The 230686-nt window shown below is 50.4% G+C and carries 214 protein-coding genes and 3 riboswitches (2 of these 217 cut by a window edge); of the genes, 32 read left to right on the top strand and 182 right to left on the bottom strand.

Going from position 1 to position 230686, the window contains the following annotated elements:
• Both MKX50_RS11955 and MKX50_RS11950 read right to left on the bottom strand, forming a co-directional pair.
• On the bottom strand, positions 1-1171 hold the start of the coding sequence (locus tag MKX50_RS11955; RefSeq protein WP_339159775.1) for a 3-hydroxyacyl-CoA dehydrogenase/enoyl-CoA hydratase family protein. The gene continues 1223 nt to the left of window position 1, outside the view; only the first 1171 of its 2394 coding nucleotides appear in the window; the start codon lies at positions 1169-1171; its stop codon lies off the left edge, out of view.
• Positions 1172-1228: 57 nt separating this feature from the next.
• The gene (locus MKX50_RS11950; RefSeq protein ID WP_339159773.1) at positions 1229-3433 is read right to left on the bottom strand and encodes a (Fe-S)-binding protein; all 2205 of its coding nucleotides are present in this window, start codon (positions 3431-3433) and stop codon (positions 1229-1231) included.
• 189 nt (positions 3434-3622) lie between these two features.
• Here MKX50_RS11950 and MKX50_RS11945 point away from each other — a divergent pair, with 189 nt between their 5' ends.
• The 4 genes from MKX50_RS11945 to MKX50_RS11930 all read left to right on the top strand — a co-directional run bounded on the left by MKX50_RS11945 (position 3623) and on the right by MKX50_RS11930 (position 8284).
• Positions 3623-4207 carry a TetR/AcrR family transcriptional regulator gene (locus MKX50_RS11945; protein WP_213588462.1) on the top strand — a complete coding sequence of 195 codons (585 nt, stop codon included), beginning with the start codon at positions 3623-3625 and terminating at the stop codon, positions 4205-4207.
• Between the two features lie 94 nt (positions 4208-4301).
• Entirely contained in the window at positions 4302-5069 is a 768-nt protein-coding gene (locus MKX50_RS11940; RefSeq protein WP_213588463.1) for an electron transfer flavoprotein subunit beta/FixA family protein, read from the top strand.
• Positions 5070-5090: 21 nt separating this feature from the next.
• Positions 5091-6065 carry an electron transfer flavoprotein subunit alpha/FixB family protein gene (locus MKX50_RS11935; RefSeq protein ID WP_339159771.1) on the top strand — a complete coding sequence of 325 codons (975 nt, stop codon included), beginning with the start codon at positions 5091-5093 and terminating at the stop codon, positions 6063-6065.
• Positions 6066-6460: 395 nt separating this feature from the next.
• Positions 6461-8284: an ABC transporter substrate-binding protein gene (locus MKX50_RS11930; protein ID WP_339159769.1), complete on the top strand. Its 1824-nt coding sequence runs from the start codon at positions 6461-6463 to the stop codon at positions 8282-8284.
• Positions 8285-8347: 63 nt separating this feature from the next.
• On the opposite strand, the gene MKX50_RS11925 is transcribed toward MKX50_RS11930, so the two are convergent.
• A complete protein-coding gene (locus tag MKX50_RS11925) occupies positions 8348-8944 on the bottom strand; it encodes a nitroreductase family protein (protein ID WP_155611140.1) in 597 nt (198 codons plus the stop codon).
• 194 nt (positions 8945-9138) lie between these two features.
• On the opposite strand from MKX50_RS11925, the gene MKX50_RS11920 reads away from it, so the two are divergent.
• Both MKX50_RS11920 and MKX50_RS11915 read left to right on the top strand, forming a co-directional pair.
• Positions 9139-10293 (top strand): DUF4062 domain-containing protein, encoded by a 1155-nt coding sequence (locus MKX50_RS11920; protein WP_213588466.1) that lies wholly within the window; start codon positions 9139-9141, stop codon positions 10291-10293.
• Positions 10290-10481 carry a hypothetical protein gene (locus tag MKX50_RS11915; RefSeq protein WP_155611138.1) on the top strand — a complete coding sequence of 64 codons (192 nt, stop codon included), beginning with the start codon at positions 10290-10292 and terminating at the stop codon, positions 10479-10481. The genes MKX50_RS11920 and MKX50_RS11915 overlap by 4 nt, the downstream gene beginning before the upstream one ends.
• A gap of 85 nt (positions 10482-10566) precedes the next feature.
• Here the strand turns inward: MKX50_RS11915 and MKX50_RS11910 are convergent, their stop codons facing one another.
• Complete coding sequence (locus tag MKX50_RS11910) at positions 10567-10881, bottom strand: multidrug efflux SMR transporter (RefSeq protein ID WP_213588467.1); 315 nt, start codon at positions 10879-10881, stop codon at positions 10567-10569.
• Positions 10881-11222, bottom strand: coding sequence for a multidrug efflux SMR transporter (locus MKX50_RS11905; RefSeq protein WP_213588468.1), 342 nt, complete (start codon positions 11220-11222; stop codon positions 10881-10883). Before MKX50_RS11905 ends, MKX50_RS11910 begins: the two co-directional genes overlap by 1 nt.
• Before the next feature lie 133 nt (positions 11223-11355).
• Positions 11356-11461: riboswitch (guanidine-I (ykkC/yxkD leader) on the bottom strand.
• Between the two features lie 164 nt (positions 11462-11625).
• On the opposite strand from MKX50_RS11905, the gene namA reads away from it, so the two are divergent.
• Genes namA through MKX50_RS11890 form a run of 3 tightly spaced genes read left to right on the top strand, consistent with a single transcriptional unit; the run spans position 11626 to position 14221 of the window.
• The gene (namA, locus tag MKX50_RS11900; RefSeq protein ID WP_213588469.1) at positions 11626-12639 is read left to right on the top strand and encodes an NADPH dehydrogenase NamA; all 1014 of its coding nucleotides are present in this window, start codon (positions 11626-11628) and stop codon (positions 12637-12639) included.
• 20 nt (positions 12640-12659) lie between these two features.
• Positions 12660-13361, top strand: a complete 702-nt coding sequence (locus tag MKX50_RS11895; protein WP_213588470.1) for a futalosine hydrolase — start codon at positions 12660-12662, stop codon at positions 13359-13361.
• Entirely contained in the window at positions 13358-14221 is an 864-nt protein-coding gene (locus tag MKX50_RS11890; protein WP_339159766.1) for a 1,4-dihydroxy-6-naphthoate synthase, read from the top strand. Before MKX50_RS11895 ends, MKX50_RS11890 begins: the two co-directional genes overlap by 4 nt.
• Positions 14222-14279: 58 nt before the next feature.
• Here the strand turns inward: MKX50_RS11890 and MKX50_RS11885 are convergent, their stop codons facing one another.
• From MKX50_RS11885 to MKX50_RS11875, 3 genes are all read right to left on the bottom strand, one after another.
• Entirely contained in the window at positions 14280-15176 is an 897-nt protein-coding gene (locus MKX50_RS11885; RefSeq protein ID WP_213588472.1) for a radical SAM/SPASM domain-containing protein, read from the bottom strand.
• Between the two features lie 37 nt (positions 15177-15213).
• Complete coding sequence (locus MKX50_RS11880; protein WP_339159763.1) at positions 15214-15729, bottom strand: PCYCGC motif-containing (lipo)protein; 516 nt, start codon at positions 15727-15729, stop codon at positions 15214-15216.
• A 115-nt stretch (positions 15730-15844) separates the two neighbouring features.
• Complete coding sequence (locus MKX50_RS11875) at positions 15845-17176, bottom strand: voltage-gated chloride channel family protein (RefSeq protein ID WP_339159761.1); 1332 nt, start codon at positions 17174-17176, stop codon at positions 15845-15847.
• A 70-nt stretch (positions 17177-17246) separates the two neighbouring features.
• Positions 17247-17307: riboswitch (Fluoride riboswitch) on the bottom strand.
• A 110-nt stretch (positions 17308-17417) separates the two neighbouring features.
• Here MKX50_RS11875 and MKX50_RS11870 point away from each other — a divergent pair.
• Positions 17418-18536: a hypothetical protein gene (locus MKX50_RS11870; protein ID WP_213588475.1), complete on the top strand. Its 1119-nt coding sequence runs from the start codon at positions 17418-17420 to the stop codon at positions 18534-18536.
• 67 nt (positions 18537-18603) lie between these two features.
• Here the strand turns inward: MKX50_RS11870 and rpoD are convergent, their stop codons facing one another.
• Positions 18604-19500 carry an RNA polymerase sigma factor RpoD gene (gene rpoD, locus MKX50_RS11865; RefSeq protein WP_213588476.1) on the bottom strand — a complete coding sequence of 299 codons (897 nt, stop codon included), beginning with the start codon at positions 19498-19500 and terminating at the stop codon, positions 18604-18606.
• Positions 19501-19734: 234 nt separating this feature from the next.
• Entirely contained in the window at positions 19735-19890 is a 156-nt protein-coding gene (locus MKX50_RS11860; protein ID WP_213588477.1) for a hypothetical protein, read from the bottom strand.
• A gap of 519 nt (positions 19891-20409) precedes the next feature.
• Here MKX50_RS11860 and MKX50_RS11855 point away from each other — a divergent pair.
• Both MKX50_RS11855 and MKX50_RS11850 read left to right on the top strand, forming a co-directional pair.
• The gene (locus tag MKX50_RS11855; RefSeq protein WP_339159757.1) at positions 20410-21321 is read left to right on the top strand and encodes a hypothetical protein; all 912 of its coding nucleotides are present in this window, start codon (positions 20410-20412) and stop codon (positions 21319-21321) included.
• Positions 21322-21593: 272 nt separating this feature from the next.
• Positions 21594-23852 (top strand): Ig-like domain-containing protein, encoded by a 2259-nt coding sequence (locus MKX50_RS11850; protein WP_339159756.1) that lies wholly within the window; start codon positions 21594-21596, stop codon positions 23850-23852.
• A gap of 85 nt (positions 23853-23937) precedes the next feature.
• Here MKX50_RS11850 and MKX50_RS11845 read toward each other — a convergent pair whose 3' ends face one another.
• Entirely contained in the window at positions 23938-24579 is a 642-nt protein-coding gene (locus MKX50_RS11845) for a bifunctional 4-hydroxy-2-oxoglutarate aldolase/2-dehydro-3-deoxy-phosphogluconate aldolase (protein ID WP_339159754.1), read from the bottom strand.
• 164 nt (positions 24580-24743) lie between these two features.
• On the opposite strand from MKX50_RS11845, the gene MKX50_RS11840 reads away from it, so the two are divergent.
• On the top strand, positions 24744-25442 hold the full coding sequence (locus MKX50_RS11840; protein ID WP_213588481.1) for a metal-dependent hydrolase: 699 nt from the start codon (positions 24744-24746) through the stop codon (positions 25440-25442).
• 55 nt (positions 25443-25497) lie between these two features.
• Here the strand turns inward: MKX50_RS11840 and MKX50_RS11835 are convergent, their stop codons facing one another.
• Entirely contained in the window at positions 25498-26724 is a 1227-nt protein-coding gene (locus MKX50_RS11835) for an MFS transporter (RefSeq protein ID WP_339159751.1), read from the bottom strand.
• A 185-nt stretch (positions 26725-26909) separates the two neighbouring features.
• Here MKX50_RS11835 and MKX50_RS11830 point away from each other — a divergent pair, with 185 nt between their 5' ends.
• Positions 26910-27674 (top strand): DUF4339 domain-containing protein, encoded by a 765-nt coding sequence (locus MKX50_RS11830; RefSeq protein WP_339159749.1) that lies wholly within the window; start codon positions 26910-26912, stop codon positions 27672-27674.
• A gap of 99 nt (positions 27675-27773) precedes the next feature.
• Here MKX50_RS11830 and MKX50_RS11825 read toward each other — a convergent pair whose 3' ends face one another.
• The 5 genes from MKX50_RS11825 to MKX50_RS11805 all read right to left on the bottom strand — a co-directional run bounded on the left by MKX50_RS11825 (position 27774) and on the right by MKX50_RS11805 (position 30681).
• A complete protein-coding gene (locus tag MKX50_RS11825) occupies positions 27774-28256 on the bottom strand; it encodes a GNAT family N-acetyltransferase (RefSeq protein WP_213588484.1) in 483 nt (160 codons plus the stop codon).
• Positions 28257-28268: 12 nt separating this feature from the next.
• Positions 28269-28814 (bottom strand): GNAT family N-acetyltransferase, encoded by a 546-nt coding sequence (locus MKX50_RS11820; RefSeq protein ID WP_213588485.1) that lies wholly within the window; start codon positions 28812-28814, stop codon positions 28269-28271.
• A gap of 78 nt (positions 28815-28892) precedes the next feature.
• Complete coding sequence (locus MKX50_RS11815) at positions 28893-29363, bottom strand: DinB family protein (protein ID WP_339159747.1); 471 nt, start codon at positions 29361-29363, stop codon at positions 28893-28895.
• Between the two features lie 17 nt (positions 29364-29380).
• The gene (locus tag MKX50_RS11810; protein ID WP_155611119.1) at positions 29381-29683 is read right to left on the bottom strand and encodes an antibiotic biosynthesis monooxygenase; all 303 of its coding nucleotides are present in this window, start codon (positions 29681-29683) and stop codon (positions 29381-29383) included.
• Between the two features lie 38 nt (positions 29684-29721).
• Positions 29722-30681 carry an NAD(P)/FAD-dependent oxidoreductase gene (locus MKX50_RS11805; protein ID WP_339160100.1) on the bottom strand — a complete coding sequence of 320 codons (960 nt, stop codon included), beginning with the start codon at positions 30679-30681 and terminating at the stop codon, positions 29722-29724.
• A 65-nt stretch (positions 30682-30746) separates the two neighbouring features.
• Here MKX50_RS11805 and MKX50_RS11800 point away from each other — a divergent pair, with 65 nt between their 5' ends.
• Complete coding sequence (locus MKX50_RS11800; protein WP_339159744.1) at positions 30747-31136, top strand: DUF2512 family protein; 390 nt, start codon at positions 30747-30749, stop codon at positions 31134-31136.
• A gap of 36 nt (positions 31137-31172) precedes the next feature.
• Here MKX50_RS11800 and MKX50_RS11795 read toward each other — a convergent pair whose 3' ends face one another.
• Positions 31173-32882 carry an alpha-glucosidase gene (locus MKX50_RS11795; RefSeq protein ID WP_339159743.1) on the bottom strand — a complete coding sequence of 570 codons (1710 nt, stop codon included), beginning with the start codon at positions 32880-32882 and terminating at the stop codon, positions 31173-31175.
• Positions 32883-33151: 269 nt separating this feature from the next.
• Between MKX50_RS11795 and MKX50_RS11790 the strand changes: the two genes are divergently transcribed.
• Positions 33152-34384: a multidrug effflux MFS transporter gene (locus tag MKX50_RS11790; RefSeq protein ID WP_213588490.1), complete on the top strand. Its 1233-nt coding sequence runs from the start codon at positions 33152-33154 to the stop codon at positions 34382-34384.
• 110 nt (positions 34385-34494) lie between these two features.
• Here the strand turns inward: MKX50_RS11790 and MKX50_RS11785 are convergent, their stop codons facing one another.
• The 10 genes from MKX50_RS11785 to MKX50_RS11740 form a co-directional block, all read right to left on the bottom strand.
• Positions 34495-35424 carry a hypothetical protein gene (locus MKX50_RS11785; protein ID WP_213588491.1) on the bottom strand — a complete coding sequence of 310 codons (930 nt, stop codon included), beginning with the start codon at positions 35422-35424 and terminating at the stop codon, positions 34495-34497.
• A gap of 44 nt (positions 35425-35468) precedes the next feature.
• Positions 35469-36395 (bottom strand): Gfo/Idh/MocA family oxidoreductase, encoded by a 927-nt coding sequence (locus tag MKX50_RS11780; protein WP_213588492.1) that lies wholly within the window; start codon positions 36393-36395, stop codon positions 35469-35471.
• 131 nt (positions 36396-36526) lie between these two features.
• On the bottom strand, positions 36527-36952 hold the full coding sequence (gene arsC / locus MKX50_RS11775) for an arsenate reductase (thioredoxin) (RefSeq protein ID WP_213588493.1): 426 nt from the start codon (positions 36950-36952) through the stop codon (positions 36527-36529).
• Positions 36953-37000: 48 nt separating this feature from the next.
• A complete protein-coding gene (locus MKX50_RS11770) occupies positions 37001-38293 on the bottom strand; it encodes an arsenic transporter (RefSeq protein WP_213588494.1) in 1293 nt (430 codons plus the stop codon).
• 16 nt (positions 38294-38309) lie between these two features.
• Positions 38310-38624, bottom strand: a complete 315-nt coding sequence (locus MKX50_RS11765) for a metalloregulator ArsR/SmtB family transcription factor (protein ID WP_155611111.1) — start codon at positions 38622-38624, stop codon at positions 38310-38312.
• A gap of 148 nt (positions 38625-38772) precedes the next feature.
• On the bottom strand, positions 38773-40077 hold the full coding sequence (locus MKX50_RS11760; protein WP_339159742.1) for an MFS transporter: 1305 nt from the start codon (positions 40075-40077) through the stop codon (positions 38773-38775).
• Between the two features lie 130 nt (positions 40078-40207).
• Positions 40208-41137: a glycine betaine ABC transporter substrate-binding protein gene (locus MKX50_RS11755; protein WP_339159740.1), complete on the bottom strand. Its 930-nt coding sequence runs from the start codon at positions 41135-41137 to the stop codon at positions 40208-40210.
• A gap of 86 nt (positions 41138-41223) precedes the next feature.
• Complete coding sequence (locus MKX50_RS11750; RefSeq protein ID WP_213588496.1) at positions 41224-41880, bottom strand: ABC transporter permease; 657 nt, start codon at positions 41878-41880, stop codon at positions 41224-41226.
• The gene (locus MKX50_RS11745) at positions 41877-43007 is read right to left on the bottom strand and encodes a betaine/proline/choline family ABC transporter ATP-binding protein (protein ID WP_213588497.1); all 1131 of its coding nucleotides are present in this window, start codon (positions 43005-43007) and stop codon (positions 41877-41879) included. The genes MKX50_RS11750 and MKX50_RS11745 overlap by 4 nt, the downstream gene beginning before the upstream one ends.
• Before the next feature lie 242 nt (positions 43008-43249).
• Entirely contained in the window at positions 43250-43870 is a 621-nt protein-coding gene (locus tag MKX50_RS11740) for a TrkA C-terminal domain-containing protein (RefSeq protein WP_213588498.1), read from the bottom strand.
• A gap of 192 nt (positions 43871-44062) precedes the next feature.
• Between MKX50_RS11740 and chrA the strand changes: the two genes are divergently transcribed.
• A complete protein-coding gene (gene chrA, locus MKX50_RS11735) occupies positions 44063-45301 on the top strand; it encodes a chromate efflux transporter (protein WP_339159737.1) in 1239 nt (412 codons plus the stop codon).
• On the opposite strand, the gene MKX50_RS11730 is transcribed toward chrA, so the two are convergent.
• The 6 genes from MKX50_RS11730 to MKX50_RS11705 form a co-directional block, all read right to left on the bottom strand.
• Positions 45298-46044 carry a glucose 1-dehydrogenase gene (locus tag MKX50_RS11730; protein WP_213588500.1) on the bottom strand — a complete coding sequence of 249 codons (747 nt, stop codon included), beginning with the start codon at positions 46042-46044 and terminating at the stop codon, positions 45298-45300. The genes chrA and MKX50_RS11730 overlap by 4 nt on opposite strands.
• Positions 46045-46068: 24 nt before the next feature.
• A complete protein-coding gene (locus MKX50_RS11725) occupies positions 46069-46467 on the bottom strand; it encodes a hypothetical protein (protein ID WP_339159735.1) in 399 nt (132 codons plus the stop codon).
• A complete protein-coding gene (locus tag MKX50_RS11720; RefSeq protein WP_213588502.1) occupies positions 46464-47273 on the bottom strand; it encodes a DUF817 domain-containing protein in 810 nt (269 codons plus the stop codon). Before MKX50_RS11720 ends, MKX50_RS11725 begins: the two co-directional genes overlap by 4 nt.
• 146 nt (positions 47274-47419) lie before the next feature.
• Complete coding sequence (locus tag MKX50_RS11715; protein WP_339160098.1) at positions 47420-50410, bottom strand: glycoside hydrolase family 48 protein; 2991 nt, start codon at positions 50408-50410, stop codon at positions 47420-47422.
• Positions 50411-50436: 26 nt separating this feature from the next.
• Complete coding sequence (locus MKX50_RS11710) at positions 50437-53172, bottom strand: glycoside hydrolase family 9 protein (protein WP_339159733.1); 2736 nt, start codon at positions 53170-53172, stop codon at positions 50437-50439.
• Between the two features lie 249 nt (positions 53173-53421).
• A complete protein-coding gene (locus MKX50_RS11705; RefSeq protein WP_213588504.1) occupies positions 53422-54306 on the bottom strand; it encodes an EamA family transporter in 885 nt (294 codons plus the stop codon).
• Positions 54307-54503: 197 nt separating this feature from the next.
• Between MKX50_RS11705 and mscL the strand changes: the two genes are divergently transcribed.
• Positions 54504-54884: a large-conductance mechanosensitive channel protein MscL gene (mscL, locus tag MKX50_RS11700; RefSeq protein WP_155611100.1), complete on the top strand. Its 381-nt coding sequence runs from the start codon at positions 54504-54506 to the stop codon at positions 54882-54884.
• Between the two features lie 80 nt (positions 54885-54964).
• On the opposite strand, the gene MKX50_RS11695 is transcribed toward mscL, so the two are convergent.
• Positions 54965-57259, bottom strand: a complete 2295-nt coding sequence (locus tag MKX50_RS11695; RefSeq protein ID WP_213588505.1) for a glycoside hydrolase family 3 C-terminal domain-containing protein — start codon at positions 57257-57259, stop codon at positions 54965-54967.
• A gap of 190 nt (positions 57260-57449) precedes the next feature.
• Between MKX50_RS11695 and MKX50_RS11690 the strand changes: the two genes are divergently transcribed.
• Positions 57450-58688 carry an AraC family transcriptional regulator gene (locus MKX50_RS11690; protein ID WP_213588506.1) on the top strand — a complete coding sequence of 413 codons (1239 nt, stop codon included), beginning with the start codon at positions 57450-57452 and terminating at the stop codon, positions 58686-58688.
• A 58-nt stretch (positions 58689-58746) separates the two neighbouring features.
• Here the strand turns inward: MKX50_RS11690 and rhaD are convergent, their stop codons facing one another.
• Positions 58747-59604, bottom strand: coding sequence for a rhamnulose-1-phosphate aldolase (rhaD, locus tag MKX50_RS11685; RefSeq protein WP_339159729.1), 858 nt, complete (start codon positions 59602-59604; stop codon positions 58747-58749).
• A gap of 330 nt (positions 59605-59934) precedes the next feature.
• On the opposite strand from rhaD, the gene MKX50_RS11680 reads away from it, so the two are divergent.
• Entirely contained in the window at positions 59935-60690 is a 756-nt protein-coding gene (locus MKX50_RS11680; RefSeq protein WP_213588508.1) for a DeoR/GlpR family DNA-binding transcription regulator, read from the top strand.
• A 70-nt stretch (positions 60691-60760) separates the two neighbouring features.
• Here MKX50_RS11680 and MKX50_RS11675 read toward each other — a convergent pair whose 3' ends face one another.
• The 31 genes from MKX50_RS11675 to MKX50_RS11525 form a co-directional block, all read right to left on the bottom strand.
• A complete protein-coding gene (locus MKX50_RS11675) occupies positions 60761-61750 on the bottom strand; it encodes a dihydrodipicolinate synthase family protein (RefSeq protein ID WP_213588509.1) in 990 nt (329 codons plus the stop codon).
• Positions 61751-61782: 32 nt separating this feature from the next.
• Positions 61783-62970, bottom strand: coding sequence for a M20 family metallopeptidase (locus MKX50_RS11670; protein WP_339159728.1), 1188 nt, complete (start codon positions 62968-62970; stop codon positions 61783-61785).
• Positions 62963-64291, bottom strand: a complete 1329-nt coding sequence (locus tag MKX50_RS11665; protein ID WP_339159727.1) for a transcriptional regulator — start codon at positions 64289-64291, stop codon at positions 62963-62965. Before MKX50_RS11665 ends, MKX50_RS11670 begins: the two co-directional genes overlap by 8 nt.
• Positions 64292-64333: 42 nt before the next feature.
• Positions 64334-65164, bottom strand: a complete 831-nt coding sequence (locus tag MKX50_RS11660; protein WP_339159725.1) for a sugar phosphate isomerase/epimerase family protein — start codon at positions 65162-65164, stop codon at positions 64334-64336.
• Positions 65151-66134, bottom strand: coding sequence for a Gfo/Idh/MocA family oxidoreductase (locus MKX50_RS11655; protein WP_339159723.1), 984 nt, complete (start codon positions 66132-66134; stop codon positions 65151-65153). The genes MKX50_RS11660 and MKX50_RS11655 overlap by 14 nt, the downstream gene beginning before the upstream one ends.
• A gap of 156 nt (positions 66135-66290) precedes the next feature.
• Complete coding sequence (locus MKX50_RS11650) at positions 66291-67115, bottom strand: carbohydrate ABC transporter permease (RefSeq protein WP_213588514.1); 825 nt, start codon at positions 67113-67115, stop codon at positions 66291-66293.
• A 34-nt stretch (positions 67116-67149) separates the two neighbouring features.
• Entirely contained in the window at positions 67150-68106 is a 957-nt protein-coding gene (locus MKX50_RS11645; protein WP_339160095.1) for a sugar ABC transporter permease, read from the bottom strand.
• Between the two features lie 97 nt (positions 68107-68203).
• The gene (locus MKX50_RS11640) at positions 68204-69526 is read right to left on the bottom strand and encodes a sugar ABC transporter substrate-binding protein (protein WP_339159720.1); all 1323 of its coding nucleotides are present in this window, start codon (positions 69524-69526) and stop codon (positions 68204-68206) included.
• 151 nt (positions 69527-69677) lie between these two features.
• Positions 69678-71726, bottom strand: coding sequence for an alginate lyase family protein (locus tag MKX50_RS11635; protein ID WP_339159719.1), 2049 nt, complete (start codon positions 71724-71726; stop codon positions 69678-69680).
• Positions 71719-72636: an L-serine ammonia-lyase, iron-sulfur-dependent, subunit alpha gene (gene sdaAA, locus MKX50_RS11630; RefSeq protein ID WP_213588518.1), complete on the bottom strand. Its 918-nt coding sequence runs from the start codon at positions 72634-72636 to the stop codon at positions 71719-71721. The genes MKX50_RS11635 and sdaAA overlap by 8 nt, the downstream gene beginning before the upstream one ends.
• Before the next feature lie 31 nt (positions 72637-72667).
• A complete protein-coding gene (gene sdaAB, locus MKX50_RS11625) occupies positions 72668-73348 on the bottom strand; it encodes an L-serine ammonia-lyase, iron-sulfur-dependent subunit beta (RefSeq protein ID WP_339159718.1) in 681 nt (226 codons plus the stop codon).
• Positions 73330-74403 (bottom strand): dihydrodipicolinate synthase family protein, encoded by a 1074-nt coding sequence (locus MKX50_RS11620; protein WP_339159717.1) that lies wholly within the window; start codon positions 74401-74403, stop codon positions 73330-73332. The genes sdaAB and MKX50_RS11620 overlap by 19 nt, the downstream gene beginning before the upstream one ends.
• Positions 74403-75419 (bottom strand): NAD(P)-dependent oxidoreductase, encoded by a 1017-nt coding sequence (locus tag MKX50_RS11615; protein ID WP_213589379.1) that lies wholly within the window; start codon positions 75417-75419, stop codon positions 74403-74405. The genes MKX50_RS11620 and MKX50_RS11615 overlap by 1 nt, the downstream gene beginning before the upstream one ends.
• 167 nt (positions 75420-75586) lie before the next feature.
• Positions 75587-76087 (bottom strand): sigma-70 family RNA polymerase sigma factor, encoded by a 501-nt coding sequence (locus MKX50_RS11610; protein ID WP_213588521.1) that lies wholly within the window; start codon positions 76085-76087, stop codon positions 75587-75589.
• 29 nt (positions 76088-76116) lie between these two features.
• Positions 76117-77040 carry a D-alanyl-D-alanine carboxypeptidase family protein gene (locus MKX50_RS11605; protein WP_339159714.1) on the bottom strand — a complete coding sequence of 308 codons (924 nt, stop codon included), beginning with the start codon at positions 77038-77040 and terminating at the stop codon, positions 76117-76119.
• Between the two features lie 219 nt (positions 77041-77259).
• The gene (locus MKX50_RS11600; RefSeq protein WP_213588522.1) at positions 77260-77925 is read right to left on the bottom strand and encodes a GGDEF domain-containing protein; all 666 of its coding nucleotides are present in this window, start codon (positions 77923-77925) and stop codon (positions 77260-77262) included.
• A gap of 48 nt (positions 77926-77973) precedes the next feature.
• Positions 77974-81078, bottom strand: a complete 3105-nt coding sequence (locus tag MKX50_RS11595) for an ATP-binding protein (RefSeq protein WP_339159713.1) — start codon at positions 81076-81078, stop codon at positions 77974-77976.
• A gap of 86 nt (positions 81079-81164) precedes the next feature.
• The gene (locus MKX50_RS11590; RefSeq protein WP_339159712.1) at positions 81165-81851 is read right to left on the bottom strand and encodes a class D sortase; all 687 of its coding nucleotides are present in this window, start codon (positions 81849-81851) and stop codon (positions 81165-81167) included.
• A gap of 133 nt (positions 81852-81984) precedes the next feature.
• The gene (locus MKX50_RS11585; RefSeq protein ID WP_339159710.1) at positions 81985-85527 is read right to left on the bottom strand and encodes a collagen binding domain-containing protein; all 3543 of its coding nucleotides are present in this window, start codon (positions 85525-85527) and stop codon (positions 81985-81987) included.
• Positions 85528-85682: 155 nt separating this feature from the next.
• Positions 85683-86150 (bottom strand): hypothetical protein, encoded by a 468-nt coding sequence (locus tag MKX50_RS11580; protein ID WP_339159708.1) that lies wholly within the window; start codon positions 86148-86150, stop codon positions 85683-85685.
• 138 nt (positions 86151-86288) lie between these two features.
• Positions 86289-87422, bottom strand: a complete 1134-nt coding sequence (locus MKX50_RS11575) for a response regulator (protein WP_339159706.1) — start codon at positions 87420-87422, stop codon at positions 86289-86291.
• 27 nt (positions 87423-87449) lie between these two features.
• Positions 87450-88547, bottom strand: coding sequence for an ATP-binding protein (locus MKX50_RS11570; protein ID WP_339159704.1), 1098 nt, complete (start codon positions 88545-88547; stop codon positions 87450-87452).
• On the bottom strand, positions 88537-89232 hold the full coding sequence (locus MKX50_RS11565) for a response regulator transcription factor (protein WP_339159702.1): 696 nt from the start codon (positions 89230-89232) through the stop codon (positions 88537-88539). Before MKX50_RS11565 ends, MKX50_RS11570 begins: the two co-directional genes overlap by 11 nt.
• 132 nt (positions 89233-89364) lie before the next feature.
• Positions 89365-90078, bottom strand: coding sequence for an MgtC/SapB family protein (locus tag MKX50_RS11560; protein ID WP_213588528.1), 714 nt, complete (start codon positions 90076-90078; stop codon positions 89365-89367).
• Between the two features lie 140 nt (positions 90079-90218).
• Positions 90219-92525, bottom strand: coding sequence for a 5-methyltetrahydropteroyltriglutamate--homocysteine S-methyltransferase (gene metE, locus MKX50_RS11555; RefSeq protein ID WP_339159700.1), 2307 nt, complete (start codon positions 92523-92525; stop codon positions 90219-90221).
• Positions 92526-92656: 131 nt separating this feature from the next.
• Positions 92657-92854: riboswitch (cobalamin riboswitch) on the bottom strand.
• Between the two features lie 96 nt (positions 92855-92950).
• Complete coding sequence (locus tag MKX50_RS11550; protein ID WP_213588530.1) at positions 92951-93310, bottom strand: helix-turn-helix transcriptional regulator; 360 nt, start codon at positions 93308-93310, stop codon at positions 92951-92953.
• Positions 93311-93506: 196 nt separating this feature from the next.
• On the bottom strand, positions 93507-94148 hold the full coding sequence (locus tag MKX50_RS11545; RefSeq protein ID WP_213588531.1) for a response regulator transcription factor: 642 nt from the start codon (positions 94146-94148) through the stop codon (positions 93507-93509).
• A 308-nt stretch (positions 94149-94456) separates the two neighbouring features.
• Positions 94457-96970 carry an ATP-dependent helicase HrpB gene (gene hrpB / locus MKX50_RS11540; protein ID WP_339159697.1) on the bottom strand — a complete coding sequence of 838 codons (2514 nt, stop codon included), beginning with the start codon at positions 96968-96970 and terminating at the stop codon, positions 94457-94459.
• A gap of 152 nt (positions 96971-97122) precedes the next feature.
• The gene (locus tag MKX50_RS11535; RefSeq protein WP_213588533.1) at positions 97123-97929 is read right to left on the bottom strand and encodes an SDR family NAD(P)-dependent oxidoreductase; all 807 of its coding nucleotides are present in this window, start codon (positions 97927-97929) and stop codon (positions 97123-97125) included.
• A 149-nt stretch (positions 97930-98078) separates the two neighbouring features.
• Positions 98079-98273: a hypothetical protein gene (locus MKX50_RS11530; protein ID WP_339159694.1), complete on the bottom strand. Its 195-nt coding sequence runs from the start codon at positions 98271-98273 to the stop codon at positions 98079-98081.
• Between the two features lie 21 nt (positions 98274-98294).
• The gene (locus tag MKX50_RS11525; protein WP_339159693.1) at positions 98295-99131 is read right to left on the bottom strand and encodes a hypothetical protein; all 837 of its coding nucleotides are present in this window, start codon (positions 99129-99131) and stop codon (positions 98295-98297) included.
• 468 nt (positions 99132-99599) lie between these two features.
• Here MKX50_RS11525 and MKX50_RS11520 point away from each other — a divergent pair, with 468 nt between their 5' ends.
• Entirely contained in the window at positions 99600-99839 is a 240-nt protein-coding gene (locus MKX50_RS11520; protein ID WP_155611069.1) for a hypothetical protein, read from the top strand.
• A 64-nt stretch (positions 99840-99903) separates the two neighbouring features.
• Here MKX50_RS11520 and MKX50_RS11515 read toward each other — a convergent pair whose 3' ends face one another.
• Together MKX50_RS11515 and MKX50_RS11510 are read right to left on the bottom strand one after the other, a co-directional pair.
• Entirely contained in the window at positions 99904-100041 is a 138-nt protein-coding gene (locus tag MKX50_RS11515) for a hypothetical protein (protein ID WP_213588536.1), read from the bottom strand.
• A 95-nt stretch (positions 100042-100136) separates the two neighbouring features.
• A complete protein-coding gene (locus tag MKX50_RS11510) occupies positions 100137-101357 on the bottom strand; it encodes an MFS transporter (protein ID WP_339159689.1) in 1221 nt (406 codons plus the stop codon).
• Between the two features lie 156 nt (positions 101358-101513).
• On the opposite strand from MKX50_RS11510, the gene MKX50_RS11505 reads away from it, so the two are divergent.
• The 3 genes from MKX50_RS11505 (at position 101514) to MKX50_RS11495 (ending at position 103839) form a co-directional block, all read left to right on the top strand.
• Positions 101514-102305 (top strand): alpha/beta hydrolase family protein, encoded by a 792-nt coding sequence (locus tag MKX50_RS11505; protein WP_213588537.1) that lies wholly within the window; start codon positions 101514-101516, stop codon positions 102303-102305.
• 92 nt (positions 102306-102397) lie between these two features.
• On the top strand, positions 102398-103384 hold the full coding sequence (locus MKX50_RS11500; RefSeq protein WP_213588538.1) for a YpdA family putative bacillithiol disulfide reductase: 987 nt from the start codon (positions 102398-102400) through the stop codon (positions 103382-103384).
• A 2-nt stretch (positions 103385-103386) separates the two neighbouring features.
• Positions 103387-103839: a DUF441 domain-containing protein gene (locus MKX50_RS11495; protein WP_155611065.1), complete on the top strand. Its 453-nt coding sequence runs from the start codon at positions 103387-103389 to the stop codon at positions 103837-103839.
• 142 nt (positions 103840-103981) lie between these two features.
• On the opposite strand, the gene MKX50_RS11490 is transcribed toward MKX50_RS11495, so the two are convergent.
• Complete coding sequence (locus MKX50_RS11490; protein WP_339159687.1) at positions 103982-105730, bottom strand: ABC transporter ATP-binding protein; 1749 nt, start codon at positions 105728-105730, stop codon at positions 103982-103984.
• A gap of 72 nt (positions 105731-105802) precedes the next feature.
• On the bottom strand, positions 105803-106768 hold the full coding sequence (locus MKX50_RS11485; RefSeq protein WP_339159684.1) for an aminoglycoside phosphotransferase family protein: 966 nt from the start codon (positions 106766-106768) through the stop codon (positions 105803-105805).
• Positions 106769-106914: 146 nt separating this feature from the next.
• Here MKX50_RS11485 and MKX50_RS11480 point away from each other — a divergent pair, with 146 nt between their 5' ends.
• Positions 106915-107433, top strand: coding sequence for an ADP-heptose synthase (locus MKX50_RS11480; protein ID WP_339159683.1), 519 nt, complete (start codon positions 106915-106917; stop codon positions 107431-107433).
• A gap of 165 nt (positions 107434-107598) precedes the next feature.
• Here MKX50_RS11480 and MKX50_RS11475 read toward each other — a convergent pair whose 3' ends face one another.
• Positions 107599-107895 carry a HesB/YadR/YfhF family protein gene (locus tag MKX50_RS11475; protein WP_155611061.1) on the bottom strand — a complete coding sequence of 99 codons (297 nt, stop codon included), beginning with the start codon at positions 107893-107895 and terminating at the stop codon, positions 107599-107601.
• Between the two features lie 466 nt (positions 107896-108361).
• Here MKX50_RS11475 and MKX50_RS11470 point away from each other — a divergent pair, with 466 nt between their 5' ends.
• Together MKX50_RS11470 and MKX50_RS11465 are read left to right on the top strand one after the other, a co-directional pair.
• Complete coding sequence (locus tag MKX50_RS11470) at positions 108362-110116, top strand: ABC transporter transmembrane domain-containing protein (RefSeq protein ID WP_339159682.1); 1755 nt, start codon at positions 108362-108364, stop codon at positions 110114-110116.
• A gap of 5 nt (positions 110117-110121) precedes the next feature.
• Entirely contained in the window at positions 110122-112206 is a 2085-nt protein-coding gene (locus MKX50_RS11465) for an ABC transporter ATP-binding protein (protein ID WP_339159681.1), read from the top strand.
• 508 nt (positions 112207-112714) lie between these two features.
• Here the strand turns inward: MKX50_RS11465 and MKX50_RS11460 are convergent.
• The 3 genes from MKX50_RS11460 to MKX50_RS11450 all read right to left on the bottom strand — a co-directional run bounded on the left by MKX50_RS11460 (position 112715) and on the right by MKX50_RS11450 (position 115221).
• Positions 112715-113617, bottom strand: a complete 903-nt coding sequence (locus tag MKX50_RS11460; RefSeq protein WP_339159678.1) for an S-layer homology domain-containing protein — start codon at positions 113615-113617, stop codon at positions 112715-112717.
• A gap of 106 nt (positions 113618-113723) precedes the next feature.
• Positions 113724-114059, bottom strand: a complete 336-nt coding sequence (locus MKX50_RS11455; protein ID WP_213588545.1) for a four-helix bundle copper-binding protein — start codon at positions 114057-114059, stop codon at positions 113724-113726.
• Positions 114060-114180: 121 nt separating this feature from the next.
• A complete protein-coding gene (locus MKX50_RS11450) occupies positions 114181-115221 on the bottom strand; it encodes a GTP-binding protein (protein WP_339159676.1) in 1041 nt (346 codons plus the stop codon).
• Between the two features lie 160 nt (positions 115222-115381).
• On the opposite strand from MKX50_RS11450, the gene MKX50_RS11445 reads away from it, so the two are divergent.
• Complete coding sequence (locus MKX50_RS11445) at positions 115382-115894, top strand: MogA/MoaB family molybdenum cofactor biosynthesis protein (protein WP_213588547.1); 513 nt, start codon at positions 115382-115384, stop codon at positions 115892-115894.
• An 8-nt stretch (positions 115895-115902) separates the two neighbouring features.
• On the opposite strand, the gene MKX50_RS11440 is transcribed toward MKX50_RS11445, so the two are convergent.
• From MKX50_RS11440 to MKX50_RS11390, 11 genes are all read right to left on the bottom strand, one after another.
• Entirely contained in the window at positions 115903-116436 is a 534-nt protein-coding gene (locus MKX50_RS11440; RefSeq protein WP_213588548.1) for a hypothetical protein, read from the bottom strand.
• 187 nt (positions 116437-116623) lie between these two features.
• Positions 116624-117631: an acryloyl-CoA reductase gene (locus tag MKX50_RS11435; protein ID WP_339159673.1), complete on the bottom strand. Its 1008-nt coding sequence runs from the start codon at positions 117629-117631 to the stop codon at positions 116624-116626.
• Between the two features lie 73 nt (positions 117632-117704).
• Positions 117705-120008 carry a thiamine pyrophosphate-dependent enzyme gene (locus MKX50_RS11430; RefSeq protein WP_339159671.1) on the bottom strand — a complete coding sequence of 768 codons (2304 nt, stop codon included), beginning with the start codon at positions 120006-120008 and terminating at the stop codon, positions 117705-117707.
• A gap of 68 nt (positions 120009-120076) precedes the next feature.
• Complete coding sequence (locus MKX50_RS11425; RefSeq protein WP_339159670.1) at positions 120077-121081, bottom strand: 2-oxoacid:acceptor oxidoreductase family protein; 1005 nt, start codon at positions 121079-121081, stop codon at positions 120077-120079.
• 322 nt (positions 121082-121403) lie between these two features.
• Positions 121404-122858, bottom strand: a complete 1455-nt coding sequence (locus MKX50_RS11420; RefSeq protein WP_339159668.1) for a nicotinate phosphoribosyltransferase — start codon at positions 122856-122858, stop codon at positions 121404-121406.
• 57 nt (positions 122859-122915) lie between these two features.
• Positions 122916-123458 (bottom strand): isochorismatase family cysteine hydrolase, encoded by a 543-nt coding sequence (locus MKX50_RS11415; RefSeq protein ID WP_339159667.1) that lies wholly within the window; start codon positions 123456-123458, stop codon positions 122916-122918.
• Positions 123459-123569: 111 nt separating this feature from the next.
• Positions 123570-124355 (bottom strand): NUDIX domain-containing protein, encoded by a 786-nt coding sequence (locus MKX50_RS11410; RefSeq protein WP_339160092.1) that lies wholly within the window; start codon positions 124353-124355, stop codon positions 123570-123572.
• A gap of 82 nt (positions 124356-124437) precedes the next feature.
• On the bottom strand, positions 124438-124860 hold the full coding sequence (locus MKX50_RS11405; RefSeq protein WP_155611047.1) for a PaaI family thioesterase: 423 nt from the start codon (positions 124858-124860) through the stop codon (positions 124438-124440).
• Positions 124861-125035: 175 nt separating this feature from the next.
• Complete coding sequence (locus tag MKX50_RS11400) at positions 125036-125491, bottom strand: YlbF family regulator (RefSeq protein ID WP_213588554.1); 456 nt, start codon at positions 125489-125491, stop codon at positions 125036-125038.
• A 71-nt stretch (positions 125492-125562) separates the two neighbouring features.
• Positions 125563-127113: a tRNA (N6-isopentenyl adenosine(37)-C2)-methylthiotransferase MiaB gene (gene miaB, locus MKX50_RS11395; protein WP_339159664.1), complete on the bottom strand. Its 1551-nt coding sequence runs from the start codon at positions 127111-127113 to the stop codon at positions 125563-125565.
• A 221-nt stretch (positions 127114-127334) separates the two neighbouring features.
• A complete protein-coding gene (locus MKX50_RS11390) occupies positions 127335-127541 on the bottom strand; it encodes a DUF1657 domain-containing protein (RefSeq protein WP_155611044.1) in 207 nt (68 codons plus the stop codon).
• Between the two features lie 173 nt (positions 127542-127714).
• Here MKX50_RS11390 and MKX50_RS11385 point away from each other — a divergent pair, with 173 nt between their 5' ends.
• Genes MKX50_RS11385 through spoVAD form a run of 3 tightly spaced genes read left to right on the top strand, consistent with a single transcriptional unit; the run spans position 127715 to position 130093 of the window.
• A complete protein-coding gene (locus tag MKX50_RS11385; RefSeq protein ID WP_213588556.1) occupies positions 127715-128575 on the top strand; it encodes a DUF421 domain-containing protein in 861 nt (286 codons plus the stop codon).
• An 8-nt stretch (positions 128576-128583) separates the two neighbouring features.
• Entirely contained in the window at positions 128584-129075 is a 492-nt protein-coding gene (gene spoVAC / locus MKX50_RS11380) for a stage V sporulation protein AC (protein ID WP_213588557.1), read from the top strand.
• 1 nt (position 129076) lies between these two features.
• Positions 129077-130093, top strand: coding sequence for a stage V sporulation protein AD (spoVAD, locus tag MKX50_RS11375; RefSeq protein ID WP_213588558.1), 1017 nt, complete (start codon positions 129077-129079; stop codon positions 130091-130093).
• Positions 130094-130177: 84 nt separating this feature from the next.
• Here the strand turns inward: spoVAD and MKX50_RS11370 are convergent, their stop codons facing one another.
• The 96 genes from MKX50_RS11370 to sucC form a co-directional block, all read right to left on the bottom strand.
• Positions 130178-130750 carry a phosphate propanoyltransferase gene (locus tag MKX50_RS11370; protein WP_155611040.1) on the bottom strand — a complete coding sequence of 191 codons (573 nt, stop codon included), beginning with the start codon at positions 130748-130750 and terminating at the stop codon, positions 130178-130180.
• A gap of 119 nt (positions 130751-130869) precedes the next feature.
• Positions 130870-131736 (bottom strand): 2-oxoacid:ferredoxin oxidoreductase subunit beta, encoded by an 867-nt coding sequence (locus tag MKX50_RS11365; protein ID WP_213588559.1) that lies wholly within the window; start codon positions 131734-131736, stop codon positions 130870-130872.
• A complete protein-coding gene (locus MKX50_RS11360) occupies positions 131737-133497 on the bottom strand; it encodes a 2-oxoacid:acceptor oxidoreductase subunit alpha (RefSeq protein ID WP_213588560.1) in 1761 nt (586 codons plus the stop codon).
• Between the two features lie 228 nt (positions 133498-133725).
• Positions 133726-134673 (bottom strand): membrane dipeptidase, encoded by a 948-nt coding sequence (locus tag MKX50_RS11355; RefSeq protein ID WP_339160089.1) that lies wholly within the window; start codon positions 134671-134673, stop codon positions 133726-133728.
• A 150-nt stretch (positions 134674-134823) separates the two neighbouring features.
• A complete protein-coding gene (locus MKX50_RS11350; protein WP_006286829.1) occupies positions 134824-135084 on the bottom strand; it encodes a stage V sporulation protein S in 261 nt (86 codons plus the stop codon).
• A gap of 127 nt (positions 135085-135211) precedes the next feature.
• Entirely contained in the window at positions 135212-136006 is a 795-nt protein-coding gene (locus tag MKX50_RS11345; RefSeq protein WP_213589393.1) for a TIGR00282 family metallophosphoesterase, read from the bottom strand.
• Between the two features lie 86 nt (positions 136007-136092).
• Positions 136093-137634: a ribonuclease Y gene (rny, locus tag MKX50_RS11340; RefSeq protein ID WP_155611035.1), complete on the bottom strand. Its 1542-nt coding sequence runs from the start codon at positions 137632-137634 to the stop codon at positions 136093-136095.
• Positions 137635-137914: 280 nt separating this feature from the next.
• Entirely contained in the window at positions 137915-138742 is an 828-nt protein-coding gene (locus MKX50_RS11335) for a RecX family transcriptional regulator (protein WP_339159650.1), read from the bottom strand.
• Positions 138743-138869: 127 nt separating this feature from the next.
• Positions 138870-139928 carry a recombinase RecA gene (recA, locus tag MKX50_RS11330; RefSeq protein ID WP_213588562.1) on the bottom strand — a complete coding sequence of 353 codons (1059 nt, stop codon included), beginning with the start codon at positions 139926-139928 and terminating at the stop codon, positions 138870-138872.
• A gap of 805 nt (positions 139929-140733) precedes the next feature.
• Positions 140734-141996: a competence/damage-inducible protein A gene (locus MKX50_RS11325; protein WP_213588564.1), complete on the bottom strand. Its 1263-nt coding sequence runs from the start codon at positions 141994-141996 to the stop codon at positions 140734-140736.
• A gap of 122 nt (positions 141997-142118) precedes the next feature.
• The gene (gene pgsA / locus MKX50_RS11320) at positions 142119-142706 is read right to left on the bottom strand and encodes a CDP-diacylglycerol--glycerol-3-phosphate 3-phosphatidyltransferase (RefSeq protein ID WP_213588565.1); all 588 of its coding nucleotides are present in this window, start codon (positions 142704-142706) and stop codon (positions 142119-142121) included.
• Positions 142703-144031 carry a 30S ribosomal protein S12 methylthiotransferase RimO gene (gene rimO / locus MKX50_RS11315; RefSeq protein ID WP_213588566.1) on the bottom strand — a complete coding sequence of 443 codons (1329 nt, stop codon included), beginning with the start codon at positions 144029-144031 and terminating at the stop codon, positions 142703-142705. The genes pgsA and rimO overlap by 4 nt, the downstream gene beginning before the upstream one ends.
• Positions 144032-144169: 138 nt before the next feature.
• Complete coding sequence (locus tag MKX50_RS11310; RefSeq protein ID WP_213588567.1) at positions 144170-144661, bottom strand: YajQ family cyclic di-GMP-binding protein; 492 nt, start codon at positions 144659-144661, stop codon at positions 144170-144172.
• Positions 144662-144804: 143 nt separating this feature from the next.
• On the bottom strand, positions 144805-145014 hold the full coding sequence (locus MKX50_RS11305) for a hypothetical protein (protein ID WP_339160088.1): 210 nt from the start codon (positions 145012-145014) through the stop codon (positions 144805-144807).
• Between the two features lie 89 nt (positions 145015-145103).
• Entirely contained in the window at positions 145104-146117 is a 1014-nt protein-coding gene (locus MKX50_RS11300) for a RodZ family helix-turn-helix domain-containing protein (protein ID WP_339159649.1), read from the bottom strand.
• 422 nt (positions 146118-146539) lie between these two features.
• A complete protein-coding gene (locus tag MKX50_RS11295; RefSeq protein WP_155611027.1) occupies positions 146540-146794 on the bottom strand; it encodes a DUF3243 domain-containing protein in 255 nt (84 codons plus the stop codon).
• Positions 146795-146938: 144 nt separating this feature from the next.
• Positions 146939-147706, bottom strand: a complete 768-nt coding sequence (fabG, locus tag MKX50_RS11290) for a 3-oxoacyl-ACP reductase FabG (RefSeq protein WP_213588569.1) — start codon at positions 147704-147706, stop codon at positions 146939-146941.
• A gap of 3 nt (positions 147707-147709) precedes the next feature.
• Positions 147710-148990, bottom strand: coding sequence for a pitrilysin family protein (locus tag MKX50_RS11285; RefSeq protein ID WP_339159647.1), 1281 nt, complete (start codon positions 148988-148990; stop codon positions 147710-147712).
• A 3-nt stretch (positions 148991-148993) separates the two neighbouring features.
• Entirely contained in the window at positions 148994-150274 is a 1281-nt protein-coding gene (locus tag MKX50_RS11280; RefSeq protein ID WP_339159645.1) for a pitrilysin family protein, read from the bottom strand.
• A gap of 130 nt (positions 150275-150404) precedes the next feature.
• Positions 150405-151238 (bottom strand): spore cortex-lytic enzyme, encoded by an 834-nt coding sequence (gene sleB, locus MKX50_RS11275; protein WP_339159644.1) that lies wholly within the window; start codon positions 151236-151238, stop codon positions 150405-150407.
• 172 nt (positions 151239-151410) lie between these two features.
• On the bottom strand, positions 151411-154116 hold the full coding sequence (locus MKX50_RS11270) for a DNA translocase FtsK 4TM domain-containing protein (RefSeq protein WP_339159643.1): 2706 nt from the start codon (positions 154114-154116) through the stop codon (positions 151411-151413).
• A gap of 61 nt (positions 154117-154177) precedes the next feature.
• Positions 154178-154411, bottom strand: a complete 234-nt coding sequence (locus MKX50_RS11265; protein ID WP_155611021.1) for a YlzJ-like family protein — start codon at positions 154409-154411, stop codon at positions 154178-154180.
• The gene (locus MKX50_RS11260; RefSeq protein ID WP_213588574.1) at positions 154408-155169 is read right to left on the bottom strand and encodes an ATP-dependent Clp protease proteolytic subunit; all 762 of its coding nucleotides are present in this window, start codon (positions 155167-155169) and stop codon (positions 154408-154410) included. Before MKX50_RS11260 ends, MKX50_RS11265 begins: the two co-directional genes overlap by 4 nt.
• A gap of 210 nt (positions 155170-155379) precedes the next feature.
• Entirely contained in the window at positions 155380-157059 is a 1680-nt protein-coding gene (locus MKX50_RS11255; protein ID WP_213588575.1) for a ribonuclease J, read from the bottom strand.
• Between the two features lie 227 nt (positions 157060-157286).
• On the bottom strand, positions 157287-158162 hold the full coding sequence (gene dapA, locus MKX50_RS11250; protein WP_283928129.1) for a 4-hydroxy-tetrahydrodipicolinate synthase: 876 nt from the start codon (positions 158160-158162) through the stop codon (positions 157287-157289).
• 23 nt (positions 158163-158185) lie between these two features.
• Positions 158186-159409: an aspartate kinase gene (gene dapG / locus MKX50_RS11245; protein ID WP_213588577.1), complete on the bottom strand. Its 1224-nt coding sequence runs from the start codon at positions 159407-159409 to the stop codon at positions 158186-158188.
• A 340-nt stretch (positions 159410-159749) separates the two neighbouring features.
• Positions 159750-160340 (bottom strand): dipicolinate synthase subunit B, encoded by a 591-nt coding sequence (locus MKX50_RS11240; protein WP_213588578.1) that lies wholly within the window; start codon positions 160338-160340, stop codon positions 159750-159752.
• Positions 160337-161236 carry a dipicolinate synthase subunit DpsA gene (gene dpsA, locus MKX50_RS11235; RefSeq protein ID WP_213588579.1) on the bottom strand — a complete coding sequence of 300 codons (900 nt, stop codon included), beginning with the start codon at positions 161234-161236 and terminating at the stop codon, positions 160337-160339. Before dpsA ends, MKX50_RS11240 begins: the two co-directional genes overlap by 4 nt.
• A 182-nt stretch (positions 161237-161418) precedes the next feature.
• Positions 161419-161874, bottom strand: coding sequence for a dUTP diphosphatase (dut, locus tag MKX50_RS11230; RefSeq protein WP_339159641.1), 456 nt, complete (start codon positions 161872-161874; stop codon positions 161419-161421).
• Positions 161858-163111 (bottom strand): pitrilysin family protein, encoded by a 1254-nt coding sequence (locus MKX50_RS11225; protein WP_213588581.1) that lies wholly within the window; start codon positions 163109-163111, stop codon positions 161858-161860. Before MKX50_RS11225 ends, dut begins: the two co-directional genes overlap by 17 nt.
• A gap of 176 nt (positions 163112-163287) precedes the next feature.
• Positions 163288-164271 (bottom strand): polysaccharide deacetylase family protein, encoded by a 984-nt coding sequence (locus MKX50_RS11220; protein ID WP_339159640.1) that lies wholly within the window; start codon positions 164269-164271, stop codon positions 163288-163290.
• Between the two features lie 177 nt (positions 164272-164448).
• On the bottom strand, positions 164449-166554 hold the full coding sequence (gene pnp, locus MKX50_RS11215; RefSeq protein WP_213588583.1) for a polyribonucleotide nucleotidyltransferase: 2106 nt from the start codon (positions 166552-166554) through the stop codon (positions 164449-164451).
• A 242-nt stretch (positions 166555-166796) separates the two neighbouring features.
• Positions 166797-167066 (bottom strand): 30S ribosomal protein S15, encoded by a 270-nt coding sequence (gene rpsO, locus MKX50_RS11210; RefSeq protein ID WP_110933072.1) that lies wholly within the window; start codon positions 167064-167066, stop codon positions 166797-166799.
• 195 nt (positions 167067-167261) lie between these two features.
• Positions 167262-168209, bottom strand: a complete 948-nt coding sequence (locus MKX50_RS11205) for a bifunctional riboflavin kinase/FAD synthetase (RefSeq protein WP_339159639.1) — start codon at positions 168207-168209, stop codon at positions 167262-167264.
• Positions 168210-168250: 41 nt separating this feature from the next.
• Complete coding sequence (gene truB, locus MKX50_RS11200) at positions 168251-169174, bottom strand: tRNA pseudouridine(55) synthase TruB (protein WP_213588585.1); 924 nt, start codon at positions 169172-169174, stop codon at positions 168251-168253.
• Positions 169171-170148 carry a bifunctional oligoribonuclease/PAP phosphatase NrnA gene (locus MKX50_RS11195; protein WP_213588586.1) on the bottom strand — a complete coding sequence of 326 codons (978 nt, stop codon included), beginning with the start codon at positions 170146-170148 and terminating at the stop codon, positions 169171-169173. Before MKX50_RS11195 ends, truB begins: the two co-directional genes overlap by 4 nt.
• Positions 170149-170165: 17 nt before the next feature.
• Positions 170166-170519, bottom strand: coding sequence for a 30S ribosome-binding factor RbfA (gene rbfA, locus MKX50_RS11190; protein ID WP_213588587.1), 354 nt, complete (start codon positions 170517-170519; stop codon positions 170166-170168).
• 15 nt (positions 170520-170534) lie between these two features.
• Complete coding sequence (infB, locus tag MKX50_RS11185) at positions 170535-173084, bottom strand: translation initiation factor IF-2 (protein ID WP_213588588.1); 2550 nt, start codon at positions 173082-173084, stop codon at positions 170535-170537.
• Positions 173077-173400, bottom strand: coding sequence for a ribosomal L7Ae/L30e/S12e/Gadd45 family protein (locus MKX50_RS11180; protein WP_213588589.1), 324 nt, complete (start codon positions 173398-173400; stop codon positions 173077-173079). Before MKX50_RS11180 ends, infB begins: the two co-directional genes overlap by 8 nt.
• Entirely contained in the window at positions 173393-173707 is a 315-nt protein-coding gene (locus MKX50_RS11175) for a YlxR family protein (RefSeq protein WP_213588590.1), read from the bottom strand. The genes MKX50_RS11180 and MKX50_RS11175 overlap by 8 nt, the downstream gene beginning before the upstream one ends.
• 40 nt (positions 173708-173747) lie before the next feature.
• A complete protein-coding gene (nusA, locus tag MKX50_RS11170; protein ID WP_155611006.1) occupies positions 173748-174845 on the bottom strand; it encodes a transcription termination factor NusA in 1098 nt (365 codons plus the stop codon).
• A 39-nt stretch (positions 174846-174884) separates the two neighbouring features.
• Positions 174885-175346 carry a ribosome maturation factor RimP gene (gene rimP / locus MKX50_RS11165; protein WP_339159638.1) on the bottom strand — a complete coding sequence of 154 codons (462 nt, stop codon included), beginning with the start codon at positions 175344-175346 and terminating at the stop codon, positions 174885-174887.
• Between the two features lie 180 nt (positions 175347-175526).
• The gene (locus MKX50_RS11160; RefSeq protein ID WP_339159637.1) at positions 175527-179843 is read right to left on the bottom strand and encodes a PolC-type DNA polymerase III; all 4317 of its coding nucleotides are present in this window, start codon (positions 179841-179843) and stop codon (positions 175527-175529) included.
• 151 nt (positions 179844-179994) lie between these two features.
• Positions 179995-181446, bottom strand: coding sequence for a proline--tRNA ligase (gene proS / locus MKX50_RS11155; RefSeq protein WP_213589395.1), 1452 nt, complete (start codon positions 181444-181446; stop codon positions 179995-179997).
• Between the two features lie 33 nt (positions 181447-181479).
• Complete coding sequence (gene rseP, locus MKX50_RS11150; protein ID WP_213588593.1) at positions 181480-182757, bottom strand: RIP metalloprotease RseP; 1278 nt, start codon at positions 182755-182757, stop codon at positions 181480-181482.
• Positions 182758-182874: 117 nt separating this feature from the next.
• Positions 182875-184014 (bottom strand): 1-deoxy-D-xylulose-5-phosphate reductoisomerase, encoded by a 1140-nt coding sequence (locus tag MKX50_RS11145; RefSeq protein ID WP_213588594.1) that lies wholly within the window; start codon positions 184012-184014, stop codon positions 182875-182877.
• A 71-nt stretch (positions 184015-184085) separates the two neighbouring features.
• Complete coding sequence (locus MKX50_RS11140) at positions 184086-184889, bottom strand: phosphatidate cytidylyltransferase (protein WP_213588595.1); 804 nt, start codon at positions 184887-184889, stop codon at positions 184086-184088.
• A gap of 21 nt (positions 184890-184910) precedes the next feature.
• On the bottom strand, positions 184911-185678 hold the full coding sequence (locus tag MKX50_RS11135; RefSeq protein WP_213588596.1) for an isoprenyl transferase: 768 nt from the start codon (positions 185676-185678) through the stop codon (positions 184911-184913).
• Between the two features lie 69 nt (positions 185679-185747).
• Entirely contained in the window at positions 185748-186302 is a 555-nt protein-coding gene (frr, locus tag MKX50_RS11130) for a ribosome recycling factor (protein WP_213588597.1), read from the bottom strand.
• Positions 186302-187030, bottom strand: coding sequence for a UMP kinase (gene pyrH, locus MKX50_RS11125; protein WP_213588598.1), 729 nt, complete (start codon positions 187028-187030; stop codon positions 186302-186304). The genes frr and pyrH overlap by 1 nt, the downstream gene beginning before the upstream one ends.
• A gap of 164 nt (positions 187031-187194) precedes the next feature.
• Complete coding sequence (gene tsf, locus MKX50_RS11120; RefSeq protein ID WP_155610997.1) at positions 187195-187845, bottom strand: translation elongation factor Ts; 651 nt, start codon at positions 187843-187845, stop codon at positions 187195-187197.
• Between the two features lie 144 nt (positions 187846-187989).
• Positions 187990-188688, bottom strand: coding sequence for a 30S ribosomal protein S2 (gene rpsB, locus MKX50_RS11115; protein WP_155610996.1), 699 nt, complete (start codon positions 188686-188688; stop codon positions 187990-187992).
• A 198-nt stretch (positions 188689-188886) separates the two neighbouring features.
• Positions 188887-189540 (bottom strand): hypothetical protein, encoded by a 654-nt coding sequence (locus tag MKX50_RS11110; RefSeq protein ID WP_339159634.1) that lies wholly within the window; start codon positions 189538-189540, stop codon positions 188887-188889.
• The gene (locus MKX50_RS11105) at positions 189540-190190 is read right to left on the bottom strand and encodes a hypothetical protein (protein ID WP_339159632.1); all 651 of its coding nucleotides are present in this window, start codon (positions 190188-190190) and stop codon (positions 189540-189542) included. The genes MKX50_RS11110 and MKX50_RS11105 overlap by 1 nt, the downstream gene beginning before the upstream one ends.
• Before the next feature lie 55 nt (positions 190191-190245).
• Positions 190246-190566 carry a hypothetical protein gene (locus tag MKX50_RS11100; protein ID WP_213588601.1) on the bottom strand — a complete coding sequence of 107 codons (321 nt, stop codon included), beginning with the start codon at positions 190564-190566 and terminating at the stop codon, positions 190246-190248.
• Positions 190567-190604: 38 nt separating this feature from the next.
• On the bottom strand, positions 190605-192017 hold the full coding sequence (locus tag MKX50_RS11095) for a FapA family protein (RefSeq protein ID WP_339159631.1): 1413 nt from the start codon (positions 192015-192017) through the stop codon (positions 190605-190607).
• A gap of 47 nt (positions 192018-192064) precedes the next feature.
• On the bottom strand, positions 192065-192853 hold the full coding sequence (locus MKX50_RS11090; protein WP_213588603.1) for a FliA/WhiG family RNA polymerase sigma factor: 789 nt from the start codon (positions 192851-192853) through the stop codon (positions 192065-192067).
• A gap of 15 nt (positions 192854-192868) precedes the next feature.
• A complete protein-coding gene (locus MKX50_RS11085; RefSeq protein WP_155610990.1) occupies positions 192869-193291 on the bottom strand; it encodes a hypothetical protein in 423 nt (140 codons plus the stop codon).
• 2 nt (positions 193292-193293) lie between these two features.
• Positions 193294-193791 carry a chemotaxis protein CheD gene (locus tag MKX50_RS11080; RefSeq protein WP_339160084.1) on the bottom strand — a complete coding sequence of 166 codons (498 nt, stop codon included), beginning with the start codon at positions 193789-193791 and terminating at the stop codon, positions 193294-193296.
• Entirely contained in the window at positions 193784-194410 is a 627-nt protein-coding gene (locus MKX50_RS11075; RefSeq protein WP_244996300.1) for a chemotaxis protein CheC, read from the bottom strand. Before MKX50_RS11075 ends, MKX50_RS11080 begins: the two co-directional genes overlap by 8 nt.
• Before the next feature lie 4 nt (positions 194411-194414).
• Complete coding sequence (locus MKX50_RS11070) at positions 194415-194876, bottom strand: chemotaxis protein CheW (protein ID WP_213588604.1); 462 nt, start codon at positions 194874-194876, stop codon at positions 194415-194417.
• A 62-nt stretch (positions 194877-194938) separates the two neighbouring features.
• On the bottom strand, positions 194939-197017 hold the full coding sequence (locus tag MKX50_RS11065) for a chemotaxis protein CheA (RefSeq protein ID WP_339159629.1): 2079 nt from the start codon (positions 197015-197017) through the stop codon (positions 194939-194941).
• Positions 197018-197044: 27 nt separating this feature from the next.
• On the bottom strand, positions 197045-198487 hold the full coding sequence (locus MKX50_RS11060) for a chemotaxis response regulator protein-glutamate methylesterase (protein ID WP_339159628.1): 1443 nt from the start codon (positions 198485-198487) through the stop codon (positions 197045-197047).
• A 28-nt stretch (positions 198488-198515) separates the two neighbouring features.
• Entirely contained in the window at positions 198516-199406 is an 891-nt protein-coding gene (locus MKX50_RS11055) for a MinD/ParA family protein (RefSeq protein WP_339159627.1), read from the bottom strand.
• Positions 199403-200794 (bottom strand): flagellar biosynthesis protein FlhF, encoded by a 1392-nt coding sequence (gene flhF, locus MKX50_RS11050; protein ID WP_213588608.1) that lies wholly within the window; start codon positions 200792-200794, stop codon positions 199403-199405. The genes MKX50_RS11055 and flhF overlap by 4 nt, the downstream gene beginning before the upstream one ends.
• Positions 200791-202827, bottom strand: coding sequence for a flagellar biosynthesis protein FlhA (gene flhA, locus MKX50_RS11045; RefSeq protein WP_213588609.1), 2037 nt, complete (start codon positions 202825-202827; stop codon positions 200791-200793). The genes flhF and flhA overlap by 4 nt, the downstream gene beginning before the upstream one ends.
• A gap of 23 nt (positions 202828-202850) precedes the next feature.
• Positions 202851-203939 carry a flagellar biosynthesis protein FlhB gene (flhB, locus tag MKX50_RS11040; protein ID WP_339159625.1) on the bottom strand — a complete coding sequence of 363 codons (1089 nt, stop codon included), beginning with the start codon at positions 203937-203939 and terminating at the stop codon, positions 202851-202853.
• Between the two features lie 15 nt (positions 203940-203954).
• Positions 203955-204743 carry a flagellar biosynthetic protein FliR gene (gene fliR, locus MKX50_RS11035; protein WP_213588611.1) on the bottom strand — a complete coding sequence of 263 codons (789 nt, stop codon included), beginning with the start codon at positions 204741-204743 and terminating at the stop codon, positions 203955-203957.
• Between the two features lie 12 nt (positions 204744-204755).
• On the bottom strand, positions 204756-205025 hold the full coding sequence (gene fliQ / locus MKX50_RS11030; protein WP_213588612.1) for a flagellar biosynthesis protein FliQ: 270 nt from the start codon (positions 205023-205025) through the stop codon (positions 204756-204758).
• A 75-nt stretch (positions 205026-205100) separates the two neighbouring features.
• Positions 205101-205862, bottom strand: coding sequence for a flagellar type III secretion system pore protein FliP (gene fliP, locus MKX50_RS11025; RefSeq protein WP_213588613.1), 762 nt, complete (start codon positions 205860-205862; stop codon positions 205101-205103).
• The gene (locus MKX50_RS11020; protein ID WP_213588614.1) at positions 205859-206395 is read right to left on the bottom strand and encodes a flagellar biosynthetic protein FliO; all 537 of its coding nucleotides are present in this window, start codon (positions 206393-206395) and stop codon (positions 205859-205861) included. The genes fliP and MKX50_RS11020 overlap by 4 nt, the downstream gene beginning before the upstream one ends.
• A gap of 11 nt (positions 206396-206406) precedes the next feature.
• On the bottom strand, positions 206407-206772 hold the full coding sequence (locus MKX50_RS11015) for a response regulator (RefSeq protein ID WP_155610978.1): 366 nt from the start codon (positions 206770-206772) through the stop codon (positions 206407-206409).
• A gap of 27 nt (positions 206773-206799) precedes the next feature.
• Entirely contained in the window at positions 206800-208062 is a 1263-nt protein-coding gene (gene fliY / locus MKX50_RS11010; protein ID WP_213588615.1) for a flagellar motor switch phosphatase FliY, read from the bottom strand.
• Positions 208052-209050, bottom strand: a complete 999-nt coding sequence (fliM, locus tag MKX50_RS11005; RefSeq protein ID WP_213588616.1) for a flagellar motor switch protein FliM — start codon at positions 209048-209050, stop codon at positions 208052-208054. The genes fliY and fliM overlap by 11 nt, the downstream gene beginning before the upstream one ends.
• Before the next feature lie 41 nt (positions 209051-209091).
• Entirely contained in the window at positions 209092-209565 is a 474-nt protein-coding gene (locus MKX50_RS11000) for a flagellar basal body-associated FliL family protein (protein ID WP_213588617.1), read from the bottom strand.
• Positions 209566-209567: 2 nt separating this feature from the next.
• Positions 209568-209786 carry a flagellar FlbD family protein gene (locus MKX50_RS10995; RefSeq protein WP_155610974.1) on the bottom strand — a complete coding sequence of 73 codons (219 nt, stop codon included), beginning with the start codon at positions 209784-209786 and terminating at the stop codon, positions 209568-209570.
• 75 nt (positions 209787-209861) lie between these two features.
• The gene (gene flgG, locus MKX50_RS10990; protein ID WP_213588618.1) at positions 209862-210680 is read right to left on the bottom strand and encodes a flagellar basal body rod protein FlgG; all 819 of its coding nucleotides are present in this window, start codon (positions 210678-210680) and stop codon (positions 209862-209864) included.
• 83 nt (positions 210681-210763) lie between these two features.
• A complete protein-coding gene (locus MKX50_RS10985; protein ID WP_213588619.1) occupies positions 210764-211147 on the bottom strand; it encodes a TIGR02530 family flagellar biosynthesis protein in 384 nt (127 codons plus the stop codon).
• Positions 211144-211698: a flagellar hook capping FlgD N-terminal domain-containing protein gene (locus tag MKX50_RS10980; protein WP_213588620.1), complete on the bottom strand. Its 555-nt coding sequence runs from the start codon at positions 211696-211698 to the stop codon at positions 211144-211146. The genes MKX50_RS10985 and MKX50_RS10980 overlap by 4 nt, the downstream gene beginning before the upstream one ends.
• Before the next feature lie 18 nt (positions 211699-211716).
• Entirely contained in the window at positions 211717-213123 is a 1407-nt protein-coding gene (locus tag MKX50_RS10975) for a flagellar hook-length control protein FliK (protein ID WP_339159621.1), read from the bottom strand.
• A gap of 52 nt (positions 213124-213175) precedes the next feature.
• Complete coding sequence (locus MKX50_RS10970) at positions 213176-214108, bottom strand: hypothetical protein (RefSeq protein ID WP_213588622.1); 933 nt, start codon at positions 214106-214108, stop codon at positions 213176-213178.
• A gap of 46 nt (positions 214109-214154) precedes the next feature.
• A complete protein-coding gene (gene fliJ / locus MKX50_RS10965) occupies positions 214155-214598 on the bottom strand; it encodes a flagellar export protein FliJ (protein WP_155610969.1) in 444 nt (147 codons plus the stop codon).
• Positions 214599-214608: 10 nt separating this feature from the next.
• Entirely contained in the window at positions 214609-215928 is a 1320-nt protein-coding gene (gene fliI, locus MKX50_RS10960) for a flagellar protein export ATPase FliI (RefSeq protein WP_213588623.1), read from the bottom strand.
• Positions 215925-216770, bottom strand: a complete 846-nt coding sequence (locus tag MKX50_RS10955) for a FliH/SctL family protein (RefSeq protein ID WP_213588624.1) — start codon at positions 216768-216770, stop codon at positions 215925-215927. The genes fliI and MKX50_RS10955 overlap by 4 nt, the downstream gene beginning before the upstream one ends.
• Positions 216763-217767, bottom strand: coding sequence for a flagellar motor switch protein FliG (gene fliG / locus MKX50_RS10950; RefSeq protein ID WP_155611299.1), 1005 nt, complete (start codon positions 217765-217767; stop codon positions 216763-216765). The genes MKX50_RS10955 and fliG overlap by 8 nt, the downstream gene beginning before the upstream one ends.
• 23 nt (positions 217768-217790) lie before the next feature.
• Positions 217791-219380: a flagellar basal-body MS-ring/collar protein FliF gene (fliF, locus tag MKX50_RS10945; RefSeq protein ID WP_213588625.1), complete on the bottom strand. Its 1590-nt coding sequence runs from the start codon at positions 219378-219380 to the stop codon at positions 217791-217793.
• A 32-nt stretch (positions 219381-219412) separates the two neighbouring features.
• A complete protein-coding gene (fliE, locus tag MKX50_RS10940; protein WP_213589407.1) occupies positions 219413-219751 on the bottom strand; it encodes a flagellar hook-basal body complex protein FliE in 339 nt (112 codons plus the stop codon).
• An 8-nt stretch (positions 219752-219759) separates the two neighbouring features.
• Positions 219760-220209 carry a flagellar basal body rod protein FlgC gene (gene flgC / locus MKX50_RS10935; RefSeq protein ID WP_213588626.1) on the bottom strand — a complete coding sequence of 150 codons (450 nt, stop codon included), beginning with the start codon at positions 220207-220209 and terminating at the stop codon, positions 219760-219762.
• A 6-nt stretch (positions 220210-220215) separates the two neighbouring features.
• Positions 220216-220623 carry a flagellar basal body rod protein FlgB gene (gene flgB / locus MKX50_RS10930; RefSeq protein WP_213588627.1) on the bottom strand — a complete coding sequence of 136 codons (408 nt, stop codon included), beginning with the start codon at positions 220621-220623 and terminating at the stop codon, positions 220216-220218.
• Between the two features lie 399 nt (positions 220624-221022).
• Positions 221023-222429, bottom strand: a complete 1407-nt coding sequence (hslU, locus tag MKX50_RS10925; protein ID WP_213588628.1) for an ATP-dependent protease ATPase subunit HslU — start codon at positions 222427-222429, stop codon at positions 221023-221025.
• 122 nt (positions 222430-222551) lie between these two features.
• Positions 222552-223094 (bottom strand): ATP-dependent protease subunit HslV, encoded by a 543-nt coding sequence (gene hslV, locus MKX50_RS10920; RefSeq protein WP_280530395.1) that lies wholly within the window; start codon positions 223092-223094, stop codon positions 222552-222554.
• A gap of 77 nt (positions 223095-223171) precedes the next feature.
• On the bottom strand, positions 223172-224497 hold the full coding sequence (gene trmFO / locus MKX50_RS10915; RefSeq protein ID WP_213588629.1) for a methylenetetrahydrofolate--tRNA-(uracil(54)-C(5))-methyltransferase (FADH(2)-oxidizing) TrmFO: 1326 nt from the start codon (positions 224495-224497) through the stop codon (positions 223172-223174).
• Positions 224498-224544: 47 nt separating this feature from the next.
• Entirely contained in the window at positions 224545-226644 is a 2100-nt protein-coding gene (gene topA, locus MKX50_RS10910; RefSeq protein WP_339159616.1) for a type I DNA topoisomerase, read from the bottom strand.
• 91 nt (positions 226645-226735) lie between these two features.
• Positions 226736-227824 (bottom strand): DNA-processing protein DprA, encoded by a 1089-nt coding sequence (gene dprA / locus MKX50_RS10905; RefSeq protein WP_213588631.1) that lies wholly within the window; start codon positions 227822-227824, stop codon positions 226736-226738.
• Between the two features lie 115 nt (positions 227825-227939).
• A complete protein-coding gene (gene sucD / locus MKX50_RS10900) occupies positions 227940-228869 on the bottom strand; it encodes a succinate--CoA ligase subunit alpha (RefSeq protein WP_213588632.1) in 930 nt (309 codons plus the stop codon).
• Between the two features lie 37 nt (positions 228870-228906).
• Complete coding sequence (sucC, locus tag MKX50_RS10895) at positions 228907-230067, bottom strand: ADP-forming succinate--CoA ligase subunit beta (RefSeq protein WP_155610959.1); 1161 nt, start codon at positions 230065-230067, stop codon at positions 228907-228909.
• Between the two features lie 516 nt (positions 230068-230583).
• Here sucC and MKX50_RS10890 point away from each other — a divergent pair.
• On the top strand, positions 230584-230686 hold the 5' portion of the coding sequence (locus MKX50_RS10890; RefSeq protein WP_339159614.1) for a YifB family Mg chelatase-like AAA ATPase. The gene runs 1502 nt beyond the window's last position; 103 of the gene's 1605 nt are visible here — the first part of the coding sequence; the start codon lies at positions 230584-230586; the stop codon falls past the right edge of the window.

Raw genomic sequence — 230686 nt, 5'->3', positions numbered from 1 at the left:
CAATTTCGCGGATACTGTCCGCGATTTCGCCGACCTTCTCCGCGGAATACAGGAGCACCTGCTTCAATACGTCCCAGGCAAAATCCGCATAACGGTCTCCGCCTGACAGCAGCGCCTTTGTCTTAGCCTGGGCGCCTTTCGCGAGCTTCGCCGCTTCCAGCGACCCGGAAGCCGCTTTCCTAACCGGCCTATACTCCATCGAATCCAGCTCAAGCGCAAGGATCTGGCTGCCCTCGGAACCCTTCACCTTCTTATAGAAGCCTTGCCCCGATTTCTCCCCCAGCCTGCCTTGAGCGACCAGTTCTTTCAATACATTGGGAATGGCAAACACCGCCCGTTCCTGCTCATTCGTTACATGCTCGAACACATTGTTCGCCACATGCACGAACGTATCCAGACCGACCAGATCGAGCGTGCGAAATGTCGCGCTCTTCGGCCGCCCCATTGCCGGACCTGTCACGGCATCGACCTCTTCCACCGGCAGCCGCTTCGCAATCATTTCCCGCAGCGTAACGAGCAGCCCATATGTTCCAATCCGATTAGCGATGAAATTCGGCGTATCCTTGGCCTGGACGACCGTCTTGCCGAGCTTCTTTTCCGCAAATTCGGTCATCCTGGCCACTACGCCGGGATCTGTGTTGTCTCCGGGAATAATTTCCAGCAGCTTCATATACCTCGGCGGATTAAAGAAATGCGTTCCGAGGAAATGACGCCGGAAGTCCTCCGACCGCCCCTCCGTCATCTCGTTGATCGAGATCCCGGATGTGTTGGAGCTGACGACAACACCGGGCCGCCAATACCGCTCGATATCGCTGAGCAGCTTCCGCTTCACCTCCAGATTCTCGACCACGACCTCGATCACCCAATCCACGCCAGAAATGCGGTGAAGATCATCCTCCAAATTTCCGGGGGTAATCCGTTTGGCGAAGCGCTCATCATAGAGCGGCGCCGGTTTGGTCTTCGCCAGCTGCTTGATGGCCGACGAGGCAAGCCGGCTTCGTACAGCCGGTTCCTCCAGCGTCAGCCCCTTTGCGGCTTCGGTCTCGGTGAGCTGTGTCGGAACGATATCCAGCAGAAGGCACGATATTCCCACATTCGCCAATTGCGCTGCAATCCCCGAGCCCATAATTCCGGAGCCGATGACGGCCGCAGTTGTAATCGGTTTGAACATACTCCTTCCCCTCCCATACACATTTTGCTGTTTTAGGTGATTTTGCTCGAATGGCAGCTATATGCTTCCCTCCGGAACAATCATCATTTCCGTCTGTCCCGTAACTGCCGTATCACTGCCAAACACGGACAGCGCCAATATTTCCGCAACATCCTTTGTTTTGACCGTATCATCGGCCTCCTTCAGTTTCGTGCCATCCTCCAGCATCGTAAGGCAGTAAGGGCATGCACTGCTGATCAAGCTCGGGTTTACCTTAAGCGCCTGTTCGGTTCTAGCCACATTGACCCGTTTCCCGCTGTTCTCCTCCATCCACATGAGCCCGCCCCCGGCTCCACAGCACATGCCGTTCTCCCGGCTGCGTTCCATTTCAACAAGCTGAACGCCGGGAATGGCACGGAGCACGGCTCTAGGCTCCTCATATACGTTGTTGTATCGGCCAAGATAACAGGAGTCGTGGTAAGTGATGCGCTCGTTCACTTCATGTCTCGGAATCAGCCTTCCCTCCGTCACCAGCCGGCTCAGCAGCTGTGTATGATGAAGTACATCCACCTCCTCCAGCCCGAAATCGGGATATTCGTTCTTTAGCGTATTGAACGTATGCGGACAGGCGGTCACGATTTTGCGTACGCCGTACTTGCGAAAGGAAGCGATATTCTCCTGGCACAGCTGTTGATACAGAAGTTCATTGCCTAGCCGCCGCGGCGTATCGCCGGAATTCCTCTCCTCATTGCCGAGAATTGCAAAGCTCACACCAGCTTCGTGCAGGAGACGGACGAAGGCCTTCGATATTTTGCGGCTGCGCTGATCATAAGAGCCCATCGACCCGACGAAAAACAAATATTCGAACTTCGGATTCTCCCCGACTGTAGGGACGGAAATTCCCTCCACCTCTCCCGTCCAGTTCGCCCGGTCGGTACGGCTAAGCCCCCACGGATTCCCCTGGCGTTCGATGTTCATCATTGCGCGTTGTCCTTCCTGCGGGAGACGGCCTTCCATGAGAACGAGATGTCGGCGCAAATCGATGATTTTATCAACGTGCTCATTGCCGACAGGACACTGATCCTCACAGTTCCGGCAGGTCGTGCAGGACCAAATTTCCTCCTCCGTCATCACTCCGCCGATCAGGGCTATATCCTCGGGAGATGATTGATCCTGAAGCCTCCAGGTGGCTTTATGCCAATCCATCGTAGGCGCGATATTGGTTATACCGGCCTCGTCGCACCAAACGGGCTGAAGGGGTTCAGCTGCGGGCGCAAACTCAAGGGCATGAGCGCCGTGCATGGAATTGGCGAAAGCTGGCACTTGGGGGGATTTCCCGGTAATCACAGTCCCTTTCTCCTGTAAATGATCGCGCAGCTTCGTGATCAGATGCATTGGTGACAATGGCTTGCCGGTATTCGATGCCGGGCAGGCGTTTGTGCAGCGGCCGCACTCCACGCAGGCGTAGAAGTCGAGCATCTGCTTTTGCGTGAAATCCTCGATCCTGCCGGCGCCGAAGCTCTCGGCCTCTTCATCTTCGAGATCCAGCTTCTTCAAGCGCCCGGCGGGTTCGCTCCGGCGCAGCCACAGGTTAATCGGTGCAGTAATAATGTGAAAATGCTTCGATTGGGGTACGTAAACTAAGAAGGATAGCAGTATGATTAAATGCAGCCACCAGAACAGGTAAAAGAAGATAGCTGCGGAGGATTGCGGTATCCCGGCAAACGCTGCTGCGATCAGTGAGGAAATGGGGGCGTAGCCGGATGGCTCCAGCCCGAGCCAAAGCCGTTCGAAGGCGAGCGAGAACAGAACGGTCAACATGAGCGAATAGATGAACATAACGACTATACTGGGCTTCCAGCCTCTTTTCAGCCGGGACAGCTTCTCGCCGTAACGGCGATAAAAGGCATAACCCATAGCCAGCAAAATGAGCAGAACCGTAATCTCCTGCAGCAGGCCGAAGGACTCGTAGGCAGGAAGGGGCAAATGCCTGCCTTTGGCCAGTCCTTTGACAATCAGATCCAAGGCGCCGAACTGCAAAATAATGAATCCGTAAAAAATGACGATATGCATCAGGCCGCTGCGCGGATCCTTCAGCAGCTTCTTTTGGCCGAATACCTCGGACAAATATTCAGCCGCCCTGCCCATGCCGCGTTGCCGCAGCTCAACGCTTTTTCCGAGCCGCAGGTAGCTGTAACGGCGATGAACAACGACCGCGAACAAATATAGGCCGAGCCCCGTTGCCGTCAGAAATAAAACCAAGTTAATGAGCTGCCACGTCATATGCTTTCCGTCCTTTCTTCCGTAATGGTTAAACTAAGACGACAAGCTTTAGATAGCGTTTACAACCGATTGGACTTCTTGACGATGAACGAACAAACATTGACTTTTCCCATCATTTCCCCTAAGATAATATCAAAAATGAATGAGCATTCATTCAGTTGGTTTAAATATTAGCATTGAGGTGACCTGATGACAAGTAGAAAACAGGAAAAATTTGAAATGATTTTGGATGCGGCGCAGAAAGTCATTGCCGAGAATGGGTTTCACGGGTCTCAGGTGTCCAAAATCGCGAAGGAGGCCGGAGTAGCGGACGGTACGATTTATTTATATTTCAAGAAGAAGGAAGATATCCTTATCTCTTTGTTTGAGGATCGCTTGGGCAAGCTGGTCGACAGATTCAACAGCAGCATTCAGGAGACCGATACCGCGGAGCAGGCCCTGCGCAAAGTATGCGAGATCCATTTCACCGAACTGGAGAACAACGTCGATCTCGCCTACGTTACCCAAATCGAGCTCCGGCAGAGCTCCATTGAGCTGCGCAAGGCGATTGGCTTATCCGTGAAGCCCTATATTCAGCTGATCGAGCATATTGTACAGAAGGGGATTCATGAGAATTCATTCCGTCCCGAGCTTGATCCCAAGCTTACGCGCCACCTGATCTTCGGGGCAATGGATGAGGTCGTGACCTCGTGGCTTATTTCCGGGAGGAAATATTCCCTCTCCGCCCAGGTTGACAAGACGGTCGATTTCTTCCTCAAGGCCTTGAGTTCCTAGCGTAGACTGACATCGGCTTTGGGATATCTGGCGACAAATTTGACAAGTGCGTATGTCAATAACGCGGTCACTAATGTGAAGGAGGAGAAACAGCATGAACATTTTCGTGCTTTTGAAACAAACCTTCGATACCGAGGAGAAAATCGTGATTCAAGACGGGGAAATCTCCGAGGATGGCGTCAAGTTCATCATTAATCCTTACGATGAGTATGCGGTAGAAGAGGCGCTTCGCCTGAAGGAGCTGCACGGCGGCCAGGTCACGGTTGTTTCCGTTGGCCCGCAAAGGTCTGCCGAGGCGCTGCGAACCGCCCTGGCCATGGGCGCAGATGAGGCGGTGCTGATCTCGGATGAGCGAATTCCTTCAGACGAATATAGCCTATCAGTCGTGCTCGCCGCGTATTTGCACAAAGTATCCGCCGATGTTGTGCTCGGCGGCAATTTTTCCGTGGATCAGGGGTCGGGGCAAGTCGCCGTCCGTTTGGCCCGTCTGCTCAATCTCCCCCATGTCTCCTCGGTCACAAAGCTGGAGATCGCTGACGGCAAAGCGAAGGTGCTCCGGGATGCGGAAGGCGACGCCGAGACGATCGAGGTCGCCCTGCCTGCCCTTTTTACGGCGCAGCAAGGATTGAACGAGCCCCGCTACCCTTCCCTGCCCGGAATTATGAAAGCGAAGAAGAAGCCTTTTCACCAGCTTGGACTAAGTGAGCTAGGCTTGTCGGATGCGGAAATCGCCCCCCGCACGGAGCGAATCTCCCTCTCTCTGCCTCCACAGAGACAGGCCGGACAAATTCTGCAGGGCGAGCTGAAGGAACAGGCCGCACAGCTGGTATCCCTGCTGCGTTCCGATGCCAAAGCGATTTAATAACCCAAGGGAGGAATATCGATGAGCAAACATTATGTGGTCATCGCGGAGGTGCGCAGCGGGCAGCTCCGCCAGGTCTGCCTGGAGGCGATCGAAGCGGCGCGGCTCACCGCCGAAGAAGGCGATAGGATCTCCGCCTTGCTTCTTGGGCATAATTTGTCCGAGCCAGCCAGCCAGCTGTCCCGTTACGTATCCGGGCAAGTGCATGTCTTGGATCATCCTGATTTGGAGCATTATTTAGCCGAAACATACTGCTCCGCCATCATTCCCGTGCTGGAGTCCTTGGAGCCCTGCGCCATTGTCCTTGGCCATACTGCGATGGGACGGGATCTCGCCCCCATGCTGGCCGCCCATTTTCAGGCCGGGCAAATCTCCGATGTGACAGCCATACACAGAAACGGCTCCGAGCTTCTTTTTACACGGCCTGTTTATGCGGGTAAAGCCTTCGAGCAGAAGCGATTCATCAACGGTCCGCATATTATCACTGTACGGCCCAACAACATCCCTCCCGCCGCGGAAGCAGGCTCCCCTGGGGAAATTATTCAGCATGCATACACAGCTCCCGTCAATCTTAGAACTATAATTAAAGATGTCATTACCAAAGCGTCGGGGCGCGTCGATTTGGCCGAAGCGCAAATCGTCGTCTCCGGCGGCCGCGGCGTGAAGAGCGCGGAAGGCTTTAAGCCGCTCGAACAGCTTGCCGAGGTGCTGGGCGGAGCAGTCGGCGCTTCCCGCGGAGCATGTGATGCCGGATACTGCGATTACGCGCTGCAAATCGGCCAAACCGGCAAAGTAGTCACGCCGCAAATTTACATCGCGTGCGGAATAAGCGGTGCCATCCAGCATTTAGCGGGCATGAGCCACTCCGGGATCATTATCGCCATCAATAAAGACCCGGAAGCCCCGATCTTCAGAATAGCGGATTACGGGATCGTCGGTGACTTATTCGAGGTAGTTCCCCTTATAACGGAAGAATTCCGCAAGGCGCTCGCTTGAGGTTATCATCTTCATCTTTTACCGATTTCTATATCAAACAAAGACGAGGCGACGACGGGTTTCCCCGTCGTCGCCTTAGAATTTCACCAAGCTGGCGAAAGAACGCAGCAAGCGAAGTGCTGCCCTCCTCTTCATTGGCCGCCTCTTCAATCCAACGATTCTGCCTTCCTCATTCACTCTGTATTGCTGTGGATGATGATGAAACAACTTCAGATCTCTTTCTAAACGATATAACTCCTCTGTGTACATTCTCTCCCACCCCTTACTTTTGGACCCTTTATATATATTTCCATTATCTGCTTCAAAATCAGGAAGAAAAAGAGTACACTATTGAACAAGTAATTCCCCTTTTAGAGGATCAAGCCCAATTTATACCGCAATGAGGTGGTATTTTTATGCTTACAGAAGAACGTTATTTGGCACTATTGAATGAATATATCGCGAGGGATATCCCGGCTGGCTCTGTCATGGACAAGGAAGTCACTTTAAACGAATTGACCAAGCTGTTTCATTGCACAGAGAGGAATGTCAAGCTGATCGTCCGCAAGCTCGAAGAGGAAGAGCTCATTGTATGGCACCCTGGACGAGGACGCGGCAACCGCTCGCGGATCGAGTTCCGCGTCCCGCGAGACGAGTTTCTTCTTCAGTATGCACAGCGCCTGGCCGACAAAGGCGAATACCGGACCGCGTTTGAGGTGCTGAATCAGTATGAGGAGGACCTGGTGGTTCTCGATCAGTTCATGAAGTGGCTCAATGGCCAGTTTGGCTACAGCGAAGAGGAAAATTCCAATTCAGCAGGCTGCATCGATTTGTTCCGCTTGCCGGTATACCGTGCCCCGCTGACGCTTGATCCCGCCAATCTGTTCCATAGCTTTGACGCTCATCTCACACGACAAATATTCGATCGGCTCGTGCAATACGAATCCGATGAAAATTCGAAGGTCGTACCGATGCTCGCCCATCATTGGGAGAGCAATGATGATGGAACACAGTGGGTTTTTCACCTCCGAAAAGGCGTGCGTTTCCACCATAAACGCGAGCTGACTGCTCATGACGTCGTATTTACCTTTAATCGGCTTCGGAATCGCTCAATGAACGAATGGCTGCTTTTTACAATGGACCGCGTCGAGGCGCTGAACCCGATTACGGTCAAAATCGTTCTGAAGCAGCCCAATTGGCTGCTCCCGCGTATGCTCTGCTCCGCATGCGCGGCGATTTTGCCCGCAGATTTGGTCAGCGAGGATGAAGAGAAGTTCTGGAGGATGCCTATCGGCACGGGCGCTTTTCGGCTGACCCATTGGAGTTCGAACCTCATCAACCTTTCCGTGAACACCGAGTATTTCCTAGGAAGGGCCTACCTGGATGCGGTGAACATCGTCATCCTTCCCGAAGAGATCCCCGGTTCTTCCAGGCTGAGATGGGAGAAGCTTATCGACAACGAGGCACGGTTTCCAAGCAAGCCGGAGAAGGATTGGAACCAAATCGAAAGCTTGGGGAAGAACTGCAGCCTGATAAGCTGGAACCGCAACAAACCAGGCCCGCAGCAGTCCTTGTCGTTCCGCCAGGCCGTGAATCTGATTATCGACCGAAGGCAGCTGATTCAAGATGTGGAGCGAGGAGCTCCTGCCCGAGGTTTCTTGCCCCGCGAGGAACGCCTCGCCAGCAGCGCATTCCGGTATGACCGGGACGCCGCCCTGCAGCTGCTTCAGGAATCCGGCTATGACGGAACCCCGCTTGACCTGATTACGACCCTTCATCAAAGCGAGGATGCCAGCTGGTTTGCGGAGCAATGCGCTTCAGTCGGTATAAATGTCCGTATAAATTATGTTACGGTCAGCGAGTGTAGTGACGAAGGCATTGGCGCGGAAGCCGACTGCATATTGACCTGCCTTGCCTTCGCGGATGACGAGGTATGCCAGTTGGAAACTTACCTTCAAAGCCAGAGTTTTATTTATAACCACATGGAGCACAATTTGCGCAGATGGATATTTGGGATTGCCAAGGAAATTTTGGCGACGGCCTCGATCGAGGCGCGCAGTGCTCTTTTTCAGCAAATCGAGTTCCGGCTGCAGGACGAGGCTCAATTTTTGTTTCTCGTTCACCGCAAAATCAATACCTATGTCCACCCCTCCATCCGCGGAATCGGCATTAACCGCCTGGGCTGGATGGATTTCAAGGATATCTGGCTGACCTCGCCAATATGTGATTGCGACGAATAACGGAGTGCAAGAAAAAGGGAAAGCATCTTCAGGATGCCTTCCCTTTTTATGTTTACAGTGCGATTACTTAAATACTTTCAAACGGCTTTCAATCGGATTGAATGGCTTCTCTCCCGGCTCGGCTACTGGTTTGCCAAACGGCATTTGCGCGATCAGCTTCCAGGAAGCCGGAATGTTCCATTCCTGCTGAACCTTCTCGTCGATCAGCGGATTATAGTGCTGCAGCGAAGCGCCAACGCCTTCGTTAGCCAGGGCTGTCCATATTACGAATTGCAGCATGCCCGAAGATTGTTCAGACCACACGGGGAAATTGTCTTTGTACAGCGCGAATTGCTCTTGAAGCCCTTGAATGACTTCTTGATCCTCAAAGAAGAGTACCGTGCCGCGCCCGCTGCGGAATGCAGCCATCTTCTCTTCGGTCGGTCCGAAGCTGTCTGCCGGTACGATTGCTCTCAGCGTTTCTTTCGTAATATCCCACAGCTTGTCGTGCTGCTCACCGAACAGAACGACTACGCGCGCGCTTTGCGAGTTGAAGGATGACGGCGTGTGTAGTACGGCCTCGGCAACGATTTCTTCTACACGTTGATCCGAAATAACCTCTTCCTTGCTAATAGCGTACACACTGCGTCTTACTTTGATTTCGTCCAAAAATTGACTCATGCTGAAATTCTCCTTATCTTTTGAATATTTACTTACTTTTATTTAGTAACACTGTTTTATATATTACATGATGAAAAAAACAAATGCAATAGGAACAATTACTTAACCCATTTATCCTAAAACGACGCTATCTATTCCCAACCAACTCGTTTATAATGGGAATAAAATCCAACTTAAGGGGGTGACCCTCTGGCGTGGCGAGAACTAAAGTGTTCATTAGCTCCGTAAATGAAGATGGCCTGAAACCGCTTCGCCGAGCTGCTTTCCGCGAGCTGGTATCCCTCGGTCATGATCCTTTGATGTGGGAGGAAAATCTGGGGCCTTGGCCAGCCCATATCGATTCAATCAAGAAATGCCTTGAAGCGGTTGAGGCATGCGATATTTATTTGCTGTTCCTGGGGAGCAAATCGGGAACTTACAATGCTGCGTCCGGAATCACGGTAACGCATATGGAATTTATCAAGGCGCATGAGCAGGGCAAGCTTATTCTCGTATTTGCGGATACGGAGATCAAATCCGTTTTTTTCACCATAATCAAACCGCTGATCGATCAGTTCATCGACCAATACATTAATGACGAGGAACGTTTCCCTTCCCCATTACATATTATGGATTTCCTTAGCGCATATCATACCATCCCTTCCAACGTTGAGCCTTATGTATGGTATTTTCTATACGACATGACCCTCCGCAAAATATACATCGACGATTTGTCACTGGGCGTACCGATCGACTGGAAGGCTTATTTCAGCGATTTGCTCCGCCGCGGTTCGCTGCTCCTGCCCCTCGAACAATCCATAGAGCAGACTAGCTTCAGGCTTGAGCAATTCGACGAAGCGGTCGATTTGCTGTACCAGCTTATCCCGCAGCTCGAAATTACGGGCCTGCAGCAAAGCGAGGAATTTCTGGAGGTCATCAAGTCACGGATGGCCGGCGGCCGCATCGAGCACAGCTACGGTTCCTATGTTGCAGAGACCGTTGGGTTTTACGGAGAATGCTGCGCGGCTACCTTATATCGGCAGGAGGATGATTGTCTCCGGTTAGTTGCCAAGGTAGGCAGCGCGGCAGGGGCAGCTTGCTACAAGCTCGACGATCATAGCTCCTATAACGTGCTTACGTATCATATGGGAGACCAAGAGGAACAGGTATTTTTCAAAGCGTCGAAGAACATGTTTTATTATTGCATGCGAACGGGTAACTTAGTACTGACCCTTCATTTTCCGGCCGACCCGGATTGGGATTATAAGAAATTCATCCACTACAAAGAAGCCGCAAACGATGCTATAATTAGTAAAAATCCTTTGATGATCGAGTTGATCAAGCTGATTCTAGGAGGGATGCAGTCGTGAGCACCGGAGTATTCGTCTCGAAGAACGGGAAAGTTACCGAAGCTATAGGCACCCAGCCCAAGGAAGCGCTGTTGTTCGCTCCTTCCAAGAAGAGCTCCTCGCAAATATTGCGCGAGCAGCGCACCGCAATGAAACGCAACAGCAAACGGATCAAAGACCGGTTCAGCGAAGCAACCAAACGGGTTTGACCCGTTCAATACACAAATAAAGCGACCGAAGCTCCTTAGTGAGATTTCGGCCGCTTTTTTTACGCAAATGAGGATGTTGAATGCTTTACGAGACTAGCTTTAAACCAATAGCAGCTCCTAATACCATAGCTATAAAAAAAATTCTTTTCCAGTCTTTTGACTCGCCATATAGCAACATTCCTAAAATCGCTCCGCCAGATGCACCAATTCCTGTCCAAATTGCATACGCGGTCCCCATAGGCAAGGTTTTCATGGCATAAGCAAGAAATAGAAAACTTGCTCCAAATCCAAGAATTAACAGCGCTATTGACTGCCAGCTGCGATCTTTATGCAATTTATTTATCATGGAAACACCAAACATTTCAAACAAGCCTGCTGCGACCAAAGAAGCCCACGCCATTAAGATTCAACCCCTTCTATACCTTTGTCATTCGTAACTAATTTCAAGCCCATGACCCCTGCTAATAAAACCACAATTAAAATTAATTTTGCTAATTTAAAGGGTTCACCAAAGAATACGATATCTGAAAAGACAGTTCCCGCTGTGCCTAGCCCAACAAAAACTGCGTATACAGTTCCAACAGGCAGTTTTTTGCCAGCCATAATCATTAAATAAAAGCTAACAATAATGGAAATAACCGTACCAGCCCAAGTCCAAAAGTCATCTGCATGTTTTAATCCAATAACCCAAAAAACTTCAAAAAAAGCAGCAATAACTACTTTGATCCAGTTGTTATTCATCGAACAGCACCTCCGATTTTATTCTTTCCCACACAAAAACAAAAAAACAGCTTGTATCCATGGAATTCCTCCTCCCCAGCGCTCTCATCTCTCTCAGGCAGACAAAAGCCCGGAAAGATATCGGCGAATGATATCCTCCCGGGCTTTTGTCCCTCCGTGTCCACAGGATATTTCCTGCGCGTCCTCTCTTGGACCAGGCCGGCTGCAGTAGCTGCCGCGGAACCCTAGAGAACAATTGTGACATATATTTTACAAGATAATGAGCTCATGGTCAACGGGAATGTCGTTCCCTGCCCTTGTTCCCGCAAACTTGTCAACCCTTCCCGTATAGTCTAACATAGTTTTCAGAAGGAAATTTGCACCTTCATTCCATGAGATAACCATATAAAAAAGGAGAGTAACCATGACCCAAACCAAATTGTTCTCGCCTTACACCATTAAAAATGTAACTCTAAAAAACCGGATCGTCATGTCGCCGATGTGCATGTACTCCTCCTATAACCGCGACGGCAAAGTCACCGACTGGCATCGGGTGCATTATCCAAGCCGCGCCGCCGGACAGGTTGGCTTGATTATGCTTGAAGCAACCGCCGTGGCGCCCGAAGGCCGGATCTCCTATCAGGATCTGGGCATTTGGAGCGACGAGCATATCGAGGGGCTGCAGGAAATCGTCCGCCTCATCCATCATCACGAGGCCAAAGCGGCAATTCAGCTGGCTCATGCTGGAAGAAAAGCTGAGCTGGAAGAAACGATTATCGCCCCTTCCGCCATTCCCTTCCCAGGCATGAAAACGCCAAAGGAAGCTTCCAAAGACGATATTGCGCATATCGTTGCGTCTTTTAAAGACGGGGCGCGTCGTGCCAAGGAAGCCGGGTTCGATATCATCGAAATTCATGGCGCTCACGGCTATTTGATCAGCGAGTTCCTCTCTCCGCTTGCGAATAAGCGCAGTGATGAATACGGCGGCAGCGCAGATAACCGTTATCGCCTGCTGCGCGAAATTATCGAAGCGGTAAAAACGGAATGGAGCGGCCCGATCTTCGTACGCGTCTCCGCGAATGAGTACCATGAGGAAGGCAACTCCCTGGAGCAATATATTCAATTCGCCGCGCACATGAAGGAGCAAGGAGTGGACCTGATCGATTGCAGCTCTGGCGGGATCGTACCAGCTTCCATCGACGTATATCCCGGCTACCAGGTCAATTTGGCCGATCGGATTCGAAACGAAGCCGGCATCGCAACCGGAGCAGTCGGCCTTATCTCCAGCAGCCTGCAGGCGGAAGAAATCCTCGGCAACGGCCGGGCTGATCTTATTTTCATCGGCCGGGAATTGCTGCGCAATCCGTATTGGCCGCTGAACGCAGCTAAGGAGCTGGGTGCTGAAATCGAGCGCCCTCAGCCGTACCATCGCGCATAAGAGAAGGAGTGGCTCACAGTATGAATTATGACAACAACTCCAAGAATAACAATTCTCCTCGTCCTCGCCGCGTGCTCATCATGACTGCGGTCGAAGCGGAGCGGGATGCGGTGCTTCGCGGATTGAACGGCGCGCCCGGAATTGAGGTGCGGCTGGCAGGTGTCGGCCCGATCGCCGCTGCGGCCAATACAGCGGCAACGCTTGCTTCAGCAGACGGGGCTAAGCCCTATGATTTGGTGATCAGCGCTGGCATCGGCGGCGGATTTATCGGCATAGCAGACATCGGCTCCATCGTCATCGCCACCGATATTATCGCCGCGGACCTAGGCGCTGAATCGCCGGAGGGCTTCTTGAGCCTGGACGAGCTCGGCTTCGGCTCCTCGCGCCTCAAAGCCGATGAGCACTTGTCGAGCCAATGGGCGCAGGCGGTTCTGAAATCTGGGCTTGCCGCCTGCACAGCGCCTGTTCTGACGTTATCCACCGTTACGGGATCGGCAGCGACGGCAGAGCATCTCAGCCATCGCATTCCGGGAGCTGCTGCGGAGGGAATGGAAGGATACGGCGTGGCCTTAGCGGCACACCATCGAAATCTGCCCGTAATGGAAATCAGGGCCATCTCCAATCCGGTCGGCCCGCGCCAGCGCGAGCTGTGGAAAATCGGCGATGCCCTATTAGCCTTGGAACGAGCTTGTTCCTTATTACCGGAGGTACTGGAATTATGAAAATAGCTTTTTCTCCCTGTCCGAACGATACTTTCGTGTTCCATGCCTGGGCGCATGGCTGCATTCCCGGAGCGCCCGAGTTGGACATTACCTATGCGGATATCGATGTAACCAACGGTCTTGCCGCCAGCGGCAAAGGCCCCGATGTATTGAAGATTTCTTATGCCGCCCTCCCCTGGGTGCTTGATGAATATGCGCTGATTCCCTGCGGAGGCGCACTCGGCCGCGGCTGTGGACCGCTAGTGCTAACCGCTGGAGACAAATCTGCCGCTGGCTCGGGGTCTGATACGGCTGCGACCGCCCCTTCCATGCTGTCTGGGCGGCGCGTCGCTGTTCCTAGTGAGCGTTCCACGGCTTACCTGCTCTTCCGATTATGGGCTGCCCAAGCGGTTCCTGGCGGTGTGGGCGAAATCGTAGTCATGCCCTTCGACCAGATCATGCCTGCAGTCCGCGACGGCCAGGTCGACGCCGGACTCGTCATCCACGAAGCCCGCTTTACTTATCCTGCGTATGGGTTAACGCTAATGCGAGATCTCGGCAGCTGGTGGGAAGACGATACCGGACTGCCGATCCCTTTAGGCGCCATTATCGCCCGCCGCTCTCTTGACCTGGCGGCCATTGCGAACTGGACGCGGCAATCGGTGCAATATGCCTGGGCTCACCCGGAATCGTCGCGGGAATATGTCATGAGCCATGCGCAGGAAATGTCGCCGGAAGTGACCGACGCGCATATCAACCTGTACGTAAACCGTTATACGGAATCGCTAGGCGAAGACGGATATGCGGCTGTTACTGCGCTCCTTAGCCGTGCAGCACGCGAAGGGCTCGTACCCGAGATAGACCCCAGCCTGCTCCGCTAGAAACAAAACAAATAGCCGATCAGCAACAGGAGCTCTTGCCTGAACTGATCGGCTATTGTTATATGATTTGCTGCGGCCTGCCGCCAAACCGCTTCCGGTAGCCGCATTTGCGGCATAACTCCTCCACGGCGGTTCTGCGCGAGAATCCTTCATAAAGCCGGGTTGCCCGCTCTCCTTCAATAATGTCTGAGAACGGCGTCTGATAGACGTTGCCTAAATTAATTACACCTTCCCCATCCAAACAGCATGGAATAACCGTGCCGTCCACGAGAATGCCCGCTTGATTCCGCAGCGCATGGCAGAAGCCGTGGCCATCGTCCTCTTCCGCCCGCAAGTCCGGCCAGTCAAATTCATGATCCTGGTTCAAATACACCCGGTCGGCAAGCTTAATTCCGCCCCCTGGCACTACTCTCTCCTCGATTTGATAGTCGAGCCCGAACTCTTTCTCAATCATTTCCAGTGTTGCCCGGTTGCGGCTCCGCTGTAAATTGGTCTCGTTGTTCTTATCCAAATTCCACAGGCGGAACGAAACAATCAGGTCAGAGGTACTGACCGCCTCCCGCACGAAGGACAATATATTTTCGATATACCCTTCGCGGTCCGTCGAACCCTCATGACCATCAAAGCTGTGCAGCGAGAAGTTCATTTGTCTCAAAGCAGGCTTGTTGATGATTTTGGGCCAGGCTTTGCGAATCAAGGTTCCGTTCGTCGTAATATTCACCTTGAGGCCCTTCTCATGGCTTAAATCAAGCAGCTGGTCGATCTTCGGATGCAGCAGGGGCTCACCTTTGACATGCAAATAAATATAGTCGGTGTGCGGTTTTACCTCGTCCAGTACTTTTGCGAAGTCCTCAACTTTGATGAACTGGGATTTCCGCTCCGTAGGCGGACAGAAGCTGCAAGCCAAATTGCAGATGCTGGTCGTTTCAATATAGAACTTTTTGAATTTTTTCATCTTGTTTTATTCCTACTTGTCTCATATTATTTGCGACTTATGACGGAAACGGCGTATCCGTCGGCTTGGCGTAGCCATCCCGATACTTCTCGTCGATCCTTGTACGAATGTCCGCGGCCGATTTGCCAGTCTGCTGCAGTTGAATCGATTCTACGGCGATTTCCAGACATACGTTGCATTTTGTCCCGTGGTCATCCCAGACGATCGAGCCATCCTCCTTCAGCTCGTGAATGAAGCAGTCCCGATTGCTGCGATGACCTGCCGAATCCCCGCAGCCGCAATAGCAGGGCATACCGTCCAGCAGCTCGGGATGCTCACTGACAGCTTTGTATGCGAGAACGACATTTTCATGCTGACCCTCCAAAAAAGAAGGCAGGGCCTCCCGGCTAGCCGTCCGTTCCTGGAAGTCCCCGCTAACCGTAATATGTAACTCGCCATGCTGCATTTGATTCGTATCAGTTCCGCCGGCTGCGCCCTTGCTCTCACCGCCGCAGGCGGTTAACGAGAGTAATAGAAGCGTAGACGCCAGCAGCGTAGCAAACGCTTGTCTCATCGTTCCAAGTCCTCCATTCATTTCAAGAAAGTATGATTATAATCACATCATCGCTAGCTCTATTTTATCTCAAATGGAATGAAACGCCTAATAAAATATACCTCGCTGCATTCCCTTACCGCCTTGCCCTATCGCTATCCAGTCTCGTATCGGGCGGAATGCTCAGCAGCGAACTTTTAGAGACGCCGATTTGCTGGGAGCTGTAGATGCCGCTATGACCCGAGAATACATAACTGACCAGGCAGGCAATGAACATGTATAACGCCCCCTCCGATCCAAATAGCTCAATCCCCATTATAAAGCAGGCTACAGGTGTATTGGCAGCCCCGCAGAAGACCGCGATGAAACCAAGAGCCGCCAGAAACGGGCCATGGAGATGAAGCCAACCAGACAGACTGTGCCCCAAACTGGCTCCAATCGCGAAAAGCGGTGTCACCTCTCCTCCCTGAAATCCCGAGCCCAGTGTAACCGAAGTGAACAGCAGCTTGCCCAAAAAAGCAAACGGCGAAACTCCCTCGCCAAAGGAATCGGCAATTAACGGCAGGCCAAGCCCCAAATAATCCCGGGTTCCTGCCGCATAGACCATAACGATGATAAGACCGCCTCCTAGCGCAGTCTTCAACACTGGATTAGGGACTGCGCGGCTGAAGGTTTTTTTAAAATAGTGAGTCAATTTACTGAATAGCATGCTCGTCAGCCCAAAGAGGATGGATGCGGCTACGACCTTCAACAGCACTGTGCCGGATAAAGCCGGAATTTGCCCGATTTGATACGTATGGTGCTGAACCCCCCATAGATTAACCGTCGTCAAATGGCCAACGAAACTCGCGGCAAAACAGGGAACAAGCGCCCGATAGCTGATCAGCCCGAGCACGGCCACCTCTAGTCCGAACATCGTTCCCGCCAGCGGCGTGCCAAATACAGAGCCGAAGCCTCCGCTTATCCCGCACATTAACAGGATCCGGCGGTCCAGCGGACCCAGCCTAACGAGCCTGCTTAACGAATCGGCCAGGGTTCCCCCCATTTGTACCGCTGTTCCTTCCCGGCCAGCTGAACCGCCTAGCAAATGCGTGACCAAAGTTCCAAACAGGACGAGCGGCGCCATTCGAAGGGGGATGCGTTCGTTTCCGTTCTGGATTTGCTCCAGAATGAGATTATTGCCCTTGGCGCTGATTTTTCCCCATTTCATATAGGCATAGCTTACTAACGCACCCCCGAGCGGGAGCAGCCATAGCAGCCAAGGATGCATATACCGCCAATCCGTAACAGCATCAAGACTGATCAGAAAAAAAGCGGAAGCCGTACCGGTAAGCAGTCCGACAATACTGCCAAGCAGTATCCATTTTATGAATGAGCCAGGAAAAGCTGCAAAATTCTTTATTTCCCCGATAAGATAGCTGCCCTTTGTTCGCTCATGATTTCGAGGCGATGCTTCTTGAGACGACATGAACTTAATCCTCCTAGCAGATTAGACTGGTTAATGAACAAAGACTCCTACCAGTGCGCAGGCAAAATACGCACTGATAGGAGTCATTAGCCTCATTGGCGGTTATGGCGAACTCCATCGCCTTCGCTTTTTAGTTGAAATCATTGTATATCAATATGCTCCCCGTAGTCAATCGTCCCCCAAACCAAACTCTAATTCCCGGCATAAGATACAAGAAACCAGAGAGAAAAGGTGATTTCCATTGGCAAGCTTCCGCAAAGCGTATCAAATAAAACAGCGATTAGCCGCAAACATACTGAAGCGGCACGGTGTTCACGGCATTGGCGTTGGACTATCCGATCCGCGCCGCCCGGGCAAGGGCGCAGCAATTATACTCTATGCCAGCGCTCTGGCGGCAACCGCTAAATCCAATCAAAAGGCCTCGTCCAAACGAAAACCTATAAATTGCGCCAAGCTGCAAACTAAATTGGGCGTTCCAGTCCGCATCGTTCGTTCGGCTGGCTTTCATAAACACAGCAGCTCAGAAAGCGTTCGGTTCAGAAGAAGAATCCGGCCGGTCATCGCGGGTTACAGCGTCGGAACTCCTGGGGCTTCCGGTACAGCCGGACTGATCGTGACCAAGAGAAAATGCGGCCAGAACCGCTACTTGCTCAGCAATAATCATGTGCTCGTGAACGAGAATAGCAACCGCTGCTCCAAGACACTCCAGCCGGGAGGCGCCGACGGAGGCACAGTACGCACGGATCGCATTGGAGAACTGCATCGTTTCGTAAGACTAAGCAAGAAAAGGAACAATTACCTGGACGCAGCGATGGCCAAACCGCTTCGCCCCGCGCTGCTCAATCCCCGTTACGCCGTGTTCGGAACCGTTCCGGGCCATTTGCGATCCTATCGTGTAGGAGACCGGTTCAAGAAGGTCGGCCGCACGACGGGAATAAGAACAGGACGCGTAGAATCGATCCATACTGATATTCGCGTCGGCTACGGTTCATACGGCAATCTAGGGACAATTACCTTCAAGAACCAGAGCGTTATTCGCGGCAACCGGCCCGTCTCCTTAAGCGGAGACTCCGGCTCCGTATGGCTAACCCGCCGCGGAAACTTGGCAGCCGCTGTCAATTATGCCGGCTCTGCCGACGGATTTCTTTCGATTTCGTATCCGATTGAATGGTTCATGCAGGTATTCGGTGCAAGGGTAGCCACCCCGTCCAGCCATCAACGGCGGAAATGTCATGCCCTGCATCGTCCTGGCCGGAGCCGGCTGCGGAACTATGCCTTTACGCAGCCTTTGCCGCCTAAGCTGCTGCGCTCAATCAGGCCTATTACCGCCGAGCACTGCCCCCCTAAGTGTCGCCGTTAAAACAAAAGGGAGCTTCCTTGATTTGAACTCAAGCGAAAGCTCCCTTCATATGTTAAACGATAAGCTATTATTCCATAAAATCTTTTAAACGCTTGCTGCGGCTTGGATGTCTCAGCTTACGAAGCGCTTTGGCCTCGATTTGTCTGATCCGTTCCCGGGTCACGCCGAACTCCTTGCCTACCTCTTCAAGCGTACGCGTCCGTCCATCATCCATCCCGAAACGCAGACGAAGCACATTCTCCTCACGTTCGGTCAGCGTATCCAGCACTTCCTCCAGCTGCTCTTTCAGCAATTCGTACGCTGCAGCATCCGCCGGTGCAAGTGCATCCTGATCCTCAATAAAATCACCCAGATTGGAATCATTTTCTTCCCCAATTGGCGTCTCTAATGAAACAGGCTCCTGGGCGATCTTCATGATTTCCCGAACCTTTTCCGGGGTAAGATCCATTTCCTTGGCGATTTCCTCCGGAGTTGGCTCACGCCCGATCTCTTGAAGAAGCTGGCGGGAAACGCGGATCAGCTTATTAATGGTCTCTACCATATGAACTGGAATCCGAATCGTTCTGGCCTGATCAGCGATGGCTCTTGTAATGGCCTGGCGAATCCACCATGTAGCATAGGTGCTGAATTTGAAACCTTTCTTGAAATCGAATTTTTCGACGGCTTTAATAAGCCCCATGTTCCCTTCCTGAATCAGGTCGAGGAACACCATTCCCCTGCCGACATATCGGCGGGCAATACTAACGACGAGACGCAGATTGGCTTCGGCCAGTCTGCGTTTGGCTTCTTCGTCCCCTTGCTCTATTCGCTTCGCCAGTTCGATTTCTTCTTCCGCTGACAAGAGCGGGACTCTGCCGATTTCCTTCAAATACATGCGGACAGGATCATCGATCTTTATACCTGGCGGCAGCGTCAGGTCATCCGTATATTCTGATTCAGTATGAAGCTTCAAATCCTCTGTCACGATTCAGACCCCCACCCATGAATTGACATACAACTTATCTCGATCTATATTTGGTTTGACAATTGCCAGCTTTTATGCTATTATAAAAGCGATCCAAAAATCGTTACTTCTATTTGACTATCCGTCATTTTAACACATAAATAATAATTAATCAATCAATAGTTTTGCTTAATTCATGCAAACAACGCTGATCCCTGACGGGTCGGCGTTTTTTAATGGGCAACGATTTTAGGATCAGCGAATCAACCCAAATTCTCGGGCCTGTTCCTCCGTCAAAATGAACTGTTCCTTGTCCCATACCTCATCATCCTTATCCAAACCGAATGCGCTCATCACTTTCGGCCAAATCCCTTTCTCCATCGCCTCGCTCTGCGTGATGATAATTTTCATGCCAGGATCGCTCCTTTTTCCGAGGTCTTTTATACCTATATATTTAAATTTTTAATAATAGTTTAGCCAATATATCGGTTTTGAAACAGTGATTTGCATGCCTAAATCGGCATCTAAGCATTCCCGCCCATTTGTAATCGCTTACAAAATACCCCGCGAACGTTAACAGGAACAAGTTCCCTATAGGCGTACAGCCTCTTTACCGTGCACTGGCTATATGTATGTCATCCTATTTTCGCTGACAAATTACTTCACTCAAACCTGAATAAATACCCAAAAAATGTGCAAATGAAACGATAATTTTGAAAAATCATACTAAAGAACTAGACAAATTTCGACAAAATTATCAATTTATATGATATAGTGCTTTTATAACCAATTCTTTCATGTATTTTTCATACGGTAAAGAAAAAATAGGAGGTAGGGCCTGGAAGTAACAGCATATCATGAAATCATTTCATCTTCCCGCCACCATAGTCCTATTTTTGTGAATAATTTATTATTAAGGAGCTGGACAACATGAGTTTACCTGCAAATCCTTCCCTCCGGCGTCTCTTCTTCTTGCTCATCGCAAGCATCATCATATTCGGTACTATTACTGCCCCCTCTGCAACCAAGGCCGCTGCAACCGGCAAGCTTCCCAAAGCCACATGGCTGTGGAATACGAAACTGATCGAAACGCAAACCGAAGAGCTTCTGGCATTTTCCGCTTCAGAAGGCATTCGCATGATTTATTTGCAAATCAGCACACGTGTAGACATCCCTTATTACAAGCAATTCATCTACAAAGCAAATGCGCTCGGCATCCAGGTTCATGCCTTGAACGGAGCCCCGAATTGGGCGCTGGAATCTAACCGCTCTCAACTGACAAGCTTCATGAACTGGATTCGCAGCTATCAAGCGACAGCTGCTGAAGAGGAACAATTTACGGGCGTTCATGTGGATATTGAACCTTATCTTTTGCCCGAGTGGAAGAACGACATCAATAACGTTATTAAGCAGTGGCAGTCCAATGTAAAGTATCTCATTCAGGAAGCCGCGAACCTGAAGCTGCCGATCGCTGCCGATTTGCCTTTCTGGTTAGATAAATATGCGGCAAGCGATTCAGAAATGTCATTAAGCTCCTGGATGATCTCCCAATTTGATTCTGTAACCCTGATGTCTTACCGCGATAGCGCCGATGCCGTAATTAAACTGGCCAAAGAGGAGCTCCAGGAGGCGGAGAAATTGAACAAGCGCATATATACCGGCGTTGAGACCAAGTATTCCTCGGAAGGCAATCAGGTATCCTTCTACGAGGAAGGATATGATTATATGAACGCACAGCTGCTCTATTTGGATCAGCTCGGCAGAGCTTACAGCTCGTATGCGGGCATCGCCGTTCATGACCTCGTGGGAATGATGGAAATGGCCCAACGCAGCAAGCCGTAGTCTGCTGTTCATCTTAAACATTAAAGCCTGTCTTACTCTGAAGCTCTCTCCAATTTTGGAATGATCCATATTCATCCAAAAGCGGAAAGAGCTTTTTTTGGATATCCTGAGCTGTAATATGGTCGATTTAAGGCCGTTGCCCTTCTAAATTTTCAACCGGTACAATGGATGCTGTAAACGTTTACAAATATTGGAGCGGTGTTGATCCCGCGGAAAGAGAGGGATTCACGATGTCATGTCAAGCGACAGGCAGGAAGTCACGCGTCCTCCCTTTGCTATCCAAATGGCTGGTCATGATGCTCGTCGTCGGTATTATGCCGTTATTCCCCGTTCATCAGCTTCCGGCAGCCCGGGCTGTTTCTCAAATCACGATCGATTCCCATAGCGATGGGGCCCAAGTAGAAGCAGGCCAGGTTATCATTTCTGGGCATTATACGGATGTCTACGATATCAAGCTGATCGTGAACGGGCGGGAACAGCTCGATACGCACATGAACAATTTGAGCGGAACCGAGACGGGCACATGGCATGCCGAGCTGGACACCAGCCGGTACCACGGCGAGATCAACCTCGTCGCGCGTGGACTGGACAGCGTTACCAGATACGGAGTAACCACCCCGGTCAAACGGATCGAGGTGGATAATCCAGGCTCCTCCCCTCCCCTTGTACGCATTGATCAGCCGCTTGACGGCTCCCTCGTCGAAGGACAAATATCCGTAGCCTTATCCGTCTATGCTTTAAATCCTGTGCAAACCGTTGAAGTCAGGTTGAACGGCGGTTCATGGAATGCCGCGAGCGGTTCCGGGGAGAACTACGAGTATATGTGGGATGCCGATTCGGCTCCAGACCGCACCTCAAGCATCGAGGCCAGAGCTATCGACCAATTCGGGAATGTCGGCCGCAGCTTGACCGTATACGTAAAGAACGGCGAAGTGATTCCGGAAGAGATGGTTTTGGAACGGCAGGACCGGGCCATATGGATTTGGGAAAAAGCCGCCTATAATTTATTCCTCAATCCAGGATCGCGCAGCGCTCTTAAGGCTTTTGCAGACGATACGGATACCTTCGACTCCGATTCGGTAACGACCTTCTACCTGGGCGTATTCCCATATGAAGGCATCGACATCCTGGAGGATGAACCCGGCAAAGTAAGGGAATTCGTAGCCTGGGCCCACGATAACGGCTTTAAAGTCCATGCCTGCATCGCTGGTGGTACGGTCCCTCCCTATTTCGGAGCATTAACTCCCTATCACGAGCTGGCGATCCGTGAAATGGAAAAGGTGATAAACTACAACCTGTCGTCAGCTGCTAACGAGCAATTCGACGGCGTAAACGTAGACATCGAACCGTATATCCTGCCGGACTTTAGATTGCAAAAACCCTCGGTTCAGCTTCAGTATCTCGATATTATGGAACAGCTAATAGCTCGCAGAGATACTGCTGGGATCGCCTTGCCGTTCGGCCCGGCCATCCCCAGATGGTTTGACAGCAACGACCCGGCCAAAGATATTACGTGGAACGGACAAACGAAATGGCTGTCCGAGCATATTCAGGACATGAGCGATTATATTACAATCATGGACTATCGCGATAGCGCCGAAGGCAGCGCCGGAATCATCGCCCATGCTCAAGGCGAAATCGATTATGCCAATTTGATCGGCAAGCCGAATTCAGTCGTGATCGGTGTCGAAACGCTCGATATTGCCAACAGCGGAGACCCGGAAACCATTACCTTCCGGGAGGAGGGCCGGACATATATGGAGAGCGAGCTGGATAAGGTCTATGCCTGGTTCAGCGGGAATCCCGCCTTCGGAGGCATCGCCATGCATCATTATGATTCGATTCGCTGGCTGCCTTCAGCTTGGGGGCCAGGCGGAGTAAAGTGGGCAGTAACGCCTGAAGATGTGACTCCGCCGACCGCCGTGAGCGAACAGCCATCCGCCGATGCCTTCGACTACCAGAGCATTATCCTCCGATACGGCAGGGCATTCGACGATTCGGATATTGAGGAATACGTCATTTACCGCAGCACTGAGCCCGATTTCGAACCTGACTCCGCCAACATGGCTGGCCAGTCCCGCAACCTGACCTATAAAGACCGCGGCCTGCTGCCTGATACGACATACTATTACAAGATTGCGGCCAAAGACATTAGCGGCAACGTCGGTCCCGCTTCTGAAGTCGCTTCGGCCACGACCTCCAGCTCAAGCCTCCGCCCGATGATCATTAGCGGAATGAATATCGCCCGCGAGGGTACGCGTTCAAAGGTGACGCTAAAAGTATGCGATTACGAAACAGGTGAACAAATCGTCGCCAGAGTTTACGGGCGCTTCACCTTCAATGGAGGCAAATACGTCGAACTAGCGCCTGATGCAAGCGGTATGCTGTACGCCCATTCGGAAGCATTGCCTGACGCCGCCGGAGAAGTCGGCTTCTGGCCGCAGCGAGTTCTCTCGGGCGATTACTACTGGGCAAGCGCTTACGATCACCCGCGATCCACTACAGTGACCGTAAGCTGGCCCATTCCGTAAACGAATCCTGAACACCAACCAAGCTCCCTTGGCCAATGGTCAAGGGAGCTTGGTTGGTGTGCTTCATAGTCGAAGCAGCTTCATTTCATTTATCGTCAGCCCGCCGGGCTGCCTGTACGAGCAATGCTGCATTCCGCTCGATTTCATCAAAGCGGCCTTCTTTTACGAGATCCATGTTGACGATGCTTCCGCCAAGTCCGACCGCGGTCGCTCCTGCCTGAATAAACTGCTGAATATTATCCAGCCGGACGCCCCCGGTCGCGATCATCGGAATATGGCTAAGCGGAGCCCGAATTTCGCGTAAATAGGCGAGCCCCATGGAGGCCATAGGAAATATTTTTACTGCGGTTGCTCCCGCATTCCAGGCTCTGACGATCTCGCTAGGCGTCATTGCGCCTGGATAAACGTCAATCGATTGTTCACGCGCATAGTTCACGACAGCTTCATCCAAATTCGGGGCGATTAGATATTCTGCCCCTGCGGACACAGCCTCCTTGGCCATGTTCACATCCAGGACCGTGCCGGCTCCGATACGCATCCGGTCGCCATACTGCTCGCGCCAGCGCGAAATCATGCCTAAAGCGCCATCGCTGTTCAGCGTAGCCTCCACAAACACTACTCCAGCACGATCCAAAGCCGCAATCAATCCGTCTGCCTGTTCATCAGGCACATGGCGAAGAATGGCGATGATCCTCTCTTGTTTCAGTTGCTCAAACGCAGTGCTCATTCTGCTCCCCCTCTCGCTTCAAAACGTAGCATGTTCGAGTCCCGAATACAATACTATCCTTTACTATCCTTTATGATTTTGGCATAAATTAGTTGAAATGTGACTCTAGTGCCCAAGTCAGTTATAATTTAGTAGGGATTCGACTATTTATTGAGGTGATATTCATGAAGCTGACCTATTTAGGACATTCTACCGTTCACATCGACACTGGCGAACACAAGCTGATCATCGATCCGTTCCTGACGGGCAACCCGGTCGCCACAGTTTCCGCTGAAGAGGTTGAGGCCGATTTCGTACTGCTGACGCATGGCCATTCCGACCATATCGGCGACGCCGAGGCCATTGCTCGCAACAATCAGTGTCCGATCATTGCCGTTGTGGAACTAGCGAACTATTTTGCAGCCAAAGGACTGGAAACGACGGGCATGAATCTTGGCGGCTCCTTCACGTTTCCGTTCGGTAAATTGAAATTCACTCCGGCCTTGCACAGCTCCTCGGTAGAGGTAGACGGCGCGAATGTCTATCTTGGAAATCCCGCGGGGATATTGCTGGAGCTGAATGGGTTCACCATCTATCACGCTGGAGACACGGCTCTGTTCACCGACTTGCAGCTGATTGGCACGCGCCACCGGGTCGATTTGGCCTTTATCCCGATCGGCGATTTCTTTACGATGGGGCCGGAGGATGCTTTGACCGCAGCGGAATGGGTCAGCGCCCGCCATGTCGTGCCTATTCATTATAATACCTTCGGTCTGATCCGGCAGGATGGCGATCTGTTCGTCAGCGAACTCAGCAAGCTTGGCATAACAGGACATGCACTGAAGCCCGGAGAAGAGCTGCACCACCATCAGTTAAGTTTATAATAAAAAGCAGCCCCTGGCTGCCGTTCGCGGCAGCCAGGGGCTTTACTTATGCCAGCTAATCCTCCAGCTCTTTGCCTTTCGTCTCTGTCCCCAGCCACAGCACAGCTGCCGCACCGATGAGGATGGTCACAAAAAAGATTACGAAAATGTACCCGATCTCATAATGTCTGGCAACTAGCATCCCGACCATATATGGCGCAAGTATGCCCCCGACCCGGCCAAACGAGGCCGCCAGCCCGACGCCCGTGGACCGTACGCTGGTCGGATACAGCTCAGGCGTATAAGCGTACATCCCGCCCCAAGCCCCAAGATTGAAAAACGATAAACAAATGCCGGCAGCGATCAATGCGCCTTCCGTAGTTGCGAGGCCAAACCATGCCGCACTCACAGCGGTAAGCACAAGATAGAGAACGAGAACGAATTTACGGCCAAATTTCTCGATGAAATAGGCCGCCGTAAAGTAACCGGGAAGCTGGGCCAGCGTCATGATCAAAACGTATTCAAAGCTCTTGACGAGACTGAACCCTTTAAGCATCATAACCGATGGAAGCCACAGGAACATACCGTAGTAAGAAAATACGACGGTAAACCAGAGCACCCACAGCATGATCGTCGCACGGCGATGAGGCTTGGCCCACACGGACTTGAACCTCTGGCGAAAAGACGCTGCCCGGTTTCCCTTCTCTGCCGTTTGCTTCGTATATCTCGGCGGATCCTCGATTGCCCTGCGCAAATATAGGGCATATAGCGCTGGCAGCCCGCCGATAATAAAGGCCGCTTGCCAGCCGTATTTCGGAATCACGAAATAGGCGATCAATGCCGAAGCAATCCAGCCTGCCGCCCAAAAGCTCTCCAGCAGCACGACCGCCCTCCCCCGATCCTTAGACTGAACCGATTCCGACACCAGCGTCGACGCAACGGGCAGTTCCCCTCCCAGGCCAAAGCCGGCAATAAACCGAAGGATGCACAGGACCACAAATCCGGTGGCCGCGGCCGACAAGCCTGTCGCGAACGAGAAGATCAGCAGCGTCCATAGCAGCACAGATTTTCGGCCGTATTTGTCCGCCATATAACCGGCGATGGCCGCCCCGAAGACCATGCCGATCGAATTAATGCTCGTAAACAGACCGGTTTGCTCAGGGGACAGCTGCCACTTCAGGCTTAAGTCAGCGATAATGAATGACAGCATGCCGACATCCATCGCATCAAACATCCAGCTCAGCCCCGCGCTCATCAGCAGCTTGCGCTGCTTCGGCTGGCGGATCGTCTCCAATATGCTCATTTCAACCACTCCTACGGGCTCGATTAGTTTCTCTCTCTCTTTTAATATGGATTAATAATAGCAAATAATGACTTTTTTCGCTCAAAAACTTCAGCTGCCTCGTTACTTCTATGTAATTCCATGGTACTATTGAGGATATTATGCTATATTTTGCAAATCTTTTTTCAAAAGGCAGGATGATATTCATGGGAAACAATTATAACACCAGTCCGGTTCCCTGGTACTATGTACATAACGACATCATTAAAGGACCGGTTACCATCGGACAGATGCAAAGAGACTATTACATCTACCGCGAGCTGCATCCGGGCACAATGGTTTGGACCGATGGAATGGCTGATTGGGTACCGCTATCCTCGACAGAACTGATTAACCATATTATGTTTGCGCCCGGCAGCGGCTCGCAAGCAGAACAAAGCCGTTCTCCATATAACGGAGCATATCCGAATCAGGCCCCCGCAGGCCAAGCTTATCGCGGCTCGCAGCCCGGCACGGTTCCTGGGCCAGCAGGATATCCGCCTGGAGGCCATATGCCTGGAGCGCGGATCTATCCGGGACAGCATACCGGGGCTCGAATGGCTCCCGGCCAATATCCTTTGCAAAAAGTAAACAATACATATGTTTGGCTGCTTGTTGCGGTTGCTGGCACCGGCAATCTTATACATCTTCTGGCGCGGGACGCTGGGGCTTTCTTCGGTTTCGGTTTCGTGATAACAATCCTCATGTTCGGGCTATATGCTCTATTTTGCTCGCTGGATAAAAACGAACTCCAACGTTCCGGCCATCGTACGACGTCTGTCTGGTGGTTCTTGATCGTCCCAGTGTATATGTTTATCCGGGCATACCGGTTGCGCCAATTTCCGTCGTATGCGATCGTAATGCTAGTCATCGGCTTTTCCGTCGGTTTTGTTTATGGTTTCCTCAAAGGTTTTTTCGGAGCGTTCATATAAAGTCAGCTGACTTTAACCGAAATAACATAACAAGAGCTGTTCCCTTGACAGTGTAAATTGCACTTGGGAACAGCTCTTTTGTTATATATACTCATTACTCTAATCTAGCGCTAGATGGTAAATATGCTGCGGTCCGACTGGACCTTCGATCAATCTGCCTTTATCTTGGAAGCCCGCCGCTATATACACGGCCTGGGCTGCTTTATTGCGCCTATTTACGGCCAAGACGACTTCATTTCTCCCGGGAAAGCGGGATTTCATGAATTCGGGAAGCTGAAGCATTGCCGTTTTGGCAATCCCTTGCCCTTGATAGCGGTAATCGATGGAGAAGGAACGGAGCAGCATCGCATTAGGATTTGCGGTATACTCCCCGATATCCGGCCCTTCATGCAGGATAAAAAAGCCGGCATGAATGTCCCCGGATGCGATAACCACCGGATACATGCATTTATCCTGAATCGCTTCATCCAGAACGTCCTTCGGCAGAGCGCTGAAAATAACCTGTTCCTCTGGAAGGACAAAACGTTCCAATGCTTCTTTGTCACTTGCTGCATATAAATGCAAATTCACTTTATTGTCCATGGAATCAGCTGCTTAATCGCTGTTCGCCCTCCTTCCCATGATCACAAGGTCTCTCTCTTCACCGTCCATATTGGCGACCCGCGGTAACAGTCCCCACTGCTCGAACCCGTGCTTGCTCAGCAGCCCCAAGCTTCCGGCGTTATGGGCGAACACGAAGCCAAGCATCGTTTTCACTCCAATTTCGGGACAGGCCGCAATCGCCTTCTCGATCAGCAAGCTGCCGATGCCCTGGCCGCGGAACCTTGAGGAAATGTAAATGCTTATTTCCGCTGTGCCGTCATAAGCAGGGCGCCCATAAAAAGACTGGAAGCTAAGCCAGGCGATCACCGGATTTCCATACTCAATAGCCGAACCCGCCCCTTTGTTCTCTCCGGCTCTGACTACCCATAGCGGCCTACGGTCTGGCGTATGCTCCGCAAACCATTTCAAACGGCTTTCCACCGTGATCGGCTCCAGGTCAGCCGTAACAGCTCTGCTGTCGATCGTCTCGTTATAGATGGCTACGATTTCCTGTAAATCATCAATTGTCGCATGTTCAATCGCATATGATGTCAACATTTATGCTGCTCCTATCCGTATCAGTTCCCAATCCAACCAAAGATAACAAAAAAAAATAAAAATAGCTAGCCGCGCAGGCTAGCTTTGGATCAATTTCTTATACATCTTAATGACGCTAAAATGCATCCCCTCATGATAAAGGGTGAAATTCAAAAATCCTTCAATCGTATCCAGCGTAAATCCCGACGATGTCGTATACGGCTTACTCACGCGTTCGTCCAGTTTTCCTGGTAAAATCGAAGCAATCTGCTTCGGCTGCTGCTCCAGAACCTCAACGATATCTGCTAGCCTTGGCACGTCTTCCGTCCAGTTTTCCGGAGATGTCCCGTTAGCAAAAAAACTTCTATATTGGGCTGAAATCAGCGAAGGGCGTCCGTTTAGCTGAAATGCAAAAGCGTCCTGTACAAAGGCGATATGTCCAAGATTCCAGCGAATATTGTTGCGGAACTTGGCAGGTATAATATTAGCCTGTTCCTCTGATAAATCCTGAGCTATTTTTAATGTCTGCCCGCGGATGAATTCCAATTGACTAAAAATAATCTCCCCCATGGACTAGCCCCCTTAATTTAATCAATAAGCTGCTTGATCTGAACATAGTGCTGGACAACGGGAAACGGGTCGTAGAAATGATGAAGCAGGGCCTTCCATTCTTGATACTGCTCCGATTTTCTGAATCCGACCTCATGATCGGTAATCGACCGCCATTTGACGAGAAGAATGTATTTATTCTCCTCTTCCACACATTTATGCAGCTCATGGTCGATATACCCTGGCATGCCCGAAATGATTTTGGACGCTTGCCGAAAGCTGCTCTCAAAGTCATTGATCGTTCCTGGCTTCACATGCAGCTCGGCTACTTCAAGGATCATTCTTTCCCCCCTAACCAGCTCGAAAGAAGCATAATTTGTTATGTTGTCCTTATTATACCATCATTATATGATTTACGCTGATCGAATTTTCCTTTCTGCGCCCGCAAGGCTTTATTGATCCATATCGCGGCGATCGAACCTTCGCCCATCGCCACAGTGGCCTGCTCTGCGTGCAGAGCGATATCGCCAGCGGCCCATACGTTATCCACACTCGTCTGCTTGCTTCGCGGATCACTTTCCACATGGCCGTTATCACTGAGAACAGCCCCAAGCTGCCTCGCGAGGTCAGAATGAACCTTGTTTCCGCCAAAAGCAATAAAGCCCCGTTCGGCGGGCAGAACAGTACCGTCATGAAGTATGACCTGCGCAATTTGCCCTTCCGCAGCTGACCGTATTTCCACAATCGCTGCCTCGATATAAGAAATACTTGCATGACCCATCTGTTCCAACAGTTCTGGAGATATACGGGAAGACTCATGGTTCACATAAGTCAGACTGTGTGTGCGTTCTGCCAACAGAAGCGCCATATTGGCACCGGCATCTCCAGCTCCCATCAAAACAGTGCGCTTGCCTTCAATTTCATACCCGTCGCAATCCGGGCAAATATATACGCTGCTTCCGAGCAGCGGAACAAGCCCAGGGATTTCGGGAATGCGATCGCTCACTCCTGTCGCAAGCAGCGTCGTATAGGTCTCGTATGTTTCTCCCGTTTCCCCTTTAAGAAGTATCGTTCCGGCTGAGGTTCGAGCCGCTGTTACAATCCTGTCCCGAGCAAAGCGGACACCAGTGCTCTCAGCCTGATGCCTTCCTCTTGCACGCAATTCTTGTCCCGATATTCCCTCTGGCCAGCCTAAAATATTGTGATAACCGCGGCAAAGCGTAGATCTGCCTTCCCCAGCGTCAACGACCAGAACATCATAGGCGGAATAACGGCCTAATTGGATCGCGGCCTGCAGCCCAGCGATTCCTCCTCCGACAATAATGCAATCCTGCGGCATAAACATAAACTCCTTCATTTAGATTTCGGCAGCTGCTGAATATCTTGCGGGACATGCTGGGAATCATGAGTATACATCTTGATGAGGAGGACACGATGACCAAACGGATTGTTGTCAAAATCGTCTGGAGCTGCATTATCCTTGTAGGGCTCTTTATGCTGATGAGCGATGCCTCGTTTTTCCCCGCGCTGTTAACAGCTGTTGGCCTGACGATTTTCTCGTTTTTATTGGTGGATCTGTTTGTATTGCCCCGAGCCAGCAATGTTTTGGCGACGATGATGGATGCTGTCCTAGCTTACCTGTTTATATGGGCGCTCGCAGCCAATAACGGCTGGTCAATGACGCTGATGGAGGTGCTCACCGCCACGGTCGCCGTAACTGTCTTCGAGTATGTGTACCATGACTGGCTTATCAGAAATGGAATTCAGCAGGACAAGCAGATGAAAGTGGAATGAACGACAATGCGCAACGACCGCGAAACGCGGTCGTTGCTATTGTTCATTCGCAGATTTGGGCAGACGCTGTAAATACACCCTTGCTTCATAAGGCCGCAGCTTCAATTTACATAAATCTTCATTCTTTTCCGGGGGATAATTCGAAATGAGCAGTTCCATTCCCTCGGGTGATACATCCTTCGGCAGTTCAAAGAGCGGCTCCCGTTCAAAAAAGTTAAGGATCACGAGCAGCTGATCGTTATCCAGAGTTCGAGTGTAAGCATATATTTCTGAATGAAGCGGCAGCAGCAGCTTATATCTGCCATAAACGATTACCTTATGCTGTTTGCGAAGCTGAATCAGCTTTTTGTAATAATGAAAGATAGAATCGGGATCATTCAGCGCATCCGCTACGTTAATCTCCATATAATTGGAATTGACTTTAATCCAGGGTGTTCCCTTAGTAAAACCAGCGTTTGGAGTCGTATCCCACTGCATCGGAGTTCTCGCGTTGTCCCGGCTCCTTTTGCGAAGAGCCTGCATGATTTCTTCTTCCGGCACCCCGTTATCGCGCTGTTCCTCGTAGTAATTCAGCGTCTCCACATCGCGGTAATCGTCGATAGACTCGAAAGCGATGTTTGTCATTCCGATTTCTTCGCCTTGATAAATATACGGCGTGCCTTCCAGGGTGTGAATGAAGGTGGCCAGCATTTTCGCCGAAGGCACCCGGTACAGCACATCGTTCCCGAAACGGGATACAGAACGCGGCTGGTCATGATTGCACCAGTAATTCGCATTCCAGCCCCGGTCGTGGAGAACGTTTTGCCAGTTGCTGATGATTTTTTTCAGCTCCAGCAGGTTCCAGGGAACGACGTTCCATTTACCGCTCCCTGAAGAGGCGGCATCTATGAACATATGCTCGAACTGGAAAGTCATATTCAATTCGCGCCGGCCGTCCCCCACATAATCCAGCGCTTGCTCCGGACCGAGTCCCGACGTTTCCCCGACGGTCATGATGTCGTAATAGTAAAGTACTTTGTCATGCAGATTTTGCAGTAAGGTATGGACATTCTCCAGATTGGAGAACATTTCATAGGCCCGTACCGTCTTCGTCTGATGAGGATTGTCGGCGTCCGGAAGGCCTTCGGCTTTGACGATGTGTGATATCGCGTCGAAACGAAAACCGTCCACTCCCTTTTTAAGCCACCATTCCACCATGTTATGGAGTTCATCGATCACTACGGGATTGCTCCAATTTAAATCCGGCTGGTACTTGGAGTATAAATGCAAATAGTATTCGTCCGTCTGCTCATCATACTCCCAGACCGAGCCGCTGAAGTACGATTCCCAGTTGTTAGGCGGACCACCGTTTTTCCCTTTCCGCCATATGTAGTAATCCCTTTTCGGATTATCTTTGGACTGACGGGATTCTATGAACCATGGATGTTTGTGCGAGGTATGGTTCAGTACCAAATCCATCATGAGCTTCATCCCACGGGAATGCATGTCCTGAAGCAATCGGTCAAAATCCTCCATCGTGCCGAACTGCTCCATAATATCGCAATAATCGCTAATGTCATATCCATTGTCATGGCCGGGGGATTTGTAAATGGGGCTCAGCCAAATGACGTTGACCCCCAGCTCCTGTAAATAGTCCAGCTTGGAGATGATCCCTTTAAGATCGCCGATGCCGTCGCCATTGCTGTCTTTAAAGCTAATCGGGTAAATTTGATATACTACGCTTTCTTTCCACCATTTCGGTTTCATTCTATATTCTGCCTCCTTATCCGGACTGAGCCTCATCGGGCCGGCAAGCGGATAATTCATTCTTCCCTAGATTGCAACTAAACCTGATATGCGCTTTGTTATATCTATAAACAAGTGAAACGTCCGGTATAACAGACAAAAAGAACTTTCGGCGGAATGGCATTCTTTTTGCAGCTTATTTTCACTGATATAGTATAATGAAATAATCTGCGTCTATACGTCAGACTGTGCAAATTATCGTTATGTTTCGAAAGGGTGTTCCTACAGTAATGAATTCATTAACCAGCGATTCTTCGACGTCTTCGCATCCCCTATCCCGTTCGGCTCGTTTGAAAACGGCTTTTATTCTCGGCAGTCTGTCAGCCTTCGGTCCGCTTTCGCTAGATATGTATTTGCCCGCGTTGCCCAAGCTTGCCGAAGAGCTAAATGCGACAGCTTCCGTTACTCAGCTTAGCCTGACTTCCTGCCTGCTTGGACTCGCGCTGGGCCAATTGGCAGCAGGGCCGATGAGCGATGTGCGGGGCCGCCGCGCGCCGCTGATCATTTCCCTTTGCATTTACGCGATAAGCTCGCTGCTTTGCGTATTTGCGCCTTCGGCCTGGGCGCTTATTGCCCTGCGGTTTCTTCAAGGCTTGTCCGGTTCGGCAGGAATCGTAATTTCCCGCGCCGTTGTACGCGATTTATACTCCGGTTCGGAGCTGACGAAGTTTTTCTCACTCCTCATGCTCGTTAATGGTGCTGCGCCGATTCTCGCTCCAATCTTTGGAGGACAGCTGCTGCAATTTACATCTTGGCGAGGCGTATTCGTAGTATTAGCCTTGATCGGCGTTGTTATGATGATCGCCGTATTATTCGGACTTCCCGAGTCCCTTCCCAGGGAGCGCAGGCAGTCCGGCGGCTTCGCTGCCACGTGGACAACCTTTCGGCGGCTGCTCGGAGACCGTCTGTTCATCGGCTTCTGCCTGACACAAGGCCTTGTGTCCGCTGCTATGTTCGCATACATATCCGGCTCCTCCTTCGTTATGCAGAATGTATTTGAGGTTTCACCGCAAATGTACAGCTTTATTTTTGCTTTGAACGGCGTCGGTATTATCATTGCAAGCCAAACTACAGGCCGTTTGGCAGGAAAAATCAAAGAAGCGAAGATGCTTCAGTTCGGACTGGCTCTGGCGCTGACAGGCGCCACAGGCCTATTAACGGCGATACTGCTAGGAGGCAAGCTGATCGCTGTCCTGATTCCTTTATTTTTAGTCGTATCCTGCGTAGGAATCATCTCCACATCAAGCTTCTCGCTGGCGATGCAGAGTCAGGGAAAAGCTGCAGGAAGCGCCTCCGCTCTGCTCGGGCTAATCCCATACATCCTTGGAGCCACCGTCGCCCCGCTCGTTGGTTTGGGCGGTGAGCACACCGCGGTGCCGCTGGGCATCGTCATAGCCATCGCCGAACTTGGCGCGATATGCAGCTATTTGTTCCTGGTGCGTCCAAAGCTTGCAAGCAAATAATTCAAGCTATGCTCGCCACATTAGAAATTGATTTGAAGGCTAGGTGCGTTAACCAATAATAAGGGACCGCGAATCGCTGCTGCTGCGATCACGGTCCCTTTTGAATAATGCTATATATATTGCTCTATGGTCTGGACATATCTGCGCCGCGAGGAATCCAGCGCTGTCCCGACTTTGCGCTGCAATGCAGCTAGATCTGACAGTATTCTGTTTACCTCTGACCGCTTACCTTCCACCTGATGCAGCATATCGTTGATTTTACCCTGAACGATCCAATCCATAATGAAGCCGTCAAAGAAATAGTCGGAGAATTTGAGAAACCCGCTGATTTCGATATGAACCGGCATCTGCTCGCCCACGTCCCGCAGCTCCTTCTCGAAATGCCGCAAACTATTCTGGGCACGGTATAAATAATCCATCGCTTCATCCAGACGGCCGTGCTTCATATGCGTCGAGATCATGCCGCCGCCAAGCATATCATAGGTGCCCCAATTTTTAGCTGACAGCAGCTTGTCAACGGCGCTGTCCAGATCGTGAGCGGCCGAGCCGCCCGCCCGCAGCGCTTCTTCTAATTCCTTGTTCTGTACACTTAGGGCTGCCTGTTCTTCCGCCAATGTCCGCAGCTCCTCATTTTCCTGCAGTACTTGACGCTCCTTAGCCTCAAACACTTGATCATAATCAAGCTTCCAGAATTTCACTTCCGCCAGCTGCTTCTCGGCAGCAGCGATTTGCTGCACGGTATGCTGCACCGCCTGATCGGCTTCATCGTATTTGAGCTTGGCTTCGACCACCTCGCGCTGCTCTTGATCCAGCTTCTCTGTCTTTCTGCCAAGAATCGTATGCAGCAAATTGGATAAGGACAAGCTGGTCAGCTGCTTGACGTCCTTCTCTTCCGCTGCAAGTCTCCGGCTAGCCTCTTCTCTTGCACGCTCCAACGCCGCGAGCTCTTCCTGCAATTGTTGATGGCGCTTCTCCCACTTCTCTTTTTTCCGTCCCTTCTCTTTTAGCTCGGCTAAACGCTCATTCATGTCCTCATACATAACACATCTCCTCCTACTAAAAAAAGTACCCGGATGGCGACTGCCTAACCATGCCAAATATCTGCACCATGCTCTTCGGCATGCTTGACAACTAATTCACAGAGTCGATGCGTTTCCAGTGCATCACGCGCGGATACGCCCAACTCCGAATTGCTGCGGACACTGTCCAGGAAATGACTGATGATTTGATGAAAACCTCTGCGGTAAAGCACCGGATCCCAATCATTGAATTTGATCAGCTGCTCCTTGCCCGCATGAAAATGTCTTGTTGTATTTAAACCGTCAATAAGCCATTTATTTCCTGGACTCATTACTTCCAGCGTCTCTTCGGTTATTCCGTTATCGCGATTCATAATAGCTGTGCTTGTAAAACCGTCACCCTCCAGTTGCAGAGTAACATGGTGCAGCTTCCCATTTTGCTGATAGGTTGTGATTTTGGTGTCCTTAATTTCCCCCGGCGCTAAGAAGCGAACTGTATCGACTACATGAATAAAGTCATCCAAAACGAAGCGGCGTGCAAAATCGGGAGAAGTCACGCGATTTTTCTGCATAATAACAAGACGCCGTTCGTTCTGTTCCTTCATGGCCGCAACCATCGGGGCATATCTCCGGTTGAATCCGACCATTAGCTGAACTCCCATGGATTCGGCCAGCTCTACCAATCTGGCGGATTCCCCGTAATTATAAGAGATAGGTTTGTCTACATATACATGGATGCCGTGCCTGATCAGAAGTTCAATGATCCCGGCATGCGATTCCGTCGCTGTATGTATAAACGCTGCATCTATCCCGGCAGCAATTAATTGCTCAGGTTGATGAGCCGTTTCACCAATGCGATATTGATTTGCTGTTTGGCGGAGAACCTCTGAATTGCGGGTGCACAATACAAGTTCTATATTTTCGATAGCCGTTATGACCGGCAGATACGCTTTGCGCGCAATATCCCCCAGACCGATGATCCCTATGCGCATATGGATCCCTCCAATAGTTAATTGATAATAACGTTTATCATGTAGTACGCATTTCACCTTATAAAGTTACACCAAAAAAAGGCACCCTGGAGGTGCCTTTAGATCTTTTTTCTAACGCTCTTATTTCGGCATTACTGGCCTTCCGTAACAAATCGTTCAATGCGGGCCTTGATTTGATCCCTGATTTCCCGGAAACGCAGCATAATTTCTTCCTCGGTTCCTGTCGCCTTCGCGGGGTCTTCAAATCCCCAATGCCATTTCACACCAATTCGGGTAGGTACAGCCGGGCAGTGATCGTCCGCATGACTGCACAACGTAATAATATAATCTGTACGCTTTAGAATGTCTGGATCAATCACCTCTGACCGGTGAGTACTAATGTCGACACCTGCCTCATTCATGACCTGAACAGCGCGAGGATTCAATCCGTGAGCCTCCAATCCCGCACTGAACACTTCAAACTGATCACCGCCTATTTTCTTGAGCCAGCCGTCTGCCATCTGACTCCGGCATGAATTTCCCGTACAAAGGAAATATACGCTTTTTTTATTGTTCATCTAGCAATCCTCTTTCCGAAGTTAATAGAAGTTAAGTAATGGTGCCTTCTAGCCTATAAATAAAAGCCATACATAGAGTCCGGTTAACGTAATGACTAGCGTTGGAATCGTAAGAATAATTCCGGTGCGGAAATACTGGCCCCATGTAATTCTGATGCCCTTTTTGGACAGCACATGCAGCCACAGCAAAGTAGCCAGGGAACCGATCGGTGTTATTTTCGGACCGAGATCCGAGCCAATCACGTTCGCGTATATAAGTGCTTCTCTCATGACCCCCGCTGTACTTGTGCTATCTATCGCTAATGCGCCAATCATGACCGTAGGCAAATTATTCATAATCGATGACAGCAGCGCCGCCAGCAGACCCATGCCTAACGTGGCAGCGTATAGCCCTTGACCTGCAATGGCCTGGATCCAGCTTCCGAGCTGATCGGTTAATCCGGCGTTGCGAAGCCCGTATACGACGACATACATTCCGATGGAAAAGACGACAATGGACCAGGGCGCTTCTTTGATGACTTTGGATGTCCGTATTGCCGGGCTCTTCCGGGCAGCAATGATAAATATGACCGCCACTGCCCCCGCCGCCGCCGATACAGGAATGCCGATAAATTCGCTGGATAAATACGCCGCCAGCAGCAGAACAAGGATAAGCCAGGATAACCGGAACATCCGCGGATCCCGGATCGCTTCCTTTGGCTCCTTAAGCTGTGCCTCGTCATAATGTCCTGGAATTTGTTTGCGGTAGAACAGGTACAACACGAGCACACTGGCACCAATCGAAAATAAATTGGGTATGATCATTTTGATAAAATAGGCGCCAAACCCGATTCCAAAGTAATCCGCCGACACGATATTGACCAGGTTGCTCACAATAAGCGGCAGCGAGGCCGTGTCCGCAATAAAACCGCTCGCCATAATAAATGGCAGGACCATGCGGTCCTCGAACTTAAGCGCCCTGACCATTGCCAATACGATCGGTGTAAGGATTAGGGCAGCTCCATCATTGGCGAATAAAGCGGCGACCAGCGCGCCAAGCAGAATAACATAGACGAACATCAACTTTCCGCTGCCGTTCGCCAGCCTGGACATGTGCAGCGCAGCCCATTCAAAAAATCCGATTTCGTCCAGCAATATAGAAATTATTATAATCGCAATAAAAGCGAGTGTGGCATTCCATACGATGGCTGTGACATCAAGCACGTCTTGAAAGCCAACCACGCCTAACAGCAATGCCAGTATGGCGCCCCCCATCGCCGACCAGCCGATGCCAAGCCCTCTGGGCTGCCATATAACCATCGTTAATGTAAGCGCAAATATGCTAAAAGCAATGTATACCATCTATTCTCCTCTTCCATCAGCAGCAGTTGTTCGTTGAGCATTTCTTCATCCATTCCAGTTGTTCCACAGGTACAGGAACATGCTCCATCAGAGCCTGGACATGCGGCTTGCCCTCAAGTGTCAAATCATAATAGACCCATGATCCGCGTTTATCTTCAATGACCAGACCTGCCTCCTTCAGCTTGCGCAGATGCTGGCTGACGTTCGGCTGAGTCGTCTGCAGTGCATCGACCAGATCACATACGCAGCGCTCCCCTTCCCTCAAAATGGCCAGCAGTGTCAAGCGCGTCCTGTCGGCCAGCAGCTTCAAATCCCGAATGATCTCTTCCATCGGGCAGCCCCTCCTCTCTTAGAATATATTTTGATAGATTATATTATATAATTGAACAATTATATAATCAATCGGTTATATATTTTAGTAGCTTATATGAACTTTCTTCCATCCAATTAAAAAGGGCGCCTAATAGGCGCCTCTTTCACTAAGGTTCCACGATATGAACTTCCTTTCGGAAGGAGCTTCGATTGACTATGCCTGTACATATCGCAAGTAATGTAATACCGGCGGCGAACAAATACATATTTACGATCCCAAGCCACTCGGCGATGCCGCTCATCGCGAGCAGTGATATGCCGAAAACGGTATTCAGCAACGTCGCTTGCGCCGAAAAAATCTGGGGCAGCCGTTCCTTGCTTGCGCTTCGCTGTATCAATGTTCGGCGGGATACCGCAGCAAGCTCTGTCATCGGTCCGGTCAGCAGAACGAGGAGCAGCGCAAGCGGCGCATAGGAATTGACCGCAAACAGAGTCGTCAGCAGTGCATAGCCCAGCATCCCTGCGAGCATTGCCGCAAATATCCGCTTCTCCAAACGCCCGACGAACGCCACGACAAGCAGTCCGCCAATCACAGCGCCGGCAAAATAACTCGCATTGATATAACCCCACCACTGCTCATCCTTCAGCAATACTTCCTTGACGAAGACAAGCATGAACGCTCCGGCCCACACAGAGCCTCCGAACATATCCGTCACGTCCATCACCGTTAAAGCCCGCAGCCTCGGCGATTTCCAGATTAGCACCCAGCCTTCCTTAAGTGTATCCCAGCGGGTAGGCGACTTGATTTCACTGCTCGGATCACTCGCTGTCTGTGCCTCCTTCAGCGCCATATAGCCTTGTTTTGAGGCAGTCCGCCAATCCCATATTCCCCGCCTTGGAGGTTCTAGCGGATCTTCGATCCAGAAGGTCACAAGCATGGCTATTCCATAACCGGCGGCAACAATAACCAGTACCGGAAAAGCCCCCAGCTTCGCGACCATCAACCCGCTTAACGCCCAACCCGCAAACTGAACGACCTGATCAGTTGTAGCCACCATTCCATTGGCCTTCATCAGTACCTCGTCTGACACAAGACGCGGAACGAGCGCATTTCGCGCGGGAGTTGTCCAGCCGTCCAAGAAAGATATGCAGGCAATAATACCGTAGATCAACAGGAAACTGTTTCCCCCGATCCAGGGTGAGAGATAGAAAGCCAGCAGACTAAACAAGAGAAACTGCCCGCTCTGCGATATTGTCAGCAGAAAGGGCAGTCTATAATTCGCAACCATCAGCGGGGCAAGAAATCCGCTCGCTAACTGGGCGGTTACTCGGATGAAAGGAACCAGGGTCGCAAACATGATCGAGTTCGTAGTGCTCAGCACGAATGTCATCAGCGCGACCAGGTAGAAGACATCTACCGTATTGGACAGCGCCTGCGAGCCCCACAAGTAATAAAAAGACTTCTTGAACATGAACCGTAAGCCTCCGTGTTCTATAGCATTAAATTTTGTATGATCAGCTTAATTGAAGCAGCTTACAGTTCATAGTTAAATCGGTCTCATCATATACTCCTATCCGTACAAATATTTAATACTATATATACTAGCCTTCTATCAACCCTTTTTCAATCAAAAATTGGCGTGCGACCTCTTCTTCCTTCAGCCCTTCCACATCGACGTCCGCATTCAGCTTCTGCATCTCCTCGTCGCTAATCAAACCGCTCATTAGATTCAATACCTCTTCTAACTCAGGATATTGCTCCAAGGTCGCTTTACGAATGACCGGTCCGGCATCATATGGCGGAAAAAATTCTTTGTCATCCCGCAAAATAACTAGATCATGCACCTTGATTTGCGCATCGGTGGCATATGCATTCGTCACATCCGTCTCTCCACTGGCGATCGACTGATACATAATACCGTGGTCCATCCCCTTTTGCTGCTTGAATTTCATGCCGTACAGCTTCTGAATTCCCGGAAAGCCGTCGTCCCGATCAAGAAATTCGAATTCTACGCCAAGAATCATGTCCTCGGATACCTTCGACAAATCGCTGAAGGTCTCAAGGTTGTGCCGTTCTGCAGTCTCCCGTGTTACCGCCAGTGTGTATGTGTTATTAATGCCGAACGGCTCCAGAAAGATTAGCTCATCATCAGCAAGCAGCTCTCTCGTTTTAGCCAGCGATTCCGCCGAATTGCCCGTTTCCTCCTGATAATAATTGGCTACAACCGTCCCCGTATATTCAGGGTACAGCTGAATTTCACCATTCTTTAGCGCGCTCCATGCGACGTTGGAGCCACCCAGATTGACCTGGCGCTTCACTTTGATGTCCGTTTTCGCTTCGATCAGCTCCGCCATCATCAGAGCAAGCAGCATATTCTCGGTAAAATTCTTAGATCCTATTGTAATTTCTCCTGCGTTTCCTGCTCCAGAGTCCTTGTTAGTTCCGCCTCCGCACGCACTCAATAGCATCGTCATCAGTACGACTGCCAACAAACCAACCGCCGTTTTTTTGCTAAATTTTATCATTTTCATTTGTTTCTTTGAACCTCCATATTTTAATGCTAAGCACTCTATAGCTGCATTTTTTGCAAGTCAGGCCTGCTATTGCCTTCCTCCATTCACACTTTTAAGCCTTTTGGTGTCGTCACTCTCTCCAGCAGACCAAGCAAGTAGTCCATAATCAGAGCGAGAATAGCCGCTGGAATCGCACCGAGCAAGGTTAGCGCCTCAATATTGCGCTGGATGCCTAGGAAGATGTATTCTCCAAGTCCCCCGGCTCCGATAAAAGAGGCCAGCGTTGCCGTCCCCACATTGATCACCGCCGCTGTTCGTATACCGGCCATTATGACATTTAAGGCCAGCGGCAGCTGGACGCGGAATAGAATTTGCCATGACTTCATGCCCATCCCGCGTGCCGCTTCCACGATTGACTTATCTACATCAGTAATACCCGCGTACGTATTCCGGATAATCGGCAGCAATGAATACAGGAACAAGGCGGCTACAGCCGTCTTCATGCCGATGCCGAATAGCGGAATCATAAAACCGAGCATGGCGAGGCTCGGAATCGTTTGCAGAACCCCGGCCGTTCCCAAGGTAACGCCCTTGAGAGATTTAACTCTAGTAATCATGATGCCTAGGGAGATGCCGACAACTATCGCCAGCAGCATCGACAGGAACACGAGTTCAATATGCACCAATAAGGACTGCGCCAATTCTCCCTTTCGCATGTCGAACTGATGGATCAGCTGATCCCATAATGATTTATCTCTCATGCTTTCTCTTCACCCCCTACCCACTGAGCGGCAAACGCTGTTAACAGACTGCTTCGGGTTACGATGCCTGCAATTGTTCCACTCCCCGTCACTACCGGGATGATGCCAAACGGCGCCTCAGTGATAAGCGCAAGCGCATCCTTCGCTGTCGCAGTATCCTCAAGCAGGGCTTGGGGGGATTGCATAATATCCCGGATGGTTACCGAGCTGTCCATCTGGGCCGACACATCGTAAGCTGAGACGATGCCCAGCAGTCTGCCCGCTTCATCGCTGACAAGCAGCGTGTCCGTCTTCCGCTGGCGCATGAAGGTTAGGGCCCTGCTTGGACTGCGGCCCGGAAGTGTTGTGGAAGGATTGTCCCGCATCACCTCCGTAACCGGAATAAATTCGGGGTTCTGATAGAGGCGATTTTTACCGACAAAACCTTCTACGAACTCATCGGCCGGATGACATAAAATTTGCTCCGGCGTATCGATCTGCACCAGCTCTCCATCTCGTAAAATGGCGATCTTGTCGCCAAGCTTCAGCGCTTCCTCCATGTCATGTGTGACGAATACGATCGTCTTCTTTACCTCCTGCTGGAGACGCAAGAGTTCATCCTGCAGCTGCTCCCGAGTAATGGGATCGAGTGCGCCGAACGGCTCATCCATCAGGATAATGTCCGGATCGGCCGCCAAGGCTCTCGCTACACCGACCCTCTGCTGCTGGCCGCCGGACAGTTGTTTGGGGTAGCGCTTCGCATAAATTTCCGGATCGAGTCCGACCAAGCGCAGCATTTCGCTTACCCGTGCTTTCTTTTTATCTCGGGACCATCCTTTTAATTCGGGGATTAGACCTACATTGTCTTCGATGGTGTAATGGGGAAACAGTCCGATTTGTTGAATGACGTAGCCGATGTTCTTGCGCAGCGTTACGGGGTTTTCCTGCGTAATATCCTTGCCCTGGACGTATATTTTGCCTGATGTGTGCGGAATCAGGCGGTTAATCATCTTCATGGATGTCGTTTTCCCGCAACCGCTGGGGCCGATCAGCACCAGAATTTCGCCCGAATCCACCTCGAAGCTGATATTTTTTACCGCATGATAACCGTTTGGGTATGTCTTGCTTACCTGTTCAAATTTCAGCATTTCTGCCTCCTTTGTGCTTGCAAATTTATGTTTCTTCTCCCCCCATATGCATTGAATCAGCAGCATTGATAGTTTTTTACTACTATGCTTGAAGCATCAATAGGTATTACTATAACAAACCCCCGGAATACTGACAACCTTTATCAAGTTCATAAGTTGTATGTTAAAAAATGGACTTGCTCCAACAAAAAAGAGGCCTCCCTGGCACTATCTGCCTAGGAACAGCCTCTTTCAACTATGTATTATTCGCTGGTTTGATTGACAAACCGCTCGGTTTTGTCGTAAATTTTCGGATCTCCTACAAATACAAGCATATCATTCTCCCGCAAAATCACATGGGGTCCGGGGGAGATCGAGATTCTAGTACCCCTGCGCAGCGCGATTACGGTAGCTCCGGTATTTTGCCAGAACAATAAATTGCCGATTGTTTTGCCCACCGCATGGGATCCTTCCTTGATCTGTATTTCCATCGGGTTATAGGGAGTAAGATTCTGCAGCCGGTCTGAAGCCTTTGTAATTTTGTTCAACAGAACTTCGAATCTGCGATCCACTTCTTTTTTCTCTGCCATCAGCTGCTCCAAATCCCGTTTTAACGAGTAAGCCGATTTCAGATAATTGCTGCTCGCCAAATATTCTCCGGCTTTCTGATCAGAGATGACAACGATCTCTTTGCCCTGCGAGACCGAGACGATTCCCTCATCCTTGAGCAGCCCGATCGCCTTGCGTATCGTTTCCGGAGAGACATGATATTGAGCCGCCAACAAGGAACGCCCCGATATTTTGCTATGGACAGCCAGCTCCCCGCTGACGATTCTCTGAGCAATATCGAGTGCGATGGATTTGTAGACAGCAATTTCCTGCATTACGGTGTAGTCCCCCTTTTACATCATCATGTTATCCAGTATAGCTGCTTTTACCCGGCAAATAAACTAGCCGCCTTACACAGAGTTTTCTCGTATTTTACGCCAGGTTAACATACCTATGATAATGTAGACGAACGGTTGAAACAGGCCGGGTTCTCTAGGCACCACACTTTGAAAGGAACATGACATGCTATGAATACAAAAAATACAGCAAAAAAAGAGACTGCCGCCCAGTCTCTGCCACGCATTACCGTGCTTGATATTTTCCTTGCTTCAGCCAAATTGGGGCTGACCTCCTTTGGCGGTCCTGTTGCGCACCTGGGGTACTTCCATCAGGAATATGTCGTCCGCCGCAAATGGATGGAAGAGAAAGCCTACGCTGATTTGGTTGCCTTATGCCAGTTCCTTCCCGGACCGGCCAGCAGCCAAGTCGGGATCGGAGTCGGCCTGCGCTGCGCCGGGTTGATGGGAGCCATAGCAGCCTGGGTTGGATTTACACTGCCATCCATCCTCCTGTTAGGGCTGTTCGCTATCATCGTGCAGCGCATGAATGTCGCCGAAGCGTCTTGGCTGCACGGATTGAAGCTGACCGCCGTGGCCATCGTCGCCCAGGCTGTATGGAGCATGGGGACAAAGCTAGCCGCAACCCGAAAGCAAGCCGGCGTCGCTGTTGGTGCAGCAGCGGTTGTGCTGCTCTGGCCAGGCACGTATAGCCAAGTAGGCGTTATCGCCGCGGCGGCATTACTGGGGCTCATTATGTATCGCCATGAAGCGGCTGCGGAATCCGTTATGCCAGCTGCCGCGGCAAGTTCGCGGGATGTTCATGGCTGCAGGCAGTCCTTCATCTATCTAGGATTCTATTTCGCATTACTCCTGCTTCTCCCCTTGTTCAGCCAATGGTCAAACGGCGGATGGCTCTCCCTGGTCGACGGCTTCTACCGGGTCGGTTCCCTCGTCTTCGGCGGAGGACATGTGGTGCTTCCGCTGCTGCAAGAAGAAGTCGTCGCACACGGCTGGGTCAGCCAGTCCGATTTCATCGCCGGGTACGGCGCTGCTCAGGCCGTTCCTGGGCCGCTCTTTACCTTTGCCTCCTATTTAGGCGCCATATATGGAGGAGTGCCGGGTCTGGCATTAGCTACAATCGCCATCTTCCTGCCAGCCTTTCTGCTGGTCGCAGGCGTTCTGCCTCTGTGGGATCGGCTAAGCCGGAACATAACTATGCAGCGGGCGCTGCAGGGTATCCATGCAGCAGTGGTAGGAATATTGCTGGCTGCACTGTACGATCCCATTTGGACCGGCGCTGTTCGCGGCACGGCAGACTTCGTTATCGTGCTTTGCTTGTTCGCGATGCTGGTGTTCTGGAAGCTTCCGCCGTGGTGTGCGGTTATCGCAGGCGCGGCAGCAGGCATGCTTGCGCAATTGTTCGTCTAATCTTCATAAATCATTTTTCGAGTCATTCCGCCGTCGACGACGAGATGGATGCCGGTCACGAAATCATTAGCCGGATCTGTTAAATAGAGACAAGCCCGGGCGATATCCTCGGGTTTGCCTACCCGGCCCGCCGGATGCTGGCTATGATCAATCTCGCGCAGCTCCTCGTATTTCCCCGTTTCTATCCATCCGGGGCTGATGCAATTCACTCGTATCCCGTCAGGGCCGAGCGACACCGCCATCGCGTGGCTTAGCGATACGATGGCCCCCTTCGAGGCGGCATATGCCTCGGAGTTCGGTTCGGACATGAAGGAGCGGGTCGAGGAAATATTGACGACCGACCCTCCGCCATGCTGTTTCATCAATTTTGCCGCCTCCCGCGTTACGAGAAAACAGCTGCGCACATTTGTATTCAGCACATCATCCCATTCATCCACCGTCAGCTCAAAGGGCGATTTGAACCGGGACACCCCTGCATTGTTAATGACAATATCAATTCTGCCATATGTATGTTCAACCTGCTTCATTATGCCGGATATGTCCCGTTCGCTGCGGACATCGCAAGAGATGAATTCGGCTTGTCCCCCCTTTTGCCTTATTACCTCAGCCGATTGCTCCCCAGCCGAGGACGGCAGATCGGCCAGGATTACGACAGCGCCGCAGCGAGCGTAAGCTTCCGCAATTCCACGGCCGATTCCCTGCGAAGCACCGGTGACTAATACGACGAGTTTGGCAAATGACATAACGAATACAGCCTCCTTTAAATATTAACGAGTCGTAAAGAAGCTCTTCATCAGCGTTAATCCGCTCATAAGACCAAAGAAGAAAAATTCGCGTTCCCGAACCAATTGGTAATATTCGGCCATCGCGATAATTTTAATATATGAAGAGGCAATTGGATAAATCAAGATCAAAAAGCATGGCAAGAACACGCCGAAAAACAGCGGTTTAATCATTTTTCGCCGGGCCGGCCATCCGTTAAGCAGACTTAAATACAGGCCAAATGCAAAGGCGTAAATCATGTTGGCCAGCAGCATATTGTCAGTTTTGTAAAGTATCGTTCGCTGTTGATCCATCATGGCGAAGAAGCTGCCGCTATAGTAAACAAGCAGACAGGCGCCGATCATCCATGCAATATAATAGAAAATCCCCTTTGAGTTATTCATGTGCGACTCTCCCATTTGTCGGAGGACACGCCTTGCGGGGCGTCGATCCTTCCCTTTTTAACATGCTTCAGCTGCGCAACGATGATGATGCTGATCACAACGAGCAGCAGCCATGAGCTGATTTTTCCGATATGAACGAGCCGCCATACCTCTTCCTGATTCGGGTATTTCCAGGCTCCCAGGAAGGTGGTCACATTCTCCGCAATCCAGATAAAGAAGCCGATCAGCAGAAATGACAGCAGCAGCGGCATTCGAAAGGTGCGCTCTTCCAGCGTAAAATATACCGTGCATCGGAAAAATACGGCAACCAGGAGCAGCATGAGTATCCAGCGATAGTCGCCGATAAAATGATGCGTGAAAAAATTTAGATAGATTGCCGCGCTAATGGCAACGGCGTAAATCGAATTGGGCCAGCCCGTAATTTGCAGCTGCAGCCGTCTCCAGGCCTGGCATATGTAGCTGGCGACACTGGCGTACATGAATCCGCTGTATAGCGGGACACCGAATACCTTGCTCCATGCAGGTTCCGGGTAAGTCCACGAGCCCATATGAACTTTGAATATTTCGAGTGCAAGGCCAATGATGTGGAACATGCAAATGACCTTCAGCTCGTCCAGCGTTTCCAGCTTGCTGATCATCATCCCTGCCTGAGCGAGCAAGCAAATCAGCAAAATCCAGTCATATCGCGGAAGAACGGGCAGCTGGATCACTTTCGTCAGAGCGAGGGCTCCGAAGATTATTAGCGGAAATATGCAGGATAGCGCTTGGAGCCAAGCAAACACGAACAGCTTGCGGATAAACATCATAACGGGACATCAGCCTCCTGTTTCTACAATTGGATTTTATCACAATTCATACCTTGAAGTGACCAGACTGTAAAAATTAAAAACAGCAGGAAAGCGCCCAACTTGCCATGGTCAGCAAGTTGGGCGCTCCGTTATGCTCTATGCGATTAAGGCTCAAGTCCCCATACCAGATCTCCGTTCAAATGCAAAGTTGCCTTCTCCCAGCTGGCAAAATTGGTCTTAGTCGCATCATATGAATAGTCATCCGATTCATTATAGTTGGACCAGTCCGTCTTGTTGACCCGTACCTGGATTTCGCCGGAATTCGCCCCCGGTGCCAAGCTGCCCGCACCAGCGCCGAACGAAATTTCCAAGTAATAATCCGCCCCCGGCTTGGCTGATGGCAGCTTGACGAAGGTTCCGCTTACGTTGCTGCTGCCGATAGCGGCATAGTCGCAATGGAATTGCTGCGGTTTATCACCGTCGATGGTGTAATAATAGCGAATCTTCACATTGCTTAGCGATACGGCTGTGTCACCCGTATTCACGATGCGGAACTGCGGCCGGAATTGGTTATCTCCTGGGTTCGTGTCATTCGTACGGTATTCAAGCTTCAGATTGCCCTGTACCGGAATTGGAGTGGATGCAGGCTTGGCGCTTGCCTCCGGCGAGTCCGGGCTCTCCCCAACGCTGTTGGATGCGCTGACTACATAGTAATACGTCGTGCCGTTGACAACGTTTGAATCGGTATAGGCAGCTTGCGCTGTAGTTCCTAACATCGTGTATGGACCGCCGCTTGTCGTTGCCCGCTTCACCGTATAGCTGGTAGCGCCGCTAACACTGTTCCAGGACAGATTGACCACAGCGTCGCCAGCCACCGCGTTCGGCTTGGATGGAGCTTTTGGCGCTACTGGCTCCACCGGTCCGCCTTGATCGCTGTTGATCAGGCGATCGTATTCGGCGTACGCCGTAGCCATATCAACTTGAGACCAGAAGCGGTGATAAGTGAACTCTGGGGCCCCGTTCGTCCATTTCTTCGTTTGCGGATCCCAGGAAGTGTTGTATTTATTCTCTAAATATTGCCATTGAGGATCATTTTTAATGGCTGGTCTTACATCCGTATAACTGGCATATACGCCATTGCCGCCCTTGGCTGGATCAGATGGCACCGCAGACGATCCCGGGAGCGTATTGCCTTGTCCGAACAAGCCCGTCCAGCCATTAGGGAAATAAATTTCCTTCGTGAAGTAGCGGTAATAGTCCTCGCGCGGCTCAACTGTCGTGATACCGATGCCGTCATTGTATCCCCACGCAGCATCCAGCAGCGCCTTGGCCAACTGTTCAGCCTGGCTGCCCAGCGCAGTGTAGCTGCCGGTTTCCGCTTTCGTTCCGGCCGCAAAGAAGGTCAGCGCTTTGATATAGCTGCCGAGCACTCCCGCATCCTGCCCCGGGTTCTTTGTTACTACACGCAAGTTAGGGTTGCCGTTATGGCTGCTGAAGCCATTCCAAGTCGCCGGCTGGCCGGACCATTCCAAGTTGCTTGGAACCCAGAATTCCCCAGGCGCTGAAACCGTGGCGATGGCCGGATTATTGCCGCCGAGCACACGATTGCCCAGGCTATCCAGATAATAGCCTTCAGAATCGGTTACCGGACGTTGGTTAGCAAAGACGTAGTCCATGGACCAGTCGATCCATTTCTGTACGACCTGCTTGGCCATTTGGAAATTCTCCGAGGAGGTATCTCCATTTGATGCCAGAATATAATAAAGCTCAGCGATCCGCTCTACCGGCCAAGCCTGCATGCCGAACCAGTTATTGGATGGCGGGTCATGATATACAGGCGCATCATCATAAGCCAAACCGTAGAAAGTGCTCTTGCCGGCAGGATAAGCTTTGTAGGAGCCGTCCCAGCTGTTGGTCGCTCCGCCCGCAATCGCCCCTTCTGCGGATTGCAGCCAAGTGTAGAACTCCAGTTGGCGCTTCAGCGAAGTCGTCCAATCTTGTCCTGCCGTTGGAGAATTCGGCACCAGGCCGCCGCTTGGATTGGAAAGCGCGTAAGCCGCTACGACGTTCTGATAACCTTGATGAGCGTGGCTCGATCCGATTCGCCAAGCCCAGTTGCCTGTTTGTCCCAGGCCGCCTCCCCAGGCTGTATACCAAGCCATGAGATAATGGCTGGCATCCTTGCCGGTACCGGCTGTCGGCGTTCCATTTGAAGCGCTTCCAATCTTCTGGAAGTATTTATCGTACATGCCGTAGCGCAAGTAGTCACCCATCTTTTTGGCCTTGTTCAAATATACGGAGTTGTTATAACCCAGTTCCTTAGCCCAGTACATGGCTTGAATGGCCCGCGCATCCGCATCGGTCGCATTCGTATAACGCCATTGCTCGGCCGGAGCGTTGCTCTCCTTCGTAAACAGAGTCATGAAGCCTTCCCCTGCTTTTCCAAACGTTTTATTGTCTTGCGATGGATGTGGTATGGCCTCCCATACCGACTCCTGCTCACCCCGCTGGAACGTGTTCACATAAGTTGCCGTGTGGCTTGGATTGAGCAAATTGCCGAAGCCGTACCAATTGTCCACGTCCAGCAGCCAGTGCATCAAGTACGTCTGGTTGTTTCCGTACGTCGCTTTTAGCTCTGCATCCAGCGGGTCTCTTCCTGCCGCATATTGACCGCTAAGCTGGCTCGGATATTGATCCGGCTGCGAATATTCTGCGGCATAAGTTGCCGGGCTGTTGGGGTTGTAGTAGCTCATCGTTGGCTGTTCTTCCTTGCCGTCTCCCTCATTCACCGGGATAATATACTTCTCCATATTGTCCCACGCGGCTTCAAGCTTGCTCCAATCCCCGGTGTAATGGCCGTAGAGCACCTCGAGCCACAGCCAATAGCTATACGCCTCCGACGTCGTCATATGCCCATAGTCCGGCGCCTCGCTCATTAGGGTCTCAATGGAGTGATAAGGAATTCCTTCGGGCGAAAAGTAGCCATTGGCCGGATTTTTAAGCTGCTGATACATTTGCAGGAACCGGGTTTCCTCGGTGGACGATGCTGCGAGTGCCTGGCTGGAATGAACGGTAAACACACCCGATACGATCGTAAGCGACAGTGCCGCACTCATTAAGAGCGATACCGGCTTCTTAAAAGCTGACCATTTCATCATATACATCCTCTCTATTCTTGGTTTTAGGGCTCAATCCCCCATACAAGATTACTGCCTAGATGCAATGTCACTTTGTCCCAATCAGCAAAACCGCTTTGTGTTCCGTTGTACGAATAATCATTAGATTCGTTATAATTCGACCAGTCCGTCTTATTCACTCTGGTCTGAATCTCACCGCTATCCGCTCCAGGCGCCAAGCTGCCTGCCCCTGGCCCGAACGAGATTTCCAAATAATAATCCGCCCCGTGAACCGCATTGCCAAGCTTAACGAATTTCCCGGTTACATTCCCGCTGCCCACAGCCGCATAATCGCAATGGAACTCTTGAGCCTTGTCCCCGTCAATCGTGAAATAATAGCGAATCTTTATATCGCTGAGGGCAACAGACGTCGTTCCCGTGTTAACGATGCGAAACTGCGGACGAAACTGATTGTCGCCCGGATTAGTATCATTCGTACGATATTGCAGCTTCAATCCGCCTTCAACCGGCGCTGTCCCTTCCCGGGGCTTGGCGCCGACCTGCAGCGAGTTAGGACTATCTCCGGCCGAGTTCCTGGCAACAACCACGTAATAATAGGACGTCCCATTGATCACTCCTTGATCGCTATAGGTCGTCCCCGTCGTTTCGCCAACCACGTTATAAGGTCCTCCGTCGGCTTGCGCACGCTTCACCACATATTGGCTGGCACCGCCCGATGGATTCCAGGACAGATCAACCTGGCCGTCGCCAGCCGTTGCCTTAACGCCTTTGGGCGCAGCAGGAACCATCGGCGTTCCCGGGTTGCCTCCTCCGGAAGGCAGTTGTCCAAACACATGAACACCGGCATCATAGACCGGAATATTGTTCATTTTTACAGGAGCAGCCGCGCTCAGCGCAATGCCCTGGTAAGAAAAATCATTGCTGTTATCCCAGAAATTTGTGTTCAACGGAGCGGCAATCCGGAATTGTACCTCCTTGCGGTGCGCCGACTGCCCTCCGGGATAAATTGCAGTTCCTGTAAAATCAATGGTCGTATAATAAATATGTTGAGCTGCATCAAACGGCTTAAGCGGTGATACCGTCGCTCCCTGGTTGTACCCGCCGGCAGAAACCGTAATATCCTCGGGGCCGTAACCAGCCTCAATTGCTTCGCTGATATCGATGTAGTAATTGAAGGACAGCTTGTCGCTCGAGCGTGCCGGCCAGCCGGAACGGTTATTGAGCAAAGCTCTAATCTCTACAAAATTGCTGCCGCTCACGTTTACAGAAGCTTCAACGAACATTTCATCCTCGCGGACTTCCGGTGACGGGAAGCTCGGAAGAGGCTGCTGTCCCTGTCCATGAAGAAGCACCATCTTCGCAAGTGCCCCCGTAAAAGCGGCATTATAATCCGTGGCTACCTCGTTTGATACATAATCTCCAATCGAATCAGTATAGCTATCGTTCTTGGTTGGCCCGCCAACGAGCGCACCATATAGAATATGCCTGTGATTCGCAGGAGTTTGCTGGTTGTCCGCCCAGGAGCCGTGCGAGGTTCGATGATGCGGATGCTCCGGCGCATTATTGCCGAAACCGACCACATAACTGCTGCTCCGCGGATTATCTCCCAGCATGTACAAAATTTGACTCTCGGCAAAAGTACGCGCACGCGCTTTCTTGACAGGATCGCTCACCCAATCGGAGTAAACGAAAGCAAGGAATGCCTGATTGGCGGCGTAACGAAGAGCTCCCCATTGATCCAGATGCGCAAGCCCTCCTGGTGTGTACGTGACTCGTTCACCAGTTCCGGACACGCCTGTCGTCCAGAACTCCATGCTCCGCTCCGTAGACTGTACGAACCGCGGATCTCCGGTAATTCGGGCCAGGAGAAGCTGGGCGCCATATTGCTTGTTATCCCAGTTTTGTGTCCACTTATAATCCCAGCCACCGGACTGCAGTGTTCCCCACTGGCTGCTTGCGGCTATAGCCTTGTTAAGATAAGTCTCGTCGTTCGTAGCGAGATAGAGCCACACGCCTCCCCAGCTCAATTCATCGGCATAGCCGCTCCAGGACTTGTAGTACTGGGCAGCGTCAGTAATGCTGTCCGAATATGCTCCGCGGTATTGATCCGCGAATTGATACAATTGCTTCGCATGCTTAAGCAGCTCTCCCGAATAGGCGGCGTCCGTATCCTTGAAAATGATCGAGGCGGCAGCCAGCGCTGCGGCTGTCTCCCCGGCAAGATCCGAGCCCGGATGGGCTGCATCAATTTTATAGGCCGGCCGCGCCATAGGCATGACTTCAGCCGGGCCCCACCAGTTATGGTCCGCTGTGCCGTTCCCTACTTGTCCCCATAATTCATTGGGAGCCGTATGAGCTTTCATAAAATAATCCGTCGCCCAGCGGATATTATCCAGGATGTATTCGAGCTGGCCGGACTGCTCATATCCATCGCGGTACTCGTACACGGACCATGCAAGCATTGTTGCGGTGTAAGCCATCGGAAAACCGAATTTGACATGATCGCCTGCGTCGTACCAGCCGCCCGTCAAATCATGACCGACGTCAGCCCCGTCCTTCAGCCCAGAATCGCCGCGCCATTCGACGCGATTATTGTCCGGCAATTTGCCAGAACGCTGTGTCTCGTAGAAATAAATCGATTTCTGCAACGCTTCGGCGTAGTTATAATCCGAGGCAGCGGCTTGAGCGCTTGGCACATTTGTTAGCGCCGCACTCCCTGTAAGCGCTAACACTAATGTGAATGAAAATATCCTGCTTCGTTTCAACCATTTTCCCATCATATCATTGCCTCCTTTCTATACGATAATATCCACAAAAATCCCGACAGGCTGCTTCAAGTACCACCTTCTTTCATTAAATTAGGATTGTTGTTAGGAAGTTTCCATTTAATTACAACAATTCCTAGCCATAATATAACATATCAATCTATTAATTACTATATTTTACATATAAATTGTTATTTATTGTTAGCTTAATGAAAAAAAGAGCGATATGTCATAAAGACATACCACTCTTGCTTCAAAATTCAGTTAAAAAATTCGCAGGGCAATCATGCCAACAATGCATATAGACATGCCAATGACTTCAAGCCTTCTAAATTTCTCTTTGACGAAGATGCGAGTATAAAGAAGAATTAATAGCACATTCATGGCGACAACGGCCGACACGAGCCCCGTAATACCATATTTAAAGGCGGTTATGATGAGGATCATTCCGAAAAAGTTCGTGAAGCCGATCGCCATGCCACTGAAGAAAGTTTGTTTTTCATTCCACTTGCCCAGCTGCGCAGAGGATCCGTATGTACCGGAAACTGCTAATTTCCGTTTGCGATTTTTATCGATCAGCCACCAAGCAGCAAAGCAGGCCGATCCGACGGAGAACATGTAAAACAATGTTGGAAATAGCGCTGCTTCTAAACGTGTCGACATCTTGCCCGCCATATCATTTAAACCGAAAAATACCATGGCCAGCAGACCCCATTGTGCGCCCTGCAAATTCCCGATTCGCAGGTCATTCGAATATCTGACGGTTAGAATCCCTGCAACAATGAGAAAGAACGCGAGCATCTGCCCCAGGGACAGCGTCTCCCCCCACAAGAAGTAGGCAAGCGTAACGACAACGACGGGGGGAAGTCCGGTCAGAATCGCAATGATCGAAGGTTTCCCGACAGCGAAGCCTTGGAACATGCAGGCATTTGCTACGAATGAAAACGCCCCCATAAATACCCCCGTAAGCGCGCTCAGCGTCCAGTTCTGCCCAAACAGGAAGCTGCCTATTAAACTAGCGAGGGCTCCAGTAAAAAATACGCCGAATAACATCAAATTACGATCCATTCCTTGTTTGGATGACCAATGATACAAAATACCGCGCAGACCAAAACTGATCGCAGCGAGAGAAGCGAATAACAGCCACATGTTTTTGTAAACTCCTTCTTCTGGTTGAACTTCTTATTAGAAGCCGCTAATTAAGCATTATACCATCTTCCTGGATATTGGCTATCACCATAGTTACTATTTTTATAGCAGCCTCTATTTGGTTTTTTTCTTGTTGCCAAGCAACTTAGGCTCATTTAATCTAATATTAAGTTTGAACACCGTCAGGAGGGACATTTATGTGGAAAGAGTTTAAAACATTTGCATTTAAAGGCAATGTGCTAGATTTGGCTATTGCCGTCATCATCGGCGGGGCATTCGGAAAAATCGTCAGCTCCGTCGTCGAGGATCTAATTATGCCGCTTTTGGGTATCTTGTTAGGCGGGCGCGATTTCTCGAACATCGTGATCCAGGTTAATGAAGCAACGATTAAAATCGGATCGTTCATGCAAACCGTCATTGATTTCCTGATCATCGCTTTTTCGATTTTTCTATTCACCAAGTTGCTCAGCAAATTCAAGCGGAAGGATGACCCCAAACCGGACAAACCCGCAGAACCCAGCAAAGAAGAACTGCTGCTCACTGAAATCCGCGATTTGCTGAAGAACAAGCAGCTTTAGGAGAGCGAGTGCACACTGCAGCTATTCTACATAACAATCCCCGCAGCGGAGCAGTCCTGCAAGCTGCGGGGATTGTCTTGTTATGCCCGGGAAGAAGGAGAACTTGCTGCATTCAGCGTTTCGATCATTTCGTCCATCATCTCTTCCGTAAACGCACCTCCGCCAAAGTTAACCAACGCGCGCAGCGGCATATATTTCATCATCGCCGCCAGCATTTCGGCCATATTCCCTTCATCGCCCATCTGCGCAAATGGATGGGTCTCGTTTACTTTATCGAGCAGCTTCTTCGCTGTCGAAGAAAGATGCGGATCAGCAAGTAAGTCTCCAACCAGCGTATTCCGGCTCACCTTCATTTTGATGGCTGTACCCGAACGGACGAGCAGCGTGTCGCGCAGCACGATTTCACGAGAGGATTTTCCGATTAATATTTCGAATTCGCCCGTTTCCACATGCCAATCCTTTAACTCGACATTGTAATAAGCGAAGGAGCGTTTATCGAGAGTAAAAGTAACCTTCTTCTCCTCCCCTGGCTTCAGACTGATCTTCTCAAAACCTTTCAGCTCCTTCTCCGGTCTCGTTACACTGCTCTGAATATCTCTCACATAGAGCTGGACAATCTCTTTGCCGGCAGTTTTTCCTGTATTTTTGACGAATACGCTGATTTTCACAGTGTCTGAATCTGCGATTTCCTTCGCGCTAATGGACATATCCCGGTAACTGAATTCGGTGTAGCTCAATCCATGGCCAAACGGAAACAGCGGCTCGATTTCCTTGGCATCGTAATAACGGTAGCCGACGAAAATTCCTTCCTTATACTCCACCTTGTCCCCGTCCCCCGGAAAATTCAAATACGACGGATTATCACTGAGCTTCATCGGAAACGTCTCGGCAAGCTTGCCGGAAGGATTTGCATCGCCGAACAGCAGCGAAGCAATCGCTCCGCCGAGGGCCTGCCCGCCTAAGTAACCTTCCAGCACCGCTTTTACTTTCGGCAGCCAAGGCATTTCGATCGGCGCCCCGTTGCTGAGCACCGCGACAAGGTTCGGCTGAACGGAAGCCACCGCTTCGATCAATGCGATTTGGTTCTGCGGGATGCTCAGATGCTCACGGTCATAGCCTTCCGATTCATATCGATCAGGCAAGCCGATAAACAAGACAGCAACATCTGCATTCTGTGCTGTTTCTTTCGCCTTGGCCATCAACTCCGCGTCGATTTCATCATGCTCCAGAGGGTAGCCCTCGGCAAAGAACACCTCTGCACCGCCCGCTGCCTGAACGATCTCCTCGAACACGTTATCCAGCTTCGTCGGCAATATATGCGAGCTGCCTCCGCCCTGGTATCTAGGCTTTGTCGCCAATGTACCGATCACAGCGATCTTCCCTTGCTTCGTAAGCGGCAGCAGCCGATCTTCATTTTTTAACAGCACCATGCTCTCCATGGCTACTTCCTTGGCCAGCTGATGATGCGCCTCCTGATCATAAACAGCGTTCTCCCGCTGCTCGTCAACCGCCTTAAAAATAATGTTCAGTAGTCTTTCCACAGCTTGATCCAGCTTGGCTTCTGCAAGCGTTCCATTTTGGACGGCAGCGATAATCTTTTGCTCCCCAAGGCCGCTGCTCGAAGGCATTTCCAGCTCCAATCCCGCTTCAAGCGCTTTTACGCGCTCATTGACCGCGCCCCAGTCAGAAACGACAATACCTTCAAAGCCCCATTCGTCCCTTAAAACGCCGGTAAGCAGCTCTTCGTGCTCAGAGGCGTATTCACCGTTTAATCTGTTATAGGCGCACATCACCGTCCACGGCTGGGCATCCCGAACCGCATGCTCGAAGCTGGCCAGATAGATTTCACGCAGCGTTCTTTCGTCGACGACGGCATCGGTCGACATCCGGCGATGCTCCTGGTTGTTGGCGGCGAAATGCTTTAACGATGTACCTACACCCTGGCTCTGTACGCCGCGAATATGGCTTGCGGCCATTTGTGAGGAGAGGTAAGGATCTTCGGAGAAATATTCGAAATTTCTGCCGCACAGCGGCGAACGCTTGATATTGGCTCCCGGTCCGAGCAGCACCGCTACATTCTCGGCCTGGCACTCCTGGCCTAGCGCTTCACCAACCTGCCTAGTCAGCTCCCTGTTCCATGTACTGGCCAAGCTGACAGCCGACGGGAAACAGGTGGCCGGCACGCTTTCGTTGAGCCCTAAATGATCGGCGTCCGCCGCCTGCTTGCGCAGACCGTGTGGTCCGTCCGTCACCATAATAGATGGAATGCCCAGACGCTCGATTCCTTTCAAATGCCAAAAATCCAGCCCTGAACATAACCCTGCCTTCTCCTCCAACGTCATTTGGGCAATTAGTGATTTCATGTCTCTTTTCATAAGCTCCTCCTGTTCCAAGCATAAAAGTAATCGCTTTCATTAATGATATATTCATTATAAGAAGAGAATCTGATTATTTATGGCGCTGATTTAAGCTTTTTGGTGTTTTTTTAAGGTTATTTTCCTGGAAAGATCGTGCGAATCGCTGAAGTATGTTATGTTCAAATTATGAACCTAAAGGAGATTTGTCATGACCCTGCCAGCCGATCATTCCTTGCCATATATTTGCAAGCTCATGTGGCATTCTTTTAAAATACCGGTCTTTTATTTAAATGGGCATAAAAAGATCGAAATCGAATTTTCCGCTAATTTCGTAATGAATCCGCACTTCTCGTCCAAAAACAGCTGGTTGTCCCAGATATGCGCACCGCATGCCGGACATCTGCCCATTCTCTTTAGAACGGATGATTCGGAGACCTTTATCTCCGTTCCTGTTCGTACGGACGGTGAATTTAATGGAACCATTCTGCTTGGACCGGCAGCTGAAATGAAACTGACTGATACGGAAATTCAAGCTTTCGTGCAGAAGACAGGCACCGATCATGATCTGCACGACAAGCTGGCCGCCTACTATCGCTCCCTCCCCGTGCTTTCGATTACGGACTGCGTGTATGCCGCCATGCATCTACACTATATGCTGTATCAAGAAGTGCTTGACCCTGCCGATGTCTATACGCAGAGCCGTTCGGTAACGAGCTTGTCCAAAGAGATCGAGAATCCGGTCCTCACAATCTCCGAACGCCGCCAGAATACGGCCATGCACCATGATGCCTTGTTTGAGCAAAAATCGATGCAAGCGATTAAACAGGGCAATAAAGATGAGGTTATCCGCAACTGGAGGCAGCTCCCCCATTACGGCGAAGTCGGACTGCTTTCCAAAACAAGCGAGCTCAGAAGCCGGAAAAATCTCGCGATCACCGTCATCACCCTGGCAACCCGGGCCGCCGTGGAAGGCGGGCTGCAATATGAGACCGCCCTGACCATCAGTGATCTGTACATTCAAAATGCCGAAGAATTAAACGATGTTAAGGCGGTCGACCATTTCATTGAGGAAGTGCTGTCCGATTATGCGGAACGCGTGCATCAAACGAAACGGAACCGGTACTCCAAGCCGATCAATATTTGCCTGGATTATATTTTCAAGCATCTGTACGACCATATCAGCCTGAATGATTTGGCTCAAAAAGCAGCGCTTCATCCTAATTATTTATCCGCGCTGTTCAAGCGCGAGGTCGGCTATTCCCTGCGGGAATATATTCAGCGGACCAAAATAGAAGAGGCCCAATCCCTATTGCTGCTTACGGATCAGACCATTTCGGAAATATCGGCATTGCTGAATTATCACGACCAAAGCTACTTCTCGAAAATGTTCAAGAAATTCACCGGAGTGACCCCCATTAAATACAGAAACAAACGAAGCGTCCTGTGAACGCTTCGTTACATGACGCCGCACGAACATACATCGCAAGCGTTTATGACAGTGTCCGCTAGAGCGGTGACCTGGTGCTCAGAATGCCTTCACGCGGCGTTACGCCAAATGCCCGGGCCAGCTCGGCCAGCTCTCCGTCGGTAATCCGCTGCCTGATCGGCTGGTTGACAATGAGCATGTAGATTTGCGCCGCCTTCTCAATCGTTTCAATGAGCCCGAAAGCCTCGTCAATGGAGCTGCCCGTGCCGAAAATGCCATGGTGCGGCCATACCACGGCGCGGTGGCCCTTCATTTTCTCCGCAGTGGCTCTGCCGATCTCGCTGGAACCCGGCACCATCCACGGAATTACGGCAATGCCATCCGGGAAAACGACGATACATTCCGTACACATTTCCCAGAGCGTCTTCGTAAATTTATTTTCGTCCAAATCATGAATAAAAGTCATAGCAATGACGTTCGTCGCATGGTTGTGAATGACGACGCGATGGTTCGGGTCAACCTTCAAGCGTTCGATATGACTCATGAAATGGGACGGCAGTTCACTCGTCGGTACAGCGCCGTCCTTCAATCCCCACAGCAGCTCCAAATGCTCTCCATTCTTCGAGACGCGCAGTACGCCGAGATTCGCTTCCGGGTCGGCAACGACGTTCTTGAAATACTTGCCCGAACCGGTGACGATAAAATAGCGGCCAGCCAATTCATGCACGGGAAAGGCAGGCTTGATCGTTCGGATCACATGGTTAATATCCAGATACTGCAACACTTCGGCTTCGTCCAGAATGCAGCTAATATTCCCGCCGTTCCGCTCATCCCAGCCAAACCTCCACATATGCTGTGTAATTTGCGCCATTTCCTTCACAAAAGGAATCTCCAGCTTGCGCGTACAGGATAAAGGATGCTGTTTAAAAGTTGTCATCACGGTTTCTCCCTTTCTCTTGGCTTAAATGTTGTGCTTTAGCGTTGAAGCAGGGATTTCCTGTTCGTATATACCACACCGAGCGGATAGGGTTTGAACTCCGGCTCCAGCTTGACCCCTCTCTTCATCGTCACCAGTAAATCCTAAATTTCTTTGTTCTACTTACATCGTACCTGTGGTTATCTGTTAAGTCAACATGATCAAACATAATTAAATGTTGTTTTATCTTCTTTTGTTTATTTTTGTTAACATATTTGTAACAAATCTATACTTTTCTGCATTTTCAACATATAATGAGAAGCTATTAAAGGTACGGAGAAAGGAGTTTCTATGCTAGCAGCTGAACGGCGCCAAATAATGATCAGCATGGTGCATGCGGATAAACGCGTTCTCGTCTCGGAGCTCAGCGACAAATTCAACGTCACGGAGGAAACGATCCGCCGTGATTTGGAGAAGCTGGAGAAGGAAGGCATCGTCACTCGAACCTATGGCGGTGCAATATTAAACAGCCATACCAATGAAGACCTGCCCTTTACGACCCGAAATGCCACAAATTCGGAAATCAAACAGCAAATCGCAGCTAAAGCATTGGATCTGATCCATGACGGGGATACCCTGATGATGGATCCCAGCTCTACCTCGTTTGAACTGATGAAGCTTCTGCATCAGCGCAAAAATTTAACGGTTATCACAAGCTCGATTCACATTTTGCACGAATTTCTAAACAGCGGGATTCAAATCATTTCCACCGGGGGAACATTGCGTCCTAGGTCGATGTCCCTCGTCGGCACAAACGCAGAGGAGATCGTAAAGAAATACAACGTGGATAAAGTGGTCATGAGCTGCAAAGCGCTATTCCTCGGCAAGGGAGTCATGGACTCCAACGAGCCGGAATGCGAGCTGAAGAAGGCCATGCTGCGCCAAGCCGGCAAAGTGCTGCTGCTTGCGGACCATTCGAAATTCAATAAGACCGCATTTGTCAAGCTCATGGAATTCGATGATATCCACGCGCTCATTACCGACCGGGAACCCGAGCCGGCGTGGATGGACATGTTGAAGGAGAAGGAAATCGAAGTCGTTTTCTGACGCAAAAAAGGCTCTCCAGCCGGTTAGATGGCATATGGAGAGCCTCTTTCATGTTGAAATTCATCTCAGGTTAATACAACCGGTACTTATCGATCCCTTGGCGAATCGAAGCCAGCTCTTGTTCCGTCATTTCGTATCCTGCCATATCATGGGCCGCTTCCTGCGGAATGACGCCGGCAAAGACAAGGCAATGCAGCATTCTTAAAATGTACTTATCCATCGGCTCTGTGAAGGTCATCTCGGCGAATCCGTCCACACGCTCCGATAAGTCGAGGAACCTGGCGTAATCCTGTACGCGGTACGCCCTAATCAGATCCGCCTGAATATTCGGAAAAGCAGCTCCAAGGCCCACGAGCGCGCTCTGTGCTCCGCGCATCAGGGCATAACCGAACATCCTGTCTTCTCCCGTGATGTGCATCTGGCCTGGAAACTCTTCGGCAAGGAGCCGGGCGATGTTCTGCATCGTCATGATGCTGTCCAGCGTCGCGATCTTGATACCGATCACATGCGGCAGAGAGAGCAGCTCCCGCAGCAAATCCAGGGAATACGACCATCCACCCGCTCCCTCATACAAATAAAAGATGACTAGTGGAATGCCGAGCCGAGCCAACTCGCGGTGATATTCAGCCGCTGCCTCCTCCCGCTCATGAGCTGGCAGCTCGCGAAGAAGGACGGGCGGAAATACTAGCAAGGCATCCGCTCCCTCAGCGATCGCTTCCTCGGCCATCCTTTTACTATCTATCCGCCAGCGCTCGATTCGGGCTGCCATGCTTAAAGCAGAATCAGGCAGCGCTCCTGCCCCGGCAATGACTATTCGAGAGGGACCTAGGACCGACCGCCACAACCGTAAAATATCACGCCGCTGCCCCGACTGCAAATGCAGCCCCCGCCCGGTATGCGCCCATACCGCTACGCCGGCGATGTTCTGACGAGCCAAGTAAGAAGCGTATGCGGCCTGAGCCTCGTCGTGAATCCTCCCGTCCGCATAACGCGGAACCGGGACGGCAGGGATCAGCCCTCCCTGCAGGGATTGCTTGACTCGCTCCGCATGCTCCAACATGATTGTACTCCCCCTTTCTAGCAAAAGATGTATTAGTTCTTATCCCGTAAATAGTTGCGTACAAACTGCGCCAAATATGCGGCGCCATAGATCAGTGACTGCTCGTCGACGGCAAGCTCCGGATGATGCAGCGGGAACCTGCCTTTGCCTGCCCCGCCTGTGCCGACCAGCAGGAACGCGCCAGGGATATGCTCCATGTAATACGCCATGTCTTCGCTAGTCATTTGCGCATGCGCAAGACGATGGATTGCTTCCTGCCCGTACAGTTCGCGAAGCGCCTCTTCGGCGAAGCTGATCCACTGGCCATCATTTACGGTGGGCGGATATCCGAACTCATAGCGAACGTCAGCCCGGGCATTCATCCCCGCCGCAACCGCCTGAGCAAGTTCCGTCACACGATCTCGCATCCTTTCGCGGGCATCCGAATTCACCGCACGAACTGTGCCGCGAATCTCCACCTCATCCGCAATAATGTTAGGGATGCTGCCTCCGTGGATCGAACCCATGCTCAGCACAACAGCGTCCGCCGGATCGCTCTCGCGGCTAATCAGCACCTGCAGGGCCGTGAGCACGTGAGCTGCGGCGATGATTGCGTCGACGCCCTGATGCGGCGCCGCCCCATGACCGGAACGGCCATGTACCGTAATGTCGACATGGTCCATGCTGGCCATAATTGTCCCCGCCTTTACGCCGAAGCATCCTGTCGGCAGGTCCGGCCACAAGTGCAAGCCGATGATGCCGTCCACGCGCGGCGAGTCCAGGACCCCAGCATCGATCATGTGCCGGGCTCCGCCCAGCATTTCCTCCGCCGGCTGAAAAATGAACTTGACCGTGCCGATCAGCTCACGCTTTAGTCCGGTCAGCATCCGGGCGGCGCCTAGCGCCATGGCCATATGGCCGTCATGGCCGCAGGCATGCATCGCGCCCTCATGCCGCGATGCATAAGGCAGCCCTGTCCGCTCCTGCAAGGGCAGGGCGTCCATATCCGCCCGTACCGCGATGCATGGCCCGGGGCGGCCCGTTTCGAGCAGCGCCACGACCCCGGTACCGGCAACGCCGCGCTGCACCTCAAGCCCAAGCCGCTCAAGCTGCTCCGCCACGTACGCCGAAGTAATGAACTCCTGGAAACCCAGCTCGGGGTATTGATGCAAATGGCGGCGAACGTCTACAATTTCCTGTTCCAGAGATAAGGCGACTTGCAATAGGTTCATTTTACTCATAGTCGACTCCTTCTAGGTTCAAAGAATAAATTTGCCGCGGTCTGCCCCGTCCAGCAGGCTGCTCTTCCCCTACGATACTGGCAATTTCATATTTCTCCAAGGCCGCCATGATCCGCCGCGCGCTGCGAAGCGTAATACCGAAGCCCTCCGCGAGCTGGGCGGCAGTAATCCTCGACGTACCGAGCCTCCGGCATAACGAAATGAGCTTATTGATCGTACCCACACTAAGCCCTACCTTTTTCGCTAACGAAATCAGCTCTGGATTCTCGCTCCGCGCGGAATATTCCAGCTTCAGCTCCGAGCCCATCGGGCCGTAAACCATTCCGTCCTGCATAATCAGGAAACAGTTGCCGCCGCCGCCTGTCTTGGCCTTGAGCAGCGCTTCGCGTGCTTTGCCTTCCGCTTCATTGGCTGTACGGCCAATGCCAATGCCGATACTGGCATTCCATTGCAGCCGCTCCATGACTTCCAGCAGCAGCGGAGCGTCCTGGAATTTACGCGTCACCTGCTCGATAATTCCACGTGTGGTGATAAACGACACTTCATCCGAATTGCTCCATTTGATCAGGGACTGGGTTTCTTCCCCGAAATCGATAAGAATTTGCTGCAGGATAATTTTTTTGCGCTGGATGTCGTATTCGGAGGCTGCCTCTTTGGCGACTTGCTCAAAGTTATCGATGTTCATAATACCAACGGCGATTTGTGTGCTGCTATAACGAAGGCTCTTCCCTTCCAGCAGAGCGCAATTCAAAGCGTCCCGAATCGCCGATTGCGTCGGTATGACCCGGAATGCAGGAACGCCGAGCTCGACCAGACGATGATAAACCGAGGTTACACAGGTTACCGTGACCATTACTTTCCCCGCTCTCCACAAATCATAATGAAAAGCGACGAATTCCTCATGGCCCATACCCGATGCATAGGTTTTAATAAAAATATCGTGAATCGGCAGCCCGATTTCCCGAAGCGGCTCCTCCACCTCATTTCGCTGCAGCACATCCACACTGATTGGCAGCCGCTCATCGAAAGACAGAACATGCTGGCGGTAGCAATCAAACAGCACCTTATACAGTGCTGTTCCCGAATAAAACACGTGAACCATAGGTTTACCGGGTGATGCCGCCAAGGCAATCTGATAAGGGATCGGACCCGTAAAAAGCATTATATCCGCCTGATCCCGAATTTTCTCGATGATCTCAAGCGTCTCCCGTTCATGGCGGTAAGGCGCAGGGAGCATGGACAGCTCGGAAAAGAAAGATCCAATATGGAGCACCGCATCGACCAGGTCATGCGGACCGATGACTGCAACCTTCATGTTCATCGACACGTTCGCCACCCCCAAGATAGGATCACACGCCTTAATTCAGGACTGCTGATGCATATATTCGGTTAACTCCGCCAGCGACTGCTTCGTCAATTCCAAAACCTGATTGCCAAAATATTCGAAAGAGATGAAGCCTTGATACCCTAAGGCAATCAGCCTGCCCAGAATCGCCGCATGATTCGCATCCCCCTGCAGAACTGGTACGGCTATGCTTTTGCTCCAATCCTCATGATTCCAGTGGTAATCTTTAAAATGCACATGGCTGACCCGCGGATAGAATTGCTCCAGCACCGGGAGCGGATCGAGCCGGTCCACGCAAAGATTGAACCCATCATAAACAAGCTCGATTTCATTTTCATAGGGTTCCAGCAGCCTGTTTAAGCCGCTGGCCGAGTCGGCCAGCGTATGATTGTGAATTTCGACCGCGAGAGAAACACCTTGCTCACTGCAAATTTGACGCGCCTCCTGCAAACCTTGTGCGGCCATGCGCCAATGTTCGTTTGCCGCCTTTCCGGAGGATACATGTCCCGCAAATACGCGAATCCGCGGACAGTGCAGCGCTCTGGCCCATTCCGCCGAATACTGAAGACTCGCCAGCTCGGCTTGGTATGCTTCCCTCCCCTTGGTAAAATAGCAGTATTCGCTGATACAGGGCACTTGCAGCCGGTTTGAATCCAGCAAACCCCGCAGCTGGCTTAGCGTACCGCCCCGATCCAGGTAGTCTTCGATATGTCCGCGCCAGATTTCCATGCCTTGCAGCCCAATATTTCGGGCTTCGACAGCGATCTGTTCGATTGTCATCGCCTTTAATCCGGTCGTGCAGATGCTGAACCGAATGGAGCCCTGTTTATCCTCGTCACTCTGTATCAAGGGTTTGTTCCACTCCCGTCTCATCCGAGCGGTACACCGCTTCCAAGGCCGCGATGACCGATCTGGCGTATTCTCCCGTGCTGCCCGGCTCAGCATCCTGCCTGATCGCCTGCAGCAAATCTTCAAATTGCAATACGAACGGGTCAGCGCTGCATGGAGGCTTAACCTCCTCATACCGACCGTCCCGGCTCACCCACATCCCCTTGGCAGAAACGAGCCTGATCATCCCTTGTGTGAAAATCAGCTCCGTCTCATCTCTGGCTACGCCAGCGTAACCGGATTGCACGATCACGGCAGATACTCCGCTTGATGTTTCTAGAAAAATACAGCCGCTTCCCTCCACATTGCCCCTCGTTCCTTCGTAAGACAAAGCCGCCTTCACTTTCTTAATCCGGCTTCCCGTCAGCCACTGAATCTTGTCGATGGAGTGAGCGCCCAGATTCATGAGAATCCCGCCGCCTGCTTTGGCTTTATCCAGAAACCAAGCTGGGCGGTGCTCACTGAAATAATACAAATGGCGGGTATCCTGAATTGCGAGAAGCTTGCCAAGCACACCGCTCTCAATGAACGTCTTGGCCAGCAGATTGGCCGGCCAGTAGTGCTGAGTATGACCGACCATGAGCTTGACGCCCGAAGCCCTTGCCGCTCCCAGGATTGCATCGCATTGCTTCACATTAAGGGCCATCGGCTTCTCCAAAAGCAGGTGACAGCCTTGGGCAGCACACCATATTGCACATTCCTCATGCAAAAAATGAGGCAGTGCGATAATGACAATGTCCGGTTTTTCTATACGGATCATCTCTTTATAATCGCTGTAATAAGCAATGCCGTATTCGCCGCTTACTGTTCTGCCTCGCTCCTCGTCGATGTCAGCGACAGCTGCCGCGCTCAACTCCTTCATTTGCCGGATCGCATTCAAGTGGTTGCGCGAAATGATGCCGGCTCCGATGAGAACGACCCGATAGGGCATGCGATTCCCTCCTTTCTTGAGGATTACTTTATACCGGAAGAGTTTGCCTTGGCTCAAACTTTTCTGGTTACTTTATGCCGGAAGAGTTTGCCTTGGCTCAAACTTTTCTGGTTACTTTATGCCGGAAGTGTTTGTTCTTGGCGCAAATTCGTCCGGTCATTTTATGCCGGACGAATTTGTGCCTTGCACAAAGTATTTCTCCGCAAACAAAAACACCAGCAATATCGGAATCAAGCTCATCAACGCCGCGGCAACCATATATTGCTCATTGCCCGACCACTGCCCGGCCATGGATAGGATACCTATTGGCAGCGTGAAGTTCTCCTTCGACGTCAGGAAGATCGCCGGCGACAGTATCTCGTTCCACTTCGTCATAAACGTAAAGACAGCCAAGGTGGCGAAGGTCGGCTTGCACATGGGCAGGAATATTTTCCAATAGATCTGAAACGGGTTGCACCCGTCAAGCTTGGCAGACTCCTCGTAATCCTTCGGGATCATTAGGAACGCCTGCCGCATCAGGAATATGCCGAACGGCTGGGCCAGCCACTCGATAATCCACAGCGGTGTCAGTGTATCAAGCATATACAGCGATTTAAAAATAACGAATTGCGGAATGATCAGCACAACCGGCGGAATCATCATCGTGCCGAGCACGATCATGAACAGCGTATTTTTGAAGGGAAATCGCAGTCTTGCAAACGCGAAAGCGACCATGGAGCAAGAGATCAGGGCTCCGCACACGGACAGCACCGTCACGATAACGCTATTGATGGTGTATTGCTCAAATGCGCCCAGCTTCCACACCTCGGAGTAATTGCTCCATTGGATGGGGCTTGGAAACCATTTGGGCGGAAAGGCGGTATACTGGGCATAAGTTTTCAAGGAATTGAACAGGGTTGTCAGAAACGGCAGGATCATAATAAGCGAACTAAAAATAATGACGGCGTAACCGACGCCTTTGCGAAATCTATTCAGCTTCATACCGGAGCCTCCTTTCGACATGCTCTGCTGCTGTTCATTCGTAATGCACCCACTTTTTCTGAAGCGTAACCTGCAGGGCGGTAAGAATGAACAGGATAACGAAGAGCACCCAGGCAATTGCTGAAGCATATCCCATACGCAGGAAGGTGAAGCCCTCCTGATACAAATAAATCATCAGCACAAGGCTGGATTTATTCGGTCCCCCAGCCGATGATGCATCCAGCGCCCCTCCCGTCATCACGTAAATTTGCTCAAAAGCCTGGAAGGTGGAGATTGTGCTCAGAATGAGAACGAGAAACGTCGTGCCCGAAATCAATGGCACCGTAATATGCATAAATTTGCGGAATACGCCAGCCCCGTCAATTTCGGCCGCCTCGTACACGTCTGAAGGAACGTTCTGCAATCCGGCAAGAAAAATGACCATAATGTAGCCGATCCCTTTCCAAACGGCGATCATCACCAGCAAAGGAATGACGAGACGTTCATCCTGCAGCCATTTTTGCGGTTCCAGCCCTATTTTCAGCAGAAAAGAATTGGCCATCCCGAAGCGGGGATTAAATATCGCATCCGAAACATACAAAATGACCGTCCAGGAAGAAATAACGGGCACAAAATGCGCCAATCGGAAAAATTTCAGCCCCCGCAGCCGCTGATTCAGTGCCGTCGCTAAAATCAAGGCCAAAACGGTCTGCAGCGGCACGAACAGTATCGTGAAATATACCGTGTTCCACATCGCCTTCCAGAATACCGGCTCCTGGAACAGTTTCTTATAATTCGCCAGGCCCGCCCACTGCGGGGCGTTCAGAATATCATAATGAGAAAAACTGAAATACAAGGAGGCGAGCAGCGAACCAAGTACAAAAACAATAAAATGAATGATATAAGGGGTTACCATCAGCAGTCCCCACTTACTGTCACTGTTAAGGCGCCGCCTTCGGATCCGCGGGGTTAATGGTTGGACTCCCGTCCTTACTTTTTCCGTTTCTTCCATTATGATCATCACGCTTTCTGTCGCTATTCTAGAGGGCCGGCACTTGGCATGCCAGCCCGCAATCCATCAAAGCTATCAAATCAAAGGCGCTGCTCCATCATTTCTTATAGAATTCATCCAGCACCTTCTGTACTTCCTGATCCGCCTGCTTCATTGCCTGCTCGACGGAAACCTCGCCTTCGAATGCACGATTGATGCTGTCGTTGAATTTGCCGACCCATTCGCTCCATACCGCATTTACATCCAGCGTTCCAGCGAATTCGAAGCTGTCGAGGAAAGCCTGTTTATTGGCCGGCGATCCGCTCAGGAACTGCTCGGAATTCGCCACGGATTTCTTGACAGGCACCGCTTCGCCAAGTGAAGCCCATTCCTTCTGAACCTCATCCTCTGTGGCCCAGAATTTCACCCACTCCCAGGCCGCTTCCCCTACTGCGCCTTCGGCCTTCTTATTAATCACCCAGGAATTTGCAATCACCGGGGAGAAGCGTTTGCCTTCAGGACCTTTTGGCAGCAGCGTCACGTCGTAATTCAGGCCCGCTGCGTTCGCATCGATCGTCCGGGCGTATATGCCGATTCTCATAGCAGCCGCTTTGCTCGGGAAGGGGGCCATATTGCTCTGGAAGCTTTTTAAATCGGAGGGAGTCGGAAGCAGTTCACGCTGCATGCCGTCCACAATCCAGTCCAATGCGGCTTTATTCTCCGGTGAGTCAATGATCGACTGATCCAGCGTCTCGTTGAGCACCCCTCCGCCATACGATTTCAGCACCGTCATCCAACCTTCGGTGATGCTGAAGAAGGTGAGTCCGTATTGACTGATCTTATTTTTATCGAACGAGGGGTCTATGGCGTATTTGCCATTGGCATCCTTCGTCAATTTCTCTGCGGCCGCCTTCAGATCGTCCCAGTTCCAAGCCTCTGTCGGATACTCGATCTGGGCTTCGTCGAACATATCCTTGTTGTAGTACAGTACGGCAATTTGGATCCCCTGCGGCACGCCCCAGTACTTGCCTGCAGCGTCTTTATTAAATTCCAAGCCGTAGTAATCGTCCGCTTTTAAGTCCCTCTGAATCCATTCGGTCAAGTCCTTAAGCACGCCACGCTCCGCATATTTCGGAACGAGCACCCCGTCCGAGAGCCATACATCCGGTGCGCTTTCCGCCGCGATTTGCGTATCCAGCTTCTGAAAGAACTGATTATACGGGGAGGATTCCGTTTTTATTTTAATATTTGGATGCTTTTCCTGAAATTTGGCGATCAGCTCCTGCATCTTCTCATCCGATTGAGCCGAGGAATAAAATCCAAGCTTCAATTCCACATCTCCGCCGCCCTTGCCCTTGGTCGAACAGCCGGAGATCAGCAGCGCGGAAAGCAATGTTATCGCAAGCAGCAGCGCGCCCCATTTTTTGTACTGGCTTTTCAAGCTATAACCCCCTAAATGATTGGATTGTTCACTTTATTAAAGCGCTTTCTCATAATTGTGTCTGATTTGTGAACTGTGAACTTACTTTAAAATTACTGCATGCTTCCTTTTAGGGTCAACGTCCTTAAAAAGTCCTTTATTCTTGCTTTACTTATACCTTTATGATGTAAGGCCTCGCATCATTCCCGGTTAACCCGCCGCTGCGCACCAGTAACACCTCACCGCTGAGATGATGATCCCCGAAACGGTAGCTGCGCGGGCCTTGATGGGAGAACACGAACTCTTCTTTCCCTTGCTCCCTCTGCACCGAAAACGCCGTAGCCAGATGGGACGGAACCTGCTTGCCGTAACTGTCCAGCACCTCCAGCTCTTGCAGGATAGGCAGCCTCGCCTGCGGGCTGGCGCTCGGATACAGTAGAGTAATGAATTTGGTAAAACCGTTGCCCTTGCGAACGAAGGAGGCTTTGACCGAAGGAGTCTTCTCGTTATAATGACGAGACACCCAGCTTGCAGCCTGCTTAACGTCCACCTGAACCAACGGAATAATCCACAAGGCAGGACCTTCCTGGGCCGCAGCCGCATGTACAATTCCATCCTCCCGGACGGTTAAATCAAGCCCCTCTGCAAAATGAAATGGGATCGTATATTCATGCTCGCCATGGGAACGGCAAGTATCGACGATAACCCAGTAATCCGGCTTCACAAACAGCACCTGTCTTGCGACATGCACCGGCTGCTCCAATCTCCAATAGCCGTCATGCCCAGCCTGCACGTAATCGAAATCCGGACCGCTGTTCCAGTAACGGTCGAAAGGCCTCGCTACATCCGCCCATCGCCAGGAGCTAACGTACGTGGAAATCGTCTCCCCGTCAACGGATAACGTATTGTGCTGCAGCGACTCCATGAAATATTGTCTATCTTCCGTTTCCATATATGTGAATCTGCCCGGATCGGTAAGAAATTCGCGACCGTGCGCGAACAGGCTCACATGCAGTAAATCATCGTGCCCATGCGCCCGGATTACATCCATATGGCCGCCGTCAAAAACAAGATACTGCGCGCGGCTGCCCCAATCGCTGCGCATAAAGGCATATCCGCTGTCGTTCAGCTGAATGGACGTGAAGCTTGGCTCCTCAACTGCCAATTGATTAAAGCGATCGTATCCCCGTTCCCCAAAAAACCAAATTCCTTCGTAGTCCAGCCGCTCATAAGCCATTCGCTTCAAATCGCCGCGCCCGAACAGAACGGAACCGCGGCTAAGTACGTCCCGCATGTCTGTCCCGTCGCTGTCGCCGAGCATCGGCTGACGGCCATCAGGCTGAACAAACGCTAGCGAAGCGGTATACATGCGATTCAGCGTGTCTTCCAGCACCTCCGGCATTTCAATGCCATTCAGCCTGCCTAGCCATACCGATTCGAACAGGCAATGCAGCACCTCATGATGGTACATTGTGCACTGCTCGTTGTGCAGGCCGTCCGAATATACTTGCAGCCTGCACATTTCCGCCAGCCGCTGCAGCGCAGTCTGCAGCCATGTCTCGGCTTCCGCAAGTTCGGGGAACAACAGAGCAAGCTGAAACAAACCGTTCGTCTCCAGGAATCCCCAATTGCTCTGCCGATCATGAGGGACATATGCCAAATTCAAGTACATTCCATGCCTGCGGACCGCTTCTTTAAACAGCTTCTCCTCCGGTTCCCCCCACAGGGAACAGCGGCGAACGCAGTAATACCCCTTTAGCCAATGCGTAATCCGTATCCCGCTATCCAGCTTGCGCCACGTATCCTTGACGTTGTATGCCCGGTCTGCTGCAGAACGCACTTCTTCCTCTGTCAAAGGATTTTGCTGCATCCAGTCCTTCAATAGCCGGATGTATCCCTCGGCATATTTCTCTTTTCCCGTCAGCCAATAGGCCTGCCCGAGCTCACCCATATATCGCGCACGGTTCAGCATGACAAGCCATTCCAAATCCTCGTTATGCCGGTAATACCAATTAATGCGCTCCGGGAAGGCAACCTCCTCCTCGCAGCGCTCCATATCCCAGCGATGCGTGAAAATAAAGGTGTTCCGGCACGCCAAATCAGCCCGGTGCACGACTTCCTTCACTTCCTCCGGCCAGTGCTTCCGGCAGGCATCGACGATAAACCGGCGATCTTCCTCTGTCCAATAAAAACGCCGAACCGGCAGTGAACCTTCACTCATCCTGTATGCCCCCCTTCTCTTCTGCTCGTTCATGACTTGATCCAAACAGTCTCTGGCGATGCCTTTCGCCTGTCGGCGTCGCCGCAAGCCCCCCGAGCGCCGTCTCTTTAAGCGTTCCAGGCATCGCCTGGCCGACGCGATACATCGCTCCGATGACTTCGTCCGCAGGTATGATGCTTTCGATGCCCGCCAGCGCCAAATCGGCCGATACGATCGCATTGGACGCCCCCATCGCGTTTCGCATGACGCAGGGCACTTCCACGAGTCCAGCAACGGGGTCGCATACGAGACCTAGCGTGTTCTTTAGGGCGATCGCCACGGCGTGAGCGGACTGCCTTGGCGTGCCTCCGGCCATTTCAACGATTGCGCCGGCCGCCATAGCCGACGCGGAACCGACCTCAGCCTGACATCCCCCGGCTGCGCCGGAAATGAAAGAACGGTTGGCGATCACATAGCCGATAGCGCCGGACGTAAACAGGAAGCGGACCATTACATCACGATCCACGCCCAGCTCCCCGGCCAACCCGAAGAGGCAGCCAGGGATCACTCCGCTCGCTCCCGCGGTCGGCGTAGCAACAATCGTGCCCATCGCCGCATTAACCTCGTTTGTCGCAATCGCCCGGCTGACCGCTTGAAGCACCCGCTGGCCGGACAAGGTGCTCCCCTGCCGCAAGTAGCCCTCCAGCTTGCGCGCATCGCCGCCGGTTAAGCCGCTCCGCGATCTAATCTCCTCCGTTAAGCCGCGCTGTACGGCCTTCTCCATCGTGTCCAGGTGCTGAAACATTTTGCTGATGATCTTCTCCTTCGGCACGCCTGTGGCCAGCGCTTCCTCCTCGATCATGATGTCGGCTATGGCTTGGCCCTGGGCCTCGGCAAGCTGCACCAGTTCCTCTATTGTGCTGAACTGCATGGGTTATAAACCTCCCTTTCAATCACCCTTCTTACAAGGGCGGCAGAATCCGGACATGCGCTACATCAGCAATGCCTGCAATTTGCGATCCGGCGGAAGCGGATATCTCTTCATCCGTCTCAATGATCAATAGCGCTTCCTGGCCCTTCGCCTTGCGGGACATTTCCATTCTGGCGATGTTGATCCGCCGATCCGCCAGCACACTGGCCACGGAAGCGATCAAGCCGAATTGATCCTTATGGAATACGAAGGCTGTCCAGGCATCCCCCGACAGATTCATTTGAAATTCATCCGCCTCCAGCATGGCGATTTTACCGCCCCCGACAGAGATGCCCTTCACCCTCATTGCCCCTGCTTCATCCTCAAGGCGAATCCAGGCTGTATTGGGATGCTCCTCGGGCAAGTCTACGGTCGTGATTGAAATGGCTAGACCAATATCTTCCGAAATTTTAAGAGCATCCTTGATACGAGGATCATGGGTATCGAAACCCATCAGCCCGCCGACGATCGCCACATCCGTACCATGCCCCTGATACGTCTTGGCGAATGAGCCGCAAAATTCGATTTGCGCCTTATGCGGAACGCGGCCGAATAACCGTCTGGCCATCCGTCCGATGCGTGCCGCACCCGCTGTATGCGAGCTGGACGGCCCGATCATGACCGGGCCGATAATATCAAAGACGGAGCGGTATTTCATGGCGATCCCAGCCATTTCGCCAAATGGCGATGCACGAAATCATCATCGTTCAGATGGGGATAGGCGTGATATACCCGGTCGATTTCCTCCATCTGTCCTGGAGACAGCTGTTCCGCAGGATTCAGGCACCAGCGGCCCTCAAGCAAGCCTTGGCGGCGAAGCACCTCATGGATGCCCGGAATACAGCCATGAAAATCGTGCCCTGGGTCGAAAAAGGCAGCATTCGCGTCGCTGATTTCCATGCTGCGCGTGAGAAGCTCATGAGGTATGTTTTCTCCGCTTTCCCGCAAATCAATGATTTGCGACATCAGTTCAACCGCTTTGCGCGTCCAGACCGCCCAGTGTCCGAGCAGACCGCCAACGATACGCTTCTCGACCTTCATACCGCCGACCTTAAATCGGTAGGTCGTCAGCAAATCGGCCACGATATTGTCATCATTACCGGTATACAATGCGATGGATTCGCGTCGGCTCGACTCACAGACAGCCCTGACAACATCCAGCGTTTGATAGCGGTTGAAGGGGGCCATCTTGATCGCCTTCACGCCTGGAATTTCGGCCATTTCCCGCCAGAACTCATAGCTTAACCGTTTTCCGCCTACCGCTGGCTGCAAATAAAACCCGAAGACGGGAATGACGTCAGCGATCGCTTCCGTACGCTCTAGAAGCTCGGACTCGCTCCACGAATCCAGCCCGCCTGTACTGACCAGGCCCAGATCATAGCCAAGTTTAACGGCAAGCTCGGCTTCCCGCAGCGCCTGGTCCGTCGGCCCGCAAATTCCCGCGACCTTGATGAATGTACGATCCAGCCCCGCTTCATCGACTTCTTCCGCCGCCATGCGCAGAACCGGCTCAAACAACCCGATGCCCGGATCGCGAATTTCGAACTGGGTCGTATGCACGCCAACCGCTATGCCGCCTGCCCCCGATTCGATATAGTATCTGGACAAAGCCCGCTGCCTCCGTTCATCCAAGCGTCGGGACACATCTAGCGCCAGCGGATGGGCTGGAATTACGGTGCCTCGCTGCAGCAGCGCATCAACCTCCGGTTTCAACTGCAGGGCTGTCATTAGAACGCACCTGCCCGTTCCTGGAAATGCGTCGGTTTGTTCAACGTATCACCGCCGGCTTCGACCCAGCCGGCCGTCCATTCCATCATTTGCCGGAGCGTGACGCGGGGATAGCCAAACAGACGATGGGAATGCGAGGCATTGTTAAGGAGCGCCGTAGACTGCTCCGTTCCGGTAAATTGCGGAACTGTTCCAAGCAGTTCGCCAAAACGCTCCGCCATCCACCGAACCGATACCGTCTCTGGTCCGGTAATATTGAGCGTGACGGGAGGCGAGTCACACAGCAGCAAGGAGCGGATCGCCATTTCATTGGCATCCCCTTGCCAAATGACATTGACCTGGCCCATGCTTACATCGATCGGCGTCCCTTCTTTTACCGCCTTAGCGATTTCTAACAAGATGCCATAGCGCAGATCAATCGCATAATTTAAGCGAAAATTGACGAGTGGCGTGCCATTTTTCCGGGAGAAATATTCAAACACTCGTTCCCGACCAAGGCAGGATTGCGCATATTCGCCAATAGGGGCAGGAGGCGTCTCCTCAGAGGCACCGCCTGACCCGATAGGGGTAAGCGGATAAATATTGCCCGAAGAAAAAGCGACGATTCGCGACCGCGGGAACTTCTCCGCTACGCGCCCCGGCAGATAAGCATTCATTGCCCAAGTAAAATACTCACGGCCCGTTGTTCCAAACTTGTTACCGGCCATATAAATGACATTGCGCGCGGACGGCAGCTTGGCAAGCGCCGCTTCATCCAGCAGATCAGCTGCAATCGTCTCAATGCCTGCCGACTCCAGCTCGCCGCGTAAATCGCCGGAGGAGAAGCGGGATACGCCAGTTACTTTCGCATTAGCGCCAGCCGCCTCGATCCCTCGCTTCACCAGCTTGGCCAGACTTGGCCCCATTTTTCCGCCTACACCAAGGATGAGAATATCTCCATCCAGCTTGGACAAATCCTCTATTAAACGGTCAGAAGGCTCGCTTAACTTGCTCTCCAGTTCGTTTATCGTTTTCAACATTCTCACCTCTACTAGTTATATGATCAGATGGAAATCAATACCTCCTGTCGATTTCATTCTAGAATCGCCGTTATTATAAGACAACGTCTTTAAATCGACCTTAAAAGCGCTTACAACAACGTTAAAATAAATAAGGCCGGGGATATTTCCCCCAGCCTTTGTGGTTAAGCGGTCGCCGTAGCCTTCGATTCGTTGCGAAGTCTTTGTCTGGCGCGGTATAGCGTAATTTTGAATTTAGACAACGAAATTTCCATGAGATTCGCCGCTTCCTGATAAGAGAAGCCATGGATGTCGTAGAGCAGCACGGCCTGACGCTGATTTAGATTCAACAGCAACAATTGGCTGTAAAGCTCTTGACGGCTCTCCTCCCGAAGCAACCATGTTTCCGGCGTCTCCTCGCCTGCGAACTGATAGAAAAATTCATTTTCATAGGAAGAGGAACGACTCTCCTTGCGCAGCTTATCTATGTAAGCATTATGCGACACCCGGAACAGCCAGGGCTTAACTTTTTTCTCCGGCAGCTGCTCCAGGTGGGACCATGCCCGGCAGAACGTCTCTTGTGTCAAATCCTCTGCGGTATGGTGGTTCCGGCATAAGTAAAACAGATACCGGTATACGTCATTTTTATAATCACGGTAAGCTTTGTCGATCGATAATACGCTCATTCCCTATTCTCCCCTTCGTTATTCTCTCTCTAACTTTGGAATCCGTAATCCAGCAATTTGACCGAGTCCGACCAAACTCCCTGCTCCGTCGAATGAAGAACAACGGAAATCAACTCTTTGTCATTTCGGACTGCCGACCCAACCAGACAATAACCTGCCTTCTCGGTGTATCCCGTCTTGATGCCGTTAGCTCCCTGAAAATACCACTCATTATCGCTTTGAATCAGTCTGTTGCGATTACGAAAAGCAGTGGTTTTCCCCGTACCCTCTGTATAGTGAAACGCCTCGCCAACGATGCCCTGAAAGGCTTCATGACTCATCGCAGCTTGGGCGATGACTGCGATATCCCGCGCCGTCGTATAATGATCCGGATCATGCAGCCCATGCGGATTGACGAAATGGCTGTTCTTCGCACCAAGCTCCTTAGCCCGCTGATTCATCAGCCCGGCAAAATAAGCTGTCGCTTCCTCCGGCTCCAGCTTTCGGCCCGTTTCTTTCTCCGCAATATATACCGCCGCGGTTCTTGCCGCATCGTTCCCTGAGGGGAGCATCATCGCAGCGATCAGATCCCGAACCGGCAGCTGGTCCCCTTCGTGCAAGCCTGCCGTGCTCTCATCGGCTGTACGAAGCCGCGCTTCCTTGCCGACCGTTACAAGCTCATCGGGATTGCCTCTTTCGAGCACGATCAGCGCCGTTAATATCTTGGTTGTGCTGGCAGGATACATTCGCTTTTTACCATTATGGGCATATAAGATTTTTCCGGTCTCCCGATCCATGACGAGCATGGCTTTTCCTTCCACGCCGCCTAGCCCGGGGGCTGTAATCACACGCCAATGCGCTTTTGCTTTATTCATGAACGCTGATGCGCTCAGGTGCAGACGATCAAGCTGAGGAGAGTTGGCCAGGAGCAGCAGTCCGATGACTGCAAACAGTACAAGCCCTTTTTTTCGCAAGAACTGGTAACCCCTTTCCTCCTTGCGCAAGCATAGGTCAGTTGAATTCGATAGTTCCATTATCGGGGTCAGAGTTTTCTTTCCGCGTAAGAAATTATTAAGATTATCTTAAGATTTTGCTGCAAATTTCTTAAACTTTCCGTCCAGTAAGCTCGAACAGCGTAATATAGCAAAAAACGCGCCTCCCCTGTAGGGATGACGCGTCTTTGACAGACGGATCTAAAATAGCATTTTTCTCTTATGTTTCTTCCTAAGCGTGTATTCCAATTCCTTCAAATACTTATGCCTTTCCTCCCTGTAAAGCGAATATCGGTTTCTGCCAAGCTTCTTGGCATGATACATCGCGAGATCGGCTTCAGCCATCATTCGCTGCCGGTCGACCTTACGCCCTTCACTAATACTGATCCCGATGCTCCCGGTGACCTTGATGTTACGCCCCTGAATTTCAAACGGCCGGCTGATTTTATCCAAGATTAGCGCCGCCAATATCTCCACTTTGTTCGGATCGCAATTTTTCATGATAAACACGAACTCATCGCCTCCGATGCGAAAAGCCAGCTGGTTTTTATTCGTGATTTGGCGCAGGCCGATACTGACATCATGCAGGAGCTGATCCCCCGCCATATGACCGTATGTGTCATTAATCTCTTTGAAATGATCCAGATCTAGAGACAATACAGCCAGATGATCCTTCCCTTTATGACGTGCCCAGAAATGATCGAACCCATTTCGATTCATAAGCCCAGTGACGGCATCGGTATAAGCCAGCTTCATCAGGTCTGCTCTCTCACGGAGCAGCGACCGGAGAATAATGGTCATCCCGACAAGCACTGCACTTAAAACTCCGATAATTATGATATACATCGTTCCTGCATGTTCTGCCATACTCTTATCACATCCCATTTCATAAAAAGAACTATAAACAGCGAAGGATCAAGGTCGGTCAGGCTGTGATTTGGGCTTAGGTATCTGAAAAGCCACCCTAGTTCCTTCGCCAGGAACGCTGCTTATATGTAAACCCTGTCCATAGAGCTGTTTCAAGCGCCGGTCTGTATTGATAAGCCCGATCCCGCGGCGCGAATGGGCGTCGGTCTCAAGAAGGCATCGCAGCTTCTCTTCCTCAATGCCTACGCCGTCATCCTCAACGATGATCTCTGTATAGTCTGGGTGATTATGGATGCGGATCGTTACCGTACCTCCGCTTACCCGTGTCAGCAGGCCGTGTCTGACCGAATTTTCCACGATGGGCTGCACGGATAGGGGAGGTATCTGAACGCTGCTGTAATCCTGCAAGTCCCAGACCACCTGCAGACGGTCACCGAAGCGCTCCTTCTCAATGTACAAATAAGAATGCAGCATCTCAAGCTCATGTTCAATCGGCACGAGCCGCTGCAAATTGCGCACATCAAAACTGGTCCGCAAATAGCTGCCAAACCGCTCGAGAAGAACTACCATTCGTGACGTATCCATAACACTGAGCGATGCCACGGAGTTTAGCGTGTTATACAGAAAGTGCGGCTGAATCTGTGCCTGAAGCCAAGCGGCCTCCATGTGCAGACGCTCCATAATCGACCGCTTTAAGGCAATCAAAGCCTGCACCCTTGTTTTTAGCTCCAGCGCATCCATTGGCTTGCTTAAGTAATCATTCGCTCCGGCCTTGAACCCGGCTTCGATATCCTGAGACCTGCTTCTTGCCGTCAGGAGCAGGATCGGCAGCTCGGAAATCGTATATTTGCGGCGAATTTCCCGCGTCAGCTCGTACCCCGATATATTTGGCATCATGACATCGGAAATGACGAGGTCCCACTCCCCCGAGTCAAGGAGCTGCAACGCTTCCTCGGCGGTGGTTACGGCCGAAATATGATAGTGCTCTTGAGAAAGGATATGCTGCAGTATTTTTAGATTTACCGGATCGTCATCCACAGCGATTATTTTGGGCTGGCTGTCCCACTGGACTGTCTCCTGCTCCGGAGCGGATTCCTCTGCAACGGCCGGCTCGGCTAACCTGTCAGCAGAAGTTAAAAATAAATAGGCTGCATCGTCCTCCCCGGATTCCCCTTGTTCTGGTGCCGCTTGATCTTGATCGGCCACGGCCAGAGGCAGCGAGAAGCTGAATACGGAGCCTTGACCGGGCACGGATTGCAGCTCCAAGCTGCTTCCATGCAGCTCGACAAATTGCTTGCAAATGCTGAGCCCTAGTCCCAGTCCGCCTTGTATGGCCGGTGAATTAGAAGTCCCCTGATGATACGGTAAAAATACTCTGCGCTGAGTCTCTTCGTCCATGCCAATGCCAGTGTCTCTAACGTAAATACGAGCCTCGTTCTCATGCACTTCTGCCGATAGTACGATGAAGCCTTCGTTTGTATATTTAATTGCGTTATGCAGCAAATTGAACAGGATTTGCACCAGCCTGTTCTCGTCGGCAAGCACGCGCGGAAACGCATCAGGCACATCCAGCACCATTTCCAGCTTTTTCGTATCGCTTAAATAACGAAGCATCTCGACTACGCCGGAAGCCGTCGCCTGCACACTCACGCTCTGCTTATCCAGCCGGATTTGTCCCTCTCGGAGCAATGAAACGTCCAGCAGATCATTGAGCTGAAGCGACAGGCGCTGACCGATCTGGATCAAGAGCTTCAGGTCGCTGCGATGCCTGTCTATCAGACGATTCTGTCCGTTATCCAGCACCGCCTGTGCCATGTTGATCATGCCGTGCAGCGGATTACGCAGCTCGTGTGAAGTATTGGCGAGGAATTCGTCTTTTCGCTTGTCTTCCTCTTGCAGCCGTTCAGCAAGCCTTTTCGCATGAAATGTCGTCTGTGCGAACCGGATGAACCAGAAGGCCGCAAAACTGACAAAGGCAATGATCAAATCCAGCGGGTAGTAAGGCATATCCGCCCAAAATCTACTCTTGATGATTCCGCCAATAAATATATTTAAGGAGACGGCAGCAGCCGCCATAAGAACGAATACGGCCGACTTCTCTCCTTCCCGAATAGAGCGGAATGCGAAGTAGGGAACAAGAATAATGACAGCAAGCATAATGATAAGTAGTAAATGATTACCCACCCTCAAATAGCGGTCCGGTAAAACGATCATAAGCAGCATGCCTGCAGCGCTAAACACGAGAAGCGCGCGAACGGTTCTTCTATTCTCCTTTCGGCCTAGAAGAGATTTCGTGCACAGCATCAGAAAAATAGCCAAGCAAATGTAGATGATAATCTTCAGTTTAAAGACCCATGCCATAGGCATAGGCAGCCATACCAGAAGCAGCTTATCGTCGTCCGTTAACACGGAGAGGACGGCAAAAAAAATCATAAGCGCAAAGTAAAGCAATTCTTTGCCGCGATGACCAAGCCCAAACAAAATTCCGGCATATATGCCATGCAGCAGCAATACGACGCATACGACGATCTGCAGCATTTCGGACAGCAGCCTCTCATTCATCATGGCCGTAGCCGTTCCAAATTTTACGGACTGTACTATACCGCCCATGCCGTAGATATGAAAATTCGAGACATGGAGGAGAACCTCAACTTCAGATTTAGCAGTGTGAAAATTAACGGAATAAGGAACGTTTCTTGCTTTGTTGTGTTCCTTTGTCTCTGCAGGGTGTCCCATTTCGTCATACATTTGACCGTTTATATACAATCGTGATGCTGACTGGACATTCGGAAGCTGAATCGAATATACGCCGTCCGTATCCTGAATCAAAACTCGAAGACGGTAAGTTCCATAGCCGAATTTTTGGTTTATGGAAGAGCTCCATTTTCCCGGCACCTGCATGTAGAGTCTATCGAGTTCATCCCGCTGCTCTCCGCTTGCTGCTGGACTTACAAATTGCCCGGGGTAGAATTCCCACTCTCCATTCAGTGTAATTACCTGCCGATCGCTGAACTGCCAATGTCTAAGGTCCAGTTCTCCACGTTCTGCCTGAGGATGCTCGGGCATGATGCGAAAGGAGTACCAGAGCATCCTCAGGCTGACCAGCACAAGTAAAAATATACCGAGATAAATAAATACTTTTTTCGTTGTCATCTGCTTTTTTGAAATGGACAAGGATCAACAATTCCTTTATGGTAAGATTGTAGACCATGCCTCACAACAAAATTGATAAGGGAAGTCTACTCATTTCCCGCTGCTTGTCCGCCTTCACGGACGTCCTGCTTGGCATGAACAATCAGTCGATGGGTAGGGTTAACCAGCGGATCGCAAGTAATTAAGGTGAGCGTCCTCTCGCTGCCGCGATTGTCCAGCACGGAAACATCGGTTGGCTCGACAACTGAAATTTCGTACACCGTGTATACGAACTGCTCTCCCTTGGAACGAACGATTATTTCATCTCCTACTTTAACCTCATCCAGCCGATTGAACAACCTTCCGGCTGTCCGGGAACGATGCGCAGCTATAGCTGCATTACCGACATGTCCAAGGGGAGCGGTCTCCGTCATATGCGCGGCCGCATGCTGCAAATTTTGCTTAGTAGCGCCTTCCAAGATCGGCAGTTTCAAATCAATAACATCGATGAAGATCGTCCCCACCCCCTCTTCCTCATCAAAATTATTAAGCTTCGTATGGGCAATCGCCGGCTCAGACTCCGTATTCATTTCTTCCAGCCACTGGGATACCTGCGCATAGCTTGATTGCAGGCTCTTTAGATCAACGTTGTCTGCTTGCCTGCGGCTTTGCTCAGCGTTTTCAATATCCTGCAGAAGCATTTCCTGTTTGTACTCGCTGTACAACACGCTCAATTTGGGATATAAAACAATGCATATTCCAGTAACAATCAAAACGTACGCTAACTTACGCATATCCTGTACTCCTGTCTATCCATTCTTGTTTCTAGTTTGATTTGCCCAGTATACAATCTGTTTCTATACAATTTCTCAACTTTAATGAACAAAAAAATCCTTTCCCGGCAATTGCCGAGAAAGGATTCTTCATCTAAGCTTGTTTGGTTGTTCTACGCCGCAAATAAATTCCGGCGGCAATGATTGCCAATCCTGCTGCATAGTAAGGAAGATCAGAGCTTTCTCCCGTTTTCGGCAGCTTGGTCACACCCATTTTCGATTTACTCGGATGATCCTGGGCTCCTTCACCAGCTCCTGACACATTTTTACCGTCATTGGCATTCGTTTGTTCTTCATGGTTCTGACCACCTGCCCCAGATTGAGGCGGATTGCCCTCGCCAGTCGAGGCATTTTCGGCAGATTCGCCGTCCTCACCGTCCTCACCGTCCTCACCGTTCTCCACGGGCTCCTGAGGTTCTGCCGGGTTTTCCGGCTCTTCCGGCGTGGTAACTGGCGGTGTTACCGGCAGAGTTACTGGCGGTTTCCCAGGTGATATCACCGGTGGTGTTACCGGAGGCTCTACCGGAGGTGTTACTGGAGGTGTTACCGGTGGTTCTACCGGCGGTGTTACCGGTGGTTCTACCGGCGGTGTTACCGGCGGTTCTACCGGCGGTTCTACCGGCGGTTCTACCGGCGGTTCTACCGGTGGCGTTACCGGCGGTGTTACTGGTGGTTCCGCCTCTTTTTCATTGGCAACAGCCACTCTCTTAACATTACCGTCGGCCTTAATACTGGAGTCTATTGTGACACTGATCGGAGCGTCAAGCAGTTCGTAGCCTGCAGGAGCCTGCAGCTCTTCCAGTACATAGTCACCATATAGCAAATCGGTAAATAACGCTTTGCCATCGACATCCGTCGTTTTCGTGATCGCCGGTCTTTTACCCTTGGCATCCTGCAATACGAAAACAGCGCCTTCCAGCACTTGGGAGGCATCACCCTGATCAACCTTGGTTATTTCCAGATTGCCTCGAATTCCAGAGCCCGTACCCGATCCTCCAGAAGTTCGCACGATAATCTCTTTGTTGGAAACCATCTTATCCGTCTTGATGCCGGTTCCTTCAAAATGAACCTTATTGCCGATAGCATCACCGTTACCTGCATCAATTAACGATTGGTATTTTAAAATGTACGCTTCAGATATCGGAGTGTTGAACAACAATTCAAAGTTCCCCGAATCGTCCGTAGCGATGACCAGCGTATAATCGACACCTTCCTGAAGCGGCGTCAAGCCCGTTATATCGGTGCTAACTCCGCTGGCGCCAACCTTTGCTTTGTACAAACGGAAAGAATCCTCGACCAGCACCTGATTCGGTGTCGGCTCGTCAATGATTTTGGCATCCTCGACATAGGATTGTCCGCGGTTGATATAAATCGTCCAATCAATTCTATCGTCGTTTTGCTCTCCGCCTTTGGATACAAACTCTCCGCCTTGCGGTATGGATGCACTGCCTTTCCAGGTTGTCAGGGTGCTATTTCCCTCTTGGAACATTGCTTCATTCTCTACCGCGCCTTTATCGATAATGACACTATCCTGAAGGCTCGTTTTAAATTCGATCCAGTAAGGTGTCTTATCATCCATCGTGCTGAATGAAACTTGCAGCTCATTTCCGTTGGCTTCGGTCGGTGGCGTCAAGGTGTACTTCGCCGGGTCAACCGGATTGCCCCTGGACGTTCCATTCCAGCCTCCGGTCAAGGTCATTTCATACACTTCCAAAGAACCGTCGACATACTTTTGCCCCTGTTTCAGCACGTCTGTGATGACCGCGCCAGTCAGGGACTTCTTATTATAATTTGCGCGAATCGTCCAAGTGACCTCTTTGGTTCTCGGATCGTATTCTCCCGATTTGGAACCGTTGGTCTGGGTCAGACCGTCCGGCCAAAGCGTAGCTTCCGCAGTAACGTTTACAAGCGTGCCGCCCGCTTCTTCCCCTGTAATCGTCGCCCGGTTAAGGAACCTTGTAACATCACCGTTATCCTTCCATTCCGGATTGAAATACGTCACATACGTTACCGTATGCGCTCCGCTGATCGGCTGTTTAAAGTCAATCGTGAACCCTTGCTTCATATCCGGCGAGGCAGCGGCAAACTCGTAATCCGCTGGAGCGGACAAGACCGTGCCGTGTTGATCTTTAACCACTAACGACCCCGGCTTGAATTGCTGGCCGCTATTCACAAATTTATCGGTGATCACAACATCCTTCATCGTGTAGTTGTCTTTATTGATCTCGATGCTCCAGGATGCCTCTTTAGCATTGTAATCCGTCGCAACATGAGCTTTCTGGATGACCAGGTTCTTATGTATCCCAGAGGCTGTTTTATAACCGTAGACATCCGTAGTTACCGTGTTTTCGACCAATTCATCTTTCAGGACTCTCCCAATGGCCTTAGTATCATATTTAATGATATAACCGGAATCGATAGGAGCATTAAATTTCAGATCGAAGCCAGTTTTGCCGTTCGCCGCCGAAACAAGGGAGAGCGTGTAATCATTGCCCGTTCCTTCGCTCAGAAGCGTGCCCGTTTCCCGATCGCGAACTTCAAGCGTTCCCGCGACCAATTCCTGAGTGTCATTAAAACGGTCTTCCAAAATTCCCTGCGGAATATACTTGCCTCTGAAGTTATATTCGATCACCCAGGTCATTGTTCGAGTCTGCTCGTCATAGCTCTCAAATCTCTTGCTCAATACCTCGGGGCGCTGAATCGGCACAGTTTTTGATGCTTCAGCAGATTTGCTTCCCGTCAGCTTCGCCGTATTTGTGAAGCTCGTCTCATCGCCGTTGCCGACATTCGTCGTATACGTTATCCGATATGCCGAATCGAGCGTGCTGTCAAATTCGATTCTAAAGCCGTCCAGGGACTGTGTATCGAGCGTGTAGCCTGATAGAACCGGAGCCCCAAGCTGTGTGCTGCCGTCCACGTTAACGTTCAACTTATGAACTTGGATTGAGGAAACATCCAGAGATAGGCCCGGGGGTGTCTCATCCGTGATTACAGCCTGATCAATTCGTTCAAGCAAAGTGTTGACATCGATCGACCAGTGAATCTGTTTATCCCCCGCAGCCGAGCCGCTCTTTTCAAGCAGCGATCCCTTTTCAGGCTTGAAATGAACAATCGCTACCTGTTGCCCCCCGCGAACCGGAAACGGAATAGCCACCTCGGTACTGCCAGTTATTGAAGTCTTGCTAAAATTGGTGTTGAAAATAATCGTCCCGCCCACGTCAGAGTACCCGCTCACATCTTCATCGAAGGTAACAATCACATGGCCGTTTTTGGAGGCGGCAAACTTGCCGATTTCTAAGCCGCTAATTTCGAGAATGCCATTTACGCTGTTGTACAGCTCGAATTCCTGTGGAATATCGAACTCAAACGTGCTCCCGGCTACGTAATCATGACCGTTCTCAAGCTCCCATTCATATTCCAGGGTCACCGGTGCTCCCATGACCACCGGGTCGGCATTCGGATTATAGACGGCGTCAATGACGCTGCCTGTCCCATCCTTCAGCGTGACCTTGGTCAGAATGCTCTTACTGTTACTGGAGCTGCCCAGGGGCGTGTTCGCCGATGCAAGTCCGGGACCTAGGATGCTGTGTAGAAACAGCATGGCGGCTACCAGTAATACAAAACCTTTTTTTCTCATACTTTAACCCGTCTCCTATTTAGAACTTGTCTTCCTTGTCAAGGATCTACTGAATTATCCCCCCCTTCATCGGTTTCTTCAGTGGCAATCCTATACTACAAAATCAGACTAGACAAATTCTCAACAAACAGGATGGATGCGGTCGTAAAAGCTTGTTATTGAGCCATTTTCAGCAAAATTACATCGTTTTCCTGAAGCTCATCTTCTTTTAAAGTATAGAAACTGTAAAATTTCTTCCGTTTGACGGCCATGGCAAGCCAAGTAAAGAAATCCTGCACCATATCATCCACCCACTCGTCTCCTTTTCGGTACAACTTGCGGGAGTATGCGATGCGCAGCTTGGTTTCCCCTTTCCAGGTGAACAAGAATGTATTCTCTTGGCCATGGTGCAGCAATTGAATTTTAAAATTATCCTTCAGGAGGTAAGTGTCCTCGTTGCAGAAGAATAAAGGACCTTTCGGCGTAGCGACGATGCCAAGCATCTGCCCTTCAAAATTAATGTAATAGCCTCTTCCGTAGTTGGCATGCTTATCCCTAGCAATTTCGACTTCCTTCATAGAAAGGAGATCCAAGCCTTTGGAAACAATAGTTGAACGATGTCTAAAGTTACGAATCAATTTCATGTGCAGCTCTTCCCCCAATTTTTGTATGTCAAATATTCTTGTCTCCATCATAGAAAACTGGCCTATACAATTTCTAAACAATTGAACAAAGACTCCGCACATACAAAAAAAGCCGCACACCGGCGACTATAGAAATGACTATTGCTCAATCATATTCTGCTTAAACCATTTGATGATGTGAGGGCTTGGCTCCTCATTCAGCTCTTCCTGGTAGATCCGGGTAAGCATATCATATTCCCGCTCGACCAGATGGGGATAGTTCATGGAATGATGGATTTTCATCAGGGCAAAATAAGCTTCTTCCTCTAGAGCATGCTGCCTGCAAATAGCGCTATAGCTGTTGATTGCTTGATCAAGAAGCCCCGCGCGCTCATACAGAGCAGCGACTGCATATGAGGCCTCAAGCCAAAGCTCCTTAAGCCGCTGGCGCTCGCTCTCCGCCCACCAGTAATCATGTTCCTGCAAATAATGTCCTGTGTACTGCCTTATAGCTTCAGAGCATCGATCTACACGTTCCAAGGTTGGGGGATAGAGCGATGCAAGCTGTGACTCCCACTGTTCCACATCAAGAACGACATTTTGAATTTTCAGAATGTAGCCTTCCGTTGCGTTGGCAATTTGAAATCGTTCCCCGAACGGCTCCAGTGTTTTACGAATATGATAAACCGCTGTGTATAGCTGGGAGTATACTTTATCCATCTCGTATTCGGGCCAGAGTAAATCGATCAAGGCCGACTTTCGAACCAGCTGCCCTCGATGCTGAAGCAGGTACAGAAAAAGCTCCTGCGCCTTGGAGGTTCGCCACTGCATGATGGAAAATTGCCCAGGGGAGGTCTCAATCGTAACCTGCCTCAGTACATTGAGCCGAATATGCTCTTCCTTCCGCGGCACCTCCTGCTGTTTGGAGACCAGAACCCTCCGCGACTTGACGCGTTCCATCGTGATGGCTAATCGTTCGGCAATAATAGGTTTGACAATATAATCCAAGGCATTCAGCTCGAATGCTTTTACCGCATGTTCGTTATAAGCCGTCACGAATACGATATGCATGTCCGGCTTCTTCTCTAAAATTTGCTCCGCCAGCTCGATTCCGTTAATTTCAGGCAGGCTGATGTCGAGGAAAATAACGTCTACATCCTGCTGCAATATTTGCTCTTTGCCCTCGAATGGATTGGTGTATTTCCCTAGAATCACTACTTCATCAAGCTTCATCAGCTGACGCTCCAAATAATCCAAGGCCAGCCTTTCATCATCTACCAAGATTACCCTCATCGTAATTATGCTCCTTCAACAACATTGCTAAGGCTTCGATTTCCTTGATAACTTGACGGTAAATGCGGTCCGGTCTTCGTCGCTGTCCGCAAAGATTTCACCTTGATGAAGATCGACGATATGCTTCGCAATTGCCAGACCAATGCCGGAGCCTCCTGTATTCGTGGCGCGCGATTTCTCGACCCGGTAGAACCGGTCGAACAAATGGGGTAGATCCGATTCCGGAATCGGCTCGCCGTAGTTGATTACCTCGGTTATGACCTGATCTCCTTCCACGCGGCCGCGAATATCGATATATTTTCCTTCGCTGCCATAACGGATAGCATTGACGATCAAATTCTCGTATACTCTGCGCAGCTTGTCCCCATCAGCAATGACATAGAGCTGCTGCTCTGCGAAACAGAGCCGGCACTCCATATCGCTCTCCTGCAGCTGCCAGCCGAAGTGCGCCGTAATTTGATGAAGCATTTCAACCAGATTGATCCGGCTTTTGTATAACTTCATTTCTTTGTTCTGCAGCCTTGTAAACTCAAATAAATCCTGAAGCAGCTGCTTAAGGCGAAGAGATTCTTCATAGGCCATGCCGACGTAATAGCGAAGCTCCACCTCGTCCTTGTACCGGTCCTGTTCTATCAATCCCAAATATCCGGTAATTGACGTCAGCGGCGTGCGCAGATCATGGGAAACGTTCGTAATGAGCTCATTTTTCGTTTGCTCCGCCCGCCTCTCCTCCTCCATAGAGGTGCGCAGGCGATCGACCATGCGGTTGATGTCCGTCGCCAGCTGGCCCAATTTCCCAACGTTCTCAATTGGAATTTTGTGCGTGGTTCCCTCCTCGATCCGGTGCACCTCTTCGATCAGAAGCGCCAAATACTTCTCCTCATGACGGCGAATGCTGCGCCGGTAGAAATAGAGTGCAAACAGCAGGAGGATGGGGACGCCCGTAATGTAGTAGGCATCAGGATATCCGATATTCCGGTTCACCCAGCTAAGCACATAACCGATAGTCACCCACGGGAATAAGGCGTAGAACAGCTTCGCTACCAATACCAAAATAAGCAGGGCAACAATGGAAGTGACTACAGTCCATAACAGCCACGTTAGAAATCTGAGGCTAGCTTTCAATTTTGTAGCCAACCCCCCAAACGGTGCGAATCAGCTTTTCGCCGTCCATTTCTTTCTCCAGCTTATCCCTCAGCCGGCTGATATGAACGGTTACCGAGTTGTTGCTCTCAAAGTACTTGTCTTTCCAAATCAGCTCGAATATCTCCTCCGAGCCGAACACCCGGCCGGGGTGACTAGCCAGCAGAAACAGGATATTGAATTCAATTGGCGTCAGCTTGACTGCCCGGCCATCGACCGTCGCCGTATGCGTCTCTTTGTCGATTTGCAGGGACCCCAGATTGATGATATGATCCTGCGAAGGCTGCGTAGGCTGCATGCTGTAAGAGGAGCGGCGCAGCAGCGATTTGACCCGCGCAATCAGCTCTAGGGGATTGAACGGCTTCACCATATAATCGTCAGCCCCGGTCATAAGGCCTGTTATTTTGTCCATATCCCCGTCCTTGGCGCTGAGCATCAATATCGGCGTGGTTCGCGTCTCCCTGATTTTCATGCACACGGTAATTCCGTCCATGCCCGGCATCATAATATCCAGGATAACCAGATCTATGGGATCACGCTCCACAATGTCAAGAGCATCCAGTCCATTGTCGGCCTTAAATACGGAATAGCCTTCATTCAGCAAATATATCTCGATCAGCTTTGCAATCTTCTCATCATCGTCTACGATTAAAATTTGTTTGCTCATCCAATAATCCATCCTTTGGTGATTGTTCGAATAAACCAAGTTAGTTCTATCATACCATGACCGAACCGCCTAATTATGAATAACTTTCTGATTATCTTACAAACGGGCGGATCCATTGGAAAGTTACAAGCACTACAAATTTTCCACTTCAACACTGATGACATGATCGATTTGGCGCACAAAATGGTATATTTCCGTCGTGTATTCCCGCTCCGAGGCCGAGATGACCATATCAATACGCTGACGGCCCTCCTCCAAATCTTTAATTTTTAAACGGCGTATGCGATGACGGTTCCATTTCGCTGCTGATCCCTTCTCTTCCTTCCGTTCAATGATCCGGATCAGATCCGTAACGTTGCCTCGATCCTCCATCACGATTTTGACGGAGACATCGCGTTGATTCAGTTTATAGGGTCCAAGCCATTTGATCATATAAGGAATGAAATTCACCGCCAAAATGAGCAGGACAACCGCCAGCGCTGCTTCAAGATAAAATCCGGCGCCAATTGCGATCCCGATGCCCGACGCCGCCCATATCATCGCTGCCGACGTAAGTCCGGAAATGCCTTCATTGCTTCTCCGCAGAATAACCCCGGCGCCGAGAAAACCAATACCGCTGACAATTTGCGCTGCCAGGCGCATCGGGTCCATATTCGGATGATCCGGTCCGGCGAATTTGTGAAACGATTGTATAGAGACGATGGTCACCAGACAGCTCGCGATACAAATGACCATGCTCGTCTTAATGCCCAGCGGCTTCTGCTTCAACTGGCGGTCAATGCCGATAAACAAACCGAACAGAAGCGCGATAAACAGCTTCATAATAATTTCCCATTCCAATAACATTCGTAATCTCCTCCTGCGTATAGAGAGAGTATAAGTGTAACTGCTATGTTTAGGCCATCAAAAAGACTGCCCCTTAGGTTACTTTTATAACCTATTCAGGGCAGTCTTATGATTTACCTTATTACATAAAAGTCAGCGGATTACTTTGTGCCGACCAGCGATTCCTTGGCGCGGTATTGATTAGCGGCCAGCACCATATTCTTCAATGATTTCACGGTCTCATCCACTCCCCGCGTCTTCAGGCCACAGTCCGGGTTGATCCAGAACAATTCGGGATCCAGTACCTGCAGCGCGCGGTCGATCATGGAGGTCATCTCCTCAACCGACGGAACTCGCGGACTGTGAATGTCATATACGCCTAAACCGATGCCGAGATCGTACGTATGCTCTTCGAAGCTATGAACGAGCTCGCCATGGCTGCGCGAGGTTTCAATAGAGATGACATCCGCATCCAGTGCACGAATGGAATCGATAATGTCGTGGAATTCGCAATAGCACATATGGGTATGAATTTGGGTCGTATCGCGCACAGTCGACGTCGTGACGCGGAACGCCTTGACGGACCAGTCCAGATACCCCGCCCAGTCTTCGCGTTTCAACGGCAGCCCTTCACGCAGCGCAGGCTCGTCGACCTGGATCATCTCGATGCCTGCTCGTTCCAGCGCCTCTACCTCTTTACGCAACGCCAGCGCGATTTGATAAGCGACCTGCTCACGCGATAAATCACTGCGCACGAAGGACCAGTTCAGAATCGTAATCGGCCCGGTCAGCATTCCCTTGACCGGCTTGTTCGTCAGGGATTGCGCGTATTCCGTCTCCTTCACGGTCATCGGCTGGTCGAAATCAACATCCCCGTAGATGACCGGCGGCTTCACGCAGCGAGTCCCGTAGGATTGAACCCAGCCGCCCTTCGTAAAGGCGAATCCCGGCAGCTTCTCGCCGAAGAATTCTACCATATCCGTACGTTCGAATTCGCCATGTACGAGCACATCGATGCCAATTTCCTCCTGGAGGGAAATCCACTGTTGAATATGCTCCTTAATAAAGGAATCGTATTGCTCCTGGCTCCATTCCCCTTTGCGCCATTTCTGACGGGCGGAGCGAACCTCTGCCGTCTGCGGAAAGCTGCCGATGGTCGTCGTCGGAAGCAGCGGCAAATGCCATTTCTCTTTCTGTTTTTTGCGGCGAATGGCGAACGCGCTTCCCCTCGAGGCCGGTTCAGAGGCGATTTTCTCTACCGCGGCCGCTACGTTTGCCCGGTTGCGGGCTGGATCCTTGGCCAGATTATCGAGAGCGATGCGATTGCTTTCGAATAACCCCTTCACACTATCAATACCTGTACTCACCGCAGCGCTCAATGCGGCGACTTCATCCAGCTTCTCTTCGGCAAAGGACAAAGCGTCGCGAAGCACTCGCACCAGCGTCTGCTCCTGCTTAGCCGACACGGGCACATGCAGGAGGCTGCAGGACGGCTGCACGATAATCTCGGAATCCGCAGCCACTTCCAGGATTTCAAGTAACAGCTGCTTCTGGCGGTACAAGTCCGTGCGCCAAATATTGCGTCCATCGACCATGCCCGCTCCAAGCGTCTTGCCTGCCGGGAATCCATATTTACGCAGCGCAGCCAGGTTGCCGTCCAGCCCGTGTATGAAGTCAAGTCCGATACCGGCAACAGGCAAAGACACGACCTCCTCATAACGGTCCACCGCTTCGAAATACGTTTGCAGCAGAATGGAAACTTCCGGAGCCTCACGCTGAATTGTTTCGTAAATGGCTCTTGCCCGCGTTATATCCTCGGCCGACACAGAGGTCACCAAAGACGGCTCGTCTAATTGAACCCAGGCTACACCTTCTGCGGCGAGCTCTTGAAGCACTTGAACGTATAGCGGCAGCAGCTGCTCGACCCAATGGTCCCACTCCGTCGCTTCGTTAAACCCTTTCGATAGCTTGAGGAAGGAGTACAGCCCGATCAGCACAGGTCTTCCATCGATCCCCAGTTTTTCCTTGGCTTCGCGGTAAGCAACCAGCGGACGGTTTACCGTTAGCTGCGGTTTTCTGCCGCCTAGCTCTGGAACAATATAATGATAGTTCGTGTTGAACCATTTCGTCATTTCACTGGCCGGCGCTTCTTTATTTCCCCGGGCGATGGCATAATACGTGTCCAGAGATACCTCGCCGCCGCTATAGGAGAACCGCTCCGGGACAAGGCCGAACATAGCGGCCATATCGAGGACATGATCGTAATACGTAAAATCGCCTACAGGGATGATCTCGATCCCCTGATCCCGCTGCTTCCGTAAATTATGAAGCCGTATTTCCGTTAATTGCCCGTGCAGCTGCTGCTCGTCCAGTTTGCCAGCCCAATAGGCTTCAATCGCTTTTTTCCATTCCCGTTGTCCGCCGATTCTCGGATAACCTAAATTTCCGCTTTTTACCGTATAACTCATTCACAATTCCTCCCCAGTGTATATTCTTCCAATAACAAAAAGGTCCCCTATAGCTGGAACGGCTAAAGAGGACCCTCGTCATACTGCGCGATGGCTCAAATCTTTAACACCTCCCTATCTCCCGTAGGTACAGCAGTGCTGACAGAACAGGCAGGTCTCCTGGCTTCAGAATCATAACTGGACAGCTGCCTTCCCAATGACGGATCATCAGTGGCACCCATGCTTCCAGCTCCTCTGTTACAGTGGCGGGACCGCGCCGGCATTGCACCGGACTTCCCTTTTAAGCTTCAATCGACGGCGATTGAAGCACCTGTTCCCACAATATTCGGTTATGAATATAAAATTTATGTTACTTCATGTTGTCAAATAATACAATACAAATCGGATTAGTCCTAGAATAAACATGCAATATTTATGCACAAAACTCAATAATTATCGGCAACAGCCTTGTTCAGCATACCGATGCAGCGGTCTAAATCGACCTTAACCTGCTTTTTGTACAGCTCGGCCTTCTCAAGTCCGTCATCGGTAAAATGATAGAGTACGATTTCTTGGAAATCCACGCTGGGATCATTCCCTTTCAGATGCTTCGTGCGATACAGTACCCCTTCCTGCACGAGCTCATGAAGGGCCCGGTATATTTCGCTCTGCGGAGGAACATAGCCAAACGGCTTAAACTCTTCCTTCAACTCTTCAAGCATCTGGTAACCGTAGCCCCTTCGCTGCTCTACCATCGAAATCAGATAGAGCTTGATATATGCCCGCTGTGCAATCATAAAGGCCATCGTTCCACCTCCTGCTCTTTCTTCAAAGTATAGAACAGCTGTGAATTTTTCACAATAGCCGTCTAACCTGCTCTTTTATTACGATAGATTAGCTGCTAAGTGCGTAGAAAGAAGCAGGATTGGCAAACAGGAGCAAAATAGCTTTTTGGGGTTTCTATTGTGAATTTTTCATATGATGAAATTTGATAAGTTGGAGCTAACTTTCGATCCAACCTTGCTCCAAAGCATATCTCGTCAATTGCACGCGATTTTCCAAATGCAGCTTTTGCAAAATGTTTTTCAAGTGGTTTTTGACCGTCTGATCGGATATTTGCAGTTCCTTGGCGATTTCCCGGTTGGTCAGCCCTTTGGCGACCCAGTCCAAAATCTCGCGTTCCCGGCTCGTAAGCGGGTGATCGGCGCTGTTATTTTTCTTGGACAGCGGAAATTCCTGAAGAATCCGGAAAGCCAGCTCACTGGACAGCGGGGCTTCGTCACTGGCGACCGCCCGCAAATATTGCAGCCAGGTGCCCGGCTCCAGGTTCTTCAGCAAATAGCCCTGCGCTCCCTGCTTCAGCGCTTCAAACAGATGAGCTGCATCGTCGGAGACGGTGATCAGCACAATTTTAACGTAAGGATATTTCAGCTTAATTTCCCTCGTTGTTTCCAAACCGTCTTTGCCTGGCATATGGATATCCATCAATATAAGATCGGGCATCCACAGCTCTGTCTGCAGCAGGGCTTCGTCTCCATTGTCGGCATACCCGATAATTTCAAAGCTGTCATCGTCCGACAATATTTCACCGATGGCCTCGCGGGCATGGGGATGATCGTCAACGACTAACACTCTTACCTTCATGGCCTTGTCTCCTTCATAATCATGTTAGTTGTGCTTGCTTCAAGCTGGTGGCGTACTCCACCGAATATACGCCATAGGTCTAAGCCTGGCAAGCTTTGCGGCAATGCAAATACCAGGGATCCTCATTCCATGCCGAACAGGTCCGAGCCGAGGAAGTCTTGGAAATGAGACAAATTCTGCACATACCATAAACAAACAGGACGCAAAAATGCAAGGTACAAAAATAGAGCCCGAGAGCATCCGCTTCGTCTTGCGGATGGCTGCCCATGGCTCCAAGCTTCCAGTTATATATTCCGTAAATAAATGGTTCATTTCGGGCGCACTCGATTCGTCGCCGTGGCCTGAAGCGGGTCATCCGGCCAATAATGCTTCGGGTAGCGGCCCTTCAAATCCTTCTTCACCTCGAAATAAGCGTAGTCCCAAAAACTCCGCAAATCGGCCGTAACCTGCACAGGACGCCTGGCTGGTGACAGCAGGTGCATGATGACCGGGACCTTTCCATAGCCGATGCGAGGCGTGTCCATCATGCCGAATAGCTCCTGCAGACGGACTGCGGCATATGGCTCTCCTTGATCATAATGGATCTGAACTCGGGAGCCGCTGGGTACTGTCAAATGCGTAGGCGCCTGTGCATTCAATTCCTGCTTCAGCTCCCACCCCAGCTCATTATCAAAAATCGCCGCCAGGGACAGGGACTGCAAGTCCGATCGTTTGCGAAATTGGACGATGTAAGGCGCGAGCCATACTCCCGCAGATTCCGCCAAAGCTTCGTCAGAGAAATCCGGCCAGCGCTCGCTCAGCTTGCGGAGAAATCCGATTCGGGCCTGCAGCTGCCGAGCCTTGTCGTTCCAAGGCAGAATCTCCACGCCAAGCGTTGATACGGCATGCAGCAGCGCCTTCGTAAAATCCTCGGCTACAGGCTGAACCGGCTGTTCCCGAAGCACAATCGCCCCTAGCGTCTCCCGCAGACGAACGCGGACGGTCCCTGCTTCCTCATCCCATTCCGCCTGTCTCTCTTCCTGGATATGCTCACCGTAATACTGCTTCAAATCATCCCGTTCCAGGGGAGCAGCCAATAAAATCCGCCCCTCTGTCCCTTCATCGTCAACTTCTGCAATAGCTAGATAGGGAGATTCTCCAAGATGCTGCTTCCTGGCGAAAACAGCGCCGCGGCCGCTGCGCAGCAAATATCTGCCATCAACTCTGCGTTTGGCGATCCGGTCTGGATATGCAAACGACACCAGCAGGCCGCAAGCCTCAAACCATTGCTCTTCTCCCGCTTGCGCTAATTCCTTGATCCCAAGCCTCCGCTCATATTGGACGCTAACGGCTGCCACTCGCTGAAGATCGCGTTCGTCCGCCTGAAGCAACGGGACTCCCGTGCTCCGGGACAATCTTTCCTTCCCCATCAGCAGAGCCAGCCGGCTGCGGATATCGTTGTCTTCACCCGCACCAGCCGCTCCTCTGAACAAATCGCGCTCCTCCAGAAGCGCGGCCAGACGGCAGGCCGGCCGGCCCAGTCCCAAATCCGCCGCCTTCAGCAGCATATGGGCCAGACGCGGATGCAGCCCAAGCTCGGCCATCCTGCGCCCATGCCCGGTAATGCGCTCTTCGCCGTCAAGCGCTCCGAGCTGCTGCAGCAGCCGCACGGCCTGCCGGTAAGGCGCCGCAGGCGGCGGATCAAGCCAGGCGAGCTCTTCCGGCGAGCCCGCCCCCCAGGCCGCCAGCTCCAGGGCGAGCGGCGTGAGATCCGCCTCCAGCATCTCCGGCGCCGTACGCTCGGGCAGCAGCCGATCCTCCGCTTCGCTCCAGAGGCGGTAACACACGCCGGGCGCCGTACGCCCGGCCCGCCCCCGCCGCTGGTCAGCGGAGTCCCGGGCTGCCCGCACGGTGACCAGCCGGCTCATGCCGGTGCGCGGGGAGAACAGCGCCGTACGCCGCAAGCCGCTGTCTATGACCACCGTCACGCCCTCGATCGTCAGGCTTGACTCCGCGATCGACGTGGCAAGCACCACCTTGCGCTTGCCTGGCGGCGCTGCCGCTATCGCCCGCTGCTGCTGCTCCGCAGGCAGCGCGCCGTATAGCGGCGCCAAGAGCACATCGCCTGGCACGTCAGGTGCCAGCGACCGCTCCACCCGGCGAATTTCCCGTGCGCCGGGCAAAAACACCAGCAAGCTCCCGTCGTGCTGCTCAAGCGCGCTGCGTACCGCTCGCGCCACTGCCTGCTCCAAAGGAGCTTGGCCTAATGGCCCTGCCGCGTACCTGGTCTCCACCGGGTACGTCCGCCCCTGGCTGCGGATGACGGACGCGCCGCCTAACAGCTCGGACAACGGCCCCGGATTTAGCGTTGCCGACATAATCAAGAGCCGCAAATCGTCCCGAAGCAGCTCGCGGCTCTGCAGCGCTAAGGCGAGACCGATGTCGCCATGCAAATTCCGCTCGTGGAACTCATCAAAAATAATCAGCCCGACCCCCATCAAGGCCGGGTCATGCTGCAGCATCCGCGTCAGAATGCCTTCCGTTACAACCGTAATCCTTGTCCGGCCCGATGTTTTGCTGTCAGTTCTCGTGCGGTAGCCGACCGTCTGGCCAACGGACTCGCCAAGCTGCGCGGCCATATAAATCGCCGCCGAACGGGCGGCAAGCCGCCGCGGCTCCAGCATAACGATGCCCTGACCCTCCAGCCAGGGCTCCTGGAGCAGTTCAAGCGGCGTGCGCGTCGTCTTGCCTGCTCCCGGCTCCGCGAGCAAAATGGCCGTCCCCGTAGACTGCAAACAGGCCTGAAGCTCCAGAATAACCTCATCAATAGGAAGCCTTGTCATTCTCTTCTCCTTCATGTACAAAGTGCTGTTAGCATTTTACCATACAGGCGTCATTTGTCCTACAGCAGTACAAAACCCCGGACCGAGTCGGTGTGCGAATCGGTCCGGGGTTTCCTTGTTCATTGAATGCCAGTGCCTATTTGGATTTAAAACTACAGCAGGGATTCGGCCCCATCGATGACGATCCGGGCGCCGGTAATGTGCACGGATTCATCAGAGGCGAGAAACGCCACTAAATCCGCCACATTCTCCGGTTGTCCCGGACCGTCCGCGAGCGGCTGCGAACCTTCCGGGTATTCCACCGGAATGATAATCTCCTCCAGCTCTTCGCTGACCTCTGAGGAAGAATCGATATTCGTTGAAATCGCGCCGGGACAAATGACATTGACGCGGATTTTGAACTTCGCAAGCTCCAAAGCCAGCATTTTGGCAAAGGCGACCTGGCCAGCCTTCGTCGTGCTGTAAGCCGACATGCCGAATCCAGAGAAGCGGTCGTTCCCGTTGATTGAGCTTGTGATGATAATGCTGCCGCCGCCCTGCTTTTTTAAATACGGAACAGCATGCTTTACGGTTAGAAACGTCCCGTTTAAATTAATTCCCAGCGTGCGCTGCCAATCCTCGAACGTCATTTCTTCTACGGGAGCCAGTGTGCCGTTAATGCCGGCATTAGCAAATACAATATCAATGCGTCCGAAATGATCCGCGGCTTCCTTAACGGCCTGCTCCATTCGCACCGGATCCGACACGTCGACGTCAAACGAACGCGACACCCCCCGATAGATTTCATTAATCTGGTGCTCGGTGCTGCGCGTACGGTCATCTATTAAATCAAACAGCGCGACTTTTGCGCCTTCCTTCGCCAGCTTGATAGCGGTTGCCTTGCCGATTCCGGAGCCGGCCCCCGTAACAATCGCGGTTTTTCCTTGAAAACGAAGTCGATTACCCTGCTTCTCCGCCATAAAGGTCACACTCCTACCAGAATTTTGGGTTCATTCGCCGAGGCAGGCCCACGCTGTATGCTCCGCCTTGCCGTCTGTTTCAAGATTACCCAAAACAGGGGGTGATTTAACCACTGGATAAGCAAAATAGATTTAAAACGACTTATTTTTTACCACGTTAAAAATTGAATAACGGCGAGGGAAACGAGCCACGCTGCCATCAGTCCGATCACAACGAGAAAGCCGGTAACAAACCACCGCACATAACTGCCTCGAGCAGGCGCTTCTTCATTTTGCCTGACCTTCTCCTCCAGACGATCGACCCTCTCCCTGAGTTCCATGATTTCATCATCTATCCTGCTCACAAATTCCCTCCCTCACGTCGGCTACTGACTTCCTTGAATCTGCTCACAGGGCTCCCTGAACCAGTGCAGAAGCATCTCCTGGAATTGGCCCTTCTGCGTCGGGGTAGCAATAAGCCAATCTTCATCCGCCTTTGTGCTAGAACGGAACAGCCAATTGATCGAATGGTTGTTGATAAACTGCGCATGCTGCGATTCCCACTGATCGCCATTCCACGCAAAGAAACGAATGTCCCCTTTCGCCACATGAGTCTTCAGGCAATTAGCCAGTGAAATGGCCCCCTCTTGATCATCCGTGATCTTCAGCAGCTCTACCATGACATCCTCCATATCCAAATCATCGAGCTGCCGGATAACCTCCGCAAACTGCCGCCTGGACAGCATAAGCGCAGGCAGCTCTCCCGGGCAATGCGCATTCCACATCATTTTGCCGGCCAAGCTCCCGCATACGTTTCTGACCTCGCTAATTTCATCCAGCTGATGCAGTGCCGGATTGTCCTTTGATCTTTCCACCTTGACTACGCATTCGTCCGCAATATGTAGAAATTGTTCGTACGTCTCGGTTCCTGCACGATATTTCACCCAACAAGCTTTATCAGCCAGGGACGCCGCCACCAGCCTTGACATAACATGCATCGGGACGGTCAGCAAATCCTTGCTCCCCCGAGGCGTTAAATAACCTTTCTGAATTAAGGATTCCCGGACATGCTCCCAATTCTCATCCATCTCCTTGAGCAAAAAGCCGCGAAATGGACCTTCCTTCCCCAGCAGACGGTCTGCTCCGAGCAGATCGGTTAAATAGATCAGTTCTTTGGATTCCAGTGTTACGATTTCACTCTGGGACGCATCCGCAATTAACATCTGCCCACCTCCTCAACAATATCAGGTATGACTCGTTAATCCTATTTTCTCTATCTAACTCGATTGAAATCAGTACTACTAACCTAGGAATGTTATCAGGGTTTGATCATACCTAAAATTTTAGCCAATATATTTAACCCTTTTTTCCAAAATTTGAAACACTCCTTACAGTTTTGTAATAACTTCATTCCTATCATAACACTATTTATACCATTTATGCTCGGAATAATTTGGAAATCTATTGCAATATACCCATAAAAATAGGAAAATCAGCTTAACTTTTTCGTTATTTTGAAACTTTATCGGCCGCTTTTTCGTAGTTAAAATAGAAAAAAAAGAAAACAGCCATTCCATTTTTCGATATTCCTCATCAAAGATTAATTGAATTATAATGTTTTCTTAATCTGTTTTTAAGTTTTCTGCTTTACAATATGTACTATGAAACCACTGTATTAAGAGGTGATTCACATGAAAATACTTATTAGCTTTCAGAATAATCAGATCCCAGTATATTTCAACGTTGATAGCAAACAGCCGATTCAGCGGACCCTCAAGCTGCTGACCAGCGCGCTGGAGAACAAATTCAATCATGGTAAACGGGCGTTGAAGAAATGCCTGAACTCCCTGATCAGTATTGAAATCGAAGGCTCGGAAGCCATATTGCACAGCAAGAGCGAATATGACTCCTTGGCGCTGTCTCTCTATTAATATTTTCGTCAACAGCAAATTATGATTTTTGTTGAATAGAAGAAGAGGCCCGAAGCAGCGGCGGTTACCACGCCGGCTTCTGGGCCTCTTCTTCATGCCAAGCTTTCTCTATGCGGATCAGGAACAAACGAATCAAATTTTGCCTCATTGGCTGATAGGTACAGCTTTGCAGCTTTTTCAGAATAAATCGGTCGATCGCCATATCCTCCTCCCCTTTATTCAGGTAATACGGCATCTTGGAAATATTTACCCACCCTTAATGGTTATTTAACCCAATTGGAACTGGTTAAACTCAAATTAATAATGGCCCACGGATGAATTTGTATCAGCAGGGCGGCTGTTCTTCGACCCTAGATTCAACTTCAGCGCTACTGCTGTCGCGACAAGCAGCATCCCATTCATCACGAACACAGTGGGAATCGCTATCCAACCCGCCAACGTCCCGCCAGCAATCGGCCCCATCATATTGCCAAGCTGCCCTGCAGATTGATTGAGACTGAACGCCCTGCCGCGGAATTCGGGTTCCGTCGTTTGGACGATCAGCGCATTGAGGGCGGGAAATACGGCGGCGAAAAACAACCCATAGATGAAACGCAGCGTGCCAAACCCGAAAATATCGTGAAAGAACACTTGTAAAATATTGCCGAGACCTCCGCCAACCAAGCCGATGATCAGCGTATTCCGATAGCCGATCCGTTCACCAATTTTGGCCCATACCGGAGCGGCGAGCACGGTAGAAATCCCCACCGCCGAGAATATGATACCCGAGCTGAAGGAAGCATCTGCAGCGGAAGAGCCCAAATGCAGCACATAGAGCGATAGAAGCGGCTCAAGAACCATCACAGAGGCCGTAACGATGAGCACGACGGTCAAATGCCGCATTAATGGACGATTCTCGGCAGCAGAGCGCAAGTCGTCAATAACACGGGAGCGGACTTTGTTCTTGTCAAAATTGTATTCCCGGACGAATAGCCAGGCGATCAAGGTGGGAATAAGCACGATGGCTCCAGCCGCAAGGAAGGACTCCCGGTAGCCGACGAATTTGCTTAGAGCGCCGCCCGCGAGCGGGCCGATAATCCCTCCTGCCGCTCCGGCTGTTGACATAATGCCGAGACAGAATCCTACCTTCTTCTCCGGAGTATTGGTCGCAATCAGCGCGATCGCCGACGGAACATAACCAGAGAGCAAACCGGTTAGAATACGAACAATGACCAGTTCGAACGGATTTCTGACGAAGGCATTCAGTACATAGACTAGACAGAGGGCAAAACCCGCCCGCAGCAGCATCGGCTTCCGGCCGTATTTGTCAGATAGCGATCCCCAGAAGGGAGCGATTAGCGCGCTTGCCAGAAATGTAATGCCAAACGTAAAGCCGGACCAAATCGTCAAATGATCGGTAATGCCTAAATCATGGGCAATAAATAAGGACATGAAGGGGATAACCATGGAATAAGCCATACTGCAAAAAAACACACCGAGCCAAAGCACAACCAAATTTCTTCTCCAGGGGACTTCCATGTAACCACCTCTGCTTCTGCATCTTGAACTATCTAATTCCCTGGTACAGTAAACATAATAACTCCATTGTACCACTTTACCCATATTTCGATCGCCTGAATTCCGCCAGGTAATGTTATAATTTCTCTGATAACAATTGTAAAAGGAGCTAATGCCATGGCTTTAATTCAATGCCGTTTTTTCTCCGAGGTACTGGGCCTCTCCACTTCCATGACGGTCATTTTACCCCAGCCTGCCAAAGCGCAAATCGGATTGGGCGGCAGCGAAGTATCCGGTCCTTTTCCCGCTTTGTATTTGCTGCATGGACTGTCGGATGACGATTCGATCTGGCTGCGCCGGACATCGATAGAACGTTATGTTGCCGAGCTCGGACTTGCAGTCATCATGCCCCAAGTCGATGTCAGCTTCTATACAGACATGGCTGCCGGCAAACGATACTGGACTTTCATCAGCGAAGAGCTTCCTTATATATGCCGTTCCTTTTTTCCCCTGTCGCAGCGCCGCGAGGATACCTTCGTCGCCGGCCTGTCAATGGGCGGATATGGCGCTTTCAAGCTGGCCTTGAGGAAGCCGGACACATTCTCAGCAGCCGCCAGCCTGTCTGGCGCCTTGGACGTGTCGGTCAACCGGATCGATGAAGTGAGACGCCCGATCGAGAATAACAATCAGTCGCTTTACGAGCAAATATTCGGTCCTGCCGGCCCAAAAGACACCGAAAATGATTTATTATATCTGCTCAAGACGGTTGACCCAGCTTCCGCCCCGCGGCTGTACCAGTGCTGCGGCACTGAAGATTTCCTGTACGAGCAGAACATCCGCTTCAGGGATGCATGCAGGAATTCCGGCTTTGATTTGACTTACGAGGAGGGTCCGGGAAATCATGATTGGGCCTACTGGGATGCGCGCATTCAGGACGTTCTAGCCTGGCTGCCGCTAAACAGGGCTTGACTCCAGGTGGATATTAAGGAGCATTTCCTGTAGGATAGTATTGTTTCGGCTAGCGCCAACGCAAACTTCATTCACGAACTAGGAGGACTCACATGCAAGACGTTATTATCATCGGTGCTGGTCCTTGCGGACTCTCGGCGGCCATAGAATGCCAGCGGCGGGGGCTTCACGTTCTCGTACTGGAGAAGCATTCTCTTGTTCATTCCATTTATTCTTATCCGACGCATATGCAGTTTTTTAGCACGCCGGAACTGCTGGAAATCGGGGATATTCCCTTCAGCACGCCTAACGATAAGCCCTTCCGCCATGAAGCTTTGGCCTATTACCGCGGAGTCAGCCGCCACTATAATCTGCATATCGCTTCCTACGAGGAAGCCACGGCGATCCACCGTCACGAAGACGGCAGCTTTACCGTCCATTCGGTCACGCGTAGCGGCGAAAAGTGGGAATACCAAGCCCGCAACGTCATTATATCCACGGGTTATTTCGATCATCCGAACATGCTCGGCATCCCGGGCGAAGAGATGGATAAGGTGTCCCACTATTTCCGGGAGGCGCATCCGTACACGGGCACGAAAGTTGCGATCATCGGTGGCAGCAACTCCGCAGTCGATGCCGCGCTTGAATTGATTCGCGTCGGAGCACAGGTAACGATCGTGTACCGCCGGGACAGCATCTCGGAGCAGATCAAGCCATGGGTAAGGCCGATCTTTGAAAGCATGGTCAACCGCGGAAAGATCGATCTAAGGCTATCTTCCCGGGTTATCGATATTGCCCAAGATCATGTCATTATCGAATCCGAGCTTGGCCGGGAGAAAATTTTGAACGATTTCGTGCTGGCCCTTACCGGATTTCACCCGGACCGGAAGCTGCTGTTCCAGGCGGGCGTCAAGATGTCAGGCGAAGCGGATAAGCCGGTCTTCGACCCGGAAACGATGGAGAGCAACGTGCCCGGACTGTATGTTGCCGGTGTTATCGCCTCTGGAAGCAACGCCAATGAGGTATTCATCGAAACCGGCCGCAAACATGGCGTGCTGATCGCCGAGCACATCGTAGCCAGCAGATCGGGAGAGGCTTGACCATGAGCCAAGTCGATGTCACCTCGCTTATTCTGCTATTTCTAGCCGCGCTAGGTATTTTCAGCAGCAATTTGCCGATTACAGTTGCGATGATTTTCCTGCTGCTGATCCGGGTACTGCAGCTGCATTCCACCTTCCCTTGGCTGGAGAAATACGGTTTGACGGTGGGCATCATCATTCTGACGATCGGCGTCATGACCCCTGTCGCGAGCGGCAAAATCCCCTTGTCCGTCATATGGTCTTCCTTTTTCCATTGGAAATCCCTGCTTGCCATTGCCGTAGGCATGCTTGTCGCCTGGCTAGGCGGACGGGGAGCCGCGCTAATGGGCAGCCAGCCGACTGTCGTTGCAGGCTTGCTCATCGGTACGGTGCTTGGTGTAGCCTTCTTCCGCGGGGTTCCAGTCGGCCCGCTGATCGCGGCTGGCATTTTGTCGCTTTTTATCGGCAAGCTGTAGAAGCTCAAGAAGTTCGAGACTATTCCTAAGCGCAAAAGCGCCCGTGAAGCCTTTATGCTTCACGGGCGCTTTTTGGCATGATGCCTTAGCCAATGATTTTAAACCAATTTCAATAACAGACAATAAGTCCTATCCAGCCATGCTAGGGATTCAAATTCTGAATACTGTAGAGCTGGGCATAAACCCCGTCCTTGTCCATCAGCTCTTCGTGCGTACCCCGTTCGGCGATACTGCCGTTCTTCATGACGATAATTTGATCCGCATGAGTGATCGTGGACAAGCGATGGGCAACGATTAAGGTCGTCCGGCTTCTGGAGAGCTGCTGAAGCGACTGCTGGATGAGATGCTCTGACTCCAAGTCCAGGGCCGAGGTGGCTTCATCCAGTATTAAAATCGGCGGATCCTTCAAGAATACCCGCGCGATAGCAATACGCTGCTTCTGCCCGCCGGACAGCTTCACGCCGCGCTCCCCGACTTCCGTGTCATAGCCATTCGGCAAATCCATAATAAATTCATGCGCATTCGCCGCCCTGGCCGCCTCATAAACCTCCTCTTCACTGCTGCCCGGTTTACCAAACAGTATGTTCTCGCGAACGGTGCCGCTAAACAGAAAATTATCCTGCAGCACCATGCCGATCGAGCTGCGCAGGCTCTCCATCGTCCACGCCTTCACATCCCGGCCGCCTACCAGCAAACTTCCCTTCTGAATATCGTAAAATCTTGGAATCAACCCGACAAGAGACGATTTTCCTCCCCCGCTCATCCCAACGAATGCTACCGTCTCTCCCGGATGAATCTGAAGGGATATATCCCTAAGCACCCAAGGGTCCCGTTCATGATATTTGAACCAGACATTGCGGAGCGCTATGCCATGATTCCCTCCCTTGAGAGGGAGAGCATCCGGCTGATCAACCATATCGTACGGCTCCTCGAGCAATTCCAGCACCCGTTCCCAGGATGCGGATGCCTGGGTCAGCACAGTCGAGGAGTTAATCAGCCGTTTCAATGGCGAATAAAGACGATCAAGATAACCGAAAAACGCGATAAATGTACCCAGCGTCAAATTCTCCTGAATCACCAGATAACCTCCATAACCGATGACCAGCAGCGGAGCAATATCCGTCATCGTGTTGATAATCGCAAAGGTCCAGGCATTCCAGCGGCTGTGAGCCAGCGCTTTCTTCAAATAATTCCCGTTGACGCCTTCCAGCTTGGCCTGATCATGCCTTTCCAGAGCAAAGCTGCGAATGACCGAAATCCCTTGGATCCGCTCATGCAAATACGCCTGGATGCCAGCGAGAGCTGCAGAACGGTCTTTGGTCAGTTTTTTGAGCTGCTTGTACAGTACCTTGACCGCGATCGCGTACAGCGGAAAAATCGCGATAGATACAAGGGTCAGCACCGGATCCAAATAGAACATGAACCCAAGGACAAAGACGAGCGTGAAGGCGTCCAGCCACACATTCATCATGCCGACTTCAACGATATTTTTGGTTTGCTCCGCGTCGTTGATGAAGCGGGAGATGATCTCGCCCACCTTCGTGTTCTGATAATAACGGAGCGAAAGTTTTTGCAAATGGCTGTACAGCCTATTGCGAAGGTCGAAAAGAATTTTTGCCGTGATCATTTGCGCGAAATACTGCCGGGCATACTCCACCGGCCCGCGCACGATGACAAAGAGAAACAGCGTTGCCCCAAGCACGATCATCAACTGGGAGACCTGCTCCTGAAGCCCCATCGATTTATTCAGCAAAATATCGTCAACGACATATTTCTGCACCAGCGGCAGCATCGACGGAATGCCGAACTTCAGCACGCCGATGAATAAGGTGAGCAGTATCCATTTCGTATATGGTTTAACAAAAGTAAAATAAGCTTTCCAATGTTTCAACTGATGCGCACATCCCTCTATGCTGTTCTGCTAAAACGAATTCTGTAATATCCGTAATTCCATATTACGCAATTAACGAGCCGTGAAGCTGGCCGAATGCCCCTGCAGCAGACCTTCCGCGTATTTATCCAGTCGTTCGGCCAGAACATCCTCGTCCAGGTGCGTGATACCAAGATCAATCCATCCGCGGTATACCTCTAGGCCATCTGAAACGTAACACGCCAAGGTCACCATATCCCAGTATGGATCGTATTCCGCTGCCTGCCCGCCCTGCATGCATTCCAGATAGGCAGCAAGGAACCGGTCGGCCGCCTCAGAACCATGAAGCTGAGCCAAGTTCACCCGGCAATGCCCCACGTCGATTCCTGACGGACCCAGGCAGGCGTTAACCCAATCGACGATGCCGGACACCCGCCCATGCTTCCACAGCACGTTGCCGGGATGATAATCGCGATGAATGAACCGGGGCGTATACGCTGGCTCCGGCCCCTGAATGATTCGGGCGATTTCCCGCCAAACGTCAGGTTTGCCCGTCCATTCGGGAATGCTGAAGCGGGTTGGATCGATATATGAAAAATAAGTCCAAGGAAATGTCTTCGTTCCCTGAAGATGCAATTGGGCCAGCGCCTGGGCGAGCCCGCGAAGCCAATCTACCCGGTCCGCCGGCATAAGAACGACCTCGCCCGGCAAACGCGACATGAGGACGGAAGGCATGCCGCCGCCGCTTCCATCATCATCAGAAGCGATCCATTTGGGGGACATAATCCCATACTCTGACGCGGCTTGAAGCGCCGCTGACTCATGCGCCACGAGATCCGGTTCTTCTTCAAGCCATACCCGGTCCGTATATTGGCGCAGCACCCATCTGGCGCTCTCCCCGCCCTTCTCCAGTATCAGCTCGTATACGGCAGACGAGATTCCCCCTAGCAGGGGCCGGACATCACGAATGTTCCAGCTTCCCCCGCATTGCCCCCTAATCCAGGCAAGGACGCTTTCAGATAAGCCTTCGTTCCGCTGCAGTTTCTGTGATTCAGGCATAACCTTCCTCCATTCGTCATTCATTTTTTGCCGATCAAGCTGTATTTGTATCCATGTTGTGATATACTCCCTAGTAATATGTCCCTGCCACGAGCGATCGCTTGCGGCAGTCGACAAGAGCAGCAACCGTTTGTAGGAGGATAACCATGTCACGTCGATTTGTCATTGAAGCCGTGATGGTGGCCATTTATGGGGAGTTACTCGCGCCCGGCGCGCCAGTAGAATATATTGTACCTTACACCACCGTCATGGAGCTTTACGAATTTCAGAATAGTCCCGAACCTCTCATGCATGATCCAGCCGATAACTTGCATGTTAAGAATAAAATCAATGAGTTAATAGCTTACCTGGAAGAACCGCTCAACCGCAAAAAGCTGGAACGAGCCTTGAATATTCCCTGGGCCAAGAGCCCTTCCATCCTGTTCGGCGAGAACGTCTCATGGACGGTGGTCAATGCGCTTGATAACGAGCAATACGGGGAATTCCTCGATCCGATCGAGACCGAAATCGTGCTGACTGCACAGCGCGAAAGCGCCCCAGTCCTGACGGATCAGCTGGAACTGATCCGCCGCATCATCGAAGCGGAGGTTCCCGTTCAGGTATTCGATATCCAGGACTTCGAATTCGCTATGGAAGACAGCATTTTCACAAATAATCAGCCGTAATAACAAAGCGAAGGCCCGTTAGACGGGCCTTTTCTTGTCCGAACCAGCAGCTGATCCTCTTTCACCTCGCGCCCTAAAAGCCGTTATCTCACGCTTCAGGGCTTATTCTTGTCCTTTTAGAGTCCTCGCCAAGGAAATTTGCGGGCCTATCCTAATCCGCTAATCTTATGCCTCGGCCGTTTCGTACTCATACTCGATATCATGATGCTTCTGGTCATATGTTACGTTCAAATTGTATCCCTTCAAATACCACAAATCCTTGTCTTCCATGTAGAACGTAATCCCTTCTACCTCAGAGACAGCACCTGGCGAGACCGGGGTTTCAATGCCGATGCCCAGCGCAAATCCCGGGTGAATGGTTCCTCCGGCACTATATCTCGCAAAAAAGCGGATCGCCTGACCCTCTTGTACGCCAAGTTCGTTTTTGAACCAGCCGGCCGCTTCTTTTGTAACGTTGATCATATCGATCCCCCTCCTATCTTCTCCTTATTTTAGACCAATCCTGATGGAATTGCCAAAATAAAAATTGACAGCGGCAAGAAAGCGGTGTTAAACTCAACAGCATACGAGATCTCATTTGCATTAATTACCAAACTATGAAAGGGTGAGCACGGTGTTAATTGTTAATCATTTTCCTGCACTTGATAACGGACACAAGTTACAACTGAATACCGGAGCAATCCCTGCAGGCTGGACTGGATTATATTCGCGAACTGTCCCCGTCGTCTTCTAACGGGTATAGGCAATGCTATACAGCTGCGGTTGCTTCACTTTGTGATAGCAGCGTACGCGTTATATGTTATTGGTCTTCAAGGCATATCGTTTACGGACGATATGCCTTTTTTGCGGTTTCCAATAGAGTCGCCTGTAGGGGCTGCCTCAAGAATGACTTAAAAATTCATGATTTAAAGAATAGGAGGAAACCTTCATGTTTTCCGTTCTTCAAAAGCTAGGCTGGTTCTTCCGGCGAGAAAAAAGGCGATACACGATCGGATTGATCCTGCTGATTGTCGCCGGGATTATCGAGCTGCTTCCGCCCCGGCTGCTGGGTGCAGCAATCGACGACATCGTTAACGGATCCATTAGCTGGAAGTCGCTAACGCAATATATTCTGCTGATTGTCGGCGTGCTCATCGTCATTTACTACATGACTTACATATGGATGCACAAGCTGTTCGGCGGTTCCAATCTGATTGAAAGGCTGCTGCGCACGCGGTTTATGAACCATTTGCTGAGGATGACGCCGCCGTTCTTTGAACGGAGCCGTACCGGGGACCTCATGGCAAGAGCAACGAACGATTTGAGATCCGTTGCCCAGACGGCCGGCTTCGGCATGCTGACCTTAACCGACTCGACGGCTTACTTGTCCGTCATCTTTATCGCTATGGGCACGCTCATCAGCTGGAAGCTGACGCTGGCCGCGGTCATTCCGCTCCCTTTCATCGCTCTGGCCATGATGATTTACGGCCGCATCATCCACCAGCGCTATACGCTGGCTCAGGATGCGTTTGGCGATATGAATGACCAGGTGCTGGAATCGGTCGCCGGTGTGCGCGTCATACGCGCCTATGTACAGGAGCGGCTTGATGAGAAGCGGTTCCAGGACGTTACCGACGACGTGTACCGCAAAAATCTGGCCGTCGCACGGGTCGATGCCTATTTCGAGCCAACGATACGGCTCTGCGTTGGGCTCAGCTACGCCATCGGCCTGACCTATGGCATATACCTCGTGTTTCATAACGAGCTGACCTTAGGCGACCTCGTATCATTTAATATGTATCTCGGTATGATGATCTGGCCGATGTTTGCCATCGGCGAATTGATCAATATCATGCAGCGCGGCGGCGCCTCCCTCGACCGGGTGAACGAGACGCTGAACGTCAAGCCCGACGTCGAGGACGCAGCCGATCCGGTCCATGTCGATCATCCCGATACCATTGAGTTTAATAATGTCACTTTTCAATACCCGACTTCGGCGCAGGTTAACCTCGACAGCATTCATCTGAAGATTCACCGCGGCGAGACGCTTGGCGTCGTCGGGCGTACCGGCAGCGGCAAATCTACGCTGCTGAAGCAGCTGCTTCACGAATATCCGTTAGGAACCGGCGAACTGACTATTTCCGGCATTCCGCTTCAAAATATCGCGCTTTCTCAACTCCATGGCTGGGTCGGTTACGTCCCGCAGGAACAGATTCTGTTCTCAAAGAGTGTTAGGCAGAACATTCAATTTGGCCTCAAGGACGCTTCGGATGACAAGATTATGGAAGCGATTCGTACCGCTGCGTTCGATCAGGATCTGGGAACCTTGTCCGACGGGCTGGATACGCTGGTTGGCGAGAAAGGCGTGGCCCTCTCCGGAGGACAGAAGCAGAGGGTATCGCTGGCAAGAGCATTTATCGCCAATCCGGAAATCCTAATTCTCGATGATGCGCTTTCGGCCGTTGACGCCCGTACGGAAGCCCGAATCGTCGACAATATCCGAAGCAAGCGTGCTGGCAAAACCACGCTCATCTCCACTCACCGGCTATCCGCGGTGGAGCATGCCGATTGGATCGTCGTGCTGGAGAAGGGACGCATTATCGAGCAAGGTACACACCAGGAGCTGCTTCAGGCGAATGGCTGGTACCGCGAACAATATGAGCGTCAACAGGTTGAATCCAACCTTGACGGGGAGGTGTCCTAATCCTCATGCATACACATACAGGTAAAGCATTGTTTAAATACGCCTTGACGGCAAAAAATACATTTATCCTTGCCCTGGTCATGCTGGCGATCGGCGTTGCCGCCGATCTGGCCGGCCCCTTCATCGCCCGCTCGATGATCGATGATCACATGCTGGCGATCGAGCGGCCTTTTTACGAGACATCCGGGCCCGGCAAAGAAACTGTTTCTTATGATGGACGTTACTTCAAGCGCGGAGACCGCTTTGCCGCTGAAGAAGCCAAAGGCCAGGAGGTTCGTATTCTGCAGACGGGCAAGATCTTCGTCTTCATTGACGAGCCTGTGGCAAACCCAAGCGGGGACCGCCGTTTTCAGGATGGCATGCTGACCATTGATTATAACGGGAACAAATCCGAGTATCCGGCAGTCAAGCTGACAAAAACGGAATTATTCGCATTCTATCAACCGGAAGTTCCCGGCATTCTGACATTGGTCGGCTGGTATTTCGCCTTTCTGGCGGTCGGCATCGTCATGGAGTTCGGCAAAACCTACTGGCTGCAATCTTCCGCAAACAAGGTCATTCAGAAGCTACGCGTTGATGTATATAGCCATATTCAGCGCCTGCCAGTCAACTACTTTGACAACCTGCCGGCTGGCAAGGTCGTTTCTCGGGTAACGAACGATACCGAGGCGGTCAAAGATTTGTTTATCGCCGTTCTCTCCAATTTCTTCTCGGGCGTGATAAACATGCTGGGGGTGTACGTAGCCCTGTTCCTGCTCGATGTCAGGCTGGGACTCATATGCCTTTTCGTCGTGCCGGTCATTTGGATTTGGGTTGTGCTCTACCGAAAATTTGCTACCAAATACAACACCATCATCCGTTCGCGGCTGAGCGAAATCAACGCAATAATCAACGAATCGATTCAAGGCATGTCGATCATCCGGATATTCCGGCGCGAAGAGCAAACCAAGGAAGAATTCGAAAACCTGAACAACGATTACATGAAGCACCAAAACAAGATGCTCAACCTGAATGCCTTGACCTCGCATAATCTCGTCAACGTCATCCGCAGCTTGTCGTTTGCGATCGTCCTATGGTATTTCGGCTCGGCTCAATTGACCGGAGCAGGAATTATTTCCCTTGGTGTGCTGTACGCCTTCGTGGATGTGCTCGGCCGGTTATTTCAGCCGATTACCGGCATGGTCAATCAGCTTGCGGCGCTGGACTCATCCATGGTGTCCGCCGGCCGCGTATTCAAGCTGATGGATGAGCCTGGCGAGCCTGTCACTGACGGCGGAATGCCGCGCTACAAAGGGAATGTCGAGTTCAAAAACGTCTCCTTCGCCTACAAGAAGGATTACGTGCTCAAAAATATTAATTTTGAGGCAAAGCAAGGGCAGACCGTCGCCTTGGTAGGGCATACCGGCTCAGGCAAAAGCTCGATCATCAATTTGCTATTCCGTTTCTATGATCCTCAGAAGGGAACGATTACGATTGACGGCCAGAATGTCACCGAACTGCCGAAGCAATGGATTCGCCAGCATATGGGCATCGTCCTGCAGGACCCGTACTTATTTACGGGTACGATCGCTTCGAATGTAAGCCTCGGTGACGAGCGGATCAGCCGGGCTAGCGTTGAAAAGGCTTTGGCCGATGTAGGCGCAACGCGTATTCTGCAGCATCTGCCTAAAGGCATCGATGAGCCCGTAGTGGAGAAAGGAAGCACACTATCCGCCGGAGAGCGGCAGCTGATTTCCTTTGCCAGAGCATTGGCCTTCGATCCAGCGATCCTGATTCTGGATGAAGCGACGGCCAATATCGATACCGAGACAGAGGCGCTGATCCAGTCCGCGTTAGAAGTGCTTAAGCGCGGCCGTACGACATTCATCATCGCCCACCGCCTATCGACGATCCGCAGCGCCGACCAAATTCTCGTGCTGCATCGAGGCGAAATCGTGGAACGGGGTACCCATGAAGAGCTGCTCGCCCTAGGCGGGAGATACTATCAAATGTATCGCCTGCAGCTGGGCGCAGCGGAAGAAGCGACATCAGAGCCGCTTCCACAGCACGCAGGTGCGGCGGCTACGCGGGCAGCGGTTAACCCGAGCTAAACTACTAGCCTGGCCAGAATTAACATGGTATGAACTTACTAGTCCTGAACTATCCTGAGATGAACCAATTTGGCTTAAGCTGAGTAAAACTGACCTGATCTACCTGCCCTAACCTGCCGGTAAACACACTGGGATCTGCATCAATAGAAGGCGGCTTCGCCTAACGAATCTTGAGCACGCTAATCCCTCATTTTCGGCATAGTACCGGTTGTAACGAATCTATATACCGCTATTTGACTCAAATGCGTTATCTTTGCGTGGTTATGAGGCCAATAAGGATACAAGGGTTCGTTACAATTTCAGAATGTTTGATTCGAGCCAGTTAGCGCCTCTTAGGTTCGTTAGCGCCACCGCGATACGGTAATCGAGACTTCCTCAGGTCCGATAGGTTTTGATCCATGTTACATCCCTGTTACATCTATACGTGTTGCGCTATCTCCGAATCAATAATTCTAAAAACAAGGGCAGCCCGGAGCCATCAAAAATGGCTTAGGGCTGCCCCTTGTTTTTATTTTTTCAGCGGTTTAATAACCACTTCATATTGGCTGGATACATACGTTTCCGTCTTGGAATCCGTAATGACCTGCGGGTAGAACTTGCCAGGGTCTGGCGATAACAGCTCGTAATATACAACCGCGGTCTTAGCCTTGAACTCAATTTTGGCTACGGCAATGCCATAGCCCGGATGAGGCTGATTCGCCCGGGTTAGGACGACTTTATTCACCTGGTCATTCACCTTCTCGGTTTGATAAGAAACCTGGTTCAACTGCTGGTCGTCGTCTTTGTCCGGAATAACGTTGTCTTTATGCTGCTGAACAAACTCAGCGGCTTGGTATACAAGGCGGGCGGCTTCAATTCGGGTAATCGGCGTTTTGGGATGGAATTTTCCGTCGTCATCCAGCGACGCAATTTTCGTCAGCAGCAGCGTTTGGATGTTGCTCATGTAATCCGGATTTACCTGATCCGAATCGGCGATGTTCACATACATCATAATTACCGGATAATTGCCGGTCGCAGCTATGCCCTGCATGAGCATATTGGCAAAAGCTTCGCGGCTCAGCTTCTCATTCGGCTTGAAATTCGCGGGCAATTGAATGCCGTTGTCTTTGGCAATCTGCAGCGACTCGGAATACCAGAACGCCGCACCGCCTTTTACGCCAGGGCTGGCTTTGCTTTTGCCCTTCAAATCCAGCGCCTGCACGATCATTCGCACACCCTGCGCCCCGGTAAGCTGGCTTTTCGGCGCGAATTTCTCCTTGGTCATGCCATGGATAATGCCCCTTTCATGCAGAGACTTCGTAATTGCCGTGTCCCTTCCCTCGACGTCCTGGAAGGCAGCTGCCGAGGAGGCCAGGAGCAGCGAGCCGGACAACAGGAGCGCAGCTGTCAGCTTCAATTTTGGATTCATCATTAGTCATCACCTCTGCCCTCTCTGACGCAAAGGGGGTCCGGAAGGTTTCAACGTTACAGGAAAAATCCACCGATAAACCGAACGGACTCCCGCCTTATCCCCAGCTTTAGGCTGCCGTAATCATACCGCGGCAAATTTCCGCACACCTGCGGCATGACTGCTCGCATTGCTTGCAATGATGATGTTCGTGCTTTCCGCATTCCTCTGCGCAAGCATCGCAGGCTTTCGCGCACAGTTCACAGAGCTCTTTTGCAAAAGGCGTGCTGCGCGATAGCGCTTCTGCAACAAAAGAACAGATCTCCGCACATTCCCGGTCAAGTCGTATACATTCCCGCAGCATCGCCAAATCGTATTCCTTCAAGCTGGAGACATAGCAGTAATTGCATGCATTCATGCACTCTAGGCAAGCTTGGATGCATTCCCTGTATTTTTCCTGAATCATAGTCCTATTCCCTCCTGAAGATGTAGTATCCGCGAACAAACTCTTTATTACACTAACCAGGAAGACGGTGAAATGAAACGAAGCAGGACGATCTGCTAAATATTGGCTGGACTCAGAGAGATCATGCCTCCAGCTCGCGAAGCTGGTCTGCCAGCTTGTTTTTATCGAAATGCTCACCAATGAACACGACGACATCCGGCACATTGCCTTGAGGCGTTATTTTCAAATAATCCGGTTCACGGTAAGCATATTGGAACAAAAAACGGCTGGACGTGTCGGAGAAGCTCAACACGCCTTTGGCCCGGTAGACCTCCCGGGGAAGCTCGGCGATGAAGCTCTCGAATCGCTCGCTGTTAACAGGCCCTTGAAAATAATGGCTGTATACGGTGACGTGTTCATGAGTATGATGCAGATGCCCATGAGCTACCCCATGTCCATGAATGCTGCTGTCAGCATGCTCTCCGCACTGACAATCGCCGCCGTGACTGCAGGATGACGCATGTTCTTTATGTTCGCGATCATGGATTCCTTGCAGATCATCATACAATGTCATAAGGTGTTCGATATTCACACCGCATTTAACGGCGGGCAGAAGCTCCGCATATGGATTCAACCGCCGCAGCAAATCCTCGATTTCCTGCAATTGCCCGCTCTGCAATCTGTCGATTTTGTTGACGATCAGAACGGAACCGCAGCGAATCTGCTCCATCATCAGCCGATAGGTCTTTCCTTTCTGCGCCGCATGCAGCTCCAGGAAATGGGCCGAATCCACGACCGTCATCATCGGCTTGATATCGATTTTGGCTGTTAAGGAAACTTCGGTTACGGCGTCCAATATTTCGAGCGGATTAGCTGCTCCTGTAGCCTCGATCACGATGACATCCGGCCGCTCATCCCGAATGAGCTCGAACATTTGCACGCTGAGGTCTCCCCGAACCGTACAGCAGATGCATCCGCCAAGCATCTCCGCCATCGGCACCTCATCTCCGACAATCAAACCATCCAAATTGATATCGCCAATTTCGTTCATGATAATTGCCGGTTTTAAGCCTTGCTCCTTCCAGTATGACAGCATCCGCTGCAGCAGCGTCGTTTTCCCGCTCCCGAGAAACCCGGACAATATGTAAACCGGCGTGGCTTGATTCAAATTCGCTTGTGACATCTCCTAACCCCCATATGAATTTCACATTCCATGAGAGCGAGTTTACACCAAGCCATCTTGGGATGCAACCTGTGATTCGCCGAATAGTTCCGGGTAAATATGTTAAAATAGGTTATTGAATTATCCTTCAACCATTTCAGACCCGAAAGGAAACGATAACATGAAATCCGTAGAACAACACCGTCAGGAAGCGCCCCAGCAAGTTTCCTGCATGATTGTGACCGTGTCCGATACCCGGACTACTGAAAATGACACCAGCGGGAAATTGATACGGCAGCTATTGGAAGCCGGCGGCTGCAAGGTCGTGAAGTACGTGATTATCAAAGACGAATACGACCAGATTCGCCAGCTCCTCCGTGAAGCGGCTTCCGACCGCAGCATCGAAGCGGTCCTGCTTAGCGGAGGCACGGGAATATCGCCCCGGGATACCACATATGAAGCGGTACGCAGCCTGCTGAATAAAGAAATGCCCGGGTTCGGTGAAATTTTCCGTTACTTAAGCTTTACGGAGGATATCGGCTCGGCAGCTATACTAAGCCGCGCGATTGCCGGCACGATCAGCAATATGGCCGTCTTCTCCATGCCCGGCTCTCAGGCTGCCGTCAAGCTTGCCATGGAGCGAATCATCATGCCCGAGCTTCGACATGTCATGCGCGAAATCAATAAGAAATAAAACCCGCGTTAAGGATTAGCTATCCGGTTCAGCAACTCGTCGAACACGGCCCGCATATTTTCGGTATATTTGTGATCAGGCATCCCGTTTGATGCATATACGAATGCGGTTTTGCCGCGTGTGGCAATGACTGCTGGCTGATTGGCCGCTTTTGAACGAATCTCTCCGGTGCCATAGATTTCAGCCATTTCCCGGATCCGCTTCTCCTCGGACGGATAAACATACACGATCACGAAATGGCGAGGGTCACTATCAATTAAGTAATTGTAGGTGATCGTACCGTCCAGCGTTTCGGCGTAGGTTTCTCTGGTCAGCCTAATTCCGTGTTTGGCGCTCTCGCTGATTAAATGATGAAGCAGCGCTTTGTTTAACGTTTTTCCCTGTGTGGCTTGTCTCTGGTTTCCCTTCTGGTACGTTCTCATCTGCACGCGGTCGAGCTCTTCTTTGGCAATGCGGTTCGAGCCGCTCCGGCATCCCGCCATTACAACCGCCGTCCCCAGAATGAGCATAACGACATATAGGCCGGCCTTCCGCCTTTTCATCGTAACCCCTTCTTTCCATGCGCTTTAACAGCTTTAGAATTACGATTAGGTTGTCTCATCCTAGACGGTTTCATACGAGCCATCACATTGAATCAGCTGTATTAAAAAAGGGCAGCTGCTCTTCAATTGAGCAGCTGCCCTTGCGTCCCTGGCTCTCCGACGCAGAGAATCCATTTAATCACGATGGCTAGACGGATTTCAAAGATACGATTTGACGGCCTATCGCCCTGCCGTTCAGTACTGTCGCTAAAGCTTCCTCCACCTGGTTCAGATTATAGGTTGTCACACCTTCCCGAAGCAGTTGCTCTGGCTTCCATTCACTCGCCAGCTTCTGCCATAATTCCAGCCGTTTCGCCTGCGGGCAGTACACGGAATCGATGCCAAGCAAGTTAACGCCCCGCAAAATATAAGGAAAAACCGAGGCCTCATAGGTTCCGCCGCCCGTCAAACCAGACAGCGCCACCGAACCGCCATACTTAACAGTTTTCATAATCTCGCCTAGGCCCACTCCTCCAACGGGGTCGACGACAGCCGCCCAGCGGGTCTTGCCGAGCGCGCCTTTAACCTCAGCTGCAGCCGCCTCCCGTGAAATAACGGACGACGCGCCCCAGTTAAGCAAGGAGGCTTCCGTCTCAGGCTTCCCGGTCGCCGCAACAACCTCAAAGCCGAGCTTGCCCAGAATGCTCACGGCAATACTGCCAACGCCGCCTGTTGCCCCGCGAACAAGAACAGGGCCGCTGCTTGGCTGAAGCCCGTTATGGATCAATCGATCCACAGATAAGGCAGCGGTAAAACCTGCGGTTCCCAGCGCCATGCTCTCCCTAAGGGTTAGTCCCTCGGGCAGCTTGACGAGCCATTCTGCCGGAACGCGGGCAATTTCGGCATATCCTCCGTCATGAGAAACTCCTAGGCCGTAGCCTGTGCTCAACACCTCATCTCCCGGCTGAAAATCCGGGCTGGACGAAGCGGTCACCTTGCCGGCCAAATCGATGCCTAGAATTCGCGGATAGCTGCTGACCACCTTGCCCTTTGGGCTGCTGGCCAGGCCATCCTTGTAATTGACGCTGGAGTAGTGCACTTCAACCTCAACGTCGCTCTCTAGCAAATCGGAAATCTGAACCGTTTCGACGCCTGCGGAGAAGCCATCTTCATTCTGATTTACGCGATACGCGCGAAATGAAGTTTTCTTTTCCACGGGATGCCTCCTTTCGTTACGCTCGTTTATAACTCTTGCTTCATCTACCATCCTTCATTCTTAGTCTTTGAGACTACAAATACGGATGCTCATGCTTCGCCAATAACACTTGCCATCTCCGGTTCACTTCGCGCTCGAACTCGGCTAATGCTCCACTGTTCTCCGGCTTCGTGAGATGGCGGGTCTTGCCCATCGTCTTGAGCCAATCTACCAATGGAACGCGTTTGCCCTTTTCTTCCGGATTGTAGGTAATCGTCGTACTGCCATGCTCCACTTCATAGAGCGGGAAAAAGCAGGAATTCACCGCGGCGTCCACGATGTTCGTGCCCTCATCATCAGGGCTGATCCAGTTAAGCGGACATGCTATCAATATTTTACCATATACAAGCCCTTCGTTCTGAGCATACCATTGAGCTTTGGCCGCCTTCTTGACCAAATCCTGCGGATAGGCTTCGCTTCCGGTGAATACGTAAGGGATGTTCGTCGCCGCCATAATCTGCGCCGTATCTTTGTGATGGAACACTTTCCCTTTTTGCACCGAGCCGATATTCGAAGTTGAAGTCCGATGACCTAACGGCGTTGAATAAGATAGCTGAGCCCCTGTGTTCATATACCCTTCATTATCGTATTCGATAATAATCATCCGATGATTGCGAAGCGCAGCGCCAATGGCCGGTCCCATGCCGATATCCATTCCGCCGTCGCCGGTTACCATGACAAAGGTGAAGTCATCCTGAAGGCCGAGGTGATCTAGCTCTCCCCGGCGCTTGCGCTCCCAGAACATCTCAACTACCCCGGATAAGGTTGCAGCCCCGTTTTGGAACAGGTTGTGGATATAGGTTGCCTTATGTGAGGAGTACGGATACCCGGTTGTAACGACCATAGCACAGCCGGTATGAAACAGCGCGACGATGTCGCCCTCGATCCCTTTAAAAAACAGCTCCAGTCCGGAAAAAATGCCACAGCCCGGACACGCCCCATGCCCTGGCGCAATGCGCTTCGGCTTCTTCGTCAAAGCACGCAGCGGCGGTATGCGCACGCCCAGCTTCCCGGTCTCCTCATTTTTGGTTACCTGAATCAGGCCGGTCTTCAAATCCTCGAAGCGAAGCGGGTTCAGCACCCGTTTAGGCGCCTTGTCAGGATCCCCCGGCGTATGTCCGTAATAATCGAACGGGATGTCGACCTTTTGCTTCTTCGCCGCCTCGATCGCCAAGGAGAACAAATGATGGCCGTCCTCAGCGTAAAATTCCTTCCCGCCCAAACCGTATACGCGGCTGACCACCTGGGTTATCGTATTGCCATACGTATATAGCGCCGCTTTGATTTCATTAGTCATATTGCCGCCATGCGCTCCATAAGAATCAGCACGGTCGCCTACCGTAACCGCCTTTACGTTTTTGAGCGCCTCAGCGATTTGCCGCTGCGGGAACGGTCGAATCATGTTGGGTGCAATCGAACCTGCCTTGATGCCTTGGCTCCGCAAGCTGTCAACTACGTCCTTGATGATTTCCGAAGCCGAATTCATAAGAAATACCGCAACCTCAGCATCCTCCATCCGATACAGATCAAGCAGCTCATATTTTCTGCCTGTCAGCAGCTCATATTCTTCCGCAATGCGTTCAAACACTTCTTCAGCCCGGTACATCGCCTGAGACTGCTGATAACAGTTGTTGATATAATCAGGCTCGTTCATGTATGGGCCGACGGTAATCGGGTTGTTGCGGTCCAGTGTATGCGGGAAACCGGCAGGCTGCTCGCCGATAAACCGCTGCACGTCCTCGCGGTTGGCGAACGTATGCACCCGGCGTTTCTGATGCGAGGTAAAATATCCGTCCGAAGCTACAAGCACAGGCAGCCTCACTGCCGGATCCTCTGCCAGCTTGATCGCCATAATATTCATGTCATATACGGCCTGCGGATCACGGCACATTAAGATCGGCCAACCCGTATTTAGCGCAAAATACAAGTCGGAATGGTCGCCGTGAATGTCCAGCGGTCCGGACACCGACCGGCATACCAGATTCATGACCATCGGGAAGCGGGTTCCGGACTGAACCGGCATCTGCTCCAGCATATACATGTACCCGTTCGCGCTCGTGGCATTGAAGACCCGGCCGCCCGCCGTGGATGCCCCATAGCAAATTCCCGCCGAGCTATGCTCCCCGTCAGAAGGAATCAGTTTGATGTCATGCTGTCCGTTCGCCTTCATCAAATCGAGAAATTGGGCAATCTCCGTGGATGGAGATATCGGAAAATATCCCATGATATGATAATTGATTTGATGGGCAGCGTATGCCGCCATTTCATTACCTGATTCATAAACGACCCGCTGCTCCACCTTGGCTGTGCCCTTCTCTTTTGCAATATCCATCGCCATGACGTTTCCGCCTTTCTTGTTATTTATTGGACTTCAACGATAGCTTTTTTGAGCCGACATTTCCCTCTTCACTGCATCGCAAAATCAAATCTATGCGGGACGCGATTGGCCGCCGCGACACCGTCTTCCTCCCGCTCACCGGATAACGCGTCCGTCGGACAGGCGTGCACGCATTTCAGGCAGCCTTTGCAGTATTGATAATCGATGCCTTGCAGGAACATCTGCAAACGCCCCTTCTTGTCCGGCTGCTCCTCCCAGACAAAGCAGTTATCCGGACAGACGGTATCACACTGGGCGCAGTGAATGCAGGCATCTAGATTGAAATGCGGCATCATTCCCGAACGCGAAATGCTTAGATCCTTCAAAATACTGTTGCCTGGATTGATTACTAGCCCGCCAATCGGCTGGGTTTCGTACCCCAAGACCGGTGTATCCGCCCGGGTAAAGGCAGGCATGCTCATTCCCTCCGGCAGCGCAAAGGTCTCAACCGTCACCTCCTGATATCCACGTTCAAAGGTTGCTATGGCAGGGGCAACCATTTGAGGATATTTGCTCTCCAGGGATTTCCGAATGACCTCCTTCATCGTTTGCGGATCCAAAAATGGACATAACCGAAACATCGCGCCGAGCATGGCCATATTAACCCGATTCTTCTCCTCCAAGGCAATGCCCGTAGCATCAACGACGGCAATCGTTCCTCCGAGCAGCTTCAGCTGCTCCTTCAGCTCTGCCGGAGTTTTGCGGGAGTTCACAAGAACGGTGCTGTCCTCATAAATGCCGCTGATCACATTGACGGTCTTCGCAAGCGCTTCCTGAAAAATGCCTACGATATGCGGCCGCTCTACGGGCGATGTATCCCGGATCGGCGTATCTAGATTACAGAAACGGATATGCGCTTTAACCGGTGATCCTTTCTTCTCTGATCCGTACGAAGAGAAGCTGACACCATTCAGCCCGGCACCCTCGACCCCAGCTTCAGCCAGCATTTTGCCGGCTAGGTTCGCGCCAAGGCCCCCTATCGATTCCAGCCGAATTTCGAAAAAACCTAACTCATTCAATTTTGGTAATTGCATGCGTCCGGACTCCCTTCTTTCGCTTATGCGAGTTCATCTACACGGTAATCATTACAGAATCAAACTATACAAAATGCCCCTTCAACATCATCGCAAATGCTTCGAGTCAAAAATACCTCGATTAATTTTTCAATTTACCATATATGGAGTGTGATGGATGTAACAAATGTCATATGGACAATTTTGAGGCAGGTGTCGAATGAAGCAAGCAACGACGCTAAAAATAGCGGTTTTTGCGCTTTCCCGAGAAATAATAACCAATGAAAAAGGCTGCTTCCTAAGCGTATGCTTAGAAAACAGCCTTGAACTATTTTGGATTGCTTCAATCTTCATGCTGGCCCATATATTCCTCGATTAGCTTCTGTTTAAGCTCCCACGCCTCCTGGCTCAGGTTGACGCGATACTTCTCCGGATTAAGCTTCCGCAAATATTCTGGCCAGAACATTTGCAGCTGCTCTTTATGATAGGCTCGGATCGTATCAAGGGTAGGCAGTTCATAGACAAGCTCCCCGTCTACAAAAATTTGCTGCTGCATCGAAATGGCCTTGTAATTTTTAACGGATTTTTTCAAATAGGGATGAACTGGATCAAACAAACGAAGCTTACCTCCGGATCTAGCCTGCTGCTCATGAGGGAAGCAGATGTAATCGGCGATCGCCTTGCCGCTCTCCTCATCGACAATACGCAAAATATCCTTTCTCCCCGGGGTCGTTACTTTTTCCGGATTGGCGGATATTTTGATCGTCGGCTCCATTACTCCGTTCCGTTCACGTTCAACAAGCTTATACACCCCGCCCAAAGCGGGCTGGTCCGCAGCCGTAATCAGCTGGGTGCCAACACCCCATATATCGATTTTCGCCCCTTGTGCCTTGAGGTTAAAGATTGTATTCTCGTCCAGGTCATTTGATGCAACGATCTGAACGTATGGAAGACCGGCTTCGTCAAGCATTTTACGGGCTTTCATCGACAGGTAAGCGAGATCTCCGCTATCCAGGCGAATGCTGCTTAGCCGCTTGCCCTTGCTCTCCAGCAGCTTTGCGGTCTTGATCGCGTTCGGCACGCCGCTGCTTAACGTGTCAAATGTATCCACGAGCAGCGAGACCTGATCAGGAAGCGCCTCAGCAAATCGTTCAAATGCCTCCAGCTCCGAGTCGAAGCTCTGCACCCAGGAGTGTGCATGCGTTCCTTTGGTCGGAATGCCAAAGATCTCTCCGGCAAGCAAATTCGAGGTCGCATCGAAGCCAGATAAATAGGCTGCTCGCGCTCCCCAAATGGCAGCATCGGCCTCCTGTGCACGCCGTGAACCGAATTCGAGCAGCACATCATTTTCGGCCACCCGCTTCACCCGTGATGCTTTAGTGGCAATCAAGGTCTGAAAGTTCATGAAATTAAGCAGTGCAGTTTCGATCAGTTGGGCCTCCATAATTGTTCCCTCTACGCGAATCAGCGGCTCGCTCGGGAACACCAAAGCTCCTTCAGGAACAGCGTAAAGATTGCCCTTAAATCGGAAATTACGGAGCAGCTCCAGAAAAGCAGGGTCGTAATTCTCTTCCTGTCTGCCCAGAAACTCGATATCGCTATCCGAAAACTGCAGATGGGATATGTACTGCACAATTCGCTCTAAACCTGCAAACACGGCATATCCGTTGCCGAAGGGCAGCTTGCGAAAATACGCCTCGAACACCGCTTTGCGTTCATGCGTGCCGTTTACCCAGTGGGCATAAATCATATTAATCTGATATTTATCCGTATGTAGCGCCAAACTTGAGCTTTGCATCTGTCTTTCATCCTCTCTGGTGTCGCAACTGCACTCATGCGCAGCTATTACTTAAGTTCATCGGCTGCTTGTCACATTTGCACCCAAAGTAGCACGAAAATGCCCGAGTGCCCATGTATGGCCTTCCGGATTAAAGCTGGCTACACCATCCTCGTAAATCGTAATGCCATAACCTTTATTATATGCATCTACAGCGGTATGCAATACGCAAATATCCGTGCAAACACCGACGATCACCACTTCGTTAATTCCCCGTTCCCGCAATTTCTGCTCGAGATCTGTGCCGCAAAAAGCGCTGTATCGCGTTTTGTCCATCCAGTAAATCCGATCCTGGTGCCGCTTGTACACGTCCGCTAACTTACCGTACAGTTCCCGTCCTTCCGTACCTCGGATGTTATGCGGCGGGAATAGCTTGGATTCCGGATGGAGCGTATCCCCATCTTCGTGCAAATCCACCGCCATGACGACAAAATCGCCCTGCTGCACATATTGCTCCGTAATTTGGCAAATCGTCGATTCGAGCAAAATCGCCGGCTCTCCTACAGGCAGCTTTCCATCGACGAAATCCTTCGTATAATCAACAACAAGCAGTGCTTTCATCCAGCTTCACCCAGCCCTTCTTCTTAATAAATTATGAACATGGAATGAACATGAAACGGCAGCTGACAAATAGTTAACTACATGAACAAAGAATCAAGATATCGCAGTCCGTTAAGTATAAATGGATAATCTTGGCGTATAATCGGTAAAACGATATAACTGCGCCGGACGCTGCGAATATTGATTGGACAGCATCGGATTCCCGTTCTCATCGCGCACTTCCTCCAAAATCCCCTGTCTGCTGCGGGTGGACGTGATTTTGCGAATGAAATTCAGCTCCGCGAAATCCGGTACAACCGTCTGAATAACCTGATAAAGCTCGCCAAGCGTAAAATGAGGCGGCAAAAACTGCTTCGCGATTGTCGTATGCAGCATCTGCTGCTGAATTCTCTTATAAGCGTCTTCTAAAATTTCACGATGATCGAACGCGAGCTGTAAATCCTCCAGCGCCTCTTTCACCGTATACAATCCGACTTCCTGGGCATCGTCCGCGGATTGGCGCTTCTCCAGCACCCACTCCTCGACTAGCGCGAAGAAAGCATGAGAGATAATCCAGCCTCGCGGGTCGCGTCCGGGCTTGCTGTACACCCCGAGATACTCCAGATGGTGACCGTCTACCCCTGTCTCCTCCTTCAACTCTCTGCGCGCGGTCTCATACAAAGACTCATCCTCTTGAGAAAATCCCCCCGGCAGCGCCCAGGCCCCGGCAAACGGCCAGCTTCTGCGGCGGATCAGCATCACCTTCAAATCGAACCTAGGAAGCGACTTCGTAGCGGCCTTGCGCTCCTGCTTGGCTAGTGTAAACATGACTATGTCCGCAGGAATTCCATCCGGTGTTCGGTATTTCTTGGCATCATAGCGATGCTGTCCCTGATCCTGTTCTTGTTCCATACTCATCATGAATCACCACATTACTCATATGATAACGTTACCTGGTGAATCACCGGGCAACATTCCGTTGAATTTGCATTACTATGAATCAGCCTTGATCCTTGCCGGAGTTCCCTTTATCCTTCGGCAGCCGGAACGTCGCTGTTGCAATGCTTCCCAATAAGCCCTCACTGTTGCGGACTTCAGCACGCAAAGTCATCGTACGGAACGTCTCATGCAGCGGATAAGCCGTCACGATCAATTCGCCCATTTGCATCGGACTCAGAAAATTTACGTTCAAATGCGTAGTTACGCCTTCCCGGCCTTCCTTGGTAGCCGTTACAAGCGTCCCCATCGCCTGATCCATCATCGCGGACAGGACGCCTCCATGGACGATGCCCATGGAATTTAGATGCGACTCGGTAGCGGTAAGGCCGATCTCCACACGCTGACTGTCTGCCGATAACAGCCGGAGGCCAAGCAGTCCCCAAAACGACTTCTCACTGCGGGACATGATATCCGTCCAATCCATTATCGTTCTCCCTTCTGTATGGATTGACGCGGTCAACCCTTTCTTGATGTATTATTCCTAAGATGCCTTTATTCAAACAATCATTACGCATATATTTCATGATATTAATAAAATACGGATGGTGAATCGTCAAAAAAAGTGCGAAGGGTAAGCCTCCGCACAGTTTCATGATGACTTACTCGCCGTATCCTGAAGCCGGAGCAGGTTCGCTTCCGGATTCAACATTAACCTTCTCGGATACCGTATCCCGGATTACCGAAATGACGAGCTGCAGCAAATAATTAATATCGCTCTGGCTTTGCTGGAATTCGGTCACGAGTGGTATTTCATCCAGCTCGTCCTGAAGCTCATCGATCTCCCGCTCAATTTTGTCAACCATCGCTTGATTCTGGAAGCTTTGGAAGGCAACGATTTCCTTCTGCTTCTTCTTGATGGCGCTGATTAGCGTTTGCACTCTTTCATGCTTCCGGATCAGCTGCTCAGCCTTCTGGAAATGCTGAACCTCCTCGCTTGTCCCGATCAGCTCTGCGAGCTCTTTTGCTTTTGCCATAATATCTTCGCGAATGACGAGATCGCGGGAATCAAATTTCGGAATTCCACAATCGGTCGTGTGGTTATGCTCTTGTCCCAATGCTCTTTCCTCCCAACTAAATTCAAGCCATGTATTTCATACACAATCCAATCTGTATTTCATCCTATTCATTAAGCGGAGGTAACCGCTTCTGACACGATATTCCCTTTAATATACCATGTCATTGGATCGGTAATTTCCACTTGTACGAACTTGCCGATCAAATCCTTGCCGCCCTCAAAATGGACCAGCTTGTTGCTGCGTGTCCGGCCGGACAGCACTTCGGCATTGTTCTTGCTCTCCCCTTCGACAAGCACCTCGACGATTTTGCCTTTCATCAGGTCGTTGCTAATGCGGCAATGCTCGTTAACGACAGCGTTAAGCCGCTGCAGACGCTCTTTCTTCACTTCCATTGGAACGTTGTCTTCCATGACAGCGGCCGGCGTGCCTTCGCGCGGAGAATAAATGAATGTAAACGCGAAGTCATATCCTACCTCGCGAACCAAGGACAGCGTGTCTTCGAACTGCTCATCGGTTTCCCCAGGGAAGCCAACGATTATATCCGTTGTCAGCACCACGTCCGGTATGGCTTTCTTGATTTTGCGGACAAGCTCCAGATAATGCTCCCGCGAATATTTGCGGCTCATGCGCTTCAACACTTCGGTATTGCCCGATTGAACTGGCAGATGGATATGCTCAACCAGATTGCCGCCCTTTGCCAGCACTTCAATCAAATCGTCATCAAAATCGCGGGGATGCGATGTCGTAAAGCGAACGCGCGGAATATCAATTTGGCGGATGTCGTCCATCAAATTGGCAAACGTATAATCGATGTCGGTAAAATCCTTGCCATAGGCATTTACATTCTGTCCAAGCAAGGTGATTTCCTTGAAGCCTTGACGCGCCAAATCGCGCACCTCGGCGATGACATCCTCAGGACGGCGGCTTCGCTCCTTCCCCCGCGTAAACGGAACGATACAATAGGTGCAAAATTTATCACAGCCGTACATGATGTTGACCCAGGCTCGCATCCCTTCCCGTTTCTTCGGCAGGTTCTCGATGATGTCCCCTTCTTTGGACCATACTTCGACGACCATTTCTTTGCTGAACAAAGCTTCACGGATCAAATGAGGCAGCCGGTGAATATTATGTGTGCCAAAAATCATGTCGACGAAGCCATGCTTCTGCATAATCCGGTTCACAACGCCTTCTTCCTGCGACATGCAGCCGCATACGCCAAGGAGCAGATCTGGATTTTCCGTCTTAAGCCCCTTCAGGTGCCCAAGCTCGCCGAATACTTTATCTTCGGCATTCTCTCGGATTGCACAGGTGTTCAGCAGAATAATGTTCGCATCCTTACGCTCTTCCGTAGGGGTATAGCCCATTTCCTCAAGCAGACCCTTCATCGTCTCGGTATCATGCTCATTCATCTGGCAGCCGTACGTATAAATAATATATTTCTTGCCGTTACCGATGCCTTTCAGCTCCTTAGGCACGGCAGTGTTGTACAACACTTGAATATCCTCTTTCCCGCGCTGCTTCTCTTTGCGGTGATTGGGTTCCGAAAGAATTTGAATATCCCGTCCGCGGATTCTGATTTTCTTGCCGCTCTCGTCCTCGGAAATGACTTTGGCGTCCGAGAAATCAAAATACTTGGAGTAATCCTTCGTTTCCTTAGCCATGGTGTCGGCCCACTCCTTTAGTCAATCTATCGCTAAAACTATAACGCCATCACAAGTCATCGAAAAATGCATTACACCAAATTATAACATGCTTCTAAATTGATATCCAGACGCGATAAGGTCATTGGCGATTATTCTACAAGCTTCTTCAGCACGCACAAAAGCCCGTTCCAATTGAACGGGCTCGGCTATTGCTTTTCATTTTGCGATTAAGGAATGTCCTAGAATCCTTTGTACTGCGGCTCTTCATTTTCCAGCTGTGAAACTCTTGTTTCCACTTGGTCAACGATTTGCTGCGTTTGTTGAGCCGCAGTAGTAAACAAGTTTTTTGCATCCTTGTTTTGCGTGTTCAAAGCGAATTGCTCCAGGTTCGCTTGAGCGCTTTTTAAAGACGCCAGCGTTGTTTTTACTTGTGCTGATACTGTCATCTGATTCACCACCTTAATCTTGTAACTATGCTTTGCGCCATCATAATTTGGCCCATTTCGCACAAAACATACTGGAATCTGAGCTTCCAAATTTTGTGTTAGTAAAAAAACAGCTTCTGCGCATAATTGGGTTACCGTGTTTTAGCCGCAATGAAAGGAGTGTCAGTGTCAGTATGCAAATCTGGTTAGAGGTTGTCGTAAGAACTTTGGTTTCAATTGCAGTACTCTTTCTTCTGACCAAATTGCTTGGAAAAAGGCAAATCTCGCAGCTTTCCCTATTTGAATACATTACAGGGATCACGATTGGGGATTTGGCTGCTTATATTTCAGTGAATCATCAGGAGCAGTGGTATATTGGCGTCACCGCATTAGTCGTCTGGGTTCTCGTCTCTTTGGGAATTGAATTTTTGCAAATCAAAAGTAAAAAAGCCCGAAACGTCATCGACAACAGCTCAACGGTTCTGATTAAAGGCGGCAAAATCCTTGAAGACAATTTGAAAAAGGAAAAACTCACGAACGAGGAGCTGCTGGAACAACTGCGCAAAAAAAATATTTTCAAGGCAGCCGAAGTCGAATTTGCTGTTATCGAGCCGAGCGGAGAGATCAACGTCCTGCTAAAAAAAGAATATCAGCCTATAACCCCGTCTCATTTAGGGATAAAAGTTGCCCCGGAACCAGAGACACAGGCCGTAATTCTCGACGGGAAAATCATGGACGAACCGCTCTCTACGATCGGGTTGAACAGAGCTTGGCTTCACACTGAGCTGGAAAAACTCGGCGTAACTGTCGAAAACGTATTTGTTGGACAGGTTGACGGCACCGGTCAGTTATATGTTGACCTCTACGACGATAAAATAAGTGTTCCCGAGCCTCAGGAGAAAGCAGCTTTGCTCGCAAACTTGAAAAAGTGTGAGGCCGATCTGGAGATGTATGCTTTATCGACGGAAGAAGCGGAACCGAAACAGCTATACACGAACTGCTCCGAGCAATTGCAGCAAATCATTAAGGACGTCAAGCCGCTCTTGGCTAGATAGGAGGCAATGTGATGGGAAACAAAAATAAAAAAATGACCCCGGTTCAGCAGAAATATCAAAAACTTGCACAGTCCAAGGAACCAAAGCGCCCCGTATGGAGCAATTGCATCCGTGCTTTCCTGATCGGAGGGACCATTTGCCTGATCGGAGAAGCTATCCGGCAGGCATTCATGAAGTATGGCGGTTTTACGGATAAAGAAGCGGGCAACCCAACCGTTGCCGTGCTGATATTATTGTCTGTCATACTTACATCGTTAGGAGTATACGATAAAATCGCCCAATGGGCTGGTGCCGGCAGCGCTGTGCCCGTCACCGGCTTCGCGAATTCCATGGCCTCTTCCGCCATCGAACATCGCAGCGAAGGAATCGTCTTAGGAGTGGGTGCGGGAATGTTTAAATTAGCTGGATCTGTGATCGTATTCGGAACAGTTGCCGCGTTCATTATCGGGATTATTTACGCCATTTTCGTACCTGGATATGCAGGAGGAGGAGGTTCGTGACATGCTTAAAGGCCACCAAAGCTGGATATTTGAGAACAAACCGAAGATCGTCGGCAGGGCGACGATCGTGGGCCCCTTCGAAGGCGATGGGCCGCTGGCCAAAGACTTTGATATCATACATTCAGACCTGTATCTCGGACAAGAGAGCTGGGAGAAGGCGGAGAAGACGCTTATCGAAGAATCAGCCAACCTAGCTGTCAAAAAAGCAGGCCTGACCAAAGAGCAAGTCCAGTTTTATTTTGGCGGGGATTTGATGAATCAGATCATTAGCAGCAGCTTCGCCGCCAGATCGCTAAACATTCCTTTCCTCGGTCTCTTCGGGGCATGCTCCACTTCAATGGAAAGTCTGGCCCTCGCTTCATTGACCGTTAACCATGGCGGCGCCAAGTATGCTCTTGCCGGCACCTGCAGCCATAATGCAAGTGCGGAGAAGCAATTCCGCTATCCTACGGAATACGGCTCACAGAAGCCGCCAACAGCGCAATACACCGTAACCGGGTCAGGCGCTGCCGTCGTATCGCTGGAAGGGGAAGGTCCCGCTGTCACTTCAGCGACGATCGGCAGAGTCATCGATATGGGAATCAGCGATCCGTTCAACATGGGAGCAGCCATGGCTCCCGCAGCGGTTGACACGATCCAGGCCCATTTCAGAGATATGAGAATAGACCCTTCGTATTACGATCTGATCGTCACCGGAGATTTAGCAAAAGTAGGCTATGATATCGCCAAGACTTTACTAAAAGAGCACCGCATCCCGATGGAAGGAACCATCTATAAAGATTGCGGCATGATGATATACGATTACAGCAAACAGCAGGTTCAAGCCGGAGCCAGCGGCTGCGCCTGCTCGGCCGTTGTCACCTATGGGCACCTGCTGAATCAGCTCGAGCGCGGCGAGCTAAACCGGATTCTTGTCGTTGCTACAGGCGCATTGCTTTCACCTCTGTCCTTTCAGCAGGGCGAGACAATTCCTTGTATTGCCCATGCGGTGTCGATCGAAAATACGCAAGCAACATAAAACACCAACTTCGTAAACGAGAAAACGGGCTATCCTAGGGGACATTTCTCCCCAGGATAGCCCGTTATTCATCCGCATTGCCAATTAGTCAATAATTTCAGCGGTATCGCCGTTACTCGCTCCTGCTGCATTAGCTTCATCTGTGTCGATATGCATATCCAGTGCAAAGGAATCGGAAACGCGAGCAATGACGTTCTCCAGCACTAGGCCACGCTCTCCGCCCAGACGAACTTTCAGCATTTGCTTATCTTTAATGCCCCATTTCTCGGCATCAGAAGTATGAAAATGGATGTGGCGGGCTGCTACGATTACTCCTTCTTGCAGCACCACTTCGCCAGCAGGTCCTTTAATCGTAATACCCGGCGTACCTTCAATATTTCCAGATTCTCTTACCGGCGCTTTTACGCCGATCGCAAACGAATCGGTACGGGAAATTTCAAGCTGTGAAGCAGGACGTGCAGGTCCTAGTATACGCACTTTGTCGAATTGACCCTTCGGACCGATGACTGCCACCGTTTCGTTGGCCGCAAATTGTCCTGGCTGAGACAACGGTTTGAATTCCGTAAGCTGGTAGCCTTGTCCAAACAAAGCTTCGATATGTTCCTGGGTCAAATGGATATGACGCGCTGATACGCCGACTGGCACTGTTTTGCTCATTTGCAAACACTCCTCAGTTTTTTCTCTATGTCGATGACGCTTTACATCGTTACCCATTATACACCTATTTCAAACAAAAAGAAAAAGATGTCCTCTCAAAAAGGACATCTTTCACCGTATTATCTGAATTCTGCAACAAGATTGTCAAAGTCGGCTTGGGATAATGCCAGCGATTGATGCGCCAGCGGTTCCTGGGAGAAACCGTGAACAAGGTTCTCGTAGCTCTTCTTCTCTTTGTTTTGATAGATCAAACCTGTGATCATGCTGCCCGTTTCCATCAGCTTCGTCATTGCAGCAAGGCGGTTCGTAGGATCATAGCCTTCTACTGTATCCAAGTTGATGATATTATCTTTAAACCAGTCGTACGTATTCACTTTGTTGAATGTTACGCACGGGCTGAATACGTTAATCAACGAGAAGCCTTCGTGCTGGATGCCTTGTTCGATCAGCGAAGTCAGCTGCTTCAAGTCGCTGGAGAAGGATTGGGCTACGAAAGTAGCACCTGCAGCAAGAGCTACCTCTAGCGGCGACAACGTAGATTCAATGGATCCTTCAGGCGTACTCTTCGTTTTGAAGCCTTCGCCGCTTCGCGGAGAAGTCTGACCTTTCGTCAATCCATAAATCTGGTTATCCATAACGATATAAGTGATATTGATGTTACGGCGAATCGCATGAACCGTATGTCCCATACCGATTGCAAACCCGTCGCCGTCTCCGCCGGAAGCGATAACGGTCAAATCGCGGTTTGCCAGCTTTACGCCCTGAGCGATTGGCAGCGCACGGCCATGAATTCCATGAAGCCCGTAAGCGTTAATATATCCAGAAATCCGTCCAGAGCAACCGATTCCGGAGATGACTGCCAAATCCTCCGGCTCCAGCCCTACATTGGCCGCAGCGCGTTGAATGGCAGCTTGTACGGAAAAGTCTCCGCATCCTGGACACCAGTTTGGTTTGATTTTATTACGAAACTCTTTGAAAGTTGCCATTTATACCAACTCCTCCTGCGGTTTATTTCCGGCTACATTTTTGCATTCGTTGTAAACTTCCGAAGGAAGGAACGGATTACCGTCATACTTCAACACATTGACAATTTTGTCGTGATAACCGATGTTTTGCTTGATCAGGTTAGCCAGCTGGCCTGTTGCATTATTCTCGAGAACAAGTACCTTCTTGGCTTTTTTAATTTCCGGAAGCACTTCTTCTACCGGGAACGGATGCAGCAAGCGAACGGTCATATGGTTCGTCTTGATGCCTTCGCCGTCCAGACGCGCGCGAGCCTGATCAATTGTACCGCCCGTGGAGCCCATGCCGATGACAAGGATGTCCGGCTCAGCATGCGGAGCCTGCAGGTGGATCGGATTCGTTACTTGCAGTTTGTTTAGTTTGCGCAGACGTTTATCCATCATTTTCTTCCGGTTAACCGGGCTTTCCGATGGACGTCCAGCCTCATCATGCTCTACGCCGGTAACATGGTGAATCCCGTTCTTCTCACCTGGCAGAACTCGTGGAGAAATGCCATTCTCGGTGAACGCATAACGATTGAACATACTGCCATCCTCACGGTCTGGAATATCCTTCACCACATATCCGCGGTCAATGACGATTTTGTTGTAATCCAGCATTTCGCAGGACTGCTTGCCCAGCGAAAGCTGAAGATCCGTCGCCAAAATGACAGGAACTTGATATTTCTCGGCAAGGTTGAAAGCTTCAATCGTATCGTAGAAGCATTCTTCAATCGAACTAGGCGCAATGACAATCTTCGGAATTTCACCATGAGTTCCGTAGATCAGGGCATTAATATCACTTTGCTCCTGCTTCGTCGGCAGCCCTGTACTTGGGCCACCACGCTGTGTATCTACAATAACGACAGGTGTCTCGGTCATTCCTGCCAGGCCAATCGCTTCCATCATCAGGGCCAAGCCAGGCCCCGCTGATGCGGTCATCGTCCGGACACCAGCATAATTTGAGCCGATCGCCATCGTAATGGCGGCAATCTCGTCTTCGGTTTGAATTACCGTCCCGCCGAATTTCGGCAGTTTCTTGATTAAATATTCCATGATTTCAGAAGCCGGCGTAATCGGATAGGCGCTCATGATCCGGCATCCGGCAGCAACCGCGCCAAGGCCAATCGCATCGTTGCCGATCATGAACAGCTTCTGTTTACCGTCAGCAGGACCCAGCTTGAAGCTGTCAATCGGCCCTCCGGCAAGCTCAAGCACAAAATCCGCACCGCGTTTCACCGCTTCGATATTCTTCTCAACAATCGCTGGACCCTTACGTCCAAATTCTTCTTCTACGGCTTTATTAAATACTTCCAACGGCAGACCAAGCAACGCCCAAGATGCTCCGGACGCTACCATATTCTTCATCAGTGAAGTACCCAGCTCCTCCGCAATCGCCGTAATCGGAACCGCAAAGAGAGTCGCGTCGACACCTTCAGGAACGGTAGGATCGAATTTAGCATCGGCTACGATGACGCCACCGCTGCGAAGCTCATGTGCATTCAAATCGATACTTTCTTGGTCAAAAGCGACTAAAATGTCCAAATCGTCGGAAATCGCACGAATCGGCATTGTACTGATCCGAATTTTGTTATTCGTATGGCCGCCTTTAATACGGGAGGAGAAATGCCGATACCCGTACAAGTAATATCCCAGTCTGTTCAAGGCCGTCGAAAAAATTCGATCTGTACTTTCAACGCCTTCACCTTGCTGTCCACCGATCTTCCAAGACAATTGACTAATCAAGATCGCCCACCCCTTTAATCGTATCGCTATAGCACTATCAGTATATTTATAGTGCAGCTAGAATGTTGACTTGGAAACAGTATTCACCGTTTCCATAAATGTGAACATTCTGTTTCAGAGTCATGTCAATTTTATGTCGCAAACAAATAAAAAGCAAGCGTTTTCGAGCCTTTTCTCATATAGTAGTTTTCGATCATATCGATCTCACGATTGGATTAATTAAAGCGCTTACTTGTTTTTTGGCAGCCACGTGCGTAAAAACCTGACTGCATTATCGTACAACCATCCCCGTACAAGCCGTTCAGGGTAATGCTTCAGCAGCATTTCTGCCCAATCCAAATAGCGTCCGCAATGATCAAGATCACTAAGATGCTCTTCAATTCCGTCGAAGTCAGAGCCAAACATAATATGGTGCTCCCCGCCCAAAGCGCAAATATGCTCAATGTGAGGAAGCAAATGCCTGCTCGACGGAGTGCCGCCTTTCTGAACGAACCAAGGGACAAATGTCACACCGATTCGGCCGTTCATTCGTATGATAGCTTGAATTTGCTCATCATGCAAATTTCTGACATGATCACAGACCGCGTAGGCATTCGAATGCGAAGCTATAAACGGCCGCCGCGCAGCCTCAGAGAGCTCTACGAGCTCCCAGAAGCCCTTCTGGGACAAATGGGATACATCTAGTATCATTTCTAACTGATGGCTTAATTCGACGAGCTGGACGCCTTTAAGCGTAAACCCTCCGTTACGTTGTTCCAATATGCCATCAGCTGCCCAATTTGCATGATTCCAAGTAATTCCCAGCAAGCGCACCCCCAATTCAAAGCAAACTTGCAAATAATGCAAGTTTCCCTCCAGGCCGTCCGCTCCTTCCAGTGCCAGCAATCCTCCCTGCTTCCCCTCCTGTTCCCATTGCTCCAGCTCTTCGGCATAGCGAATGGGATATATTCCGTTTGGAACGACACGGGCATTGTAAACATCGATCTGATCCAAAATATGCCCCATATTCGGGGTCCCCAGCTGCTTGGATAAGAAAATGGCAAAGCACTGCAGTTTTACGTTGCCTTGAACCATTCGCTTTGCGGATACGTCGAGCCGGTCGTCTGCAGTGAAGTCCATTTCAGGATGAATCCGCATTTTGCTTAAGGCATCGCAATGGAAATCGGCGACTTTCATTTTCAAACTCGTCCCCCGCCCTTCATTAGCTGATTACACGTTTACACCTAGAGATGAAACTTTGAATCCTGATCATAGGTTTGCCTTAAATGCAAAAAACCTGTCTACGCATGCTCGTAAACAGGTATCTAATTGTTGCTATCTATTATTTTATCTAGGCTCCACGATCAGTTTAATGGCTGTGCGATCCTCGCCGTCAATGACAATGTCCGTAAACGCCGGAATACAAATCAAGTCTACACCGCTAGGTGCGACGAATCCCCGGGCAATCGCTACCGCTTTAATGGCTTGGTTCAGAGCACCGGCCCCTATAGCCTGAAGTTCAGCAGCGCCACGTTCTCTAAGAACTCCAGCAAGCGCACCGGCAACGGAGTTGGGATTGGATTTTGCTGAAACTTTTAATACTTCCATGGTAAGTACCTCCCTGGGAATAATGGTTGATTCCACTACTTAGAAGATATTCGTTAGAAGTGAAAAAATTCCTGCTTTTTACCATAACCCCTATCCGCAGCCAGCATTAAGCTAAATTTGTATTTTCTTATTCCATAATCCACTCGTCTTCAAGCAAGCGAATTTTTTGAATTTTCTTCGCACGTCCCGTGGATTCATCCATGTCCACTACTAAGGCATGAAAATGCCATTTTCCTTCGCACACTTGAAAGCGCACCGGCAGCTGTGTGGTAAACTTTCGCAGCACCGCTTCCCTCTCCATGCCTAATACGCCTTCCCGCGAGCCTACCATGCCCGCATCCGTCAAATAAGCTGTTCCCTGAGGCAATATTGTGTCATCATTGCTCTGCACGTGGGTATGCGTGCCTACGACAAGGGAGGCTCTACCGTCGAGATGCCAGCCCATCGCGATTTTCTCTGAAGTGGCCTCGGCATGGAAATCGACGAGAATGCACTTATGTTTTTTGGCCAGTTTCCCGATAATTTCGTCGGCTGCCCGAAACGGATCATCAATAGCTGGAAGAAAAGTGCGTCCCATTAAATTGACAATCGCGAGCTCTTTGCCATTCGCTTTAATGACGGTATAACCCCGTCCCGGTGTTCCTGGCGGAAAGTTGGCCGGACGGATCATTCGCGGCTCATCGTCGATAAACTCAAAAATTTCTTTATTATCCCAGGTATGGTTGCCCATCGTAAGACCGTGTATGCCTAGCTCGAAAAATTCTTTGGCTATCGCCGCCGTAATACCTCTTCCCCCGGCTGCGTTTTCTCCATTCGCAATAATGACATGCGGGCTATATTTCGATTTCAAATGCGGGAGCGTCTCCTTTAACGCTTTGCGGCCTGTGCTTCCAACAATATCTCCGATAAATAAAACCTTAATGGCAGGTTCCTCCTCAAACAATCATTGTATTCTCATAAGCAATGAGAAAAAGCGGCCCCATAAGGGCCACTTTCTCAGCATTGGCTTTACTTTGCGTATTCAACCGCCCGTGTCTCGCGTATGACGGTAACCTTGATATGCCCTGGATAATCCAGTTCATTCTCAATCGTCTTCGTGATGTCCCTAGCCAGGCGGAATGCTTCTGCATCGTCGATTTTATCGGGCTGTACCATAACGCGAACCTCGCGGCCAGCTTGGATGGCATAGGATTTCTCCACGCCTTCGAACGATTCCGAAATCTCTTCAAGCTTCTCGAGGCGCCGGATATATGTTTCCAGCGTTTCACGACGAGCGCCAGGCCGTGCTGCCGACAAGGCATCAGCTGCACCGACCAGCATGGCGATCACCGATGTGGCCTCGCAGTCACCGTGGTGGGATGCGATACTATTAATAACCACCGGGTGCTCCTTGTATTTCTTAGCCAATTCCACGCCGATCTCGACATGCGATCCTTCCACTTCATGATCAAGCGCTTTACCGATATCATGCAGCAGTCCAGCCCGCTTGGCCAGAACGATGTCTTCGCCTAATTCGCCTGCCATAAGGCCGGCCAAGTAAGCAACCTCCATCGAGTGCTTCAGCACGTTCTGACCGTAGCTTGTCCGGAATTTAAGACGTCCCAAAATTTTGATCAGATCAGGATGAAGCGCATGAACTCCCACTTCAAAGGTTGCTTGCTCACCGTATTCACGAATCCGTTCATCCACTTCACGACGCGACTTCTCGACCATTTCTTCGATTCGTGCCGGGTGAATCCGTCCGTCCGCCACAAGTTTCTCCAATGCGGTACGAGCGATCTCCCGACGAATCGGATCAAAGCCAGACAAGATGACGGCTTCCGGCGTATCATCAATAATGAGATCGATCCCGGTCAACGTCTCAAGCGCGCGGATGTTGCGTCCTTCGCGGCCAATGATCCGTCCCTTCATCTCTTCGTTCGGCAATGCTACAACAGATACGGTCGTCTCCGCAACATGATCGGCTGCGCAACGTTGAATAGCCAGCGTAATGATTTCACGCGATTTCTTATCGGCTTCCTCTTTCGCCTGCTGTTCAATGTCCTTGATCAGCTGCGCCGTTTCATGGCGAACTTCCTGCTCTACATTGTTTAGGATAATGATTCTGGCGTCCTCCATCGTCAAGTTGGAGATACGTTCCAATTCCTGAACCTGAGTTTTATAAATCTGATCAATCTGCTGCTGAGTTTCTTCAATTCGCTTCTCTTTGCCTGCCACCTGCTCTTCTTTTCGTTCAAGCGATTCTAATTTTTTATCCAGCGACTCTTCCTTTTGCAACAATCGTCTTTCCTGCCGTTGAATTTCGTTCCGACGTTCACGAATGTCTTTATCAGCTTCAGTCCGGATTTTATGGACCTCATCCTTAGCTTCCAGGACTGTTTCTTTCTTCAGTGCTTCTGCATCTTTCTTTGCATTTTCCAAAATTTGGCTTGCAGCGTGTTCCGCACTGGAAATTTTAGCTTCTGCAAGAGATTTCCGAATAAAATATCCGATCACGAACCCAAAGAATAAAGCGGCTGCAACGAGAGCGACCCAGACTCCATCGTGCATCTGTTCACCTCCCCGTTGATTCCTCCAAGGCATTCCTTGGGATACTTGCAGTTGTAGTTAACTTCCTCAATTCATCATCATTTCTAAGAATCGAATACAGGCCGATTCAGGTAGGCCGCTCACTTTAATTCATGAGCTAAAATGTAACCCTTCATGATTGGCGAATAGAATGTGTACAGAGTCATAATTTTGGAAGGAAAAAAGGACTCTGTGCATATAGACATTTTATTATTTGACGAAAGATATTGTCAAGCAAATGACAGCCGCTCCTGCCGCAGGCCTATTCCTCTTCCCATTCCTCCGTATTTTCTTGGCCCTCCTGCTGAGCCAACTCGCGGATGACTTTGGAAACAAGCCCTCCTGAATAGCCTCTGCGCATAAGAAAAGCGCCCGTCTTTCGCTTTCTGTCCATCAATTCGCCTGTGGTGGATCTCCATTTCTTCGCCCCAAGCTGTAGAGCGCTATTATATTCATCCTCTTCGCTGACTTCACCAAGCGCCTCCTCAATCAAAGGCTTGGCAATGCCCTTCTGACGAAGTTCGTGGCGAACCCATAGTTTTCCCTTGCCTCTGCTTCCAACACGCTGCTTGGCCCATTCCTGGGCGTATGCCGCATCATCAATAAGCCGCTCCTGCTTAAGACGGTAAAGAACGTCGCTTACCGTCTCTTCGCTCCATCCCTTTTCTCCGAGGCGGAGTGCTATTTCGTAGGCAGTACGCGGCTTTCGGCTCAAATATACAAGCGCGTCCCCGTAGCTTCTCTGCCGTTCATCCGCCGCGATAATTTCTTCCAGATCCGACTTGGCAAAAGCCGCGCCTTTGATCATCCGATATTTAATCATCACATCTTCATGAATTTCGACCGAATAGGAACCAAAATGGATCCGGTAACGGAACTTCGGCCGCTTTAGGGCTTCCACCATAGTAATTTCCAGTTCACCCTCATCCGGAAAATCATCAAAGCTTGACTCTACGGCGAGGGATTCCTCTGTAGTATTCCCCCAAAAACGCTCTTCAGAAATATCAACTATTCCCTGCGGTTCCTGTAACCGCCTTCCGCCCTTCCCTGAAGGTGGCTGTATCCCGCGATTGCCGTATTTTCCATTCATCGAGCCGCCCCCCTTCCGCATTATGCTAATGCTTGCTTGCATATTATATCACGGTGGTCACTTCCAAAATAAAAGCGCTCTGTTCTGGCTTCGCCAGAATACAGAGCGCCTAAATATTGCTAAATTATTATTCTTCGAAAAGCGCCTGCTCTTCCTTCGCATCTTCTTCGAGCTCGCTTGCGGAAGCCGAAGGCACGACCGTCGACAACTGGCTGGCTTCGCGAATTTTCAATTCAATGGCATCAGCAATCTGGGTATTCTCCTTCAAAAATTGCTTCGCGTTTTCGCGGCCTTGGCCTAAGCGCTCGCCCGAATATGAATACCAGGCTCCGCTTTTATCGACAATATCAAGCTCTACGCCGATATCGATAATGCTGCCCTCTCTTGAAATGCCCTCGCCATACATAATATCGATCTCCGCCTGCTTAAACGGAGGAGCCACCTTGTTCTTGACGACCTTGACCCGGGTACGGTTACCAACCATGTCATTTCCCATCTTGATCGTCTCTATGCGGCGCACGTCAAGACGAATGGTGGAGTAGAACTTGAGAGCCCGTCCGCCAGGGGTTGTCTCCGGATTTCCGAACATCACGCCGACCTTCTCGCGCAATTGGTTGATAAAGATCGCAATCGTCTTGGACTTGCTGATCGCTCCTGACAGCTTGCGGAGCGCTTGAGACATCAATCGAGCCTGCAAGCCCACATGAGAATCTCCCATTTCGCCCTCAATTTCCGCTTTCGGGACAAGCGCCGCCACGGAGTCGATAACGATAATGTCGACAGCGCCGCTTCTTACGAGCGCCTCTGCAATTTCAAGCGCCTGCTCCCCGGTGTCCGGCTGGGAAAGAAGGAGCTCGTCGATATTTACGCCAAGCTTGCTGGCATAAGATGGATCCAGCGCATGCTCCGCATCGATGAATGCGGCTTGTCCGCCGATTTTTTGAACTTCGGCAATGGCATGAAGCGCCACTGTCGTCTTACCTGAGGACTCAGGACCGTATACTTCGATAATCCGGCCACGCGGCAGCCCGCCTGTGCCAAGAGCTATATCTAATGCAATCGAACCACTGGGAACAATTTCCACCTGCATATGAGTGGATTCGCCCAGCTTCATAATCGAACCTTTACCGAATTGCTTTTCTATTTGACGAAGCGCCATATCCAGCGCTGCACGACGATCTGACAATCAGCTCACATCCTTATCAAATTGATTAAATGTAGGACTTTACATTAATAATTGTACCTTGTTTTGGAACGTTTGCCAAGCATTTTTTCGAACATATATTCGGGTCTCAACCCTCCCAAACCCTCCCTTACCGTAAGGGAGGGCCCCCGCAGGGCTTGCAGCCCTCGGGACTCCCGCAAATTGGACTAACGTAGGAGTTACAGAGACGCTCCTGCCCGCTGTCCCCTTTGGGGATGCGCTCTACTTTTGGCGCGTGGATCGCTTTTCCCCCTTCGGGTACGTCTTACTTTGGGTTCACCCGGGTTACCTGAAACACCCTGCTCAAGGAGCTGCGGTCGAGCACCCGGGTAGCTTTAGCTGGAATGAGCCGCTTGCTCCCCTTCGGGTCCGCTCCTGGTTTGGCGCTCCTGCATGTTGGAGACGGGAGCTGGTGTGGGTGCGTTTCCTTCTACTTCGTGCTGGGCGGCGCTCTCCCTTCGGGATTCGCTTGCTTTTGGCGCACTGCTTAAACTTTCCTTTGACGGTGCTCGAGGAAAGCTAACCCACTTAGGTGATTCGTTTGCAGTTAGTACCTTCTACTTCCTGCTCCGTGGGAGCTCTCCCTTCGGGATTCGCTTATTCTGGAATGATAATAAAGGGATAAGTACCCATATTTAAAATCAACATCAACCAGCCATGGCCATGGCAATTAACGAAAAAAAGAACCGCAGCGCAACAAATCAGTTAGGCTACGGTTCTTCCGTAAATCCATTATACCCCGAAGCTTATTCCATTTGCAAATGCAATCGCGAACAGCTATGCATGATCAGCGGTCAGCAGTTTCCTTAAGCTGTCTCCACAGATGATAGAGTACCGTCTTGGCAGAACGAATCCGGATCGTCTCCCGATTCCCCTTAAGATTCAGCTCAAAAACGGCAGTATCTTGTCCGCGGCGGGAGATGGCAATATATACGAGTCCCACCGGCTTGCGCTCCGAGTAGCCCGGACCGGCCACACCGGTAATCGACAGACCGAAATCCGTGTCAACAATCATGCGCACCTGCTCGGCAAGCACCTTTGCAGTTTCGGCGCTGACGGCGCCGGGAGCATTTTCTCCCTCCAGCATGTCATGGGGAACGTTGAGCAGCTTCTCCTTCATCTCATTAGAATAGCATACGATACCGCCGTGGAAGACTGCAGCGCTGCCTGGAATAGAGGTGATGGTCTCCATGAGCAATCCGCCAGTGCAGCTCTCGGCGCAGCTCACGGTCAGATTCAGCTCTGTAAGCATGTCCACGATCGTCTTCTCGATCGGCACATCCTCTGTTGCATATAGATGGTCGCCAAGCCGCGAGCTGATTTCCTTCTCCATCACTTCCAGCTTAGCCATCGCTTCGCTTTCTGAATTCGCCTTTGTAGTAATACGCAGTGTAACCTCGCTCTCCTTCGCGTAAGGCGCTACGGTCGGATCACTTTGCTTTTCGATTAGATCGAGAACGCGGGTCTCCAATGCCGACTCGCCGATCCCGGCAAATTTCAGCATCTTCGAATAAATCGGCTGTTCATGGGTCAGCACATGCTGCAATATCCATGTGGCCGCCTGATTTCGGAACATTGGCATCAATTCTTTCGGAGGACCGGGTAATACGATATAGAACTTCCCGTTATGCGCAATGGCGTTCCCTACGGCCAGTCCTGTCTCATTGGGCAGCGGCGTGGATCCGTCAATCGCATGCGCCTGGCGCCGATTATTCTCGGTCATCGGAATATTGCGCCCTTGAAAGAACCGGTCGATATTATCCATGGCCATCCTGTCGTAGTGCAGACCTCTGCCTAGCACAGAAGCTAACGCTTCCTTGGTCAAATCGTCCTGTGTAGGGCCGATGCCCCCTGAGAATATAAGCACATCCGCCCTCGATTCGGCGGTTTGAATCGCTTGACGCAGACGGTCCATGTTGTCGCCGACAACCGTTTGGAAATACACGTCGATACCAAGAGACGCTAATTCCTGAGATAAAAATTGCGCATTTGTGTTCACAATTTGTCCAAGCAAAAGCTCGGTGCCTACAGCGATGATTTCTGCTCTCATCTCTCTCCCACGTCTCCTTCCACCAGCAAAATAAAGGCATTCTCATCTCTTTCACTTCATCAATCGTAATAGTTATGGCTGAATAGCAAAAGGTTGTTTCATTTATGCAATCCGTCACCTAATCAGCTTTTAGAGAATGAAAGCAAACTTTTGTTCTTCACAAAATAGTCGATGCCCGAATAAATCGTAATCAGCGTAGCAACCCAAATCGCAATTTCATCAAAGGGAAAACGGATCCACTCAAACGGAAAATTATTTAGGAGAAGAACGGATATCGCAATTATCTGAGCGATGGTCTTCGCTTTCCCCCACTTGCTGGCGGCAATAACCGAACCTTCCAGCAATGCGATTTCCCGTAGTCCTGTTACGGCAAACTCTCGGCTGATGATGACGATTGCAATGATGGCTTGGATTTCACCCATCGCAACCAGCGCTACCAGCACTGCGGCCACCAGCAGTTTATCTGCCAGAGGATCAAGCAGCTTGCCGAGGTTAGTCACTAAATTATGCTTGCGGGCAATATATCCATCAATTCCGTCCGTACTGGCAGCTACAATAAACAATATTGCCCCAATCAACTGGTTTACCGGCAGCGTATAACTGCCAAGCGACAGTTCATAAGACCACCACTCGAAGTCAACCAGCAAGAAGACCAGCATGACCGGGATCATAAAAATTCGGGCAATGGTTATGCGATTGGGTAAGTTCAAAGGACACCCTCCCCGGACATGTCGTATTCATAAGCATGCGTAATTCGTACCTTGGCGATTTCTCCAATGCCAACAGGACAATTCGTAACGTATACTTCACCGTCGATTTCCGGCGCATCATACTGTGAACGCCCGATATAGACGTCACTGCGGCCGTCATACCGTTCAACCAGCACATCCAGAACCTGTCCGACAAATTTGCCGGCATTTTGGTTAGAAACCTCGCGCTGAATCTCCATCAGCGTGTTGGCGCGCCACTCTTTAACCTCTTCCTCCACCTGATCCGGCAGCCTTGAGGCAGGAGTATCCTCCTCTTTGGAATAAGTAAATACGCCCAGCCGGTCAAATTTGATTTCCCGTACAAAATCGCATAATCTTTCAAAATCCTCCTCCGTTTCGCCCGGAAACCCAACAATCAGGGAAGTGCGCAGCGAAACATTCGGAATACGGGAACGAATTTTTGCGACCAGCTCGCGGATGTCGCGATTGCGTCCCGGACGGCGCATCCGTTTGAGGACCGCATCTTCACTATGCTGCAGCGGCATATCGATGTATTTGCAAATTTTAGGATTCGTCGCAATCATTTCGATTAACTCGTCGGTAAAGAAGCCTGGATAAGCATAATGGAGCCGGACCCACTCAATGCCTTCAACCTCCGTAACCCTATTCATCAGCTCGGCCAGCTTATATTCCCCATAGAGGTCGGTTCCGTAATTAGTGGAATCCTGGGCGATCAAGCTAATTTCCTTCACCCCTTGCGAAGCCATTAGCTCAACCTCTGCGATGATCGATTCGATCGAACGGCTGCGGAAGTTCCCCCTCATGATTGGAATGCTGCAAAACGTACAATTGTTATCGCAGCCCTCGGCAATTTTTACATATGTAGTATACTTGGCCGTCGATACTTTACGAGGGAGTACCTCTTCATAATTAAACACCGGATTCCCGACTTGAACCGGTTTTTTGCCCTTGAGCGCTTCATCAACAATCTGATTGATATTATAAAAATCCCCGGTTCCGACGATACCATCGATCTCCGGCATTTCCTCCATTAAGGCCTGCTTATAGCGCTGCGTCAAGCAGCCGGACACGATAAGCGCCTTCAGCTTCCCCGTCTCCTTCAAATCCGCCAAATCCAGAATCGTATTCACGGATTCCTCCTTGGCAGCGTCAATAAACCCGCACGTATTTACGATAATGACCGTGGCCTCTTCCCGGTCCTCTACAAGGCGGTAGCCCCGTTGATCGATCAGGCCTGACATAATTTCCGAATCAACCAAATTTTTCTCACAACCGAGCGTTACGATTTTCACTTTTTCAGTCATATGCAGTATCCCCCATTGAAATTAACCGATATACCCATTTTTCCCTACAAGTATAAGCTTTACGAACATACCATGTCAAAAACGTGTAAAGGTCTCTCACCGCGCGAGCCCGCGCAGCAAAAGACCACTTTTTCGTTACTATTTGAAGTTGGTAAATTGCAAATCCACCGAAAGATCGCCCTTGCGAAGCATTTGCATGACCTGCTGCAAATCATCTTTGCTTTTGCCGGTAACACGGATTTGGTCGCCTTGAATTTGGCTCTTCACCTTCAGTTTGGAGTCGCGGATCATAACATTGATTTTCTTCGCGTTCTCCGAATCGATACCCTGCTTCAGCTTTATGCGCTGACGAACGGTTCCAAGCGAAGCCGGCTCCACCTTGCCGTAGTCCAGGTTTTTGATCGGCAATCCTCTCTTGATCATTTTTGACTGCAAAATATCGATGACAGCTCCAAGCTTGTACTCGTCGTCTGACACGATCACCAGTTCATCCTTCTCGACTTTAAGCTCGCTTTTGCTCCCTTTGAAGTCGAAACGGTTTGCAATTTCCCGCTCCGTCTGATCGATCGCATTCGTAAGTTCCTGCATGTCCATTTTGGAGACGATATCAAATGAACTTTCAGAAGCCATAACTCTCCGTCCTTTCCTAATTTGCTTATATTTATTAATTATATGTAATCCCATGGGCAAAGTCCAACCTTGCGAATAGCAGCACCAGCTGCCGCCAACCAACATCATAATATATGTTTTCGCACCAAAACGCTCCTCGAACATTAAAGCCCGAAGAACGATTGGGGATATATTTGTCCTTTTGATTCACTCGATTTCACCCGGCGATGAGGATCCCTGAACATATCCAAAATGCCGAGCAGCATATGGGCGGTTCCAAAGCCAAATAAACCGTACCTCCATGCGCTCGGCATCAGATAATAGCCAAAAAGCGAAACGATAATGCCTAAACCCGGCGCGATCCAGCCAGCCAGGCCAATGCACACCTCACATGAAAATAGCTTGCAAATGCCTGCTGGTAACAGCAGGCATAGAAGACTATTCTGCCCGATGCATGGCGCGGTTATTCCGTGTCTGTATCTGTGCTGTCTAGGCCGGCCCCCGCTCCGTCACCGGTTGTGTCCATGTTGAGCTGGATCTTGGAAGTATTTTTGCCGTCCTCCACGACCTGGCCTGCAACGGTTATTTTCGTGTACGAAGAAGCTCCCGATTTGATATACATCCCCTCAGGACCTAACTCATAAGTGAGCACATCCCCATCCGACGTATTGTCAAAATACAGCTTCTCGCCATCTCTGCCGCCTTTGTACACCTCGACCCAGCTCTTGCCGGTTGCATTGATCACGACCTGCACCGGCTGCCCGCCAGGATTAATGACTTTGAAATTCGTCGTGCTTCCGCTTTTGCCGTCCGGCTGAACCACAACGTCCCCACTCGATTCTGTACCCGCGCCGCTATTCAAACCGCTACCGTTCTCCGCACCGTCTGGCGTGCTAGTATCCGTCTGGTTTCCGTCCGTACCGGCATGGGCATTACTGCCGTCCGGCTGGTTAGCATCATTAGCTCCCTGCGAATCCCCGTTAGAAGCTCCGTTCTGGCCTTTGTCGCCTTGCTTCGAGGGATTCTCCGATTGGGTCAATTTCGTCGGATCGGTCTCATTGTTCCTGTCCGCAGCCGGATTCTTGCCCCAGACTGCAAAATACATATAAATGACGATCAAAATCAGAATAGCAAAAGACCACATCAGCGCCGTAGACATCCATTTCGAATTGCGCTCGGACGTTTGTCTGCTGCGGCGCTTCTGCAGCACGGGCTCCATCGTCTGCTCCACCTGAGGAGCAGGCACGTCCTGACGATGCTCGTTCAGCAGTTCATCCGCATTTACTCCAACCGTTTCAGCGTATGTCTTTATAAAGGCCCGCACATAAAAACTCCCTGGCAACACCTTATAATCTCCCGCTTCGATGGCTTCTAAGTATCTTTTGCGAATTTTTGTCATATCCTGCACATCATCCAGTGACAAGCCTCTGGCAAGGCGGGCTTCCTTCAATTGCTGGCCCAAATTCGACACGTCCATCACCTCCTGCAAATAATTGAAATAGAATTATATTTTAAATTTAAAAATACAATTTGAAATGAAAGTAGCCTTCCGAATTAAATAACGTATTTCCCGGTACAATTGTTACGCTTCACGGCCGGTCATTATTCATGTGTACTATTTCACCAAAAAAAGACGACCAGTAACGCCATCTTTAATCGTCGTACTCAAAAAGACCTACAAATATATGTACTTCATTGTCAAAATCCCTTCATACAACACTAATTCGACAATATAGGCCATTATTCCTGCATTCATTGACAGAGAAGTGAAAAGTTTGCAGAATGAAAGCGAACAAGAACAATACGTGTTTTATGATATATAAAATATTTTCGAAAGGCAAGCACCTGTATAAAATGGTAGAAAAGCTCCCCATAACAGGGAGCTTTGCCTTTCGCAAACTATGCGTTTTCCTTAGCCAATTTCACCATCAGCCGGGCAATGGTCTTACGCTCTTCTTCATTTCCGACATCCCACAGCTCTTTCAGGGCCCGGTTAGAAGCGTTTTGCGGATCGACCTTTTCATCCAGGAAGCTGCCGATCTCGTAGGCAAGGTGAGAGATCGTTTCCTCGCTGAGGCCCGATCTTTCCGCATGTTTGACGCGTTCACCCAAAAATTGTTTCCAGGTATCGAAATTTTTGAGTACTGTTGACATGTTTAAATCCTCCTTCGGTTGAACGTGAGATTTAAAATCAACAGTCGTAATATGCGATTTATTCGGCTTATTTATACGTGGAATCAGGCGAAACAGCTGCGCCATTCCTTGCCTTAACAGTAGAATTTAGCTTGAAGCCCGGCATCAGGTCAGCCAGCCGCCATTGGGGCTAATGATCTGTCCCGTAATATAGCCGGATTCAGGCAGCGCAAGGAAATACACCAGCGAAGCGATTTCCTCGGGCGAAGCCAGTCTTCCTGCAGGAATCTCCTCTTCCAGCATACGGATCTCCTCTGCACCGAACCGTTCCATCATGTCCGTTTTAACGGCTCCTGGAGCTACTGCATTGACCGTAACGCCGGAAGGTGCCAGCTCTTTAGCAAGAGCCTTCGTAAAGGCGTTTACGCCTCCCTTAGCCGCCGAATATACGGCTTCGCAAGCTCCCCCGGAAATTCCCCAGACAGAGGAAACGTTGATAATGCGGCCAAACCGTTGGTTAATCATGTAGGGCATAAATGCCTGACTGCACAGAAACACGCTTTTCAAATTGATGTTCATCACTTCATCCCACTGCTCTTCCGATACATCCGACAGCAGAGCGTAGTGGGAAATCCCCGCATTGTTCACCAGAATATCCGGCTTAAGGCCCCGGCTCTCCAGCTTCTCCTTCATCCGGTAAATCTCTTCCCGGCTTCCAAGATCCGCATAAACGGTACATACATTTGCACCGACTTCCAGGCACTTTCTGGCCACTTCATTAGCGGCTTCATGTGATTTCCTATAATGAATGACAATATTCATTCCGACCGCGGCAAAACGAAGGGCGATCTGGGCACCAATGCCACGGCTCGCCCCCGTAATCAGCACCGTCATTTCCCCAATGCTTTTATCTGTCCCATGATAGCTGTTCATGTCTTATGGACTAACGACAAGCGATACGGCCAGTTGGTTCCAGTCCATATGCTCGCGCAGCCGGTTATTCACCTCTTCCAAGGTCAAAGATTCATATATCGGCAATACGGAGAACAGATCTCCGCCCCGGAAGCGGTAACGTGTAAACTCGTGGGCGATATTTTCGGGGGAGTTCAGCATCCGCAAATAACCGCCGATTTTTTTCTTGCGTGCGCGCTCAAAATCGTCGCTCTGGAACCCCGAGGCGAGTATCGACTTCGCTTCCTCCGTAAAGATCTCCAGCAGACGGTCCGGGTCCTTTGTGTCTCCGCCAATCGCGGAGAAAGCATAATTCGGGTTGCTGTTGAATTCGTGGCCAAAGCTATCCGAAATCAGATCCATGTCATACAGCTTCTGGTACAGCTTCGTGCTGGAACCGATTAGCAGATCCAAGGCCAGCTTAAGCGCAAGATCCCGGCGAAGCAGAGCTTCGCCCTTAATTCCAATATTCGTCTCTTTAAACCCAAAAAGGCATTTCGGTAGTGAAACCGGAAGTTTGATCACCTTGCGCTTCTCGTGAACTTCGTTCGGTTCCGGATCGAACAACCGTTGAATTTCTCCTTGCGGCGAATAGCTCTTCTTAGCCTGGTTGCTCCGTACCAGCGAGAACACTTCCTCCGGATCGACACCGCCCACTACGAACAGAAGCATATTGCTTGGATGGTAAAAAGCGTCATAGCACTTATAAAGCGTCTCTTTGGTAATCGTGCCGATGGACTCCACCGTCCCGGCAATATCGATATGCACGGGATGTACGGCGTACATAGCCTCGATCAAACCAAAATATACGCGCCAATCCGGATTGTCCTGGTACATGCCGATTTCCTGGCCGATGATGCCCTTCTCCTTCTCCACGTTCTGGTCCGTGAAATAAGGATTTTGCACAAAATTGACGAGCGTCTCAATATTCTCCATGACGTTCTCGGTCGCAGAGAACAAATATACGGTCTGCTCAAAGCTGGTAAAGGCGTTCGCAGAGGCGCCTAAAGAAGCGAATTTGGCAAAAATATCGCCTTCTGGCTCCTCGAACATCTTATGCTCCAGGAAATGGGCGATTCCGTCGGGCACCTTCGTCTCGGCTTCTCCTTCCACGCGGAAATGATTATCAATCGAGCCATACTTGGTAGAGAAGGTGGCATACGTTTTCTGGAATCCCGGCTTCGGAAGCACATACACCTGCAAACCATTGTCCATCGTCTCCCGGTACACCGTCTCTTTTAGTCGTTCATGCGTGATGACTTCCATCCACTACACCCCCTTCTTCCCTGTCAAAAAGTAAATCGTGTCGAGCTTGACCGAATTCGCTACGCTAACGACATCCTCGGGCGTAATCGCTTCGATCTGCCGGAGGAGCTCCTCCGCCGGCCGCTCCCGGCTGGACAACACCCGGTTAAAATCATATGCAATCAAATCAAATGCGGAATCCTGCATTTCCAGCAGGCTATTGCGAATCATCGCCTTCGTCTGCGACATTTCAAGCTCGCTGATCTGCCCTTCGCGCAGGCTTGCCAGCTGTGCTTTAATAATTTCTAACGCTTTATTGTAATTCGCGATTTCGATACCAGATTGAATCGAGACGATGCCTTTATGCCCATCGAATCTTGATGCCGCGTAATAAGCCAAGCTTTCCTTCTCGCGGACATTAATGAACAGCTTGGAATGCGGATAGCTGCCTAAAATTCCGTTATACACCAAAGCTGCCGCATAGCGATCGTCGCCATAAGTAACCGGGATGCTCAGACCCATATTGAGCTTGCCTTGATTCACGTCAAGCACTTCTTCCACGACGCGAACATCGTCACCGGTCCAATGGCTCTGTGCGGGAACGTATTCCGGAATGGCCGAACGTCCCCAGTTGAAATGCAGTTCTACAAGCTCCTGCACCTCGGCAAGGGTCGTATCGCCAACAACGTATAGATCAAGGTTCGCTTGCTGCAGCCATTGCTGAAATGCCGCATACAGCGACTTTGCTGTGATTTGGTCCAAGTCTTTACGCTGACCGAGCGGATGCAGGCGATAAGGATCGTTCTGGAACATTTCCTCCATACAGCGCTCAGCGGCATAACGTATTTTATCGTTAATGATCGCCTCCAGCTTCTTGCGAACCGTCTCCCGCTCCGAGCTCACATAGGATTCCCGGAATGCGCCGTTCTCCGTAATAGGTTTCGTTACAGCCTCCCCAAGGAAAGAGAAGGTTTTGCGCAGCAAGGAGTCATCGCTGGATACAAATTCATCATTAATGGTATCCATGCGGAACTGAACGATTTGATAATTCCCCCGCTTGTATACATCGAAGCCAAATCCGGCGCCGTACAAATGCTCAAGCTGCTCGCGAAATTGAATAGTTTCCGGGTACGATGCCGTGCCCCGCCGCAGCACAAACGGAGTCAACGCTGTAGTCGTTACTGTATCCTCATGCAGCGGAATTCCCGCATAGAGCGATACCGCAAATGTTTTGAATCTGGTCGTCGACAGAACGTGAATTCTAATGTTGCCGGCTTTACCCCGCTCAAATACAGTTTTATTCAAAATGAAAACTCCTTTACAAGAGACTGTCTTTGTCACATTTTACCTCAATAATTTTAGTTCCATTCTATACTATGGCAAAGTAAAGAAGCAACCCGATCCCATGAACGGCTGCTTCCTGCCAAAATGTTATTTACATACAGAAAATATGCTTACCGATCGTTTTAACCTGAGGACGGGTCCAGATCCATTTCGAGGTTGCTGTCTCCGGGTTGAAGTAATATAGGCAGCCGCCGGTCGGATCCCAGCCATTCAGTGCCTGCTGTACCGCTTTTTTTGCACTCTCGTTCGGTTCAAGCCAGATTTGGCCATCAGCGACCGCGGTAAAGGCGAGCGGCTCGAAAATGACGCCCGATACCGTATTGGGGAAGCTCGGCGACTTCACGCGGTTCAGAATTACTGCTGCCACGGCGACTTGTCCCTCAAAAGGTTCCCCGCGGGCTTCGCCGTATACCGCATTAGCCATGATTTTCAGGTCATTGGCCGACAGTCCCATTGCGTTACCGGAAGATAAATCTGCCGACGTATTGCCTTCAGCCTGCTCGGGCGCACTCTCTACCCCTTTATTTGCTTCGGTCTCGCCAGTCGCATACTCCATGCCCGGCTTCCATTCTTTCGTGGCATTGTAAAGCTTCAGCTTCGTTTTCGGTCCGGCCAGACCGTCAACCGGCATGCCAAACTCCGACTGGAACCATTTGAGGGATTCCAGTGTCTTAGGACCAAAATAACTATCGAGCTTGCCATGATAAAATCCTAGAAAACCCAGCCGGCCTTGAAGCTCATAGACATCTGTTCCAAAGGCGCCATACTGGATCACCTGTTCGCTGAATACGGGAAGGGAAGATTTCGGCTCCTCGCTTCTTTCCGCCATAGCGGGCGTACTATGCCAAAGCCGATAAGCTCCGAACAATGCCCCGCACAAAAGCAGCACTAAACCGGTAGCAAACCATATTCTCGATTTTTTCATACGTTTAGCTCTACCTTTCTTTTGTGGATTAACATAGATGGATGACCTTATTATGACTACTGCCGCCCTTTCCTATGCACTCCAAAAAAGAATCCTTTCTCGCAGAGCAAAATTAAAACAGCAGACCCTTGTCCCTCAAGGGTCTGCCGCCATATATCAGCTGTATGAGCTATTACGAAGATACTTTCCCGAGCTTGAACTGCTCCAAAGAGATCAGTACTTCCCTAGGTTTGCTTCCTTCATACGGACCAACGATGCCGCGCGCTTCCATCGAATCAATCAATCTCGCCGCACGGGTATAGCCGATGCGCATCCGCCTTTGCAGCAGTGAAACCGAGGCCTGCTTCGCTTCGAGGATGATCTGTACGGCCTGATCGAACAATTCGTCCACGACCTCTTCCATTTCCTGCATTTCTTCATCCACCTCGGGGACGAGGCTCTCGTCATATTCAGCCTGCCCTTGATCGCGGACGTAACCTACAATCGCTTCGACCTCCTGATCACTCATGAAGGCGCCCTGCACGCGGATCGGTTTCGAGGCTCCCATCGGCATAAACAGCATATCGCCTCTGCCGAGCAGTTTCTCCGCCCCTGCCATATCCAGAATGGTTCGGGAATCTACCTGGGAGGATACGCCAAACGCGATTCGGGATGGAATATTGGCTTTGATTACGCCGGTGATTACATCCACCGACGGACGCTGCGTGGCGATAATAAGATGGATGCCCGCAGCCCGGGCCATTTGCGCCAGGCGGGCGATTGCATCCTCTACATCGTTCGCCGCGACCATCATCAAATCGGCAAGCTCATCGACGATCACGACAATGTACGGGAGAATGGCCTCCGGATTGTCCTTCATCATCAGATTGTAGCCTTCTACATTGCGGGCGCCCGATTTGGAGAACAACTCATAGCGTTTCTCCATTTCCACTACGATCTTCTTCAGGGCCAGTGACGCCCGCTTCGGATCGGTGACGACCGGGGCTAGCAAATGAGGAATCCCGTTGTAGACATTTAGCTCAACCATTTTCGGATCGACCATCATGAACTTTACTTCATCCGGCTTTGCTTTATATAGAATACTGGTAATGATACCGTTAATACATACCGATTTCCCAGAACCTGTTGCCCCGGCAACGAGCAAGTGTGGCATTTTAGCCAGGTTCCCTACAATCGTCTGTCCCGAGATATCCCGCCCAAAGGCGATGGACAATTTTGATTCAGCATCTTGGAAAACCGGGGTTTCCATCACTTCCCGCATCGTAACGAGAGATACCTCGTTGTTCGGCACCTCGATGCCGATCGCCGATTTGCCGGGAATCGGGGCCTCCATGCGGATATCTTTCGCTGCAAGCGCCAAGGCGATATCGTCCGTCAAATTGACGATCCGGCTCACCTTGACCCCGATGTCCGGTTGGATTTCATACCGGGTAACGGCAGGTCCGCGAACAACCTCCAGCACGCGCGCCCTTACCCCGAAGCTCTCCAGTGTCGCCTCCAGTTTGCGAGCGGTTTGCTTGTAATCCGCCTGATCACCGGACTTGCCGCTGCCTGCCGGCTTGGACAGCAGACGGAACGGCGGCAATTTATACGGCTTGGGAGCCGGCTTCGGCGAAGGTGCCGGTTCTTCGGGCTTGTCCCCTTCTTCTTGATTACCCTCTCCAGAAGTATCAGCACTTTCCTCATCAGAATGGGAGATTGCATTCATTTCCACGGCGTCCGCCTCAGCTGTGTTCAGCTCCGGCGGGCTGTAATCCTCTATGGAAGCTAAGGCATCCGGCCAGACTTCCGATTCGCCAGACTGCTGCTCCTCCGCTTCAGATTCACTTTCGCCGGAGCGTCCTTCATGCTGTATATTGTCGAAGAAATCGCGAATAATGGGACCGACATCTGCCTGGTCGTTCCGCTGCAGAATCGGTTCACCGGTGTAAGGATCGAATCTCGCTCCTTCAGGAACGGAAGCATTGCTGCCTGCATAATCGAGTTCATTCCAATTCACTCCGGAAGTATGTAACGGCTCGTCCTCCGCGAATTGCCCCTCCAACTCCTCGCTGAAATCCCCAGAGCTGCCTGTCTGCTTCGGACGGGGCTTAAAGTTAAACAGCTGAAAAAATACCGGCTTGTTCTGTTGCTTAGGGGACGCAGGAAGCTCCTCCTCTTCCTCCGTTTCATCCTCATACCGGGTTTCCCGATCCGGAGATTCAGCTGGCCGCTTCTCTCTTTTAACGGGAACAGGACGCAGCATTCTGAGCTTCCGGCCGAAATCGGCCCCCACTCCGCTTACATTTTTACGCATCAACCGGAATAAATCGACATAAGACAGACCAGTAATCAGCATGAAACTGATCGCCATCATCACGATCATGATCAGCTTCGCTCCTGCAATGCCGAACAGAGAATAGAGCAGGGCAAATTCAAGCCCGCCGACATAGCCTCCGCTGATATCGAGACCGAGCAGGCTGAACCCGGTATCCTCAAGCGTTGGACCGAACAAGGCGGTTTGAAGATCATGATGAATTTGCGACATAATATTTCCCGCCGATAATGACACCGATGGAGCAAGCTTCTTCTCCATGGAAAAAATCGTGCTCATCAAAACCAGCGACAGCACGGCAAGCAGCGCTCCAGTGCGGCGGGTATTCCAGCGGGACGGCCATTTGCGGCTTATCATCACGCTGAGCCCAATGAAAATCCCGATCAATGGAATTACGAAATAGAACTTGCCCAGGACAAGTGCGGACATCTTCGATAATGTCCGGCCAACTGCGGCCTCCCCGGACAAGGCGATAATCGATAGCGTAATCAGGATGATCCCATATATTTCATACTTGAGCATACTGCCCAGTGCTGCCTTTTTTTTCTTCTTTTTTCGCGCCAAACGAAGATCACCCCCTAGATGAATATTATACCATAATCACTGGGGGCAACCTATAGACTCTTTATGATTTGCGCAAAATTGGGATAAACGTAACCTGCTGCCCAGGCGCATAGGCCGGATTTAGATAATCGTCCAGAGAGCAGCGCAGCAGCCGGATAATCGTTGCCCGATTGTCCTGCTCCATCCTGACCTGCATCAATACGCCGCCGAGTTCAATTTCCGTATAGCTGTCTTTCGTTTCCTGGTCGTCCCAGTTCCAATAAACGTCTTGCGGCAAAATCGTATAATGAGTCATTGCGTAAGTCCTCCTCCCGCACGCCGCGATTCGATCAGTTCATTCAGCTTGGCTAGTCCTTGGCCGATTCCCCCGATTCCATCAATCAGCCCGTTCTTCACCGCATCGTTCCCTCCAACAGCCGTGCCGATATCACGGTTCAGCTCTCCGGTCTTGAACATGAGCTCCTTGAACGTATTCTCGGAGATTTGCGAGTGGGCCGTCACAAATCGCACGACGCGCTCTTGCATTTTCTCGATATACTCGAACGTTTGCGGCACACCGATCACAAGCCCTGTCATGCGGATGGGGTGAATCGTCATCGTCGCACTCTCGGCGATAAACGAATAATCGGAAGCAACGGCAATCGGCACACCGATGCTGTGTCCGCCGCCAATCACCACCGTGACGGTCGGCTTGGACAGCGAAGATATCATTTCCGCAATCGCCAATCCGGCTTCCACATCACCGCCTACTGTATTCAGAATAATTAAAATCCCTTCAATGCGAGGGTTCTGCTCGGCTGCTACCAATTGAGGAATCAAATGCTCATATTTGGTCGTTTTATTCTGCGGAGGCAGCACAAGATGCCCTTCGATTTGTCCTATGATCGTCAAGCAATACACGTTGGATTCCCCGGGCGCAGGCACTGCGGTCTGACCTAGCTGCTGGATCGTTTCGGTGACCGCGGCTGCCGTCTTTTCCCCTCCTGGAACTTCAGGTGCAGGCTCCGCTGCGTCGTTCGCCGTATAGCTTGGCTTGTGATGTTGCTCATTCATCCTCGACACTTCCTTTCGGCGCTGGCCAGTAATTATCCATCGTGTCGTTAGTATGCCTAGGCCAGCAGCCTTCATGCAAGGCCGGCAACAAAAAAGAAAGCCCCCTCTCCTACAAGAAACCGTCCAATATTGCCGGCAGGAGAAGGGGCGACTGTGTGCCCGACCCGAAAGGTCAGATATATGAATTTTTCTTATTTTTACAGTTGTTCATTACACTTCCATAATGATCGGCAATATCATCGGTCTGCGTCGGGTTTGCTCATAGAGGAAGCGTCCCAGTGCATCCTTGACATTGGTCTTGAGCGAAGCCCATTCGTTAACGTTCTCGCTCATTAATTTCTCCAACGTGCTGGAGACGATCCGGTTCGCCTCTTCAAGCAGGCCCTCGGACTCCCTTACGTATACGAAACCTCTGGAAATAATATCCGGACCGGATACGATTGTTCCATCCTGCTTGCTCAGCGTAACGACGACGACCAGAATGCCGTCCTGAGACAGGAGCTTACGATCGCGAAGCACGATATTACCTACGTCGCCAACTCCAAGGCCATCAATCAGAACGTTGCCTGCTGGAACTTTACCGGCCTTACGAGCAACGCCGTTCTGGATTTCCACCATCTCGCCAATATCGAGCAGAAAAATATTATCCGGGTCAACGCCGACGGATTCTCCGAGCAGCGCATGCTTCCGCAGCATGCGGTATTCCCCGTGGACGGGGATGAAAAATTTAGGTCGCATCAAATTCAGCATTAATTTCAATTCTTCCTGGCTGCCATGGCCGGATACGTGAACACCGGAATTCGAGCCGCTGTAAATCACCTCGGCGCCTAACCGGAACAGTTCATCGATCGTCCGTCCCACGTATTTTTCGTTACCAGGTACAGGAGTCGCTGCGATGATCACCGTATCCCCAGGCAAAATATCGACCTTGCGATGTGTGGAACGGGCCATGCGTGTTAACGCCGACATCGGCTCGCCTTGGCTGCCTGTACATAAAATGACGACGCGGTCCGCAGCCATTTTGTTTACTTCTTCCGGCTCGATCAGAATGCCGTCAGGGACGTTCAGATATCCGAGCTCCGAAGCAATCGTCACGACGTTAACCATGCTGCGTCCGATAATCGTCAGCTTGCGGTCCGTCGAATAAGCCGCATCGATTACCTGTTGAATCCGGTGCACGTTGGAAGCAAATGTAGCAACAACGACACGCTGCTGAGCCTTGCGGAAGATATCATCCAGGACGATGCCGACATTTTTCTCCGACGGTGTGAAACCAGGTTTCTCCGCATTCGTACTATCCGATAAAAGCGCTAGTACCCCTTTCTTGCCGATTTCCCCCATGCGGTGCAAATCAGCAAATTGATCATTGACTGGAGTATGATCAAATTTGAAGTCACCTGTGTGAACTACGTTGCCTTCCGGCGTTTCAATGCACACCCCAACCGAATCAGGAATACTGTGATTTGTTCTGAAGAATGTCGCTTTAAGCGTCGACCCCAGCTGCACTTCCGAGTCGGCATGAATGAGCACGCGCTTCGTATCGCCCAGCAAGCCGGCTTCCTTCAGCTTGTTCTCGACCAGACCTAACGTTAATTTGGTTCCGTATACGGGAACATTCAAGTTTTTGAGTACATAAGGCAAGCCGCCGATATGGTCTTCATGCCCGTGCGTAAGCACGATGCCTCTTACTTTGTCACGGTTCTCCGTCAAGTAAGTGATATCGGGAATGACGATGTCAATGCCAAGCATGTCCTCTTCTGGAAATTTAAGGCCAGCATCAATTACAACGATGTCATTGGCATACTGAACGACGTACATGTTCTTTCCGATTTCCGCTACGCCGCCCAATGCAAAGATCGTCAATTTATCATTATTCATTTTTTTGGACAAGTGAATCTAACCCTCCTAGTTATTTGGACGTTGTATATTTTGATAACATTAAATTTTTTTAAATCACCGCACCCAGTCACTTGAAATCATTATACATGATTAAAATGGCAAAAAACAAGTCAAACACTTTACAGCTAGTTAACGTTACCTTATGCAATACCAAAAAAACCGATGCCTCAAAGCGGGCATCGGTTTCTGGAAGAAGAGCACATTTTTAACTTATTCCTTTAAGGGAGCAGATTGCGGATAAACGCAGCCTCTGCTTCCGTAGGCGGTACAAGCGGCAAACGTACAGAGCCTACGGCAAAACCAGTTTGGTTTAGCGCATATTTAACGGCAACCGGGTTTGGAACCGGATGCGGACATTCGAACAGCCCTTTGAATACCGGAAGCAGCCGCTGATGCAATTTGGCGGATTCGACCACTCGGCCATCCAAGAATGCTCCGATCATTTCCTTCATCTGATGGCCAATAATATGGCTGGCTACGCTGACGATGCCATAGGCGCCGACAGACATGGCCGGCAAGGTCGCGGAATCGTCCCCGGAATATACTTTGAAGCCTTCAGGAGCACCGGCAACGATTTGGGTCACCTGCTCTAAAGATGCGCATTCTTTAGTCGCAACCACATTTGGAAGTTGGGCCAGGCGCAGTGTTGTTTCAGCCGTGAGGCCGATCACCGTACGGCTTGGTACATTGTACAGCATGACCGGAAGCTCCGTCGAACGGGCAATCGCTTCGAAATGGCGATACAAGCCTTCTTGATTGGGCTTATTGTAATATGGCGCGACGAGCAGCACACCATCGACGCCGCACTTCTCTGCCTTCGCCGTCAATTGAATGGACTCTGCCGTATTGTTGCTCCCGGTGCCGGCAATGATTTTGCAGCGCCCGTTGGCTTGTTTTAAGGCAAATTCGAAAAGAGAAAGTTTCTCTTCTTCGCTTAGTGTTGGTGATTCCCCCGTCGTACCGCAAATGACCAGAGCATCTGATTTCTGCTCATCGATCAAATAGTCAATTAGCCTAGCCGTCTGCTCCCAGTCGATAACCCCTTGGTCATCGAAAGGAGTTACCATGGCCGTAATCAATCTTCCGAAATCCATGTTGTATCCCCCTCTAAAATAATTCACTGATGGGCAAGCTCGAACTTGGTGTGCAGCGCCCTAAGTGCCTGTACCATGTCCTCTTTGTTCACGAGCACCCATATCGTCGTATTTGAGTCCGCAGACTGCAATATTTGAATGCCCTGCTCGGTTAGTGCTTCAACGATCTGAGCCATAATTCCCGGCACCCCGTTAATCCCGCCGCCGATGACGGACACCTTAGCGCATCCGCTTAATATGCGGGGAGAGAAGCCCATTGATTCCAAAATCGCTTTCGCTTTCCCTGCATTATTGTCAAATACCGTATAAACGACCCCCGAAGGGGTTACATTAATAAAATCGACGCTGATCGCGTGTGCAGCCATTGCTTTGAACACCTGCAGCTGCAAATTCGCCTCAGATTGTCCGGAAGATTGCACCGTAATCTGGGTTACATTTCCGACGTACGCTATTCCGGTAACATATCTGTCGACAACCCCTGTCTGTACATCTCTAATGCCTTCAGGATTGGCAACCAGTGTCCCTTCGCTTTGCGAAAACGTGGAGCGGACTCGAATGGGTATGCCGGACTGCATTGCAATCTCAACTGCACGAGGATGAATGACCTTAGCTCCCTGATGGGCCATATTGCAGATTTCGGCATAACTGACATGCGTCAGAGCCCTGGCATCCTCGACAATGCGCGGGTCGGCTGTCAATATGCCGTTGACATCTGTATAAATATCAACCATTTCCGCATGCAGCGCCGCACCCAGCGCCGTAGCCGAAGTGTCGCTGCCGCCCCGTCCCAACGTCGTAAATTCACCGTTCACGTTCTGTCCCTGGAACCCCGTCACGATCACGACGTTCCGGTTCTCCAATTCCTCAAGCACGCGGGTGGGAACAACATCAAGAATGCGGGCATTGCCGAATTGGCTGTCCGTTCTGAATCCTGCCTGAGCTCCCGTCAGTACGGTGGATAGAATACCCTCGCGCTGCAGCAGACTGCTGAGCAAGCTGGCGGATATGATTTCACCGCAGCACAGCAGTAAATCCTGTTCTCGCGAGGAAAGAGATCCCCCCGCCTGCTCGATCAGATCAAGCAGCGTATCCGTTGCATAGGGATCTCCCTTCCGGCCCATAGCCGATACTACAACAACAAGCCGGTAGCCGTTATCCAGTTCCCGGCGAATGTGTGAAATGACATGCTCCCTCGCTTCTGCAGAGGAGAGGGATGTGCCGCCGAACTTCTGCACCATAATGTGCATGCATATTCCTCCAGTATGATGGCGGAGTAAAGCAGTACTTCATTCCGTCGTTCTTAAATTGCCTCTCTGCTATTTAACTCGGTAACGCTTGTGCTGCGCAATTTACGCGTTTAAACAGCGCTCCTACACTCCCTTAAATCAAGTTGAGGATACGATCCACATGTTCAAACCACGCTGATTACCCGGATTACGGCACAAGCGGTCCGTGAATACCTACTTCTCGCCGGATCATGTACGAGCTCTCCCCTGCTGCTCCCGCCACAACAAAATTAATTTAGTTGGGCCATCCGGTACGTCTTCCTTTCCCCAAAAGTACTATATGTGAATTAATATGAATCCATTATCTGAATCGTTCAATAATCAGCGGCTGGTATTGCTTACCTTCCAGCGCGGCATAGGCTGCTTCGGGGACGAGCTCCATTCTGGCCACGAGGGAGTTTGGTTTGCCCGTCGGATTATCCTGTCCGAAAGGAACGAAATAAATATTCTTAGCAACGATTAATTTTGCGATATTAGCCAGGTTGAAGCCAAGACCGTCATTCGTTGATACAGCCAACACGACAGGGCGCCCATTACGCAATTGGGCCTTCGCTGCCATCAATACCGGACTGTCGGTCACCGCGTTAGCAAGCTTGCTCGTCGTCGTTCCGGTGCATGGCGCAATAACTAGAACGTCCAGCAGCTTCGTAGGCCCTAGCGGCTCAGCATCGACAATGGAGGAAATTATTTCATTCCCCGTTATCTCCTTCATCTGACTCCGCCAATCTTCCGACTTGCCAAACCGGGTATCCGTCGTTAATACCGTATGAGATACTATTGGAACCACATTGGCTCCCTCGTCGACAAAGCGCTTGATTTGCGGCATTACTTCAGCAAACGTACAATGCGAACCTGTTATCGCATAGCCTACCGTTTTACCCTGCCAATTCACATTTCATCCCCCCGTAAATGGAACTCTTCCGATATCGACTGACAGATCGTATTCGCCATTATGATCCCTGCTGTCTTAGGAGCGACGATTCCGGGCAAACCAGGGGCCAGAAGCGCCTTGATTCCCCGCTTCTCCGCAAAGCGAAAATCAGTTCCTCCTGGAGCCGAAGCAAGATCAATAATGACGACGTTCCGGGGCAATTTCGAGATGATTTGTGCTGTGACTATCATAGTCGGAATCGTGTTAAAAATCAAGTCGATTTCCCCCGTATAAGCCCTCAAATCCGTTGCTACGAAAGGCTTCCATCCCATTTGGATAGCTCTGGCTGCCTGATCTTCCCGGCGAACCCCTACCTTCACGGTTGCTCCTAGGCCCTGCAAGGTTTGCGCCAAGGTAAACCCAGTCCTTCCTATGCCCAGCACGATACAGGTCGAACCATGAATCGTAATGTCGGTATGCTGAATCGCCATCATGATGGCTCCTTCAGCCGTTGGTATCGAGTTGAATATCGCCACATCATCCCGCTCAAGCAGCTCGATTAACTTGAAACTGAATTCGGCGGCCATGCGTTTCAATAAACTTTTGGCCATGCCTGTATAAACTACTGTCTCTTCCCGGATTTCCGCAAACATATCTTTCGTCAGCACAACCTCGTCGTTCGCAAACGGCGAGTCGACAACGCCTTGGTCATTGCAGCCGATCACTGGAAACACGATAACGTCGGCCCGCATTAGCAAACCGGGAGACAGCTTCTCATGCGATACTCCGGATAGAGGAGGCTCCCATTGTTCGAAGCCGACTACCTTCACTGTAGCGTCAAGCTCCGTACACTTGTTAATAATTTGAATCTGCCGAGCATCTCCGCCAATAAATACAATTGTTAGTCCGGTAAGCATCGTGGACGTCCTCCTTCCAAGCTAGCACATTATAGAACATCTTATGCCGACGCCTATTAAGTGGTGATACCCGGTTCATAGGCTTTTGCCGCAAACAAAAAAGGCTGCCGATCCTGTACCGATAAGTACAGGCCAGCAGCCTTCATGTTCTAGCATTGTGAATACGCTAGTTTAGCGTAAATTCAATTTTTTCCGGTATGGCCGAATCCCCCGGAACCGCGCACAGTTTCAGACAATTCCTCAACCTGGACGAGGTTAACATCAGGGACGATTTGGAATACCATTTGCGCAATGCGCTCTCCCCTCCGGAAGGTAAAGGGCTCGTCCCCGTGGTTGATCAACAGCACTTTTACCTCTCCCCGGTAGTCGGCATCGATTGTACCAGGACTATTGAGGCAGGTAATGCCATGCTTGAACGCTAGTCCGCTGCGCGGTCGGATTTGGGCTTCCAGGCCAGCCGGCATGGCTAGGGCAAAACCAGTCGGAATCAAGGTGCGCTGTCCCGGATTCAGCACAACTTCATCGGTAATTGCGGCATATAGATCAAAGCCGGAAGCCTGCAAAGACATCTTCTGCGGCAGCTCAAGATCTTCATTTCCTGCTAAACGTTTAATTTCCACTTCATACGACAAGTTCATCTCTCCTTATTCCTGATAAGACGCGATCAGAGGAACCGACCATAGCCAGCGCATAGGGCTGTTTAAACATCCCTTGCAGCACATCACCGATATCCTCCATCGTTACTGCTTCGATTCGAGAAATAATTTCATCCAGCGTGTAATGGCGTCCGAGCATCAGCTCGTTCTTGCCAAGCCGGTTCATCCGGCTGCTCGTACTCTCCAGGCTAAGGATTAAGCTTCCTTTCAACTGCTCTTTCCCTTTGCTCAGTTCGCTCTCGGTAAGCCCTTTGCGCGAGACGTCATGCAGTATTTCCTTGGTCAGCTCCAGAACGTCCTTGGTTTGCTTAGGCGCCGTCCCCGCATATACGGTAAAAAGACCGCTATCCGCATGCGAGCTATGGTAAGAATATACGGAATAGGCGAGTCCCCGCTTCTCGCGGATTTCCTGGAACAACCTTGAGCTCATCCCGCCGCCCAAGGCATTGTTCAACAGCACCATAGCATACTGGTTTTTATCGCCGATTTGCAGCCCGGGGAAAGATAAGCAAATGTGATTTTGCTCTGTCTTCTTACGATGGAACTTCATTCCCCCGAGAAAATCAGGCGCAGCCAGAGCGCTCTCCGCTCCCCTAGAGCCAAAATCGCCAAAATGCTTCTCCAGCAGCTCAAGAATGTTATCGTCATAGTTCCCGGCAATGCTGATGACCGTGTTGTCGACCGTATATTTTTCCCTCATATATGCTTTCAAATGGGAGGAGTCCATTGCCTGCAGCTGCTTCTCCGTCCCCAGAATAGGCAAGGCAAGAGGATGAGTTCCATAGGCTGCCTCAGAAATTAGGTCATGGACCATGTCATCCGGCGTATCTTCATACATCGCGATTTCTTCCAAAATGACATTTTTCTCTTTGCGCAGCTCTTCCTCATCGAACAACGATCTGAAGAACATATCGGATAACACATCCACCGCAATCGGCAAATGCTCATCCAGCACTTTTGCATAATAACACGTATATTCTTTTGACGTAAAAGCATTTACGTTGCCGCCAATTGCGTCAAACTGCTCGGCGATCTCTTTAGCATCATACCGCTCGGTCCCCTTGAACAGCATGTGTTCTATAAAATGAGAAATACCGCCTAAATCAGGACTTTCGTTCCGTGATCCAGTTTTCACCCATATACCAAACGATACTGAACGGAAGGTTGGAATTTTCTCCATAACTACCCGCAGGCCGTTTTTAAGTTGTGTTTTGTGCACGAAAGGCCCTCCTAAAAGTTTTACGAAGCTATGCTTCAATGAAATTCTACGCAGTAAAACTCGCTTCGAAAGCATAAGCTTAGTTTTACGAAGTAAAACTTACTTCGTAAGCATACACTTTAATTCCCTCATACTTCATAAAGCCAACATTATCCTATCAAAAAAAACAAGTTTGCTCAACTCCCCGGCTTCCATACGCGATCGCTTGACAACGTCTCCTCTACGGTTCCAAGTACTAATCCTTTCTCACGAATTACAGCGATCATATCCTTTAACGCCCGGCTGGATGATTCGGTCGGATGCATCAATATAAGCGTTCCGGGAGCTACCTTCGCCGATATTTTCTGAACGATGCTGGACGGAAGCGGTTTTTTCCAATCGACGGTATCTAGCGTCCACAGCACTGTTTTCAATCCATAATCGGCAGCCTGCCGCACGGTACGCGCATCAAAATCTCCGGAAGGCGGTGCAAACCAGCGATTGTCCACGTTCAGCTCGCTTTTGAGCAAATCCTTCGTTTTGGAAATTTCCAATCTGGCCCGGTAATCATCCAATTGGCTCATGTTCGGATGAGAATAGGCATGGTTCTCCAGCTGATGTCCCCTCTTTTGGATTTCCTGGGCGATTTCCACGTTTTTCTTCAGCCAGCTCCCATCCAGAAAAAAGGTAGCTTTGACTTTGGCTTCGTCCAGCGTATCCAGCATCGGGACAATATACTCGTTCCCCCAAGCGACATTAATCATTAAGGCCACCATCGGTTTGTTTGGATTTCCGCGGTAAATCGGCTCCGGCGCCAAATCCTCCAAATTGACGTGTGGCTTCACTTCACGGTACTGGTAGGGAATATCGGCCCCCCGCGGGAGCTCTTTGGCTTTTTGATATGTCTTCTCAATGTCCACTTCAATTCCGTTATAACCTGGGATCGCCTTCCATACACGGTCTATGACCGCATCTACAGGCTCCTCACGCCGTTTCGCGGCTTCCTCCCGAATAACCTTCATCAGATCATCGTCGCTCGCTTCTGCAATAAGTCGGAATGCAAAATCACCGCTTTGCCTCACCGAGCTTTCTTCCACGAAAGCCCTTATTCCTCCCCACTGCCAAAATACAATTACGACGACGAAGCCAAGCAATATCGCGATGAGTTTATTCCGATACATGATAGCTCATCCCTTCACCCCGGTTTTGTCCTCATCATATGAAGACAAGTACTGTAATATGCAACAAACCGGTGGTCTAGGCGAGAAATCCTAAAGAAACGGACAAATTAAAAAAGAGCCAGAATATTGTATTCTGTCTCTTTTCCCGCACATTTTGTAATGAAATATGGGGTTAACTTAAGTTGTTGATTTGGCTGCCTCTGCAGTTAACACTGCTTTGCGGGAAAGATTCACGCGACCTTGCTGGTCGATTTCCGTAACCTTGACGGTTATCGTATCACCGATAGCGACAACATCTTCCACCTTAGCAACACGCTCTGTAGAAAGCTGCGAAATATGAACCAGACCGTCTTTGCCTGGTAGAATCTCCACGAAAGCGCCGAATTTCTCGATCCGTTTTACCGTACCCACATAAATCTCACCGACAACAACTTCTTTCACGATGCCTTCAATGATCGAACGCGCCTTATTGTTCATCTCTTCGTTCGCAGAAGCAATGAATACGCGGCCATCCTGTTCGATATCGATTTTCACGCCGGTTTCTTCAATAATCTTGTTGATGATTTTGCCGCCTGCGCCGATCACATCGCGAATTTTGTCAGGGTTGATGTTCATGATAAGAATCTTAGGCGCATATGGAGACAAGCTTTCCTTCGGCTTCTGGATACGCTCCATCATTTTGGAAAGGATGTGCATACGGCCTTCTCTCGCCTGGGTCAAAGCGTCGGTAAGAATTTGGCGGTCGATGCCATCGATTTTAATATCCATCTGGATCGCAGTTACACCTTCCGCAGTACCGGCTACTTTAAAGTCCATGTCGCCCAAGTGATCTTCCATGCCTTGAATATCGCTCAGAATCGACACTTGATCGCCATCCTTGATCAGACCCATCGCGACACCCGCTACAGGCGCCTTAATCGGTACGCCAGCGTCCATCATCGCAAGCGTACTTGCGCAAATGCTGGCTTGCGAGGTAGAACCGTTCGATTCCAATACCTCGGAGACAAGACGAATGGTGTACGGGAACTCCGATTCTGGCGGGATGACTTTGGACAATGCTCTTTCGCCAAGAGCTCCGTGTCCCACTTCACGTCGTCCCGGCGCACGCAGCGGACGAGCTTCGCCCACGCTAAACGGAGGGAAGTTGTAGTGATGCATAAAGCGCTTGGATTCTTCCAGATCAATTCCGTCAAGAATTTGCACGTCGCCTAGTGCACCAAGCGTACATACGCTGAGCGCCTGCGTTTGGCCACGCGTAAACAAGCCTGATCCATGCGTGCGCGGCAGCAGGCTGATGTCGCACTCGATCGGACGGATTTCTTCCAGTTTCCGGCCATCTGGACGGATCTTATCATGGGTAATCAGACGGCGCACTTCTTCCTTAACGATATCGTGAAGTACCTCCATCACGTCTTTAAGAAGCTCTGGAGACTCTATGTACTTCTCCTCAAAATGAGCTACGGTTTCCTCGTTGATGGCGTCGATCGCATCCTGACGAGCATGCTTCTCGGCAATTCTAACCGCTTCGATTAGACGACTTGCCGCAAATTCACGAACCTCGCGATTGACTTCGTCATCTACGGAATGAAGCTTAACTTCCATCTTCTCTTTGCCGGCAATGGCAACGAGTTCTTCAATAACCGCCACGATATTTTTGATTTCCTCATGGCCAAACATGATCGCCTCAAGCATAACTTCTTCTGGCACTTCATTTGCTTCGGCTTCCACCATCATAATGGCATCCTTCGTACCCGCCACCACGACATAAATATCGCTTGCTTCCTGCTGGGCAACATCCGGATTAATAATAAACTGTCCGTCAACACGGCCGACAGCTACGCCGCCAATCGGTCCATTAAACGGGACATCCGAAATGCTCAGCGCTGCCGAAGTACCGATCATCGCCGCAATTTCTGGTTCGCAGTCTTGGTCAACGCTCATAACGAGGTTTACGATTTGCACATCGTTGCGGAATCCCTCTGGGAACAGCGGACGAATCGGACGGTCAGTCAAACGGCTCGCCAAAATCGCTTTCTCGCTGGGACGGCCTTCGCGTTTGATAAAGCCTCCCGGAATTTTACCTACGGCGTAGAGCTTCTCCTCATAATTTACAGTGAGCGGAAAGAAATCAAGATCCTTCGGCTCGGAGGATGCTGTTACCGTACACAACACGGCTGTATCGCCGTAACGGACCATAACGGCTGCGTTTGCTTGTTTTGCCAAGCGGCCAGTTTCCAGTATAAGAGGTCTTCCTCCCAACTGCATTTTCACATGTTTCTCCATGAAATCCCTCCTTGTTCAGATAGAAATTCGTTATAGACTTCATTATTTCCTCCTTTTGCCCAAATCATAAAAGAAGTTGAAGTCTGTCCCCTTTCACAACAAAAGCTCCTGAAGGAGCTATAGATGCGTAAAAAAACAAAGTCTATACAATTTAACAACTGTTAAAAAGCAACCCGGCCGCCACCGTTCGCTATAATAGCGCATCCGGCGGCAACCAGGCTGCTTTAGTTAACCACGAGAAATTAACGACGCAATCCGAGCTTCTCGATCAAAGCGGAGTAACGTCTTACGTCTTTGTTCTTCAGGTATGCCAACAACTTACGACGTTGGCCGACCATTTTCAATAGACCGCGACGGGAATGATGATCCTTCTTGTGCGAGCGCAAGTGTTCGGTCAAATTAACAATGTTCTCCGTAAGGATAGCAATTTGCACCTCTGGGGATCCTGTATCGGATTCATGAGTTTTGTGCTCTTCGATCAGTTGTTGTTTGCGTTCTTGAGTCAATGCCATCCTGTTCACCTCCTTTATCTAATCGCCGTTAGCCTCGTCGCCGGGCGGTGAGGTCCGGTCAACCAAGCTAAGGTTATAGTTGTCATGTGGAAAAATACCAAACTTCACCACGAACAACGTAGATCAGTATACCATAAATGATGGACAAATGTAAATGCTATTAAGCACCGTTCGCCCATAAATTCGTTGATCCTTCTACTCCGCGGCAAGGAGCATGCTTTTAGCTGTGTCCGCATCTTTACCGATCTGGGCTACAAGCTCGTCGATCGAGCCGAACCTTCGCTCCTCGCGAATGAATTCTACCAATTCTACGGATAGGGATTTGCCATATAAGTCCCCGTTAAAATCGAAGAGATGGATTTCCAAGGAAGGCGCTGACTTATCGTTATGGAATGTCGGCTTGACTCCCACGTTCATAACGCCCTCCAATCGCTGTCCTTCATAGTTTACCCGCACAGCATAAACGCCTTTGGCGGGGAGTACGAAATGCTCGTCTGGCTTGAGATTCGCTGTAGGGAAGCCGATTTGCCGCCCGCGCTTCTCGCCGTGCATCACTGTCCCATAAATCGAATATCTTCGGCCCAGCCAGCGCGCAGCAAGCTGAACTTCTCCCTCCGCCAGCGCCCGGCGAATCCCGGAGCTGCTCACCTTCTCTCCTTCTATGAGAAACGGAGGAACCGTATGAACCTCTAGGGTGTTGTCGCTAAGCTCGCGCAGCATCCCGGCGTCGCCTTCCCCGCGATACCCGTAGCGGAAATCAAAGCCGACGACTGCTGTATGGATCTGGAGCGGAACGAGCACTCCCGCCACGAAATTTTGCGGGCTCACCCGCGAAAAAGCATCATTAAATTCCACGATATATACGTAGTTCACGCCCAAGCTCTTTAGAATTCGTTCCTTTTCCCGGGGGGGTGTCAAATAACCGTCATAATCGCCTTTTTTCATAACTTCTTTTGGATGGGGATGAAAAGTCATTACCGCAGCCGGTAAGTTTAAGGATGCCGCCGTCCTCACCGCTGATTCGATTACGCTCGCATGTCCAAGGTGCAAGCCGTCAAACTGGCCAATAGCCAGCACTTGGGGCCTGGCGTTATCGTCTATAATCTCTTTGGTAAGAGGATAAGTCAGATTTATTATTTCCACTGTTATTTCACCTGCAATTTCACTCGGATTAGCACGCTATTTCACTCTGGCGGGAAAACTTTGACTGGTGTAATCGCTCCGGTAGACGGTTCCCCGCGAAAAATGCCTAAAAACCGTCCCTCTGCACCGTACAATCGAATATTCTCTCCCCAGCGCACAGGGGGATCAAGCAGCCGAGAAGATAGTCTTTGTCCCTGCAAAGCCTGCTTGACCTTCTCTTCAGGGATACGATGCGCCGGAAGATGACTCACGGCCCGGTCTACAGGAATAAGCCGTTCTTCCAATATCCCATCTGCCGCCAGAGCCGTTATTTCTTCAAGCGTCAAGCACTGGTCTTCCGTAATCCCCGCCGAGACCGTCCTTTTCAGCTCGGCCATTGCAGCCGGTACGCCTAGCGTACGGCCGATATCGACGCACAGCGTACGGATATACGTCCCTTTGGAGCAAAGCACGCGAAAAGAAATGGTCGGATATTCTCCACCTGGCTCATAAGAGATTAGCTCTAGCTCCTCAATCGTAACTTCCCTTGCTTTACGCTCAACCGTCTTACCTTCCCGTGCTAATTCGTATAGACGTTTCCCGTCCTGCTTTAAAGCGGAATACATCGGCGGTACTTGGGATATCGTCCCGACAAACTGGCCTAAAGCCGCTCTAACCTCTTCCTCCGTAAGGCTGATCCCTTCCTTGCGTTCAATGATTGAGCCTGACATGTCCTCCGTATCGGTGGCGATACCGAGATACAGCGTAGCTTCATATTCCTTGGGCAGCTCCTGCAGGTACTCCACCATTCGGGTCGCCCGTCCGAGGCAAAGGGGCAGCACCCCGGTAACCGCCGGGTCCAGCGTTCCGGTATGGCCGATTCTTTTCATTTTTAATATGCCACGGGTTTTGGCCACAACGTCGTGTGAGGTGAATCCTGCCGGCTTATGGACGGCAAGTATTCCTTCATAGGAATTATGCTTCATAATCGGGCCTTCACCTGCTCTACAATCTGCGAGACAACCTCGTCTAGACTCCCTTGCATCCGTACTCCTGCGGCACGAACATGACCGCCTCCACCAAAGCTTTGAGCAACAGCTGCTACGTCAACCTTGCCAGCCGACCTCATACTCACCTTCACGGCATTATCATCAATCACCTTGAACAGCAAGCCAACCTCAACGCCTTGAATATTGCGGGGGTAATTCACAATCCCCTCCAGATCCTCATGGATGGCCCCGGACAACTCCATGTCCTCGTCATCGATCGTAACCCAGCTGATCTTGCCGTCCTCTGTCATCTGCAGTCCATTTAAAGCTCTAGTCAGCAGCCGAATTTGTGCCAAAGTCATTTCTTCCAGCAGCAGTTGCGACAATCCCGGTCCATCTACCCCATATGTCAATAGATCAGATGCGATAGCCATCACTTTGGGGGAGGTGCTGGAATAACGGAATCCACCTGTATCGGTTAAAAGACCGGTATACAGCGCTGTAGCCACGTCCCGATCGAGCCCGAATTTCAGCCGTTTCACCAGCTCATACAGCACCTGAACCGTGGCTGCGGCTTCAGGTACGATAAGGTTAATGCCGCCGAAGCCATCATTAGTCGGATGATGATCAATGTTCAAAATTTCTGCGTCCGGCGCAAAATATTCGCTGGCTTTTCCGACTCTGCGGAAATCAGCGCAATCAACACAGATAATATGTTTATAAGTTTTGCCTAGAGGGGTCACTGACAGATCCATGATGCGATCCGAATGCAGCAGGTACGACATACGCTGAGGAATCGGCCCTTCGTTGACCATAACGTAATTCTTACCCAGACATGAGAGAAGCCAGCCCACCACAAGGGTGGAACTGACTGCATCTCCGTCCGGCTGTACATGCGACACTACCAGGAAATCATCATGATCCTTCAGAAAGTGCTCTACCTGTAGGAACTCCTGTTCATTGGTCTGCATTGCCGTCTCCTTTAAATTCATTTATCCTCGTCTTGCGTAATCTCGCCAAGCAGCTTCTCAATACGGCTGCCATATTCAATCGACTCATCGACTTTAAAGATCAATTCTGGTGTGTGACGCAAACGCATCCGCTTGCCAAGCTCGGTCCGCAGAAAACCGATTGCTTTCTCCAGCCCTTTCAGCGATTCCGACTTCTTCTCCTCGTCGCCGAAAACACTGATGTATACCTTCGCCTGCGAAAGATCGCTTGTCACGTCGACGCCAGTCACCGTGACAAATCCGATCCGAGGATCCTTGACCTCATTCTGAATGAGCAGGCTGAGCTCTTTCTTGATCTGTTCGCCTACGCGGCCAGTACGATTTTTAGCCATTGTTGTCACCTCACCTTACTTCCGTTCGACGGCCTCCATAATAAATGCTTCGATGACGTCGCCCTCTTTAATGTCATTAAAGTTATCAAGGGTAATACCGCACTCGTAGCCTTGAGCGACTTCCTTCGCATCGTCCTTGAAGCGTTTGAGCGAGTCGATTTTGCCTTCATATACGACGATTCCGTCGCGAATGAGGCGGGTTTCGGCATTGCGCGTAATTTTACCGGAAGTTACCATACAGCCCGCAATCGTGCCTACGCGGCTAAGCTTGAACGTATCGCGAACTTCGGCATGACCAATGACAACTTCTTTATATTCAGGATCAAGCATCCCTTTCATCGCCTGCTCGATTTCTTCGATCGCTTTATAGATGACGCGGTGGAGACGAATATCCACCTTCTCCTGCTCGGCCGTCGCCTTCGTCTGGTTATCCGGACGAACGTTGAAGCCGATTACGATCGCATTGGAAGCAGCTGCAAGGATGATGTCAGATTCCGTGATGGCGCCTGCACCGCTGTGAATGATTTTCACGCGTACGCCTTCCACTTCGATTTTCTCCAAGGAGCCTTTAAGCGCCTCTACAGAGCCTTGCACGTCTGCCTTAATGATGACGTTAAGATCTTTGATCTCGCCTTCCTTGATATGGCGGAACAAATCATCGAGCGTAACGCGCGTATTGCCGCCCAGCTCGGATTGGCGATGGGTAATGGCGCGCTTCTCGGCAATGGAACGGGCTTTGCGCTCGTCCTCGAATACCATGAACGGATCGCCAGCCAGCGGTACTTCCGTTAAGCCTGTAATTTCTACCGGTGTGGACGGCCCGGCTTCCTTGATGCGGCGGCCTTTATCATTGACCATAGCCCGGATACGGCCAAAGCAGTTACCAGCTACGAACGCATCGCCGACTTTCAGCGTACCGTGCTGCACGAGCACGCGGGCAACCGGTCCGCGGCTCTTGTCCAGCTCGGCCTCGATAACCGCACCGCGCGCGCGTTTTTCCGGATTCGCTTTATATTCATTAACTTCCGCTACGAGAAGAATCATTTCCAGCAAATCTTCCAATCCCATTCTTTGCTTCGCGGATACGTTGACGAAGATCGTATCTCCGCCCCACTCCTCTGGAACGAGACCATACTCCGTCAGTTCCTGCTTCACTTTATCTGGATTGGCCGTCGGCTTGTCGATCTTGTTGACAGCCACGATAATCGGCAGGCCAGCAGCTTTGGCGTGGTTGACCGCTTCCACCGTTTGCGGCATGACGCCGTCGTCTGCCGCGACGACGATAATAGTAATATCTGTTAATTGGGCACCGCGGGCACGCATCGCCGTAAACGCTTCGTGCCCCGGAGTATCCAGGAACGTAATCTTTTTATTATTAATCTCTACCTGGTAAGCACCAATATGCTGGGTAATACCGCCAGCCTCGCCGCTGCTGACATTTGTCGAACGAATGGCGTCGAGAAGCGTCGTCTTACCATGGTCGACGTGTCCCATAATCGTTACAACTGGAGGACGTTCTCTCAAATCCGCCTCATCATCGTTCTCTTCGACGGTCTCGAAACGATCTTCCTCAACCGGAATTTTCACTTCAACCTCTACGCCGAAGTCACCGGCGAGCAGGAGAATCGTATCAATGTCCAGCTCTTGGTTGATCGTCGCCATGACGCCGAGCATGATGAGCTTCTTGATAACTTCGGAAGCGTCCTTATGCAGAAGCTTGGCTGCTTCGCCAACAGTCATGTTGCCGCGAACAATAATTTTCTTCGGTGTGTTGTCAATTTTCTCGCGAGGCGGCTGCGGAGCACCTTTACCACCTCTGCCGCCTTTACCGCCGCGGTTATTCTTGAAATTCCCCGGTCTGTTATCGTCAAAACGTCTTTGACCTGGTCTGTTATTATTATTCCCTTTGCGGGCATTATCCTTGTTAGAATTCTCCTGGCGTGGCGCCGAAGCTTGATTGCGGTTCCCTTGGGACGATGCATGGCCTGTGCCCTGTCCCGCCCGCGGGCCGCTTGAACCGGCGTTTGAACGTTGTCCGCCAGCTTGCTGGGAACCCCGGTTACCCTGGGAATTATTGCGATTCCCCTGCTGATGTCCGCCGCTTGGACGGTTATTTCTTTCCTGCGTTGCTTGTGCTCCTCCCGAGGAGGATGTATTTGCGTTATTTGTTCTATTATTCATACTTACCTGCTTTTCTTGTTGATTTTTGGTGTTGCTTGATCCGCTGCTGCTGGTTCTAAGGCTCTGCCCTTGATCTTCACGCTGACCGGCATTCGTACCGGTCCCGGTTTTCGGCGATTGACTTCCTCCTGCGGAAGCGGGAGCCGACGATTTGGCAGGAGATTTCACAGGCTCGGAACCTTCCCTTTTGGCAGCGGCATTGCTCTTAATATCTTTGAAAAACTGCTCTACCCGTGTTACAGCATCATTCTCCATCACACTCATGTGGTTATTGACCGGAATGTTCAACCGCTTAAGAATTGTAATAATTTCCTTACTGCTCATATTGAGCGACTTCGCATATTCATATACCCTGAGCTTATCTTTGTTCTCTTGTTTACTCAATATACTCCACCTCCGACGTTTTCACGATCGTTTTCCGAATCATATCGGCAAATCCCTGATCGATCAGAGCCAGAACGACCCGTTCCGGCTTGCCGACGCTAGAGCCAAGCTCTTCACGGCCGAATCCGATGATCAGTGGAATTTTATAGGTTGCGCACTTGTCGCGAAATTTCTTGCGGGCATTCTCCGACGCATCCTCTGCAACGATTACAAGACTAGCCTCCCCGGAGCGAACTGCCTTAAGAACGCTCTCGTCCCCGGTAACTACTTTGCCTGCCCGCATCGCTAGGCCAAGCCCGGACAGCACCTTACTCATCCGCATCCTCTTCCCGGTCGCGTTCAGCAATGAACTCATCCTCGACCGCAAGGAAGTCCCGTGCCAATTGCTCATAAACCTCCGCGCCCACCGGAGATTTCAGCGCCCTGTCCAAAGCCCGGTTCTTATGAGCCAGTTTGAAGCAGGACGCTTGGCCGCATAAATAAGCGCCGCGGCCAGATTTTTTGCCGGTCAAATCAATCGATACCTCTCCCTCGGGAGAACGAACGACGCGAATCAGCGATTTCTTGGGCTTCATTTCGTTACAAGCCACGCATTTGCGCAGCGGAATCTTTCTAGGCTTCATTTCCATCGCCCCCCTTACATACTTGCATTAGAGGTTGAAGTTAATCGACGGAGACGGAATCCTGCGGCATTTCGCCAGAATCGGTCTTCTCTCTTCCAAATTCCTCTTCCGCTTGACTCTCGCTCTTAATGTCGATCTTCCATCCCGTCAGCTTCGCTGCAAGACGCGCATTCTGTCCTTTAATACCGATAGCGAGCGAAAGCTGGTAATCGGGAACGATCACCCGGGCCATCTTCTCCTCTTCGAATACCTGAACTTCCAGCACCTTCGAAGGGCTAAGCGCGTTAGCTACATATTCCTCAACATTCTCGGAATAACGCACGATATCGATTTTCTCACCGCGAAGCTCGTTCACGATTGTTTGGACGCGAGTCCCCTTAGGGCCTACGCAAGAGCCAACCGGATCCACTTCGCTATTGCGGGAGTAAACCGCGATTTTGGAACGGAATCCAGCTTCACGCGCTACGGAGCGAATCTCAACGACGCCGTCAAATATCTCCGGCACTTCAAGCTCGAACAGACGCTTCAGCAGTCCCGGATGCGTGCGGGATAGCAGAATTTGCGGCCCCTTGGTCGTATTCTCTACTTTCGTGATGTACGCCTTGATCCGGTCGCCATGCTTGAACTTCTCGTTAGGCATGAGTTCATTCAGCGGAAGATGGGCCTCGATTTTGCCCAGATCCACATACACGTTGCGTTGATCCTGACGCTGCACGATCCCCGTAACGATATCCTCTTCCTTCTCGATAAATGCGTTGTAAATCAATCCCCGCTCTGCTTCGCGGATACGCTGGGTCACAACTTGCTTAGCTGTCTGTGCAGCGATGCGCCCGAAATCGCGAGGCGTGACCTCGATCTCGGAAATATCGTCCAATTGAAAGCTTGGATTAATCTCACGGGCGGCCGACAGTGAAATTTCCGTCCGGGGATCCAGCACTTCTTCGACAACCAGCTTGCGGGCAAATACTTTAATTGCCCCGGTGTGGCGATTCATATCGACGCGAACGTTCTGTGCCGTGTTAAAATTGCGTTTGTAGCTGGAAATCAGAGCTGCTTCGATCGCTTCGAACAAAATGTCCTTGCTGATTCCTTTCTCCCTTTCCAACTCATTTAAGGCTTCAATAAAATCCATACTCATCTGCCTCAAGTTCCCCCTTTCATCTTCCCGTTCAGGTCATTAAAAAATGATGGCCAACCTTGCGCTGGCAACTTTGTTATATGGAATGGCATAATTCTTCTTTCCTACGGCAATGACCAGTTCATAATTGTCAAAAGAAAGAAGCCGGCCTTCAAATTCCTTCAGACCTTCTACCGGTTCATATGTAGTTACGAATACATCCTTCCCTACGGCTTTGGCTACATCCTCTGCCTTTTTGAGCGGACGCTCCGCCCCAGGTGAAGAAACTTCCAGAAAATAAGCGGACGGAATTGGATCGTCAGCATCCAGCTTCTCGCTCAAATATTCGCTGATCCGGCCGCAGTCATCGATATCGATACCGCCATCCTTGTCAACGAAGACGCGCAGAAACCAATTGCTTCCTTCCTTCACATATTCCACGTCTACCAGTTCAAAGCCGTTCTCCTGCAAAAAGGGCAGAACCATCTCTTCCACGGTCGCTTTGATCTTCGGTGTGCTCAAGCGTACATACCTCCATCATTTTCATTCCTATATACCAAAGAGTAAAGAGTGGGTTTCCCCACTCTTTAAACAACGGCTCTATCTCCATGATTACCAAAAAAATTATAACATAGTCCGGCATGAGTGACAAGTAAATCACCTTTACTTCAGTGACTTGAAGCTAGGCCGTGCGGTTGGAATTTAAAACAGGGAAAGCTGGTTGCTTTCGGGAAGCCCCCGGAAGCATCCCATCGAACCGAGCAGCTCCACCACCGTTTTTGATGCTTTGGATTTCTGCTGGAAATCCTCGATCGACAGGAATTCCCCCTGCTCCTTCGCAGCGGCGATATTTTTGGCCGCATTATCGCCGATTCCCGCAAGCGCGGAAAACGGAGGGATCAAGGCATCGCCGTCTACGATAAAGCGCGTTGCGTCGGAGCGGTAAAGATCGATGCTCTTGAAGCGGAAGCCGCGGGCCGTCATTTCCAGCGCCATTTCCAGGATCGGCAGCATGTTCCGTTCCTTCGGCAGCGCCTGGAAGCCCTTTTGCTCGATTTCTTCAATTTTGCGATAGATCGCTTCATACCCTTGGCAAAATAGCTCAATGTCGAAGTCTTCACCGCGCACTGAGAAATACGTCGCATAGTATTCTATCGGATGATACAGCTTGAAGTATGCGGTTCGCACCGCCGAAATAACATATGCGGCAGCGTGCGCCTTCGGGAACATGTATTGGATTTTAAGACAGGAGTCTATATACCATTGCGGCACTTTGCATCTCTTCATCTCATCAATCCACTCTTGGGTCAGACCCTTCCCTTTACGTACGCTCTCCGTAATTTTAAACGCCAAGCCAGCATCCATACCAGCTTTGTAGATCAGATACAGCATGATATCGTCCCGACAACCGATAACCGTCTTAATGTTGCATGTCCCATTCTTGATCAGTTCCTGGGCGTTGCCCAGCCATACTCCCGTACCATGGGACAACCCCGAAATTTGTAGAAGGTCGGCAAACGAAGATGGCTGCGATTCGATTAGCATCTGACGCACAAACTTCGTCCCCATCTCCGGAACGCCATACGTCGCTACAGGGGTGCGAATTTGCTCCGGAGTAACCCCGAGCGCCTCGGTAGAGTTGAACATGCTCATGACCTTCGGATCATTCATCGGAATCGTCGTCGGATCGACGCCGGTCAAATCCTGGAGCATCCGCATCATCGTCGGATCATCGTGTCCGAGAATATCGAGCTTCAGCAGGTTCGCGTCGAAGGCGTGATAATCAAAATGCGTCGTCTTCCATTCGGCATTGACATCATCCGCAGGAAATTGCACCGGCGTAATGTCCTCGACCTCGATATAATCCGGAACGACGACGATCCCGCCGGGATGCTGGCCCGTGCTTCGCTTCACACCCGTACATCCGGCTGCTAGCCGGTTCAGCTCGGCGCCGCGCCACTGCTTATGATGCTCTTCCTCATATTTCTTGGCGAAACCGAACGCCGTTTTCTCAGCTACCGTGCCGATCGTTCCAGCCCGGAACACGCTTTTCTCCCCAAACAGCTCTTTCGTATAGTTGTGGGCATGCGGCTGATATTCCCCCGAGAAGTTCAAGTCAATATCGGGAACCTTGTCCCCCTTAAACCCGAGAAACGTCTCGAAAGGAATGTCCTGGCCTTCGCCCTTCAACTTTTCGCCGCATTTTGGACACGGCTTGTCCGGAAGATCGAATCCGCTCGGCACGCTTCCGTCCAAGAACCATTCGCTATACTTACACTCTGGGTTCAGACAGATATAATGCGCTGGAAGCGGATTAACCTCCGATATCCCGAGGAACGTTGCCACTACGGAGGAACCGACTGAACCCCGGGAGCCCACCAGGTAACCGTCTCTGTTCGATTTTTTAACGAGCCGCTCGGAAATCAGGTAGTTGGCCGAGAAGCCGTATTTAATGATCGGCTCCAGTTCCTTTTCTAGACGCTGAACGACAACCTCCGGCAAATCCTCGCCATAAATCGATCTAGCGGTCTCGTAGCAAGTATTGCGAATTTCCTCATCGGCCCCTTCAAGAATCGGAGTGAACAGCTTATCCGGGAACAGCTCCAGGTCTTCAAAAGTATCGGCCAACTCCGACGTATTTTTCACCACGACCTCATATGCCTTCTCTTCTCCAAGAAATTGGAATTCCTCCAGCATTTCTTCGGTCGTCCGGAAATGAGCATCCGGCTTGCGGATATCCTTAAGCGGGCTAAACCCCGTAATGCCGTGGATCGTAATATCCCTGTATATTTTGTCGCGAGGATCTAGGTAGTGAACGTTGCCGGTAGCCACAACCGGTTTGCCAAGCTTGAAGCCGATTTCGCAAATTTTGCGCAGCGCCGTCTCCAGCTCCTGAACACTCCCTACCAGCCCCTTCTCAACAAGATGCATGTACATCGTGAGCGGCTGAATTTCCAGCACATCATAAAATTCCGCCACTTGCTCGGCTTCCTCTACTGATTTATTCAGAACTGTCTCAAAGAACTCGCCCTTCTCACAGCCGGATAAAATCAGAAGACCTTCCCTCATCTCGGCAAGCTTCGACTTCGGAATGCAGGCAACCCGTTTGAAATACTCCGTGTGGGACATGGAGACCAATTTGTACAAATTCTTCTTCCCGGTCATATTAAGTGCATAGATGCAGCAGTGGAACGGCCGCGCATTAGATAAATCCTTGCCTACCTTCGCGTTAAGCTGATCCAGCGTTTTATATCCCTCAATCTTGACCGCGTCGTCCAGGAGACCGTTTAGTATTTCGCCCAGAGCTAAGGTATCGTCAATCGCTCGGTGATGGTTCTCGAGCGATACCTTATATTTGGCGGCAAGCGTGTTGAGACGGTGATTCTTCATCGTCGGAAACAGCATCCGGGCCAGCTCCAGCGTATCGAGCACCGGATTGTTCAGCGGTGGCAGCCCGAGCTCCTTAAGCTTGGCATTCACGAAATCGATATCGAATCTGGCGTTATGGGCAACCAGAATGGCATCGCCCACAAATTCGACAAATTTCTTCAGCACAGGTTCTACGTCCGGAGCATCCCTGACCATGTCATCGTTAATATTCGTCAATTGCTGAATATTGTAAGGGATGCGCACATGGGGATTTACGAACGTAGCATAACGGTCGACTTCCTTGCCTTCCACCATTTTGACCGCGGCAATTTCGATGATTTTGTTCTGCGTTACCGACAAGCCTGTCGTCTCGATATCGAATACGATATATGTAGCGCTCTTCAAGTCATCCGGACGCGGATGAAGGACGACGGCAACATTATCATTGACCACGTTCGCCTCTAGCCCGTAAATCATTTTGATTCCATGCTTGCTTGCTGCTTTAACAGCCTCCGGATAACTTTGAATGCCGCCATGATCAGTAACGGCAATCGCCTTATGGCCCCATTTGGCCGCTGTTTTGATATATTCGCCAATTGGAGTTACCGCATCCATCGTGCTCATGGTCGAATGCAGGTGGAACTCGACGCGCTTCTCTGGTGCGTTGTCCTTCCGGCTTGGCGGAGCGGTCACTTCATTTACGTCAGAAGGGATCATGACCAGCTCCGGCACAGGCATAAAGCGATCCATTTCCACCCGGCCGCGGGCCCTGATCCACTTGCCGTTGGCCAGCTGGTTCATGATTTTCAGATCTTCCTTATTTTTGGCGAACAGCTTCATTTGCAATGAATCGGTATAATCCGTCAAATTGAAAATAAACAATGTGTTCCCGTTGCGCAGCTCCTTACGATCCAATCCAAAAATCACGCCCTGAATCGTAATCTTCTTCTCCTCATCCTGTATTTCCTGAAGCGGAACCGGCTGCTCTTTGATATCGTATCCGATCTGAAGCTTGACGACTTCGCCTTCGTCCTCTTCGGGCGGAGCTTCCATTGCCATGCTCTCCATCATTTGCTGAATCACTTCGCGCTCTTCCTCAACGATACGCTGCTGGAATTCTTCAAATGCTTCGGCACTATTCTCCCCAGTCTGCAGCTTTACGCGAAGCTTCAAAATAAAATACGTTTCGTAGAAAGATACAATATAACGATCGATATTTTTCTTTTTGGCCAGTTCAAGGGCCATCGCATCGCTGAACGTAATCGTCACCAGATCGCCCTCAGTCTCGCAAATCGCCCGGGCCATCCAGCCATTGGCGGACGGCACTTCCCGCTGCACCCACTCGATAAAGAGCTTCCAGTACTCCGACACGATATCAGCTGCGGATACATCCTTCCCATATCGGAACTCGAACGAAATTTGCGCGATATGCTCCAGCCGTTCCTTCACACGCAAACAAAAAGTACGATAAGCCTGGGCAGGCACGAGTGATTCTTTGCCGATGGCAATCTTCCATTCCCGGTTGCTTCGGCTTACTTCCACCTGCTCAATCCATCCGTCTAGGAAATATGGATCGGTCAAACCAGCAGGCATTTCCGCTTGCTGCATTAACAACTCCAGCCGTTGTCTCTTCTCCCCAACTGCGGTCATGATATCCTCCCCCTGATACATTCCTCAATATGAGGTTAAGGTACGTGCGGACAGTTTAAAAGAGAGCTTCCGTTCACGAGGTCCGAGCAGGCTGCTGCCTACCCGACAGCTCACTGCCGGAAGCCCTCCTATTTGAATTCTTACTTCATCTTTAATAGGCTCTTGCAAAAACAACCGTATGTTCAGCTTCTTCGCCGCATACTAGACATTTCGATTTCTTCGTCGCCGGTTCAAAAGGAATATTGCGGCTTGTCGCACCTGTCTCATCTTTGACGTGACGCTCGCAAGCCTCGGAACCGCACCAGCCGGCCAGTGTAAAGCCGCGCTTCTCTTCAATGCTCGCTTTCATTTCATCCAGTGTTTCCACGCTGTAGAAATGCTCGTCGCGGAAAGATTTAGCACGTTCGTACATTTCGTTGTGAACCTGCTCCAGCATCGCCTGAACCTCTTCTACAAGATTATCCTGCTGGACAACCTTCTTCTCTCCGGAAATCCGAGAGACGAGCACGCAGACGCCATTTTCCATATCACGCGGACCAATTTCAAGGCGTACAGGCACACCGCGCATTTCATATTCATTGAATTTCCAGCCTGGCCGCACATCTGCACGATCATCCATTCCGACACGGATGCCTGCCTTCTTCAACTGAGCGAACAATTCATCCGCCCGTCCTACTACGGCATCGCGCGTCTTAGGAGGACCGATTGGAATGATCATAACCTGTTTTGGCGCCACTTTCGGCGGCAAAGCAAGCCCTCGGTCATCGCCATGAACCATGATGAGAGAGCCGATCAGACGCGTACTGACGCCCCAAGAGGTCGTATGCACGTATTCCTGAACGTTATCCCGATTCAAATATTGAATATTGAAGGCTACAGCAAAATTCGTGCCCAGGTAATGCGATGTTCCGGCCTGAACGGCCCGCCCATCCTTCATCATCGCTTCTATGGAATAGGTGTCCACTGCCCCGGCGAATTTCTCCGAAGGTGTCTTCTGTCCAACGATGACCGGGATGGCGAGATAGTTTTCAACGAAATCGCGATAGATTTCCAGCATTTGCATGGTTTCTTCACGAGCTTCCTGCTCATTCTCATGCGCCGTGTGGCCTTCCTGCCACAAAAACTCGCTCGTCCGCAAAAATGGCAATGTCCGCTTCTCCCAGCGAACGACGTTGGCCCACTGATTGATCAGTACCGGAAGGTCGCGATAAGATTGTATCCACTTCTCGTACATATGGCCGATCATCGTCTCCGAGGTCGGACGAATAGCCAGCCGTTCCTCCAATTTCTCGCCCGCCGCTTCGGTTACCCATGGGAGCTCAGGATTAAATCCCTCGACGTGCTCCTTCTCCTTCTGAAAGAAGCTCTCCGGTATAAAGAGCGGAAAATAAGCGTTGCGGTGTCCTGTCTCTTTAAAGCGCCGATCCAATTCTTCCTGAATGTGCTCCCAGATTTCGTAACCGTCCGGTTTAAAGACGATGCAGCCGCGTACCGGCGAGTAATCCATCAAGTCCGCCTTCTTGATGACGTCGATGTACCAGCGCGAGAAATCCTCGCTTTGCGGGGTAATTTCAGTTACGAATTGTTTCTCCTCATTAGCCATATCCAACCTAGTCCTCCCATAATAAACACAATATTATCCGTTAATTAATCGCAAAATATCATTATAGGTTACAGCAATCATAAGCAGAAATAACATGGCGAAGCCGATAAAGTGAACCATTCCCTCGCGATTTGGATCAATCGGCTTCCCGCGAACCGCTTCAACGCCAAGGAAGATGAGCCTGCTGCCGTCGAGAGCCGGAATCGGCAGTAAATTAAAAATGCCCAGATACAAGCTCAGTATCGCCGCCCAGTAGGTCAATTTCACGATGCCTTGCTTCGCAATTTGCCCTGTCACCTCAAAGGTCCGTACCGGTCCTCCCAGGTCATCCATCGAAAATTTCTGAATCAATTGCTGAAAGCCGATAAAGATCATTTTGGTCGTATTCACCATATCTTTGCCAGCAACAGTAAACGTCTCGCCGAAACTGGCTTTGCGCATCTCGAAATAAGTTACGATCGTGGTGCCTACTTTGCCGCCCTGCTGATTCTCCATCGCTCGCGGCGTAATCGTAATCGGCAGCACCTGATCCCCGCGGCGGACCGTCCATTCCATCGGTACGTCCTTGGAAGCAGCAATCGTCTCAATCAATTTCTCAGCGTCCGTGCCTACAGGCACTCCGTTAATCGTCTCGATAATGTCGCCTCGCTGTAATCCAGCCTCTGAGGCGGGCATATTGTCCATAACGTCGCCGATTTCCAAATGATCAGGTTTATCAAAAGGAACTCCTGCCATTTGCGTATGAAGGGCGAAGAGGACAAAGGCCAAAATGAAGTTCATCAGCGGTCCGGCGAAGATGGATAATGCCCGCTGGCCCACCGTCTTGCTCGCGAATTGCCGGTTGCGAGGAGCAATTTGCGTCTCCTTGCCTTTGGCCACCATCATTGCCTGAGGATGCACTTTATAGTTGAGAATTTCTCCATCTACGTCCAGAGCGATAGCGAGCCGGTCTTCCAAATCGATCTCAGTGACTTCGCCTCGAATGACATTCTTTCGATTATCCAGACGGTCGAGATAAATTTTGGTGACATCTTGTCCGTCTAAGCGCAGGGCTATGGTTTGTCCGGATTGGATCTCAACGAGTTCCGGATCCTCTCCCGCCATTCTCGCATATCCGCCAAATGGCAGCAAACGAAGGGTGAACTGGGTCTCTCCCCTGCGGTAAGAAAACAGTTTCGGCCCGAAGCCAATCGCGAATTCACGTACGAGTATCCCAGCCCGTTTGGCAAAGTAATAATGTCCCCACTCATGAACCGTAACGATGACGAAGAACATGAGCACTGTCAAAAATATAATTCTCAGCAATTCCAATCGAAAGCATCCTCCTTTTAGCCACAGATCGTCCAATTCATTTAGATTATCATTATTCTCCGATCAGGCACAAGAGAATACCATTGTGGAAACTTTTTTGCCCAGCGGTCGGGGTGATTACAACGATGCGGCCATCTCTCTAGCCCACCGATCCGCAGCTTGAATCGTTTCAAGATCGGCTTGTTTTTGAGGTATATGCCTGGAGAGTACGGTTTCAATGATCGTTTCAATCCGCAGAAATGAAATTTCCCGCTTCATAAAACGGGCGACCGCAGCTTCATTGGCTGCATTAAACACCGTCGTCGCCGTCCCACCTATTTTACCACATTCGTAGGCAAGTCTTAAACAGGGGAATCGCTCATAATCCATTTCCTGAAAATGAAGCTTGCCGACCTCTGCCAGCGACAAACGTTTGGATGCGGATGAGAATCTAGCAGGATAAGTCATCGCGTATTGAATGGGGATGCGCATATCCGGAGTACCGAGCTGGGCAATCACGCTTCCGTCACGATATTCAACGAAAGAGTGGATAATACTCTCGGGATGCAGAAGCACATTGATTTTATCGTAAGGAAGACCGAAAAGCCAATGCGCCTCAATGACTTCCAATCCTTTGTTGACCATCGTGGCCGAATCGATCGTTAGTTTCGCTCCCATCGACCAGTTAGGATGCTTCAAAGCATCCTCCAGCGTCACATTTCCAAGCTGCTCCCGCGATAAATGGCGGAATGAGCCTCCCGAAGCCGTCAATGTAATCTGCTCGACATCATCTCTGCTCTCCCCGTTTAAGCATTGGAAAATCGCCGAGTGCTCGCTGTCTACAGGAAGCAGTGCAACCCCCTTCTGCTTAGCAAGCTCTGTAACGATATGCCCTGCCGTCACCAGCGTTTCCTTATTAGCCAGCCCAATCGTTTTCCCCTCGGCAATCGCAGCTAAGGTTGGAGGCAGTCCCCTACTCCCAACAATAGCGCTCAGCACAAAATCAGCCTCAGTGCCTGCAGCAACCTCGATCAGGCCCTCCTCGCCGTAATACAGCTCAACCCCAGGCGGAAGCAGCGGGGCCACTTGCTCCGCAAGCTGCTTATTTCCGATGGAAGCCTTCTTCGGACGAAAAGCGTTGACCTGCTGGACGAATAGATCGATATTCGAACCCGCAGCCAAGCCTTCAACGACAAATTGATCAGGATGCTGTCTGACAACATCCAGCGTTTGCGTTCCAATCGATCCGGTAGAACCAATGACAGCTATTTTTCTCATAACATACCTCACCTGATTTAATGACTATTTCCATGGCCCATAAGGAACCCTTATATTTTCAGGACAGATTCTTAGTAGTAAGGAAGCAGCATTAGAATATGTACGAACGGAAATACTACAACCCAACTATCGCAGCGGTCTAGAATACCGCCGTGACCCGGCAGAAGCTTGCCCGTATCCTTAATCCCGTAAACCCGCTTGTAGGCAGACTGGATTAAATCGCCAAGCTGTCCCACAACAGCGGCTGATACGCCAAGAAGAAGTGCTCGTCCAATCGTTAAAAGTCCGCCCGAGAACAGGGAGAATATCACCGCTGCTACCACAGCCAAAGCAATGCCTCCGACGGCCCCTTCCACAGTTTTGTTAGGGCTAATGGCCGGCCATAGCTTATGCTTGCCGAACCTTCTTCCCGTGAAATAAGCCCCTGCATCACTGCTCCAGATCGCAGCCAGCATCAGAAACGTCCAGAAGACGCCATGTCCATCCGGCGTGATTCGCGTCATCGCAATGGCCGAAAATCCGATACCGATATAGGCAGTTCCAAGAAACAAGATAGCAGCCTCGCTAATTGGAAAATCATTTTTGGTAAACACCGTAATGGCCAGAAAAAGGAACATCATTAACCACAGGGCGGGCAAAACCTCCAGCGGCATGCTCAGGCCCAGCAAACTCCAGGGGAACGTCATATAGAGTATGCATATATAACCGAAAATTGCAGCGCCTCTGAATGGGGGCAGTTTGATCATCCGGACAAACTCATAATAGCCTACCAAAGCCATAGCCACGATGAGCATCTGATATCCTATTCCGCCGATCAGGCACATGCCTAAAAAAAAGACGCCGGCAATCAGTCCTGTAATTAAACGTGTTTTCAACCTTCTACACCTTCTATCCTGCTATGATAATCCACCATAGCGACGCGTACGCCGCTGATATTCGGCGACCGCTTCCACCAGCTGCTCGCGGCCGAATTCAGGCCAATATAGATCCGTAAACCAAAGTTCGCTATAAGCCGCTTGCCAGAGCATGAAATTACTCAACCGGAGTTCACCGCCCGTGCGAATGAGCAAATCCGGGTCGCTCAATCCTTGCGATAATAAATGGGAATTGATCATTTCTTCCGTAATGTCCTCCGGGGACAACTGTCCCGTCTGAACCTCGCGTGCGATCACCTTCATGCTCTCCGTCATCTCGCGGCGACTGCCGTAATTCAGGGCAAAATTCAAAATGAGGCCGGTGTTGTTTTCCGTTCGGGATACCGCTTCCTCCATCGCTTCAAGCGTATGCCGGGGAAGATTGTCCGTATGGCCCATCATGCGCACCTGAACGTTCTTCTCGATCAGTTCCTCAAGCTCAAGGGCCAAAAACTCCTGCGGCAGCGACATCAGAAAATCCACTTCATCCTTCGGACGTTTCCAATTTTCCGTAGAGAATGCATATAAAGTCAAAATCCGGATGCCCAGTTCATCCGCTGCAATCGTCGCCCGTTTCACGGCCTTCATTCCGTTGCGATGTCCAACAATCCGCGGCAGCCCTTTATTGCGGGCCCAACGTCCATTTCCGTCCATGATGATGGCGACGTGCTCCGGAATGTTGTCCGCTGGCAGCGCTGCGACAGAACGTTTCCCCCTATTTTTCCACCAGGATTGAAATAACTTGATCATTCCTCTTCCTCCAGCCGGTGATGAAAAAGAGACAAACCCCACCGTAAAAGGAGGGGCCGCTTTCGTCTCTTAAACTTCCATAATCTCTTTTTCTTTCGCAGCGAGCACTTTATCGACTTCCGCGATAAATTTATCCGTTGACTTCTGGATATCCTCTTGATGTCGGCGGGATTCGTCCTCCGAAATCTCCGTTTTTTCAAGCTTCTTGATATCATCGTTTGCGTCGCGACGGATGTTGCGGATCGCAACCTTCGCTTCTTCACCGAATTTTTTCGTCATTTTGACCAAATCCACACGGCGTTCTTCCGTGAGCGGTGGAATCGACAAACGGATCATCGACCCGTCATTAGCGGGCGTAAGTCCCAGGTCGGACTTCTGAATCGCGCGCTCAATTTCGGCCAGCGATGATTTATCCCAAGGTTGAATCATCAATGTACGGGAATCCGGCGTACTGATGTTCGCCAGCTGATTAACCGGCGTCGGGGTTCCGTAATAATCCACTTGAATGCGATCTAGCAGTGAAGGATTGGCTCTTCCGGCACGCAATGTCGCCAAATCTCTTTTCAAAGCCTGGATCGCTTTATCCATACGTTCTTCAGCGTTTTTCTTAATCGATTGCGGCATTAATCTACACTCCCTCTCACAGTCGTTCCGATTTTCTCACCGAGGACTACACGTTTAATATTGCCTTGTTCCGTAATCGCAAACACGATAAGCGGAATGTCGTTGTCCATACATAACGATGATGCCGTGGAATCCATAACGCCCAGGTTTTTGCTGAGCACTTCCATGTAGGTAAGTATTTCATATTTCTCGGCTGTCGGATCCACGAACGGATCCGCAGAATATACGCCGTCCACTTTATTTTTAGCCATCAGAATTACTTCGGCTTCAATTTCAGCGGCACGCAGTGCTGCTGTCGTATCCGTAGAGAAGAATGGGTTGCCTGTTCCAGCTGCAAATATGACGACGCGGCCTTTCTCTAAATGCCGGATCGCACGGCGCCGTATATAAGGCTCCGCGATTTGCTGCATGGCGATCGAAGTCTGAACCCGTGTAGGCACGTCAATTTGCTCCAACGCATCCTGCAAAGCGAGCGAATTCATGACGGTAGCCAGCATCCCCATATAGTCCGCCGTAGCACGGTCAATGCCCTTCGCACTGCCCGCAATACCGCGCCATATGTTGCCGCCGCCACATACGATGGCGACCTGCACGCCCAGTTCAACCACTTCTTTCACTTGCTGAGCAATCGATGAAATCGTCTCCGCATCGATCCCATACCCGTTTTGACCGGCTAACGACTCCCCACTGACCTTCAATACAATACGTTTAAAAACTGGCTGCTCCAATTGTATACCCTCCACTTTAGATGAACCCTCTTAGAGGTTGCCGGAGAGGAACGGCCCAACGAAGGGACCGCGCTTCCCAGGCTCACACAATTAAGGGCGTTTGGTTAAAAAAGAAGGAACACGCCGTGTTCCATCTCTCTATAACATTTAATTGAATGGTGCTCTTATTGATTCACTTGGGACATAACTTCTTCTACAAAGTTATCCACTTTTTTCTCCAGGCCTTCGCCCAGCTCGTAACGAACGAAACGACGGATCGAGATATTCTCGCCGATTGTAGCGATTTTCTCGTTAAGCAGCGTGGAGATTGTTTTGTCCGGATCTTTAACGAAGGATTGCTCCAGCAAGCAGTACTCTTCGAAGTATTTGGAAATACGTCCTTCCACCATTTTCTCAACGATTTTCTCAGGTTTTCCTTCGTTGAGCGCTTGAGCTTTAAGGATTTCTTTCTCCTTCTCGATTTCATCTTGCGGAACGTCTTCGCGGCGTACGTAACGAGGGTTGGACGCAGCGATATGAATTGCAATGTCGCGAACGAACTCTTTAAATTGATCCGTAAGCGCAACGAAATCCGTCTCGCAGTTTACTTCAACGAGAACGCCGATTTTACCGTTCGCATGGATGTAAGATTCTACGATACCTTCAGTAGCGATACGTCCGGCTTTTTTCGCAGATGCAGCCAAACCTTTCTCACGAAGAAACTCGACTGCTTTCTCGATATCACCGTTAACTTCTTCAAGCGCTTTTTTGCAATCGAGCATACCTGCACCTGTTTTTTCGCGTAGTTCTTTTACCGCTTTTGCATCAACTGCCATTTTAAATTCCCTCCATAATCAATTATAGGACCTAATCTGTGAAAATGACCAAAGATTTATCCTTTAAAAAAAGGGCAGTGAGAGGTTTGACACCTACCAACCACCCTTTTCATTTAATTCATTACTTATAATGGAAGCCCAGCATTAAGCCGTTGTTTGCTCCCCTTGGTTTGCTTCGATCACAGCATCTGCCATTTTACCAGTCAACAATTTAACCGCGCGAATCGCGTCGTCGTTACCTGGGATGACATAGTCGATTTCGTCCGGATCGCAGTTTGTATCAACGATACCTACGATTGGGATACCCAATTTGCGTGCTTCTGCAACAGCGATGCGCTCTTTGCGAGGATCGATGACGAACAGTGCGCTTGGCAGACCCTTCATGTTCTTGATGCCGCCAAGGAATTTCTCCAGGCGATCTTTCTCTTTGCGCAGAATGATAACTTCTTTCTTCGGAAGCACTTCGAAAGTGCCGTCCTCTTCCCAAGTCTCCAATTGTTTCAAACGATCAATCCGTTTTTGAATGGTTTGGAAGTTGGTTAGAGTTCCGCCAAGCCAGCGTTGGTTAATATAAAATTGGCCAGCGCGCTCAGCTTCTTCTTTCACGGAATCTTGAGCTTGCTTCTTAGTACCTACGAACAGAATAGTACCGTTCTCTTCAGCGATGCTCTTTACAAAATTATAAGCTTCTTCGACTTTCTTGACTGTTTTTTGCAGGTCGATGATGTAGATACCGTTTCTTTCAGTAAAGATATAACGGTCCATTTTCGGGTTCCAGCGACGTGTCTGGTGTCCGAAGTGTACGCCTGCTTCAAGCAGTTGTTTCATGGAAATGACTGCCATCTCCACGCACCTCCTAAGATTGGTTTTTGTTTGATGCTTCCTCCGCAAGTTTCATCTTTAACCAAGACTCCCATATTTATGGTAAGCACCCTTGGTAAAATCAACCTGCGTGCGTTATAACACCGTCAATTAATATACCATAATCGGCACGGGGATGCAACTGAAGTTCTTTGATGCCTTAAAACAAGGAAAACCATCCTATTTGGCTGATGGCTTAGCGGTTATTTTTGTAATGATCGAACTGTATTTCTCGCCAATTTGAAACGAGTACGTCCCGGTTCTGATTTTTGTATTTATGCCGCGCTTGGATGCTTCCTTGATAAATGCTTCGCTGCTGGAGATTACCCCAGCCTTCTTCAAGCCATCGGCGACCGCTGTCAGGCTGTCTCCATAAGCAATTTTGTATTTTACCGTTACAGGTTCAGGTTGATTGACCGAAGCGGATTCAGCGGTTGCCGGGGCCTTGGCATCTGGCAGCTCAGGTGCCGCCGGGACGGCAGTTTCAGATTTGCTGGTTGCCGAGCCGCCAGAAGCGCCCCCGCCGTCCGAATGCGGTTCCTGCGGCACCGCAGGCTTGGCTGGAGTGTCAGGCTGCTTCGGCTGAACTGGTTCTTCCGCAGCCGCCTCTTCCTCAACCTTCTTCTCCATTTCGGCCTTCCACTCTTCTTCTGTCAGCAGACGCTCATCCTCGCTCACAACCTTCAGTCGAAGCTTCTCTGCAGCTTGCTGAATTTGCTCGACCGTAACGGGTTTATTCTGCTGTCCTTGTCCAATATTCATCAATTGCAATAAAAAAGCGCCGGCGATAAGGCCAATCCCCAGTCCTAACATGAAGTTGCGATTTCTAAACATTAAGCGTCCTCCCTGTTAGCCAATTGCAAAATAAGCTGGACCTCACCGCGCTGGATACCGATAGATTTAGCGATCATATCGATGGATTTTCCTTTTTCGTACAAGTCAAACAGCTCCGGATATCTGCTTCGCAGAGAATTTTCCGCTCCCGGCATCTCTGCTTCTGGCTCGCCTGCAGCTTCAGGGACCGGCGCTCCCATGCTGTCAGCCGCTTCAGGTTCGGCTGTAGAAAGGCTTGCATTGTCTAAATGAGCCACTGTCAGTTGAGTAGATGAGTCGCTAATCGAGGGAGTTGCTAACGGCCCAGATGCCGGTAATCCGGTTAATGACGCTGAATTTTCCAAAGCTCCCATTCGGGATTCCAGCTGCCGATTCAATTGCTCCGCCTCAAGAAGACGCTGGCGCAGCTCTGCAATCGATTCCTGCTGCGACATTTGCTTGGAGTTTAGCTCTTGCTTCATCCCTGCGACCAAATCGATCAGTTCCTCATTTTCTTTCTCAATCTCCGCCATATACTGTTCAAGGGTGGCTTCCACATCACTGGCGGCTTCACTCGCTCCGGCCGGTTTCCGCCCGGGTAGAATGAATGCATATAATATAGAAGCAGCCCCAAGTATCACAATATAAAACCATGGTTCTCCAAATGACAATGTTATCCTCACCTTTTTACTGTGTGTAATGATCTAGGCGTCTACGTCTAACAGTTTAGAGCGACAGATCGATGTGCCGGCCTTTAAAAGGATGCTTTGCGGCCTTTTCCTTGTCCCGCTCCTCCTGCTGCTCTTCGGCATCCCGTTGTTCCTTGTCCTGGCCTGAAGCGGCATCTTCTTCCCGCTTTACCGTCTTGTTACGCGCGCTTTGCTCCATAGCCTGGCTCTTCCCGCGCTCAAGCTCGCTCGTCTTCATGTTCTGCCCGGCAAGTATAGTCTGGTCGATAAGCGGTCTTTGCTGCTGATCCTGCTGGATGCGCCCTGCTTCGTTAGTACGGGGAAGAGCGATTTGCATTTCCACGGATTTCATATTCATGACAATCACCTCGCACCGTTATAGGACAATTGCGTGGATTAGACGTAAGCCGACATAGCGATGTCTCCCTCAGTATAATAGAAGGACATTCTGGATATCGGTTCTTTAATATATTTGGTGTATCTGCCTATGACAATTTTGGAGCCGCCATAGATCATCTTCAGAACATCCACACGCGCGTTACCTGTTTCCTCCAATGCCTTCTCGATATGCAGCATGCGCTCCCTGATCTCCTCCAGTTCCTGCATGCTCGATTTCTTAGTCAAGTTAAGCTTGGATCTCATCGCCACCTTATCCGGCGTGAGCTTGCCCATAGAAGCTAATTGGTCGAGGAGGGTAAGCGCTTTCTCAGTCTTGTCGACATTCGCCATTTGATCCTTCAGCTGTTGGCGCAATTCCAGCAGCTCATTACGCAGCTCCGGAAGAACGCCCACCTCGATCGATGTGGCCGTAGACATCGGATTGCCGATAACTCTCGCCATAACCCGTTCTCCGGCTTGTATGTTGCCTCCAACGATTAGACCTTTGGTGCCGCTGCAGATCACATCTCTGCCGGCACGAACATTAGAGTGCATAATACTCTGGGTTACAACGATGTCCTCGCCAGCCGTCACATTGCCGTCCTGGATAAAGGCGCTTTTTACTTGCTGCCCTGCTTTAACGAGCCCTTTGTTATAACCAATAATGCCGCCCGTAATTTCAATAGATCCTTCTGCGATCAATTCTGCGCCCTCTACTCCGCCGACGACGCGAATATCACCGGAGGCGCATACCCGAAATCCGGTCAGAACGTTGCCGCGTATGACAACGGTGCCTACGAAATCGATATTCCCGATGCTGTAATCTACATCTCCATTGACCTCGTAAACCGGAAATACATTCAGCTTGCCTTTTTCGGTCTGGGTGACCAAGCCGTCGATAGCCGCATACATCGCCGTTTGTTCCGGATTAAGAACAACGTTCTTGCCCACCTTAAAACGTGCTGCCTTCCCTTCTTTGCAGGGAATCGACTCTCCGGTGACCGCCGTTCCGGGATGACCGGGTACAGGCGGAACCAGTTCAGCGATGAGTTGTCCCTTCCGAACGTTGTTCAGTCGAGTTACATCCTTGAAATCCACGGTACCGTCATCGCTTTCCGCCGGTCGATGGTGCTGATCCTCACCATCCATCGGCACGGCATAACGGATCGAGCCGTCCTTTCCTTGTACTGGTTCGATTCCAATGGCAATCGGTGTCTTGCTAAAAAAGTATTCCTTCGCATTCATGGCAAATCGGGCAACAATATCTTCTTGTATGCCGAATTTGATGCCTTCGCCGCGCAGAAAATGCTGCAAAACCTCCGGCGTGCAGGTAAACTCTTCATCTTTCTTCAAAAACTGCAGGTATGCAACTGTTTTGTCGTCATTCGTTGTCACGCTCAATATTTGGCCAAGATCATTCATGTAATCCATAAGTCGTTCCTCCTTCCATTCATTAATTCTAATAAGCCAATTGTGCTTCAATCTTCCAGCATCAACAAGTCTTTCTGCTTCTCCAAGCTTCCGCGGAGCCGAAGGATCGCCTTGGAATGGAGTTGAGAAATACGTGACGGGGAAAGCGACATCACCTCCGCAATTTCACTCAAGGATAAATCTTCATAATATAGTAGGGAAACAACGGTACGTTCCTTCTCCGTCAGCTTTTCGATTCCTTTAGCTAAAGAATCCTTCAGGAAAAATTCCCTTACTTTATAATCAGGGTTCTTGGCTTTCTCGTCAATTAACAAGGTGAGCCGCGTCTCTGATTCTTCCTCTCGAATCGGGTCTTCCAATGAACATAGTGTCATTACGGCAACTTCCTGCAGCATATTTTGAAATTCCCTTTCACTGACATTCAAATATTCACTCATCTCTAAATCTGTCACGGAACGAAGATACTGCTGCTCCAGGTGCTGGTATCCCTCTTCAATTTTCTTGGCTTTCTCCCGAACGGATCGAGGCACCCAATCCCCTTGCCTTAGACCGTCCAAAATTGCCCCTCTAACCCTCCATGAAGCATAGGTCTCAAATTGCAAACCTCTTTTATAATCGAATTTTTCCACAGCGTCTATCAAACCCATTACGCCGTTACTGGATAAGTCGTCTTTAGAGACATTTTTGGGAAGGCCAACAGCCAGACGTCCCGAAACATAATCGACAATGTGCAAATGCTTCTCGATAAGCTCCTTTTTGGCCTCAATATCTCCGTGTTCTTTCCATCGCTCCCACACATCGGCGTAGTTCAAAGTGGATGTCTTCCGCTCGTCCAATTGCCTTCACCCTCCTTAGTTTTCTGTCAGGTGACGAACAACTTTAGCCAGCTCTTCAGGATCTTTGTCATCAGGTGTCTTAACCAGTCTTGGCGGGTTTAACGGTGTAAAATCGTTATTTCCTGTCTGACTTCCCGGTGGCTGCTTTAGCAATTCGTTCAATTCATCCGTTTCATCCGGTGTCGTCAAGTCAAGCTGTCCGCCCTTACCCTCGTCATCATGAGGCGTAATAAGATCCTCGTTCGTTGAGACAGGAGACATCTCTTTCATGAAACCGATCATCCAATTGGCCGCATACGATAGCCCAAACCAAACTACGAATGCGATGAGTCCCCGAATGAGGCTTGTCGAAAACAAATTGCTGCTAGATGCGACTGCAAATGTAATCAGAAATCCAAAGAGTCCAAACAACATGTAATATTTTAGTTTTCCTGCCATGGCTACAATTCCTTTATACCCTTTTGTACACTGCGTATAAATAATATACCCGTTTCGCAATCGAGTTCGATCGTTCTTCCGTAATTGCCCCCCGTGTCCTCAGCTAACAACGGGATGCCCAGCTCCGACAGCTTCTCTTTGCATGATTCTACATTTCTCGGGCCAATCCGCAACGAATCTCCCGTTCCCGCAAAGGTAAACATTTGCGATCCGCCCGCCATTTTGGCCACAATCCGTTTTTTGTCTGCTCCGCTCGAAAGCAATTGTTGTAATAATGCCGGTACGGCAGTATCCGCATACTTGGCAATATTGAGCTGGCCCTCGCGGGCGATGGTGGATGTCGGAAGCATGACATGGGCAAGGCCAGCCATTTTGGCTACCGGATCATACAAAGTAAGTCCTACACAAGAGCCAAGCCCAGTTGTCCGAATAAGCCCTGTTTGCTGGATAATATTGAGATCCGCCATGCCGACCTTCACGATTCGCTGTTCCTCAATCATCATTCATCGGTACTCCTAAGGCGGTAAATATTTTATCGAAGGATTCAGGATCCGGGATAAGGAAAAATTGTCCCTCCACTTCTTGCTGATCCTCGATGAATGTCGTATCAATTAGCAATGCGGAATCACCCATTTCGCCGAACTGCAGCAGCCCGTAACTCAATATTGCTCCTGCCATATCCATCGCCAGCGCGGGAACGGTGGGCGTCATGGCCAGCGAGGTGAAATCGGCGAGCGAAGACAGATAGGAGCCGGCCAAAATATTACCAATTTCCGAAAGAGCAGACCATTCCATCTCGGAAAACTCCTCCTCGCTCTCCACATGAATTCCCGCAAGACGATGAAGCAGCTTCTTCGCCCCTTCTGGACTGAGGATAAAAAACAGATTTCCGGGAGCATCGCCTTCCACTCGCAAAAAGATGGCTAGCACAATGCACTCCGCTCCTCCAACCTTCTCAGCCACCGCCTCAAAAGGCAGCATTTGAACTTTGGGCACGGCCATGTCAATTGGTTTGTTAAGCAGTCTGGATAAGGCGGTGGCGGCATTCCCAGCGCCGATATTGCCGACTTCCTTTAACACATCCATTTTAAAATCTGCAAAACCTTTGAACAGATCCACTAGTTTAATCCTCTAAACTTTCCAATTGAATGATTTCAGAGCGGTTCAGCACTTCAGACAAGTTCAGCATGACCAGGAGGCGCTCCTCGGAAATGCGGGCAACGCCATGCAAATACTTTGCTTTAATTCCTCCGACCACATCCGGCGGGGAATCGATCACATCGCTGTTCAGATCCATGACATCGTTCGCCGAATCAACGATAAAGCCAACTTCCATCTCATTTACCGCGACAATAATAATTCGGGTCTGATCCGTGTACTCCGTTTCCGGAAGGCCGAAGCGCCCGCGCAAATCAATGACAGGAATGACGACGCCGCGTAAGTTGATGACTCCCTTTACGAACGAGTACGTTTTCGGAACACGGGTTATTGGCATCATGCGCTCGATCGTCTGAACTTTGTCTACCTCAATGCCGTATTCTTCTTCACCCAGTTTAAATACGATGACTTTCAATTCCTCTCCCATGGAAAATCCTCCTTTATGGTTATGGCAAGACTCGTCCGCCCTGCCTCCCTTGCGTATAGCCTTTACTTAATGAATGCGTTAGGGTCTACAATCAGAGCTACTTGTCCATCACCTAGAATCGTCGCCCCGGCAACACCCTGTACCGGAGGCAAATATTTGCCCAAATTCTTAATGACGATTTCGCTTTGGCCAATGAAATCCTCAATGGTCAATGCCGCCAAGCGTTCGCCCTTACGGATGACGACGATTTCTGTTTCCTCTTCCACATTTTCATCGAAATCGGCAACCTCGAACAGATTGGCCAAAGACATTAGAGGAATATGAGCGTCCCGGTATGGCACCATCGTATAGCCATGAACGCTGCGAATCTGGTTGCGTTGAATGATGCCCGTTTCCACAATCGATGAAAGGGGTATCGCGTACTTCTCAGACCCAACCTTGATCAGCATCGCGGAAATAATAGATAGCGTAAGCGGTAGCTGAACCGAGAACTTCGTTCCTTTGCCCAGGGTCGAGGTCACGGACACGTCGCCGCTTAACGATTCAATCTTGGACCGTACGACATCAAGACCCACGCCGCGTCCGGAAATGTCCGAAATGACGTCAGCCGTACTGAAGCCTGCTGCGAACAGCAGCATGTACACCTGCTCGTCCGACATCGTTGCAGCCTCACTCTGTGTAACGATTCCATTCTTCAGCGCTTTGTTCAAAATTTTATCACGGTCAATGCCGCCGCCGTCATCCTCGATTTCGATAAACACATGGTTACCGCTATGGAATGCGCGAAGCTGAACGGTTCCCGTCTCCGGTTTGCCTGCCGCGATCCGCTGTGCGGTCGGCTCAATACCATGATCCACTGCGTTTCTCAGCAAGTGTACGAGAGGATCCCCGATTTCGTCGATGACTGTGCGATCCAGCTCAGTTTCGGCCCCAACAATCACCAGGTCGATTTTCTTATCCAGCGATTTGGCCACATCTCGAACCATTCGCGGAAAACGGCTGAATACCGTATCGATCGGAACCATGCGCAGCTTAAGGACAATATTCTGGAGATCGCTGCCCACGCGGCTCATATGCTCCACCGTTTCGGTCAAATCGGAACGTTTGATTTCATAAGCCAGCTGCTCCAGCCTGGAGCGGTCGATCAGCAACTCGCTGAGCAAGTTCATGAGCACATCCAAACGCTCGATATCAACGCGGATTGTACGGGAAGGAGCTGCTCCGCCGTTTGCTCGGGCACCTGTTTTTGCTTCCGCCTTGGCAGCCGTTTGCGGGGCCTCCGGCTTCGCATCGGTCGGCGCCGCTGCGGCAGCCGGTGCTTCTGCAGTTCCAGCCGCTGCTGCTTCCTGAACCCCTGAGGAAAGCTGGTTCAGTGTTTCATGATCTAGCGGCATTACTTGTGCCGATTCAATTTCTGAAAGATTGACGATCATGCTCTGCAGCTCAGCTGCATCTTTCTGCGTTATGTAATACAGCGAAAAGCTGCGTTCAAACTTCTCCTGCTCAATCTCTTGTACCGAAGGATGGGATTTAACGACTTCGCCATAGCGCTCGAGTAGGTCGAAAACTAAATAAGCACGGGCGGCTTTTAATTGGCAGTCTTCGCGGATTGCAACCTCAATGTACAGCACCTTGTGGCCTTCAGTGATCGATTGCTCCAGGACGGAATACTGGAACTCGTCCAGTTGAATGCCAGTGCTAGCCGTCTCAGCAGCAGGAGCTGCCTGCGAGGAAGCCGCACTGTCCGCTCCCCCAGGAACCTCACCGCGTACGATCGCTTGAAGTGAAGTAACAATAGATTGAACATCAGCTTTGCCATCGCCGCCATTCATAATATCCTGAACCATCATTTGCAGGGCATCGAGACTCTTAAATAGAGTGTCAAAAATATAATCCTGCATTTTCAATTTTTCATTACGTACCAGATCAAGCACGTTCTCCATTTGATGTGTAAGCGAGGATAAGTCCTCAAACCCCATCGTAGCAGCCATTCCTTTTAGGGTATGCGCGGAGCGGAAGATAATTTGTACGATGCCGATATCATCCGGCGCTTTTTCCAGTTCTAGCATATTTTCGTTTAATGATTGCAAATGATCGTTGGACTCATCGATAAACATGGATAAATACTGATTCATGTCCATGGTGAGGCACCTCCTCTAAGAGATTCCTTATTTCACTACTTGTACGAGCTTAGGACCTATTTCTTGTAACGGTAAAACATGGCTTACACAATGAAGTTCAATCGCAGAGCGCGGCATGCCGTAAACGACGCATGTCTCCTCGCTTTCAGCGATCGTCGAGGTTACCCCAGCCTCGTATAGTCTCTTCATCGCTCTAGCCCCGTCACTGCCCATTCCTGTCAGCAGCACGATGTGCCTTTTCAAGGAGCTGAGCGGAAGCAATGATTCGTACAACACCTCAACGGATGGCCGGTGGCCATTTCGCTGCTGTTGGCTGTTCAGGGTAATCTTATATCCGTCTGATCCATAAACGACATTCATATGAAACCCGCCAGGAGCAATATATGCGGTACCGGGCAGCAGCTTCATTCCCTCCTCGGCCTCAACGACGCGAAGCTGGCTTAAACTGTCCAAACGCTGTGCAAGAGATTTGGTGAAGTTCGGCGGCATATGCTGCACGATCACAATTGGCGCCGGAAAGTTCCGGGGTATTTTTTCCAGCACAGCCTTTAAAGCCTTCGGTCCGCCGGTTGAAGTGCCGATAGCTACAATATCCGTAAACCCGGTCTTGGTATCCTTTTGGGCTGAGGACTTAGCGACAGCTTCTTCTTGTGGCCCCTTCACCTGCATTGGTGCTTTGTCCTTCTGAGCGACAAGCTTTTTCGTGCCTTGATCCTGAGCTGCAGGACTTCTTCTTGATATAATTTCTGGATCAGTTCCGTTTGCCTTGCCTCGCTTGTTTGCCGTCTCGGCGCTGGTCTTCCGGGATCGGTCTTGATCGCTCCTCGCTCCGTTCAAGACATCCCGCTCCAGCTTAGCGGCACCCGATTTGGGAATTTGCTCTTTGGCGGTAGCCGAAGCGAGATGCTCCATCCCACGGATGACTGTCATACGTTCAGGTTTAGGTTTGCTTAACGCTCGTCCAGCCTCGGTATCTGCGCTATGTGTTGTCTTAGCGGCTGATGCTGGCCGGAGAGAATTTAGCTCAGCTTGCGTATGCAATCCCGACTCCCGTGCAGCTTTACGTTCCTTCATCAGCATGGCTGTACGGATCTGTTCATGGAGCTCAAGCTTCACCTGACTGATATCATGGGAACTCGTTGAAGCAGAGGGTTTTCGAATGAAATCGAAGGCGCCAAGCTCAAGGGCCATGATCGTCTCGCGCATCCCCTGCTCGTTAATACCCGAAAGCATGATCACGGGAAGCGGCTGGCGCTCCATAATGATCTTTAAAGCATCCAGACCGTTGAGCTCCGGCATTTCCACATCCATTGTGACCAAATCCGGCGAGAGCAGGCCGATTTGCTCAATGGCCTCTCGGCCATTCCGAGCAGTGCCGATCACTTTAAAATCCGGATCCTGCTCAATTAAGTCCGACACGATCTTTCTCATGAATGCCGAATCATCAACCACCATTATCCGGTAAGGCATAGTCCCACCCCTGTTCCTTAATGCAGAATCATTTTGTGCGTTTAAGCCATCTGTGCATAAATCCTTTGATTCCTGTCAAGGTATCCTTTTGCCCCATCTGCGGAACTTCCAAAAATCTCATCGCTAAACGCTGAATATCGCGCGCAGCTACACAGCTAGGAAAAGCGGTTGAAAATGGGATTTGTTTCTTGACCGCTTGCATCACATGCGGATCGTCATGAATATGTCCAAGCATGGCGATTTCCATATCGAGAAAGCGTTTGGCTACCAGCGACAGCTTATCGGTAACCTGTTTTGCCTCCTGCTGGTTTGCAACCCGGTTAACGACAAGCCGGAACGGCACTTCCTGTTCCATGCCGTGAACGACTTTGATTAATGCATACGCATCTGTTATCGATGTTGGCTCCGGAGTGGTTACTACAATGCATTCGTCGGCTGCCGTAATAAATTTTACGGTTTCCTTGGACAAGCCTGCACCAGTATCGAAGATGATGTAATCCATCTGCTCCGAAAACTCTTCAATCTGAGCTGTAAAATAGTTCAAGTCGGATTCCGATAAAGTAAACAGGTCCGCCATTCCCGAGCCGCCTGCAATAAAAGGCAGACCGTTTGTTCCAAGCTCGATGATCTCCTCCAAATTCTTCTCGCCTTTTAAGAGATGGTACAGATTGTACCTTGCCCTGACGCCCATCAGCACATCGATATTCGCCATCCCGATATCCGCATCAAAGATCAGCACCTTGCGGCCGAGTGTTTTGAGGGCTAAAGCGAAGTTCAAGGTGAAATTGGATTTGCCGACACCGCCCTTGCCGCTGCTAACGGTTAAAATCCGGGCCGAATTTGATCTTGGCGCCAGCCTGTCGTAAGAGCCTTCCAGCTTTGATACAAGCTGTCTAAGAGCCTGGGCCTGGTCATTCATGTTCTTTGCGCTCCAAGGAGCATATTCGTGAACAGGTCATTATTTGCAGGCAGTAAATCATCAGGGACATTCTGACCGTTTGTTACATATGACACCTGCATGGGATACTCATGCAGCAAATTATAGATGGGTCCCACGCTTTGCGTTTCGTCTAGCTTCGTAAATATCACCTTCTGGATGCCATATTTGCTAAAATGCTCGGTAATTTTCATCATATCTCGACTTTTAGAGGTCAAGCTCAACACCAAATAAGTTTCGCTATGCTCAGATGGGCTTAGCAGGCTATGCAGCTCTGCCACATACAGCTCGTTAAGGTAGTTCCTCCCTGCGGTATCCATCAGGATCAAATCGCAATGCTCCAATCGCTGCATGGCCCTTTGTACATCGCCTGGCGATTGAACCACTTCGAGCGGAACGTTTAAAATCGAAGCGTACGTGCGCAGCTGCTCGATCGCTGATATACGATACGTATCCGCCGTAATAAACCCGACCTTCTTGCGAAGGCGAAAAATCTGATCCGCCGCGAGCTTGGCAATGGTCGTTGTTTTGCCGACACCCGTTGGACCTACGATATAAACGACTTTAGTTCCGTCTTGAATCCCTTCGCCAATGCGGTCCTTTAGGAATGTTTCCGCACTGGCTCTGATTATGGCCACAAGCTCTTCATCGCTCATCGTTTTCCCGTCGTTTTCCCAGGCTGTAAAGGCTTCATCTACCCATACATCGGCAAGCTCCGGGCTGACTTCTTGCTCGGCGAGCCGCTCTTTTACTTGACTCAGCGGCTCCGGGAGCTCCGGCAGACCTTCTTGGAAACGTGCCAGCTTCGTCATCAGCATTTTCATCTGTTCGATTTCAATGAATAGACGATCTTCCTTCGAACTGCTTAAAGACGTGGAAGCAGAGCTCATTGAACCAGTTGCACTCGCAGGATTAACGGTGTCTGCGCTCGTCTTGTGGGTTGCTAAACGCAGTAGCTCTTCCTGAGAGAGAGGATCCTCCTCCTTTGCGGCTGCGATGACGGCCGCCGACAAGCGGTTGTCCTTTGACGGAAGCTTCTCCTCGTCTACTGTAGCCACAGGCTGACTATGGCCTGTAGCTTGCGACGTCATTGCCGTTGATTTGCGATAAGCCTCCGGTACGGCCTGGGGCACAATCGGCGGGAATGAAGGAGAAGAAGCGACGGGCCGAGAGGGTTTCCCTTTCGGCGCAGTAGCTTCCTTGCTCTCTGATGCGGCAATGACTTCGATTTTTCGTTTTTGGAACATTCCTAGAAATCCGCCGATTTTCAGCTCCTTTGTGCTTAGTATGACGGCATCCTTTCCAAGTTCATCGCGAATTTTCTGCATCGCATCAGGCATAGTGTCGACGATATACCGTTTTACTCTCATAAGTTCACCACTCCGACACTCTGAATTTCGACATTCGGCTCAAGCTCGCTATAAGACAGTACCGGTACATCCTGCATCGTCCGTTCCATCACCTGCCGTAAGTACATGCGGATCGTCGGTGACGTGAGGACAATCGGCTGCTGTCCGGATTGAATGAGCCGGTTGATTTGCTCCGTCAGTTTCTGGTAGACCGTTTGAGTAGAAGCTGGATCCAGGGCCAAATAACTGCCCTGATCGGTCTGCTGTACGCTCTCGGCAATTTTCTTCTCGAGCGATGGACCTACGGTAATAACCCTCATCGTCTCGCCTTGCTGCGTATACTGCTGCGTAATTTGTCTGGATAACGCCTGCCGCACATATTCGGTCAATACGTCAGGATCCTTCGTATAAGTTCCGTAGTCGGCTAACGTTTCAAATATCGTTACCATATCGCGGATCGATATTTTCTCACGCAGCAATTTGGCTAGTACTTTCTGCACATCTCCGATGGTAAGAACCGAAGGAATCAGTTCGTCGACAAGCACAGCGTAATTCTCTCTAAGATTATCGACAAGCGCCTTCGTCTCTTGTCTGCCAAGAAGCTCATGAGCATGCTTCTTGATCATTTCCGTCAAATGAGTAGCTACGACGGATGGTGGATCTACCACCGTGTAACCTGATAACTCAGCCCGGTCTTTGGTCGATTCATCAATCCAAAGCGCCGGCAATCCAAAGGCTGGTTCCTGGGTCTCTATACCTGTAATCGTTTCGTCGTCCATCCCAGGACTCATGGCCAAATAGTGATTAAGTAATAATTCACCACGACCCACGATATTTCCTTTTATTTTGATGACATATTCATTCGGTTTTAGTTGAATATTGTCACGAATGCGAATGACGGGTACGACCAGCCCCATTTCCAGGGCACATTGCCGCCTGATCATGATGATTCGGTCTAGCAGATCTCCGCCTTGTCCGGTATCAGCAAGCGGAATCAAACCGTATCCGAATTCAAATTCAATCGGATCAACCTGCAGTAAATTGATAACACTCTCCGGACTGCGTACCTCTTCGATCTCCTGCTCCTCCTCTTCCTGCTCCTGCTCGATTTGACGGCGGTCCAGATTTTTCTGCATCCGGTAAGCCGCAAAGCATAACATTCCAGCAAAAGGCAAAGTCGTTATCGGCCCTATCGGAGTAAAAAGTCCTAGCATTGCTATCGTTCCGGCAACAATATAAACCAGCTTCGGATAAGAGAACAGTTGGCCTGTTATATCCTCTGCAAGATTGCCTTCCGACGATGCTCGGGTAACAATCAAACCGGCTGCCGTGGAAATGAGCAGCGCCGGAATCTGGCTGACCAAACCGTCCCCGATCGTAAGCAGTGAATAAGTGGAAAGCGCCTCGCCAAACGGCATTCCATGAATCGACATTCCGATGATAAATCCGCCGATAAGATTAATGAGGAGAATGATAATACTGGCAATGGCGTCACCTTTGACGAATTTGCTCGCCCCGTCCATTGCTCCGTAGAAATCCGACTCCCTTTCGATCTTGCGTCGGCGATCCCTAGCCTGCTGCTCATTAATCAAGCCGGCATTTAAATCTGCGTCAATACTCATCTGCTTGCCGGGCATCGCATCCAAGGTGAAACGTGCCGCTACTTCCGCCACGCGCTCCGAACCCTTGGTAATGACGATGAACTGCACGACAACTAGAATCAGAAACACGATAAAACCGACGACAGGCTGACCCTGCGACACCCACGATCCAAATGTCGCAACCACGTCCCCAGCCTTCGCTTGTCCTAAAATCAGCTTCGTTGTCGAAACGTTCAACGCCAGCCGGAACAACGTGGTAATGAGCAGCATCGCCGGAAAGATGGAGAATTGTAATGCCTCCTTTGTGTTCATGGCGACGAGCAGAATCATAAGCGCGACCGATATGTTGATAATGAGAAGAATATCCAGCAGCCAAGTCGGGATCGGAAGAATCATTAATAGAACGATGCCGATAATTCCTAAAAGTATAAATAAATCCTTAGCCTTCTTCATGGCTCCGCCTCCGATCCCGTCCATTATTTACTCTTACCTTTCATTCTATATACGTAAGCCAGCACTTCGGCCACGGCTTGAAACAAATCCGCAGGAATCGTATCCCCGATTTCCGCTCTTTGGAACAATGCACGAGCCAGCGGCTTGTTTTCCATAATAATAACGCCGTGTTCCTTAGCGATCTCTCGAATACGAAGGGCAACGTAGTCCTGACCCTTAGCAACGACTTGTGGAGCATCCATTTCCGAGCCTTCGTATTTCAAGGCAACCGCAAAATGGGTCGGGTTCGTAATAATCACATCCGCTTTAGGAACTTCTTGCATCATACGCTGGAGCGCCATACGGCGCTGTCTTTCACGTATTTTGCCTTTGATCAGCGGATCGCCTTCCATTTTCTTGTACTCATCTTTAATGTCCTGCTTCGACATTCTCAAATTTTTCTCGTGATCATATTTCTGGTACATATAATCAAGTACCGCTAGTACAAATAAAGCGGCGCCAATCTTTAATCCTAGGTTCATCGTCAGCTTCGAAGTAAAATAAAATGCATCCTCGATCGTGACGTGGCCTAAAGAAGCAATATTGCCCCGTTCTCCCCATATCGTCGTATAGACCAAAAAACCAATGATAGTTAGTTTAAGAACGGATTTTAGAAATTCGACTAACGAACGAATCGAGAAAATTCTTTTGAATCCCTGAATAGGGTCCAGTTTTTTCAACTGCATTTTTAGCGGTTCCCCAGTAAGGAGGAAGCCGACCTGGGCGTAGTTTGCTACAGCAGCCATAACCACCACGATCAACAGCAGAGGCGCCAGAAGCAATAAAATCTGAACGGCGTAGTCCCCAAACATCGTCATGACATTTTCATTCGTTACGTCCATATTCAACCGGTGATAATATACATCAGAAAAAAGAAGCATCAGCCGTTCCTTCATATATCCCCCAAACATGAGCAGACATAAAAATCCGGATAACAGTACGACTGAACCTGATAAATCCTGACTTTTCGCAACCTGGCCTTTCTTCCGGGCGTCCTGCCGTTTTTTGGGCGTGGCCTTCTCTGTTTTCTCACCGGCAAACAACTGCAGATCCAGCGTATACCGGAACGACATAACGATCCCCCTATCCTACGTCGGTCTTTGCCCGATCGTACCGAACAAATTATGCAGCGATTTAAACAATACCTGAAACAGATTCTCGAACGCGTAAATCAAGCTAGGGATTAGCAGCAGAAGCATCGCTAGTCCGACCATAATTTTGAGCGGGATCCCAATGACAAAGACGTTAAACTGGGGAGCCGTTCGTGCCAAGAATCCAAGCGCCACATCGGTTATGAACAGTGCAACAACCAGCGGGGCCGCCAATTGAAACGATAATAAGAATGCTTGGCTAAAGGTTCTGACTAAAAATTCAGAAAGAGTTCCATGATATATTCTCTGAAACAGTTCATTGGACAAAGGCATCCAGTTATAGCTGCGAATGACGGCATCCAGCAAGTAATGATGACCATTCATCGACAGAAATAACAAAGTGGCAATAATGTATTTAAAGTTGCCCAGTACAGGCGCCGAAGCCCCGGTCATCGGATCAATCACGTTCACGATCCCGAATCCCATCTGGATGTCGATAAAAGATCCCGCCATCTGAATAACCGTAAAAAGCAATTGGGCCACATATCCCATCAGCAACCCGATCAGCAGCTCGCGAACCACCAATAATAGATAGTTGAGATCGGTTGGAATCGCCTGATTGAAGCCCTGTATAATGACAATCAATAATGCGATCATTGCCGACAAGCCAACTTTGAATATATTAGGAACACCACGTGATGAAAATATCGGAGCTACGACAAAAAAAGCTGTCATTCGACAAAAAACAAGTAAAAAAACTGAAATTCCTTGCAGTAAGATCTCCATAATCCTTTTCGCCTAACCGATATAATTAGAAAGATTGTTTAAAATACCGTAAGTGAAATCAACCATAGTCGTCAAAATCCAAGGGCCAAACAATAGCAGGGCAAGCAAAACGGCAATAATTTTAGGAACGAATGCTAGCGTCTGTTCCTGGATTTGTGTCGTCGCCTGGAATATACTCACAATCAGCCCGACCGCCAACCCAATGACAAGCATGGGCGCACTCACCTTCAGCACGGTATAAACCGCTTGTCCGGCCAGCCCGATTATAAAATCCGTATTCATTCCGTCTTCCCCCTATGTTTGATGTAATACCCGGATCTGTCCGCCGGAATCCGGAACAAAACCACCGCATTCCGGCTAAGGACTAAAGCTTGCCAGCAACGACTTCACAACGAGATACCAGCCATCAACTAGAACGAATAGCAAAATTTTGAACGGCAGCGATATCATCACTGGAGGCAGCATCATCATCCCCATCGCCATTAGCACGCTCGCCACGACGATATCGATGATCAGAAACGGGATGAATATCATAAAGCCCATTTGGAATGCCGTCTTGAGTTCGCTAATCGCATATGCTGGCACCAATACAGAAATCGGCAAATCCTCGTAACTGGCCGGCTTGGCCGTTTTGGTGTAACTCAGAAATAATTGGAGATCCTTGGGACGCGTATGCGAGTACATAAATTTCTTCATCGGTACAGCCGCTTTATCCAATGCTTCTGTTTGTGTCAGTTCACCCTTGATATAAGGCTGTAAAGCTACCTCATTAATCGTAGACAATGTCGGGCTCATGACGAATAGAGTCAGAAATAACGCCAATCCGATCAGAACCTGGTTGGGAGGCATTTGCTGCGTTCCCAAAGAGTTACGCACAAATCCAAGTACAATTACGATTCTCGTAAAGCTCGTCATGAGAACAAGTATCGCTGGTGCGATACTTAATACCGTGATGAGCAATATAATCGAGAGTGAGCTCGTGCCTGGCTGCCCATCCGAATTTCCTATTTGTATTCCGATATCCGGGATCGGATTCACTGGCGCGGCAGAAGCGGCCGACACCGTCAGCATACTGCATAACGCTAGCATTAATCCTACAATTAAGACCTTTTTCTTCATGAATTCCTCAACCGATCTGTAGATTGTTCTTCTTTGTCCTGAAGGAGCTCCTCCATTTGCTGTTTCCGAGTAGGCATCTTTCTTAGCTGTGACTGAAATACTTCATGGAACCTTGTCTCGTCTAGTTCCTCTTCCTCTGGAGAAGGTTTGCGAAAACGAGAGACTAGACTACCTATGACAGAAGCCAGTCCGGGAAATTCAGCCCCCTCTTCTGCAAATGCCTGGTGTAGTAAGACTACCTCTTCCGGATCGCTTATTTTATCGACTAAGGAAATGTCTTCGCCTACGCCGACGAGATAGACATTTCCTCCGATTTCGATAACCTGCAAGGATTTGTTTGGTCCTAGACCGACGGCCCCTAAAATGCGGATCGATCGGCTTTGGGACAAATACCGGTTTCTTTTACCAAGAAATCGAATCAATAATACGATCAAAACAATAATAATAGCCAGCACAAAGATAACCGTTAGCAAGTTACCCCATATATTAATGTCGCTGCCAATCGGCTGGTAATCCGGCTGATTCGAGTTCATCTCTATTTATCCTACAAACCTAAAGTCTTATTGATTGCTTCAATAACCCGGTCGGATTGGAATGGCTTAACGATGAAGTCCTTGGCACCGGCTTGAATCGCGTCGATGACCATCGCCTGTTGACCCATAGCCGAACACATAATAACTTTTGCATTCGGATCTAGTTGTTTGATTTCTTTGAGCGCGGCAATGCCGTCCATTTCTGGCATCGTGATGTCCATAGTAACAAGGTCCGGCTGAAGCTCCTTAAACTTCTCGACAGCCTGCGCGCCGTCTTGTGCTTCCCCTACAACCTCGAAACCGTTTTTCGTCAAAATGTCGCGGATCATCATTCTCATAAAAGCAGCATCGTCTACGATTAAAATTCGGTTTGCCATTGATTTAAAATCCTCCCTAAACTTCTACTATTGTAATTTTTGAATTCGGTCCCATTGGCTCACAATATCTGTCACACGCACGCCAAAGTTCTCGTCAATGACGACAACTTCGCCTTTGGCAATCAGCTTGTTGTTCACAAGAATATCTACCGGTTCGCCGGCAAGCTTGTCCAGCTCAATAATCGAGCCCTGGGACAATTCTAAAATATCCTTAATTTGCTTCTGGGTCCTTCCTAATTCTACGGTGACTTTAAGGGGTATGTCCATCAGTAAATTTAAATTATTCTCATCCACCTGTCCGTAGGCAGGAGCCCCGAAATTAGCGAATTGCACCGGCTGAACATTTAAGTTGCGCCCTTGCATTCCGCCATAATGCTGCGGCTCGTGATATGGCTGTCCTTGCTGCGGCTGATAATAGCCCTGATCCTGCATCGGAGGCATCATTGGAGGCTGCTGAGCAGCGGGTGCCGTTGGATGCTGTGCCGTCGGCTGTGTATAAGCAGGCGTCTCTTCAAAGGATGAAGGCATGCTTGCTGGCGATGGCGATGGTGCTGGTGCAGAAACTGGTGCCTCCGCTGGTGCTGGCGCACTCTCTCTAGAGGTCGATTCTGTAACAGCACCGTTAATCAGGCTGTCTACCATTTCTTTCGAAAACTTGACCGTAAGAAGCTGCATGATTGTCGAATCAATCAAATCTCCGATTGTAAGCCTGAATGAAATTTTAATGAGTGTCTCATCGGGAGGCAGACTTCCCACCCCGGTTCCATTCGACATGTTCAATATATCAACGCCTGGCGGCGAAATATTAACGAACCGATTAAAGATCGTCGACATCGACGTCGCCGAGGAACCCATCATTTGATTCATTGCTTCTTGAACGGCACTGATGTGAATATCGTTCAATTCTTCTTCAGCCGGATTACCGTCTCCGCCGAGCATAAGATTTGCAATGACTTGTGCGTCCTTTGTCTTAATGATCAGGGAATTGATCCCTTCGAATCCGTCGACATATTGGACATGAATCGCTACATGCGGCTTTGGAAACTCGGTTTCGAATTGTGAACGTGTTATAATAGAAACTTTTGGAGTTGTAATATCTACTTTCTTGTTAAGCAAAGTTGATAAGGCCGTAGCAGCACTGCCAAAAGTAATGTTGCCGATTTCGCCCAAAGCATCTTGCTCGAGCGGTGTCAAGTAATCATCAACCGTCGGTTCGGACGGCGAATCGCTATTTGCCTGCTTAAGCAGAGCGTCAATTTCCTCTTGGGACAAATAATCTTTACTCGTCAAGTTCCTCAACTCCTTCGCTGACAATTTCGTCAATTTGAACGGCGACTCGGTCTTTAAGCGTACCCGGACTGCCGAAATATTTTAGTTTGTCGCCGACTCTTATGGCAAGCCCGTCATGAACAGGCTTGTTTAGGGAAATCACATCTCCGACAGACAACCCTAAAAATTCTTGAATCGTAAGTTGTGACTCACCAAGTTCAGCAACGATCGGCAGTTTAGCTTTGTTTACGCGATTGCGAAGAGCATCCACCTCTTCGGGAACACGCGACTTCTTCTGGGATACGAACCAATGATGAACCGAGAGCTTCGGCATGATCGGCTCGATGACAACATGCGGAATACATAAGTTGATCATTCCCGTCGTGTCACCGATTTTAGTACTCAGCGAAATGAGGGCAATCGTCTCGTTAGGCGAAACGATTTGCATAAACTGAGGATTCGTCTCCAATCCTTCCATTCGCGGACTAATGTCAATGACGGTTTTCCAAGCCTCCTGCAGGCTTTCAAAAGCCCGGCTAAAAATTCGTTCCATAATAATCGTCTCAATTTCAGTCAAAGACCCGATTTTGGACGGGGCCATTCCAATCCCGCCGAGCAGTCTATCCAACATAGCAAATGCGACGTTTGGATGAACTTCGAGCACCATTCTTCCTTCCAATGGCTCTGCTTCGAATATATTAAGAATCGTCATTTTGGGTATAGAACGTATAAATTCATCATAAGGCAGCTGTTCGACTTGAACGACGTTGATTTGGACAAATGTACGGAGCTGCGCTGAAAAATAGGTGGTAAGAAATCTCGCAAAATTTTCGTGAATCCGGGTTAAGCTGCGGATATGATCCTTGGAAAACCTTACCGCTCGTTTAAAATCATAGGACCGGATTTTCTTCTGCGTTTCTTCCTTTTTCAGTTCCTCTGCATCCATTTCACCAGAAGACAACGCGGCGAGCAGTGCATCGATTTCGTTCTGCGATAATACATCTACCAAACATCTCACCCCCTTCAAGGATTTAATCGATCGATATTGATCTAAATAGCCTGCATAATGAATTCTGTAATATCGATTTGAATCAATTTCCCTTCAGGCAGTGATGTATTGATCAAATTCAACAATTTCGCGCTCAAGTTATCTTTACCCTTAGCACCGATCAGATCTTCCGGCTTCGTGTCGGCAAGCGTTTTGATAATAATCGGTTTGATTTTGAAATCTTTAATTTTGTCAAAGGATTCCTTGGACGATTCCCGATCCAATTGGAATGCGAAGTTCATAACGACTACATAATTCGGATCCGACAAATTCGTTTTGATTCCGTCCATGGACGATGTAACTTTCACCAGCTCATCCGCTGACAGCTGTGCTGGCTGGCCTACATTTTGTACTGCTGTGTTGACTTCATTGCCTGAGTTAGGCTTAGTCATTTGATTCACAAGCAGGAAAGCTGCCATTACGATTAAAGTGATTGCGAGTAGCATCGTAATTAGCCAAGGCGCCATTTTTTTCATGACTATTCCTCCGTTTGTTGCACTTTAATGGTTGCTGCATGGATACCGATCTCAGTGTAGTATTCATTCACCTTCGCAATAATGTCGGCGGCCTTCTCCAGCACGATCATACGTTTACCCGTAACGAGGGTTACGTATGTATCAGGTGTTTCTTCTACTGTTTCGATCATAATGGCGTTCAACCATGCTTGTGTTCCATTCAAACGTGTTACAGATATCATGTAAACCCTCCATTCGGGAACCGTATTTTAATGATGAGACGGAGGAAGGGCTACCCTCCCCCGCTATTTAACAAATTAACGCTTCAGGTTTACTACTTCTTGCAGCACTTCATCTGAAGTCGTGATGATTCGGGAGTTCGCTTGGAATCCGCGCTGCGCTACGATCATTTCTGTAAATTCACCAGTTAAATCAACGTTGGACATTTCAAGCTGTCCAGAAATGATCGCACCGGTTCCTAATTCAGCGTTGTTTCCAGTCGTTGGCTCCAGTTCATCGAGGTTAGCGTTCGGGCTTAAACGGTACAAGTTTCCGCCGATTTTCTCCAAGCCCTCAGGGTTAACCACACGAGCCACCCCAATCGCCTCACCCGCTTCAATTTCGCCATTAGCCAGCTTCATCATGATCGTACCATCCTGCGCGATCGTGAAGGCTACTACCTCCTCGTCCAGCGGCTCAAGCGGAGCGCCGTCTGCACTCCAAACGCGCAATCCATCGGAAGTCACCAGTTGACGGGCAGCATCCAAATGGAAATCCCCTGCTCTGGTCAAGAAGGGCGCTTCCTGATCTTCACCTAAGGAAACCATGAAGAAGCCGTCCCCATCAATCCGCAAGTCCAGCGGATTGTTCGTCGTCATGGCACTACCGGCCATGTGAAGCGTATCAATGGAGCCGATCGACACGCCAAGTCCGATTTGCTTCGCATTAATCCCGCCCATTCCGTCATCGGTTGGAGCGGTAACACCAGAAACCGTCTGGCTCATAATGTCTTTGAACATGACCCGGCCCGCCTTAAATCCTACCGTATTCACGTTAGCGATATTGTTGCCGATGACGTCAAGTTTAGTTTGAAACCCGCGCATTCCTGATACGCCCGAATACATCGATCTTATCATTTAGTCAATTCCTCCTTGGAACTTTGATTAAGCCACTTCAGTCGGTCGGTGACTTGTTGGCTCTCCGTTTCCGGGCCAGCCAGTTAAGAAATAATTATGGCGCTGTCGATTTGCGTGAATACATTGTCTTTCATGCTATTCCCGTCCATGGCAGTAACAACGGTCCGATTATGGACGTTCACGATCAAAGCCATATCCTTTAATAGAATCAGCGAATCTTTGGCACCTTTTGCCGCTGCATTATCAATAGCCGATTCAATCTGATGCAGCTGTTCCGGATGCAGTTGAATTCCCCGTTGTTCGAGGCGTTTAACAGCATGATTGCTGAAATGAAGCAACCGGTTCTGCAGCATCTCCTCAAACTTTGCATCCTTCGGCTTAGCCGTTCCCGTAGGTTTGGCTTGGGCCAACGAATTCGGTTGAATTCTTCCGGGATACAAGCTGCCTATGCGGATTGGTTCATTCATGGCGAGTCAGCTCCATCTAAAGAGCTGTTCTGATTTTCTGACTGAGCAGATCCCTCTGCATTCGATTCTTCTCCCACAAGATTATCGCCAGGAACTGGCGCTTCATCAATTTCCAGAATATCTGACAGCTTAATTTCCTTGTCGCCAACTTTGGCATACTGGACATTATCCCGAATAACAATTCCCTCGACGATTCCGCTGCCATTCGAGGTGACCGTAGTTTTACCCGTCTGGATATCGTATTCGCCAGTATATTCCGTTTCGATCCAGGATACCCGCTTGCCAATCAATCCCGATACCGTACCTAACGATTGGTTCATGACATCAAGCTGTTTGGAAATATTCATTAATTGCTCAACCGACGTGAACGTTGCCATCTGAGCGATGAATTCCTTGTCCTGCAGCGGCTGCATCGGATCCTGATTCTGCAGCTGAGTAATAAGTATCTTCAGGAACTGGTCTTTGCCCAGCGTCTGATTGTCTTCTTGGCTTTTGCTTGTAACATTCTGTGCTGAATAGCCCGGCCAAGAGACATTTGGGAAATTAGACACGGCTTTTCCTCCTTTCCATTAAACTCTGGCGACAAAGGAACTTCCATAATTCTCTTCCCGAGCTCTCACTTCAGAAATCCAATCATGCCATTCGTCGTTCAAATCTCCCAAAGCTAACAGATCTTCTTCGCGAACTTCGCGACGTTTGTTGTTCTGCTGCTGATGCGCATCGCTGCTTTGCTGGCGTCCATCCTGATACATATGGGAGGACAACGAAGAGTTTTGCGTTACTTCCAGCTTGTTTACTTGCAGCCCCTGCGCTTGCAGCGCCGCTCTTAACTGCGCCATCTGGCCTTCAAGAGATTCTCTCGCAAAGGCGTGTTCCGTAACAAACTGGGCAATTAACTGTCCGTTTTGCAGGGTGATTCTCACGTCGACCTGGCCAAGATGCTCTGGATATAGAGAAATTCTGGCCTGCGACATACCTTGAAGCTTAACGACTTCGAACTTGTTAACTAGAAATGCTCCCATTTCTTTGCCAAACTGTTCAACAGGCACCGCAGGTGCAGCCGGTTTAACAGGAGCTGCAAGGCCGTCTCGCATGGCGAGTTGTCCCGCTGTCACGACATTGCCTGTATGAAGCACATTTCCTAATTCTTCTGCATCAGCTACGCCTGTAGATTCAGCCGCGCCTGCGACGTGAACTAAGCTTCCTTTGCCCATGTTCTGAGTTGCATGACTCGCCAAAATCGTATGAGCTGTTTGGGAATCAGCGGACTGCTGGTTCGATCTATTCCCGCCCGTCTGGCTGGAAGCATTGCTAACGATCGTTTGAATGCTGTTTTCCAGAATGGATGCCCAATTGGCATTCGCTGTGTTTCCTCCGCTCGGCTGATCAAGTGTTAAGTTTGCTGCTTGACGCGCACCAAGGACTTGCTGCAGCACTTCCAGCAACTGCTGGGACGGCAGAGTCGAAGAGCTAGCCCCACTTAGCTGGCCGGAAGTATTCATCAACTGTATCAAGGCATCTTGAATCGCAAAGCGCATTGTCTCTGGATGCTGGGCTAGAACTGAAATCTGAGCGCCGTCAGCTCCATTGACAACTGCAGCATCGCCGTGTGCTGGCTCAGTAATCAACTGTACACCTTGCAGCCATGCCTGAAGAACAAACAATAAAGAAGGGTCCTTCTCCATGGCCTGATCCAGCTCGTCCAACTGCCCTAACAATCCGTCGATCACCGCTTGCAGATTCAGAAGCTCGGCATCAGCCGCCTGCTGCTCGTCCGAATTCGTTAATCCTAACAACCCTAAAGATTGCAGAGGAGCTCCTCCTTCAGCGGATGCAGCATTTCCAAGCAGCATGGCTACTAGAGTCTGGTCAAATGCTTGGCCAGCAGCCTGGCTTCCGCCCGCTTTGCCGTTTGCAGATACCATTACTCCAGCGGTAGGATTTCCTGCGGATAAGTTGGATATAAATTGACTCATTTTATATTCACCTCCTTTCCCCAAGAAAACGTGTGTCACTTCACCTAATAAATTATTTGCTTACAAGCTTATTCAAAATTTTAGCGGTAAGCTCTTCATCTTCTTTCGTCATCGCCGCCAGAATTTTGGATCTTGTTCCATCGTCTACGGCATTCAAAATTTTCAACGCTTTATCCGGACTGATTTTGTGTGTCTGGATAATCAGCTTGGAAGCTGCGTCTGCCGACATCCCTGCAAAGGTTTGACCTAGCTGCTTATCATCCAGCCCTGCTGTAGAAGCCGCGGCTTGAGCTGAGGACTCTGCATCCTTTTTCAGCCTGGATTGCAAAGCGGCAATCGCCATGTCATCAGCAGGCTTCGCATCCTTAAGCAGGATTGAAATATCCGCCGCCTTGGCAGGATCCATTTTTTCGAGAATGGCTACTTTGCTCTCATTATTCATTAAGCTGAGCATTTGCAGCGTTTCTTCTATAGTTAATTTCTCTAAAATAGCTGCCGCCTTGCTGGGACTCATCTGCGCGTAAAGCTGGGACAGCTTCTTGACTTCTTTCTGGTAGGCCTCATCTTTAGCGGTCTCTTCCTTCTCGATCGCTTCCGTTAAAGCGGCATCCAGTTGAGCCTGAAGCTGCTTTACTTTATCCTCCTGCGCTGTTGCCTGGCGGTTCGCTTCTTCCAGTTCCGCATCCTTTTGAGCAACTTGATCCTTCAATTCCTTAACCGTTGCTTCTGTGCTCTCGGCCTGTTTTTTTGCTTTATCCTCTTCGGTATCCCCCGCTGCTTCGACACCCTCCGGATCCGGCACAAAATTCCGGACAATCGGTATTTTGCTGCCAAATTCGATCATCGTAGCCCGGAAGTTCATATTAAACAACGTCAGCAGGACAGCCAGCAGAACAACCGTAAATAAAATCGGCGTTACGAAAAACAAAAACCTAGCAAACCCGCCGCCCGATTCCAAATCTTCTTCTAAATCAGCCTGCGCCATTCCATTCCCTCCTTCGCAAACCCATCGCTGATGCCCGTGTTACTCCTTACCGGGCTTTCATGGCAAACCGGACCGTAGCTATTTCGTCCAGTTCGTTTTGTTCCCGAAGAAGCATTTCGTGCTGATATTTGTGTTTAGCTTTTTCTTTTGCCTTGAGCCAGACTTTCTCATCCAGCATTTTACCGTTCAACACGGCCTTCTTCTTCTCAACATTTGCTTCTGCACGCCGGATGTCGCCTAGCTTGCTTTCAATGCAATTCTCCAAATAATCCATATAAAGCTGCAATTCTTGAAGTTTGATCATCGATGCTTTATTCTCCATTGCAGACTGAATGGCCGTGAAGGTTCGCACCTTATCCTCCTCCAGCAATTCGAGGGAACGCTGCTCCGCCTGCAGCTGGCCGACGGCAGCGGATAACATCCATTCTGCCTGCGTCTTCTGATTGGACTTTAAATCGACAACTTTCTGGTAGACGTAACGGAACTTCATCCTCTACTCGTCATCTCCTCGCAAATTCAGCAATTAAACGTTCCTGTACTTCAGACAATGTGGATTTCTCGTTCACCTTCTGCTTGGTAAAACTCCAAATGCTATCGATATATTCCAGGGCCTCGTCAATTTCATCGTTTGAACCCTGCTGATATGCCCCGATGTTAATCAGATCCTCAGAATCTCTGTACACGGACAGCAATCTTTTCAGATTCTCCGCTGCCTCGCTCTGCTCTTCCGGCACGATATCCTTCATGACGCGGCTGATGCTTGCCAAAATATCAATCGCAGGGAAATGGCCCTTGTTTGCGATATTCCGATTAAGCACGATATGTCCGTCCAAAATCCCCCTCACCGCATCCGCGATAGGCTCGTTCATATCATCCCCGTCGACAAGCACGGTATAGAATGCCGTAATTGAACCGGACGGCCCCGTTCCCGCGCGCTCCATAAGCTTCGGCAAAGCTGCGAATACGGACGGGGTATACCCTCTCATCGCAGGCGGCTCGCCTACGGCGAGTCCAACCTCGCGCAGCGCCATGGCGTACCGGGTTACGGAATCCATCATCAGCATGACATTCAGGCCGCGGTCGCGGAAATATTCAGCAATGGTCGTAGCGATCAGAGCGCCCTTCATCCGAATCAAGGCCGGCTGGTCGGAGGTTGCAACGATAACGACGGATCGCTCCAAGCCTTCCGGACCGAGATCGCGTTCAATAAAATCCAGAACCTCGCGACCACGTTCGCCGATAAGCGCAATCACGTTGACATCAGCCGAGGTGTTGCGGGCGATCATGCCCATCAGCGTACTTTTACCGACCCCCGAGCCGGCAAAAATACCGACGCGCTGTCCTTTGCCAATCGTAAGCAACCCGTCGATGGCTCTAACACCAATGCTGATCGGCTGGGCGACGCGAGGCCGGGTCAGCGGATTCATCGGCTTGTTATATGTGGAATAGTGACCCATTCGCGCTGGGATCAACGAGCCGTCCAGCGGTTCGCCAAGTCCATCAAGCACTTTCCCGAGCAGCTCTGAGCCGACCTGCACAGTCAAAGGCTTCCCTGTACCAACCACGTCACAGCCCGGGCCGATCGACTGCAGCTCCCCGAGAGGCATAAGCAGTACTTTATTGTCCCGGAAACCAACGACTTCGGCTCTAAGCGGCTCCGAGGATTTGCTCGGATAAATATAGCAAAGGTCGCCGATGCTCGCGTCCGGTCCCTCGGATTCAACCATCAATCCGATAACTTGCGTCACTTTGCCATTAATTCGTATCGGGTCCATATGCCTTAGATGGTCTATATATTTCGCTGCATCAAGTTTCATCATGAGCTTGTCCCCGGGTAGTCTTCATTATCAAGTGAAATCCGCAGAAGTTCCTTTTTGATTTCGACAAGCTGTGTATCGATTCTAGCGTCGACACTTCCGAAAGAGGAACGAATCACGCAGCCTCGGTCCTGAACTGTCGCATCGGGTAAAATCTGAAGTTCAGCTTGCGAATCGATGACTAGGCTGAGTTCTTCACGAGCCGCCTGAACAAAAGCAAATTGAGCCGGCGAGACGCAGAGCGTGATTACGCCCTGCTCTCTTTTTCTGGACAAGCTTCTCTTGACGAGATCCAGCACGTAGTCCGGTTCCAGGCCTAATTGCTTATCGATCACTTTCTCCGCAATCGAGCAGCTCAGTTCAACAACGAACGGTTCGGCTTCCTGAATAATCCGCTCTTTTTCCAAATAAGCCTGCTCCAGCACGGCGCTCGCCTCGCTCATCATCTGCTCGATTGTTGCCTTAAGCGACTGCTCTGCCTGCTGCTTGCCTTCTTCATATCCTTGATTGAACCCCTCCGATTTGAGGGCTTCGATCAAATGTTCATCCTGCTCTCTTTGCTCCTGCCACCATGCTTCGATCTGCAGCTTGGCTTCGGCAAGCATATTCTCCGCTTGCTCCGAGGCTTCCCGGATTTGCCGTTCGGCGAATTCTTTGGCATCGCTGAGCATTTGCCGCCTTGCCTCTTCAGCCGCTATATCTTCAGCGGAAACCGTCTGAATCGGGGCCTCAGAATTGTCATCATCTAATTGTTGATCCTGGGGGGATTCGTACGCCTTCCCCAGATTCAATTGTTTGAGAATGTCGACCGGTACATATTGGGACACCTTAATCAAATTAGACAATGATGTCATCTCCTCCGCCGCGGGCTATAATGATCTCTCCGGCTTCTTCCAATCTGCGGATCGTTGCTACAATACGAGTTTGAGCTTCTTCCACATCACGAAGCCGCACAGGCCCCATATATTCCATTTCTTCCTTGAAAGTATCCGACATGCGTTTGGACATATTGCGGAATACCGCTTCACGCACTTCCTCACTGGCCACTTTAAGCGCAAGCTGCAAATCGGAATTCTCGATGTCGCGAATAATCCGCTGAATCGAACGGTTATCAATATTGACGATATCTTCAAATACGAACATCCGCTTTTTGATCTCTTCTGCGAGCTCGGGATCCTGAATTTCAAGGGAATCCAAAATCGTTCGCTCTGTACCGCGGTCGACCCCATTCAAAATTTGAACGATCGATTCGATACCGCCAGCACTTGTATAGTCCTGCGTTACGGTCGCCGATAGCTTCTGCTCCAGCACCCGTTCTACTTGGGAAATAACCTCTGGAGAAGTGCTGTCCATCATCGCGATTCTCCGGGCTACATCCGCCTGTTTCTCCTGCGGCAGCGAAGAAAGAATCGCTGCTGCTTGCTCAAACTGCAGGTATGACAATACGAGCGCAATCGTCTGAGCATTCTCATTCTGGATAAAGTTCAATATTTGATTAGGATCCGCCTTGCGGGCAAAATCAAAAGGTCTGACTTGAAGCGTTGCCGTCAAGCGATTAATGATTTCGAAGGCTTTGGTGGAACCCAATGCTTTCTCCAGAATTTCTTTGGCATAATTAATGCCCCCTTGCGTGATATATTCTTGAGCAAGGCAAATCTGATGAAATTCTGCCATTATCATATCTTTTTCGCTGCTGTCCACTTTACGGACATTAGCGATTTCGAGCGTCAACTGCTCTATCTCATCATCACGTAAATGCTTGAATATTTGCGCTGACACCTCGGGACCGAGCGTTATCAGCAAAATTGCCGCCTTTTGTTTTCCGGTAAGACCAGAAGTCATCGTTTTTGACACTACGTTCACCTCTACTCGTCTGCCAGCCAGGTGCGCAGCAGGTTAACAAATTCATCCGGCTTCTTCTTCGCCAGCGTTTCGAGCTGTTTACGCACTTGACTTTCGTTCGTAATAGTATCCAAGTTGATCGACGGGAATTCCGGAGGTAAAGGCAGCGGCAGCTCTTCTTCCTCTTCTTCCTCTTTTTTACGGCGACGGAACACAAGCGCTCCAATCCCAGCTCCAACTAACAGAACAGCGATCGCCCCTCCCCATACCCATGGGTTAGATAAGGCAAAGCCGGCAGCTTTTTCTTCCGATCCATGAAAAGTTTGCGAGAAAACAGCAACTTTTTGCTGGAGTTCAGCGTCTGTATAAGTAGTACCTGAATCGGCAAGATAAGATCTGACGATATTCGCTAATATGTTCTCAATTGCATCCTGGGTGGCTTGATCCAAAGAATCTTGTCCAACAGGTGGTTCAACTGCTACATTAATGGTTAAATCTTTAACAACATAAGGACTCGCTACGATATCCTTGGTTATACGGTTGACCTCATAGTTAATCGTGGAAGAGGATTCTTCGGAGCTCACGCCGGTACCGCTGCTTTCAGCAGGATAACCCGGCACGTCTTCAGTTCCGGTGCCAGGAATTCCGCTATCCGGATTGCCTTGACCTTGGCCGGTATAGCTTTTCTGAATTCTTTGGGCACTGATCTCAATTCCCCGCATATTTTCGGTATCAACGGGGGTAACAAGATTATTTTTCTCAATAATTTGATCGAAATTAAGCGTTGACGCTACTAGAACCTCGATTTTATCAGGCCCTGTCAACTTGGATAGAAACTGTTTAACGCTTCGGCTTACATCACTTTCAAACTTCTTCTGTAGAGCCATATTCTCCTGCACAGCGGTCGTAAGAGAACCGTGATTGCCTCCTTGCCCTGTAGGCAAAAGTACGGTGTCATCACTGGAGGAGATGGAAATATTCTCGATCGGCAGGTTAGGTATGGATGTCTTCACAAGGTTGAAGTATCCATCCACCGCTTCCTGATTCGGACGATATCCCGGTTTGAAGCCGATGACGATCGAAGCGGATGCCTTCTGCTGTTCTTCCGGACTGGCGAATACATTTTCCTCCGGCAAGTTAATCAGGACCTTGGCATCTTGTACACCCTTCATACGTTTCAACAGCTGCTCCACTTCACCATTGAGTGCGCTTCTGTACTTCACGCTGAATTCATTGTCCGTCATACCGATCAGGGAAGAACTCTCGTTAAAAGCTTCCCAGCCGATAGAGCCGTTTTTCACGATCCCCTGCGACCCTACGTCTACTTTCACGCGAGACGCTTCCTTGCTAGGCACGGAAATGCTAGTTCCATCCGCGCTTAATTTATAAGGAATACCGCTTGATTCAAGGTGATTCATGATGCCCGCAGCATCTGTAGAATCCAAATTCGTAAAGGCTACTTCATATTCCGTTTTAGAAAACTGAATCGTCAACAATATTACTGCCAATAAAATGATCGCTATCGTCGATAATAATAGCGTTTTTTGCTTACTGCTGAAATTATTCCAATATCCGGTTAATCGATCCCGGTATTGGGCGATTCTCTCATTCACAATGTCACCTCATCCACAGCTTGCTAGTTTCATTAAATTTGCGTACGCATAATCTCTTGATAAGCTTCGATCACTTTGTTCCGTACTTGCGTAGTGAGCTGCAAACTTAACAGTGCTTGCTCTGAGGCGATCATGACCTGATCAACATTCGCTTGACCAAGGAGAAACTGTTCATTGACTCGTTGTACATTGTTTTCTTGTGCGGCTACTCCGTTCAGAGCATCAGTCAAATATGAACTGAAATTTTTAATCGCTTCTGAAGGAGATGTTACTGTTGGTTTGACCGGTTCTGTTGCGGCCTCTAACCTTTGAATCGTATTCAGACTAATATTGTTTTGGATCAATTCTTCCCAACTCCTGACTGCTTCAATTTGACTGGTTATTTACCGATTTGCAAGGCCTTTGAAATCATGGCTTTACTGGCGTTCAGCGCGGTGATGTTGGCTTCGTACGACCGCGTGGCCGAAATCATGTCTACCATTTCCTTCATCAAATCTACGTTTGGCATGTAGACATAGCCTTCGCCGTCAGCGTCGGGATGCGTCGGATCGTATACCGGCTTGAATGGCGTTTGATCTTCCGTGATTTGAGTAATCTTTACCCCCTGGCTAATGGGTTTCTTGCCCATTAACGAATCCAGTGTCGTACCAAAATCGGTTTTGTTGGGTGCCATGACAACCGTCTTCCGCCGATATGGGATCGGCTGGCCATTTTCCATGCTGGCGCGCGTTGTTCGGGCATTAGCGATATTGGAGGAGATAACATCCATACGAAGGCGCTGCGCTGTTAGTGCTGAAGAACTAATATTGAAACTGTCGCTGATTTTCAAAGCTTATTATCTCCCTTCTGTAGCCACGCGCTTCATTTTGATTTGATAATTCAACTGTTCTATGTACGTGTCGTACCTAAGTTTATTTTCCGCAAGCAAACTCATCTCGCTATCGATGTCCACGTTATTCAAGTTGTTGTTCATTGCTGTTCTGTCATCGACCACGATTCTGGGCTCCGGTACATTCCCTGACGAACCTATGACAAAGTGCCTATAGTCGGTCCGATTTCCCCGGAGAGCAGGCATTCCGCCGTTCAATTCATTCTGCAACAAGGTCTCGAAAGATACGTTCGAACGCTTGAAATAAGGGGTATCCACGTTCGCTATATTATCTGCTATCACTTGCTGCCTAGTACTGGCAGCCTGAATCGCGTTTTCGAGCCTTTGAAAGCCTACGCCATTTAGTAGCTGCATCTTCCTATCCCCCTTAATTGATTAAATTTCCTCATTTTAATTCTCGACTCACAACTAATTCCACACATATTCGCAAATTCCTCTTTTTTTCGACAATAAACCGTTTCGATAGTCTTTCTATTGTCCTATTTGGTCAAAAAACAGCTTAATGTCATATATCCTAAGTTTCAAGCAGATTCGACATTATTACAATAAGAAAAAAGCCCTATCTTTACAGATTTTAACGATTGATTATGCATTTTTTGAATAATTTTCAATATTTTTATGAAAAATCGACATTTTTAAGTATGACCTTATGCCGATTATACTTGTCGGAAAAAGAAGAAAAGCCGTTGCCCCAATTTCGTGGGACTAACGGCCTCAAATGGCTTTCTTATGCGGTTATGAAGATGTCCGGAGTTATAAAATAAATTGACTGAGATCGCGATCCTGGGCAATATCGCCTAGTTTCTCGCGTACATACTCCGGAGTGATCGTCATTTTTTCAAGTGTAAGCTCTGGCGCCTCGAATGATAAATCCTCCAGCAGCTTTTCTAGAATGGTATGCAGGCGTCTTGCTCCGATATTCTCGGTATTGGCATTGACAGATGCGGCAATTTGAGCGATTTCAGCAATCGCCTCAGCGGAAAAATCTATTTCAATGTCTTCCGTGCGCAGCAGCTCGGTGTATTGCTTCGTCAATGCATTTTTAGGCTCAGTAAGAATCGAAACGAAGTCCTCTTGAGACAAGCTGTTCAGTTCAACCCGAATCGGGAATCTCCCCTGAAGCTCAGGGATCAGATCGGACGGTTTAGCCACGTGGAATGCGCCGGCAGCAATAAACAAAATATAGTCGGTTTTTACAGGTCCATATTTAGTCATCACCGTCGATCCTTCAACGATCGGCAAAATATCCCTCTGCACACCTTCGCGGGACACATCCGGCCCTGAGCCGCCGCCTCCGCGGCTGGCTACTTTATCAATCTCGTCGATAAAAATAATCCCGGACTGTTCGGCACGGGCAACCGCCTCTTGGACGAGGTCGTCGTGGTCAATGAGTTTGCCCGCCTCCTCCTGTGTAAGCACTTTACGCGCCTCCTTGACCGTTAGCTTACGCTTCTTCGTACGCTTCGGAAGGAAGTTTCCGAACATTTCCTGCATATTCATTCCCATCTGGTCATTGCCTTGACCAGCAAACATATCCAGCATGTTCGGCGCCGTATCTTCCACTTCAATCTCAACCGTATCCTCTTCCATTTGTCCCGCAGCCAGCTTGGCTCGAACCTGGCGCCGCCGCTCGGCTAGCGAGCTATCTTCCTGCGCCTCTTCCGCCGACGGTGTCTCGCTCGCATGCTGGTTTCCAAACAGCATTTCAAACGGATTCCGGTTGTTCTTGGCTTTATGGCTGGAAGGCACAAGAATTTGTACCAGCCTTTCATTGGCTAGTTCCTCAGCCCTATCTTTAACTTTTTCGGTACGCTCCAGCTTCACGGTGCGAATCGCAGTCTCAATCAAATCGCGAACCATAGATTCTACGTCTCTGCCGACATACCCGACCTCGGTAAACTTCGTAGCCTCCACTTTGATGAAAGGAGCCCCGACCAGCTTCGCAAGCCGCCGGGCAATCTCTGTCTTTCCGACACCTGTGGGGCCGATCATCAAAATGTTCTTAGGCACGATTTCATCCTGCACCTCTTCACTGAGAAGACTGCGGCGGTAACGGTTGCGCAAAGCGACTGCAACAGATTTCTTCGCTTGCTTCTGTCCCACGATATACTTATCCAGCTCAGAAACGATTTGTCTTGGTGTTAATTGAGAATTCGTCATGAGTATCCTCCTTTTGAAGGGTATTTTTGACTACGCCACGAAAAAAAGTCCGGTTGGCCGGACAGTAGAGCTGATGGCAGCCTGTTCCCGGCATAGCTTCTTGGCACGGAAACAGGCGCACATCAAAGTTCTTCGACAATTATATTATTATTCGTATACACGCAGATTTCAGAAGCGACCAGCAGCGATTCACGCGCAATGTCCTTCGCCTCCAATTGAGCCGCATGACGCTTTAGCGCACGGGCAGCAGACAAAGCAAAATTGCCTCCTGAGCCGATCGCCAGGACGTCGTCATCCGGTTCAATGATTTCGCCCCCGCCGGAGATCAGGAGCATGCCTGTTTTGTCCATAACGATCATCAGGGCTTCCAATTTGCGAAGCACCCGATCCTGGCGCCAATCCTTCGCCAGCTCTACCGCGGCGCGCTGAAGATTGCCGTGATGCTCCTCCAGCTTGGCCTCAAACTTTTCAAATAGAGTAATGGCATCGGCCACAGAGCCGGCAAAACCGGCCAAAACCTGACCCCTGTACAGGCGGCGGACCTTCTTGGCCGTCTGCTTCATCACGACGCTTTCGCCAAACGTGACCTGACCGTCACCCGCAATAGCTCCTTGGCCATTGTGGCGAACAGCACATATGGTCGTTGCATGAAAAGTAGGAATCATTACAATCCATCTCCTCTGTTTAGGGGTACCCGTATATCATTGTATGATGCGCTATACAGGACGATACTTCCTAAGAATCAGCCTTGTAAGCGGGAATCAGTAATGAACGCCTTTAAACTGTCCAATGCCCGGTGGGCAAGCGCTTCGTTCTTCTCCGCCTTTTTACGGTAACGGGTGTCCAGCTTCGGGAATAAACCGAAATTGGCATTCATCGGCTGAAAATGCTTGAAGTCAGCCGTCGTGATGTATCTAGCCATGCTTCCTAACGTTGTATTCTCAGGGAACACGATGCCGTCCTGCTCATTTACCGCCAATGCAGCATTAATCCCAGCAATCAGCCCTGAGGCCGCAGACTCGACATACCCCTCTACACCGGTCATCTGCCCCGCAAAGAACAGCCTTGGCCGCTCTTTCAGCTGATACGTCGGCTCAAGCAGCTTTGGCGAGTTAATAAATGTATTGCGGTGCATGACGCCGTAACGGACAAATTCAGCATTCTCCAAGCCTGGAATCATCGAGAATACCCGTTTTTGCTCTCCCCATTTCAAATGAGTTTGAAATCCCACCAAATTGTACAGCGTTCCCGCCGCATTATCCTGGCGCAGTTGAACGACCGCGTGCGGGAGCTTGCCGTCATGAGGATTCACCAGTCCCACCGGCTTCATCGGCCCAAATAAAGCCGTCTGCTTTCCCTTTCGCATCATAATTTCGATCGGCATGCAGCCATCGAAATAAATTTCCTTCTCGAACTCTTTCAATTCGGCGACTTCCGCGTGAATAAGAGCTTCGTAGAACGCATCGAATTCCGCTTCCGTCATCGGGCAATTCAAGTACGCCGCTTCTCCCTTATCATAACGCGAAGCCAGGTAGACTTTGTTCATATCAATGGAGTCCTTCTCCACGATCGGCGCAGCAGCATCGTAGAAGTAGAAATAATCCTCGCCGGTCAAACGCTTGATCTGCTCCGATAACGCCGGAGAAGTCAGCGGCCCCGTGGCGATGATTACGATTCCGTCCTCCGGGATTTCCTGTATTTCTTCATTAATAACCTCGACCAGCGGATGTTCGCGCAGCGTCCGGGTAATCTCGCCTGAGAAGCCGTCTCTGTCAACCGCCAAGGCGCCTCCCGCGGGAACGGCATTGCGGTCTGCCGCTCCAATGACCAGTGAATCCAGCATGCGCATCTCTTCTTTGAGGACGCCTACGGCATTAGTCAGACTGTTGGCCCGCAAAGAATTGCTGCAAACTAGTTCAGCAAATTTATCGGTATGGTGAGCCGGCGTCTTCTGGACAGGACGCATTTCATATAATCTAACAGGGATGCCGCGCTTAGCGAGCTGCCAAGCGGCCTCGCTTCCGGCAAGCCCTGCTCCAACAACGGTTACTCTCTTTGATTGCTCCACTCAAATTTCCCCCTAATGTGTTTCAGTAGGCCTGTTCTAGTTGTCGACTATTCATCGGAGGTATCTTCATTCTCCTCGATCGGCTCCACATGATCGCAAGCCGTGCACTGCAGCTTGCCTCCTTGCTTGTTGCGCTTCTCAACGAGCAGCCCTCCGCATTTCGGGCAAGGCTTCGGGGATGGTCTATCCCAGGACACAAAATCGCATTCTGGATACCGGTTACACCCGAAAAATATCCTTCCTTTCTTGCTTCGCCGTTCCACAACATGGCCCTCTTTGCATTTCGGACACGTCACACCGATGTCCTTGATGATCGGCTTGGTATTCCGGCAGTCCGGGAAACCGGAGCAAGCGAGGAACTTGCCGAAACGCCCCAATTTATATACGAGCGGCTTGCCGCATTTCTCGCAAATTTCATCGGAAACTTCATCTTCGATTTCGATTTCCTTCATTTCTTCTTCAGCGACTTCGAGCCGCTTCTCAAACGATTCATAGAAATCGCTCAATACGCGGACCCAATCCTCGGAACCTTCCTCCACATGATCGAGATCTTCTTCCATATGCGCGGTAAACTCCACATCCAGAATTTCCGGAAAAAACTGCTCCATCTGCTCAATGATGAGTTCCCCGAGTTCGGTAGGCATGAACTTCTTGTCTTCTATCGCTACATAACCGCGCTTCTGGATCGTCTCCAAGGTAGGCGCGTACGTACTAGGTCGTCCGATCCCCAGCTCCTCGAGTGTTTTTACCAAGCGTGCTTCCGTGTATCTTGGCGGCGGCTGGGTAAAATGCTGCTTTGGCTCAATTCCCTCGGTTTGCAGCTGGTCGCCAACCGCAAGCGGAGGCAAATATTTATCATCATCGGTCGTTCCATCGTCATTGCCTTCCACATACACCTTCATAAAGCCGTGAAAGCGGATTTTCGAGCCAACAGCACGGAACGTCACGTCTCCTGCAGCGATGTCCACGGAAAGAGTATCCAGTACAGCAGAGGACATCTGACTCGCCATAAAGCGTTCCCAAATCAATTTATACAAACGATACTGGTCGCGGCTCATAAAGGACTTTACGGATTCCGGGTCGCGAAGCACGGAGGTAGGACGTATCGCCTCGTGCGCGTCCTGGGAACCGGCCGCTTTCTTCGAATACTGCCTTGGCGCTTCGGGCGCATATTTCTCGCCGTATTTATCCAGAATATATTCCTTCGCTTCCGTTTGCGCAGACTCGGCGATCCGCGTAGAGTCGGTACGCATGTAAGTAATGAGACCTACGGTCCCCTCTTTGCCCAAATCTACCCCTTCGTACAGCTGCTGAGCAACCGACATCGTCTTAGCCGCACGGAAATTCAGCTTACGGGCCGCTTCCTGCTGCAGAGAACTCGTCGTAAACGGAGCTGCTGGATGGCGGAGACGCTCTCTCTCTTTCACCTCTGAAACCGTAAATGCGGCACCCTCGATCGATTTCAAAATACCATTTACCTGTTCTTCATTGTTCAGCTCCAGCTTCTCTCCGCGAAGCTGGTGGAACTTCGCTTCGAACGAAGATTCTCCCGTCTTGAGCTTGGCCGTTATGCTCCAATATTCCTCCGGAACGAAGGCGGAAATCTCGTTCTCCCGGTCCATGATAATTTTGACGGCGACCGATTGAACTCTGCCCGCCGACAGGCCTTTCTTAACCTTCTTCCATAGCAAGGGACTGATCTTGTAGCCAACGAGCCGATCGAGAATCCGCCGTGCTTGCTGGGCATTTACGAGATCCATATTGATTTTGCGCGGCGTCTTGAACGCATCCTTGACCGCCTGCTTCGTAATTTCATTGAATACGACACGGCAGGTTTCCGTTTCATCCATATCGAGCGCATGAGCCAAGTGCCAGGCTATCGCTTCCCCTTCGCGATCGGGGTCAGCCGCGAGGTAAATTTTCTTTACCTTCTTACTGGCATCCTTCAATTCCTTCAATACAGAACCCTTACCACGGATTGTTATATACTTTGGACTGAAGTCATTCTCTACTTCAACCCCAATTTGGCTCTTGGGCAAATCGCGAACATGTCCCATTGAAGCTTTCACGATGTATTTGCTGCCTAAGTATTTGCCAATCGTTTTCGCCTTGGCAGGCGATTCCACGATGACGAGTGAATCCGCCACAGGGTCATCCTCCTCTCAAACATTACAAACTAATAAGCTTTATACAAGTCATATAGTCATATTTTATGAACCACTCTCAACAAGGAATGGACTATATTACCTTATAAACAGAACCAGGCAGTTGGACTACTGCTTTTTTCATGATTAAAGATAACAGAACTGAATGTAAATGTCCAAATTCCCATTCCGTCTTCATCAGCAGTTCATCAAATGTAGAAATATCCTGCTCCAACATATGGTATATGCGGCGCTGCTCATCTGTCAACTCGTCGTTTGATCCGATTTCTTCCTCCTTTTCCTCTAAATTAGACAGCAAGACATCATATTCCTCTAAAATATCTTGTGCATCGGTAACCATTTTAGCCCCTTGTCGGATTAGGCCGAGCGTTCCACGGCTTTTGGGCGAGGTGATCTGCCCTGGAACGGCAAATACGTCGCGACCGGCCTCCAGCGCGGCATCAGCCGTAATTAACGAGCCGCTGCGGACATCCGCCTCCACGACAACTGTTCCATACGTTAATCCGGCAATAATTCGGTTGCGCTGCGGAAATAATCCGGGATGTCCTGGCGTACCGACCGGATATTCTGACAAAATCAGCCCCTGCTCACCGATCATTTGGTATAAAGAAGCATTTTCCGGGGGATAAATGACATCTATCGCCGTCCCGAGCACGGCCACCGTCCTGCCTCCGGAGCGCAGCGCTGCCTCATGACAACACCCGTCAATCCCTTTGGCCAGCCCGCTAACGACAACCATGCCCCGGCGGCAAAGCGCCGTGGTTAACTCCGTGCAAACTTTCCGGCCATAAGCCGTAGGAAGACGAGTGCCAACCACTGCTATGGAAGGTAGGGCAAGCAGCTTCATATCCCCTATACCATATAAAACCCAGGGGGGCCGAACGCTTTCCTTCATTAATAAGGGATACAGAGGGTCGAAGATCGTCAGCGTACTTATCCCCTTGCGATTCAACTGCTCAAGCCTTTCCTCGATCCAGCTTTTGGTTAGCATCTTCGATAGCCTCAAGGCGATTTCCGCCCCAAGACCCCGCTCCACCCAATCCGTGGCGGTAAAATCCAAAGCATGGACCCAATTTTCGTCCCGGCTCAATATATGCTCAATCCGCTTCCAGCCGAGCCCCTCGCTTTCGTGCAACCCAATAAGTATCGACCGCTTGTCCAATTCCTGCTCCTCCCGTCAAATAAGTGTTTAACCGAAAAAAAGCAAAAAAAGCAACCCTCTAGCCGTTCTGGCCAAGAAGGTTGCTTACCTTATCAATTATTATAACAGAGATCTATTAATGTGTCGTGCAAAGATTAAGAATGCCGCGTTCTTCGAGCACGCTTACCAGCGTAGAGCCCATTTCTGAAGGTGTAGGCGCGACCTTGATGCCGCATTCCTCCAGCTTGGCAATCTTCTCCTTCGCCGTTCCCTTCCCTCCGGAAATGATCGCGCCGGCATGACCCATCCGTTTCCCTGGAGGCGCCGTTACGCCGCCGATGAATCCGACGACCGGCTTCGTCATATTGTCGCGAATCCACTCCGCTGCTTCTTCCTCGGCCGTTCCGCCGATTTCTCCAATCATAATGACAGCATGCGTGTTGTCATCTTCATTAAAACGGCGCAAAATATCGATGAACTCCGAACCTTTAACAGGGTCGCCCCCGATCCCTACCGCCGAAGACTGGCCAATACCCCGGGTAGTCAGCTGGTGAACCGCTTCGTAGGTAAGCGTTCCACTTCGCGATACTACGCCGACATGGCCCGGCATATGGATGTACCCCGGCATAATTCCGATTTTGCACTCTCCAGGCGTAATAACGCCAGGACAGTTCGGCCCGATCAAGACGGTCTTCTTCCCTTCCATATAACGGGAAACCTTGACCATATCGAGAACAGGAATGCCTTCTGTAATACAAATTACTAGCTCCATCTCCGCCTCGACAGCTTCAAGGATCGAGTCTGCAGCAAACGCCGGCGGCACATAAATAACGCTTGCCGTTGCCCCGGTAGCTTCCTTTGCTTCCTTTACGGTATTGAACACCGGAAGGCTTACCGTTTCGCCGTTCTCCAGCGTGATATCCACCTTCGTTCCGCCCTTGCCTGGCGAAGTGCCGCCAACCATTTGCGTACCGTAATCCAAGGCGCCTTTTGCATGGAACAGGGCGGTCTTTCCGGTAATCCCCTGTGTAATCACTTTTGTATTTTTATCGACCAAAATACTCATCGTTCGAGCCTCCTCTAATATGGATTGGAAGATTAGATTATGATACTAGTTCGACGATCTTCTGAGCACCGTCGGCCATGGAATCGGCAGAGACGATCGCAAGACCCGAATTCGCCAAAATATTCTTCCCGAGCTCGACGTTCGTTCCTTCCAGCCGGACGACAAGCGGACGATTAAGCCCCACTTGCTTCGCAGCTTCAACGATTCCCGAAGCGATGACATCGCATTTCATGATGCCGCCAAAAATATTGACGAAAATACCTTTGACTTTCGCATCGGACAAGATGATTTTGAAAGCTTCCGTGACTTTCTCTGCGGTTGCGCCGCCCCCTACGTCGAGGAAGTTGGCAGGATCGCCGCCGTAATATTTAATAATATCCATCGTCGCCATCGCCAGGCCTGCGCCATTGACCATGCAGCCGATATTGCCATCCAGGGCGATATAGCTCAAATCGTATTTCGAGGCTTCGATTTCCTTCTCATCTTCTTCTTCAAGATCGCGAAGCGCCAAAATATCCTTCTGGCGGAACAACGCGTTGGAATCAAAGTTCAGCTTGGCATCAAGCGCCATCACTTGGCCGTCGCCCGTAACAACGAGCGGGTTGATTTCTGCGATGGAGCAGTCTTTATCCACAAATGCTTCATACAACGCCAGCATGAATTGAGCCGCTTTGTTCACCAGCTCATTCGGAATATTAATAGCATACGCCAGTCTGCGAGCCTGGAACGGCTGCAAGCCGATAGCTGGATCAACGATTTCCTTAAAAATTTTCTCCGGCGTAGCCGCAGCTACCTCCTCAATTTCCGTACCGCCTTCTTCCGAAGCCATCAGTACGACGCGCCCCGTTGCCCGGTCGACAACGACGCCGACATAATATTCCTTCTTAATGTCGCAGCCTTGCTCGATCAACAGGCGTTTTACTTCCTTGCCCTCAGGGCCCGTCTGATGTGTTACGAGTACCTTGCCGAGAATTTCTTCGGCATATGCCCGCACTTCATCCAAATTCTTCGCAACCTTGACGCCACCGGCCTTCCCCCGGCCTCCAGCGTGAATTTGGGCTTTGACCACGACGACTCCGCTGCCCAGTTCTTCCGCTGCTTTCACGGCTTCATCCACCGTAAAGGCAACTTGTCCCTTCGGCACGGCTACCCCGTATTGCTTCAGGACTTCTTTTCCTTGATATTCATGGATATTCATTCGTAGAATCCTCCTATCAACAGGCGGTAATTAAGGTGAACATATGAAACCCAGTACATTGTACCATGTTTTTAAAACGCTTTCCTTAAAAATTCATTCTTTATACACAACTTTTTTATATCGGTTCGATCTAATTTTGATATGGATCATATTCGGACCCCCTCTTTTAAGGGAACAAGCGCTGGATTTCCCCTTTCTGCTTCACCCCCGATAAAATACGGTTTTCGGCATATAGAGTCCTATTTCTCTCTTTCACTTTATTCCGATAAAATATATCACATTGAGATAGATTGGTCTGCAGTCGGTTTTGTTTCAGTCCATTTTCTGCATGTAACTTTTTTAATAGCGATCCAGAGCCATGGAATGGCTGTACCGTTCATTGATTGACTTTTCATGGGTTTCCTTCTAAAATACGGTCATGCGACGATGGAAAGTTGAGGAAGCACCCTTTTCCCACACTGCATTTAGGCATGTCATGCCAAATGCCGCAATGAGAGAAAGGGGTGTTTGTTTATTATGTACGGTAAATTGTATAGCGCCTGTCTATACGGGATAGACGGAAGATTAATCGAGGTCGAAGTCGATTTGTCGAACGGCATTCCGCATACGATGATTGTAG

It is taken from the genome of Paenibacillus sp. FSL W8-0186, assembly GCF_037969765.1.
Lineage (GTDB): Bacteria > Bacillota > Bacilli > Paenibacillales > Paenibacillaceae > Fontibacillus > Fontibacillus woosongensis.
The sequence above is the reverse complement of the archived record's forward strand: the minus strand, read 5'-3'. Positions and strand labels throughout refer to the sequence as shown.

What these genes read in the sequence shown, in the direction of transcription:
- MKX50_RS11950 (WP_339159773.1), bottom strand. Translation starts at nt 3,433, where the DNA reads ATGACGTGGCAGCTCATTAACTTGGTTTTATTTCTGACGGCAACGGGG.
- MKX50_RS11945 (WP_213588462.1), top strand. Translation starts at nt 3,623, where the DNA reads ATGACAAGTAGAAAACAGGAAAAATTTGAAATGATTTTGGATGCGGCG.
- MKX50_RS11940 (WP_213588463.1), top strand. Translation starts at nt 4,302, where the DNA reads ATGAACATTTTCGTGCTTTTGAAACAAACCTTCGATACCGAGGAGAAA.
- MKX50_RS11935 (WP_339159771.1), top strand. Translation starts at nt 5,091, where the DNA reads ATGAGCAAACATTATGTGGTCATCGCGGAGGTGCGCAGCGGGCAGCTC.
- MKX50_RS11930 (WP_339159769.1), top strand. Translation starts at nt 6,461, where the DNA reads ATGCTTACAGAAGAACGTTATTTGGCACTATTGAATGAATATATCGCG.
- MKX50_RS11925 (WP_155611140.1), bottom strand. Translation starts at nt 8,944, where the DNA reads ATGAGTCAATTTTTGGACGAAATCAAAGTAAGACGCAGTGTGTACGCT.
- MKX50_RS11910 (WP_213588467.1), bottom strand. Translation starts at nt 10,881, where the DNA reads ATGGCGTGGGCTTCTTTGGTCGCAGCAGGCTTGTTTGAAATGTTTGGT.
- MKX50_RS11905 (WP_213588468.1), bottom strand. Translation starts at nt 11,222, where the DNA reads ATGAATAACAACTGGATCAAAGTAGTTATTGCTGCTTTTTTTGAAGTT.
- namA (WP_213588469.1), top strand. Translation starts at nt 11,626, where the DNA reads ATGACCCAAACCAAATTGTTCTCGCCTTACACCATTAAAAATGTAACT.
- MKX50_RS11895 (WP_213588470.1), top strand. Translation starts at nt 12,660, where the DNA reads ATGAATTATGACAACAACTCCAAGAATAACAATTCTCCTCGTCCTCGC.
- MKX50_RS11890 (WP_339159766.1), top strand. Translation starts at nt 13,358, where the DNA reads ATGAAAATAGCTTTTTCTCCCTGTCCGAACGATACTTTCGTGTTCCAT.
- MKX50_RS11885 (WP_213588472.1), bottom strand. Translation starts at nt 15,176, where the DNA reads ATGAAAAAATTCAAAAAGTTCTATATTGAAACGACCAGCATCTGCAAT.
- MKX50_RS11880 (WP_339159763.1), bottom strand. Translation starts at nt 15,729, where the DNA reads ATGAGACAAGCGTTTGCTACGCTGCTGGCGTCTACGCTTCTATTACTC.
- MKX50_RS11875 (WP_339159761.1), bottom strand. Translation starts at nt 17,176, where the DNA reads ATGTCGTCTCAAGAAGCATCGCCTCGAAATCATGAGCGAACAAAGGGC.
- MKX50_RS11860 (WP_213588477.1), bottom strand. Translation starts at nt 19,890, where the DNA reads ATGAAAATTATCATCACGCAGAGCGAGGCGATGGAGAAAGGGATTTGG.
- MKX50_RS11855 (WP_339159757.1), top strand. Translation starts at nt 20,410, where the DNA reads ATGAGTTTACCTGCAAATCCTTCCCTCCGGCGTCTCTTCTTCTTGCTC.
- MKX50_RS11845 (WP_339159754.1), bottom strand. Translation starts at nt 24,579, where the DNA reads ATGAGCACTGCGTTTGAGCAACTGAAACAAGAGAGGATCATCGCCATT.
- MKX50_RS11840 (WP_213588481.1), top strand. Translation starts at nt 24,744, where the DNA reads ATGAAGCTGACCTATTTAGGACATTCTACCGTTCACATCGACACTGGC.
- MKX50_RS11835 (WP_339159751.1), bottom strand. Translation starts at nt 26,724, where the DNA reads ATGAGCATATTGGAGACGATCCGCCAGCCGAAGCAGCGCAAGCTGCTG.
- MKX50_RS11830 (WP_339159749.1), top strand. Translation starts at nt 26,910, where the DNA reads ATGGGAAACAATTATAACACCAGTCCGGTTCCCTGGTACTATGTACAT.
- MKX50_RS11825 (WP_213588484.1), bottom strand. Translation starts at nt 28,256, where the DNA reads ATGGACAATAAAGTGAATTTGCATTTATATGCAGCAAGTGACAAAGAA.
- MKX50_RS11820 (WP_213588485.1), bottom strand. Translation starts at nt 28,814, where the DNA reads ATGTTGACATCATATGCGATTGAACATGCGACAATTGATGATTTACAG.
- MKX50_RS11815 (WP_339159747.1), bottom strand. Translation starts at nt 29,363, where the DNA reads ATGGGGGAGATTATTTTTAGTCAATTGGAATTCATCCGCGGGCAGACA.
- MKX50_RS11810 (WP_155611119.1), bottom strand. Translation starts at nt 29,683, where the DNA reads ATGATCCTTGAAGTAGCCGAGCTGCATGTGAAGCCAGGAACGATCAAT.
- MKX50_RS11805 (WP_339160100.1), bottom strand. Translation starts at nt 30,681, where the DNA reads ATGCCGCAGGATTGCATTATTGTCGGAGGAGGAATCGCTGGGCTGCAG.
- MKX50_RS11800 (WP_339159744.1), top strand. Translation starts at nt 30,747, where the DNA reads ATGAGTATACATCTTGATGAGGAGGACACGATGACCAAACGGATTGTT.
- MKX50_RS11795 (WP_339159743.1), bottom strand. Translation starts at nt 32,882, where the DNA reads ATGAAACCGAAATGGTGGAAAGAAAGCGTAGTATATCAAATTTACCCG.
- MKX50_RS11790 (WP_213588490.1), top strand. Translation starts at nt 33,152, where the DNA reads ATGAATTCATTAACCAGCGATTCTTCGACGTCTTCGCATCCCCTATCC.
- MKX50_RS11785 (WP_213588491.1), bottom strand. Translation starts at nt 35,424, where the DNA reads ATGTATGAGGACATGAATGAGCGTTTAGCCGAGCTAAAAGAGAAGGGA.
- MKX50_RS11780 (WP_213588492.1), bottom strand. Translation starts at nt 36,395, where the DNA reads ATGCGCATAGGGATCATCGGTCTGGGGGATATTGCGCGCAAAGCGTAT.
- arsC (WP_213588493.1), bottom strand. Translation starts at nt 36,952, where the DNA reads ATGAACAATAAAAAAAGCGTATATTTCCTTTGTACGGGAAATTCATGC.
- MKX50_RS11770 (WP_213588494.1), bottom strand. Translation starts at nt 38,293, where the DNA reads ATGGTATACATTGCTTTTAGCATATTTGCGCTTACATTAACGATGGTT.
- MKX50_RS11765 (WP_155611111.1), bottom strand. Translation starts at nt 38,624, where the DNA reads ATGGAAGAGATCATTCGGGATTTGAAGCTGCTGGCCGACAGGACGCGC.
- MKX50_RS11760 (WP_339159742.1), bottom strand. Translation starts at nt 40,077, where the DNA reads ATGTTCAAGAAGTCTTTTTATTACTTGTGGGGCTCGCAGGCGCTGTCC.
- MKX50_RS11755 (WP_339159740.1), bottom strand. Translation starts at nt 41,137, where the DNA reads ATGAAAATGATAAAATTTAGCAAAAAAACGGCGGTTGGTTTGTTGGCA.
- MKX50_RS11750 (WP_213588496.1), bottom strand. Translation starts at nt 41,880, where the DNA reads ATGAGAGATAAATCATTATGGGATCAGCTGATCCATCAGTTCGACATG.
- MKX50_RS11745 (WP_213588497.1), bottom strand. Translation starts at nt 43,007, where the DNA reads ATGCTGAAATTTGAACAGGTAAGCAAGACATACCCAAACGGTTATCAT.
- MKX50_RS11740 (WP_213588498.1), bottom strand. Translation starts at nt 43,870, where the DNA reads ATGCAGGAAATTGCTGTCTACAAATCCATCGCACTCGATATTGCTCAG.
- chrA (WP_339159737.1), top strand. Translation starts at nt 44,063, where the DNA reads ATGAATACAAAAAATACAGCAAAAAAAGAGACTGCCGCCCAGTCTCTG.
- MKX50_RS11730 (WP_213588500.1), bottom strand. Translation starts at nt 46,044, where the DNA reads ATGTCATTTGCCAAACTCGTCGTATTAGTCACCGGTGCTTCGCAGGGA.
- MKX50_RS11725 (WP_339159735.1), bottom strand. Translation starts at nt 46,467, where the DNA reads ATGAATAACTCAAAGGGGATTTTCTATTATATTGCATGGATGATCGGC.
- MKX50_RS11720 (WP_213588502.1), bottom strand. Translation starts at nt 47,273, where the DNA reads ATGATGTTTATCCGCAAGCTGTTCGTGTTTGCTTGGCTCCAAGCGCTA.
- MKX50_RS11715 (WP_339160098.1), bottom strand. Translation starts at nt 50,410, where the DNA reads ATGAAATGGTCAGCTTTTAAGAAGCCGGTATCGCTCTTAATGAGTGCG.
- MKX50_RS11710 (WP_339159733.1), bottom strand. Translation starts at nt 53,172, where the DNA reads ATGATGGGAAAATGGTTGAAACGAAGCAGGATATTTTCATTCACATTA.
- MKX50_RS11705 (WP_213588504.1), bottom strand. Translation starts at nt 54,306, where the DNA reads ATGTGGCTGTTATTCGCTTCTCTCGCTGCGATCAGTTTTGGTCTGCGC.
- mscL (WP_155611100.1), top strand. Translation starts at nt 54,504, where the DNA reads ATGTGGAAAGAGTTTAAAACATTTGCATTTAAAGGCAATGTGCTAGAT.
- MKX50_RS11695 (WP_213588505.1), bottom strand. Translation starts at nt 57,259, where the DNA reads ATGAAAAGAGACATGAAATCACTAATTGCCCAAATGACGTTGGAGGAG.
- MKX50_RS11690 (WP_213588506.1), top strand. Translation starts at nt 57,450, where the DNA reads ATGACCCTGCCAGCCGATCATTCCTTGCCATATATTTGCAAGCTCATG.
- rhaD (WP_339159729.1), bottom strand. Translation starts at nt 59,604, where the DNA reads ATGACAACTTTTAAACAGCATCCTTTATCCTGTACGCGCAAGCTGGAG.
- MKX50_RS11680 (WP_213588508.1), top strand. Translation starts at nt 59,935, where the DNA reads ATGCTAGCAGCTGAACGGCGCCAAATAATGATCAGCATGGTGCATGCG.
- MKX50_RS11675 (WP_213588509.1), bottom strand. Translation starts at nt 61,750, where the DNA reads ATGTTGGAGCATGCGGAGCGAGTCAAGCAATCCCTGCAGGGAGGGCTG.
- MKX50_RS11670 (WP_339159728.1), bottom strand. Translation starts at nt 62,970, where the DNA reads ATGAGTAAAATGAACCTATTGCAAGTCGCCTTATCTCTGGAACAGGAA.
- MKX50_RS11665 (WP_339159727.1), bottom strand. Translation starts at nt 64,291, where the DNA reads ATGAACATGAAGGTTGCAGTCATCGGTCCGCATGACCTGGTCGATGCG.
- MKX50_RS11655 (WP_339159723.1), bottom strand. Translation starts at nt 66,134, where the DNA reads ATGCCCTATCGGGTCGTTCTCATCGGAGCCGGCATCATTTCGCGCAAC.
- MKX50_RS11650 (WP_213588514.1), bottom strand. Translation starts at nt 67,115, where the DNA reads ATGAAGCTGAATAGATTTCGCAAAGGCGTCGGTTACGCCGTCATTATT.
- MKX50_RS11645 (WP_339160095.1), bottom strand. Translation starts at nt 68,106, where the DNA reads ATGGAAGAAACGGAAAAAGTAAGGACGGGAGTCCAACCATTAACCCCG.
- MKX50_RS11635 (WP_339159719.1), bottom strand. Translation starts at nt 71,726, where the DNA reads ATGAGTGAAGGTTCACTGCCGGTTCGGCGTTTTTATTGGACAGAGGAA.
- sdaAA (WP_213588518.1), bottom strand. Translation starts at nt 72,636, where the DNA reads ATGCAGTTCAGCACAATAGAGGAACTGGTGCAGCTTGCCGAGGCCCAG.
- sdaAB (WP_339159718.1), bottom strand. Translation starts at nt 73,348, where the DNA reads ATGGCTGGGATCGCCATGAAATACCGCTCCGTCTTTGATATTATCGGC.
- MKX50_RS11620 (WP_339159717.1), bottom strand. Translation starts at nt 74,403, where the DNA reads ATGACAGCCCTGCAGTTGAAACCGGAGGTTGATGCGCTGCTGCAGCGA.
- MKX50_RS11610 (WP_213588521.1), bottom strand. Translation starts at nt 76,087, where the DNA reads ATGAGCGTATTATCGATCGACAAAGCTTACCGTGATTATAAAAATGAC.
- MKX50_RS11600 (WP_213588522.1), bottom strand. Translation starts at nt 77,925, where the DNA reads ATGGCAGAACATGCAGGAACGATGTATATCATAATTATCGGAGTTTTA.
- MKX50_RS11595 (WP_339159713.1), bottom strand. Translation starts at nt 81,078, where the DNA reads ATGACAACGAAAAAAGTATTTATTTATCTCGGTATATTTTTACTTGTG.
- MKX50_RS11590 (WP_339159712.1), bottom strand. Translation starts at nt 81,851, where the DNA reads ATGCGTAAGTTAGCGTACGTTTTGATTGTTACTGGAATATGCATTGTT.
- MKX50_RS11585 (WP_339159710.1), bottom strand. Translation starts at nt 85,527, where the DNA reads ATGAGAAAAAAAGGTTTTGTATTACTGGTAGCCGCCATGCTGTTTCTA.
- MKX50_RS11580 (WP_339159708.1), bottom strand. Translation starts at nt 86,150, where the DNA reads ATGAAATTGATTCGTAACTTTAGACATCGTTCAACTATTGTTTCCAAA.
- MKX50_RS11575 (WP_339159706.1), bottom strand. Translation starts at nt 87,422, where the DNA reads ATGAGGGTAATCTTGGTAGATGATGAAAGGCTGGCCTTGGATTATTTG.
- MKX50_RS11565 (WP_339159702.1), bottom strand. Translation starts at nt 89,232, where the DNA reads ATGAGCAAACAAATTTTAATCGTAGACGATGATGAGAAGATTGCAAAG.
- MKX50_RS11560 (WP_213588528.1), bottom strand. Translation starts at nt 90,078, where the DNA reads ATGTTATTGGAATGGGAAATTATTATGAAGCTGTTTATCGCGCTTCTG.
- metE (WP_339159700.1), bottom strand. Translation starts at nt 92,525, where the DNA reads ATGAGTTATACGGTAAAAAGCGGAAATTTAGGTTATCCGAGAATCGGC.
- MKX50_RS11550 (WP_213588530.1), bottom strand. Translation starts at nt 93,310, where the DNA reads ATGGCCTTTATGATTGCACAGCGGGCATATATCAAGCTCTATCTGATT.
- MKX50_RS11545 (WP_213588531.1), bottom strand. Translation starts at nt 94,148, where the DNA reads ATGAAGGTAAGAGTGTTAGTCGTTGACGATCATCCCCATGCCCGCGAG.
- hrpB (WP_339159697.1), bottom strand. Translation starts at nt 96,970, where the DNA reads ATGACAAGGCTTCCTATTGATGAGGTTATTCTGGAGCTTCAGGCCTGT.
- MKX50_RS11535 (WP_213588533.1), bottom strand. Translation starts at nt 97,929, where the DNA reads ATGGCGGAGAAGCAGGGTAATCGACTTCGTTTTCAAGGAAAAACCGCG.
- MKX50_RS11525 (WP_339159693.1), bottom strand. Translation starts at nt 99,131, where the DNA reads ATGTTAATTGCGGATGCGTCCCAGAGTGAAATCGTAACACTGGAATCC.
- MKX50_RS11520 (WP_155611069.1), top strand. Translation starts at nt 99,600, where the DNA reads ATGAAAATACTTATTAGCTTTCAGAATAATCAGATCCCAGTATATTTC.
- MKX50_RS11515 (WP_213588536.1), bottom strand. Translation starts at nt 100,041, where the DNA reads ATGGCGATCGACCGATTTATTCTGAAAAAGCTGCAAAGCTGTACCTAT.
- MKX50_RS11510 (WP_339159689.1), bottom strand. Translation starts at nt 101,357, where the DNA reads ATGGAAGTCCCCTGGAGAAGAAATTTGGTTGTGCTTTGGCTCGGTGTG.
- MKX50_RS11505 (WP_213588537.1), top strand. Translation starts at nt 101,514, where the DNA reads ATGGCTTTAATTCAATGCCGTTTTTTCTCCGAGGTACTGGGCCTCTCC.
- MKX50_RS11500 (WP_213588538.1), top strand. Translation starts at nt 102,398, where the DNA reads ATGCAAGACGTTATTATCATCGGTGCTGGTCCTTGCGGACTCTCGGCG.
- MKX50_RS11495 (WP_155611065.1), top strand. Translation starts at nt 103,387, where the DNA reads ATGAGCCAAGTCGATGTCACCTCGCTTATTCTGCTATTTCTAGCCGCG.
- MKX50_RS11485 (WP_339159684.1), bottom strand. Translation starts at nt 106,768, where the DNA reads ATGCCTGAATCACAGAAACTGCAGCGGAACGAAGGCTTATCTGAAAGC.
- MKX50_RS11480 (WP_339159683.1), top strand. Translation starts at nt 106,915, where the DNA reads ATGTCACGTCGATTTGTCATTGAAGCCGTGATGGTGGCCATTTATGGG.
- MKX50_RS11475 (WP_155611061.1), bottom strand. Translation starts at nt 107,895, where the DNA reads ATGATCAACGTTACAAAAGAAGCGGCCGGCTGGTTCAAAAACGAACTT.
- MKX50_RS11470 (WP_339159682.1), top strand. Translation starts at nt 108,362, where the DNA reads ATGTTTTCCGTTCTTCAAAAGCTAGGCTGGTTCTTCCGGCGAGAAAAA.
- MKX50_RS11465 (WP_339159681.1), top strand. Translation starts at nt 110,122, where the DNA reads ATGCATACACATACAGGTAAAGCATTGTTTAAATACGCCTTGACGGCA.
- MKX50_RS11460 (WP_339159678.1), bottom strand. Translation starts at nt 113,617, where the DNA reads ATGATGAATCCAAAATTGAAGCTGACAGCTGCGCTCCTGTTGTCCGGC.
- MKX50_RS11455 (WP_213588545.1), bottom strand. Translation starts at nt 114,059, where the DNA reads ATGATTCAGGAAAAATACAGGGAATGCATCCAAGCTTGCCTAGAGTGC.
- MKX50_RS11450 (WP_339159676.1), bottom strand. Translation starts at nt 115,221, where the DNA reads ATGTCACAAGCGAATTTGAATCAAGCCACGCCGGTTTACATATTGTCC.
- MKX50_RS11445 (WP_213588547.1), top strand. Translation starts at nt 115,382, where the DNA reads ATGAAATCCGTAGAACAACACCGTCAGGAAGCGCCCCAGCAAGTTTCC.
- MKX50_RS11440 (WP_213588548.1), bottom strand. Translation starts at nt 116,436, where the DNA reads ATGAAAAGGCGGAAGGCCGGCCTATATGTCGTTATGCTCATTCTGGGG.
- MKX50_RS11430 (WP_339159671.1), bottom strand. Translation starts at nt 120,008, where the DNA reads ATGGCGATGGATATTGCAAAAGAGAAGGGCACAGCCAAGGTGGAGCAG.
- MKX50_RS11425 (WP_339159670.1), bottom strand. Translation starts at nt 121,081, where the DNA reads ATGCAATTACCAAAATTGAATGAGTTAGGTTTTTTCGAAATTCGGCTG.
- MKX50_RS11420 (WP_339159668.1), bottom strand. Translation starts at nt 122,858, where the DNA reads ATGCAAAGCTCAAGTTTGGCGCTACATACGGATAAATATCAGATTAAT.
- MKX50_RS11415 (WP_339159667.1), bottom strand. Translation starts at nt 123,458, where the DNA reads ATGAAAGCACTGCTTGTTGTTGATTATACGAAGGATTTCGTCGATGGA.
- MKX50_RS11410 (WP_339160092.1), bottom strand. Translation starts at nt 124,355, where the DNA reads ATGAGTATGGAACAAGAACAGGATCAGGGACAGCATCGCTATGATGCC.
- MKX50_RS11405 (WP_155611047.1), bottom strand. Translation starts at nt 124,860, where the DNA reads ATGGATTGGACGGATATCATGTCCCGCAGTGAGAAGTCGTTTTGGGGA.
- miaB (WP_339159664.1), bottom strand. Translation starts at nt 127,113, where the DNA reads ATGGCTAAGGAAACGAAGGATTACTCCAAGTATTTTGATTTCTCGGAC.
- MKX50_RS11390 (WP_155611044.1), bottom strand. Translation starts at nt 127,541, where the DNA reads ATGACAGTATCAGCACAAGTAAAAACAACGCTGGCGTCTTTAAAAAGC.
- MKX50_RS11385 (WP_213588556.1), top strand. Translation starts at nt 127,715, where the DNA reads ATGCAAATCTGGTTAGAGGTTGTCGTAAGAACTTTGGTTTCAATTGCA.
- spoVAD (WP_213588558.1), top strand. Translation starts at nt 129,077, where the DNA reads ATGCTTAAAGGCCACCAAAGCTGGATATTTGAGAACAAACCGAAGATC.
- MKX50_RS11370 (WP_155611040.1), bottom strand. Translation starts at nt 130,750, where the DNA reads ATGAGCAAAACAGTGCCAGTCGGCGTATCAGCGCGTCATATCCATTTG.
- MKX50_RS11365 (WP_213588559.1), bottom strand. Translation starts at nt 131,736, where the DNA reads ATGGCAACTTTCAAAGAGTTTCGTAATAAAATCAAACCAAACTGGTGT.
- MKX50_RS11355 (WP_339160089.1), bottom strand. Translation starts at nt 134,673, where the DNA reads ATGAAAGTCGCCGATTTCCATTGCGATGCCTTAAGCAAAATGCGGATT.
- MKX50_RS11350 (WP_006286829.1), bottom strand. Translation starts at nt 135,084, where the DNA reads ATGGAAGTATTAAAAGTTTCAGCAAAATCCAATCCCAACTCCGTTGCC.
- rny (WP_155611035.1), bottom strand. Translation starts at nt 137,634, where the DNA reads ATGCACGATGGAGTCTGGGTCGCTCTCGTTGCAGCCGCTTTATTCTTT.
- MKX50_RS11335 (WP_339159650.1), bottom strand. Translation starts at nt 138,742, where the DNA reads ATGAATGGAAAATACGGCAATCGCGGGATACAGCCACCTTCAGGGAAG.
- MKX50_RS11325 (WP_213588564.1), bottom strand. Translation starts at nt 141,996, where the DNA reads ATGAGAGCAGAAATCATCGCTGTAGGCACCGAGCTTTTGCTTGGACAA.
- rimO (WP_213588566.1), bottom strand. Translation starts at nt 144,031, where the DNA reads ATGACTGAAAAAGTGAAAATCGTAACGCTCGGTTGTGAGAAAAATTTG.
- MKX50_RS11310 (WP_213588567.1), bottom strand. Translation starts at nt 144,661, where the DNA reads ATGGCTTCTGAAAGTTCATTTGATATCGTCTCCAAAATGGACATGCAG.
- MKX50_RS11300 (WP_339159649.1), bottom strand. Translation starts at nt 146,117, where the DNA reads ATGGACGTGTCGAATTTGGGCCAGCAATTGAAGGAAGCCCGCCTTGCC.
- MKX50_RS11295 (WP_155611027.1), bottom strand. Translation starts at nt 146,794, where the DNA reads ATGTCAACAGTACTCAAAAATTTCGATACCTGGAAACAATTTTTGGGT.
- fabG (WP_213588569.1), bottom strand. Translation starts at nt 147,706, where the DNA reads ATGAACAGCTATCATGGGACAGATAAAAGCATTGGGGAAATGACGGTG.
- MKX50_RS11285 (WP_339159647.1), bottom strand. Translation starts at nt 148,990, where the DNA reads ATGGAAGTCATCACGCATGAACGACTAAAAGAGACGGTGTACCGGGAG.
- sleB (WP_339159644.1), bottom strand. Translation starts at nt 151,238, where the DNA reads ATGAAAAAATCGAGAATATGGTTTGCTACCGGTTTAGTGCTGCTTTTG.
- MKX50_RS11265 (WP_155611021.1), bottom strand. Translation starts at nt 154,411, where the DNA reads ATGACTCATTATACGATTTTGCCGCAAGACGTTTATTGGAACTGGGAC.
- MKX50_RS11260 (WP_213588574.1), bottom strand. Translation starts at nt 155,169, where the DNA reads ATGAATGAGCAACATCACAAGCCAAGCTATACGGCGAACGACGCAGCG.
- dapA (WP_283928129.1), bottom strand. Translation starts at nt 158,162, where the DNA reads ATGGATTTCGGAAGATTGATTACGGCCATGGTAACTCCTTTCGATGAC.
- dapG (WP_213588577.1), bottom strand. Translation starts at nt 159,409, where the DNA reads ATGCACATTATGGTGCAGAAGTTCGGCGGCACATCCCTCTCCTCTGCA.
- dpsA (WP_213588579.1), bottom strand. Translation starts at nt 161,236, where the DNA reads ATGCTTACCGGACTAACAATTGTATTTATTGGCGGAGATGCTCGGCAG.
- dut (WP_339159641.1), bottom strand. Translation starts at nt 161,874, where the DNA reads ATGAACTTGTCGTATGAAGTGGAAATTAAACGTTTAGCAGGAAATGAA.
- MKX50_RS11220 (WP_339159640.1), bottom strand. Translation starts at nt 164,271, where the DNA reads ATGTATCGGAATAAACTCATCGCGATATTGCTTGGCTTCGTCGTCGTA.
- pnp (WP_213588583.1), bottom strand. Translation starts at nt 166,554, where the DNA reads ATGGAGAAACATGTGAAAATGCAGTTGGGAGGAAGACCTCTTATACTG.
- rpsO (WP_110933072.1), bottom strand. Translation starts at nt 167,066, where the DNA reads ATGGCATTGACTCAAGAACGCAAACAACAACTGATCGAAGAGCACAAA.
- truB (WP_213588585.1), bottom strand. Translation starts at nt 169,174, where the DNA reads ATGAAGCATAATTCCTATGAAGGAATACTTGCCGTCCATAAGCCGGCA.
- MKX50_RS11195 (WP_213588586.1), bottom strand. Translation starts at nt 170,148, where the DNA reads ATGCAGACCAATGAACAGGAGTTCCTACAGGTAGAGCACTTTCTGAAG.
- rbfA (WP_213588587.1), bottom strand. Translation starts at nt 170,519, where the DNA reads ATGGCTAAAAATCGTACTGGCCGCGTAGGCGAACAGATCAAGAAAGAG.
- MKX50_RS11180 (WP_213588589.1), bottom strand. Translation starts at nt 173,400, where the DNA reads ATGAGTAAGGTGCTGTCCGGGCTTGGCCTAGCGATGCGGGCAGGCAAA.
- MKX50_RS11175 (WP_213588590.1), bottom strand. Translation starts at nt 173,707, where the DNA reads ATGAAGCCTAGAAAGATTCCGCTGCGCAAATGCGTGGCTTGTAACGAA.
- nusA (WP_155611006.1), bottom strand. Translation starts at nt 174,845, where the DNA reads ATGAGTATGGATTTTATTGAAGCCTTAAATGAGTTGGAAAGGGAGAAA.
- MKX50_RS11160 (WP_339159637.1), bottom strand. Translation starts at nt 179,843, where the DNA reads ATGACCGCAGTTGGGGAGAAGAGACAACGGCTGGAGTTGTTAATGCAG.
- proS (WP_213589395.1), bottom strand. Translation starts at nt 181,446, where the DNA reads ATGGCTAATGAGGAGAAACAATTCGTAACTGAAATTACCCCGCAAAGC.
- MKX50_RS11145 (WP_213588594.1), bottom strand. Translation starts at nt 184,014, where the DNA reads ATGAGAAAAATAGCTGTCATTGGTTCTACCGGATCGATTGGAACGCAA.
- MKX50_RS11135 (WP_213588596.1), bottom strand. Translation starts at nt 185,678, where the DNA reads ATGATCAAGTTATTTCAATCCTGGTGGAAAAATAGGGGGAAACGTTCT.
- frr (WP_213588597.1), bottom strand. Translation starts at nt 186,302, where the DNA reads ATGCCGCAATCGATTAAGAAAAACGCTGAAGAACGTATGGATAAAGCG.
- tsf (WP_155610997.1), bottom strand. Translation starts at nt 187,845, where the DNA reads ATGGCAGTTGATGCAAAAGCGGTAAAAGAACTACGCGAAAAAACAGGT.
- rpsB (WP_155610996.1), bottom strand. Translation starts at nt 188,688, where the DNA reads ATGGCAGTCATTTCCATGAAACAACTGCTTGAAGCAGGCGTACACTTC.
- MKX50_RS11110 (WP_339159634.1), bottom strand. Translation starts at nt 189,540, where the DNA reads ATGTTTAGAAATCGCAACTTCATGTTAGGACTGGGGATTGGCCTTATC.
- MKX50_RS11100 (WP_213588601.1), bottom strand. Translation starts at nt 190,566, where the DNA reads ATGAATATGAAATCCGTGGAAATGCAAATCGCTCTTCCCCGTACTAAC.
- MKX50_RS11095 (WP_339159631.1), bottom strand. Translation starts at nt 192,017, where the DNA reads ATGGATTACATGAATGATCTTGGCCAAATATTGAGCGTGACAACGAAT.
- MKX50_RS11085 (WP_155610990.1), bottom strand. Translation starts at nt 193,291, where the DNA reads ATGGCAGGAAAACTAAAATATTACATGTTGTTTGGACTCTTTGGATTT.
- MKX50_RS11080 (WP_339160084.1), bottom strand. Translation starts at nt 193,791, where the DNA reads ATGATTGAGGAACAGCGAATCGTGAAGGTCGGCATGGCGGATCTCAAT.
- MKX50_RS11070 (WP_213588604.1), bottom strand. Translation starts at nt 194,876, where the DNA reads ATGGGAGAGGAATTGAAAGTCATCGTATTTAAACTGGGTGAAGAAGAA.
- MKX50_RS11065 (WP_339159629.1), bottom strand. Translation starts at nt 197,017, where the DNA reads ATGGACATGAATCAGTATTTATCCATGTTTATCGATGAGTCCAACGAT.
- MKX50_RS11060 (WP_339159628.1), bottom strand. Translation starts at nt 198,487, where the DNA reads ATGCCTTACCGGATAATGGTGGTTGATGATTCGGCATTCATGAGAAAG.
- MKX50_RS11055 (WP_339159627.1), bottom strand. Translation starts at nt 199,406, where the DNA reads ATGAATGACCAGGCCCAGGCTCTTAGACAGCTTGTATCAAAGCTGGAA.
- flhF (WP_213588608.1), bottom strand. Translation starts at nt 200,794, where the DNA reads ATGAGAGTAAAACGGTATATCGTCGACACTATGCCTGATGCGATGCAG.
- flhA (WP_213588609.1), bottom strand. Translation starts at nt 202,827, where the DNA reads ATGAAGAAGGCTAAGGATTTATTTATACTTTTAGGAATTATCGGCATC.
- flhB (WP_339159625.1), bottom strand. Translation starts at nt 203,939, where the DNA reads ATGTCGTTCCGGTATACGCTGGATCTGCAGTTGTTTGCCGGTGAGAAA.
- fliR (WP_213588611.1), bottom strand. Translation starts at nt 204,743, where the DNA reads ATGGAGATCTTACTGCAAGGAATTTCAGTTTTTTTACTTGTTTTTTGT.
- fliQ (WP_213588612.1), bottom strand. Translation starts at nt 205,025, where the DNA reads ATGAATACGGATTTTATAATCGGGCTGGCCGGACAAGCGGTTTATACC.
- fliP (WP_213588613.1), bottom strand. Translation starts at nt 205,862, where the DNA reads ATGAAGAAAAAGGTCTTAATTGTAGGATTAATGCTAGCGTTATGCAGT.
- MKX50_RS11020 (WP_213588614.1), bottom strand. Translation starts at nt 206,395, where the DNA reads ATGAACTCGAATCAGCCGGATTACCAGCCGATTGGCAGCGACATTAAT.
- MKX50_RS11015 (WP_155610978.1), bottom strand. Translation starts at nt 206,772, where the DNA reads ATGGCAAACCGAATTTTAATCGTAGACGATGCTGCTTTTATGAGAATG.
- MKX50_RS11000 (WP_213588617.1), bottom strand. Translation starts at nt 209,565, where the DNA reads ATGAAAAAAATGGCGCCTTGGCTAATTACGATGCTACTCGCAATCACT.
- MKX50_RS10995 (WP_155610974.1), bottom strand. Translation starts at nt 209,786, where the DNA reads ATGATATCTGTAACACGTTTGAATGGAACACAAGCATGGTTGAACGCC.
- flgG (WP_213588618.1), bottom strand. Translation starts at nt 210,680, where the DNA reads ATGATAAGATCGATGTATTCGGGCGTATCAGGAATGCGCGGGTTTCAA.
- MKX50_RS10985 (WP_213588619.1), bottom strand. Translation starts at nt 211,147, where the DNA reads ATGAATGAACCAATCCGCATAGGCAGCTTGTATCCCGGAAGAATTCAA.
- MKX50_RS10975 (WP_339159621.1), bottom strand. Translation starts at nt 213,123, where the DNA reads ATGAGTCAATTTATATCCAACTTATCCGCAGGAAATCCTACCGCTGGA.
- MKX50_RS10970 (WP_213588622.1), bottom strand. Translation starts at nt 214,108, where the DNA reads ATGGCGCAGGCTGATTTAGAAGAAGATTTGGAATCGGGCGGCGGGTTT.
- fliJ (WP_155610969.1), bottom strand. Translation starts at nt 214,598, where the DNA reads ATGAAGTTCCGTTACGTCTACCAGAAAGTTGTCGATTTAAAGTCCAAT.
- fliI (WP_213588623.1), bottom strand. Translation starts at nt 215,928, where the DNA reads ATGATGAAACTTGATGCAGCGAAATATATAGACCATCTAAGGCATATG.
- fliG (WP_155611299.1), bottom strand. Translation starts at nt 217,767, where the DNA reads ATGACTTCTGGTCTTACCGGAAAACAAAAGGCGGCAATTTTGCTGATA.
- flgB (WP_213588627.1), bottom strand. Translation starts at nt 220,623, where the DNA reads ATGCAGCTACTAAATGGCGTAGGCTTTCAAAGGCTCGAAAACGCGATT.
- hslU (WP_213588628.1), bottom strand. Translation starts at nt 222,429, where the DNA reads ATGACGAATTCTCAATTAACACCAAGACAAATCGTTTCTGAGCTGGAT.
- hslV (WP_280530395.1), bottom strand. Translation starts at nt 223,094, where the DNA reads ATGATTCCTACTTTTCATGCAACGACCATATGTGCTGTTCGCCACAAT.
- sucD (WP_213588632.1), bottom strand. Translation starts at nt 228,869, where the DNA reads ATGAGTATTTTGGTCGATAAAAATACAAAAGTGATTACACAGGGGATT.
- sucC (WP_155610959.1), bottom strand. Translation starts at nt 230,067, where the DNA reads ATGAATATCCATGAATATCAAGGAAAAGAAGTCCTGAAGCAATACGGG.